This window comes from Streptomyces sp. NPDC044704 (genome assembly GCF_056433525.1).
The window spans coordinates 56769-283821 of sequence record NZ_JBWKGY010000007.1 but is presented as its reverse complement, the minus strand read 5'-3'; the positions used below and the strand labels follow the sequence as shown (position 1 = coordinate 283821).

Below are 227053 nucleotides of genomic sequence, written 5' to 3'. Positions count from 1 at the left end.
TCCTCCATGCCCATCACCGTGGCCCGGTTCAATCTCGTCGACCCGAACGGCGCCCCCGAGACCCTCTCCGCCCGTTACCGGGCGGCGCTGGAGATGGCCGCCTACGCGGACGACCGCGGGATCGACACCCTCCAGACCGAGGAGCACCACGGCACCGCGAACAACTGGATGCCCTCCCCCTTCACCTTCGCGGGCGCGGTCTTCGGCGCCACCCGCAGGATCGCGGTCACCGTCTCGGCGATCATCGGCCCGCTGCACGACCCGCTGAAGGTCGCCGAGGACATCGCCGTCCTGGACCTGCTCAGCGGGGGACGCCTCGTCACCGTGGCGGGCATCGGCTACCGGCCCGAGGAGTACGAGCAGCACGGCGTGGAGTGGGGCCGGCGCGGCAGGCTCCAGGACGAGCTGCTGGAGACCCTGCTGAAGGCCTGGACCGGCGAACCGTTCGCCTTCCGCGGCCGGACCGTACGGGTCACCCCGCGCCCCTTCACCCGGCCGCACCCGCTCCTGCTGGTCGGCGGCAGTTCCGAGGCGGCGGCCCGCCGCGCGGCCCGGCTGGGGCTGCCCTTCTTCCCCAGCGCGCACCTGCCGGAGCTGGAGGCGTACTACAACGCGAGGCTCGCGGAGTACGGCACGGAGGGCTTCTGCATGATGCCGGCGGCCGAGACCCCACTGCTGCACCTCGCGGAGGACCCGGACCGGGCGTGGGCCGAGTACGGCGGCCACTTCCTGCACGAGGCGGGCACGTACGCCTCCTGGCAGTCCAAGGACATCCGCAGCGCGGTGCGCTCCGGGGCGCGCACGGTCGAGGAGCTGCGCGCGGAGGGGGTGTACCGCATCCTGACCCCGGATCAGGCGGTGGAGTACGCGCGGGGCGCGGGCGAGGCGGGGAACCTGGTGCTGCACCCGCTGTGCGGGGGGATGCCGGTGGACGAGGGCTGGCGCAGCCTCCAGTTGCTGTGCGAACAGGTACTGCCCCGGCTCAAGGACTGAGCCGGGGCAGCGCCCAGGGAGGAGAAGGGGTGGTGGCGGGGATGATTACCCCATCTCCTCCAACGCCTTGCCCTTGGTCTCCGGCACCCACTTGAGGACGAACGGGATCGAGAGCACGGCGAAGACCGCGTAGATGACGTAGGCGCCGGACAGGTTCCAGTCCGACAGGGACGGGAACGACACCGTGATGACCCAGTTGGCGATCCACTGGGCGGCGGCCGCCACGCCGAGGGCGGCGGCGCGGATCCGGCCCGGGAACATCTCGCCGAGCAGCACCCAGACCACGACGCCCCAGGACAGGGCGAAGAAGAGGACGAAGAAGTTGGCGGCGATGAGGGCGACGAGCCCCTGGGTGTGCGGCAGGGCGATGTCGCCGCCGGTGGTGTCCTTGTAGGAGAAGGCCCAGGCGGCGAGTCCGAGGGAGATCGCCATGCCGGTGGAGCCGATGAGGGCGAGCGGCTTGCGGCCGATCCGGTCGACGAACACCATCGCGATGACCGTACCGACGATGTTCACGACGGAGGTCTCGAAGGAGTACAGGAACGAGGAGCTCGGGTCGACGCCGACCGACTGCCACAGCGAGGAGCTGTAGTAGAAGATCACGTTGATGCCGACGAGCTGCTGGAAGAGCGAGAGGCCGATGCCGACCCAGACGATGGGCAGGAAGCCGAAGCGGCCGCCGAGCAGGTCCTTGAACGTCGACTTCTGCTCCGAATGGATGGCGTTGTCGATCTCGCGGACCCGGGCGTCGGCGTCGATGCCCTCGCCCTCGACCTCGCGCAGGACCGTCTTGGCCTTCTCCATCTTGCCGACGGAGACGAGGAAGCGCGGGGACTCGGGGATGACGAAGGACAGCAGGCCGTAGAGCACGGCCGGGACGACCATGACGCCCAGCATCCACTGCCAGGCTTCCAGGCCGCCGATCTCGCCGCGCTGGTCGCCGTCGGCGAGGTTGAGGATGCCCCAGTTGACCAGCTGCGAGACGGCGATGCCGATGACGATGGCGGCCTGCTGGAAGGAGGCGAGCCGGCCGCGGTAGGCGGCCGGGGAGACCTCGGCGATGTAGGCGGGTCCGATCACCGAGGCCATGCCGATGCCGAAGCCGCCGACGATGCGCCACATGGCGAGGTCCCAGAGGGCGAACGGCAGGGCCGAACCGATGGCGCTCGCGCTGAAGAGGACGGCCGCGATCTGCATGCAGCGGATTCGGCCGATCCGGTCGGCGATGCGGCCGGCCGTGGCCGCGCCGAAGGCGCAGCCGATGAGTGCGGCCGCGATCACCTGGGCGAGGGTGGCGGAGCCGACGTCGAAACGGTCGCGGATGGCCTCGACGGCGCCGTTGATGACGGAGCTGTCGTAGCCGAAGAGGAAACCGCCCATGGCCGCGGCCGCGGTGATGAAGATGACGTGCCCGAGGTGGTCGGGCTGCGGCGTGCCGCCGCCCGGTGCGGGTGCCTTCGCTGTGCTGCTGGTCAAGGTGCGCTCCGTGGGGGGTTTTGTCCGTTCTCCTAGTGGCGCACAGGTCAAGATCGGGCACCACCCGAAGTCGGGGGACAGCGGAGCGAGCCTATGTGTTCATTTCCTGAAGTCAAGAGGTCATGTGAAGGTCTCGTTAACTGAGGCGATCGCCACTTGAGTTCACTTCTTGAAGAATGGACGGCTTGTGGAGTCTTCAGCGCAGCCGCTGGCTGATGACCTTCGAGACGCCGTCGCCCTGCATCGAGACCCCGTAGAGGGCGTCCGCGACCTCCATCGTCCGCTTCTGGTGCGTGATGACGATCAGCTGGGAGCTCTCCTGGAGCTCCTCCATGATGCGGATCAGCCGCTGGAGGTTGGTGTCGTCCAGGGCGGCCTCCACCTCGTCCATCACGTAGAACGGGCTGGGGCGCGCCTTGAAGATGGAGACCAGCAACGCCACGGCCGTCAGCGACCGTTCGCCGCCGGACAGCAGCGACAGCCGCTTGACCTTCTTGCCCGGCGGCCTGGCCTCGACGTCCACTCCGGTGGCCAGCATGTCGTCCGGGTCGGTGAGGATCAGCCGGCCCTCGCCACCGGGGAACAGCCGCGAGAACACCCCCTCGAACTCCCGGGCGGTGTCCCGGTAGGCCTCGGTGAACACCTGCTCGACCCGCTGGTCTACCTCCTTCACCACTTGAAGGAGATCGGTCCGCGTCTTGCGCAGGTCCTCCAGCTGCTCGCTGAGGAACTGATGACGCTCCTCCAGCGCCGCGAACTCCTCCAGCGCCAGCGGGTTGATCTTGCCGAGCTGCTGGTACGCCTTCTCGGCCGCCCGGAGCCGCTTCTCCTGCTCGGCCCGTACGAACGGTCCCGGCCGGAGGAGCGCGTCCTGCGGATCGGCCCCGTCCTCCCCGGCGGCGGGCACGGGCGGCGGGACGGGCTGGTCCGGACCGTACTCCGCCACCAGGGCGACCGGCTCCACCCCCAGCTCCTCCAGCGCGCGCGTCTCCAGCTGCTCGATCCGCAGCCGCTTCTCGGCGCCGAGCACCTCGCCCCGGTGCACGGAGTCGGTCAGCTTGTCCAGTTCGCCCTTCAGGTCGCGGCCCCGGCCCCGGGCCTCCGCCAGCTCCCGCTCGCGCAGCCCCTTCGCGTGCTCGGCGGCCGTACGCTCCCCCTCCGCGCGGCCCACCGACACCTCCAGGTGCGCCAGCAACTGCCGTGCCCCGTCGGCGACGGCCCGGGCCACCTCGGCCTCGTGGCGCAGCCGGGCGCGACGCCGCTCCGCGCGCGCCCGGGCCTCGCGTTCCGCCCTGGCCCCCCGGTCCAGCGCGTCCGCGCGCCCGGCCAGCCCCTTGACCCGTTCCTCGTGGGTCCGCAGCTGGAGCCGGGCCTCCATCTCGGTCTGCCGGGCGTTCGCCCCGTCGGCCGCGAGCCGCTCCCGCGCCGAGGTGTCGGGCTCCTCCTCGACGGGCATCTCCTGCGCCACCGCGAGCCGCTCCGCGCACTCCTCCACGTCGGCCCGCGCCCGCTCCAGCGCCTCCTGGGCGGTGGCCGCCGCGAGGGCGCTGCGCTCGGACTCGCCCAGTGCCCCCTTCGCCTGCCCGGCGAGCCTCCCGAGCTGCTGCGCGACCCCGGCCCGGGCCTGCTCGCCGGCCCGCCGCAGCCCGTCCAGCTCCTCGGCTCGGGCGGCGGCCGCGGTCCGGCGTTCCCGGGCGGCGTCCTGCGCCCCGGCCAGCTCGCGGCACCGTTCCTCCAGCCGGTCCAGCTCCGCCGCCGCCTCGTCGACGGCGGCCTGCACCTCGATCAGGCTGGGCGCGCCCGCCGAGCCGCCGTGCGCGCAGTGGGCCCCCAGCACGTCGCCCTCGGCGGTGACCGCCACCAGGTCCGGATGCGCGGCCACGACCGCCTCGGCCTCTTCCAGGGTCCCGACCACGACGTGGTCCCGCAGCACCCAGGCCACGGCCCGCCGCACCTCCGCGTCCCCGCCGACCAGCCCGGCGGCCTCCCGCCCGGGCCGTACGAGCACACCGACCGCCTCCCCCGCGGGAGCCTGGTGCGGCACGCCCCCCGACACCCCGCCCGGCACGTCGCTCCGGGCGGCACCCGCATCGGCCGTCCCCGCGCCGGCCGGGGCGGGGACGCTTCCGGCCTGACCGACGCCGGCCGGGGCGAGAACGCCTCCGGCCTGCCCCGGCCCGGCCGCGGGGTACTGGCCCGGCACCCCGGGCCCCGGGGCCGGCGGGGCGATCAGGAAGCTGGCGCGGCCCGCGTCGGCGGCCCGCAGGTGGCGGATGGCCTCCGCCGCGGCCCCGGGGCCCGTCACCGCCACCGCGTCGGCGGCGGCCCCGAGCGCCGCCGCCACCGCGACCTCGTACCCCGGGGTCACCGTCAGCCGCTCCGCCGCCGGACCGAGCAGACCGGCCGGCCTGTCGCTCGCCGCGAGCAGCGCGCCCGTTCCGTCCTTGCGGCGCAGCCCCAGCGCGAGGGCGTCCCGCCGCGCCGAGACGGCCGCGCGGGATCGTTCCGCCGAGGTCAGCGCCTCCCGGGCGGCGCCCAGCGCGGTCTCCGCATCGGCCAGCTCGGCCCGGGCGGCCTCGTACTCCCCGTCCGCCGCGGGGTCCTCCAGTCCGCCGACCTCCTCGGCCAGCGCCTCGTACTCCTCCCGTGCCGCGTCCGCCCGCTCCCGCGCCGCGTCCCGGGCCGCCACGAGCCGGTCGATCTCCGCCTGGGCGGCGCCCGCCCGGGAGCGGGCCGCGCCGAGGCGGCCGGTCAGCCGGGCCAGTTCCTCGCGCCGGTCGGCGATGGCGCGCGCCGCGTCCCGCAGCCGGCGTTCCTCCGCGGCGAGCGCCCGCTCCAGCTCGGCGCGGTGCTCGGCGGTGTCCTCCAGCGCCCGTTCGGCGGCCTCCAGGGCGGCCGTCAGCTCCGCCTCCTGCTCGCGGATCCGCTCGGCCTCCCTCTCCATGTCCTCCGGGTCTCGCCCGCGCCGCTCCTCCTCCACCGGGTTGGTCGCGCTGCGGACCCGGGCGTCGGCGAGGGAGGCGGTGCCCCGTACCCGCTCGGCGAGCTGCGCCAGTTCGTGCCAGGTCTGCTGGGCCCGCTGGAGCCGGGGGGAGAGCTCCCGTACGGCACGTTCCAGGTCCGCCTCGCGGCGCGTCGCCCCCGCGAGCTCGCGCTCGGCCGACTCCTTGCGCTCCTTGAGCGCCTCCTCGTCCGCGAGCTCGGCGTCCAGCGCGCCGCGCAGCGTCACCAGGTCGTCGGCGAGCAGCCGCAGCCGCGCGTCGCGCAGGTCGGCCTGGATCACGGCCGCCCGCCGGGCCACCGCGGCCTGCCGTCCGAGCGGCTTGAGCTGGCGCCGCAGTTCGTCGGTGAGGTCCTGCACGCGCGCGAGGTTGGCCTGCATCGCGTCGAGCTTGCGGAGCGCCTTCTCCTTGCGCTTGCGGTGCTTCAGTACGCCCGCCGCCTCCTCGATGAAGGCGCGGCGGCCCATGGGATCGGCGTGCAGGACGGAGTCCAGCTGGCCCTGGCCGACGATGACGTGCATCTCGCGGCCGATGCCGGAGTCGGAGAGCAGTTCCTGGATGTCGAGGAGCCGGCAGGTGTCCCCGTTGATCTGGTACTCGCTGCTGCCGCCGCGGAACATGATCCGCGTGATGGTGACCTCGGCGTAGTCGATCGGCAGGGCGCCGTCGGAGTTGTCGATGGTCAGCGAGACCTCGGCGCGGCCGAGCGGGGGGCGTCCGGTCGTCCCGGCGAAGATGACGTCTTCCATCTTCCCACCGCGCAGGGATTTCGCTCCCTGTTCCCCCATGACCCAGGACAGCGCGTCCACCACGTTGGACTTGCCGGAGCCGTTCGGACCGACGACGCAGGTGATCCCCGGTTCGAAGCGCAGGGTGGTCGCGGAGGCAAAGGATTTGAAGCCGCGCAGGGTCAGGGACTTGAGGTGCACGCCGCCGGACTCTACCTTTCGCGTTCGGTTTCACCCATGAAGGTGCAGGGCAGATCAGACGCCAAAGGAATCAGCCCCCCGCCTGGCCCAATGAGGATCCGGCGGCGGTGACAGGAAGGGACGGGACCGCGGGAGGGGGGAAGAGGGGGCGGGTGAAAGAAAGAAGGGACGCCGGAGCGTCCCTTGCAGATCATGCGGGGCTGGAGTTGCGACGAGTGAAGCGCGGATCAGGTGAGCGCAGGCTCCGCCTGGGGTACGTCGAGGTCGATGCTGTCCAGCAGCGAGTCTCCGTGCTGAGCGGCGGCCGCGTTCAGTGCGTCGTTCTCGGACTGGATTCGTCCGAGCTCGGACTCGAGGTCCTGGACGCGCTGCTGAAGCCGTCGCATCTCGGCGAGGAGTCGCGGGTCGGAACCGCCGACGTAACCGAGAAGCGCCTTTGCCATGATGGATGGTCCTCCACACTGAGTGACCGACCGAAGCGGTGTGGGTCGTGAGGGAATCGCACCCGCGGATGTCCGGCAGCGACTGACAGTCACTGCGCTTACTACTGCCAACACTGCCAAACAGCTCAGGTGCGCGGGGCTTCCAGCGTCTCACCAAAAAGTTTGACGGTCAACACGATCACGCCCCGTATCGGCGGGCAGCCCGGCCCGCACAAGGGGCGGGGAGATCATCCTCGTCTCCGAGCCTTCCACGGATCGGCGGCCGCGGCAACGCGTCGGCGATGAATGCGCAGATCCGACCATGTGCGCGCCGCCCGGGGATCTGATCAGTTCATGATCAGTCGAAAGATCACCGGATCCCGAACCCGTCGTAGCCACCGCGCGGTGTGCCCCATATCTCTGTCACCCCGTCCACCCTCCCGGGCGTGTCGGCCGAGCGGAGCCAGTCCAGCAGCCGGTGGCAATTCTCACGTTGACCTTCGGCCACCACCTGGACTCGTCCGTCGTCGAGATTGAGGGCGAAGCCGACCACGCCTCCGATCTCCAAAGCGTTAGCCCTGGTGAACCAGCGGAAGCCCACTCCCTGTACACGGCCGCGCACCCAGGCGGTCAGGCGGACATCTTCATTCATGCGTGAACGCTAACCGGGCAAACACTTTCCGGGCACATCGCCCCCCTGGCGTCATGGACTACAGTCCCCCACCAATGCCTCACCCGTTCGGGTGAGTAACGGTTGATCTTGCAAGGAAGGGCGAGCCGCCGATGGGACGCCACCGACTCCACGCCGCGCCGCCCCGCCGCGGCGTCACGCGCCGCACCGCCGTGCGCACCGGCCTGCTCGGCGTCTCCGTGGCGGTGGCCCTCGGCACGGCGGCCGTCACGACGGGCTTCGTGCCGGTCGGCGGCTCCTTCCCCTACGTGGGCCCCGGCGCGGCCGGGGACGAGGCGAAGGCGAAGCCCTCCAAGAGCGCCGACCGGGCGCTGGAGCAGCAGGGCGGTCTCGCCAACCTCTCCGGCCGGGCCTCGTCGGCCCCCGGGGGCGGGGGCGCCGTGAACAGCCCGCCGGCCTCCCCCAGCGCTTCGGCCTCTCCTTCCCCCTCCGCCTCGGCGTCGGCTCCGGCCTCGCCCTCGGCCTCCCCGTCGACGGCGGCCCCTTCCCCGTCTCCCTCCACGAAGGAGCCGGAGCCGGAGAAGAGCGCCGCTCCGCCCGCCCCGCCCGCCCCGAAGCCGCCGGCGCCCAAGCCCCCGGCGCCGAAGCCCACCGCCCCGGCCCCCGACGACGGTCACAACGCCGAGGAGGCGGCCGTCCTCACCCTGGTCAACCAGGAGCGGGCGATGGCGGGCTGCGGTCCGGTCCGGGCGAACCCGCCGCTGGCCGCACTGGCCGGTGCCTTCAGCAAGGACATGGCGGTCCGGGGCTTCTTCGACCACACCGACCCGGACGGCAACACCCCGTGGATGCGGGCCGACAAGGCCGGTATCTCGGGCATGGGCGGCGAGAACATCGCGCGCGGCCAGGGCGACGCCGACGCCGTGATGAAGGCCTGGATGAACAGCCCGGGCCACAAGGCGAACATACTCAACTGCGAATTCCGCACCCTGGGCGTCGGCGTGTACGTCGCGTCCGGCGGCCCCTGGTGGACCCAGGACTTCGGCTTCTAGGGACACGGCCCAGCAGGCCCCGGGGCCGGCTTCCGGGACGGTCAGACGGCGGAGGCCGCCAGGGCCGCCCGGCCCGCCACGAGCACGCGGGCGTGGTCGGCGACCCGGCCGCCGAGGTGCTCGGCGGTCGCGATGTCGGCCTTGTGCACGCCCTCCGGGCCCTCGTCGGAGTTGGTCTGGGCGGCGGCGCCGGAGAAGAAGCCGAGGCGGTTCAGGTCGAACTCGGAGCCCGCGGTGGAGTTCCAGCCGGGCTTCAGGCCCAGGTTGACCCAGCTCATGCCGTGCTGCGCGGCCAGCGTCTGGAAGAACTGCAGGGTGTGCAGCTTGTCGCCGCTCTTGGAGCCGGAGTTGGTGAAGCCGGCGGCGACCTTGTCCTGCCACACGTCGCCGAACCAGCGCTTCGAGGTGGCCTCGGCGAAGACGTGGAACGCGCCGGAGGCGGTGCCCATGTAGGTCGGGGAGCCGAAGACGATGGCGTCGGAGCCGTCGAGCAGCTCCCATTCGGCGTCGGTGATCTCGTCGACCTTGATCAGGTGGACGGTCGCGCCGGCCGCGACGGCGCCCGCCCGCACGGCTTCGGCGACGACCGCGGTGTGCCCGTACCCGGAGTGGTAGGCGATCGAGACGACGGGGGCGGTGGTGACTGCGGACATGACGAATCTCCTCGGGAGCGGTGCGGGGTGTGCCGCGGTGCGACGAGAGCAAGAGAACCACTAACTTTTAGAAAGCGCAAGCAGACAGTTAGCGCTACCTGGGGGTAGGCTTGCCCCTATGGAGACCCCTGTCTGTACCGAAGCCGACGGCGCGGCGAACCTGCCGTTCGACGTCTTCGCGCGCGCCTGCCCGTCCCGGGAGACCCTGGAACACGTCACCGGCCGCTGGGGCAGCCTGACCGTCGGCGCCCTGCGCGAAGGCCCCTGCCGCTTCAACGAGCTGCGCCGCCGGGTCGAGGGCGTGAGCGAGAAGATGCTCTCCCAGACGCTGCACGCGCTGGAGCGCGACGGCATCGTCAACCGCGAGGCCCAGCCGACCAACCCGCCCCGCGTCGACTACGAGCTCACGCCGCTCGGCCGCGAGGTCGCCGACCGACTGCTGTCCCTGATCCACTTCCTGGAGCACAGCATGGACGAGGTGCTGGTCTCCCGGCAGGCCTACGACGCCACGCGCGGCGGCCGCTGACAGCGCGGGCAGAAGTAGCTGGACCGGTTCATCCAGGCCCGGCGCCGCATCGGCGTCCCGCAGCGCCGGCAGGGTTCACCCTCCCGGCCGTACGCGTCGAGCGAGCGGTCGAAGTAGCCGGACTCGCCGTTCACGTTGACGTACAGGCTGTCGAAGCTGGTCCCGCCCACCGCGAGCGCGGAGTTCATGACCTCCCGTACGTGGGTGAGGAGTTCCGTGCTCCGGGGGCGCGTCAGGGTGCCGGTGGGGCGCTCGTAGTGCAGCTTCGCGCGCCAGAGGGCCTCGTCGGCGTAGATGTTGCCGACCCCGCTGATCAGCGACTGGTCCAGCAGGGCCCGCTTCACCGTGGTGCGCTTGGCGCGCAGCGCGAGGTGGTAGGCGCCCTCTTCGAAGAGCGGGTCCAGCGGGTCCCGGGCGATGTGCGCGATGACGTCGGGCAGCCCGTCGGCGCTGCCCGGGACGCTCTCGTGCAGCGAGAGCCCGCCGAAGGTCCGCTGGTCGACGAAGCGCAGCTCGGTCCCCGCGTCGTCGGCGAAGCGCACCCGGATCCGCAGGTGCTTCTCGTCGGGGGCGTCCGCCGGCTGCACCAGCAGCTGCCCGCTCATCCCGAGGTGGCCGAGCACCGAGAGCTCCCCGCCCTCCAGCGGCAGCCACAGGTACTTGCCGCGCCGGCGCGGCACCCCGATCGTCCGCCCGGCCAGGCGCGCCGCGAAATCGGGGCCGCCCGCCAGGTGGCGGCGTACCGCGCGCGGGTGGAGCACCTCCACGGACGCGACGGTCCGGCCGGCCACCCATCGCTCCAGACCCCGCCGCACGACTTCGACTTCGGGCAGCTCGGGCACGGCGTCTCCTCCGGAGGGTCCACGGACTGTGGGGGCTCCGGCGAGCCTACCGGCCCGTCCGTCCCGCGCGGAAAGGGCCCGGAAACGGGTCCGCCCGCCCCCTGCCGGGGCAGGGGGCGGGCGGGGAAAAACCCGAAGGGATCGGTCGGTCAGGCGCCCGGCGTCGGTTCGGCGGGCGTCGGCGCCCCGTCGTCCTCGGCCGGAGCGGCCACGGAAGCCGCGGCGGCCGCCGCGATCCGCTCGTCCGCCGCGGCACGGATCCCGCGCCAGGCGGACTCCGCTGCCTGCTGTTCCGCTTCCTTCTTGCTGCGGCCGGTGCCGGTGCCGTACGAGACACCACCGACGCGAGCGGCAGCGGTAAAGGTCTTCTCGTGGTCCGGTCCGGTCTCGGTCACCAGATATTCCGGTACGCCGAGGCCTTCAGCCGCCGTGAGCTCCTGGAGACTGGTCTTCCAGTCCAGGCCGGCCCCGAGGTTGGAGGACTTCTCGATGAGCGGGTCGAAGAGCCGGTGGACCAGCTCCGAGGCCGCGTCGAGGCCCTGATCGAGGTAGACCGCGCCGATCACCGCTTCAAGGGTGTCGGCGAGGATGGAGGCCTTGTCCCGGCCGCCCGTGCCCTCTTCGCCCCGGCCGAGCCGGATGAAGGAGCCGAGTTCGAGGCCGCGCCCCACCTCCGCCAGCGCACGCGAGTTGACCACCGCGGCCCGCAATTTGGCCAGCTGGCCTTCAGGCAGGTCGGGGTGGGTGGTGTACAGCGTGTCCGTGACCACCAGGCCCAGCACGGAGTCCCCGAGGAACTCCAGGCGTTCGTTGGTGGGCAGACCGCCGTTCTCGTACGCGTACGAACGGTGGGTGAGCGCACGCACCAGAAGGGCGGACTCGAGTTGATACCCGAGCCGCCCTTCCAGAAGCGTGTGGGACGAGGCCGCGTTGTTACTGTCTGCCTGCTTCTCAGCGTTGGACAGCTCAGACATTGCGCCTCTCACCAGCCGCTCAGACCTCGAGGACCTGGCGCTTGTTGTAGGTGCCGCAGCTCGGGCACGCGATGTGCTGGAGCTTCGGCTCCTGGCAACGCTCACACGAAACCAGGGTGGGGACCGCAGCCTTCCACTGCGACCGGCGGTGGCGCGTGTTGCTGCGCGACATCTTCCGCTTCGGAACAGCCACGGCTACTTCTCCTGCTTCTCGGCGGCGCCCTGAACTCCGTCAGAGGCAGTGCCGCTCATGTTGTCCTTCTCGTCGTCCTGATCGGTCACGACGAGTCCCTGCAATGCCGCCCAACGGATGTCGACGGCGTCATGGTGGTGGTCCGGGTCGTCGTTCAGGCTGAGCCCGCAATCGGGGCACAGTCCGAGACAGTCCTCCCGGCACACCGGCTGCATGGGCAGTGCGAGCACCACCACATCGCGCAGCACGGGTTCGAGGTCGAACAAGCCGTCCTCGAGGAAGAGCGTGTCCTCGTCGTCCTCGGCGTCGTCGGCCGGCTCCGCCTTGGAGCGGTTCCGGTCGTCGGCGTCAGGGTACGAGAACATCTCCTGGAAGTCCGCCTTGAGCTCGCGCTCGACGGTCTCCAGACACCTTACGCACTCCCCCACGGCCGATGCACGGGCGGTGCCTGTGACAAGCACCCCTTCCATGACCGACTCCAGGCGGAGGCTGAGCTTCAGCGGGGCGCCCTCCGGCACTCCGATGACACCGGCGAGACCGAAGTCCGCCGGGGTCGCGATCTCGCGGGACAGCCGCTGCATGGCACCAGGACGCCGACCCAGCTCGTGCGTGTCGAACACGAGGGGGTTGCGGTGGTCGAGGCGGGTATTCAGGGCCGTTCCTGCTTTCACAGATCGCTGAAGATCAAAGAATGCTGCATGAAATGCCGCACGTAAGGGCAGCACGGATCGCGGTGCATACGCGCGACCGAAGAGCCAGGATACCCGGCGTCGCGCCCTGCGCCCAATCCGGTCCTACCGCCCCTGTTCGTACTGGCGCAGCTGGTCCAGGTTGATCATGCTCGTGTCGAAGAAGCTGGTCTCGTCGAGCGCCGGCTGCTGGAACTGCTGGTGCGGCTGCTGCTGGTAGGCCGCGTACGGATCGGGCTGCCCGCCGCCGCCGTACGGATCGGCGTACGGGGCCTGCTGCTGCATCCCGTACGCCTGCCCCGCGTAGGGGTCCTGGTATCCGTACGCGTCCTGCTGCGCGGCCGCGGGCTGCGCGTACCAGGCCTCGTACACCGGCTCCGGCTGGGCCTGGACCTGCGCGGGGATCGGGACGTGCACCGGACCCGGCTCGGCCAGGCCCGCCAGGAAGTCCGCGTCGCTGGACGCCCGTCCCGCCTGGGCGCCCGCCGCGTCCTGGGCGGCCATGTGGGCGCCGAGGTCGTCCGTCGGAACCCGGCCCAGCAGCTTCTGCCGGCCCCGGCCGACGGCCTCCAGGGTCTTGGCGAGCACCGCCTCGAAGGTCGCCAGCTTCGTGTCGACGTACGCGTCCGCCTGCTGCCGCTGCGTCTGCGGGTCGTGGCTGCGTTCCGGGGCGTCCGTGTCGTCCGGGAGGCCGTGGCCCTGCCCGTCCGGGCCCGGGCCGCGGCCCAGGAGCTTCTCGCGGCCCCGGTCGACCGCGCCGATGGTCTTGCTGAGCACGACCTCGAAGTTGGCGAGCTTGCTGTCGACGTAGTCGTCCGCCTCGGCCCGGATCTCCTCGGCCTCGCGGCGGGCGTCCGCCAGGATCCGGTCCGCCTCGGCCTGCGAGCGGCGGGCGATCTCGGTGTCGGAGATCAGCGAACCGCGCTGCGCGTGCGCGGACTCGATGATCCGGTCCGCTTCCCGGCGGGCCTCCTCGACCATCTGCTCCCGCCCCCCGATGAGTTCGCGGGCCTGCGCGAGCGAGCCGGGCAGGGCCTTGCGCACCTCGTCGAGCTGGGCGAGGAGCTCCGCGCGGTTGAGCACGCAGGAGGCCGACATGGGCATGGACCGGGCGCCGCCGACGGCCGCGACGATCTCGTCCAGCTTCTTCTGTACGTCCATGGGGCTCGCACTCTCTGCCCCGGGCCGGTGCCGGGACGGACGGGACGGCTGAGGAGACGACTGTAGGGCCACCGGGCGGACCGGCGGGGCGGTCCGGGCGAAGCTCAGCCCGGGCCCCGCCGGGTCACCTGGCGCCCAGCCGCTCGATCAGCGCCGTGTGCACGTGCGCGGGCAGCAGGTGGGCGACGTCGCCGCCCCAGGCCGCGACCTCCTTGACCAGGGAGGACGACAGGAAGCTGTAGGTCGGGTTGGTCGGCACGAACAGTGTTTCGACCCCCGACAGGCCCATGTTCATCTGGGCCATCTGCAGCTCGTAGTCGAAGTCGCTGACGGCACGCAGGCCCTTGACGATGGCCGGGATGTCCCGCTGCTTGCAGAAGTCGACGAGCAGTCCGTGGAAGGACTCGACCTCGACGTTCCCGTAGTCGGCGGTCGCCTCGCGGATCAGCTCGATCCGCTCCTCGACCGTGAAGAGTCCCTGCTTGGACTGGTTGATCATCACGGCGACGTGGACGACGTCGTAGAGCCTGGAGGCCCGGCCGATGATGTCGAGGTGCCCGTTGGTGATGGGGTCGAACGACCCCGGACAGACGGCGCGGCGCAACTGAACTCCCTCGCTCTCCCGTGCGGGCATCATGAACCTTCGCTGGTGAAGGCGGCGCGACCGTACCAAAGGGTGCCCTCGCCGTACTTGCGCGACCGGAGCGCCTCGAATCCTTCGGGCCACGGGAACGCACCGCTCCTCGTGCTGCGCTCCACGGTGACGAGCGCGTCGTCCGTGAGCCAGCCATTGGACCGGAGTGTGAGGAGGATCTCGCCAAGATCGCCGTGCTCGACGGCGTACGGGGGGTCCAGGAAGACGATGTCGTACGGGTCCGCCTGCGCGGCGGCCGCGACGATCTGCTCCGCCTTGCCCGGCCGGAACTCGGCGCCGGGCAGGCCCAGCGTCTGGATGTTGTCCCGGATCGCCTTGGAGGCCTTGGCGTCGGCCTCGACCAGCAGGGCGTGGGCCGCGCCCCGGGAGAGGGCCTCCAGGCCGACGGCGCCGGAGCCGCCGTAGAGGTCGAGCACCCGGGCGCCCTCCAGGCCGTGCAGCGACTCCCAGGTGGAGAAGAGCCCCTCGCGCATCCGGTCGGAGGTCGGGCGGGTGCCGGTGCCGGGCGGCACGGCCAGCCGCCGCCCGCCGGCGGTGCCGGCGATCACGCGGGTCATCTGGGGGTCCTTCGCTGGGGTGGGCGGGTACGGGCGGTTTCGGTCTCGACCCCACGATAGGTCGTACCGCCCGGACGCCACCGCTCAGCCCTTCTCCAGGTACTGCTCCCGCTCGGTGTCGAGCAGCGCGTCGAGCGCGGTCCGCAGCCCCGGCAGCGCTTCAAGGTCCGGGTCGGCGGCGACGATCCGGGTGGCCTCCTCCCGGGCCTGGGCGATGACCTCCTCGTCCTCGATGACCGCGAGCATGCGCAGCGAGGACCGCACCCCGGACTGGGCCTGGCCGAGCACGTCTCCCTCGCGGCGCTGTTCCAGGTCGATGCGGGAGAGCTCGAACCCGTCGAGGGTGGCGGCGACCGCGGCGAGCCGGGCCCTGGCCGGGCTGGCCTCGTGCATCTCGCTGACCAGCAGGCACAGGCCCGGGGCGGAGCCGCGGCCGACGCGGCCGCGCAGCTGGTGGAGCTGGGAGACGCCGAACCGGTCCGCGTCCATGATCACCATGGCGGTGGAGTTGGGGACGTTCACGCCGACCTCGATGACGGTGGTGGCCACCAGCACCTTGACCTCGCCGGCGGCGAAGCGGCGCATCACGTCGTCCTTGTCGGCGGGGTCCATCCGCCCGTGCAGCACCTCGACGGACAGCCCGGCCAGGGGCCCCTTCACGAGCTGCTCGGCGATCTCCAGGACCGCGAGCGGGGGCCTGCGGTCGCCGTCCTCCTCCGCGGCCTTCTTCTTCTTGGGCTCGTCCTCGCCGTCGCCGATCCGGGGGCAGACGACATACGCCTGGTGGCCGTTCTCCACCTCCTCGCGCACGCGCTCCCAGGCGCGGGCGAGGAAGTGCGGCTTGTCCTTGGCGGGCACGACGTGCGTGGCGATCGGGGAGCGGCCGGCGGGCAGCTGGTCCAGGACGGAGGTCTCCAGGTCGCCGAAGACGGTCATCGCCACCGTGCGCGGGATGGGGGTGGCGGTCATGACGAGCAGGTGCGGGGGCTGCTTGCCCTTCGACCGGAGGGCGTCGCGCTGTTCCACGCCGAAGCGGTGCTGTTCGTCGACCACGACCAGTCCGAGGTCCTGGAACTGGACCTTGTCCTCGATCAGGGCGTGCGTGCCGATCACGATCCCGGCCTCGCCGGTGACCAGGTCGAGCAGGGCCTGGCGGCGGGCGGGCATCCCCATGGACCCGGTGAGCAGCACCACCTTGGTGCCCTGGTCGGAGCCGCCGAGCATGCCCCCTTCGGCGAGTTCGCCCATCATCTCGGTGATCGACCGGTGGTGCTGCTGGGCGAGGACCTCGGTGGGCGCGAGCATCGCGGCCTGGCCCCCGGAGTCGACGACGGCGAGCATGGCCCGCAGGGCCACCATCGTCTTCCCGCTGCCGACTTCGCCCTGGAGGAGGCGGTGCATGGGGTGGCTGGTGGCGAGGTCGTCGAAGATCTCCTTCGAGACGTTGCGCTGGCCTTCGGTGAGGGTGAAGGGCAGTGTGGCGTCGAAGGAGTCGAGGAGGCCGCCGGGGCTGGGGCGGCGGGGGACGGCCGGGAGCTGGGAGTCGGCGTGCCGGCGGCGGGCCAGGGCGACCTGGAGGACGAAGGCCTCGTCCCACTTGAGGCGTTGGCGGGCGTCCTCGATGTCGGTCTTGGTGGTGGGCCGGTGGATCTTCAGGAGGGCTTCGGTGAGCGGGATCAGTCCGCGGCCCTCGCGCAGGGCTGGCGGGAGCGGGTCCACGACCTCGCTGACGCCGGCCAGGACCGCGTCCACGCATTTGGTGATCTTCCAGGACTCCATCTTGGCGCAGGCCGGGTAGATCGGGATGAGCTGGTTGGCGAACGCGGTGGCGGCGTCCCGGTCGGAGGCGTCCGCGCCGAGGGGTTCGTACGCGGGGTGGGCCAGCTGGAGCTTGTGGTTGAACTTCGAGACCTTGCCCGCGAACATGGCGCGGCTTCCCGGCAGCAGGTCCTTGTGCGGCTTGTGGACGCCCGCGCCGAAGAAGACCAGCTGGAGCCGGCCGCTGCCGTCGGTGATGGTGACCTCCAGGCGCTTCCCGCCGCCGCGGCTGCCCTGGTAGGTCAGCAGCCGGGCGTCGGCGACCTGGGCGACGACGGTGACGTGTTCGTCGATCTGGTCGGCGAGTTCGGCCAGCGAGGTCAGCTCGCCGCGCTCCGCGTACCGCCGGGGGTAGTGGTGGAGCAGGTCCAGGGCCGTGTGCAGGCCGAGCTGCTCGGCCAGCACCTTGGCGGTGGCGGGGCCGAGGGTCTTCTTGAGGTCTTCGTCGAGCGCGGGCACGTGTTCCATTGCACACCATGGCGCCGACAAGCCCGCTATTCCACCCCGATGAGCAGGGGCGCCGAGTAGCGGCCGCCCCGGTAGGTGACGGTGTCGACGGCCAGGTGCCCGTGCTGGACGTACGCCTCCAGGTGCGCGGCCAGGGTGTCGGGCACCTCGGGTCCCAGGACGAGGGTGACGAGTTCGCCGCCGGAGCCGAGCATCCGCTCCAGTACGGCCTCCGCGGTCTCGGGCAGTCCCGCGCCGATGACGGCGACGTCCCCGTCGATCAGTCCGAGCACGTCGCCGGCCTGGCAGATGCCGGCGGAGGTGAAGGACCGCGCCTCGGCGACGGCCAGTTCCGCGTACCGGGTGGCCCCGGCGGCCGCCGTCATGGCGACGACGTCCTCGTCGAAGCTGGCGTCCGGGTCGTGCACGGCGAGGGCGGCCAGGCCCTGGACGGCGGACCGGGTGGGGATCACGGCCACCCGGACCCCGTCGGCGCGGGCCTGCTCGGCCGCCGTGCCGGCGGCGGCGCGCAGTTCGGCGGAGCCGGGCAGCAGGACCACCTCGCGGGCGTGCGCCCGGGTGACGGCGTCGAGGAGTTCGGCGACGGCGGGCGCCTCCCCGGGGCGGGCCAGCACGGTCGTCGCGCCGGCCTCTCCGCACAGGGCGGCCAGCCCCTCGCCCGGGACGACGGCGACCACGGCCCGCTGGGCGCGCGGGGCCCGTGCGCGGCGGCGTTCGTCGCCGAAGTGCGTGATGCGGATCCGGTACGGGCGGCCGGCGACCACTCCCGCCTCCACGGCGGCGCCGGGGTCGTCGACGTGCACGTGGACGTTCCACAGTCCGTCGCCGCCGACGACCACGAGGGAGTCGCCGAGTCCGTCGAGGCGTTCGCGCAGCTCGCCGACGGCCTCCTCGGAGGCCTCCAGCAGGTAGATCACCTCGTACCCGGGTCCGCCCTGCTCCTCGGCGCAGGGCTGCGGCGCCTGCGGTACGGGCACGGCCCGGCCGCGCACCGGCTCGGGGGCGGGTGCCTCGCCGGACAGCGCCTGCCACAGGGCTCCGAGTACGGCGACCAGGCCGCAGCCCCCGGCGTCGACCACCCCGGCCCGGCCCAGCGCGGCGAGCTGCCCCGGGGTCTCGGCGAGGGCCGCGCGGGCCCCGTCGTAGGCGGCCCGGGCGACGTCGGCGGCGGTGCCGGCGGCGGCCTCCGCGGCCCGGCCGGCCCGTGCGGCGGCGCCCGCGACGGTGAGCATGGTGCCCTCCACCGGGTGCGCGACGGCCTGGTACGCCTCTTCCGCCGCCCGGGTCAGGGCCTGGGCCAGCAGCGGTCCGTGGTCCCGGCCGGCGGGCTCGGCGCCCAGGACGTCCGCGACTCCGCGCAGCAGCTGGGCAAGGATCGTGCCGGAGTTGCCCCGGGCGCCTATGAGGGCGCCGTGCGCGTAGGCCCGTACGGCTTCGGGCAGGGAGGCGGCCGCGGCTGTGCCGTCGGTCACGCCGGAGGAGGCGTTCTCGAAGGCCTCGGTGAGCGCGCGGTCGGCCGATTCGGCGGTCAGGTAGAGGTTGGTTCCGGTGTCGGCGTCCGCGACGGGGTAGACGTTGATCGCGTCGATGTCCTCGCGGGCCCGGCCCAGTGCGGCCAGGGCCAGCGAGCTCCAGGTGCGCACCGCTTCGGCGTCGAGGGTGTGCGGGCTGGGCTCGTGCGCCACCGGGCGTTCCTCCTTGTGCGGGCCAGGGTTCACCGCAGGGTAACGAAGGACTGCCCCGGGCCCGGGACCCCGGGGCGGGGCCGGTGGCGGACATGGTAGTTTTCTTGGACCGAAGCAGTCGTTGTATGCTGCTCAGGTTGCCCGTCGAGAGTCGGGTCATTCGTCCGGCAAGCCACTTCAGATCTCTGATTCCGGTGCGCCGGATTTCACTGTAATTGCATCTGAAGTCTTTGGAGTGACCTGTGGCTGCCAACTGCGACGTTTGCGCCAAGGGGCCGAGCTTCGGCAACAACATCTCCCACTCGCACCGCCGCACCTCGCGTCGCTGGAACCCGAACATCCAGCGCGTCCGTGCCGTGGTCAATGGGACGCCGAAGCGCCTCAACGCCTGCACCTCGTGCATCAAGGCCGGCAAGGTCTCGCGCTGACGCCTCCCGTCGTCGTAGCGCAGCCCCTTCCGGTTGCCAAAAAGGCCGGTTCACCTCTGGTGAACCGGCCTTTTGTCATGCCCGGAGGCCTTACCGGGCGGTAGTCCGCCACTGCCAGGCGTGGTCGACCGGTCCGATGCCCGCGCCCAGGGCGAAGCCCGCCGCGATGGCGCCGGTGACGTACGTCTTGGCCGCCGTGACGGCCTCCGGGACCGGCAGTCCCTTGGCCAGTCCGGCCGCGACGGCACTGGCGAGGGTGCAGCCCGTGCCGTGCGTGTGCCGGTTGTCGTGGCGGGGCGCCCGCAGCCACCGTTCCTCGGTGCCGTCGGTCAGCAGGTCGACGGCCTCGCCGCCGTGCGCCGCGAGGTGGCCGCCCTTGATCAGCGCCCAGCGGGGGCCGAAGCCGAGGATCGCGTCGGCGGCCCGCCGCATGCCGTCCTCGTCCTCGACGGCGATGCCGGTGAGCTGGGCGACCTCGTCCAGGTTCGGCGTCGCGACCGTGGCCCGGGGCAGCAGCTCTTTGCGTACGGCGTCCAGCGCCGAGGCCGCGAGCAGCGCGTCCCCGTGCTTGGAGACGCCCACCGGGTCCACGACCGCCGGGGCGTCCGTGCCGGCGAGCAGCTCCGCCACCGTTTCGACGAGGACGGCCGAGGCCAGCATCCCGGTCTTGACCGCCCGGACCCCGATGTCGTCCACGACGGCCCGGTACTGGGCCGTGACGGCCTCGGCGGGCAGTTCCCAGGCCCCGTGCACACCGAGGGAGTTCTGCGCGGTCACGGCGGTGAGCACGCTCATGCCGTGCACGCCGAGGGCGAGCATGGCCTTGAGGTCGGCCTGGATGCCGGCGCCGCCGCCGGAGTCGGATCCGGCGACGGTCAGGCAGAGCGGCGGGTGGGCGCCGCTCACCGTGCGGGCTCCTCGGCGGCCGGGTCGGCTCCGAAGTGGTCCCAGCCGCCCGTGCTGGTCCAGGGGGCGCCGTCCACGGTCACCTGCGGCAGCGCGGAGCGGTTCTGGACCTCCCCGATGACCTTCCAGCGGGCGGGCAGCTTCACGTCGGGCGGGAAGGTCGCCACGATGGCGTGGTCCTCTCCCCCGGTGAGCACCCACTGGAGCGGGTCCACGCCGACGGCCTGGCCGATGTCGTGCATCTGGGTCGGGATGTCCACGGCCCCCGAGCGCACGTCGATGCGGACCTTGCTGGCCTCGGCGATGTGCCCGAGGTCGGCGATCAGGCCGTCGCTGACGTCGGTCATGGAGGTGGCGCCGAGTCCGGCGGCCGCCGGGCCCGCGTGGTACGGCGGTTCGGGCCGCCGGTGCGCCTCCACGAAGGCCCGCGGGGAGCGGAAGCCGCGCGAGAGCACGGCGAACCCGGCCGCGGACCAGCCGAGCCAGCCCGTGACGGCCACGACGTCGCCGGGGCGGGCGCCGGAGCGCAGCACGGGCTCGTGGTTGCGCAGGTCGCCGAGGGCGGTGATGGCGACGGTGATGGTGTCGCCGCGCACGACGTCGCCGCCGACCACGGCCGCGCCCGCGACCTGGCATTCGTCGCGGATGCCGTCCATCAGCTCGGTGGGCCAGGTGACGGGCAGTTCCGCCGGGACGACGAGGCCGAGCAGCAGTGCGGTCGGCACGGCGCCCATGGCGGCGATGTCGGCCAGGTTCTGGGCGGCGGCCTTGCGGCCGACGTCGTAGGCGGTGGACCAGTCGCGCCTGAAGTGCCTGCCTTCCAGCAGGATGTCCGTGCTCGCCACGACCCGCCGGTCGGGTGCCGACACGACCGCGGCGTCGTCGCCCGGTCCGAGCCGGACCGCCGGGGTGGTGGTGAGCCGTGAGGTGAGCTCCCGAATGAGCCCGAACTCCCCCAGCTCGCCCACAGTGCCCTTCATCGCTGTGCCCCTTCTTGGCAAGTCCGCTTGCGGTCGCGAGCCGTCACAGCTCTGGGTACCGTCAACAGATACGTCAACTTCTGCTCTCCGTGCGCCCCGCCGTGCGCGGCACCGCCCCCGTGGGTCTCCCCGCGGCACGCGGCGACGCGGTACCGTGGCGTCCCTTCGTCCCCGGGCCCGCCCGCTGTCCCCGGGCCCATCCGAAGGTTAGGGGAAATGATCCTCGTGGCCGCCCTGGAGGTTCCGTGGTACAGGCGTACATCCTTATCCAGACCGAGGTGGGCAAGGCGTCGTTCGTCGCCGAGTCCATCAGCGAGATCGCGGGGGTGATCCAGGCCGAGGACGTGACGGGTCCCTACGACGTGATCGTGCGCGCCCAGGCCGACACCGTGGACGATCTCGGCCGCATGGTGGTCGCCAAGGTCCAGCAGGTGGAGGGCATCACCCGCACCTTGACCTGCCCGGTGGTCCATCTGTAGCCCCCGTCTACTCTGGGCCGGTGATGTCACTGCACCGCCGGCCGCTCCGTCTGCTGGCCCTGCCCGCCGCTTCGGCCGTCCTGGCCCTCGCGGGCTGCGCCCCGGGGGATTCCGGGGTCAGGGTGGATCCGCCGCCCGCTCCGCCCGCCGACGTCGCGGGGCTCTGTGCGACGCTGCACGAGAAGCTCCCCGGGACGGTGGCCGGGCTGGCGCGGACCACCACCGAACCGCCCTCGGATCTGACCGCCTCGTGGGGCGGCTCGGCGATCGTACTGCGGTGCGGTATCCCCAAGCCCCCCAAGATGGCTGATCCGAAACAGGAGGGCGTCGAGGTCAACGGCGTCGGCTGGCTGCTGGAGAAGACGGCCGACGGCGGGTTCCGGTTCACCACCGGGGCGCGGCTGGCGTACACGGAGGTACTGGTCGACAAGGAGCATGCCACGGATGCCGGGATGCTGGTCGGGCTGTCCGCTGCCGTGGCCGAGTCGGTACCGGCCGGCATCTCGTCCTACTGAGACCCCGCCGCCGGCCGCCCGCCGCCCCTCGCGCACACCGCCGCCCGCCGGCCGTGCTGGTGAGCGCGGGCCGGCGGGCGGTCGGCTGTCCGGGTTCCTCGGCTAGCGCAGTCCGGTGGAGCGGCGCAGCGCCGCCTGGATGAGCAGGTCCACCAGCTCCTGGTACTCGATGCCGGCCTCCTGCCACATGCGCGGGTACATGGAGATCGGGGTGAAGCCCGGCATCGTGTTGATCTCGTTGATGACGAACTCGCCGTCCTCCGTGAGGAAGAAGTCGGCGCGCACCAGACCCTCGCAGGACGCGGCCTCGAAGGCCTCGATCGCGAGCTTCTGCACCTCGGCGGTCTGCTCCGGGGTGAGCGGGGCGGGCACGATCCCGGAGGCGGAGTCGATGTACTTCGCCTCGAAGTCGTAGAAGTCGTGGCTGGAGACCGGCGGGATCTCGGCGGGCGCGCTGGCGCGCGGGCCATCCTCGAACTCCAGGACCCCGCACTCGATCTCGCGGCCGCGCAGCAGCGCCTCCACGATGATCTTCGGGTCGTGGCGGCGGGCCTCGTGGATCGCGGCGTCCAGTCCGGCGGCGTCGTCGACCTTGGTGATGCCGATGGAGGAGCCGGCGCGGGCGGGCTTCACGAACAGCGGCCAGCCGTGCTCGGCGGCGAAGTCCAGGACCTTCGCCCGGGCTGCGTCCCGGTCGGCTTCCCACTCGCGGGGGCGGACGGTCACGTACGGGCCGACGTTCAGCCCGAAGGACGTGAACACCCGCTTCATGTAGTCCTTGTCCTGGCCGACGGCCGAGGCGAGGACGCCCGAGCCGACGTACGGGATCCCGGACAGCTCCAGGAGGCCCTGCAGGGTGCCGTCCTCGCCGTACGGGCCGTGCAGGACGGGGAAGACGACGTCGACCTCGCCCAGCGCCTTGGGGACGGCGCCCGGCTCGGTGTAGACGACCTCGCGGCTGGCGGGGTCGACGGAGAGCACGACGCTGCCGTCGGCGGAGCCGGCGAGCGACTCCACGCTCGGCAGCTCGCGGTCCGCGATGGCCATGCGCTCGGGCTCGTCGGCGGTCAGCGCCCACCGGCCGTCCGTGGTGATGCCGATGGGCAGCACCTCGTACTTGGCGCGGTCGATGGAGCGCAGTACGGCGCCCGCCGTGACGACCGAGATGGCGTGTTCCGAGCTGCGGCCGCCGAACACGACGGCCACGCGGGGCTTGCGGCCCTGCTGCTCAGGGGTCTGGGGGAGGTTCTCGCTGCTCATATCGCCACGAGAGTACCCGCTCAGACGTCCGGAAAGGAGTCAGCGGCGTTCCGGTTTGGCGCTGCGTCCCATGAGTTCCTTCAGGGCGACCAGCGTGGGCTTGCCGTGGTGGACGATGTCGACCACGGTGTCCGTGATCGGCATGTCCACTCCGTACCGCTGCGCCAGATCCGCCACGGACTGGCAGGACTTGACCCCCTCGGCGGTCTGCTTGGTGACCGCGATGGTCTCCTCCAGGGTCATCCCGCGGCCCAGGTTGGTGCCGAAGGTGTGGTTCCGGGAGAGCGGCGAGGAGCAGGTGGCGACGAGGTCGCCGAGCCCGGCGAGACCGGAGAAGGTCAGCGGGTCGGCGCCCATGGCCAGGCCCAGGCGGGTGGCCTCGGCGAGTCCGCGGGTGATGAGCGAGCCCTTGGTGTTGTCGCCCAGTCCCATGCCGTCCGCGATGCCCACGGCGAGGCCGATGACGTTCTTGACGGCGCCGCCGAGCTCGCAGCCGATGACGTCGGTGCTCGTGTACGGGCGGAAGTACGGGGTGTGGCAGGCGGCCTGGAGGCGCTGCGCCACGGCCTCGTCGACGCAGGCGACGACCGAGGCGGCGGGCTGCCGGGCGACGATCTCGCGGGCCAGGTTGGGTCCGGTGACGACGGCGACCCGCTCGGAGGGGACCTTGGCCACCTCCTCGATGACCTCGCTCATCCGCTTGGCGGTGCCGAGTTCGATGCCCTTCATCAGGGAGACGAGGACGGCGTCGGCGGGCAGCAGCGGGGCCCAGGCGGCGAGGTTGCCGCGCAGGGTCTGCGAGGGGATCGCGAGGACCGCGAAGTCGGCGCCGCGGGCGGCCTCGGCGGCGTCGGTGGTGGCCCGCAGGTTCGCGGGCAGTTCCACGCCGGGGAAGTAGTCGGGGTTGGTCCGGCCGTTGTTGACGGCGTCGGCCAGCTCCTGGCGGCGGCCCCACAGGGTCACCTCGCAGCCGGCGTCGGCGAGCACCATGCCGAAGGCCGTGCCCCACGAGCCGGTTCCGAAGACGGCCGCCTTCACAGGACGTGTCACTTGTTGCCCTCCCCCGCGGCGTTGCGCCGCTGCTGCGCCCTGGCCTTGCGGTGGTCGTACGGCTGCGCGGGGGCGGTCTCGCCGCGCAGTTCCTCCAGGAGCTTGGTGATGTCGGCCATGATGGCCTCGGTGGCGCCCTTGAGGACCTCCGGAGTGGGTTCCCGGTCGTAGAAGGCCGAGAGGTCCACGGGCGGTCCGGCGAGGACCTGGAGGGTCTTGCGCGGGAACAGCCGGACCTTGTTCTCCTTGGCATAGGGCGGCATCGCGAGATTCGCGCCCCATTGGGCCACCGGAATGACGGGGGCCTTGGTGATCAGCGCGACCCTGGCCGCACCGCTCTTGCCGGCCATCGGCCACATCTCGGGGTCTCGGGTGAGGGTGCCTTCCGGGTAAAAGGCCACGCATTCACCGCGCTCGATGGCGTCCACGGCGGCCCGGAATGCGTCCAGGGCGTTCGTGGTCTCCCGGTAGACGGGGATCTGGCCGGAGCCGCGGAGGATCATGCCGACGAAAGGCACCTTGAAGAGTCCGGCCTTGGCGAGCAATCGGGGCACCCGGCCGGTGTTGTACTGGAAGTGCGCGTAGGAGAGCGGGTCCAGATACGAGTTGTGATTGACGGCGGTGATAAACCCGCCGTCGGCCGGAATGTGATCCATTCCCCGCCAGTCCCGCTTGAACAGCACTACCAGCGGCGGTTTCGCGATGACCGCCGCCAGGCGGTACCAGAAGCCGATTCTGCGGCGGGACACTCGGACACCTTCCTCTAGGACCGGTGCGCGGCGTGGGCACCTCGTCGGCCGGACAAGTGTCGCCCCAGGTCCGGTCTCTGTCGAGGACACCGTACGCCCCGCTCGCACCACCCGGCCCCCCTGCGGTCGGTCGGGGGCGACAATGGGCCGACTGATGACCAGGCCATGACCTGCCGATGGCCCTGGCGGGTGCGGAAATGCGCCGGAGGGAAGGAGTCCGCCACGAACGCCGTGTGGAGTCTGGTGGTCCCGCTGAAACCCTTGGCGCTGGCCAAGAGCCGCCTCGCCGCGGCCGTCGGCGCATCCCGTCCGGGGCTCGCGCTGGCCTTCGCCCAGGACACCGTCGCAGGGGCTCTGGCCTGCACGGCGGTCGCGGATGTGGTGGTCGTCACGGACGACTCCCTGGCGAGTGCGGAACTGGCCAGGCTGGGCGCGCGGGTCCTGCCGGACGCCCCCGGCGCCGGGCTCAACGCGGCCCTGGCGCACGGCGCCGGGGCGGTGCGCAGGGGGCGCCCCGGTGCCCGGGTGGCGGCGATGAACGCGGATCTGCCCGCACTGCGGCCACCGGAATTGCTACGCGTGCTCGATAACGCTTCGGTATTTCCCAGGGCATTCCTGGCGGATGCGGCGGGAATCGGGACGACCTTGCTTTCCGCTGCTCCGGACGTCGAATTGGCACCCTCGTTCGGCGGTTCCTCCCGGGCCCGGCATTCGGCGTCGGGGGCGGTGGAAATCGCCCTGGCGGACGTGGAGAGCGTGCGCCGCGACGTGGACACCGCCGCCGATCTGCGCAGGGCCCTCACCCTCGGCGTGGGGCGTCACACCGCCCGATACAGTGCCCGTATGCAGGCGACCGCGTACACGTACGACTCCCAGACCCGCAGCGGCAGCGTGCTGCTCGACGACGGCACCCCGGTGCCCTTCGCGGCTCCGGCCTTCGACGCGGGCGGCCTGCGGCTGCTGCGGCCCGGACAGCGGGTGCGGATCGAGACGGACGGCGAGGGCGCGGCCCTGCGCATCACGCTGATCACCCTGCAGACCTTCTGACCCTCCGGTCCCGCAACGGCTTCGGCACCCTTGTGACCTGCGGGAAAGCACCGCGGGCCGACTTCCCCCAGCAGGGGAAACCGGCCCGGCGTGTGTGACTCGTGCCCTACTTCTTGCGAGCGGTGGTCTTCTTCGCGGTGGTCTTGCGGGCGGTCGCCTTCTTGGTGGCGGGCGCCGTGGTCTTCGCGGTGGCCTTCTTGGCCGCGGGAGCGGTCTTCTTGGCGGTGGTCTTCTTCGCCGCCGCCGTCGTCGACTTCACGGCCGCCTTCTTCGCGGTCGCCGTGGTCTTCTTGGCCGTGGCGGTGGCCTTCTTCGCCGTGGCGGTGGCCTTCTTCGCCGTGGCGGTCGTCTTCTTCGCCGCCGCCGTGGTCTTCTTCGCGACCGTGGTCTTCGCCGCCGCCTTCTTCGCGGTGGTGGCCTTCTTGGCCGCGGCCTTCTTGACCGTCGCCGAGGCTCCGCCGCTCAGGCTGCCCTTGGGCGCCTTCTTCACGGACACCTCGCCGCCCTTGGGCAGCTTCTTGGTGCCGCTGACCAGGTCCTTGAAGCCCTGGCCCGCGCGGAAGCGGGGAACCGAGGTCTTCTTGACCCGGACGCGCTCACCCGTCTGCGGGTTGCGGGCGTAGCGGGCCGGCCGGTCGACCTTCTCGAACGAGCCGAAGCCCGTGACCGAGACCCGGTCGCCCGCGACGACCGCGCGGACGATCGCGTCGAGTACCGCGTCGACAGCGTCCGCGGCCTGCTGGCGGCCGCCAACCTTGTCGGCAATCGCTTCTACGAGCTGCGCCTTGTTCACGTCTTCCCCTTCGGAGACTTCGCCAGAACGAATGTGTTCAAGCTTATTTCGCACGTTAGGCGGATATATACCGCAAATCAAACACGAAACGGGCTAATCACCCTAGTGCCGCAACGATGTAGGCCGTTACGGAGTTCCTTCGCATCAGTCGCCTTCAGGGAATCGACCCTCGTCGAGGTCCTTCATCAACCTGTCCAGGCGCCTTGCCGCGTCGGCGAGATCGTGCTTCGCCGAGGCGGTGACGACCAACAGCTTCCGGGACAGCGCCATCCTTACGCCCTCCGGGACTTGCAGTGTGCGCACCCTTGTGTGTGCTTCTTTCAGCCGGTCCGCGACGAGTTCGTAGAGCTCCAGTTGACTGTCGCGTTCCATGCACAGATTGTGCCATCTGGGGCGAGTTGTCGCCTCACGGGGCCTCAACATACAGCTGTGCCCCCCGCCGGAAGGCGGGGGGCACAGTGTTGTCGAGGTGATCACCCGTGGGTGAATAAGCGCTGATCAGGCTGGAATCAGGCCTGAATCGTGCGCGGCTTGAAGGCCGGGCGGGTGCTTTCGTACGTGTCGATGTCCGCTTCGTTCTGAAGGGTGAGCGAGATGTCGTCCAGCCCCTCCAGGAGACGCCAGCGGGCGTTGTCGTCGAGTTCGAACTCCGCCTCGACGCCAGCGGCTCGGACCTTGCGGTCGACCAGGTCGACGGTCACCTCGGCGGTGGGGTCGGCCTCGGTCAGCTCCCACAGCCGGTCGACGGTCTCCTGCGGCAGGACGACGGTCAGCAGACCGTTCTTCAGCGAGTTGCCGCGGAAGATGTCGGCGAAGCGGGAGGAGATGACCGTCTTGAAGCCGAAGTTCTGCAGGGCCCAGACGGCGTGCTCGCGCGAGGAGCCTGTGCCGAAGTCGGGGCCCGCGATCAGCACGGTCGCGCCGGCGCGCTCCGGGCGGTTCGTGACGAACTCCGGGTCCTTGCGCCAGGCCTCGAAGAGCCCGTCCTCGAAGCCGTCGCGGGTGATCTTCTTCAGCCAGTGGGCCGGGATGATCTGGTCGGTGTCGACGTTGCTGCGCCGCAGCGGAACGGCCCGGCCGGTGTGGGTGGTGAAGGCTTCCATGGTTCAGACTCCGGCGGTCGCGTCGGCGGCGGACAGGTCGGCGGGCGAGGCCAGGTGGCCCAGTACCGCGGTGGCGGCGGCCACCTGCGGGGAGACCAGGTGGGTGCGTCCGCCCTTGCCCTGCCGGCCCTCGAAGTTGCGGTTGGAGGTGGACGCGGAGCGCTCACCGGGGGCCAACTGGTCGGGGTTCATGCCCAGACACATCGAGCAGCCCGCGTGCCGCCATTCGGCGCCGGCCTCCTTGAAGACCTTGTCCAGACCCTCCTCCACGGCCTGGAGCGCGACCCGGACGGAGCCGGGGACGACCAGCATCCGTACGCCGTCCGCGACTTTGCGGCCCTCGACGATCCCGGCGACGGCACGCAGGTCCTCGATGCGGCCGTTGGTGCAGGAACCTACGAAGACGGTGTCGACCTTGATGTCCCGCAGCGGCTGGCCGGCGGTCAACCCCATGTACTCCAGGGCCTTTTCGGCGGCGTGGCGCTCCGAAGCGTCCTCGTACGAAGCCGGGTCGGGGACGTTGGCCGACAGCGGCGCGCCCTGGCCCGGGTTGGTGCCCCAGGTGACGAACGGGGACAGCGTGGTGCCGTCGATGACGACCTCGGCGTCGAAGACGGCGTCGTCGTCGGTGCGCAGGGTCTTCCAGTACGCGACGGCCGCGTCCCAGTCCTCGCCGACGGGGGCGTGGTCGCGTCCCTGGAGGTAGTCGAAGGTGGTCCGGTCGGGGGCGATCATGCCCGCGCGGGCACCGGCCTCGATCGACATGTTGCAGATGGTCATGCGGGCTTCCATCGACAGCTTCTCGATGGCCTCGCCGCGGTACTCCAGGATGTAGCCCTGGCCGCCGCCGGTGCCGATCTTGGCGATGATCGCCAGGATGAGGTCCTTGGCGGTGACGCCCTCGGCCAGCGCGCCGGTGACGGTGATGGCCATGGTCTTCGGGCGGGCCAGCGGCAGCGTCTGGGTGGCCAGCACGTGCTCGACCTGGCTGGTGCCGATGCCGAAGGCCAGCGCGCCGAAGGCGCCGTGCGTGGAGGTGTGCGAGTCGCCGCAGACCACGGTGGTGCCCGGCTGGGTCAGACCCAGCTGAGGGCCCACGACGTGGACGACGCCCTGCTCGACGTCGCCCAGCGAGTGCAGGCGTACGCCGAACTCGGCGCAGTTCTTGCGCAGCGTCTCCAGCTGGGCCCGGGAGACCGGGTCCGCGATCGGCTTGTCGATGTCGATGGTGGGGGTGTTGTGGTCCTCGGTCGCGATGGTGAGGTCGAGGCGTCGGACTTTGCGGCCGGCCTGGCGCAGACCGTCGAAGGCCTGCGGGCTGGTCACCTCGTGCAGCAGGTGCAGATCGATGAAGAGGAGGTCGGGCTCGCCTTCGGCGCGCCGGACGACGTGGTCGTCCCAGACCTTCTCCGCGAGTGTCCTACCCATCGCTTTCCCTCCGGCCGGCCGGTTGTGCCGGCGCTTCATAGAGATCTGGTGCGCCTGATCGCCCGCACCCCCCGTGCGGATCGACGGCTCGGACCCAGTGGTTCGTGGACCCGCACATACAGACTCGCTTGTTCTTGGAAAAATTGAACTTGCGTTTCACAGTGTGAGACGTGAATATCGTTTCATGGACAACTCTAGCGGCGTCGGCGTTCTCGACAAGGCAGCTCTGGTACTGAGCGCACTGGAGTCCGGTCCGGCCACCCTCGCCGGGCTGGTCGCGGCGACAGGGCTCGCACGACCCACGGCACATCGCCTTGCCGTGGCACTGGAACACCACCGGATGGTGGCGAGGGACATGCAGGGCCGGTTCATCCTCGGTCCGCGGCTGGCAGAGCTTGCCGCCGCGGCCGGCGAGGACCGACTGCTGGCAACGGCCGGACCGGTGCTCACGCACCTCCGTGACGTGACGGGCGAGAGCGCGCAGCTCTACCGGCGTCAGGGCGACATGCGCATCTGCGTGGCAGCGGCCGAGCGGCTGTCGGGCCTGCGGGACACCGTCCCGGTGGGCTCGACCCTGCCCATGAAGGCGGGCTCGGCCGCGCAGATCCTGATGGCCTGGGAGGAGCCCGAGCGGCTCCACCGCGGCCTTCAGGGCGCGCGCTTCACGGCCACGGCCCTGTCCGGCGTACGGCGCCGGGGCTGGGCCCAGTCGATCGGCGAGCGGGAGCCCGGCGTGGCCTCCGTCTCCGCGCCGGTGCGCGGGCCGTCGAACCGCGTGGTGGCCTCCGTGTCGGTCTCCGGCCCGATCGAGCGCCTGACCCGCCACCCGGGCCGGATGCACGCCCAGGCCGTCATCGACGCGGCCGCCCGTCTGACGGAGGCCCTGCGCCGCTCCAGCTGACCCGCCCCGCTTCACCACACCCCCGGGTCCGGGGGCGCGTACGACGCCGCACACGTCCGAACTCGCGCCTCCGGGCCCTTACTTACACCCCGCTCCGGTAGCCGGGGGAACGCTCCGGGAACGGCGAAGAGGCCCTCCGCGATGATCGCGGAGGGCCTCTTCGATGCGTACCCCCGACCGGATTCGAACCGGCGCTACCGCCTTGAGAGGGCGGCGTGCTAGGCCGCTACACAACGGGGGCTAGCTGGTGTTGCGCTGGGCTACCAGGACTCGAACCTAGAATAAGGGAACCAGAAACCCTCGTGTTGCCAATTACACTATAGCCCATAGTGGTCTAGACCTCGCTAGACGTAGTACCCCCGACCGGATTCGAACCGGCGCTACCGCCTTGAGAGGGCGGCGTGCTAGGCCGCTACACAACGGGGGCCCTAGCGATCCTGCATCAAGACGTCCGGGAGCTACCCAATGGAGATCTTGCGGGAAGGATCTGTACCCCCGACCGGATTCGAACCGGCGCTACCGCCTTGAGAGGGCGGCGTGCTAGGCCGCTACACAACGGGGGCAAAGCACTGCGTTACTACTGCACTGCGCTGGGCTACCAGGACTCGAACCTAGAATAAGGGAACCAGAAACCCTCGTGTTGCCAATTACACTATAGCCCACCAAAACTCAAGCCCCTGGGGGACTTTCGTTCGGTTAGCGCCTCCGTCCGGCCTTCCGGCCCGCTCGGGCGGCGCAGAAAGAACATTACCGGATGCCTGACCGTGCTCCAAAACGGGTATCCCCGGCCAGCACTCCGGGGAGGAGGGCGAGCCCGGTGATGTGGTGGACGCCGTCGGGTGCCGGGCCGCGCGTGCCGTCGCGGTCGAGCCAGACGGCCGTGAGGCCCGCGTCGCGGGCGCCCCGGGCGTCGATCTCGGGCTGGTCGCCCACGTACGCCACGTCGGCGGGCCGCAGGCCCAGGGCCTCGCAGGCGCCGAGGAAGGCGGCCGCCTCCGGTTTGCTGACACCGAGTTCGGCGGCGCAGACCAGCACCTCGAAGCGCTCGCGCAGCCCGAGGTGGCGCAGCTTGGGGTCCTGGTTGGCCACGGAGGAGTTGGAGAGCACGCCGTGCCGGTAGGTGCCGGCCAGGGTGTCCAGTACGGGCACGACGTCCGGGAAGAGCGCCCAGGCGGCCTTGTAGTGGGCCACGTAGCGGTCGAACCAGACGTCGGCCTCCCCGGCCGTCATCGCGGGCTCCCCGAGGAAGTCCCGGACGCGGTCCTGCCGCTGGCCCTGGAAGGTGACCTCGCCGGCGGAGAAGCGCTCCCAGTGCCGTTCGGTGAGGCGCCGCCACAGGGCGAGGGCCTCGGTGGGGGTTCCGTAGCGCTCCCCCAGCCCTTCCTGGGCGAGGTGGCGTCCGAATCCGGCGGTGTCGGCACCCGTGTAGTCGAAGAGGGTGTCGTCGATGTCCCACAGCACGGCGCGGATCGGCATGCGGCCGAGCCTACGCCGGGGCGCTGCGCGGCGGGGGCACGACGGGGAAGTCGGTCACGGAACAGGTGGCCCCGCCCGCCGCGTCACGGGCGGCAGGGTGCGGGGCCAACGCCGCGGGGGCGGCAGCCGGATCGGCTGCCGCCCCCGCGGGGTGGTGCGGGTCAGGCCGCGAGCTTGGCGAGGGTCGCGTCGATGCGGGCCAGCGAGCGCTCCTTGCCCAGGATCTCCAGGGACTCGAAGAGCGGCAGGCCGACGGTGCGGCCGGTCACGGCGACGCGGACCGGGGCCTGGGCCTTGCCGAGCTTGAGGCCGTGGGCCTCGCCGGCGGTCAGGACGGCCTGCTTGAGGGACTCCGGGTCCGACCAGTCGGCGGCGGCCAGGTTCTCGCGGGCCGTCGTCAGCAGGGCCGCGGGCTCGCCCTTCATGGCCTTGTCCCAGGACGCCTGGTCCTCGACGGGCTCCTGGCGGAAGAGGAAGTCCACGTTCGCGGTGATGTCCGACAGGACGGTGACGCGGGTCTGGGCGTGCGGGGCGATGCGGGCCCAGGCCTCGGTGTCGAAGTCCTCGGGCGCCCAGTTGGCGTGCGGGGCCGTGAGCCAGGGGGCGCAGGCGTCCGCGAAGGCCTTCGGGTCGAGGCGGCGGATGTGGTCGGCGTTGATCGCCTCGGCCTTCTTGAGGTCGAAGCGGGCCGGGTTGGCGTTGACGTCCGGAATGTCGAACTTCGCCACCATCTCCTCGATCGAGAAGATGTCCTGGTCCTTGGAGAAGGACCAGCCGAGGAGCGAGAGGTAGTTCAGCAGGCCCTCGGGGAGGAAGCCGCGCTCGCGGTACAGGTTGAGCGAGGACTCGGGGTCGCGCTTGGAGAGCTTCTTGTTGCCCTCGCCCATGACGTACGGCAGGTGGCCGAACTCCGGGACGCCCTTGGCGACGCCCAGCTCGATCAGCGCCCGGTACAGGGCGATCTGGCGGGGGGTGGAGGACAGCAGGTCCTCGCCGCGCAGGACGTGCGTGATCTCCATCAGCGCGTCGTCGACCGGGTTGACCAGGGTGTACAGCGGGGCGCCGTTGGCCCGGACGATGCCGAAGTCCGGCACGTTCTCCGGGGTGACCGAGATCTCGCCGCGGACCAGGTCCGTGAAGGTGATGGTCTCGTCGGGCATCCGGAAGCGGACGATCGAGGCGCGGCCCTCGGCCTCGTACGCCGCCTTCTGCCCGTCGGTGAGGTCGCGGCAGTGGCCGTCGTAGCCCGAGGGCTTGCCGGCCGCGCGGGCGGCGTCGCGGCGCTGGTCGAGCTCCTCGGTGGTGCAGTAGCAGGCGTAGGCGTAGCCGCCGTCCTGGAGCTTCTTCGCGACGTCCGCGTAGATGTCCATGCGCTGGGACTGGCGGTACGGGGCGTGCGGGCCGCCGACCTCGGGGCCCTCGTCCCAGGTGAAGCCGAGCCAGCGCAGCGAGTCGAGCAGCTGGACGTACGACTCCTCGGAGTCGCGGGCCGCGTCGGTGTCCTCGATGCGGAAGACGAACGTACCGCCGTGGTGGCGCGCGAACGCCCAGTTGAAGAGGGCGGTGCGGACCAGGCCCACGTGGGGGTTGCCGGTCGGGGAGGGACAGAAACGTACGCGGACAGGTCCGTTAACCACGCTTGATCACCTTGTTGGTGAGAGTGCCGATGCCTTCGATGGTGACGGCGACCTCGTCGCCGACGTTGAGGGGGCCGACTCCGGCCGGGGTCCCCGTGAGGATGACGTCGCCCGGGAGCAGCGTCATGGCCTCGCTGATGTGCACGATGAGGTCCTCGATGGAGCGGACCATGTCGCTGGTGCGGCCGAGCTGGCGCTGTTCGCCGTTGACGGTGCACTGGACGGTCAGGTCGCTCGGGTCGAGGTCGGTCTCGATCCAGGGGCCGAGGGGGCAGGAGCTGTCGAAGCCCTTGGCCCGGGCCCACTGCTTCTCCCGCTGCTGGACGTCGCGGGCGGTGACGTCGTTGGCGCAGGTGTAACCGAGGATCACGTCCTTGACGCGCTCCTTCGGGACCTCGCGGCACATGCGGCCGATGACCACGGCGAGTTCCGCCTCGTGGTGGAGGTCCTGGGAGAAGGAGGGGTACGCGATCGGGTCGCCCGGGCCGACCACCGAGGTGGAGGGCTTGAAGAAGACGATCGGGGCTTCCGGACGACCTTGGTCGTCGACGATGGAGTGGCCCAGCTCCGCCGCGTGCTCCGCGTAGTTGCGGCCCACGGCCACGACCTTGTTCGGGAGCACGGGCGGGAGCAGCCGGACCTTGCTCAGCGGGACCTTCGTGCCGGAGAGCTCGAAGTCCGCGAAGGGGATGCCCTTGATGATGTCGAGGACGAGCTCGCTTCCGGCGCCGGGGGCGGCATCGCCCTCGACCGCGCCGAAGGCGACATTGCCGTCGATCGAGAACCTGGCGATGCGCACGTGTTGCGTCTGCCCCTCTGTATTTCCGCTGGCTGGAGTCTGCGGACTCCAGGCTAACGCGGTGGGCGGGGGCGTTCGGCGCTCCGTGCCCGGGCGGCTACTGCGCGGCGGCGACCGGGGCGTCCATCAGGACGGTGCGGCGGGGGTTCGCGGTCTGGGCCGGCAGCTCGACGGAGTGCTCCGGGGTGGCCGGGGCCGCCTGCAGGTCCTCGGCGTCCTTCAGGTGCGCCAGGGTGGTGCGGCGGGGGTTGGCTATGTTGCGGAACATCATCGTCGTCTTCATCGGAGTCTGGGGCCCTCGGCTCGGTCGTGGGTGATGGTTGTCGGATGCGCCGACCTCGGCGCCAACCCTTCAATGGGCAAGGCTAAACATCTGAATCCCCGGCCGAACCGGGAAGTAATGGCCACGACCGTGTGAGTTTGCTCACCAATCACCGGACATTCACGGCAATTCGGGCTACCCATTCCGGTTATCGAAACGGACATTGCGTCACTGAATGAGCTATTCCGCTCCTGATCATCAGGACTGGGACACCTTGCCAGGCGCAAGCTTTGATTGGCGTAAGTCCGATTCATCCCGGTAGCGGATCCACATCGCGTAGTGCACCTGTCACAAGCCGTGACCGGCTCGCCGGGGCGACACACGCACCTTGTTGGAGGTCCCCCTCTGTGCTGGAATTCGCGGGACCGCCGCGGGAATCAGCCGGCGCGCAGGTGGCGCGAGACAGCGCCGAGCGCGGCGGCACGGAGAGGGAGACGCGCCGGTCACCGACGACCACCATGGGGCCGTCAGTGCCCCAAGACTCGACACCGCCCCACCGGTCACCCGGCGGGGCGCCTGGTCCAGAGGTTGCGACGCTAGTGCAGGGACGATTCAAGAGGGATGGCAGCGCTGCGGCGGAGCAGGAGCCGCGCGGCGGGACCGACCGTGGCTCCTCGCCCCAGCACGCCCAGAACCGCGGGCCGGCTGTCGAAGGAGGGGCCCCCAACGCCTCCGCCTCGGTGAAGGCGAAGGGCCGTGGCAAGTCGGGTAACCCCGCCAAGTCCGGCAAGGCCGCCAAGCCCGGCAAGGCCAAGGGCAAGAACGAGGCGCCCGAGCCGGCGGCCGAGGCGATACCGAAGGCCCCCAGTGGGCCCGGTTCCCGTCTCGGCATGCAGAACTGGCGCATCAGCACGCGACTGGTGTCGCTGCTGACCCTGCCGGTCGTCGCCGCCACCACGCTCGGTGGCTTCCGCATCAACGACTCGATGAACGACATCTCGCAGCTGGAGCACATGCAGCTGCTGACGACGATGACCCGGCAGGCCACCAACCTGGCCGCCATGCTCCAGGAGGAGCGGGACAAGTCGGCCGGTCCCATGTCGATCGTCAAGGACGGCAAGACCAACAGCCTCGTCCAGGGTGTCCGCGAGCAGACCAACGCCGCCGCCGAAGCCTTCACCGCCGCGACCGACAAGATCGACAGCGCGGAGGACAAGGACGAGACCCTCAAGTCGATCCGCAACAACATCCTGCAGATCGGCCGCCAGCTCACCGGCATCGAGGACATCCGCAAAAAGGCGTACATGAACGGCGCCCAGCAGACGGTCACCGAGTACAACGCGCTGATCGTCTCGCTGCTCTCCCTCTCGCAGGACATGGCCCAGGCCACCTCCAGCCCCGAGATGATCAAGCGCACCCGTGCCCTGGCGGCCTTCTCCTCCGCCAAGGAGTACGCCTCCATCCAGCGCGCGATCATCGCCGCCTCGCTCCCCGAGAGCGGCGACAAGCCGGGCAAGCTGGAGGAGAACGACCGTCTCTACGCGCTCTCCGCTCTCCGCGGCGAGAGCCAGTCGAAGAAGACCTTCGAACTCGTCTACCAGGGCAAGCCCGAGGAGCTCCTCGCGGCGCTCGGCGACGGCAACACGGAGATCGGCAGCGCCGACCACTACGCCCGCCGCGTGCTCAGCACCCAGGGGCAGTTCGGCAAGGAGAAGAACCGGTCCTGGATGGACTGGTACGACGCCGACGACACCAAGCTCCAGGCGATGAAGGTCATCGAGCTGACCCTGCTCGAGGACATGGAGCAGAAGGCCCGCGAGCTCAAGAACGAGTCGCAGCAGGACGCCATCATCAACGGTGCCCTGATCCTCATCGTCCTCGGTGTCTCCCTCGTCGGCGCCTTCGTCATGGCCCGGTCGATGATCCGCTCGCTGCGCCGCCTTCAGGACACCGCGACGCGCGTCGCCCAGGACCGTCTGCCCGAGCTCGTCAAGCAGCTCTCCGAGTCGGACCCGCAGGACGTGGACACCTCCGTGGAGTCCGTCGGTCTGCACACCCGCGACGAGATCGGCCAGGTGGCCGCGGCCTTCGACGACGTGCACCGCGAGGCCGTCCGCCTCGCCGCCGAGCAGGCCCTCCTCCGGGGCAACGTCAACGCGATGTTCACCAACCTCTCGCGCCGTTCGCAGGGCCTCATCCAGCGTCAGCTCTCGCTCATCTCCGAGCTGGAGTCGCGCGAGGCCGACCCGGACCAGCTGTCCTCGCTCTTCAAGCTCGACCACCTCGCGACCCGCATGCGCCGTAACGGCGAAAACCTCCTCGTCCTCGCGGGCGAGGAGCCGGGCCGCCGGTGGACCCGCCCCGTCCCGCTCGTCGACGTGCTCCGCGCCGCGGCGTCCGAGGTGGAGCAGTACGAGCGCATCGAACTCTCGTCGGTGCCCGGCACCGACGTCGCCGGCCGCGTCGTCAACGACCTCGTGCACCTCCTCGCCGAGCTGCTGGAGAACGCCACCTCGTTCTCCTCGCCGCAGACCAAGGTCAAGGTCACCGGGCACGCGCTGCCCGACGGCCGCGTCCTCGTCGAGATCCACGACACCGGCATCGGCCTCTCCCCCGAGGACCTCGCCGCGATCAACGAGCGGCTCGCGTCGCCGCCGACCGTGGACGTCTCCGTCTCCCGCCGCATGGGCCTGTTCGTGGTCGGCCGCCTGTCCCTGCGACACGGCATCCGCATCCAGCTGCGCCCCTCCGACTCGGGCGGTACGACGGCCCTCGTCATGCTGCCGGTGGACGTCGCCCAGGGCGGCAAGAAGCCGGCTCCGATGCCGGGTCAGGGCGGTCCGGGGGCCCAGGGCGGTCCCGCCGGCCCCGGTGGCCAGGCTTCCGTTCCCGGTGCGGCCGCGCGTCCCCCCGTGGGCGGCGGTCCGCAGCGCGGGCAGGTCGCCGGTGGCGCGCAGCGCCCCGCACTGCCCGGTCAGGGCGGTGGGCCGGGTGGCCCCGGTCAGCAGCAGCGTCCCCAGGGCCCGGGTCAGGGTCAGGGCCCGCAGGGCGGCCGCCCGCAGCAGGGCGGTCCATCGGCTCCGACCGGTCAGGGCCAGGGCGCCTTCGGCAGCGGTGCTCCGCTGCCGGCGCGCGGCCAGTCCGGCGGCCCGCAGGCCCGTCCGGCGGCCACGCCGCAGGGGTCCGGTCCCGCCGGCTTCCCGCAGGGCAACGGCTTCGAGCGGCCGCAGCCGCCGCTGCCCCAGCAGGGGCAGCAGGGGCAGCAGGGGCAGTACCAGCAGGGACAGCAGGGCCAGCAGCAGTCGCCGCAGCAGGGCCAGCAGCAGCAGTCGGGCGGCCAGCAGCAGCCCGCCGCCCCGGTCCAGCGCAAGCGGCCGCAGCTGCCGCCGCGCGGCGGCGCGCCCCGTCCGGAGCTTCCGGGCGCGGGCGGTTCGCCGACCGGGATCCCGCAGGGCGCCAGCTGGGGCGCCGGCCAGGGCGGCCACGAGGTCCCGCGCGGCCACGACGAGCTCTCGGGCCCCGGCTCGACGGCCGAGTTCGCCCGTCCGGACTACAACGCCCCGTACCCGCAGGCCACCGGCGGCAACCCGGCGAACAGCACGACCGGCCAGTTCGAGCGCCCCGACGTACGGGGTCCGCTGGACCCGTCCGCCACGGGCCAGTTCGAGCGCCCGCAGCTGGGCGGCCCGCTGGATCCGGCCCAGACCGGCCAGTTCGCCCGGCCGGCCGCGCCCCAGCCGCACGCACAGGCACCGCGGAGCGGCGGCCCGGGGGTCGGCGGCTACGGCCAGCAGCCCCAGCAGGAGCAGCAGCCCGGCGGTTACGCTCCGGCGCCCGTTCCGGCTCCGCGTCCCGACGCGCCGCGGCTGCCCCAGGCCCACCAGCCCGAGGCCCTGCCGCCGGCGCCCGCGCAGCCCTCGGGCGAGGCCCGCAGCCCGATCTTCGACACGCTGGAGTCGAACTGGTTCCGCGAGGAGGGCGAGCAGCCCCCCGCGCAGGCACCTGCCGTACCCCAGCAGCCTCAGCAGCACCAGCAGCGTCCGCAGCAGCAGCAGGCGCAGCGCGGCCAGGAGCTCGCCGCCGCCGAGCCCGCCGCCGCGGTGACCGGCAGCACGCCGACGGTCAGCTGGCGCTCCTCCCCCAACGACGAGCTGATGCGACAGGCCGAACGCGTCCGTCAGCCCGCCGCCGGAGGGATCACGACGTCGGGGCTGCCCCGCCGGGTACCGCGGGCGAACCTCGTGGCCGGCACCGCGCAGCAGCAGGCCGAAGCCCAGGCGGGCCCGCAGGTATCGCGTGCTCCGGACGACGTCCGCGGCCGTCTCACCAACCTCCGACGCGGTATCCAGCAGGGGCGCCAGGCCGGCACCACCGGCCCCGCGACCGGCAGTTACCACATCGACCCCACTTACCAGCAGGAGCGATAGTTGAGTTCGATGAGCCAGGCGGCACAGAACCTGAACTGGTTGATCACCAACTTCGTGGACAACACCCCTGGGGTGTCCCACACGGTGGTGGTTTCCGCCGACGGACTCCTTCTGGCCATGTCCGAAGGATTCCCCCGTGACCGCGCCGACCAGCTGGCGGCCGTGGCCTCCGGTCTGACGTCGCTGACCGCCGGCGCCTCCCGCATCTTCGAGGGCGGCGCCGTCAACCAGACCGTCGTCGAGATGGACCGGGGATTCCTCTTCCTCATGTCCGTCTCTGACGGATCCTCGCTGGCCGTGCTCGCGCACCCCGAGTGCGACATCGGCCTCGTGGGCTACGAAATGGCCCTCCTCGTGGACCGCGCGGGCAGCGTCCTCACCCCGGACCTGCGCGCCGAGCTTCAGGGAAGCCTGCTCATCTGACCTCACCCCTCCCGGCCGGACGGTACTTCCGGCCGGGAGACCGGGACCCCACCCCCGGTACCCAGTACCCCCGCCAGGCCGTCATCACGTCTCCCCCCACCGGCCGCCCCGTCAGACGGCACGCTGACCACTGCTGTCCAGCCCGGAGGATCAATGACCCCGCCCCCCGCCTATCCCGATGCGTACGGAGACTCGTACTCGGAAGGCGACCAGCCGCTGGTACGTCCGTACGCGATGACCGGTGGCCGGACCCGTCCGCGCTACCAGCTCGCCATCGAGGCGCTGGTCAGCACCACGGCCGATCCGATGCACCTCTCCAGCCTGCTGCCGGAGCACCAGCGCATCTGCACGCTCTGCCGTGAGGTGAAGTCGGTCGCGGAGGTCTCCGCACTGCTGTCGATGCCGCTCGGTGTCGCCCGGATCCTCGTCGCCGACCTGGCGGAGGCCGGAATGGTGGCCATCCACCAGCCGGGCAATGGAGAGGCCGGCGGAACGCCGGATGTAACGCTGCTCGAGAGGGTTCTCAGTGGACTTCGCAAGCTCTGACGGCGGAGCGGCTCCTCGCTCCACCACCTCCGCGAAGATCGTGGTCGCGGGCGGCTTCGGCGTGGGCAAGACCACGTTCGTCGGCGCGGTCTCCGAGATCAACCCGCTGCGCACCGAGGCCGTGATGACGTCCGCCAGCGCGGGCATCGACGACCTCACCCACACCGGTGACAAGACGACCACCACGGTCGCCATGGACTTCGGCCGCATCACCCTGGACCAGGACCTGATCCTGTACCTCTTCGGTACCCCCGGCCAGGACCGCTTCTGGTTCATGTGGGACGACCTCGTCCGCGGCGCCATCGGTGCCATCGTGCTGGTCGACACGCGGCGGCTGGCGGACTGCTTCCCGGCCGTGGACTACTTCGAGAACAGCGGGCTGCCGTTCGTCGTGGCCCTCAACGGCTTCGAGGGACACCAGCCCTACACGCCGGAGGAAGTCCGCGAGGCCCTGCAGATCGGCCCGGACGCCCCCATCATCACCACCGACGCCCGCCACCGCGCGGACGCCAAGAGCGCGCTCATCACGCTCGTCGAGCACGCGCTGATGGCGCGGCTCAAGTAGCACGGTTCCCAAGGCCGTACGCGGGGGCGGGCTGTGTCATACGACACGGCCCGCCCCCTTCGTTCATAACGTTTCGACAGAGAATTACCGCCGCCCGGACACGGGGTGCGTTCGCCCGGTGCCGCTGCGCGCACAACTGGCCCCGCTTTTGCCGCAGGTCGCTCTTTATGTCCGGTTTATGTGGGCCGTAAGGCTCTGGGAATGGTCGTTTTCAACTGTTTGGAACACTGCCGTCAACCGTGCTGGAATTCAACGAACTAGCTAGTAGCACCGCCGAGAGGTTGTTGGTCGAGTGAGGCGAAGCAACTCGAGCCCCGCGGATGAACCCGCGCGCGGCAACTTCACCCCGCCGCCACGCGCGGCCACGTCATCCGTCGACGTACCCGTGGACCCACCCACGGCCGGCGGCAGCACCAGCAAGTTCTCGCCGCGCAACTGGCGCGTGCCGACCCGTCTGAACGCCATCCTCCTCGTGCCCGTCCTCGTCGGACTGGTCATGGGCGGATTCCAGGTCAAGGGTTCCGTAGACACCTGGAACGAGGCGAAGGACGCCGAGAAGACCGCGCGCATCGTCCAGGCGGCGGCCGAGTACGGCCAGGCCCTCCTCAACGAGCGCGACCTGACCGCCGAACCCCTCCTCAAGGGCGAGCGCAGCAGCGACGCCGTGGCGAAGTCGTACGCCGCCACCGACGCGGCGAAGGCCAAGTTCGCCCAGGCCGCGAAGGACCTGCCCGCGAAGCAGGGCCTGGAGCGCCGCCTGGAGCTCTTCCGTCAGGAGGAGCCGAAGCTGGAGCAGGTCCGCAAGACGGCCTACGCCGTTCCCGAGTCGGCCAAGAAGAACCTCCCGGCCTCGGCGGGCCCCATCCCGACCGAAGAGGGGTACGTGCTGGTCCAGCACTACCTCATGCAGTTCTCGAACGAACTCGGCCTGGGCACCGGCAACGTCACCAGCTACGGCCGCATGGTCTACGCGATCGAGCTGGCGAAGGCCGCGAACTCCCTCCAGCGTTCCGTCGGCACGCACCTGCTGGTGCGTCCGAACGAGAACGAGGAGATCCGCAAGGCCCAGCTCGTCGCCTTCTCCTCCTACGCCTACCTCGAAGAGATCGCCATCGGCGAGTACGTCGCCGCCGGCACCGACGAGGACACGAACCGGCTCAAGGAGGTCATGGGCAAGAAGTCCCAGGAGGGGGCGGCCAAGCTCGCGCAGGCCAAGCAGGCCGCCGAGCAGTCCGGCGCCGTCTTCAAGGCTCCGCCCGTGGTCAACGGCTCCCCGCTCACCGGTATGACCGAGGCGATAGCCAGCGGCGCGAAGAACACGAAGCTGGCGCAGGACGGCACGACGCCGGCCGCCTGGCAGGCCGCCGCCACCGCCAAGTTCGACGGCTACGCGGAGATCGAGAAGGAACTCCTCGACAAGGCCGTCAACGACGCCGTCGCGGTTTCCGACGAGTCCCGCGGCGACGCCATCCTGACCGGCGCGATCGTGGTCGTGGCCCTGCTCGCCGCCTTCATCCTGGCCGGCATGATGGCCCGCCAGATGGGCCGCGCGATGCGCCGCCTGCGCAGCTCGGCCTTCGACATCGCCGAGCAGCGCCTGCCGATGCTCGTCGACCAGCTCTCGCGGACCGACCCCGGCAAGGTGGACACCCGGGTCGAGCCGATTCCGATCACTTCCCAGGACGAGATCGGCGAGGTCGCCCGCGCCTTCGACCAGGTCCACCGGGAAGCGGTCCGGCTCGCCGCCGAGCAGGCGCTCCTGCGAGGGAACGTCAACGCGATCTTCACGAACCTCTCCATGCGCAACCAGTCGCTGATCGAGGGCCAGCTGACCCTCATCACCGACCTGGAGAACAACGAGGCCGACCCGGACCAGCTGGAGAACCTCTTCCGCCTGGACCACCTGGCCACCCGTATGCGCCGCAACGGCGAGAACCTGCTCATCCTCGCGGGTGAGAACCCGGGCCGCCGCTGGGACCAGCCGGTCCCCCTCGTCGACGTCCTGCGCGCCGCCTCCTCCGAGGTGGAGCAGTACGAGCGCATCGAGCTCTCCGGCGTCTCCGAGGCCGAGATCCACGGCCAGGCCGTGACCGACCTCGTGCACCTGCTCGCCGAGCTGCTGGAGAACGCCACCACGTTCTCCTCCCCGCAGACCAAGGTCCGCGTCAACGCCACGCGTCTGCCCGACGGCCGCGTGATGGTCGAGATCCACGACAAGGGCATCGGCCTCACCGCCGAGGACTTCGCGGACATCAACCACAAGCTGGCCAACCCGCCGACCGTGGACGCCGCGATCTCGCAGCGCATGGGTCTGTTCGTGGTCGGCCGGCTGGCGGACCGCCACAGCATCCGCGTCCAGCTGCGCCCCTCGGGCGAGGCCGCGGGCACCACCTCGCTGGTGATGCTCCCCGACGCCATCACCCACGGTGGCGGCGGCGAGGGCATACCGGACGACGACTTCACGGTCTCCTCGATCATCCCGGAGCAGAAGACCCAGCAGGCCGCCCCGCTGCGGACGGCCGCCGAACTCGGGTTCGACGACTCCGCCTACGACCGCCAGGGCGACCGGAACGCCGAAGTCCAGCCCGCCGACCCGGTCGTGCGGTCCCTGGGCCGCGAGGAGCGCAGGGCCGCCCTGGAGGCTCAGGTCGGCTACCCGCAGGCGCAGCCCGAGTACCCCGCGCAGGACTATCCGGAACCTCAACCGGAACACGGCTACCAGCCGTACCAGGGCTATGAGGAGCCGTCCGCGCAGGGCTACGAGAACTCCTACGAAGCCGCGCCGCAGCAGTCGGGCTACGAGTCGTACCCGGACCAGGGCTACGCCTATCCGGAAGTCGGCTACCAGAACCCGCAGCAGCCCGCTCCCTCGTACGAGGGTGGCTACGAGGAGCAGGCCCAGCCTTCCGAGTGGCCCGAGCAGAACACCTATTCGGGCGCCTACCAGCAGAATTACGGGACCGAATCGGAATCCCAGGCCGCTCCCGAACCGGCTCGGGACCGCGTAGGCTTCGACCGTCCGGGCGCCGCTGCCGACACCGGTCACGAGATGACCGGAGCGGGCCTGCCGCGACGCGGCAGCCAGCAGCAGTGGCAGCCGGCACAGCAGGAAGCGGAGTCCACCGGATCTCTCTTCGAGCAGCGGCCGCAGCGTCAGCAGCAGCCCGCCGAACCGAAGCGGGCGACGGCGGATGCGGAAGGCCCCGAGGCCTGGCGCTCGACGAACGACGAGCGCTGGCAGCAGGCCGGCAAACTCCGTGAGCCGAAGGCGGGCGGGGTCACCCCGTCCGGTCTCCCTCGGCGGGTGCCCAAGGCCAACCTGGTCGAGGGCGCTGCGGAGACGACCCCGCAGGGCGGCCCCCAGGTCTCCCGCGCACCGGAGGACGTCCGCGGCAGGTTGAGCAACCTGCGGCGCGGTGTCCAGCAGGGACGCAGCGCGGGATCCGAGCAGTCAAGTAACAGCTATGACCAGGAGCGTTAGTGTGAGCCCGATGAGCCAGGCGGCACAGAACCTGAACTGGTTGATCACCAACTTCGTGGACAACACCCCTGGGGTGTCCCACACGGTGGTGGTCTCCGCCGACGGCCTTCTTCTGGCGATGTCCGACGGATTCCCGCGCGACCGCGCCGATCAGCTGGCGGCCGTGGCCTCCGGTCTGACGTCGCTGACCGCCGGAGCCTCCCGGATCTTCGAGGGTGGCGCCGTCAACCAGACCGTCGTGGAGATGGACCGGGGGTTCCTCTTCCTCATGTCGGTCTCCGACGGATCCTCGCTCGCGGTGCTCGCGCACCCCGAGTGCGACATCGGCCTCGTGGGCTACGAGATGGCCCTCCTCGTGGACCGCGCCGGCAGCGTCCTCACCCCGGACCTGCGCGCGGAGCTCCAGGGAAGTCTTCTCAACTAGCAAACAGGCAGTGCGTTTCGCGTCACCGCACCATAGGGTGCGGTGGCGCGGTTCCACAGGGAGTACTGCGTTCTTGGAGTCGGAGGAGGAAACGTGACAACACCCGGAGGACATCCTTATGGCGGCGCGCAGCAGCCGCAGGGTGGGCAGCACGACCAGAACCGATTCAACTTCCCCTCCGCTCCCAGCCGGCCGGTGCCGGAGCACAACCCCTACCAGCAACAGCAGTACGGCCAGCCCCAGCAGCCTCCGCAGTCCCAGCGGCCTTCGCAGCAGCCCATGAGGTCTGCTCATCCGCAGGCTCCGAAGGCGCACAACCCGCTGGTGCGTCCGTACGCCATGACCGGCGGCCGTACCCGGCCGCGCTACCAGCTCGCCATCGAGGCGCTGGTCAGCACCACGGCCGATCCCGCGCGGCTGCAAGGGCAGTTGCCCGAGCACCAGCGCATCTGCCGTCTGTGCCAGGAGATCAAATCCGTAGCGGAGATCTCGGCACTTCTCTCCATTCCTCTTGGTGTCGCCCGCATCCTCGTCGCCGACCTGGCGGAGGCGGGCCTTGTCGCCATTCACCAGCCCGGCGGCGACGAGTCTGCCGGCGGCCAGCCAGATGTGACACTGCTCGAAAGGGTGCTCAGTGGACTTCGCAAGCTCTAACGGCGGAGCGGCTCCCCGCTCCACCACCTCCGCGAAGATCGTGGTCGCGGGCGGCTTCGGCGTGGGCAAGACCACGTTCGTCGGCGCGGTCTCCGAGATCAACCCGCTGCGCACCGAGGCCGTGATGACGTCCGCCAGCGCGGGCATCGACGACCTCACCCACACCGGTGACAAGACGACCACCACGGTCGCCATGGACTTCGGCCGCATCACCCTGGACCAGGACCTGATCCTGTACCTCTTCGGTACCCCCGGCCAGGACCGCTTCTGGTTCATGTGGGACGACCTCGTCCGCGGCGCCATCGGCGCCGTCGTGCTCGTGGACACCCGTCGCCTGGCGGACTGCTTCCCCGCGGTGGACTACTTCGAGAACAGCGGCCTGCCGTTCGTGATCGCGCTCAACGGCTTCGACGGGCACCAGCCCTACACGCCGGAGGAAGTCCGCGAGGCCCTGCAGATCGGCCCGGACGCCCCCATCATCACCACCGACGCCCGCCACCGCGCGGACGCCAAGAGCGCGCTCATCACCCTGGTCGAGCACGCGCTGATGGCCCGCCTGCGGTAGTCGCGGCACCTCTTCGCTCGGAACGCCGGGAACCCGATACGGGTTCCCGGCGTTCTGTGCTTCTCTTCTGTGCTTCTGTGCTTCTGTGCTTCTGGGCTTTTGGGCTTCTGGCGGAGGGGGCGGTCCGAGGACGTGGCCGCCGCCGTGACGGCCCGGGACGGCCGGTGGGCGGGTCGGGGCCGGAGCGGCGCTGGGCGACGCCCAGCGGCCCTGCTGCGCCGCGAGGCGGCTCCCGTGCGGCCCGGGACCGGAGCAACTCCCCGGCTACGGGCGCCCCTTGACGGCTCTCCTCCGGGCCCGGACCCGCTCTGCTGTCGGTCGCTCTGCCGTGCGCACACCGCCTGAACGGGTGCACCACGGCCGACGGCCGCCCGCCGGACCTGGACCCGCTGCCCGAGGGGCGTGGGGGTCCGGTGCGGCTGAGCGGCCGTGGGAAGAGCTGCGGTGGAGGGGTCAGCGCCAGCTGTGCGGTGCCTGGAAGCCGCGGCTGCGCTCCAGGCGGCGCCAGCCGGCCGGGGCGGCGGGGACGCTGGCGGCCTCGGGGGTGGCGGCGGCGCGGGCGAGCAGGATCGCGGTGATCGCGGCCAGCTCCTCGGGCTCGGCGTTGCCCTTCTCGACCTTCAGCAGGGTGTCGGTGGCGATGCTCATCGGTGGCATGTCTCCTTCGGTTACTGCGGCGGGTTGCCGTGCTTGCGCGACGGCAGGTCGGCGTGCTTGGTGCGGAGCATCGCGAGGGCGCTCGCGAGTACCTCACGGGTTTCCGCGGGATCGATGACGTCGTCGACGAGACCACGCTCGGCCGCGTAGTACGGGTGCATCAGCTCGGCCTTGTACTCCTTGACCATCCGCGCCCGCATCGCCTCGGGATCCTCGGCGTCCGCGATCTGCTTGCGGAAGATCACGTTCGCGGCACCCTCGGCACCCATCACCGCGATCTCGTTCGTCGGCCACGCGTACGTCAGGTCCGCGCCGATCGACTGCGAATCCATCACGATGTACGCACCGCCGTACGCCTTCCGCAGGATCAGCGAGATCCGCGGCACCGTCGCGTTGCAGTACGCGTACAGCAGCTTCGCCCCGTGCCGGATGATCCCCCCGTGCTCCTGGTCCACACCCGGCAGGAACCCGGGAACGTCCAGCAGGGTGACGATCGGAATGTTGAACGCGTCGCACAGCTGGACGAACCGCGCCGCCTTCTCCGACGCGTGGATGTCCAGCACACCCGCCAGATGCCCCGGCTGGTTCGCGACGATGCCCACGACCTGCCCGTCCAGCCGCGCCAGCGCACAGATGATGTTGCGGGCCCACCGCTCGTGGACCTCCAGGACATCGCCCTCGTCGACGAGCTCCTCGATGACCTTGAGCATGTCGTACGGACGGTTCCCGTCCGCCGGCACCAGGTCCAGCAGCACCTCAGAACGCCGGTCCCGCGGATCGTCACTCTCGTGGACCGGCGGGTTCTCCCGGTTGTTCGACGGCAGCATCGTGATCAGGTACCGGACCTCGGAGATGCACGTCTCCTCGTCGTCGTACGCGAAATGCGCCACGCCCGAGGTCTCCGCGTGCACGTCCGCACCGCCGAGCCCGTTCTGCGTGATCTCCTCACCCGTCACCGCACGGACCACGTCCGGACCCGTGATGAACATCTGCGAGGTGTCCCGCACCATGAACACGAAGTCCGTCAGCGCCGGACTGTACGCCGCGCCGCCCGCACACGGACCCAGCATCACCGAGATCTGCGGGATCACACCCGAGGCCTTCGTGTTCCGCTGGAAGATCCCCCCGTACCCGGCCAGCGCCGAGACGCCCTCCTGGATACGGGCACCCGCACCGTCGTTCAGCGACACCAGCGGCGCACCCGCCGCGATCGCCATGTCCATGATCTTGTGGATCTTCGTCGCGTGGGCCTCGCCCAGCGCACCGCCGAAGATCCGGAAATCGTGCGCGTACACGAAGACCGTCCGGCCCTCGACCGTCCCCCACCCCGTGATCACACCATCGGTGTAGGGCTTCTTCGCCTCCAGACCGAAACCGGTCGCCCGGTGCCGGCGCAGCTGCTCGACCTCCCGGAACGAACCCTCGTCGAGCAGGAGCGCGATCCGCTCCCGGGCGGTCAGCTTGCCCTTGGCGTGCTGCGCCTCCGTCGCCCGGTCACTCGGCCCACGCCGCGCCTCCTCACGGAGGGAGTGCAGCTCGGCCACGCGTCCACGGGCATCCGTCGGCTCGCTCGAAGTCTGGTCCACAACGGTCATGTACCGACCTTACGAAGTGCGAGCACGAAAACCCTCCGTTGATTCCGCACAGTCTCGGACCCGATCCGCTGTCCGGCCCGGACAGAACCTCCGAAGAATGCAGGGACTCCCCCAGTCGGGACCTTGGGCCTTTGTGCGAGTCCTACAAAACCACGGGACACCCGCAAGAGAAGTTGAAAATTGAACGGAATGGGTCTAGCGTCATTCTCGTTGAAAGTTCAACGAACACGTTGGACCCCGCACCGCCCGCAGCAGGATCTTCCGAGGAGGAAGCCATGGGTCTCTTCACCCGCCGTACCGCCCCCACCGCCGTCGCCACGCTCGAAGTGGACCCCGCGCTCGCCGCCCTCACCGGCGACTACGTCATCGACGCCGCGCACAGCAGCATCGGCTTCACCGTCCGGCACGCGATGGTCACCAACGTGCGCGGCAGCTTCGCCGAGCACGAGGGCACCCTCCACCTCGACGGCAGCGACCCCTCCCGCTCCTCGGCGGTCATCGACGTCAAGATCGCCTCGGTCGGCACCGGCATCGCCGACCGCGACGCCCACCTGCGGGGCGGCGACTTCTTCGACGCGGAGCTCTTCCCGCTGATGACCTTCCACTCCACCGGCGCGGCCGCGCTCGGCGGGGACGCGTACCGCATCACCGGCGAGCTGACGATCAAGGACGTCACCCGCCCGCTCTCCATCGACCTGGAGTTCACCGGCTCGGCCACCGACGTCTACGGCAACGAGCGCGTCGGCTTCGAGGGCGGCGCCGAGATCCTGCGCTCCGACTGGGGCCTGACCTGGAACGCCGCGCTGGAGGCGGGCGGTGTCATGGTCAGCGACAAGGTGAAGCTGACCTTCGACATCTCCGCGATCAAGCAGGCCTGATCCCGGACGGACGCGGCCCCGGGGGGCGGCTACCAGCCGCCCCCGCCGTCGAACCCGCCGCCCCCGTCGAACCCGCCACCGCCGCCGAAGTCCCCGCCGCCGAAGTCGGACGGGTTGAAGTCGGCTCCGGAGACGTCCCCGCCCTCGAAGCCGCTCCCCGCGCCGCCGAAGTCCGAGGCGTAGGCGGGGCTGGACATCATCGAACCGAGCATCGTGCCCATCAGCAGGCCCGGCAGGATGCCCCCGCCGAAGTAGCCGCCGGCCCAGGGACCGTACGCCGGGCCGGCGTCGTAGTACGGGCGCGGCCCGCGCTCGGTGTCGACGGTGCGGACCGCCGGGTCGAGGCCGTCGCGCAGGCGTACGGCGTCCGCCGCGCAGACCGGCACGGTGCGGTGGGCCCCGCCCGCCGGGGCCCAGGCGGCGTCCTCGGTGCTCGGCCCGTGCCGCGGGTCGAAGAAGCAGGGCAGGCGGCGCTCGGGCAGCGGCCGGCCCTGGCGGCGCGCGTCGAGGCTGGCCAGGGCGTACCGGCCGTCCTCCAGCGCCTGGGTCACGCCCTGCACCTCTTCGGGGCGCTGGACCGAGCCCATGATCTGCTTGGCCTTCTCGTACGAGTCGAGGCCCTGTTCGTAGTCCTTGCGCATGGCGTCGTCGGCGCCGGGCTCGCCGGGGTGGAAGTCCAGGCGCTCCAGCTCCTCGCCGAAGGCCGTGATGTCCTCGTCCACGACCACGGAGAGCCGGGCGATCGCCTCGCGCCGCGCCTCCTCCTTCTTCTGGCGGTTCCGCTTCACCAGGAGGTAGACGCCGCCGCCGCCGAGTGCGGCCACCGCGCCGAGGGCGATGAGCCCGCCGACCGGGGCGCCGTCGGAGGCCCCGGTGGTGCCCCAGGAGGCGGGGGCGGTGCCCTTGGCCTGGCTCAGGGCCTGGTCGACGAAGCGGTCGAGCTGGGTGGCCGCGTCCGCCGGGGTGCCGGTCTTCACGGCCTCGGTGAGGTTCCGTACGGCGTTGGCGGGCATCACGGCCCGGTCGGCGCCGGCGTTGAAGCCGTCGCCGAGGCGGATCGCGTACAGCCCGGTGATGCCGGTCTCGGCGCGGATCGCGCCGAGCACCTTGTCCTGCGGGAACTCCGCGGTGGCCGGCAGCACGGCGACGAAGACGGGCTTGCCGGCATCCTTGATCTTGTCGGCCAGGGCGTCGGCCTGCGCCGCGGACAGTTGGTCCCGGGCGCCGGGGTCGACGTAGACCGGGCCCGTCTTGAGGGCCTCCCCCACGGCGGTGACCCCGGTGGCGGCCGATGCCTGCGGGGCGGCCACGAGGGCGGTCGTCGACAGGGCCAGCAGCAGACCGGCCAGCAGCGGTCCGAAACGTACGGATATCAGCCTGGTCCTCATGCGTACGACGCTACCCGAACCGGGTGTTTCCCGTGTTAACGGGACATAAGCCCGGCCGACCCGGCCCTGGCCCGGACGAGCGCCTCGCCGGGCCGGGTGCCGGCGAGGTACGGGCGGTCGGCGTCGACCCGCCGCCGGACTACTCCGCCGGTTCGACGCCCGCGTGGAGCAGACCGAAGGTGTAGGCGTCCTCCAGGGCCTGCCAGGAGGCGGCGATCACGTTGGGGGCGACACCCACCGTGGACCACTCGCGGACGCCGTCCGTCGTGGCGATCAGGACGCGGGTCGTGGACTCCGTGCCGTGCGTGCCCTCCAGGATGCGGACCTTGTAGTCGACCAGCTCGAACTTGGCCAGCTGGGGGTAGAACCGCTCCAGCGCCACCCGCAGGGCCCGGTCCAGGGCGTTGACCGGGCCGTTGCCCTCGGCCGTCGCGACGATCCGCTCGCCCTTGGCCCACAGCTTGACCGTGGCCTCGTTGGCGTGGGTGCCGTCCGGGCGGTCCTCGACGATCGCCCGCCAGGACTCGGTACGGAAGTACTTGCGGGCCCGGCCCTCGACCTCGGCCCGCAGCAGCAGCTCGAAGGAGGCGTCGGCGGCCTCGTACGTGTAGCCCTGGAGCTCCCGCTCCTTGACCCGCTCGACGACCCGGGCGATCAGCGCGCGGTCCCCGCCGAGGTCGACGCCGAGCTCCTTGCCCTTGAGCTCGATGGAGGCGCGGCCGGCCATGTCGGAGACGAGCATGCGCATGGTGTTGCCGACCCGCTCGGGGTCGATGTGCTGGTACAGGTCGGGGTCGACCTTGATGGCCGAGGCGTGCAGGCCGGCCTTGTGCGCGAAGGCGGAGACGCCGACGTAGGGCTGGTGGGTGGAGGGCGTGAGGTTGACGACCTCGGCGATGGCGTGCGAGATCCGGGTCATCTCGGCGAGCGCGCCCGCGGGGAGGACCGTACGGCCGTACTTGATCTCCAGCGCGGCCACGACGGGGAAGAGGTTGGCGTTGCCGACGCGCTCGCCGTAGCCGTTCGCGGTGCACTGGACGTGGGTGGCGCCCGCGTCGACGGCGGCCAGGGTGTTGGCGACGGCGCAGCCGGTGTCGTCCTGGGCGTGGATGCCGAGGCGGGCACCGGTGTCGGCGAGGACGGTCGCGACGGTGGCGGAGATCTGCGCGGGCAGCATGCCGCCGTTGGTGTCGCAGAGGATGACGACGTCGGCGCCGGCCTCGTGGGCGGCGCGCACGACGGACTTGGCGTACTCGGGGTTGGCGCGGTAGCCGTCGAAGAAGTGCTCGCAGTCGACGAAGACGCGGCGGCCCTGTGCGACGAGATGGGCGACGGTGTCGCGGACCATCTCCAGGTTCTCGTCGAGGGTGGTGCGCAGCGCGAGCTCGACGTGCCGGTCGTGGGACTTGGCGACCAGGGTGATGACGGGGGCGCCGGATTCCAGGAGGGCGCGGACCTGGGGGTCCTGGGCGGCGGAGCCGCCGGCCCGGCGGGTGGCTCCGAAGGCGACGAGCCGGGCGTGCTTGAAGTCGATCTCGGCGCGGGCGCGGGCGAAGAACTCCGTGTCGCGGGGGTTGGCGCCGGGCCAGCCGCCCTCGATGAAGCCGACGCCGAAGTCGTCGAGGTGGCGGGCGATCGTCAGCTTGTCCGCGACGGTGAGGTTGATGCCCTCGCGCTGGGCGCCGTCGCGGAGGGTGGTGTCGAAGACGTGGAAGCTGTCGGCGAGACCCGAAGACGGCTCGGTCGGCTCGGTGGGCTCGGTCGGCTCCGTCGCCTCTGTCGTCGTCATGCTGATCTGACTCCTGTCGGATGAGTGGTTCCGGAAGCCCGGGATCCACTGCCCCCATCATCGCGCGCCGCCCGGTCCCGGCATGATTTCGGGCCGGGAAACGAAAAGACCCCTCGCGGGTGCGAGAGGTCTGCGCGCGGGTCTGAGGCACGGTGGCCGCTGCCGCGAAGGTCTTCCACGGTTCAGCGGTCACTGAGGACCGGCGCGCTGCTGTCCATAATCATGAGCTGAGCAGGCACGTTCGCAGTGTGCCATACCGTTCGCCGTGCGTGGACGGCGATCTCACGATGCGGGCAGCCCCGCACGGGTGGGGGCCCGGGGGTCAGGCCGGGGCGGTGAGGGTGTCGGTGAGGAACTCCCGTACGTGTTCGAGGATGTCGTCGCGCCCTATCCCGGGCAGGCCGACGGCGACCTGGATGCTGAAGCCGTCGAGGAGGGCCCTGATCCTGGCGGCGAACCGGTCGGGGTCCACCGGCCGGAACTCCCCGCGCGAGACGCCCTCGGCGAGCAGGGCGACCAGGTCGCGGTGCCAGGCGCCCTCGATGGCGGCCTGCCGGTCGCGTTCCTGCGGGCCGGCGTTCTGGGAGCGGTTCCAGACTTCCAGCCACAGGGTCCAGTGCGGGTCGCGGGGGCCGTCGGGGACGTACAGGTCGACGTACGCCTGGAGGCGCTCGCGCACCGGGCCGCGGCGGGACAGCAGGGCCCGTCGCTGGGTGCCCAGGGCGGTCTCGCTCCACTCCAGGGTCCGCAGCAGGAGCTCGTCCTTGCTGCCGAAGTAGTAGAGGAGGTGGCCGCTGCTCATGCCGACCTGGCGGCCCAGGCCGGCCATGGTCAGGCCCTCCAGACCGCGCTCGGCGATCGTGGCCATGGCGGCGACGAGTACGTCCTCGCGCGGGGGCGCGTTCTTGCGCGCCGCCCGTACCGGTACTCCACCCGCCACCATGGGCCACTCCTTCATCAGGTCCGCCGCAGGTCAGACCTTCGGCTGCTGCTGGGTGATGCAGTGGATACCGCCACCCCCGGCGAAAATCGTACGTGCGTCAACGAGGGTCACGGTCCGCTCGGGGAACAGGCCGCGGAAGATCTCGGCGGCCTCCTCGTCGCGCGGGTCGTCGAAGGCGCACAGCACGACGCCTCCGTTGCAGAGGTAGTGGTTGATGTACGAGTAGTCGACCCACTCGCCGTCCTCCTCCAGCACCGTCGGGGCCGGGACCTCCACGACCTCCAGCAGCCGGCCGCGCGCGTCGGTGGAGGAGCGCAGGATGGCGGCGATGGTCTTGCAGCGCTCGTGGTCGGGGTGGGCGGGGTCGGGCTGGGTGTGGACCATGACCACGCCGGGGCGGGCGAACGCGGCGACGATGTCGACGTGGCCCTGGGTGCCGTAGGTGCCGTAGTCGCCGGCCAGGCCGTACGGGAGCCAGATCGCCTTGGTGGTGCCGAGGTGGGCGTGGATCTCGGCCTCGACCTGCTGGCGGGTCCAGCCGGGGTTGCGGCCCTCGCCGAGCTGCACGGTGTCGGTGAGGAGCACGGTGCCCTCGCCGTCGACGTGGATGGCGCCGCCCTCGTTGACGAGCCGGGTGCTGTACGTGCGGGTGCCGGCCAGGTCGGAGACGTGGCGGGCGACCTTGGAGTCGTGCTCCCAGCGGGCCCACTCCTGGGCGCCCCAGCCGTTGAAGGTCCAGTCGACCGCGGCCAGTTCGCCCGCGTCGTTGGTGACGAAGGTGGGGCCGATGTCGCGCATCCAGGCGTCGTCGAGTTCGCGCTCGACGAGCTGTACGTCCTCGCCGACGACCGCGCGGGCGCTCTCGGCGTCGCCCGGGGAGACGACGAGGGTCACGGGCTCGTACGAGCGGACCGCGCGGGCGACGGCGCCCCATGCCTCGCGGGCCTCGGCGAGCTCCTGCTCGTTGGTGAAGGTGGGGTTGGGGCTGGGCCAGGCCATCCAGGTGCGCTCGTGCGGGGTCCACTCGGCGGGCATCCGGAATCCGGCGTCGGCGGGCTTGTTCGTGGTCATGGCAGGGGTCCTTAAGGGCTCTGCAAGCGGGGCGGCTTACAAGAAGTACAGGCGGTTCAGGGAGACCGATTCGGCCGCTTCGGAGCGCAGCGGTTCGCCGTCGAGGGAGACGAGTCCGCTGCGCGCGTCCACGTCGACCGCGCCCACCCGGGAGTTCAGGAGCATGTCCTTCGGGCCGATGCCGCGGGTGCCGCGGACGGCGACGCGGCGACGGCGCGTGGGCATCTCGTCGGAGCCGAGCGCGGCGGCCGCGGCGGAGACGAAGGCGACGGAGATGTCGGCGGGGGTGGCGCCGTGGGCGCCGAACAGGGGGCCGAGCACGAGCGGTTCGCAGGTGTCGGTGGCGGCGTTGGGGTCGCCGGTGACGCCGTAGGCGGGGAAGCCGGATTTGAGGACGAGCTGTGGTTTGGCGCCGAAGAACGGGGGGCGCCACAGCACGATGTCGGCGAGTTTGCCGACCTCGATGGAGCCGATCTCGTGGGACAGACCGTGGGCGATGGCCGGGTTGATGGTCAGCTTGGCCATGTAGCGCAGGACGCGGGCGTTGTCGTCGCCCTCGCCGTCACCGGCCAGCGGTCCCAGCTCGCCCTTCATCTTGGCGGCCATGGCGAACGTGCGGCGGATGGTCTCGCCGGCCCGGCCCATGCCCTGGGCGTCGGAGGAGGTGATGCCGATCGCGCCCAGGTCGTGCAGGACGTCCTCGGCCCCCATCGTCCCGGCGCGGATCCGGTCGCGAGCCATCGCCGCGTCGCCGGGCAGGTCCGGCTTCAGGTCGTGGACCGAGACGATCATGCCGTAGTGCTCGGCGACCGCGTCCCGCCCGAAGGGCAGGGTGGGATTGGTGGAGGAACCGATCACGTTCGGCACGCCCGCCATCTTCAGCACGTTGGGCACGTGCCCGCCGCCGCAGCCCTCGATGTGGAAGGCGTGGATGGTCCGGCCGTCCAGGACGCGCAGGGTGTCCTCGACGGACAGGCATTCGTTGAGGCCGTCGCTGTGCAGGGCCACCTGCACGTCGTGCTCCTCGGCCACCCGCAGCGCGGTGTCCAGGGCCCGGGTGTGGGCGCCCATGTCCTCGTGGACCTTGAAACCGCTGGCTCCGCCCTCGGCCAGCGCCTCGACCAGCGGGGCCGCGTCCGAGGACGAACCGCGGGCCAGGAAACCGATGTTCACCGGCCAGGCGTCGAAGGCGTTGAAGGCGTGTTTGAGCGCCCACGGCGAGTTGACGCCGACGCCCCAGACCGGGCCGAACTCCTGGCCGATGATCGTGGTGACGCCCGCGGCGAGCGAGGCCTCCATGATGCGCGGGGACAGCAGGTGGACGTGCGTGTCCACGGCTCCGGCGGTGGCGATCAGGCCTTCTCCGGAGACGATCGAGGTGCCGGTGCCGACGACGACGTCGACGCCGTCGAGGGTGTCGGGGTTGCCGGCCCGGCCGATCGCGTGGATGCGGCCCTCGCGGATGCCGATGGACACCTTGCGGATCCCGAGGACCGCGTCGATGACCAGGACGTTGCTGATCACGACGTCGCAGGTCTCGCGGACGGCGGCGGCCTTCAGGTGCAGGCCGTCGCGGGCCGTCTTGCCGAAACCGGCCAGGAACTCGTCGCCGGGCTTCTGCGCGTCGTGCTCCACCCGGACGGTGAGCCCGGAGTCGCCGAGCCGTACCCGGTCGCCGGCGCGGGGACCGAAGACGGAGGCGTACTCGCGCGGGTCGATGTGCCGGCTGCCGGGGGCGCAGTGGTCGCTGTGCGGGGTCTTCTTGCTCACGCCGGGTCTCCGTCCGCGGTGTCGGTGGCGGTGTCGGTGGCGACGACGCCGAGGTAGCCGCAGGCCGCGGCACGGCGCAGGGCCTCTTCCTTCGCTCCGGGGGCGTCCAGCGGGCCGTCGACCAGGCCCGCGAAGCCGATGGCGATGCGCTCGCCGCCGATCGGGACGAGCCCGACCTCGGCCTCGCCGTGCGGGTCGAACCGTACGGAGGAGCCGGCGGGCACGCACAGGCGCATGCCGTAGGCGGCGGCCCGGTCGAAGTCGAGCCGGGGGTTGGCCTCGAAGAAGTGGAAGTGGGAGGTGACGCTCACCGGCACGGAGGCGGTGTTGCGCACGTGCAGGTGCAGCTGCGGCTCGGGCTGCGGCGCGCCCGGGCCCGGTACGACCGCGCCGGGGGCCTCGTCGCCGAGCGAGGCGGCGCCCCGGATGGGCGCGGAGACCACCGCCAGGCGGGAGCCGTCGTCGAAGACGGCCTCCACGTGCACCTCGGTGACCACGTCGGACACGCCGGGCAGTACGTCGTCCGGGCCGAGCACGCCGCGGGCCTCCTCGATGGCCTCCGCCAGGCGCTTGCCGTCGCGCGCGGCCTCGCAGACGGTGTCGGCGATCAGCGCCGTGGCCTCCGGGACATTGAGCTTCAGGCCCCGGGCCCGCCGGGCCCGGGCCAGTTCCGCGGCGCTGCGCAACAGCAGCCGGTCGCGCTCCGTAGGGGTCAGCCGCACGCCGATCCACCACCTCTTGAGTCGATGGGTTAGAGCATCACTCTAACTCTTCATTTCCTTGCAGGGAATCATTGACCTGGGGGCAAAGCCTGAGTCACATTGAGTGTCGCTCAAACACCTGCGCAACCACCCCCCGCCCTGCCAAGGGAGTCCCCCATGCCCATCGAACAGCGCGGAGTCGACACCGTCCCGGAGGAGGAGCGGACGAGCGGTCCCCGCGACCTCGTCGCGATCCTCCTCGGCTCGAACCTCTGCCTCGGTGTGATCGTCTTCGGCTGGCTGCCGCCGTCCTTCGGACTGGGGCTGTGGCCTTCGGTCACGGCCGTCGTGACCGGCACCCTCGTCGGCATCGCCTTCACCGCTCCGCTCGCGCTGGTCTCCCTGCGCACCGCGACCAACCTGTCCACCTCCAGCGGCGCCCAGTTCGGCGTCCGCGGCCGGCTGGTCGGCTCGGTGGTGGGCCTCCTGCTCTCGCTCGGCTACACCGCGCTGACCCTGTGGATCGGCGGCGACGTGATGGTCGGGGCCCTGTCCCGGCTCACCGGGCTGCCCGACACCGGCCTCACCCGGGCCGCGATGTACGGCGTACTGGCCGCCTGTACCGTCGTCGGGGCCGTCTTCGGCTACCGGCTGCTGCTGCGCATGAGCAAGGTCCTGTCGGTCGCCATGGTGGTCCTGCTGGCCGTCGGCGTCCTCGCCTACGCCCCCGACTTCACCGCCGCCGCGCCGCCGGACACCTCGTACCTGCTGGGTTCCTTCTGGCCCACGTGGCTGCTCGCCACCGTCGCCGCCGGGCTCAGCGGCCCGGTGGCCTTCATCACCCTGCTCGGCGACTACACCCGCTACATCTCCCCGCGCCGGCACAGCTCCCGCAAGGTGCTCTGGGCCACCGCCGTCGGCCTGCTGTTCGGCCTGCTGATCCCGCAGCTCTTCGGCACGTACACCGCGCTCGCCGCCCGCGCCGGAGCCGACTACGCCGGGCCGCTCGTGGCCGCCGCCCCGTTCTGGTACCTGGTCCCGCTGCTGGTGGCGGCCGCGGCCGGGTCCGTCGGCAACGCCGGCCTGATGCTCTACTCCATGGGCCTGGACCTCGACGCGATCGTCCCGAAGGCCACCCGGACCACGGCCACCCTGGTCGCCGCGGCCGTCGCCACCGCGTTCGTCTTCATCGGCTCCTTCGGCTGGAACGCCCAGGCGGCGATGACCTCCTTCGTCCTCCTCCTCACCGCAATCGGCACCCCTTGGGCCGTCATCACCCTGATCGGGTACGTGCGCTGCCGCGGCCGGTACGACGAGAAGTCACTCCAGGTGTTCAACCAGCGGGCCCGCGGCGGCGTCTACTGGTACAGCGGGGGGTGGAACCCGCGTGCGACGGTGTCCTGGGCACTCGGAGCCCTGACCGGCCTCGCGGCCGTCACCACACCGTTCTACGAGGGCCCCCTGCTGGCGCTCACGGGCGGCGTGGACTGCAGCTTCGTCCTCTCGGGACTCGTCGGCGGGCTGGTGTACGCCGCGCTGACCTCCCGGTCCGCGGCCGCCGTGCCCGCCGGTCCCGCACAGGAACAAGGGGAGAACACGGAACACGTATGGACGAGCTCGCAGGCCCTGTGATCATCCGCATCCTCAAGGGGATCGGCTGGTTCTTCTACTTCTTCGGCGACGCCCTGGTCAGCATGCTGCCGGACGGCTCCGCGCGGGTCGACGCGCGGCGCGCCAGGCGGGCCGCGCGCAAGCGGGGCCGCTGATCCGGGCCCGCGGACAGGGCGCCCGCGCGGGCGTGCGTACGACAGGAGGGCCCCCGGCCGATGCGGTCGGGGGCCCTCCTGTCGTGAGCGGGGCGCGGGGCGCGCCCGTACGGCTAGCCGAGCGGGTGCATCCAGCCGTGGGCGTCGGCGGCGCGTCCGGTCTGGAGGTCGAGGAGCGCCTTGCGGAGCTCCATCGTGACCTCGCCGGGCTCGCCGTCGCCCTGGATCCAGTCGGCGCGGGCGGACTTGACCGAGCCGACCGGGGTGATGACGGCCGCGGTGCCGCAGGCGAACACCTCGGTGAGGGTGCCGTTCTCGTTGTCGCGCTTCCAGTCCTCGGTGGTGATCCGGCCCTCCTCGGCGGTGTAGCCGAGGTCGCGGGCGATGGTGAGGAGGGAGTCGCGGGTGATGCCCGGCAGCAGCGAGCCGGTGAGCTCCGGGGTGACGATGCGCCGGGTGCCGTCCGCCTCGGTGTACACGAAGTACAGGTTCATGCCGCCCATCTCCTCGATCCAGCGGTGCTCGACGGCGTCGAGCCACACGACCTGGTCGCAGCCGTGGGAGGCGGCCTGGGCCTGGGCGACGAGGGAGGCCGCGTAGTTGCCGCCGGTCTTCGCGGCGCCGGTGCCGCCCTTGACCGCGCGGACGTACTCCTCGGAGAGCCAGACGGAGACGGGCTTCACGCCGCCGGGGAAGTAGGCGCCCGCCGGGGAGGCGATGACCATGAAGAGGAACTCGTTGGCCGGGCGGACGCCCAGGCCGACCTCGGAGGCGAACATGAAGGGCCGCAGGTAGAGGGAGGCCTCACCGGAGTCCGGCACCCAGGCGCAGTCCTGCGCGATGAGGGCGTCGCACGCGGCGATGAACAGGTCCGACGGCAGTTCCGGCATGGCCATGCGGCGGGCGGAGGCCTGGAAGCGCGCGGCGTTGGCCTCGGGGCGGAAGGTGGCCACGCTGCCGTCGGGCTGCTTGTACGCCTTGAGACCCTCGAAGATCGTCTGCGCGTAGTGCAGGGTCATGTTGGCCGGGTCCATCGACAGCGGCGCGTACGGGACGAGCTCGGCGTCGTGCCAGCCGCGGCCCTCGGTCCACTTGATGGTCACCATGTGATCGGTGAAGTGGCGGCCGAAACCGGGGCTGGTCAGGATCGCCTCTCGCTCCGCGTCGGACAGAGGGTTCGAGGAGGGCTTCAGCTCGATCGTGGGCGTCGTCATGAGTGCTTGTCCTTCACCGGTTGGGTAGGGCGGACCGCGCTCACGGCGTACTAGGACGTCCGAGCTTCCCCGTATTCCGCGGCCTCGCGTTCGATTATCGCCCGCGGGCAGGCTTCGGTGAAACGGGGCGTTTGCGGCCCAGGGGAGATGGTGGCACCCGGGGCCGCACAGGAGAAGCCGCCGGGTCCGATGGTCGCGACCCGGCGGCTTCCTGAGGTGGAGCGGCGGGTCAGCCGGCTACTCGCGCGGCGAGGGCGTCGCCGATCGCGTCGGTGGAACGGAAGGTGCCGTCGCGCTCGGCCAGGTCGGCGGAGACCGCGTCCTCGATGCGGACGGCCTGGGCCTCGTAGCCGAGGTGGCGCAGCAGGAGGGCGACGGACAGGATCGTCGCGGTCGGGTCGGCCTTGCCGGTGCCCGCGATGTCCGGGGCCGAACCGTGGACGGGCTCGAACATGGACGGGAAGGCGCCGGTCGGGTTGATGTTCCCGGAGGCGGCGAGGCCGATACCGCCGGTCACGGCCGCGGCCAGGTCGGTGAGGATGTCACCGAAGAGGTTGTCCGTGACGATGACGTCGAAGCGCTCGGGCTGGGTGACGAAGAAGATCGTCGCCGCGTCGACGTGCAGGTAGTCGGTGGTGACCTCGGGGTACTCCTGGCCGACCTTGTCGAAGGTGTTCTTCCACAGGTGGCCCGCGTACACGAGGACGTTGTTCTTGTGGACCAGCGTCAGCTTCTTGCGGGGGCGGGCGTTGGCCCGCTCGTACGCGTCGCGGACGACGCGCTCCACGCCGTAGGCGGTGTTGACGCTGACCTCGGTGGCCACCTCGGCCGGGGTGCCGGTGCGCAGCGAGCCGCCGTTGCCGGTGTACGGGCCTTCGGTGCCCTCGCGGACCACGACGAAGTCGATCTCCGGACGGCCGGCGAGCGGGGTGGCCGTGTTGGGGAAGAGCTTCGAGGGGCGCAGGTTGATGAAGTGGTCGAAGGCGAAGCGGAGCTTCAGCAGCAGACCGCGCTCCAGGACGCCCGACGGGACCGACGGGTCGCCGATGGCGCCCAGCAGGATCGCGTCGTGGTGCTTGAGGGCTTCGAGCTCCGCGTCCGGGAGGGTCTCACCGGTGCGGTGCCAGCGCTGGGCGCCGAGGTCGTATTCCTTGGTCTCCAGCTTCACATCCTGGGGCAGGACCGCGGTAAGGACCTTGAGTCCCTGAGCCACGACTTCCTGGCCGATGCCATCACCGGGGATCACTGCGAGATTGATGCTGGTCGACATGGCGAAACCGTACTCCGTGTCCCAGCCCTCAGACATATCGCGTCCACCATGTGGACCCGTGTGGACGCGACATGTCAGCCGACCAGGGGTGTGAGGGGGAGGTGCCCCGGTGAATCCGGGACACCGGTGGACCCCGGGACCCAGTGGCCTCAGGGGTTCAGTGGTGCAGTGGCCTCAGTGGCCGGTCGAGCCGCCGTTGTCGCGGCGGTCCAGGGCGCGCTGGAGGGCGGCTGCGGCGTTCTTGCGGTCGGCGTCGGCCGGGGAGGAGTGGCGGACGCGGCGGGCTGCGGCGGTGGTGGGGGTCATGGTGATCGACTCCTTGAGATCACGGCGTGGCGGGGCCACGGATGAGGGGTTCCTTCAAGGCGCCGGAAGAGGCGGGGAGCTGGGCGCCGCAGGGGTTGCCTGCCAGGGGCGCGCGCTCTCGACCGCCATTCGCCGGATCGGCGAGACGTTCGGCTCCTACAAAGCTAGGGCAGGTCCGGCTGTATGTCTCCGCAATTACTCGGACTTCCTACTATCTGAGACGCGGAACCCCCGAAATGGACCTCCTCACGACTCCGTTTTCAGACCGTCTCAGCCTTGAGTTCCCTGATCAGAGCGCGAATGGCGAGGGTTGCCGCGGATTCCGGTGTGGTGACGTATCCCACCTGCCTCACCGGCCCCGATGGGCCCAGGCCGACGGTCTCCACGGCGTCCGTGGCCTCGCGCAGCGAGAGCTCGGGCAGGATCGCCATGCCCAGGCCCCGGCCGACCATGGTCAGCACCATCGCGTCGTCCTCCGCCTTCACCGTCGCCGATGGGATCCAGTCCTGGGACCGCCACCACTCGCGGGTGTAGGAGCCGCAGTTCTCGTCCCAGTCCAGCAGGGGCAGCGCCTTCGGGTCCGGGTGTCCGGCGGGGTGCACCAGCGCGTACGTCTCCCGGGCGAGCACCCCGCTCAGCAGGCCGGGCGGTACGGAACTCCCCGGGCCCAGCGTCGCGATGCCCAGGTCGGCGCGCCCCGCGGCGACCTCCCCCGCGGTTCCGGCGCCGAGTTCGCGCACCACCCGCACCTCGGGCCGGATCCCGGGGTGCCGGGCGGTCAGGCGCGCCAGCGCGGGCGGCAGCAGGTGCAGGGCCGCGCTGCGGAAGGCGGCGATGCGCAGGACCCCGGCCGCCGCGTCCCGCCCGGCCCCGCTCCGGCCGGCGGCGCGCGCCTCCGCGCCCAGTACCTCGTACAGCCGCAGGATGCGCCGGCCGAGGGCGACAGCCCGCTCCCCCGCCGGGGTGGGCGCGGCCCCGGTCCGGCCGCGCTCGAAGAGCACCGCGCCGACCTTGGCCTCGCTGCCGCGCACCGCGTGCGAGACGGCCGACTGGCCGATCCCGAGCCGGGCGGCCGCGGCGGTGAAGCCGCCCGTCTCGGCGACGGCGACCAGGATCCGCAGTTCCTGCGGGAGGAGTTCGGCCACGGGGCCCTCACCTCGTTCTATGAGCGGGATTCATGGAAGGACGGCTGTCATGAACGCAACCCCCTGCCCGGCCGGGAGATTCCTTCCTAGCGTCTGGGCCATGACCACGCAGACCGCTCTCGCCGTCCACCAGACCGCCCGCCCCTCCGGCTTCCCCTCGGCCGGCGACTTCGCCTTCGTCGAGTTCCCCGTCCCGGAGCCGGCCCCCGGGACCGCGCTGGTGGAGAACCTGCTGCTCTCGGTGGACCCGTACCACCGGGGCCTGATGGACGGCGGCGAGGACGGCTTCGCCCTGGGCGCCCCGCTGGAGGGCCGCTCCGTGGGCCGCGTCGTGGCCTCCCGCGATCCGGGCCTCGCCGAGGGCGACCTCGTCTTCCACCGCGCGGGCTGGCGCACCCACGCGCTGGTCACCCTCGGGAGCGACGGCACCCGCAGGCTGCCGGGCCACGAGGGCGTCCCGCTGGAGGCGTACCTGTCGGTCCTCGGCGGCACCGGCCTGACCGCGTACGCCGCCCTCACCCGCACCGCCGCCCTGCGGCCGGGCGAGGACCTCTTCGTCTCCGCCGCCGCGGGCGGGGTCGGCACCGCCACCGGGCACATCGCCCGGCTGCTCGGCGCCCGCCGGATCATCGGCAGCGCGGGCTCGGCGGCCAAGGTCCGCCACCTCACGGAGCACCTCGGCTTCGACGCGGCCTTCGACTACCACGACGGGCCGGTGGGCGAGCAGCTGGCGAAGGCCGCGCCGGACGGGATCGACGTCTACGTGGACAACGTCGGCGGGGAGCACCTGGAGGGCGCGATCGACGCCCTGCGCGAGTTCGGGCGGATCGCCTGGGTCGGTGCGATCTCGATGTACAACGGCGACCGGTCACCGGCCGCGCCCCGCAACCTCTTCGAGGTCGTACACAAGTCGCTGCGCCTGGAAGGGGTATTGGTTCGCCATCACACCAATCTCCAGGAGGAGCTGGAGGCCCTCCTCGTGCCTCATCTGCGCAGTGGCCGGATCGGTACCGATACCACCGTTGTGCAGGGGTTCGAGCACACGGTGGACGCCTTCCTGGGCATGCTCCGGGGGGAGAACCTGGGCAAGATGCTCGTCCGCACCGGCGGCTGATTCCGGCCACCCGGAAGTTCACCGACTTCTTACCGCACGGATGTAGACCTTTGGACCCGGCGCCGTCACTCTTGCCGTCAATGTGCCAGCGGGGCACTTGAGTTGGAGGCGGGCAGCCAGTGACACCGATCAGCCGCAGAGGATTCGTGGGAATCGGCGCCGGGCTCGTGGCGGGGGCGACCCTGCCCTCGGTCGGGCCGGCGTCGGCGGCCGCGGCCGCCGCGACCGGCACGATCACCGACGTGAAGCACGTGGTGGTCCTGATGCAGGAGAACCGCAGCTTCGACCACTACTTCGGCAGGCTGAAGGGCGTACGAGGCTTCGCCGACCGCGCCGCGGGCAACATCCCGGGCGGCTGGGGCACCTTCAACCAGCCCAACTGGGGCGGCCGCCAGTACCCGTGGAAGCTGTCCGCCACCCCGCCCGCGGGCGGCGCCGACAGCGAGACCCTGGCCCAGTGCACCGGCGACCTCCCGCACAGCTGGACCTCGCAGCACGCCGCCTGGAACACGGGCCGGATGGACAACTGGGTCACCGGTGTCGGCAACGCGCGCACCCTCGGCTACCTGGACCGCAAGGACATTCCGTTCCACTACGGTCTCGCCGACCACTACACGGTCTGCGACGCCTACTTCTGCTCCGCCCTCAGCGCCACCGGCCCCAACCGCACCTTCCTGTGGAGCGGCCGGATCGACGCCTCCAGCAAGGACGGCGGCGACGAGTCCGGCCTGACCTGGGAGACGTACGCGGAGGCCCTCCAGCGGGCCGGCATGAGCTGGAAGGTCTACCAGAACGCCCAGGACAACTACGGGGACAACGGTCTGGCCTACTTCAAGAACTTCACGGACGCGGCCCCCGGCAACCCGCTGTACGACCGGGGCATGAGCTCGGTGCCGCGCGTCACCGGCTCCACCCCGGACGACATCGCGGCCGCCATCCGCGCCGACGTCGTGGCCGGCACCCTGCCGCAGGTGTCCTGGGTCGTGGCGAACGAGGCCTTCTCGGAGCACCCCTACGCCCCGCCCGGCGACGGCGCCCACTTCGTGGACCTGGTCTACCGGGCGCTCGCCGCGAACCCGGAGGTCTTCGACTCCACCGTCCTGTTCCTCAACTACGACGAGAACGACGGGTTCTTCGACCACGTCCCGCCGCCGGTCGCCCCGCCCGGCACCCCCGACGAGTACCTCGACGGCGCCCCCATAGGCCTCGGCTTCCGCGTCCCGATGCTCGTGATGTCCCCCTGGACGCGGGGCGGCTGGGTCAGCTCGGAGGTCTTCGACCACACCTCGGTGCTGCGGTTCATGGAGACCTGGACCGCGGCCCTCGGCACCCCGGCCGCCTGCCCGAACATCAGCGCCTGGCGCCGCAAGGTCGTCGGCGACCTGACCGGGGTCTTCGACTTCGCCCGCCCCGTCTACGGGGTCCCCGCCGGGCTCCCCTCGACCGCCAAGGTCATCGGGCAGGCGACCTGCGGCCCGCTCCCCAACCCGGTGCCGCAGGACAACGCCCTGCCCGCGCAGGAGACGGGCACGCGCCCGGCCCGCACCCTGCCCTACCAGGTGAACGGCAACCTGGACCGGCTGGAGTTCGGGGCCGCCGGCCAGATCGTGGCCTGGTTCTCGATGACCAACCAGGGCGCCCAGGCGAAGCGGGCGGCGCACTTCTCGATCCACCCCCACCAGCACCGGGACACGGCCGCCTGGCAGTACACGGTGGACCCGGGAGCCGCCACGTCCGACTACTTCCACATCGGGCTCGGGCACGGCTCCGGCAAGTACGACATCTCGATGTACGGCCCGAACCGCTTCCTGCGCCGCTTCATCGGCGACGCGGCGAAGCCGGGCAAGTCGCTGGAGGTCGCGGCCCGCTTCGCGGTCGAGCCGGGCACCGGCAAGACGGCGATCTGGTTCAAGATGACGAACGCCTCCGCCGCGCCGGTCACCTTCACCGTCCGCTCCAACGCATACCGCACGGACGGCCCGTGGACGTACACCGTCCCGGCGGGTTCCTCGCGCGAGGACTGGTTCAACGCGGTGGCCTACAACAAGGGCTGGTACGACTTCACGGTCCTGGCCGACTCCGACGGCACCTGGTCCCGCCGCTACACGGGCCACATCGAGACGGGCGCGCCCAGCGTCTCGGGGTCGTAGCGGCGGCGTCCGGCGGTCCCCCGGCCTACAGGACGTCCCCGTCCCGCCAGTCGAAGTCGAGCCGCCCGGCCGGGTCCGGCGGGACGCCGCCGGGCGGCGTCCACACGTAGGTGGAGCCCTCCTCGTCGGGCAGCCGCTCGGGGCCGGCCGGTCCGAGTACCCCGATCGGGCCGGGGTGCGGGCGCCAGCCGCGGCCCTCGTACAGGGCGGCCCCGGCCTCCGACGCGGACAGCGCGCCCAGGACGTAGGCATCGCCGATCACGCGTTCCAGGGCCGCCATGACCTGCCCGGCGAGCCCGCGCCGGCGCCGGTCGGCCCGGACGGCCACGGCCTCGACGTAGCCGGTGCGCAGGGCCCGGCCCCGGTGCAGCACCCGGCGCTGCACGACGCTGCCGTGCGCGACGAGCGGCCCGCCCGGGCCGCCCTCGCGGAGCAGGACGTGCAGGCCGCCGAGGGCGTGCTCGAAGTCCTCGTCGGCGAAGTCCCCGTCGAAGGCGGCGTCGAGCAGGGCCCGGATCTCGCGCGGCTCACCGGGTCCGAGCTGGGCGGTGTGGGCCAGGGTCAGGGTGACGGTCATGCCGGGACCGTACCAACGCCCCCGAGCCGCCCGCGCAGCCTTTCCCGTTCGGCACCGGTCAGCCCGGCCGCGCGCAGGTAGGCCTCCGCGTCCAGCCGTCCGGCGGCGTCCTCCGCGAGGGCGTGCACGGTGGTGCCGAGTCCCGAGACGTGCTCCTCGATCTCCGAGGAGTCGTACGGGCGGCCCTGCGCCGCGTACCGGGCGCGCACCCGCGGCTCGCTCAGCCCGTGGTCGTCGGCGACCTCCCGCGGGGTCGCGCCCGCCAGCCGCAGCAGGACGAGGGCGACGATCCCGGTGCGGTCGCGGCCCAGGCCGCAGTGGAAGGCGACGCCTCCGGGCGCGGCCCCGGCGACGGCGCGGGCGACGGCCGCCACGCGGTCGGGGAAGCGCTCCAGGAAAGGCCGGAAATACGCGGGGGTGCCGAAGCCCGGAGTGCCCCACCACACGTCCCAGAAGTCCCGGTGCTCGATGCCGTCGAGGGGGATCCGCAGGGTCGTCAGGCCGGCCGGGCGCGGGGCGTGGTCCACCCCCCTCTCGTCGTCGTTGCGCAGGTCGACGACGGTCCGCACGCCGTGCGCGGCCAGTGCGGTCCAGCCGCGTGCGGTGAGCCCGTCGAGGCTGTCGGCCCGTACGAGGGCCCCCGGCGGGAGGGTTCCCAGCCCGCCGAGGTCGCGGGCGTTGAAGCAGCCCTCCCAGTCCACGAATCGACCGACGTTCGCCACGGTCATAGCCCCCCTGTCAGTACACAACGGACAATGGTTCATGACGTGACCCTGGCATCAGGCGGTTGCGCGGCCCGAAGATCTGCCCATGTCGCCAACTACGCAGCAGTGGACGCCCACCCACGGCCAGCCCTACCGGCCCGTCGCCTACAGGCCCGCGCGCATGCCGAGCCGGGAATCCCTCGCCCGCGCGGCGGAACTGAGGCAACGGATGGACGAGCGGCGCACGGTCCGCCACTTCTCCCCCGATCCGGTCCCCGACCAGGTCGTCCGCGACGCCATCGCCTGCGCCGCCACCGCCCCCTCCGGAGCCCATCAGCAGCCGTGGACGTTCGTCCTGGTCAAGGACCCGGCCATCCGCCGGCAGATCCGGGCCGCCGCCGAACAGGAGGAGCAGATCTCCTACGACGGCCGCCTGGGCGACGAGTGGCTCGCCGCCCTGCGCCCCATCGGCACGGACGCCGTGAAGACCCACCTCACCGACGCGCCCGCGCTGATCGTGGTGTTCCAGCAGCGCTACTGGCTCGGCCCGGACGGTACGAAGCGCAAGCACTACTACGTGGACGAGTCGGTCGGCATCGCGGTCGGCATGCTGCTGTCCGCCCTGCACCTCAGCGGCCTCGCCGCACTGATCCACACGCCGAGCCCGATGCGCTTCCTCGGGCACGTCCTGAACCGCCCCGAGAACGAGAAGGCCTTCGCGGTGCTGCCGGTCGGCTACCCCGCCGACGACTGCGAGGTTCCCGACCTCGTCCGCAAGTCCCTGGAGCAGGTCATGGTCGAGGTCTGAACGCCCGGCGCCGCCCCGTGGGACCGTCCGGGCGGAGCCGCCTGGAAATTGGAACCGCCCCCGCTCCGGACTTGGGGGTACCGGAGCGGGGGCGGGGTTCAGCCGTGGGCCGTGATCAGCCCATGTGGGGGTAGCCGTACTCGGTCGGCGGGACCAGGGTCTCCTTGATGGAGCGGGTCGAGGTCCAGCGCAGCAGGTTCGAGGCCGCGCCGGCCTTGTCGTTCGTGCCCGAGGCACGGCCGCCGCCGAAGGGCTGCTGGCCGACGACGGCGCCGGTCGACTTGTCGTTGATGTAGAAGTTGCCCGCCGCGAAGCGGAGCTTCTCCATCGTGTCGGCGGCCGCGTAGCGGTCCTGCGCGATGACGGCGCCGGTCAGGGCGTACGCCGAGACGCTCTCCATCTGCGCGAGCATCTCGTCGTACTTGTCGTCCTCGTAGACGTGGACCGCGAGGATCGGGCCGAAGTACTCGGTCGTGAAGACCTCGTTCTCCGGGTCGGTGCAGGCGATGACGGTCGGGCGGACGAAGTAGCCCTCCGTGTCGTCGTAGGTGCCGCCCGCGACGATCGTGCAGGTCGGGTCGGCCTTCGCACGGTCGATCGCGGCCTTGTTCTTCGCGAAGGAACGCTCGTCGATGACCGCGCCGATGAAGTTGGTCAGGTCGCGGACGTCACCCATGGCGATGCCGTCGACCTCGGCCGCGAACTGCTCCTTGAAGCCGTCGTTCCAGATCGAGGCCGGAACGTAGGCGCGCGAGGAGGCCGAGCACTTCTGGCCCTGGAACTCGAAGGAGCCGCGGGTCAGGGCGGTCTTCAGGATGCCGCGGTCCGCGGACGGGTGCGCGACGACGAAGTCCTTGCCGCCGGTCTCGCCGACCAGACGCGGGTAGGAGCGGTACTTCTCGATGTTGTTGCCGACCGTCTTCCACAGGTACTGGAAGGTCTTGGTCGAGCCGGTGAAGTGGATGCCGGCCAGCTCGGGGTGGTTCAGGGCCACCTCGGAGACGGCGATGCCGTCACCGGTCACCAGGTTGATGACGCCCTTGGGCAGGCCGGCCGCCTCCAGGAGCTCCATCAGCAGGACGGCGGAGTGCGTCTGCGTCGGGGACGGCTTCCACACGACCACGTTGCCCATGAGGGCCGGGGCGGTCGGCAGGTTGCCGGCGATAGCCGTGAAGTTGAACGGCGTGATCGCGTAGACGAAGCCCTCCAGCGGGCGGTGGTCGCTGCGGTTCCACACGCCCGCGGAGTTCGCGGCCGGCTGCTCGGCGAGGATCTGCCGGGCGAAGTGGACGTTGAAGCGCCAGAAGTCGACGAGCTCGCAGGGAGTGTCGATCTCCGCCTGCTGGGCGGTCTTGGACTGGCCCAGCATGGTGGACGCGGCCAGCTTCTCGCGCCACGGGCCGGCCAGCAGCTCGGCGGCGCGCAGGATGATCGCGGCACGGTCGTCGAAGTCCATCGCGCGCCAGGCCGGGGCGGCGGCCAGGGCGGCGTCGACGGCCTCCTGGGCGTCGGCCTCGGTGGCGTTGGCGTAGGTGCCGATGACGGACTTGTGGTCGTGCGGCTGGACCACGTCGAAGCGCTCGCCGCCGCCCATCCGCTTGACGCCGCCGATCGTCATCGGCAGGTCGATGGGGTTCTCGGACAGCTGCTTGAGCTGGATCTCGAGGCGCGCGCGCTCCGCGCTGCCGGGGGCGTACGAGTGAACCGGCTCGTTGACCGGCGCGGGGACCTGGGTCACAGCATCCATGGGGCTGGTAACTCCTTGAGCTAGTGGGGTGCCTAGTTCGGGGGTGCCTAGTTCGGGGGTGCCTAGTTCGGGGTGCTAGTTCTTGGTGATCATCGAGCGGAGGAAGAACAGCAGGTTGGCCGGCTTCTCCGCGAGGCGGCGCATGAAGTATCCGTACCAGTCCGTGCCGTACGCCGTGTAGACGCGCATCCGGTGGCCCTCGGCGGCGAGCCGCAGGTGCTCCTCGCTGCGGATGCCGTAGAGCATCTGGAACTCGTACTCGTCCAGTTTGCGCCCGGCCTGCCGGGCGAGCTCCTGCGCGATCGCGATGAGGCGCGGGTCGTGGGACCCGATCATCGGGTAGCCCTCGCCCTCCATCAGGATCTTCATGATCCGGACGTACGCCCTGTCGATCTCGGCCTTGTCCTGGTAGGCGACCTCGGCGGGCTCCTTGTAGGCGCCCTTCACGATCCGGACGCGGCTGCCGGCGGCGGCCAGGCGGCGGGCGTCGGCCTCCGTGCGGAAGAGGTAGGCCTGGATCACGCAGCCGGTCTGCGGGAAGTCGCGGCGCAGCTCCTCGTGGATGGCGAACATCGAGTCGAGGGTGGTGTGGTCCTCGGCGTCGAGGGTCACGGTGGTGCCGATCGCGGCGGCGGCCTCGACCACGGGGCGGACGTTGGCGAGGGCCAGCTCGTGACCGCCCTCCAGGGCCTGGCCGAACATCGACAGCTTGACCGACATCTCGACGGTCTCGCCCAGGCCGAGCTCGGCGAGGCGCTCGATCAGCTGGAGGTAGGCGTCACGGGCGGCGTGGGACTGCTCCACGGCGGTGATGTCCTCACCAACGACGTCGAGGGTGACCTCCAGGCCCTTCCGCGTGAGTTCCTCGACGATCGGGATGACCTGGTCGACCGTCTCACCGGGGATGAACCGGTTCACCACGGGCTTGGTCACCGGGGCGGCAGAGACGATTCGGCGCATCTTGTCGCTGCGCGAGGCGGCGAGGATCGCGGGACCCAGCACGGGGCACCTCCAACGGGTGGCAGAAGCGGACGTACGGTCCGTCGCCGGAGGGGCGGGGGCCGTAAGGAAAACGCAAGTAAAACCACCGTGAAACCTAAGGATCCTCACGATCCTCTGCCATCGACAGCTGTCACGCATCCGTGGCCCGGATCTCATACATCTGTCTGAAGGGGCGGTCCGGGGGTGGGAGAATGTCCGGGTGAAGGACGATTACCAGGACCTGGTGGACGAGATCTCGGCGCTCCTCGGCGCCCCGGCGACGCTGGAGAACCGGGACTTCCGCCTGATCGCCTTCGGCGCGCACGACAGCGACGGTGACGGCGGCGAGCTCGTCCTGGACCCGGTCCGGACCCGGTCGATCCTGACCCGGCAGTCGACCTCCGCCGTCCGCGCCTGGTTCGAGGGCTTCGGCATCGCCCGCGCGACGGGTCCCGTGCGCATCCCGGCGGCGCCGGACGCGGGGGTGTTCCGGGGGCGGCTCTGCCTGCCGGTGCGGTACCGGGGGATCGTGCACGGGTACGTGTGGCTCCTCGACCGGGAGGGTCCCGACGGCGGGGACTCCGGCCCGGGGCCGCAGGCGCTGGCGGCGGCCATGGAGGTGGCCGAGCGGATCGGTGTGCTGCTCGCGCAGGAGGCGAAGGCGGGCGCCGACCTGTCGCGGGAGTTCCTCGCGGTCCTCGGCGCCGGGCGGGGCTGGCAGCAGGACATGGCGGTGGCCGCGCTCCGGGTCGCCCTCGGGCCGGCCGGGGAGGGCCCGCACACGGTGCTCTGCGTGACGCCGTGGGCCGGGGAGGCCCCCCAGTCGGTGCCGGGGGCGGCGGCGGTGTGCGTGGTCCCCGCGGAGCCCGGCGGCGCCGGCGGGCGGCTCGCGGCGCTGGTCCGGATGCGCGGGACGGACGCCCTGGCCCCGGCCCTGACGGCCCTGGGCCGGCTGATGCCGCGCACGGCGGCCCCGGCGGCCCCTCCCGCTGCGGCGGCCCCGCCGTCACCGGGGCGGGGGCCCGCCGGGGTCCGGCCCGGTGCGGCGCCCGGCAGACCCCCCGCGGCTTCCGCGCCCGGCGTCCCGTCCACCGCTACGGCCGGGGCCATGACGGCGGCGGCGTCCGGGCAGGGCGCCGCTCCCGACCTGACCGCCGGCGTCTCCGACCCCGTCCGGGCACTCGCGGAGCTGCCGGCCGCGTGGGAGCAGGCCACCGCCGCGGCCCGGGCGGCCGCCGCCCAGCCGCGGCTGGGCCCCGTGGCCCAGTGGTCGGCGATCGGCCCGTACCGGATGCTCGCCGCCCTGGCCGCCGACCCGGTGGACGACCCCGCGGCCCGGACCCTGCTCGGGCCGGCCCACCGTGAACTCGCCCGCACCGCCGAGGTGTTCCTCGACTGCGCCGGCCAGGCGGGCCGCGCGGCGGCGGCCCTCGGGGTCCACCGGCAGACCTTGTACTACCGCCTCGGCAAGGTCGAGCAGCTGACCGGCCTCGACCTCGACGAGGGCGAGGACCGCCTCCTCCTCCACATGGCCATCAAGGCCTCCCGCCTCCACCACTGACCGCCTCCCCCCGGCCCGCTCCCCGCGCATCGCCGTGACACCCTGACCGGGTGACGGACCCTCACCCCCGCTCTCGCGTCGAGTTCCTGGACCCCCACCGCCTCCGGCTGGCCGAAAGCCGGACCCCGTGGGTGTCGCCCGCGGAAGTCCGCGCCGTGGACCGGCTCTGGGAGGAGACGGTCGCCCGCCGGCCGCACCACTTCGACGGCCCGCTGGTCGCCTGCCTGCGGCTGGAGCGGCAGGAGCGGGGGCTGCTCCTCTCCTGGGCGAGGTCGACGTACCGGTACCGGGCCCTGCGGCGGATCCGGGCGGCCGGCGAACGGGTTCCGTCGTCGGTGTTCGTGACCGTCCTCCAGCCGACGCGCACCGGGGAGCTGGTGGTGGGACGGGGCTCGGCGTCCACCGCCGCCCCCGGCCGCTGGCAACTGCCGGGCGGCTCGGCCGAACCTCCCCCGGAGGGCGAGCCACTGGGCCTGGACCTCCTGCGCCGGCACGCCGCCCGCGAACTGGCCGAGGAGACGGGGGTGGAGGCTCCGCCCGGGGAGCTCTCCCTGTGGGGCGTCACCCGGGGCGCGCGGGGAAACATCGGCTTCCACTTCCTTGCCGCGCAGCGCCCGGCCCCCCTGCTGCGCGCCCGCTTCGCCGCCGCGGCCGCGTCCGAGAGGGCCGCGGGCCGGGAACCCGAACTGGACCGGATCGCCCTGGTCCGGGCCGGCGCCGGGCCGGCGGAACTCGGCGGCCCGTGCGTGGACTACCTGGACGCGGTCCTGCGCCGGCACGCCCGCCGGGAGGCCACCTAGTGCCGTGACCGGAAAGGTCCACCGGGTCGCGACGCCCGGCACGGCACTAGGCGTTGAAGCCTCGGGCCACCTGTCGCATGCCCTCGGTGAACTCCTCCGGGGTGGCGGCGGTCCCGGGGTCGAAGAGCCACTGGATCATCAGGCCGTTGAGCAGCGCCTGGTAGACGGCGCCGGCGGTACGGACCTCGCGTTCGGTGATGTCCTCCTCCGGGACGCCCGTCATCATCGAGATCAGGCCCTTGCGCCCCTCGCCCTGCGAGGTGGCGAGCATGGCCCGCAGTTCCGGCAGCCGGTCGCGGCTGAGGGCGACTTCCAGGCTGGCCGCCCAGATGGGCGCCGACTCCTCGTGCCGGTCCAGGACGCCCTCGAAGAGCGCCCGGAAGCGCTCCGGGGTGCCGGCCTCCCCGCCGAGTCCGGCCTGGAAGCCCGCGCCCCACTCCTCCATGAGGGCGATGAACGCCTGGGTGAGCAGGGCGTCCTTGGAGCCGTAGTGGTAGCCGATGGACGCCAGGTTGGTTCCCGAGGCACTGACGATGTCGCGTGCGGTGGTCCGCACGAACCCCTTCTCGGCCAGGCACTTCTTCGCGCCTTCGAGCAGGTCTTCACGATGTCCCATGCCGCCACCGTAGCAAGACGGCCGTCCCAGACAGAAGTTCCAGACAACCGTTTCATACATCCGTCATAGACAGACGTTTATGACGGATGTACATTCCTTCCCATGACGAACCCCACCGCCCCGCCGCGCCTCGCCGGCCGTCGCGAATGGACCGCCTTCGCCGTCCTCGTGCTGCCCCTGCTCCTCGTCTCGATGGACGTGTCCGTCCTGTACTTCGCCATCCCGGCCATCACCCGCGAACTCGCCCCGAGCGCCTCCCAGCAGCTCTGGATCTTCGACAGCTACGCCTTCGCCCTCTCCGGACTGCTGATCACGATGGGTTCGCTGGGTGACCGCATCGGCCGCCGCAAGCTGCTGCTCATCGGCGCCGCCGCCTTCGGGCTCGCCTCCGTCGCCGCCGCGTACGCCACCAGCGCCGAGATGCTCATCGCGGCCCGCGTGCTGCTCGGCGTCGGCGGCGCGACCCTGATGCCGTCCACGCTGGCCCTCGTACGCAACCTCTTCCGGGACGACGCCCAGCGCGGCAAGGCCATCGCGATCTGGTCCGGCGCCATGACCGGCGGCATCGCCCTCGGCTCGGTGCTGAGCGGCGTGATGCTGAACCACTTCCACTGGGGCTCGGTCTTCCTGATCAACGTGCCCGCGATGCTGCTCCTGCTGGTCCTGGTCCCGGTGCTGGTCCCGGAGTTCAAGGACCCGGCCCCCGGCCGCTTCGACCTGGTGAGCGTCCCGCTGTCGACGGCCGCCGTCCTGCCGGTGGTGTACGGCCTCAAGGAGATCGCCGCCGAGGGCTTCGAGCCCCTCTACCTGGGCTGCCTCGCCGTCGGACTGGCCTTCGCGTACGTCTTCGTCCGCCGCCAGCGCGCCCGGACCGACGCGATGATCGGCCGGGCCCTGTTCCGGGGCCGCGGTTTCGGGGCGGGCATCGGCCTCAACACCATCGCCGCCTTCGCCATGATGGGCTCGGCCTACTTCACCACCCAGTACCTTCAGTCCGTCCTCGGCATGGGCACCCTGGAGGCGGCCCTGTGGAGCCTCGCCCCCTCGCTGTTCATCGGCGCCGCCGCCCCGGTCGGCGCCGCCCTGGCCCGCAAGACCGACCGCGCCCACGTCATCACCGGCGGCTTCGTCCTCGCCGCCGCCGGGTTCGCCCTGATCGCGCTGGTCGGCACCGACTCCCTCTGGCTGCTGCTGGCCGGCGCCGGAGTACTGGCCTCCGGGATCGTCACCGTGATGTCCCTGGTCTCCGACATGGCCCTGGCCGCCGCCCCCGCCGAGAAGGCCGGTTCGGCCGCCTCCCTGCTGGAGACGGGCCAGGAGTTCGGCGGCGCGCTCAGCATGGCCCTGCTGGGCAGCCTCGGCACCGCGGTCTACCGCAGCGACCTGCCCGGTACGGAGCCTGCGGTACGGGAGACCCTGGGCGGCGCGGTGGCCGCCGCCGGGCAGCTCGGCGGCGACGCCGGCGGGCAGCTGCTCACCCTGGCCCGCGAGGCGTTCGTCCACGGCATGCAGTACGCGGCCTGGGGAGGGGCGGTCCTGCTGCTCGGGGCGGCCGTACTCACCACGGTCCTGCTGCGGGGATCCGGCGCCGCCGCTCCCGCCCCGGCCGGACCTCCCCCGGTCCCGGCCCGCTGAGCCGCGCGGCGGCGGGGTACGCGAAAGGGCCCGGGGTGCGTACCCCGGGCCCTTCGCTTGGTTCGGTTCGGCTCAGCCGAGGTTGACCGTACGGGCCGAAGCGGCGCCGATCTCGGCCGAGATGGACGCGAGGACGTCCACCGGGACCTCCGCGTCGACGGTGAGGACGACGAGCGCCTCCCCACCCTCCTCGGCACGGGCGACCTGCATGCCCGCGATGTTCAGACCGGCCTCGCCGAGCAGCTGCCCGACCTTGCCGACGACGCCGGGGCGGTCGGTGTAGCGCAGCACGATCATGTGGTCGGCCAGGGCCAGGTCCACGTCGTACTCGCCGACGCCCACGATCTTCTGGAGGTGCTTCGGGCCCGCCAGGGTGCCGGAGACCGACACTTCCTGACCGTCCGACAGGGTGCCGCGGACGGTCACCACGTTGCGGTGGTCCGGGGACTCCGAGCTGGTGGTGAGGCGGACCTCGACACCGCGCTCCTGCGCGAACAGCGGGGCGTTGACGTAGGAGACCGTCTCGTCGACGACGTCCTCGAAGACGCCCTTGAGCGCGGAGAGTTCCAGCACCTTGACGTCGTGCTGGGTGATCTCGCCGCAGACCTCGACGTCGAGGCGGACCGCGACCTCGCCCGCGAGCGCGGTGAAGATGCGGCCGAGCTTCTCGGCGAGCGGCAGGCCCGGACGGACGTCCTCGGCGATGACGCCGCCCTGGACGTTGACCGCGTCCGGGACGAGCTCACCGGCGAGCGCGAGGCGCACCGACTTGGCGACCGAGATGCCGGCCTTCTCCTGCGCCTCGTCCGTGGACGCGCCGAGGTGCGGGGTGCAGACGACCTGGTCGAGCTCGAAGAGCGGGGAGTCCGTGCAGGGCTCCTTCGCGTAGACGTCGAGACCGGCGCCGGCGACGCGGCCCTCCTTGATGGCCGCGTACAGGGCGGCCTCGTCCACGATCCCGCCGCGCGCGGCGTTGACGATGCGGACGGACGGCTTCACCTTGTGCAGGGCCTCGTCCCCGATGAGACCGAGGGTCTCGGGGGTCTTGGGCAGGTGCACGGTGATGAAGTCGGCGACTTCCAGGAGCTCGTCCAGCGTGAGCATCTTGACGCCCATCTGGGCGGCGCGAGCGGGCTGCACGTAGGGGTCGTACGCGACGATCTTCATGCCGAACGCCGACATGCGCTGGGCGACCAGGACGCCGATGCGGCCGAGGCCGACGACACCGAGGGTCTTCTCGCTGAGCTCGACGCCCGTGTACTTGTTCCGCTTCCACTCGCCGTTCTTCAGGGCGGTGTTGGCCTGCGGGATGTTGCGGGCCGTGGCGACGAGCAGGCCGCAGGCCAGCTCGGCGGCGGTGACGATGTTGGAGGTCGGCGCGTTGACGACCATCACGCCCGCCTTGGTGGCGGAGGAGACGTCGACGTTGTCCAGGCCGACACCGGCGCGGGCGACGACCTTCAGCTTCTTGGCGGCGGCGATGGCCTCGGCGTCCACCTTCGTGGCGGAGCGGACCAGGATCGCGTCGACGTCGACGATCGCGGGCAGCAGCTCGGCGCGGTCCGCGCCGTTGACGTGCCGGATCTCGAAGTCCGGACCGAGGGCGTCCACCGTTGCGGGCGACAGCTCTTCGGCGATGAGTACGACAGGTTTCGAGCTCACGTGGGTCATCCTCACAAGTCCAGTGCGGACGGCCGTCCCGACGGCCGCAGGCGTGGAGGGGGTAGCCGCGTGGAAGACGCACGACACTGTGGGCCTGACGCGTTGTGTTGAGCAGTGTAGTAGCGGATCCGGTGCGGAATTCCGCCTGTACGGAAGGATCACCCGTCCGAGATTGGCCGGGGTGGACAATCCGTGCCGTGCAAGGCCTGTTTTCCGGCCGGGCCGGTGGTGTGCGGCGGGGCCGGGACGCGTGTCCCGGCCCCGCCGCGCACGGGATCAGCTCTCGTCGCTGTCGACCCAGCTCATCAGCTTGCGCAGCTTCTTGCCGGTGGTCTCCAGCAGGTGGGCCTCGTCGGCCTTCTTGTACTCGTTGTACTTCGGCAGACCCGCCTTGTACTCGGCCATCCAGGTGTTCGCGAACTCGCCGCTCTGGATCTCCGCGAGGACCTTCTTCATCTCGGCCTTGGTGGCGTCGGTGATGACGCGCGGGCCGGTGATGTAGTCGCCCCACTCGGCGGTCTCGGAGACCGACCAGCGCATCTTCTCCAGGCCGCCCTCGTACATGAGGTCGACGATGAGCTTCAGCTCGTGGAGGCACTCGAAGTAGGCGATCTCCGGCTGGTAGCCGGCCTCGGTCAGGGTCTCGAAACCGGCCTTGACCAGGGCGGAGGCGCCACCGCAGAGGACGGCCTGCTCACCGAACAGGTCGGTCTCGGTCTCCTCGGTGAAGGTGGTCTTGATGACGCCGGCGCGGGTGCCGCCGATGCCGGCCGCGTACGACAGCGCGAGCGCGAAGGCGGAACCGGTGAAGTCCTGCTCGACGGCGGCGATGCAGGGCACGCCGCGGCCTTCCTCGTACTGGCGGCGGACGAGGTGGCCCGGGCCCTTCGGGGCGACCAGGGCGACGTCCACGTTGGTCGGGGGCTTGATGAAGCCGTAGCGGACGTTGAAGCCGTGGCCGAAGAAGAGCGCGTCGCCCTCCTCCAGGTGGTCCTTGATGGACTCCTCGTAGATCTCGGCCTGGAGCGGGTCCGGGGTCAGGATCATGATGACGTTCGCCCATGCGGCGGCCTCGGCCACGGGGACGACCTTCAGGCCCTGCTCCTCGGCCTTGGCCTTGGACTTCGAGCCCTCCTTGAGGCCGACGACGACGTCGACGCCGGAGTCACGGAGCGACAGCGCGTGGGCGTGGCCCTGGCTGCCGTATCCGATGACCGCGACCTTGCGGCCCTGGATGATGGACAGGTCGGCGTCGTTCTCGTAGAACAGCTCGGCCACTGGGATATCTCCTTGGTGCGCTGATGTTGCACCCACCGTACGGCGGGGAACGGAATCTGAGTTTGCCGGTCTCGCGATGCGAGCGGGGCGTGTCGGGCGGGAGGGTGTCCGGCCGGTCAGGCGCTGCGGTCGAGCGAGCGCAGGCTGCGGTCCGTGATGGACCGGCCGCCACGCCCTATGGCGATCGTGCCGGACTGGACGAGTTCCTTGATGCCGAACGGCTCCAGCATCTTGAGCATCGCGCCGAGCTTGTCGGTGCCGCCGGTGGCCTCGATGGTGACGGCGTCCGGGGACACGTCGACGGTCTTGGCGCGGAACAGCTGGACGATCTCGACGATCTGCGAGCGCGTCTCGTTGTCGGCGCGGACCTTCACCAGGACGAGTTCGCGCTCGATGGCGTTGTGCGGCTCCAGCTCGACGATCTTGAGCACGTTGACCAGCTTGTTCAGCTGCTTGGTCACCTGCTCCAGCGGGAGGTCCTCGACGTTCACGACGATGGTGATGCGCGAGATGTCGGGGTGCTCGGTGACGCCGACGGCGAGGGAGTCGATGTTGAACCCGCGGCGGGAGAACAGGGCGGCGATCCGGGCGAGGATGCCGGGCGTGTTCTCGACCAGGACGGAGAGCGTGTGCTTGGACATGTGGGGCGTTCTCTCTCTCGGCTCTCTCGGCTCAGTCGTCTTCGTTGTCGCCGAAATCGGGGCGGACGCCCCGGGCTGCCAGGACCTCGTCGTTGGAGGTGCCGGCGGCGACCATCGGCCACACCATGGCGTCCTCGTGGACGATGAAGTCGATCACGACGGGCCGGTCGTTGATCGCGTTGGCCTCGGCGATGACCTTGTCCAGGTCCGCCGGGTCCTCGCAGCGCAGCGCGACGCAGCCCATGGCCTCGGACAGCTTGACGAAGTCCGGGACGCGGGTGCCCTGGCGGGGGGCGCTGGACTCTCCGAGCTGGGAGCCCACCGTGTCGTGGCCGGTGTCGTCGGCGTGCAGCACGGTGTTGGAGTAGCGCTGGTTGTAGAAGAGCGTCTGCCACTGGCGGACCATGCCCAGGGCGCCGTTGTTGATGATGGCGACCTTGATCGGGATGTTGTTCAGCGCGCAGGTGGCCAGTTCCTGATTGGTCATCTGGAAGCAGCCGTCGCCGTCGATCGCCCAGACGGGGCGGTCCGGCATGCCGACCTTGGCGCCCATCGCGGCGGGGACCGCGTAGCCCATGGTTCCGGCGCCGCCGGAGTTCAGCCAGGTGCGGGGCTCCTCGTACTTGACGAAGTGGGAGGCCCACATCTGGTGCTGGCCGACGCCGGCCGTGAAGATCGTGCCCTGCGGCGCCAGCGCGCCGATCCGCTCGATGACCTGCTGCGGGGAGAGCGAACCGTCCTCGGGCAGGTCGTAGCCCAGGGGGTAGGTCTCGCGCCAGCGGTTGAGGTCGTTCCACCAGGCGCTGTAGTCGCCGGTGTTGCCCTCGGTGTGCTCGGCCTGGACCGCCTGGATCAGGTCGGCGATGACCTCGCGGGCGTCACCGACGATCGGGACGTCGACCTCGCGGTTCTTGCCGATCTCCGCCGGGTCGATGTCCGCGTGGATGACCTTGGCGAAGGGGGCGAAGCTGTCGAGCTTGCCGGTGACGCGGTCGTCGAAGCGGGTGCCGAGCGCGATGAGCAGGTCGGACTTCTGCAGCGCGGTGACGCCGGTGACGCTGCCGTGCATGCCCGGCATGCCGACGTGCAGCGGGTGGCTGTCGGGGAAGGAGCCCAGGGCCATCAGGGTGGTACAGACCGGGACCCCGGTCAGCTCGGCGAGGACCTTCAGCTCGGCCGTGGCACCGGACTTCATGACGCCGCCGCCGACGTACAGGACCGGGCGCTTGGCCGCGGCGATGAGCTTGGCGGCCTCGCGGATCTGCTTGGCGTGCGGCTTGGTGACCGGCCGGTAGCCCGGCAGGTCCATGGCCGGCGGCCAGGAGAAGGTGGTCTTCGCCTGGAGGGCGTCCTTGGCGATGTCGACGAGGACCGGGCCGGGGCGGCCGCTGGCGGCGATGTGGAAGGCCTCGGCGATGGTCTTCGCGATGTCACCGGCCTTGGTGACCAGGAAGTTGTGCTTGGTGATGGGCATCGTGATGCCGACGATGTCCGCCTCCTGGAAGGCGTCCGTGCCGATCGCCTTGGAGGAGACCTGGCCGGTGATGGCGACGAGCGGGACGGAGTCCATGTGCGCGTCGGCGATCGGGGTGACCAGGTTGGTGGCGCCCGGGCCGGAGGTGGCCATGCAGACGCCGACCTTGCCGGTCGCCTGGGCGTAGCCGGTGGCGGCGTGGCCGGCCCCCTGCTCGTGGCGGACCAGGATGTGACGGACCTTCTTGCTGTCCATCATCGGGTCGTAGGCGGGGAGGATGCAGCCGCCCGGGATGCCGAAGACGGTGTCGCACCCCACCTCTTCGAGAGAGCGGATGAGGGACTGCGCACCCGTGACGTGCTCAACTGCGGTGGACTGCTGTCCACCCGTACGGGGCCGCGGCTGCGGATGGTGGGCCCCGGTGGCCTGCTCGGTCATCGGCATTCTCTTCTCGAAGCTGAGGGTTTTACGAGGAGCGGGGGTCCCCCGGATCGGGTCCGGGGGCGTGTGCCAGTGCAACAAAAAACCCCTCGTGCCAGGTGGCAAGCGAGGGGAGCGCGTCGGGGGTGTTGAGCGGGGACATGCAGGTCCCAGCTTCAGCCGACGCGCTTTCCAAGTACGAGAATTCGGGTGCGCATGGCACTGACCCTCCCTCCGGCGGGAGGTGGATGTCAAGTGGGTGGGACGGGCGTCTCATTATGTGAGCCTCTACGGATGACCATCGAACCGGCGGACGAGCCTCCGGCCAAGGCCGGCTGGGCCGTACCGCCCGGTACTGGGAACGTACCGCGCACGAGCGCGCGCCGCAGCCTGTATTCGTCGAGCGGGCCGGAGAACGCCGCTCCCTGGCCGTGGGTGCACCCCATGGCCCGCAGGGCCGTCACCTGTTCGGGGAGGTCGACGCCGTCGGCCACGGACTGCATGCCCAGGTCGTTTGCGATCCGCAACAGGCCGGCGGTGATCTTGTGGAGCCGGGCGGACTCGACCACGCCCTCGACCAGGCCCCGGTCCAGCTTGAGCAGGTCCACCGGCAGGCGCCGGAGGGCGCTGATGGCCGCGTAACCGCTGCCGAACCCGTCCAGGGCGATGCGTACGCCGAGCCGGTGCAGGGCCGTCAGGCGGCGCTCCAGCTCGTCGAACGGCACTCTCGGGTCGGAGGCGGCCAGTTCCAGTACGAGCGCGCCGGAGGGCAGTCCGTGGCGGGACAGCAGCGCCTCCACGGAGCCGCGCGGCATGGACCGGTCCAGCAGCCGCTGGGCGGTCATCCGGACGGCCACTGGTACGTCGTGACCGGCCCGGTGGCGCTCGGCGGCCTGCTCCACGGCCTCTTCCAGGAGCCAGCGGCCCAGTTCGGCGGTGCGGGCCGCGTCCTGCCCGGGCCCGCCGGCCTCACTGTGTTCGGCCACCCGGAGGAATTCGGCCGGGGTGAAGAGGATCCCCTGGGCGGAGCGCCAGCGGGCCTGGGCGGCCACGGCCGTGACCTCCCCTGAGACGAGCGAGACCACGGGCTGGTGCAAGAGGGTGAACTCCCCCTCGTGGAGCGCGGTGCGCAGCCGGCCGGCGAGCTCCGCCTTGCGGACGACCTCGGCCTGCATCTGCGGGGCGTACAGCTCGACGCGGTCCTTGCCGCCGGCCTTGGCCCGGTACATGGCGAGGTCGGCGTTGCGCATGAGGTCCGAAGGGGTGATGCCGGGGTCGGCGAAGGCGACGCCGATGCTGGCGGCGACCCGGACCTCGCTGCCAGCGATCCGGTAGGGCTGGGAGAGCGTGGTGCGCAGCCGGTCGGCGATCTCGTGGACCTGGTACTCGCGGGCGCTGCGGTCGCGGCTGCCGTCGCCCAGGATCAGCGCGGCGAACTCGTCCCCGCCGAGGCGGGCGGCGGTGTCCCCGGCGCGGACGGCGGCCTGGAGCCGGTGCGCGGCCTCGATGAGCAGCTCGTCGCCGGCCTGGTGGCCGATGGTGTCGTTGACCGCCTTGAAGCCGTCGAGGTCGATGAAGAGCACGGCGGTGCTGTGGTCCCCGGAGCGGCGGCCGGTGAGGGCCTGGCGGACCCGGCGGGTGAACAGCGCCCGGTTGGGCAGGTCGGTCAGCGGGTCGTGTTCGGCGCTGTGCTGGAGCTGGGCCTGGAGGCGGACCCGCTCGGTGACGTCCCGGCTGTTGAGGATGAGCCCGCCCTGGTGCCGGTTGACGGTGGACTCCACGTTGAGCCACTCGCCGCTGCCCGATCTGAACCGGCACTCGATGCGGGTGGTGGGTTCCTCGGCCGGCTGGGCGGCGAGGAAGCGGCGCACCTCGTGGACCACCTGGCCGAGGTCGTCGGGGTGGATGAGGGTGGCGAGCTCGCTGCCGACCAGTTCCTCCGCCTCGCGGCCGTAGACGCCGGCGGCGGCGGGGCTGACGTACCGCAGGGTTCCGGTGGGCGCGGCGATCATGATGACGTCGCTGGAGCCCTGGACCAGGGAGCGGAAGTGGTTCTCCTTCTGGGCCAGTTCCTGCGTCAGCGCGATGTTGTCGAGGAGCATGATGCCCTGGCGGATGACGAGGGCCAGGACGACGGTGCAGCCGGTGAAGACGACCACGCGGTCGACCTTCCGGCCGTCCACGACGTTGTAGAGGATCCCGAGGGTGCAGACGGCCGCGGCGAGGTACGGGGTGAGGGCGGGCAGCGAGCCGGTGATCGGGCGGCTGTGGGGCCGCTCGGCGCGCGGGGGCCCGGGCCGGCCGGCCGGTTCGGCCCGGCGGGCGCCCCAGGGCGCGTAGGCGAGCAGGAGGGAGCCGGCGAACCAGCCGGCGTCGAGGATCTCGCCGGAGCGGTAGGTCGTGTTCAGCAGCGGGGAGGTGAACAGCGCGTCGCTGAGGACGGTCAGGGCGAGGGCCGCGATGGCCGTGTTGACCGCGGAGCGGTTGTTCGCCGAGCGGCGGAAGTGCAGCACCAGGACCATCGAGACCAGGGCGATGTCGAGGAGCGGGTACGCGAGCGAGAGCGCGGCGCGCGGGACGCTGCCGGGTGCGCCCGACTGGGCGGTGCGGGCGGCGTTGGCGAGGGCCAGGCTCCAGGACAGGGTCAGGAGCGAGCCGCCGATGAGCCAGGAGTCGAGCCCGAGGCAGACCCAGCCGGCGCGGGTGACCGGGCGTTTGGCCAGGACGAGGAGGCCCACGATGGCGGGCGGTGCGAAGCAGAGGAAGGCGAAGTCGGCGAGGGAGGGTTCGGGCACCTCCTGGCCGAGGATGACCTCGTACCAGCCCCAGATCGCGTTGCCGATGGCGCCCATCAGCGAGGAGAAGGCGAACATCAGCCAGGCGGGGCGTTCGCGGCGGTCGATCGTCCGCGCGTAGTGGTAGCAGGAGACCGCGGCGAGTAAGCCCGCCGTGCTGAGCCCGAAGTCGCCCATGACCTTGGCGACGTCCTTCGACCCCCAGCCGAGGGCGGCGCCGACGGCGTACCCGCCGCTGACCACCGCGAGGAGGAGCTGCGCCGCCAGTCCCCTGCCGCCGCCGTCGGCGACGGGGGGCCGGGTGAGGAGCGCCGCCCCCGGGGTGCTCACCGGTCCCCCTCGCTGGCTTGTTTCGGCGCACCCCATCGTCGCCTCCGGCGGCTCTGCCGCGTCGGATCCTTCGTCCATTGGCCGTGCATCGCCCGTCGCCCCCCAAATGGTCCGATCACTCCCCAGCGCAGACGAACGCGCCGCAGCCCCTTGTTCCGGACGATACACCACTTTCGTCACTCAGCGACATAGCTTCTCTACTCTCCGTCACCACCAAGGGAGTTGGGGCGACGGGGCGCATGCGTCCGGTCGCGCAGCGTGCGCGCCCGCGCCTCTTCGGCGGCTCAGTCGGTGACCAGCACCGTGTTCTCGACCGGCTCCCCGGCGGCGAACCGGCCGAGCTGGCGGGCCACCAGCCGCTTCGCCCGGGGCTCGAACGCGGAGCTGCTGCCTCCGACATGAGGGGTGATCAGGACGTTCGGGGCGTGCCAGAGCGGGTGGCCGGCGGGCAGCGGTTCGGGGTCCGTGACGTCGAGCGCGGCGCACAGCCGGCCTGACCCCACCTCCGCCAGCAGGGACTTGGTGTCGACGACGGGGCCGCGCGACACGTTCACGAGCAGGGCGCCGTCCTTCATGCGGCCGAGGAAGCCCGCGCCCGCCAGTCCCCGGGTGTCCTCGGTGAGCGGCGTGCAGAGGATCACCACGTCCGCGTCCGGGAGGAGGCGGTCCAGGTCGGCGAGGGCGTGCACCGGGCCGTGCGGGGCGGTGCGCGCGGAGCGGGCGACGCGGGTGACCGGACCGCACTCGAAGGGGACGAGCCGGTCCTCGACGGCCGCGCCGATCGATCCGTAGCCGACGATCAGGACCGACTTGTCGGCGAGGGCCTCGTAGAAGCCGTCGCGCCACTCCTCGCGGTCCTGGCCGCGCACCATGCCGGGAATGCCGCGCAGGGAGGCGAGGGTCAGGGTGAGGGCGAGTTCGGCGGTGCTGGCCTCGTGGACGCCGCGGGCGTTGCACAGCCGGACCCCGGAGGGCAGGTCGGCGAGGCCGCCGAGCACGTGGTCGATGCCCGCGGTGAGGGTCTGGACGACCCGCAGGGCGGGCATGGCCGCCAGCGGGCGCAGGGTCACGGCCTGCGACTTCATGTAAGGGGTGACGTAGAAGACGCAGTCGGCCGGGTCGGCGGGGAACTCGTCCTCGCCGTCCCACTGGCGGTAGCGGAAGGAATCGGGCAGGCCGTCGATCTCCCCGGCGGGGAAGGGGAGCCAGACGTCGCCGGTCGTTGCAGTCATGATCACGAGGCTATGCGAAGGGATCCGGATCAAGCCGTTAGTTTGAGGGCCGGACCGGGAGGGGGACGCAGGGGTGGAGCGCAGGTCGATCGGGTCGGGACCGCTGACGGTGGGAGCCATAGGGCTCGGCTGCATGCCGATGAGCTGGGCGTACGCGCCTTCGCTCCGCCGGGGCGAGGAGTCGCTGCGCACCGTCCACACGGCGCTGGACCTGGGGGCGAACCTGCTGGACACGGCCGATCTGTACGGGCCGTTCACGAACGAGCTGGTGGTGGGGCGGGTGCTGCGGGAGCGGCGTGCCGAGGCCTTCGTGTCCGCCAAGGTGGGGCTGCGGGCCGGCGAGCAGCACGTGGTGGCCGACGGGCGGCCGGGGTACGTACGACGGGCCTGCGACGCCTCGCTGCGGCGGCTGCGCACCGACGTCATCGACCTGTACCAGCTGCACCGGGTCGATCCGGACGTCCCGGTGGAGGAGACCTGGGGGGCGATGGCGGAGCTGGTGGGCGCGGGGAAGGTGCGGGCGCTCGGGTTCTGCGCGCTGGGCGCGGGGGCCGGTCCGGGGGCGGGGCGGCGCGGTGACCGGGCGTACGGGTCGACGCTGCGGCAGCTGGAGCGCGTCCAGCAGGTGTTCCCGGTGACGGCGGTGCAGGCGGAGCTGTCGGTGTGGTCGCCGGAGGCGGCGTGGCAGCTGCTGCCGTGGTGTGCGGCCCGGGGGGTGGGGGTGCTGGCGGCGATGCCGCTGGGGAGCGGGTTCCTGACCGGGACGCTGACGCCGGGGCAGGGTTTCGAGGACGCGGACGTGCGGGCGCGGCACCCGCGGTTCACGGCGCACGCCATGGCCTCGAACCAGGTGCTGGTGGCGGGGCTGCGGCGGGTGGCGCTGCGGCACGGGCCCGAGGTCACGGCGGCGCAGGTGGCGCTGGCCTGGGTACTGGCGCAGGGGCCGCACGTGGTGCCGGTGCCGGGGGCCGAGCGGGCCCGCTGGGCGGCCGAGAACGCCGGTGCGGCGGAGGTGCGGCTGACGGCCGCCGAGCTGGCCGAGATAGCGGCACTGCCGTCGGCGGTGGGAGCCTGGGACTGAGTCCCGGGCGGGCCGGGACGGGCCGCGGCCGGTCCCAGGTCCACTCGATCGGGTGTACGAGCGGTGGAACTTCGGGAGCTGCCCCGGCTGTTGGAGTCAGTGAAGGCAGGACGGCGGACCGGAGGGGAGCAGGGCGATGCGGTACGGACGGATCGGCGGGGACGGCGGCGGGAAGGGCCGGGCGGAGCGGGCGGCCGGGCAGGCGGCGGACCGGGCGGCGGGGCGGTACCCGGCCGGCGGCTCGGGGCGGCGGAGCGTGTCGGCGGCGCTCGCGCTGGCCGGGTGCGGGGTCTTGCTGGTGGCCGGCTGTTCCCCGTCGGGCGGGGCGCAGGGGGGTGCGGGCGGGTCTCCCCCGGGCTCGCCGCCGGCCGGGTCGGCGTCACCGGGGGCAGCGTCCCCGGCCCGGGCCGCGGCGGCGCCCGCGAAGGGCTCGGTGACGGTCACGGGCGAGGTCGCCAAGGGGCTGGAGTCACCGTGGGGCGTGGCCCCGCTTCCCGGCGGTGACCTGCTGGTCGCCTCGCGGGACAAGGGCACCGTCAGCCGGGTCCAGGCGGGCACGGGGACGGTCACGCCGATCGGCGAGGTCCCCGGGGTCGCGCCGGGCGGCGAGGGTGGTCTCCTGGGACTGGCCGTGTCCCCGTCGTTCGCCTCGGACCGGCTGGTGTACGCGTACTTCACGACGGAGTCCGACAACCGGATCGCCCGGATGCGCTACGACGAGCAGAGAGCGCCGGGGCAGCAGCTGGGCGCGCCCGACACGGTGCTCCGGGGCATTCCCAAGGGGTTCATCCACAACGGCGGGCGGATCGCCTTCGGTCCGGACAAGATGCTCTACGCGGGGACGGGCGAGACCGGGGAGACGGGGCTCGCGCAGGACCGGAAGTCGCTCGGCGGGAAGATCCTGCGGATGACGCCCGACGGCGATCCGGTGCACGGCAATCCCGAGGCGGACTCCGTCGTCTATTCGTACGGGCACCGCAACGTGCAGGGCCTGGCCTGGGACGCGGACAAGCGGCTGTGGGCCGCCGAGTTCGGGCAGAACACCTGGGACGAGCTGAACCTGATCGAGCCGGGCGTCAACTACGGCTGGCCGCAGGCCGAGGGGAAGGCCTCGAAGCCCGGGCTCCGGGATCCGGTGGCGGTGTGGAGGACGGACGAGGCCTCCCCGAGCGGTATCGCCTGGGCGCAGGGCTCGATCTGGATGGCCGGGCTGAAGGGGCAGCGGCTGTGGCGGATCCCGTTGGACGGGGCCGTGCCGGTGGCGGCGCCCGAGGCCTTCCTGGAGGGCGAGTACGGGCGGCTGCGCACGGTGGTTCCGCTCGGCGGGGACCGGTTGCTGCTGGTGACGAGCGAGACGGACGGACGCGGATCACCGGAGGCGGGTGACGACAGGATCCTGACCCTGACGGTGCGGTGACCGGACGAGGCCCCGGCAGGGGTGGAAGGCACGGTGGGCACGGTGTTCAACATGATCGAGGAGCTGTTCAACCCGGGGCGCAAGCACACGGACGAGGAGAAGAAGCGGCTGGAGCTGTCCCGGACCGACGTCGGCGACGGTGATCCGGGACGCGGTCCGATAGACCTCGACTCCGGCAAGGTGCTCATACGCCCCGTCGAGAAGCCCGGTGACGAGGCTCCCTAAGGGCGGACGCTGGGGGCGGGGGGTTGTGGTTGGGGGTTGGGGGCTGTGGCTATGGGCGGCCGGCGGGCACGGCCGTCGGGGCGGGCGGGGTGAGCGGGGTGAAGAGGCGTAGGCGGTGGGCGAGGGCGGCTGCCTCGCCGCGGCCGGCGACGCCCAGCTTGGCCAGGATGTTCGACACGTGGACGCTGGCCGTCTTCGGGGAGATAAAGAGTTCCTCCGCGATCTGACGGTTGGTGCTGCCCGCGGCGACCAGTCGCAGGACCTCGCGCTCGCGGCCGGTCAGGCCGAGGGCCTCGGCCGGGTCGGTGTCGGCGGCGGGCAGGGCCGGGCAGGTGTCGGCGTCGGCGTCGAGGGGGATCCGGGCGCGCTGGGCGAGCAGCGCCAGGTCCTCGCGCAGCCGGCGCGAGCCCAGCCGGTCGGCGGTGGCGTGGGCGTCGCGCAGCAGGGCGGAGGCCTCGGTGCGGTCGCCGCCCGAGGCCAGCAGGGCCTCGGCGAGCCGGTGGCGGGCCCTGGCCAGCAGGTACGGGCGGTCCAGGGGGCGGATCGCGGCCTCCACGGCCGTCCAGTCGGCGACGGTGTCGGCGGCTTCGGCCCGCAGCAGTTCGGCCCGGAAGTACTCGGCGTGGGCGGTCCACACCGGGGCCGGGGTGGCGAGGGTGCGGGCGGCGCCGCGCAGCAGGCCGAGGGCGGCGCTCCGGCCGGGGGTGGCGGCCGGCAGGCCTCGGGCGTCCGCCTCGGCGGAGGCGGCGGCGAGGAGCAGGGGCCAGGCGTAGCGGTGCTGGCCGAGCCGGAAGCCGTAGGTGACGGCCTCCTCGGTCTCGGCGCGGACGTCGGCGAGGCGGCCCTCTCCGGCGGCGATGCCGACGGCGAGGCGGTAGAGCGGGACGCGGTGCTGGGGCTGGGTGTCGTGGGTGCCGAAGTGGGCGTGCGCGGCGGCCAGTTGCTGGGCTGCCTCGGCGAGTTCGCCGCGGGCCAGGGCCAGGTAGGCCAGGCGCGCCGAGGCGGATCCGCGGGGGGCGGCGCTCTGGCCGACGCTCAGGGTGCGCCGGGCCGCTTCGGCCGCTTCGTCCCAGCGGCCGAGGCTGTACAGGCTCTCGGCCATGTTGCCGCAGACCCAGGCCTCGGTGTCCATGAGCCGGGATTGCCTGACCAGTTGGGCTCCTTGTTCGGCCAGTTCCACGGCTTCGCGGGACCGGCCCAGGCTTTCGAGTTGAGAGGTGAGGTTGATATGGGCCCTTCCCACGATCAGGGTGAGCCCGAGTTCGGTGGCCCGGTCCTTGACCGCGTGCATCTCGGCGAGTCCCGCCGTGCCGTCACCGGAGTCGGTGAGGAGGCAGCCGAGGGTGATGCGGGCGTTGAGTTCGGTGTCTTCCGCGCCGACCATGCGCGCGTACTCGACGGCGCGTTCGGCGGCGGCCAGGTTGCCGGGTCCGGGGTTGTGGAGCATGCCCCATCCGGCGGCGAGGACGAGGACGTCGGCGTGCACCTGGGACGGGGGCAGCCCCTTGACCAGTTCCTGGGCCTTGGCTATCTCCTCCCAGCCGTCGCTGCGGCCGAGGCCGGCGACGAGCCGGGAGCGTTCGGTCCAGAACCAGGCGGCGCGCAGCGGGTCGTCGCCGTCCTCGGCGAGGGTCCGCAGGGCCAGCTTGGTGATCTTCAGGGCGCGTTCGCGTTCGCCGCCGAACCGGGCCGCGACGGTGGCTTCGGCCAGCAGGTCGAGGCGCTGGAGCGGGGTGGTCGCCGGGTCGCAGCCGCAGGGCGGGTACACGTCGGTGTAGTCCGCCGGGCGCAGGCCGTCGCGCACCTCGGCCGGGGTGCTGTCCCAGAGGTCCATGGCCCGCTCCAGCAGGCTCAGCTGCTCGGAGTAGGCGTGCCTGCGCCGGGCGGTCACGGAGGCGGCGAGGACGGCGGGCAGGGATTTGCCGGGGTCGTTAGCGGCGTACCAGTAGTTGGCCAGCCGGATGACGCGTTCCTCGGCGCGGACCAGGGTCTCGTCGTCTTCCATGGCTTCGGCGTAGCGCCGGTTGACGCGGGCGCGTTCGCCGGGGAGCAGGTCGTCGCTGACGGCCTCGCGGACCAGGGAGTGGCGGAAGCGGTAGCCGTCGCCGTCGGCGGTGGCGAGGAGGATGTTGGCGCCGACGGCGGCGCGCAGGGCCTCGATCAGTTCGTCCTCGCCGAGCCGGGCCACGGCGCGCAGCAGCGGGTACTCGACGGTGGAGCCGCCTTCGGCGACCATGCGCACGACGCGCTGGGCGGCGTCCGGGAGGACTTCGACGCGGACGAGGAGCAGGTCGCGGAGGGATTCGGTGAGCCCGGTGCGGCATCCGCTCTGCCGGGAGGCGACGAGTTCCTCGACGAAGAAGGCGTTGCCGTCGGAGCGGTCGAAGACCGACTCGACGAAGGTCTCCTCGGGCTGCGAGGCGAGGATGCCGGCGAGCTGGCGGCGTACCTCGGCGCGGTTGAAGCGGGGCAGTTCGATGCGCTGGACGGTGCGGAGCCGGTCCAGTTCGGCGAGGAGCGGGCGCAGGGGGTGGCGGCGGTGGATGTCGTCGGCCCGGTAGGTGGCGACGACGACGAGCCGGCCGCTGCCGAGGGTGCGGAAGAGGTAGGCGAGCAGGTGTCGGGTGGAGGTGTCCGCCCAGTGCAGGTCCTCCAGGACGAGCACGAGGGTGCGGTCGGCGGCGAGTCGCTCCAGCATCCGGGCCGTCAGTTCGAAGAGCCGGGCGGTGCTTTCCTCGTCGTGCGGGCCGCGGGGGGTCTCGCCGAGTTCGGGCAGGATCCGGGCGAGTTCGTCCTCCTGCCCGGCGGCCGCGGCGGCGAGCTCTTCGGGGAGGTGGCGGCGCAGGGCGCGCAGGGCGGTCGAAAACGGGGCGAAGGGAAGTCCCTCCGCCCCGATCTCCACACAGCTTCCGACGGCCACCACCGCGCCGCGGCGGGTGGCCTCGCCGAGGAACTCCTCGGTCAGCCTGGTCTTGCCGACCCCGGCCTCTCCCCCGATGAGCAGGGCCTGCGGCTCCTGGTCGGCGGCGCGCGTCAGGGCGTCCACGAGTACGGCCAGTTCGTCGGCTCGGCCGACGAACACCGGGCTGACAGATCTGGTCTCCACGCCGCCGAGCATCGCACAGAGCTGCGGGTCGGTGGCACTGGATATCGCTGCGCTTCTCATCACGTATCAGTTCACGTGGTGGGCCGCGCGGACTACGCGGCGCGGGTGAAGAGGCTGCGGATCGCTCTCACCGACCCTTCGGGTTCCTGGCTTCGGGACGAGGCGCGGCGCGCCTTCTTGGCCTCCTGGACCATGCGGTACGCGTCGGCTTCGCGGATGAGGTCGGCGCGGCGGGCGTTGGCCATCTCGTACTCGAACATCTCGTACTCCCTGGTGGTGTTTCTCGGGCACCTCGTTCGGTGTGATCCAAGATTCGCTTCCCAGAGGGGGCCGCCGCATCGGGCGCATGCCGCATCTGTGCGGGGCGGGGGTCCTTAGGCCGGGGGCTCAGGCGCTGGAGAAGGGCTGGGGCGGCCTAAGGAGGTGCCTACGCGGATGTCCGCCGACGTGCGTACGGAGGTGTCTACGGGGCCTGCTCGGCGGCCGTCGGCAGGGCCACGAGGACGTCGAAGTACATGAGGCCGAACAGCAGGACGCCGAACAGGCCGAGGGCGACGGCGGCCCAGGACACGGAGCGGATCCACACCGGCAGGACACGGCCCGGGGCGCCGAAGGCGGGGCGGGCCAGGACGAACACGGCGATGAGGAGGGCGAGGGTGGACAGGACGCCGTTGACGAGGGCGGTCATGTGCCAGGCGTCGCCGTACAGCGCGGCGATCTTCTCCTTGGCGGTGGTCGCGTTGACCGATTCCAGCTGGCCGACCAGCGTCTGGCGTTCGGCGATCACGCGGGAGACCCAGCTGCCGCTGAGCGCGACCAGGGCGAGGCCGGCGGCGACGATCGAGGAGGCGGCGGCGCCGACACCGGCGTGCTCCTGGGCGGGCTCCTCTTCCTCCGTGTACTCGTCGTGCTCGTCGTGCTCGTCGCCGGGGGTGTCCGCGGTGGTGTCGGCGGGGGTGCCGGCTGCCGTGTCCTCGGTGGTGTCGGCAGGGGCGTCCGCCTCGGGAGCGGTCGGGGCGGGGGTCTTCGTGAGGTCCATGTCGCGCACGGTAGGCGGCCTTTATGAGAGGTTCCTGAGAGGCGGCCGCGGCCCTGGAGCGGTGGCGCCGCAGGTCCCGGGCGGGGGCCTGCGGCGGCGGTGGTGCCCGTGGTGGCGCCGGTGGCCGTCAGGCCTTGCGGGCGGCGGCCCATTCGTCGGCGAGGAGCGCCCACATCTCGGTGTCCTGACGGACTCCGTGGTGGAGGTAGTTCTGCCGCATGACGCCCTCGCGGGTGAACCCGAGGCGCTCGGCGACGGCGATGCTCTTCGTGTTGCCGGTGGCGACGTGCCATTCCACGCGGTGGATCCCGCGCTCCCCGATCGCCCAGTCGACGAGGATCCGGCAGGCCTTGGTGACCAGGCCCCGGCCGGCCGCTGCGGGCTCCAGCCAGCAGCCGACCTCGGCGTTGCCCCCGGCGGCGTCGAAGCTGGGGAAGAGGACTCCGCCGACCAGCGTGCCGTCGACCCGGATCCCGTAGAGCCGGGCGCCGTCCGCGGCGGCCTTCTCGGCGTTCGAGCCGAGCAGTTCGCGCGCCGAGTCGAGGTCGGTGGCGCGGTCGGGGAAACCGATGTACCGGCCGATGAACTCGCGTCCCCGGTCCATGTGCGCCAGGAACTCCTCGGCGTGCCAGACCTCCAGCGGGAACAGCTGGGCGTCGTCGGCCAGGTCTATCGCGAACATACGGGCTTCCTTACGGCTCGTGACCGGTCACCGGGACAGGGCGGCCGGTTCCGCGTGGTCCGCGTCCGGCCGCTGCGCGGGAAGTCTCGCACGGGTGCGGCGCTCCGGGGGTTCGATGCTGATGCGGGGCAGCCTGCGGTCGAGCCAGGCGGGGAGCCACCAGTTCGCCCCGCCGAGCATGTGCATGAGGGCCGGTACGAGCAGGGTGCGCAGGACGAAGGCGTCGAGGGCGACGGCGGCCGCGAGCGCGATGCCGAACATCGCGATGATCCGGTCGCCGCTCAGGACGAAGGCCAGGAAGACGGCGATCATGATGACGGCCGCCGAGTTGATGACCCGGCTGGTCTCGGCGAGGCCGACCCGGACGGCCCGCTTGTTGTCTCCGGTTTCGAGCCACTCCTCGTACATCCGGCTGACGAGGAACACCTGGTAGTCCATGGAGAGTCCGAACAGCACCGACACCATGATCACCGGGAGGAAGGGTTCGATGGGTCCGGCGCTGCCCAGGCCGAGCAGTTCGCTCCCCCAGCCCCACTGGAAGATCACCACGACGACGCCGAACGAGGAGGCGACGGCGGCGACGTTCATGGCGGCGGCCTTGAGCGGGATCCCGATGGAGCGGAAGGCCAGCAGCAGGAGGACGCAGCCGAGGGCGATGACCACGCCCACGAACAGGGGCAGCTTCCCGACGATCACCTCGGCGAAGTCGTCGTAGCCGGCCGTCACCCCGCCGACGTGGGTCTGGGCCGTGCTGCCGTGGGAGGCGCGCGGGATGACGTCGTGGCGGAGGGTGTCGACGAGCTCGCTCGTGGCCCGGGACTGCGGGGCGAAGTCGGGTACGACGGTCAGGACTGCGGTGTCCCCGCTCCGGTTGAGGACGGCCGGGCCGGCGGAGGCCACTCCGTGCGTGCCGCGCACCGCCTCGGCGATCCGGTCCACGGCGGTCCGGTCGCCGGGGCCGTCGAGGCGGGTGACGACGGTGAGGGGGCCGTTGGTGCCCGGGCCGAAGCCCTCGGCCAGCAGGTCGTAGGCCTTGCGGGTGGTGGAGCCGGCCGGGTTGTTTCCCTGGTCGGAGGTACCGAGGTGGAGCCACAGGGTGGGCAGGGCCAGCGCGACCATGACGGCGGTGGCCAGGGCCCCGAGGAGTTTGGGGTGCCGCTCGACGAAGGCGGACCAGCGGGCGGCGAAGCCGCTGGGCGACTCGGCGCGGGGGCCTTCGGCGGCGAGTCTGCGGCGCTCGCGGCGCGAGAGGGCGCGCATGCCGATGCAGGAGAGGAGGGCGGGGAGCAGGGTCACCGACGCGGCGACGGTGAGGACGACGGTGAGGGAGGCGGCTATCGCGACGCCGTCGAGGAAGTTCAGCCGCAGCACCAGCATGCCGAGCAGGGCGATGCACACGGTGGCTCCGGCGAAGACGACGGCCCGGCCGGTGGTGGCGACGGCGCTCTCGGCGGCCTCGTCGACCGCCAGCCCGCGGGCCAGGCCCTTGCGGTGCCGGGTGACGATGAACAGGGCGTAGTCGATGCCGACGCCGAGGCCGACGAGGGTGCCCAGCATGGGGGCGAAGTCGGCGACGGGCATGGCGTGCCCGAGGAGGGTGATGCCGAAGTAGGCGCTGCCGACGCTGACCAGGGCGGTGGCGATGGGCAGGAGGCTCGCGGCGAGGGAGCCGAAGGCGAGGAAGAGGACCAGGGCGGCGATGGCGACCCCGATGACCTCGGCGAGGTGGGGGCTGGGTGCTTCGGTCAGGCCGATGGCGCGGCCGCCGAGTTCCACCTGGAGGCCGTCGGCGCGGGTGGAGTCGTTCCGGGCGGCGTCGACGACGGCCCTGGCCTGGTCCTTGGGTACGGAGTCGGCGGCCCGGTCGAAGGTGACGACGGCGTAGGCGGTGCGCCCGTCGGGGCTGATCCGGGCGGCGTTCTCGGGGTCCGGGCCGTAGGGTCCGCTGACGGAGCCGATGCCGGGGAGGGCGGCGACGGTGTCGAGGGCGTGGGTCATGCGCCGTTCGACGTCCGGGGTGCGTGCGCTCTGGTGGTCCGGGGTCCGCCACACGATGGTGTCGGTGTCGCCGCCCTGGCCCTGGAAGCCTTCGCGGAGCAGGGCGTGGGCCTTCGCGGACTCGGTGCCCGGGACCTCGTAGTCGTTGGAGAACGCGGTCCCGGCGACGCCGGCGGCCACGGCGGTCCCGCCGAGGGCCAGCAGCCAGATCAGGACGGTGACCAGGCGGTGCCGCATGCACCACCGAGCGATTGCTGCCAACGGACGTGCTCCCTGGTGGTTCGGATCTTCACCGGGAGTCGGCCCGACGCAAAGAACGCTTGAACTCGTGCGGTCGGCCGCCGTCGAGGGGTCGCCCCGTCGCGGCCGGGAAGGTCTACACCTCGGCGACACGATCTCAGCGATTCGTGATCGTTGGCCCGTTTCGTGTGCATCGTCACAGGCCGCCGGGGAAATGCGGGACCTCGGTCAACCGTCGGCGGGGTCGGACGGAAGGTCGGCGCGGTAGCCGGGCAGGGAGGGCCACCGGACGGTGAGGACGACGGTGTCCTCCTCCGCGTACCAGGAGTGGTCGACGCCGCGCCCCCAGACGACGTAGTCCCCCTGTTCGGCGAGGACCACGGTGCGGCCGGGGAACTCCAGCCGGAAGCGGCCGCTGATGAGCACCTGCAGCGCGGTGCGTCGCTCCCCGGTGACCCAGCGCTCGCGCGTCTCGCCCTTGGGGTGGACGCCCCACTTGATCTCCACGTCCTCGCTGTGCCGGGGGTCGCCGGGCGGCTTGAAGTGGCCGAGGAGCCAGCCCCGGTCGGTGGCGGCGTCGGGGGTGGCCTTGCCGGTGTAGACGGCCGGGTCCTGGCCGGCGGCGTTCTCGTCCACGGGGTCCCCGTTCACGGGAAGAGCGTTCACGGGGTGAGGCTAATGCAGTTGTCGGGGCGGTCCGGCAGCTGGTCAGCTGGCCCGATGACCAAGGCGATGAATAGTGAAGAGCTGCTGGACGTGCGCGACCGCTACGACGCGCAGATGCGCCGGGACGCGGTGCCCGACGTGGCGGCGGCGCGGGTGGAACGGGCGGGCGCGGTCGTGCGGCAGACCTCGCCGGGGCTCGGCTGGAACGGCGTGCTCTGGTCGGACCTCGACGAGGGGAACGCGGACGCGGAGATCGCGGCGCAGGTGGCGTTCTTCTCGGCGCGGGACGGGGAGGAGGGCGGGGCGGAGTTCGAGTGGAAGCTGTACTCCCACGACCGTCCCGCGGACCTCGGGGAGCGGCTGCGGGCGGCGGGCTTCGTGCCGGAGCCGCCTGAGACGCTGCTGGTGGCACGGACCGCCGACCTGGCCGCGCTGCCGGTGGAGCCGCCGGAGGGGATCACCTTGCGGGTGGTGACGGACGAGACCGGAGTGGATCTCATGATGGAGGTCCACCGCCGCGCCTTCGGCACCGAGCGGCCGCGGATCCGGGAGACGATGCTGCGCCTGCTGCGCGACGAGCCGGAGACGATCGAGGCCGTGGTGGCGATGGCCGGGGACGTGCCGGTGAGCGCGGCCCGGATGGAGATGCGGCCGGGGTGCTCGTTCGCGGGCCTGTGGGGCGGCGGCACCGACCCGGGCTGGCGCGGCCGGGGCATCTACCGGCTGCTGGTGGCCCACCGCGCCCGCGTGGCGGCGGAGCGGGGCGTCCCGTACCTCCAGGTGGACGCGTCGGACGACAGCCGGCCGATCCTGGAACGCCTCGGCTTCGGGGTGCTGGGGGTCACGGTCCCCTACGTGTGGCAGGGCTGAGGCCCTTTCGGGGAGGCGGGGGGACGGGCAAGATCGATCGCATGGACAGCTCCGAGCACACCGAAGCGGCCGCCGCCGCGCCCGTCGTCCAGGGCGTCGAGCGGGTCGGCCCGCCCCTCACCGCAGGCGAACGCGAAACGCTGCGGGCCTACCTCGACTTCCACCGCGCCACGCTCGCCCTGAAGTGCGAGGGCCTCGGCGACGCGGACCTGCGCCGCCGCGCCTCCCCGCCCTCCTCCCTCTCGCTGCTGGCGCTGGTGCGGCACATGGCCGAGGTCGAGCGGCAATGGTTCCGCCGCACCCTGGGCGACGGCGGGCCGGACGTGCCGCACGTGTGGTCCGACCGGCACGACTTCCAGGCCGCCTACGACACGACGGGCGCCACGATGGAGGAGGCGTACGCCGCCTGGCAGGCCGAGGTGGAGCACTCCCGGGGCGTCGAGGCGGGGCTGGAGTCGCTCGACGTGACACGGCACGTCGCCAAGTGGAAGGAAGACGTCTCGGCCCGCGTCGTGATGCTGCACATGATCCACGAGTACGCCCGCCACAACGGTCACGCCGACTTCCTCCGCGAGGCCGTCGACGGCACGGTCGGCGCGTGACCGGTCCGGGGCCGGAGCGTGCGGCGCGCCACCGGTCCGGGCGTGAGCGGCCGGCGCGTCCGCGGGCGCGTCAGGCGGCGCGCCAGTAGCCCAGGCTGTTGACCCGCTGCTTCGGCAGGGCCAGGTCCTTGCGCAGGTACGCCGTCAGGGCGCGGGTGGTGGCGGTGTCGCAGGCCAGCCACACGTACGCCGAGGCGGGGTCCGCCACCAGCTCCGGCAGCTCGGCCCGGACCCGGTCGGCCAGCGCCGCCCCGGCCCGCTCCACGCGCCGGACGTCGTGCCGGTCGGCGTCGGCCCGCAGCGGCAGGTCGGCGTCCGAGGCGTGCTGCGTCTCGAACCAGACGGTGGCCGGGGTCCGCGGGTACGCGTCCAGCAGGGAGTTGATCGCGGGCAGGGAGGCCGCGTCGCCGATCACCAGCAGCCGCTCGGGCGCCGGGTCGGGCGCGGTGAAGCCGGTGCCCTGGACGGTGGCGTCGACGGTGTCGCCGGGCTTGGCGGTCCGCGCCCACCGGCTGGCGAGCCCGTCGTGCAGGGCGAACTCGAAGGCGAAGGTCCCGGTGGCCGGGTCGGGGTCCACCAGGGTGTAGGCCCGCTGGTGCGGCCGGCTGCCGCCCTCGAACCAGACCCGGACCCACATGGTCGGGTGGAGGGACTCCCCGGCCGCCGCCAGCAGCCCGCCGTCGGTGAAGCGGATCCGCCGGAAGTGGTCGGTGACCTCCTCGACGCCCGTCACCGTGAACGTGAAGTCCTTGCCCCTCAGCAGCTTGAGGACCACGCCCTCCCAGCCCTTGCCTGCGGCCATGCCCACCCCTTCACCGGCCCGATAGTTAGGTCACCCTAACCCAAGCCTTCGAAGGTGGGTACGAGCAGCACCCGGACCGCGCCCCACGGCCCGGACGGCCCGCTTCAGTGAGCCGCCAGGAACTCCCCGACCAGAGCCGCCCACTCGGCGGGCCGCTCGGCGAACGGCAGGTGCCCCGTGGCGAGTTCCACGGTGCGGGCGCCGGGCAGGGCGTCCGCGAGTTCCCGCTGGAGGGCGGGCGGCACGAGCCGGTCCCCGGTGGTGACGATGACGAGGGCCGGTACGTCGAGCCGCGCGAGCTCGGCACGCAGGTCGGCGTTCTTCACCAGGGCGGCATGGTCGCCACCCCCGGGCGGCATGGAGGCCGCGGACACCTTCACCATGACGTCCAGCTCCTCGGGGGTCAGCGCCTCCAGCTGCCCGGCGCTGAACCCGAGCGGTATGAGGAGCCGCGCGAGCAGCTCGTTCTCCCCGCGCCGGCCCAGCTCGGACCACAGGTCCGCGAGGAGCCCGAGCCCGTAACCGGCCCGCGCGAAGGTCGCGGTCAGCACGAGCGCGGTGACCCGCTCGGGATACCGCGCGGCGATCCGTACGGCGACGTTCCCGCCGAGGGAGTAGCCGAGCACCGCGAACCGCTCCAGCCCCTCGGCGTCGGCGGCGGCCACCAACTGGTCCGCCAGCTGGTCCAGTTCCAGCGGTTCGGTGGCGCGCGGGGTGCCCCCGGTGCCGGGGTAGTCGACGCCGACGACGCTGTGGGTCGCGGCGAAGGCGTCCAGGACCGGGCCGAAGTTGGCCTGCACCGATCCGCCCCCGCCATGGGCCAGCAGCAGGCCGGGGCCGCCGCTCTCCTTGCGGACGGTGCGGGCGTAGGGGGTGTTCGTGGTGACGGGCACGGCGGACCTCGGCATTTCCGTAGCGGCAGTTACAGATCAGACCGTACCCGATTTCAGTAACGTCCGCTACAGAAATGGCCCGTACGCCGATCCTGTACGGGTGGCGTACGGGCACAAAGCGGGTCGGCGGCCCGCCGGATGGGGAAGGGTGCAGCATGCCCCACAGCAGCAAGAGCCACCGCAACAGGCCGCAGCGCAACGCCTCTTGGAAGGTCGTCGGCGTCATGCTGGCCCACCACCGCAAACGTGCCCTGCTCACCCAGGAACAGCTGGCCGAACGGGTCTACTGCGACGGCGAGTCGATCGCCTCGGTGGAACAGGGCCGCCGTGCGCTCTCCGTCAAACTGGCCGTCCTCATCGACGAGGTGCTCGGCACCCACGGCGCGATGCGCACGGCGGCGGAGGCCATTCCGCGGCGCGAGCGGTACCCGGCGTTCGCCCGGGAGTACATGGAGCACGAGGAGGAGGCGCTCAGCCTGTTCACCTACGAGAACGCCTCGATCCCCGGGCTCCTCCAAACCCCGGAGTACGCGGCGGCCGTCTTCTCGAACTTCTACCCGCCACTGCCCGCCGACCAGATCAGCCAGCAGACCGAGGACCGGATCGCACGCCAGTCCCTCTTCCAGCGCACACCCCAGCCGCCGGTGATGCACTTCATCATCGAGGAGCACGTGCTGAAGCGGCCGATCGGCGGCCCGGAGGTGCTACGCGGGCAGCTACGGCACCTGCGCGAGATGACCGAACTGCCCTTCGTGGACATCCAGATCATCCTCACCGATCGCGAGACGCATGCCGGCCTGGCGGGCCCTTTGGTGTTGCTGGAAACCCCCGACCACGAACAGCTCGGCTACCTGGAGGGGCAGCACGTCAGCTTCCTCCAGGACGACCCCGACGAGGTCCATCTCCTCCATCTCAAATATGGGATGCTGCGTTCGCAGGCCCTGTCGCTCGAAGACAGCAAGCGCCTGCTGGACGAGCTGCTAGGAGAGTCATGACGCACCAACTGGCCTGGTTCAAGTCGAGCTACAGCGGTGATGCGGGTGGCGACTGCCTCGAAGTCGCCTACCACTGGCGCAAGTCGAGCCACAGTAGTGACGCGGGCGGCAACTGCGTCGAGGTCGCCGCCCATCCCGCCGCCGTCCACGTCCGCGATTCCAAGGTCACCGACGGCCCGGTCCTCACCGTCGCCCCGGCCACCTGGACGGCGTTCCTCGCCGGGGCGGGGTCCTAACCCTCCCCCGCGAGGCGCCTCTTGTGCGCCTTCCTCGCCACCTTCCGGAAGCGCTCGCGCAGCACCTCCGCGCGGGCTCCCCGGGTCTTCATCGCATGGCAGTTGGGGCACAGGGCGATCATGCGCTTCGGGTGGTCCCGCCCGCCCGAGGCGTGGTCGTCGATGTGATCGACCTCCAGGAGCGGCTCCCCGCGCACGGTCGTGTCCTGCGGCATTCCGCCGCAGTCCGGGTTCTCGCAGCGGCCCCCGCAGCGCTCCAGCACGGCTTCGACCGCCCTCGGGTCCCGGTACCGCTCGACCGTCGCCGGGCGTTCGACGGTCCGCAGCCGCGTCGCCGCCTCGTCGGCCTTGATGGCCCGGCACAGCCGCCGGTACGGGTCCTGCGCCGGAGCCGGGGTCGGGGCCGCCGGTTCCGCGTCCGCGTACCGCCCGAAGTAGGCGGCTGCCCCGGCCGGCAGGAGCGTCAGTGTCGGGCGGGCCTTGAGGTGCGCCCGTACCTCCTCGGGCAGCCCCGGGTAGGGCTCGTCCCCCTCGACGGTCAGCCAGTTCACCGCCCGACGCCGGGCGAAGGCCCGGTCCCGCGTCTCGACGTAGTAGGCCGGTCCCGCCACCACCCCCACGTGCACGTCGTACGGAGCCTTCGCGGCCACGACGACGTCCCCCTCGGACATCCGGTCGACGAACGACTGCACCGCCCTGGTGACCCGGTAGACCTTGGACTCCGACCAGCCGGGCTGCTCGGCCCTCACCAGGTCACGGGCCGCCTCCGGACTCAGTCCCACCGGTATCTCGGGCGCCTCGCGCCAGTCCATGGCGCAGTATCCGTCGGCCACCCACTCCAGTACCCGGTAGATCCCGGTCTGGTGCTCGAACCCGCGGGCGAGCCAGTACCTGCGTTCCACCTCGTTCCCCATGCGCGGAAGGCTACGTGTGCGATCACCTGCTCCCCGAAGGAGCCCCCCGTCCGCCGATCCGCCCACCCTGGAGGGAAGTTGACCACCGAACCGCCCTCGAACGCCCCGCCCGTGGTCCTGGTCGCCGCGGCCGGAACGGCGGCCGGCACCTGGGCCCCGCTCCTGCCCGCGCTCCGGGCGCACATCCGGGTGATCGCCCAGGACTGGTCCGGGCCGCCGACGCGCTGTCCGGGGCCCTGCTCCTGCTGCGGCGCACGCCGGGGGCCCGGACCGTACGGGCCGAGTACGGGCTGGCGGCCCGGCACGCGGCGGAGCTGCGCCGGCTGCGAGCCGCCCGCGCGCTGCCCGACGTACCGGTGTCGGTGCTCAGCGCCACGCGCGGACTCCCCCGGCGGCTGCGGGCGCGCTGGACGGGGCTCCAGGCCGGGGTGGCGGCGGGCGTGGCCCGGGGGCGGCACGCCGAGGTGGCGAACGCCGGGCACTACCTCCACGAGGACCGGCCCGAGGAGGTCGCGCGGGCCGTCCTGGACGTGGTCGGGCGGGTCCGGGGACGGTGAGTGCGGGTCGCGCCCCCGCCGCACGCGGTGGCGCGGAAGGGCCCCGCACCCCCGTCGGGGGTGCGGGGCCCTTCCGGCCGTGCGGTGAGGGGTCAGCCCTCGGTGACGCCCAGGCGCTCCAGGATGAGTTCCTTGACGCGCGCGGCGTCGGCCTGGCCGCGGGTGGTCTTCATGACCGCACCGACCAGCGCGCCGACGGCCGCGATCTTGCCGCCGCGGATCTTGTCCGCGATGGCCGCGTTGCCCGCGATGGCCTCGTCCACGGCCGCGCCGAGCGCGCCCTCGTCCGAGACGACCTTCAGGCCGCGCTTGTCGACGACCTCGTCCGGGGTGCCCTCGCCGGCGAGGACGCCCTCGATGACCTGGCGGGCCAGCTTGTCGTTGAGCGAGCCGTCCGCGACCAGCGCCGCGACCCGGGCCACCTGGGCCGGGGTGATCGGCAGCTCGTCGACGACGACGCCCTGCTCGTTGGCGTTGCGGGCCAGCTCGCCCATCCACCACTTGCGCGCCGCGGCCGAGTCCGCACCCGCCTCGATCGTGGCGACGATGGAGTCCACCGCGCCCGCGTTGAGGATCGACTGCATGTCGTGCTCGGTGACGCCCCACTCCTCGCGGAGCCGGTTGCGGCGCACGCGCGGCATCTCGGGCAGACCGCCGCGCAGCTCCTCGACCCAGTCGCGGGCCGGGGCCACGGGCACCAGGTCGGGCTCCGGGAAGTACCGGTAGTCCTCGGCGTTGTCCTTGATGCGGCCGGCCGTGGTGGAGCCGTCCTCCTCGTGGAAGTGCCGGGTCTCCTGCACGATCGTGCCGCCCGACGAGAGCACCGCCGCGTGGCGCTGGATCTCGAAGCGGGCCGCGCGCTCGACGGAACGCAGGGAGTTGACGTTCTTGGTCTCCGAGCGGGTGCCGAACTCGGACTCGGGGGTCGGGCGCAGCGACAGGTTCACGTCGCAGCGCATCTGGCCCTTGTCCATGCGGGCCTCGGAGACGCCGAGCGCCTTGATGACCTCGCGCAGCTCGGCGACGTACGCCTTGGCGACCTCGGGGGCCCGCTCGCCCGCGCCCTCGATGGGCTTGGTGACGATCTCGATGAGCGGGATGCCGGCGCGGTTGTAGTCCAGCAGGGAGTGGGAGGCGCCGTGGATGCGGCCGGTGGCGCCGCCGACGTGCAGCGACTTGCCGGTGTCCTCCTCCATGTGGGCGCGCTCGATCTCCACGCGGAAGATCTCGCCGTCCTCCAGCTGTACGTCGAGGAAGCCGTTGAAGGCGATCGGCTCGTCGTACTGGGAGGTCTGGAAGTTCTTCGGCATGTCCGGGTAGAAGTAGTTCTTCCGGGCGAAGCGGCACCACTCGGCGATCTCGCAGTTCAGCGCGAGACCGATCTTGATGGCGGACTCGACGCCGATCGCGTTGACGACCGGGAGGGAGCCGGGCAGACCGAGGCAGGTGGGGCAGGTCTGCGAGTTGGGCTCGGCGCCCAGCTCGGTCGAACAGCCGCAGAACATCTTGGTCTTGGTGCCGAGCTCGACATGGACCTCAAGGCCCATGACGGGGTCGAACGAGGCGAGAGCGTCCTCGTACGACAGGAGTTCGGTGAAGGTGGTCACGGTGAAACTTTCCCTCTCAGCCCAGCAGGACGTCGTCGTCGCCCAGGCGCTTCAGCTCGCGGTACAGGATCGCGAGGCCGGTGACGATGGCGGCGGCGGACACGGCGGCGTCGATCAGCTTCAGCGTGTCGTGCTCGACGCGGGCCTTCTTGACCTGCTTGATCACGCTCAGGGCGCCGAAGGCGGTGGTGCCGATCGACAGGTAGGTCCCGGTCTTGGACTTCTTGAAGCCCTTGGCCTTGGACAGTGCACTGGTGCTCACAGCGACGGTGCCTCCTCAAGCAGCGGGTGACCCCAGCGTGCGACGAAGGCGGCCTCGACGGCGGCACCGACCTTGTACAGGCGGTCGTCCTTCATCGCCGGGGCGATGATCTGGAGCCCGACGGGGAGACCGTCCTCCGGGGCCAGGCCGCAGGGCAGCGACATGGCGGAGTTGCCGGCCAGGTTGGTCGGGATGGTGCACAGGTCCGCGAGGTACATGGCCAGCGGGTCGTCGGTGCGCTCACCGATGGCGAAGGCGGTGGTCGGGGTCGTCGGGGAGACGATGACGTCGACCTGCTCGAAGGACTTCTCGAAGTCCTGCGTGATGAGCGTGCGGACCTTCTGGGCCGAGCCGTAGTACGCGTCGTAGTAGCCGGAGCTGAGCGCGTACGTGCCGAGGATGATGCGGCGCTTGACCTCGTCGCCGAAGCCGGCTTCGCGGGTCAGGGCCGTGACGTCCTCGGCGGACTTGGTGCCGTCGTCGCCGACGCGCAGGCCGTAGCGCATGGCGTCGAAGCGGGCCAGGTTCGAGGAGCACTCGGACGGCGCGATCAGGTAGTACGCGGCCATCGCGAGGTCGAAGGACGGGCAGTCCAGCTCGACGATCTCGGCGCCGAGCTCCTTGAGGAGCTCCACCGACTCGTTGAAGCGCTGGACGACGCCGGCCTGGTAGCCCTCGCCGGCGAACTGCTTGACGACGCCGACGCGCATGCCGGCGACGGAGCCGTTGCGGGCCGCCTCGACGACCGGCGGGACCGGGGCGTCGATGGAGGTCGAGTCGAGCGGGTCGTGGCCGGCGATGACCTCGTGCAGGAGGGCCGCGTCCAGGACCGTACGGGCGCAGGGACCGCCCTGGTCGAGGGAGGAGGAGAAGGCGACCATGCCGTAGCGGGAGACGCCGCCGTACGTGGGCTTCACGCCGACGGTGCCGGTGACGGCGGCGGGCTGGCGGATGGAACCGCCGGTGTCCGTGCCGATGGCGAGCGGGGCCTGGAAGGCGGCCAGCGCGGCCGCGGAGCCGCCGCCGGAGCCGCCGGGGATGCGGGTGAGGTCCCACGGGTTGCCGGTGGGGCCGTAGGCGCTGTTCTCGGTGGAGGACCCCATGGCGAACTCGTCCATGTTGGTCTTGCCGAGGATGACGACGTCGGCTTCCTTCAGCTTGCGCGTCAGGGTGGCGTCGTAGGGCGGGATCCAGCCTTCGAGGATCTTCGAACCGACGGTGGTCGGGACCCCGACGGTGGTGAAGATGTCCTTGAGGGCGAGCGGTACGCCGGCCAGCGGGCCGAGCTTCTCGCCGGCCGCGCGCTTCGCGTCGACGGCGCGGGCCTGGGCGAGGGCGCCCTCGCGGTCGACGTGCAGGAAGGCGTGGACCTTCTCGTCGGTCGCGTCGATGCGGGCCAGGTGGGCTTCGGTGACCTCGACGGCCGTGAGTTCGCCGGAGGCGATCTTCTCGGCGGTCTCGGCGGCCGTGAGCTTGATGATGTGCGTGTCGGTCATGGCTGTTAGTCCTCCCCCAGGATCTGCGGCACCTTGAAACGCTGCTGCTCCTGGGCGGGAGCGCCGGAAAGCGCCTGCTCGGGGGTGAGCGACGGACGGACCTCGTCCGCGCGCATGACGTTGGTCAGCGGCAGCGGGTGGGAGGTCGGCGGGACGTCTTGGTCGGCGACCTCGGAGACGCGGGCGACCGCGCCGATGATGTCGTCGAGCTGTCCGGCGAAGTGATCCAGCTCGTTGCTGGACAGCTCAAGGCGCGCCAGCCGAGCGAGGTGGACGACCTCCTCGCGCGTAATGCCAGGCATGCAGCGATCCTCTGGGGGTGGGTGGACGTGTGGTTTGGTCCCAATCCTATGGGGCCCGCCCCCCGACGCACTAAACGGTTACCGCCGGGCCCGGACACGGGAACCGCGGCCGGGCCGTCCGGGCGGCCTACCGGCCCGGTCCGCCGGCCCGGTCCGCCGACCCGGGCGGCAGGGTCGGTCCGCCGGGCCGGTCCACGGGGCCGGATCCACCGGACCGGATCCACGGGGCCGGATCTACTGGGCCGGGGTCTCCGCCGTGGCGGCCGCCGCGGCGGCGAGCTCGGCGGTGATGTCCGCCGGGCGGCGCCAGCCGCGCTCGCCGCGGGCGAGGAGCCAGGCGGTGGCCTCCTGCGGCGGCATCGCGGCGGCCACCAGCCAGCCCTGCACCGCGTCGCAGCCCAGGTCGCGCAGCCGCTCCCAGGTCTCGTCGTCCTCGACGCCCTCGGCGACGACGAGCAGTCCCAGGGAGTGCGCCAGGTCCACCGTGCACCGCACGATCTCCGCGTCCTGGGCGTCCACGGCGAGCCGGGCCACGAAGGAGCGGTCGATCTTCAGCTCGCTGACCGGCAGGCGGCGCAGGTGCACCAGGGAGGAGTAGCCGGTGCCGAAGTCGTCGAGGGACATCTTGACGCCGTGCCCGGTCAGCCCGGCCATGGTGTCGGCGGCCCGCTGGGGGTCCTCCAGCAGGACGTGTTCCGTTATCTCCAGCTGGAGGCCGCTCGCCGGGACCCCGTGCCGGGCGAGGCGGGCCGCGACGGCTCCCGCGAAGCCGGGCGTGTGGACGTCGCGGGGCGAGACGTTGACGGCGACGGGCACCTTGAGGCCCTGGGCGCGCCAGCGGGCGACCTGGGCGAGGGCCGTCTCCAGGACGTACTCGGTGAGGTGCGGCATCAGACCGGAGGTCTCGGCGATCGCGATGAACTCGTCCGGGGGGACCCGCCCGCGTTCCGGGTGCACCCAGCGGACCAGCGCCTCCAGCCCGGCGACCTGCCCGTCGAAGCGGACCTTCGGCTGGTAGTGCAGTTCCACTTCGCCGGCGTCGAGGGCGCGCCGCAGGTCGCCGAGGAGTCCGAGGCGGTCCGGGGTGTTGCTGTCGCGCTTGGACTCGTAGACCTCGACGCCCGTGCGGTCGCGCTTCGCCTGGTACATGGCGACGTCCGCGCGGCGCAGCAGCCCCTCGGCGTCGAGGGCGTGGTCGGGGAAGACCGCGAGTCCGGCGCTGGCCTCCAGGACGAGGGTCAGGCCGTCGAGGTCGAGCGGGGAGCTGAGCTCGGCGACGAGGTGGCGGGCGACCCGCTGGGCGCTGGTGGTGGAGTCGGCGACGGGCAGCAGTACGGCGAACTCGTCACCGCCGAGGCGGGCCACTTCGGCGTCCTGGGGCAGGGCCTGGCGCAGCCGGTCGGCGATCTGGAGGAGCAGCCGGTCCCCCGCCAGGTGGCCGAGGGTGTCGTTGACCGCCCGGAAGCGGTCCAGGTCGATCAGCACAAGAGCTGACCGGGTGCCCAAACGTTCAGCCTCGTCCAGGGCCGACCAGGCGCGTTCCAGCAGCCACTGCCGGTTCGGGAGCCCGGTCAGCGGGTCGCGCAGCTGTTCCTCGGCCCGTGCGCGGGCGATCCACAGGGTGGAGTCGAGTGCGATGAGCGGTACGGCGAACAGCGGCAGCAGGACGGGCAGGCTGACGGCGACCACGCAGATGAGGGGGGCGATGCCGAGCAGGGCGGCGGCCACCAGCGCCTGCCGGAGCAGGGCGGTGCGGGCGACGGTGGGCAGGCCGCCGCCGCGCGGGTTCAGCGCGCACCACAGCAGGAGCCGGGTGACCGCGAGGTAGGTGACGGCGACCAGGACGACTTCGGGGATGTCGGCGAGGCCCCAGGTGGCGGGCTGCCAGGGCGTCTCGACGCTCGGCGCGTCGCCGAAGGCGGCCAGGACGAGGGCTCCCGCGCCGATGCCGAGGATGTCGACGCAGCCGTGCAGCAGTCCCTGCCGCCAGCGGTGCCGGCGTGCGGCGCCGACCAGGGTGACGACGGCGAGCGAGACGAGTCCGGCGGGGACCCAGCCGTAGAGGAGGAGTACGCCGAGGGTGAGGGCGGCGCCCGAGCCGGTGCCGCCCCACCAGCGGTCGCGGCCGAGGGCGACCAGGTGGCCGACGATGACGCCGGTGAGGAGGGCCAGCGCCCAGCCCACCGTGCCGCCGGGGAACAGGGCTTGACGGTCGGTCAGCGCGGAGACGATGCCGCCCGCGAGGACCACCGCGGCCATGCCGATGACGACGAGGGGCAGCACGGTGCGCCGCTGTCCCTGTGTTCCGCCGCCCGTACCGGTGTCGAGGGGACGGGTCTCCGGTGTCCTGGCACCCAGGACACCGAGCCGGCCCGTCCGCTTGGGCGGGGGTTCCCCGCCGAATTCAGGTGACGGGTCGGCGCTTTCGGTGGGTTTCATGCCCGTCCCTCTCACAGCCGGCGATGCCGATGTCACGCGATGGCCCCGATGTCATGCCATCACGGCCGGAAGCGCATCAGGCAGCCGTGCACGACAGGCGCACCCCACAACAGTAGGACGCGAGAGGCACCCAGGGGCAGCGGTCGGCAGTGGTTGCCCGAATGCGACCCAGCCATCCTCATCAGTACGGTATCCGCCGAACGGGTGAGTTTGGACCAGGACCCCCCGTCACCCTTCCGATGATCCGACAGCCCACCGCCCCATGACCAGGCCTGTACCGGCCGTTTACCACCGGGCGCCGCGCCGGGCGTGCGCCCGCCCGTACGGCCGCACGCCACGCATCCGTTCGCCTCGGCCGCTCCCCCGGAGCGGCTCCCGTGTGGGTTACTACTCCGCCACGGGCCCGCCGTCCAGGGGGAGGGCCGCCTCGCGGGCGGCGTCGGGGCCCTGTTCGAGCAGCACCTCGAAACCGGCGTCGTCGAGGATGGCCAGTTTCAGCTGCACGGCCTTGTCGTACTTCGAACCGGGGTTGTCGCCGACCACGACGAAGGAGGTCTTCTTCGACACCGAGCCGGTCACCTTGGCTCCCCGGCTCTGGAGGGCCTCCTTGGCGCCGTCGCGGGTGTGGCCCTGGAGGGTGCCGGTGACGACGACGGTCAGCCCTTCCAGCGGGCGCGGACCCTGCTCCTCGCCGGAACCTTCCTCCTCCATCCGCACGCCGGCCTCCCGCCACTTGCGGAGGATCTCCTGGTGCCAGTCGACGGCGAACCACTCCTTGAGGGAGGCCGCGATGATCGCGCCGACGCCCTCGGTGGCCGTCAGCTCCTCCTCGGTGGCCTGCTCGATGCGCTCGATCGAGCGGAACTCGCGGGCGAGGGCCTCCGCGGCGACGGGGCCGACGTGACGGATCGACAGGCCGTTGATGACGCGGGCCAGCGGGCGTTCCTTGGCGGCCGCGATGTTCTCCAGCATGGCCAGGGCGTTCTTCTTCGGCTCGCCCTTCTGGTTGGCGAAGACCGTGACGATCTTCTCCTCGCCGGTCTTCGGGTCCCGCTTGGGGAGCCCGCTGTCCGGGTCGAGGACGTACGCCTTGATGGGCAGCAGCTGCTCGATGGTGAGGCCGAAGAGGTCGCCCTCGTCCAGCAGCGGCGGCTCGGCCGGCTCCAGCGGGCCGGTCAGCGCGGCCGCCGCGACCATGCCGAAGTTCTCGATGTCCAGGCTCTGTCTGCCGCCGAGGTAGAAGAGCCGCTCCCGGAGCTGGGCGGGGCAGGTCTGCCCGTTGGGGCACCGGACGTCGATGTCCCCCTCCTTCATCGGCCGCAGCGTCGTCCCGCATTCGGGGCATTCGGCCGGCATCACGAACGCCCGCTCGCTCCCGTCCCGCAGGTCGACCACCGGCCCGAGGATCTCGGGGATGACGTCGCCCGCCTTGCGCAGCACCACGGTGTCCCCGATGAGGACGCCCTTGGCCTTGACGACCTCCTGGTTGTGCAGGGTCGCGAACTCCACCTCGGACCCGGCCACCGTCACCGGCTCCACCTGCGCGTACGGGGTCACGCGGCCGGTGCGGCCGACACCGACCTTGATGTCGATCAGCTTGGTGTTGACCTCTTCGGGCGCGTACTTCCAGGCGATCGCCCAGCGCGGCGCGCGGGCCGTGGAACCGAGCCGGCCCTGGAGCGCGATCTCGTCGAGCTTGACGACCACGCCGTCGATCTCGTGTTCCACCGAATGCCGGTTCTCGCCGAATGCGGAGATGAACCCGCGCACTTCGGCGAGCGTGGAGACCACCTTGTTGTGCCGGGCGGTCGGCAGGCCCCACTCGCGCAGCAGCTCGTACGCCTGCGACTGGCGCTCGATCTCGAAGCCCTCGCGGGCGCCGATGCCGTGGACCACCATGTGCAGCGGGCGGCTCGCGGTGACCTTGGGGTCCTTCTGGCGCAGCGACCCGGCCGCCGCGTTGCGCGGGTTGGCGAAGGGCTTGCCCTCCGCCTCGACGAGCCGCGCGTTGAGCTCCTCGAACTTCTCCATCGGGAAGTAGACCTCGCCGCGGATCTCGACCAGCGCCGGGATCCGGTCGCCCTTGAGGCGGTCCGGGATCTCGGCGATGGTGCGGACGTTGGGCGTGATGTCCTCGCCGGTGCGGCCGTCGCCGCGGGTGGCGGCGCGGGTGAGGCGGCCGTTCTCGTAGGTCAGGTTGACGGCGAGGCCGTCCACCTTCAGCTCGCACAGGTAGTGGTAGTCGGAGGTGTTCGCGTCCCGGGCCACGCGCTCGGCCCAGGCCGCCAGTTCCTCGTCGTCGAAGGCGTTGTCGAGGGAGAGCATCCGCTCCCGGTGCTCGACCGACGCGAAGTCCGTCTCGTACGCCCCGGCCACCTTCTGGGTGGGCGAATCGGGCGTACGCAGCTCCGCGTACTGCTCCTCCAGCGCCTCCAGCGAGCGCAGCAGCTTGTCGAACTCGGCGTCGCTGACGACCGGCTGGTCGTTCACGTAGTACCGGAAGCGGTGCTCCTCGACCTGTTCGGCCAGCAGCGCGTGCTGCTCACGCACCGCCGCCGGTACTGCCGTGTCCTGCTGTTCGGCTGCCATGCCGTGTCCTCCCGTGGCCCGTCTCGACCGTCACTCAGGGTTGTCGGCGAGCGACCTCGCCGCCCTGACGCAATGGGCCTGCACCGCGCGGGCGTAGGCGGGCGAGGCGCCCGCCAGACCGCACGACGGAGTGACCACGACGGACTCGGCGAGAGTCCCCGGAGCCAGTCCCAGCCTGCGCCAAAGCTTCCTGACACCCATGACGCTACCGCCCGGGTCCGACAACACGGTGTCGGTGCCGGGCACCACTCCGGCGAAGAGTTTCAGCCCGCCTTCGACGGCTTCCCCGAGGGCGTCGTCCTCGCGCTCGGTGAGCAGGGAGAAATCGAACGAGACGCCCGCGGCGCCGGCCCGCTTCAGCAGTCCGAAGGGGACCTCGGGGGCGCAGGAGTGCACGACGACCTCCCCGTCGTGGACGGCGAAGAGGTCCCGCAGGGTGCCTTCCACGACCTGCCGGTCGACGGCCCGGTAGGTGCGGTAGCCGCTGGCCGAGCGGACCCGGCCGAGGAGGACGGCGGTGAGGGACGGTTCGTCGTACTGGAGGACGATCTCGGCTCCGGGGATCCGCTTGCGCACGTCCGCCAGGTGCTCGCGCAGGCCTTCCGCGAGGGATCCGGCCAGGTCCCGGCAGGCTCCGGCGTCCTGGAGCATCGCCTCGCCGCCGTGGAGTTCCAGGGCGGCGGCCAGCGTCCACGGCCCGACGGCCTGGACCTTGAGCTTGCCGGTGTAGCCCTGGGTGAACTCCTCCAGGGCGTCCAGGTCCTCGCCGAGCCAGGAGCGGGCGCGGCGGGTGTCGCGGCCCGGGCGGTCGCTGATGCGCCAGCCGCTGGGCTCGACGTGGGCGTACAGGTCGACGAGCAGCCCGAGCGAGCGGCCGATCATGTCCGCGCCGGGGCCGCGGGCGGGCAGCTCGGCGAGGTACGGGAACTCCTCGAAGGAGCCGGTGACGGTCTTGGCGGCCTCGCGGGCGTCGCCGCCGGGCAGCGAGCCGACTCCGGTGGCGCTCGCGGTCATCGGCCGGGCCTCACGGACAGGTCGTTCACCTCGGCGTCGCGGGGCAGGTCGACGGCCATGACGATGGTGGTGGCGACGGACTCGGGGTCGATCCAGGCGGCGGGGTCGTACTCCTTGCCCTCCTGCGAGTGCACCTTGGCCTGCATCGGGCTGGCGGTGCGGCCGGGGTAGACGGAGGTGACGCGGATGCCGTTCGGCTTCTCCTCGGCGCGCAGGGAGTCGGCGAGGGCCTTGAGGCCGTGCTTGGAGGCGGCGTAGGCGCTCCAGTCGGCGTGGGCGGTGAGGCCGGCGCCGGAGTTCACGAAGACGACGGTGGCCTTCGAGGCGCGCAGGGTGGGCAGCAGCAGCCGGGTGACCTCGGCGGGGGCGATGAGGTTGACGTTGAGCTGCTGGTGCCAGGTCTTGGGGCGGAGCTCGCCGACGGGGCCGAGGTCGACGATCCCCGCGACGTGCAGGAGGGAGTCGATGCGCTCGGGGATCGGCTGCTTGGAGAAGGCCCACGACAGCCGGTCGGGGTCGGCGAGGTCTCCCACGAGGGTCCGCGCGCCGGGGTAGAGCTCGACGAGCTGCCGGGCGCGGGCGGCGTCACGGGCGAGGAGGACCAGGTCGTCGCCGCGGGCGTGCAGGCGGGCCGCGACGGCGGCGCCGATGCCGGAACCGGCACCGGTGATGAGGTGAGTAGCCATACGGTCATGCTCGCACCCCGCGGGGGCGCTCCGCGGCCCCGGCCGGGAGCCGGGGGCCGCCCGTGGCGCAGGCGGCCCGGCCGTCCGTGTCAGAGGCCGGCTTCGGCGCGCAGCGCGGCGGCGGTCTTGCGGGCGTCGTAGTCGGCGGGGACGCCCTCGACCAGGACGACCTGGCCCTGGATGTGGTCGGTGCGCAGGGGCAGGATCGCCTGGTAGGCGGGCGAGGCGTACCAGGCGCGGGCCCGCTCGATGTCCGGGAAGCCGACCATCACGATGGTGCCGGGGAAGGGGCCTTCGAGGACCTCGACTTCGGCTCCGTGGACGAGGAAGCGGCCGCCGAAGGGCTCCATGCTCGGCTGGATCTCCTCGATGTAGCGGAGGATGTCCTCGTTCACGGCCTCGGGGCGTATGTGGGCGATGGCGTACGCGGTCATGACGGTTTCCCCTGTCTGCGGGCGGGCCCGGCGCTCCGGGCCGCTGGTCCCATCGTGCCCGAGGGGGTACCCCCCGGGTCGATGACCTCGGAGGTCATGTCAGGTCAGGACGGGACGGGGGCAGGGGCGGGGGCGGCCGGGCCGTGCGGCTGGAAGGTGCGGCGGTAGGCGATCGGGGAGACGCCGAGGGCGGCACGCATGTGCTGGCGCAGGGAGTTGGCGGAGCCGAAGCCGGCGCGGTGGGCCACGAGGTCGACCGGCAGGTCGCTGGACTCCAGCAAGTGGCGGGCGATTTCGAGGCGTTGGGCGGTGAGCCACTGCACGGGGGTCATGCCGACCTCGTCGCGGAAGCGCCGGGTGAAGGTGCGCAGGCTCATCCGGGCGTGGGCGGCGAGTTCGGCGAGGGCGATGGGCTCGGCGAGGCGTTCCAGGGCCCAGGCGCGGGTGGCCGTGGTGGTGGCGACGGTGGGTTCGGGGACGGGGCGGTCGATGTACTGGGCCTGCCCGCCGTCCCGCCACGGGGGTACGACGCACATGCGGGCGGCGCGGTTGGTGATGGCGACGCCGTGGTCGCGGCGGACCAGGTGCAGGCACAGGTCGACGCCGGCGGACACTCCGGCGGAGGTCAGGACGTCCCCGTCGTCGACGAACAGGACCTCCTCGTCGACGAGGACACGGGGGTAGGCCCGGCGGAACTCGGGGGCGAGGTTCCAGTGGGTCGTCGCGGGGCGGCCGTCGAGGAGCCCGGCGGCGGCGAGCACGTAGGAGCCGCTGCAGATGGAGACCAGGCGGGTGCCGGGGCGGATGCCGGCGATCGCCGCGGCCACCTCGGGCGGCAGCGGTCCCCCGAGGCTCAGTTCGGGCATGGCATGGGTGGGCGGGATGATCACGGTGTCGGCGGCGGCGAGGGCCTCGGGCCCGGCCGCGGGCTGGATGGCGAATCCGGAGTCGCTCGTCACCGGGCCGCCGTCGGCGGTGCAGACGACGACCTCGTACAGGGCCGCTCCGTCCTCGTCCACGGCGCTGCCGAAGACCCGGGAGGGGATGCCCAGCTCGAACGGGGGGAAGCCCGGGAGGGCGAGGACCGCGACCAGGTGGCGGCCGCCGGTGCCGCTCCGCCCGGTCGGTCCCGCGGTTGCCGTCGGTTCCGTACGCGCCTCGCTCATGGCCAGATCCTGTCACATAGTGGCCGGACGGCCAATACCACGGGTCGGCGCCGTGTCCGAATCTGGGACACGTCGCCGGGGAACTGCCCGGTACGGACGCAATCGGACGGAATGAGGCGGACTGACATGCGCGCGATGGTCGTGAACGAGTGGGGCGGCCCCGAGACCCTGGTCGAGCGGGAGATCGAGCGCCCGGAACCCGGGCTGGGTGAGGTCCTGGTCCGGGTGCACGCGGCCGGCGTGAACCCGGTCGACTGGAAGACCCGGGCCAGCGGGGCCCTGATCAGCTGGGGCGAGACCCCGATCGTCGGCTGGGACGTCTCCGGCACGGTCGAGGCGGCCGGCCCCGGCGTGACCCTGCACAGCGCGGGCGACGAGGTGTACGGGATGCCGCTCTTCCCGCGGCAGGCGGGCGCCTACGCCGAGTACGTGGTGGCCCCGGCCCGGCACTTCGCCCGCAAGCCCGCCTCCCTGGACCACGTGCAGGCGGCCGCGCTGCCGCTGGCGGCCCTCACCGCGTGGCAGGCGCTGGTGGACACCGCCGGCGTCACGGCCGGGCAGCGGGTACTGGTCCACGCGGCGGCGGGCGGCGTGGGGCACCTGGCGGTGCAGATCGCCAAGGCGCGCGGCGCGTACGTCATCGGCACCGCGAGCGCGGCCAAGCACGAGCTGCTGCGCGGGCTGGGCGCCGACGAGCTGATCGACTACCGGGAGCAGGACTTCACGGAGGCGGTCTCCGAGGTGGACGTGGTGATCGACGCCCTCGGCGACGGGACCGCCGAGCGCTCCCTGAAGGTGCTGAAGCCCGGCGGCCACCTGATCTCCCTGCCGGGACCGGACTCCGTACCGGCGGACGCCGGCACGGCGCGCGCCGTCTGGCTGCTGGTCGACCCGGACCTCAAGGGCCTGGAGGGCATCGCCGCGCTGGCCGACGCGGGGCTGCTGAGGCCCCTGGTGGACACGGTGCTGCCGCTGGAGCAGGCCGCGAAGGCCCACGAGATCGGCGAGCTCGGCCGGACCACCGGCAAGATCGTCCTGACGGTGGTCTGAGCCGTACGGAGCCCGCCGCGCCGCCTCAGACGGCGGCCGCGGCCCGCGTGGTGGTGGCGATGGTGGCGGAGCCGACCACGCGGGTGCCGTCGTAGAGCACGATCGCCTGGCCGGGGGCCACGCCGCGGACCGGCTCGGTGAAGGAGACGCGCAGCTCGCCGTCCACGACCTCGGCGAAGACCTCGGTCTCGCCGCCGTGGGCGCGCAGCTGCGCGGTGTAGGTGCCGGGGGCGGCGGCCACGGCGCCGCACCAGCGGGGGCGGATCGCGGTGAGGGCGCTGACGTCGAGGGCCTCGACGGGGCCCACGGTGACGGTGTTGTTCACCGGCGAGATGTCGAGGACGTAGCGCGGCTTGCCGTCGGCGGCGGGGTGGCCGATGCGCAGGCCCTTGCGCTGGCCGATGGTGAAGCCGAAGGCGCCCTCGTGGGTGCCGACCTTCTCACCGGTCTCGTCGACGATGTCGCCCTCGGCCTTGCCGAGGCGGTTCGCGAGGAAGCCCTGGGTGTCGCCGTCGGCGATGAAGCAGATGTCGTGGCTGTCGGGCTTCTTCGCGACGGCCAGGCCCCGCTCCTCGGCCTCGGCGCGGATCTCTTCCTTGGTGGTGAGGGTGTCGCCGAGCGGGAAGAGGGCGTGGGCCAGCTGCTTCTCGTCGAGGACGCCGAGGACGTACGACTGGTCCTTGGCCATGTCGGAGGCGCGGTGCAGCTCGCGGGAGCCGTCCTCGTTCAGGACGACGGTGGCGTAGTGGCCGGTGCAGACGGCGTCGAAGCCGAGGGCGAGGGCCTTGTCGAGGAGCGCCGCGAACTTGATCTTCTCGTTGCAGCGCAGGCAGGGGTTCGGGGTGCGCCCGGCCTCGTACTCGGAGATGAAGTCCTCGACGACGTCCTCGCGGAAGCGCTCGGCGAGGTCCCAGACGTAGAAGGGGATGCCGATGACGTCGGCGGCGCGGCGGGCGTCGCGGGAGTCCTCGATGGTGCAGCAGCCGCGGGCGCCGGTCCGGAAGGACTGCGGGTTCGCGGAGAGCGCCAGGTGGACGCCGGTGACGTCGTGCCCGGCTTCGACCGCGCGGGCGGCGGCGACGGCGGAGTCCACGCCGCCGGACATGGCGGCCAGGACGCGAAGGGGGCGGGCGGTGCGCGGCAGGTTCTCAGTCATAGCACCGTCCAGGGTACGGGGAACCGGGCGGGGTCACAGCGCGTTATCGGCTGTGGGGGGTGGATCACATGACCGAGCAGACGGACAAGGGCGGGAAACGGCCGGGCCGGACCCGCAGGGCGGTGCTCTTCGGCGGGCTGGGAGTCGTCGCGGCGGCGGCGGTCGCGGGGCGCGAGGAGATCGGGCGGGCCTGGTGGCTGTTGCCGGGGGTGTCCAAGCCCCGCAAGGAGGGTGAGCTCGATCACGCGGGGGCGAACTGGACGGCGGCGTCGCCGGCGAACTGGCGGCTGGCCGACCGGCCGGACGACTACCGGGTGGACCGGATCGTGGTGCACGTCACGCAGGGCGGCTTCGCCTCCTCGGTGGACGCGTTCAAGAACCCCTGGCACAAGGCGTCGGCGCACTACATAGTGCGCCAGGACGGCCACATCGAGCAGATGGTGCGCGAGCTGGACGTGGCCTTCCACGCGGGCAACCGCTCGATGAACGAGCGCAGCGTCGGCATCGAGCACGTGGGCTTCGTGGACCGCCCGCAGGACTTCACGGACGCCATGTACACGGCCTCGGCGAAGCTCGCGGCGGACGTCTGCCGCCGTTACGGGATACCCGTCGACCGCAAGCACATCGTGGGGCACTCCGAGGTGCCGGGCGCCGACCACACGGACCCGGGCCGCCACTGGGACTGGGACCGTTACGTCCGCATGGTCCGCGAGGCGCTGGGCCCCGAGAAGACCGGCTGAGTACGCGCACTCATGCGGCTGTCAGTCCCGGGGTGGAGGCTGGACCTCTCGGACGGCATCTACACGAGGGGCGCGGGGCAGTGGACTTCGAAGTCGCAGGCATGACGATCGGCACGGTCGGGACGGACGGCGACGACCGGGCGATCGAGTTCGCCGTGAGAGCGCCGGGCGCGCAGGAGGGGGCCCGCTTCGCGATCCACCGCGACCACGACCAGGGCTGGGAGGCCGCGCGCCTGACCATCGACCCGCGGTCGGACGGCGTCCCGGTGGCGGCGGTCGAGTGGGCGGTGGAGTTCGCCCGCGAGTACCTCTGACCGGAGACCGGGCTCCCTGCGAGGGGGCCCGGAGCCGGCCGGGCGCCCTCGTGGGGGGTGTGGCTAGCTGAGGCCGGCCGTGCGGGCTCGGGCGACCGCCGGGCCGATGGCGGCGGCCACGGCGGCGACGTCCTCCTTCGTGGAGGTGTGGCCCAGGGAGAACCGCAGCGTGCCGCGGGCCAGCTGTGGGTCGGTGCCGGTGGCCAGCAGGACGTGGCTCGGCTGGGCGACGCCCGCGGTGCAGGCGGAGCCGGTGGAGCACTCGATGCCCTGCGCGTCCAGGAGCAGCAGCAGGGAGTCCCCCTCGCAGCCGGGGAAGCTGAAGTGGGCGTTGGCCGGGAGCCGGTCGGCGGGGTCGCCGCCGAGCACGGCGTCGGGTACGGCGTCCAGTACGGCGGCGATCAGGTCGTCGCGCAGGGCGCCGACCTCCGCCGCGAACCGCTCCCGCCGTTCGGCGGCGAGCACGGCGGCCACCGCGAAGGCGGCGACGGCGGGGACGTCGAGGGTGCCGGAGCGGACGTGCCGCTCCTGCCCGCCGCCGTGGAGCACGGGGACGGGGCTCTGGTCGCGGCCGAGGAGCAGCGCCCCGATGCCGTACGGGCCGCCGATCTTGTGGCCGCTGACGGTCATGGCGGCGAGGCCGCTGTCACCGAACCGGACGTCGAGCTGCCCGAAGGCCTGGACGGCGTCCGAGTGCAGGGGGATGCCGTACTCGCGCGCGACGGCGGCCAGTTCACGGACCGGCATGACGGTGCCGATCTCGTTGTTGGCCCACATGACGGTGGCCAGAGCCACGTCGTCCGGGTCGCGTTCGACGGCTTCGCGGAACACCTCGGGGTGCACGCGCCCGTGCCGGTCGACGGGCAGGTACTCGACCCGGGCGCCCTCGTGCTCGGCGAGCCAGTGCACGGCGTCGAGGACGGCGTGGTGCTCGACGGGGCTGGCGAGGATCCGGGTCCGGGAGGGTTCGGCGTCGCGGCGGGACCAGTACAGGCCCTTGACGGCGAGGTTGTCGGCCTCCGTGCCGCCCGACGTGAAGACCACCTCGCTCGGCCGGGCGCCCAGCGCTTCGGCGAGGGCCTCGCGGGCCTCCTCGACGGTGCGGCGGGCGCGGCGGCCGGCGGCGTGGAGGGAGGACGCGTTACCCGTGGCGGCGAACTGCGCGGTCATCGCCGCAGCGGCCTCCGGCAGCATCGGGGTGGTGGCGGCGTGGTCGAGGTAGGCCATGATCCCCCGATTCTACGAGTCCCCCGGACCCCGGCTCCCCAGCGGGCGGCGGAAACCGTCCGGCCCCGCCGTCCCGTGCCCCGGGCCGCCTCCGCGCAACGCACCGGGCACCGAACGCCGGACGCCGGGCACCGGCGGGCGGGCATGCCGCGCCGGACGTCGCGCGCCCGGCGCGGCGGCGCCGTCCGGCGGGATTTCGGCCGGGTGCCTACCGCGGTGCCCGCGCGAGCTGGCGGGACTGGGCCACGAGGCGGTCCGCGGAGTCCCAGACCTCGGCGTCCTCCTCCAGGAAGCCCCCGGCCATGTTGCGGGTGGTGATGGCGACGCGCAGCGGCCCGGGGGCGGGGCGGCAGCGGATGTGGGTGGTCAGTTCGACGGTCGGGGCCCAGCCCACCAGCCCGAGGTCGAAGGCGGTCGGCGGCAGGGCGTCCACCGCGAGCAGCAGCGAGAACGGGTCGGCGTCGCGGCCGTCGGCCAGCTCGAACCAGGCCCGCATCTCGCCCTTCCCGGAGGGCGCGCCGACGGCCCAGCCCGCGGTGGCCGGGTCCAGCCGCAGCCGGAGGCGGTCGACGATGGCGGAGCTGCCGGGGATGGGGGCGGGGCCGGCCTCGGCGCCGAAGCAGTCCTCGTAGGCGGGGAAGGCGGGCGGCAGCGCTGCGGTCTGCACGGTGTCGGGCAGCGCGGCGAGGTCGCCGTAGGAGGCGAGGACGCGGATGCGCTCGATCTCGGCGCCGTTCTCGTCGAACTGGAACAGCGAGGCCTGGCCGGTGGAGAGGGTGCGGCCGACCCGGACGACCTGGGTGCGGATGACGGCGGGGCCGGGCACCGAGGAGGTCAGGTAGTGGGCGGAGACGGTGAAGGGGTCCGGGTGCGGCAGGGCCGCCGACAGGGCCCGGCCGACCAGGGCCAGCAGGTAGCCGCCGTTGACGGCGGTGATGATCGTCCACCCGGCGGAGAGTTCCGCGTCGTACACCCCGGGCTCTCCCGCGCGGGGGGAGACGGTGGTGTCGCGGTCGAACTCGCTGTCGCCGATGGATGCCTGGGCCGCTGCGTATGACATGGAAACGACGGTACACCGGGAGGCTACTAAGCGGTAGCTTTTGTTTTCTCCCCCGCTCCCGGCCCCGCTCCCGGCCGCCCGGCCCGGTGCCCCGACGCCCGCGTCCTACGGTTCCTCGGCCACCGACGAGCGGCGGTTCCAGGCCAGCGGCGCCCGCCAGTGGTAGCGCATGGCGAGCAGGCGCAGCACGAAGGTGGTGACGATCGCGAGACCGGTCGTCACGGCGTTCAGCATGTCGAAGGCGATGAAGAGGGCCACCATGGCGGCTCCGACGACGGCGGGGACGGCGTACATCTCCCGGTCGCGCAGCAGCGAGGGCACCTCGTTGGCGAGGACGTCGCGCAGGACGCCGCCGCCGACGGCCGTGGCCAGGCCCAGGGCGGCGGAGGCGGTCAGCCCGAGGCCGTACTCGTAGGCCTTGGTCGTGCCGGTCACGCAGAACAGGCCGAGGCCCGCCGCGTCGAAGACGTTGATGGCCCGGTTGATCCGCTGGACCTCGGGGTGCAGGAAGAAGACGAGCGCGGCGGCGATCAGGGGCGTGACGAAGAAGCTCAGCTCCCCGAAGGCCGCCGGCGGGACGGCGCCGATGCACAGGTCGCGCAGCAGACCGCCGCCGAGGGCGGTGACGAGGGCGAGCACGGCGATGCCGAAGACGTCGAAGTTCTTGCGTACGGCGAGCAGCGCGCCCGCGGTGGCGAAGACGAAGATGCCCGCGAGGTCCAGCGCGTGCTGGACACCGGGCGGGAAGAGATCGTGGAGCACCCGGCCATTGTCGCCCGGCGACGGGTGGGCGAACGGACGCGCGAACGGAGCGGGGCTCCCGGAACGTGTCCCGGGAGCCCCGCTCCGGCGTTGGCGCAGGTCTCGTCCGCTACTCCGAGACCGTCACCACCGCGTCCGCCGCGCCGGGCAGAGCCTTGTCGCCCGGAGCCTGGTCCGGGGCGTTCTCGGGGTGGTGGCAGGCCACCTGGTGGCCGGTGGCGAGGGCCAGCATCGGCGGCTCCTGCGTCGTGCAGATCTGCGTGGCCTTCCAGCACCGGGTGTGGAACCGGCAGCCGCTCGGCGGGGAGATCGGCGAGGGCACGTCGCCCTTGAGCAGGATGCGGCCGCTCTTGGCGCCGCGCCGCCGCGGGTCCGGCACCGGCACGGCCGACAGCAGCGCCTTGGTGTACGGGTGCATCGGGGTCTCGTAGAGCGACTTGCGGTCGGTCAGCTCCACGATCTTGCCGAGGTACATCACCGCGATGCGGTCCGACACGTGCCGGATGACCGAGAGGTCGTGCGCGATGATCACGTAGGTGAGGCCGAGCTCCTCCTGGAGGTCGTCCAGCAGGTTGACCACCTGGGCCTGGATCGACACGTCCAGCGCCGAGACCGGCTCGTCGGCGACGACCAGCTTCGGGTTGAGGGCGAGGGCCCGGGCGATGCCGATGCGCTGGCGCTGACCGCCGGAGAACTCGTGCGGGTAGCGGTTGACGTGCTCGGGGTTGAGGCCCACGAGCGACAGCAGCCGCTGCACCTCGCTCTTGAGCCCGCCCTCGGGGGTGACCTTCTGGAGCTTGAAGGGGGCCCCGACGATCGTGCCGACGGTGTGGCGCGGGTTCAGCGAGCCGTACGGGTCCTGGAAGATCATCTGGACGTCGCGGCGCAGCGGCCGCATTCCGGCGACCCCGAGGTGCGTGATGTCGCGCCCCTCGAACTCGACGGTGCCGCCCGTGGGCTCCAGCAGGCGGGTAATCAGCCGGCCCATCGTGGACTTGCCGCAGCCGGACTCGCCGACGACGCCGAGGGTCTCACCGCGGCGGACGTCGAAGTCGATGCCGTCAACGGCCTTGACGGCCCCGGTCTGGCGGCGCAGCAGCCCCTTGTTGATGGGGAAGTGCTTGACCAGCCCGGTCACCTTCAGCAGCGGCTCCGCCTCGGGGTCCTTCGTGGCGGTCTGCGCGGAGTCCTTCTTGATGTCGGTCACAGCTTCGGCGCAATCTCTTCGGTCCAGATCCGGGTCCGCTCGTCCTGCGACATGTGGCAGGCGGACCAGTGCCGGCTGTCGTCCTGGACGAGCTCGGGCCGCTGGGTGCGGGTGATGCCGCCCTTGGGGACGTCGGCGTAGGGGCAGCGCGGGTTGAAGGCGCAGCCGCTCGGGATGTTGATGAGGCTGGGCGGCGAGCCCTTGACCGGGATGAGGCGCTCGGTCTGGTCGCGGTCGATGCGGGGCATCGAGCCGAGCAGGCCCCAGGTGTAGGGGTGCCGGGGCTCGTAGAAGACCTTCTCGGCGGTGCCGCGCTCGACGCACCGGCCGCCGTACATCACGAGGATCTCGTCGGCCATCTCGGCGACCACGCCCAGGTCGTGCGTGATCATGATGACCGCGGAGCCGAACTCCTTCTGCAGGTCGCGGATCAGGTCCAGGATCTGCGCCTGGACGGTGACGTCCAGGGCGGTGGTCGGCTCGTCCGCGATGAGCAGCTCGGGGTTGTTGACGAGCGCCATGGCGATCATCGCGCGCTGGCGCATGCCGCCGGAGAACTCGTGGGGGTACGCGTCCACGCGCCGGTGCGGCTCCGGGATGCCGACCCGGTCGAGCATCTCGACGGCCCGTTTGCGGGCGGTCTTCTTGTCGACCTGGTGGTGGGTGCGGTAGGCCTCCACGATCTGCGAGCCGACCGTGTAGTACGGGTGCATCGCGGAGAGCGGGTCCTGGAAGACCATCGCCATCTTGCGGCCGCGGAGCTTGCGCACGTGGTCGGCGTCGGCGGCGACGAGGTCCTCTCCGTCGAGGCGGACCTCGCCGGAGATGTGCGGGCGGCTGCGGGCGTTGCCGGTGCGGTGCAGGCCCATGATGGCCAGCGAGGTGACCGACTTGCCGGAGCCGGACTCGCCGACGATGCCGAGGGTCTTGCCGCGCTCCAGGTCGAAGGAGAGCCCGTCGACGGACTTGACGAGGCCGTCGTCGGTCGGGAAGTGCACCCGCAGGTCGCGTACGGAGAGGTAGGCGCCGTCCCGTGGTCCGGCCTGCTCGGGCACGAAGGCGGGCCCGCCGGAGCTGGTGGGGGTGGAGGCAGGGGTCTCGGTCACGTCAGCCTCACGCGCGGGTCGATGACGGCGTACAGCAGGTCCACGATCAGGTTGGCCATCACCACGAAGAGCGCGGCGAGCAGGGTGACTCCCATGATCACGGGGAGGTCGCCGGCGCCGATGGCGGCCACGGCGGCGGTCCCGAGGCCCTGGAAGTTGAAGGTCGTCTCGGTGAGCACCGCGCCGCCGAGGAGTCCGCCGAGGTCGAGGCCGAACATCGTGACGATCGGGGTGAGCGTGGAGCGCAGGGCGTGCTTGCGGATGACCACGCCCTCCTTGAGCCCCTTGGCCCGGGCGGTGCGGATGTAGTCCTCGCCGAGGACCTCCAGCATCGTGGCGCGGGTGATGCGGGCGTAGGTGGCGGCGAAGAGGAAGGCCAGGGTGATCCAGGGCAGGATCAGGCTGTTGAGCCAGGCCAGTGGATCCTCGGTGAGTGGCTGGTAGTTGGACACGTCCAGCCAGCCGAGGCCGTAGACGAAGATCGCGGGGGCCACCATGCCGGTGAAGAAGATCGGCAGGGAGACGCCGGCGAGGGCGCCGACCATGACGGTCCGGTCGATGGCCGTGCGGCGCTTGAGCGCGGAGACGACGCCCGTGGCGACACCGGCGATGACCCAGATCACGGCCGCCCCGAGGGCGAGCGAGAGGGTGACCGGCATGCGGTCGAGCATGGTCTCCCAGACGGGGGCCTCGGTCTTGAAGGAGTAGCCGAAGCAGGGCGCCGCGCAGTGCGTGACATCGGTGCCGCCGTCGTAGTCGCGGCCGACGAAGATGCCCTTGAGGAAGAGCAGGTACTGCTCGGAGATGGGCTTGTCGAAGCCCATCTTCACGCGGATGCCCGCCAGGGCGGTCTCGTTGGTCTCGCGGCCGGCGTACATGAGCGCGGGATCGCTGCCGGTCAGCTTCGGGACCGCGAAGAAGATGCCGAAGGTGACCACGGAGACCACCAGCAGCGTGGCGGCGACGTTGAACAGCCGCCGTATGAGGTAGACGAGCACTGCAGTCGGCCGCCCGGGGCGGGTGGCCGCCGTCCCTCGTGGGGACGGCGGCCACCGCCTGCGGCCTTCACCTGCCCTTCGGACTAGCGCATGTGCGGTGAAGGCACTTACTTGCGTGCTGAGTTGCTTTGACCAGGCCGTGCGACTACTTGGCGGCGATACCCACCGTGGCAAGGTCGATCTTGCCCATGGAGTCGTTGAAGTAGACGTTGGTCAGGCGCGGGTTGTGGTAGACGAAGGCCTTGTCGAAGTTGATCGGCAGGTAGAGCGCCTTCTCCATGACCTTCTTGTTGATGTCCGTGTAGAACGGCGCGGCCTCTTCGGGCGTGGCGGCGGAGGCGGCCTTGTCGAACAGCCCGTTGACCTCGGGGTCGTTCAGCTCGGTGTAGTTGTTGTTGCCGTTCGGCAGGATGAACGAGCCGTCGACCAGCGGCTGGAGGAAGCCCGCGCCGGAGTTGTAGTCGGCGCCCCAGCCCATGACGATGATGCCGTAGTTCTTCTTCTTCACGTTCTCGGGCGAACCGATCGTGGAGGAGGAGAGCTTGCCGTCGTACTGGTCGATCGTCGCCTTGATGCCGACCTTGGCGAGGGCCGCCTGGAGGGACTCGGCGCTCTTCACCTCGGGGGCGCGGTTGTTGCGCACGGCGATGGTGGTCTCGAAGCCGTCGGGCTTGCCACAGGCCTTGAGGGCCTCCTTGGCCTTGGCCTCCTGCGGCTCGCCCTTCGTCAGGCCGAACGGGTCGAAGGACTTGTCCGAGCCGGGGATGCCGGGCGGCAGCATGTTGGCGCCGAGGTCACCGCTGGTCGGGCCGCCGCGGGCGGTCTGCAGGGACTTCGGGTCGGCCGCGTAGATGACGGCCTTGCGGCACTCGACGTTGTCGAACGGCGCGACGGTCTGCGGGAAGGCGAAGTAGCGGATGTAGCCGGTGAAGGGGTTGTCCGCGTTCTTCTTGAGCTTCTCGTCCTTGAGGACCTTGTTCTTGCCGGCCTGCTGCATGCCCGTGCCGTCGACCGCGAGGTCGATGTCACCGGACAGCAGGCGCTGGTCCATGTCGTCCGGGTTGGTCGTCACCGTGAAGGAGACCTTGTCCGGCAGACCCTTGCGGATCGTGTCGGTCTTCGGGTCCCAGTTCTCGTTGCGGACGAAGGTCGCGCCCTTGCCCGCGGTGAAGCTCTCCACCTTGTAGGGGCCGGTGGACAGCGGCTTGTTGGTGTAGGTGGCGCCCGTGTCCTTGGCCGCCGGGACCGGCGAGGAGGACGGCATGGCCAGCAGGTAGCTGAAGTCGGAGTTGGCGCTCGCCAGGTTGAAGACGACCGTCTTGTCGTCCGGCGTCTCGACGGACTTCAGACCCATCTTGTTCGGGTCGGTGTCCTTGTACGGGCCGGGGTACTTCTGGCCCTGGTCGAGGAGGTCGATCAGGTACGTCGGACCGCCGGACAGGACGTCCTGCGCGAAGACGCGCTCGATGCCGTACTTGATGTCCTTCGAGGTGATCGGCGAACCGTCCTCGAACTTCACGCCGTCCTTGATCTTGACGGTGTACGTCTTGCCGTCGTTGCTCAGGACCGGCAGGGCCTCGGCGAGGTCCGGGACCAGCTTGGTGCCGTCCTTGCCGGGCTTGCTGTCGTAAGCGAGCAGCTGGCGCACGTAGAGGCGCTGGATGTTCCACACGAAGCCGTAGTAGGCACGCGCCGGGTCGAGGTAGTCGACGTCCTGCGGGGACCAGAGCTTCAGCTCGCCGCCCTTGGCGTCCGAGGGGTTCACGACGCCGGTGGTGGCGGCGTTGAACGCGGCGCCGCCGTCACCGGCCTTGCCCTCGGTCTTGCCGTCGTCGCCACCGCACGCGGCGGTCAGCGACAGGGCGGCGATCACGGCGGTGATCGCGAGTGCCTGCTTTCTGCGGATCACGGTTGTCCAACCTCCATAGGTGGGTGAATCGAGAAGCGGTTCAGCTGCCCTTGGGGTCGAGTGCGTCACGCAGCCCGTCCCCGAAGAGGTTGAACGCCAGGACGGTGATGAAGATCGTGATACCCGGGACCACCATGTACATGGGGTCGTCCTGGTAGATGGGGATGGCGTCGGACAGCATCTTTCCCCAGGAGGCGGTGGGCGGCTTGACGCCGGCACCGAGGAAGCTGAGGGCGGCCTCCGTCAGGATGTTGGTCGGGATGATCAGCGTCGAGTAGACGAGGATCGGCGCCACCAGGTTGGGCAGCAGCTCCTTGACCAGGATGTAGCCGCGGCCGGCTCCCAGGCTGCGGGCGGCCTCGACGTACTCGCGCTCCCGGAGGGAGATCGTCTGGCCCCGGACGATGCGGCCGATGTACGGCCAGCCGAAGAAGCCGATGACGACGATCAGCACGCCCATCCGGACGCCCGAACCCTCGAATCCCAGCAGGGAGTTGGGGACGACCGAGACCAGGGCGATGGTGAACAGCAGCTGGGGGAAGGCCAGCAGCAGGTCCATGAGGCGGCTGATGAGGCCGTCGACCCAGCCGCCGAGGAAGCCCGCCAGCGCGCCGAGGAAGCTGCCGAGGAGGACCGACACGAAGGCCGCCAGGAAGGCGACGACCAGCGAGATGCGGGCGCCGTAGACGATCCGGCTGAACACGTCGCGGCCGTTGGTGGGTTCGACGCCCAGCAGGAACTCGGAGCTCATGCCGCCGAAGGAACCGATCGGCGTGCCCAGGTCCGGGTCGATCATGTCCTCGTGGAACTCGTTGGGCGGGTGGCCCAGCAGGCTCACGATCTGCGGCGCGAAGACCGCCACCAGGATCAGGAGGATCACGACCACGCCGCCGGTCAGCGCGACCTTGTCACGCTTGAGCCGCATCCAGGCGATGCGACCGGGCGAGCGGCCTTCGATGGCCTTGGCAGGGACGTCGGCTACGGACACGGGTGCGGGTGTTTCCGCGCTCGTGTCGTGCAGTGGTGCCGTCATCGTGGTGGGGACCCCTCTCGGCCGACGGGTAGCCGGCCCATGCCCGCCGCTGTGGCGGCGTTGGTGCGGAGTGGCGCTCGGAGTGCGTGGTACACGCAGAACGCGTGCGGAGTGCGGGTGCGGAGCAGCTGAAGTGCGGAAAGTGCGGGAAGTGCCGTGCGAAACAACAAGCGAAGTCCACGTACCGAACCGGGTCCTGGAGGACTGACCGGCTCTTGGGTGGGGAGTCTTCATCGGGCGCTCGACCAGCCGCCAGACCCGCAGATGAATGGATGCGCAACCGTGATCTGACGCGTGGGTTCCCGTTATCCGGACTCCGCTGGCGGCTCAGCGGAGCAAGACCGGCCGTTCGGTACGCAAACGGACATCACGCCCAACTCACAGGACTACCACGCCAATTGGATGCCCATCAGTGATGAAATCCGGACAAGGCGAAGGCCGCCGGGAACCGTGGTTCCCGGCGGCCCGATGTCGCCGGACATGTCCGTCCCAGAGTCCGGGCAGGTGCCCGGTTTCCCTGTAGGTGACCCGGTGAACGCCCCTCGGAGCGTCCCGCCCGGTTCGTCGGCGGTCCTAGTAGACCGCCGCCTGGCCCTCCCGGTCGTAGAACGGGCGGGTCTGCGCGCGCAGCCACATCGCCACCGGGTCGTGCTCGTCGGCCAGCGCGACCGTGCACACGGGCACCCCCTCGGGCACCGCCCCGACCGACTGCCGCATCATCTCCCGTACGGATTCCAGCGCGGGCGCGGAGGCGTCGTAGAGGTCGAGCCCCACCGCCAGGTACGCCGACCCCAGCGAGGGCTGCACCCAGGCGCGGCGCAGCGAGCGCACGGCGGGCGTGCGGTGCGCGTGGCGGGTCAGCAGCCCGTAGAACTGCGGCAGCTCCAGGGAGGGCTCGGAGAGCCGCAGCGGGCCCGCCGGCATCCGGTCCAGGCCGGTGGCGACGCGCCGCAGGTCGGCCCAGGGCACGCCGAGCCCGCCGCCCTGGGCGTGCGGGTTGACCCACAGGCCCCAGCGGTCCGGGTAGAGGGCGCGGGCGATGTCCCGGCCGGTGACCACCTCGTAGCCGCGGTTCCAGCCGCTCGCGGCCAGTTCCTGCGGGGAGGTCACGCAGGGCGCGTAGCCGAGGCCCTCGACCTCCATGCCGCCGTACTGGGCGTCCGGCGAGCCCGGCTGCCCCTGCCACAGCAGCATCCACAGCCGGCCCTCCGCGAGGGCGTGCAGGAATGACTCGTAGCTCTCATAGCGCCCGGGAGTCACCTGGCGCAGCATGTGCTCGACCTGCCCGGCCGCGGCCGTGCCTGACGCACTCACCCGGTACCCCTCTTCGTCCGCCCGTCGTCCACACGTACCAACCAGCTTAAGCGGCGCTACGGGAGGTAGAAGGGGCGTACGCGCTCACGAATCCACTCCGTGACCGGGTCCTCGGCGGCGTCGAGGAGGATCAACTGCACGGGCCAGGGCGCCGGTACGCGGGCCAGGGCCCGTCCGAGGGCCTCCAGCGGGGCGGCCCGGACCTCGGGATCCCATCCCACCAGGCGGACACCGACGTACAGCTCGGGGGCCCCGCCCTCCACGCTGGCCAGGCAGCGGTACGCGGCGGCGACCACCCCGGTGGCGCGGAACTCCTCCGCGGCGGCGGCCAGGAAGTCGACCGGGTCCTCCTGCCAGTCGGGCTCGAAGAGCCGGACGCGCCCGCCGGTGGCCGGGCCGTCGAGCGGGGTCCGTCCCGTGCGGCACAGCTCGGCGACGGCGGCCGGGGGCAGCGGCACCCCGACGGCCCCCTCCGGGTTCACGGCGATGCCGAGCTGCGGGGGCAGGCCGCGGGCGAACTCCACGGCGGGGGCGACGGCGAAGGCCATGCCGGGCCCGGCGCAGAAGCGGAACTGTGCCTCGGAGCTGTAGACGGGGACGTACGCCTCCCCGCCGATCAGCATCGTGGGCAGGTCGAGGCTCCCCTGCTCGGGGCTGCCGCCCTGGGGCAGCGGTACCCAGACCGGGCTGCGCCCGAGGACCTCCAGGATCCGCTCCCCGGCGTCCGTCTGCCCGAGCGCCGCCCCGAGCACCTGCTCCAACTCGTTCGCCGGCCAGCCGCTGCCCTGCATGTGCCCCTGCCCTCCGTATGTCCCGCCGATGTGCTGCCGAGGCTATCGGCAAGGGGCGCGCCGGCCGGAGCCGGCCGGGGAAGCGGAGTCAGCCGTGGAAGGCGATGGAGGTCACGGCGGCGGCCGAGCGGCGGTCCAGCAGGATCGCGGAGGCGCACCCGGCCGGCGGGCGACCGGCCTCCGCCTCCCGCAGCAGCCGGCGGACGGCGCCGCGGTGCCGGGCGAAGGCGTACGCGGACACGCGGCGCCCCCGCGCCGCCTGCCCGGCGAGGGCCTCCTCGGCGGTGGTGTCCAGCAGCAGCAGGTGCAGGGAGCCGCCCCGGCGGCGGGCGACGGCGGCGAGCAGGCCCCGGACCCAGCTCTGGGTCCCGCAGTCGTGGACCACTACGGATTCGCCGGAGCCGAGCTTGCGCCACAGGCCCCAGTAGTGGGCGGCGCGGACGAGCGGCCGGTACGCGGCGTAGGGGAGGGCGGCGGGCATCCGGTGCTCCCAGCGCTCGCGGGCGTCCTGGGAGTCGATGCCACCCCCCGGGGCGGCCCGCTTGATCAGGGTGCTCTTGCCACCGCCGGGCAGCCCGGAGACCACGACGATGTCCCCGGCCGGGAAACCGAGGCGCTGCGGTACGCACACGGCGGGTCCGCGCAGGTCACGGACCGGTCCGGCGCCTTCGACGAGGACGCGCGGGTCCGCCCCGCGGCCCCGCTGGGCCGGTACCCCGTCGACTGTTCCCGTGGTGGTCATGAGTCCGAATCTCCGCACAGTGTCTCCCCCCGAAATCGGGCCGCGAAAGCCCCGTGCCCACTGAGTGTAAAGAGACGGTAATCCGGCGGTCCCGGTTCCGCTCGTACGTTCTTGCGGGCCCCGCCGCCCGCTCCCGGACGTCCCGTGCAATGATGTGCGCCATCTGGACACCAACTGCATACCGGCCGCTTGAATCCGCGCGGGAGAGTCCCGGCAGGGCCGCAAGGCCGTGCGCGGGCGCCGAAGGAGCAAGTACCTCCCTTGAATCTCTCAGGCCCCGTACCGCGTGGATGAGGCAGATCTGAAAAGCGAGCCGCGACGCGACCGTCCCCCGACGGCCGTCGGCGCGTGCTCCACCCAAGGTGCAAGCCGTGGAATTTCCCCCGTACGCGCGGGAACTCCCGGCGAACCTCTCAGGTTCCGATGACAGATGGGGAGGATCGTCCTCGTCATGTCATGCCCTGGGACCCGGGAGCCACACCCATGAGCACTGCCCCCCGCCTGACCGCGCTCGACGCGCTGCACCGTTCGCTCGGTGCGACCATGACCGATTTCGCGGGCTGGGACATGCCGCTGCGGTACGCCAGCGAGCGCGACGAGCACAACGCCGTGCGCACCCGCGCCGGCCTGTTCGACCTGTCCCACATGGGCGAGATCACCCTGACCGGCCCCGAGGCCGTCAAGGTGCTGGACTACGCGCTGGTCGGCAACATCTCCACCGTCGGCGTCGGCCGCGCCCGCTACACGCACATCTGTCAGGAGGACGGCGGGATCCTGGACGACCTGATCGTCTACCGCCTCGGCGAGACCGAGTTCATGGTCGTCGCCAACGCCTCCAACGCCCAGGTCGTGCTGGACGCGATCACCGAGCGCGCCGCCGGCTTCGACGCCGAGGTCCGTGACGACCGCGACGCGTACGCGCTGATCGCCGTCCAGGGCCCGGAGTCCCCCGGCATCCTGAAGTCCCTCACCGACGCCGACCTGGACGGCCTGAAGTACTACGCCGGCCTGCCCGGCACTGTCGCGGGCGTCCCCGCGCTGATCGCGCGTACGGGTTACACCGGCGAGGACGGCTTCGAGCTGTTCGTCTCCCCCGAGCACGCCGTCGCGCTGTGGCAGGCGCTGACCGAGGCGGGCGCGGGCGTCGGCCTGGTCCCGGCCGGACTGTCGTGCCGCGACACGCTGCGCCTGGAGGCGGGCATGCCGCTGTACGGGCACGAGCTGACCACCTCCCTCACCCCGTTCGACGCGGGCCTGGGCCGGGTCGTGAAGTTCGAGAAGGAGGGCGACTTCGTCGGCCGCGCCGCGCTGGAGGCCGCCGCCGAGAAGGCCGCCACGAACCCGCCGCGCAAGCTGGTCGGCCTGATCGCCGAGGGCCGCCGCGTCCCGCGCGCCGGTTTCCCGGTCGTGGCCGACGGCCAGGTCATCGGCGAGGTCACCTCGGGCGCCCCCTCCCCGACGCTGGGCAAGCCGATCGCGATGGCGTACGTAGACGCGGCGCACGCCGCGCCCGGCACCTCCGGCGTGGGCGTCGACATTCGCGGTACGCATGAGCCGTACGAGGTCGTGGCCCTGCCGTTCTACAAGCGGCAGAAGTAGTTCCGCACACGGCCGAGCCGTGCACCAGCCGTACGGGAAGCCGTCCGGCCGCGTCTCAGTACCCGAGACCGCTGTTCGTATCCACTCCCCCGCATCCAGGAGAATCAGGTCATGAGCAACCCCCAGCAGCTGCGTTACACCAAGGAGCACGAGTGGCTGTCGGACGCCGTGGACGGCGTCGCGACGGTCGGCATCACGGAGTTCGCGGCCAACGCGCTCGGTGACGTCGTCTACGCCCAGCTCCCCGCGGTCGGCGATACCGTCACCGAGGGCGAGACCTGTGGCGAGCTGGAGTCGACCAAGTCGGTCAGCGACCTGTACTCCCCCGTCTCCGGCGAGGTCGTCGAGGCCAACCAGGACGTCGTGGACGACCCGGCCCTCGTGAACTCGGCGCCGTTCGAGGGTGGCTGGCTGTTCAAGGTGCGCCTCTCGGCCGAGCCCAGCGAGGTGCTCTCGGCCGAGGAGTACGCCGCGCTCACCCACTCCGACAACTGACACCCCAGGGGATCTCGATGTCTGTACTGAACACCCCCCTCCACGAGCTCGACCCGGACGTCGCCGCCGCCGTCGACGCCGAGCTCGTGCGCCAGCAGTCGACCCTGGAAATGATCGCGTCGGAGAACTTCGCTCCCGTCGCCGTCATGGAGGCCCAGGGCTCGGTCCTGACCAACAAGTACGCCGAGGGCTACCCGGGCCGCCGCTACTACGGCGGCTGCGAGCACGTCGACGTCGTCGAGCAGATCGCGATCGACCGGATCAAGGCGCTGTTCGGCGCCGAGGCCGCGAACGTCCAGCCGCACTCCGGCGCGCAGGCGAACGCCGCCGCGATGTTCGCGCTGCTGAAGCCGGGCGACACGATCATGGGCCTGAACCTGGCCCACGGCGGTCACCTGACCCACGGCATGAAGATCAACTTCTCCGGCAAGCTCTACAACGTGGTCCCGTACCACGTCGACGAGACCGGCGAGGTGGACATGGCAGAGGTCGAGCGCCTCGCCAAGGAGTCCAAGCCGCAGCTGATCGTCGCCGGCTGGTCCGCGTACCCGCGCCAGCTGGACTTCGCCGCCTTCCGCCGCATCGCGGACGAGGTCGGCGCGTACCTGATGGTCGACATGGCGCACTTCGCCGGTCTGGTCGCCGCCGGTCTGCACCCGAACCCGGTGCCGCACGCCCACGTCGTCACCACCACCACGCACAAGACCCTCGGCGGTCCGCGCGGCGGTGTCATCCTGTCGACGCAGGAGCTGGCCAAGAAGATCAACTCCGCGGTCTTCCCGGGCCAGCAGGGCGGTCCGCTGGAGCACGTGATCGCGGCCAAGGCCGTCTCCTTCAAGGTCGCGGCCTCGCCCGAGTTCAAGGAGCGCCAGGAGCGCACCCTGGAGGGTGCGAAGATCCTCGCCGCCCGCCTGGTCCAGGACGACGTCAAGGCCGTGGGCGTGGACGTCCTCACCGGCGGCACCGACGTGCACCTGGTCCTGGTGGACCTGCGCAACTCGGAGCTCGACGGCCAGCAGGCCGAGGACCGCCTCCACGAGGTCGGCATCACGGTCAACCGGAACGCCATCCCGAACGACCCGCGGCCGCCGATGGTGACCTCGGGCCTGCGGATCGGCACGCCGGCGCTGGCCACCCGCGGTTTCGACGCCGAGGCCTTCACCGAGGTCGCCGAGATCATCGCGCAGGCCCTGAAGCCGGCCTACGACGCCGAGGACCTGAAGGCGCGCGTCTCGGCGCTCGCCGCGAAGTTCCCGCTGTACCCGACGCTGTAGCGAGCGGGCAGGGCCCGGCCGTGTTCTCCACAGGGCCGGGCCCTTTTCATGACCACTGTCCCCGGCGGATGCCGGACTCGGTCCCTTCGCGTGTTCCGCCGCGCCAAGCCCGGCCCGCCCCGCCCCTTCCGGCCGCCCGCCGCGAGGGTCCTCTGCCCCCTGACCTGTCCTGGCTCGGCTCCGCCGGCTTCGGCGGCCGCGGCACCGTCCCGGGCGGGCGGACATCGCCCTGGTGGCCGCCATGGCCCTCGTCACGTACTCCTGGGCCGTGCGGGCCGGCGCCAGGGCCCACCGGGCGGGCCTGCCGGGGCCCGGACCCCGTGCTGGACCCGGTACCGGCCGACGCCGCCGGCCGGTGCCGGAAACCGGAGCGCGAGCTGACTCACGCCTGACCGCCACGTCCGGCAGCAGAACCGTTCATCTCCACGCGTTACGCTCGTCTGCCGGACGAAAACAGCAGATCCGCCCCTTTGATCACCACCCCTCTTGATCACCACCCCTTCCGATCAAAGACCGCTCCACCTCCTGCCCCCTCCCACCCCACGAGCAGACAAGGGAGTCCGCCAGTGGCCATCTCCGTCTTCGACCTCTTCTCCATCGGCATCGGCCCGTCCTCCTCCCACACGGTCGGCCCGATGCGCGCGGCGCGCATGTTCGTCACGCGGCTGAAGAAGGACGGCGTCCTCGCCCAGACCGCCTCCGTCCGCGCGGAGCTCTTCGGCTCCCTCGGCGCGACCGGCCACGGCCACGGCACGCCCAAGGCGGTCCTGCTGGGGCTGGAGGGGCACTCCCCCCGCACGGTGAACGTCGAGACCGCCGACGCCGAGGTCGAGCGCATCCGCCAGAGCGGCCGCCTGCGGCTGCTGGGAGCGGAGATAGGCGATGGCCACGAGATCGCCTTCGACGAACCGAACCAGCTGATCCTCCACCGCCGCCGCTCGCTGCCGTACCACGCCAACGGCATGACGCTCTTCGCGTACGACGAGTCCGGCACCCCGCTCCTGGAGAAGACCTACTACTCGGTCGGCGGCGGGTTCGTCGTCGACGAGGACGCGGTCGGAGAGGACCGGATCAAGCTCGACGACACCGTGCTGAAGTACCCCTTCCGCTCGGGCGACGAGATGCTGCGCCTGGCCAACGAGACCGGCCTGTCGATCTCCTCCCTGATGCTGGAGAACGAGAAGGCCTGGCGCACCGAGGAGGAGATCCGCGAGGGCCTCCTGGAGATCTGGCGGGTCATGCAGGCCTGCGTCTCGCGCGGCATGTCCCGCGAGGGCATCCTCCCGGGCGGCCTGCGGGTCAAGCGCCGTGCCGCCTCCACCGCGCGCCAGCTGCGCACCGAGGGCGACCCGATGATGCACCGCAGCGAGTGGACCACCATCTACGCGATGGCGGTCAACGAGGAGAACGCGGCCGGCGGGCGCGTGGTGACCGCCCCGACCAACGGCGCGGCCGGGGTGCTGCCCGCGGTCCTGCACTACTACATGAACTTCGTGCCGGGCGCGGACGAGGACGGCGTGGTGCGCTTCCTCCTCTCGGCGGGCGCGATCGGCATGCTCTTCAAGGAGAACGCCTCGATCTCGGGCGCCGAGGTCGGCTGCCAGGGCGAGGTCGGCTCGGCCTGCTCGATGGCGGCCGGCGCCCTCGCCGAGGTCCTGGGCGGCACCCCGGAGCAGGTCGAGAACGCCGCCGAGATCGGCATGGAGCACAACCTCGGGCTGACCTGCGACCCGGTCGGCGGTCTGGTGCAGATCCCGTGCATCGAGCGCAACGGCATGGCCGCCGTGAAGGCCGTCACCGCCGCGAAGATGGCGATGCGCGGCGACGGCAGCCACAAGGTGTCCCTCGACAAGGTCATCAAGACCATGAAGGAGACCGGCGCCGACATGAAGGTCAAGTACAAGGAGACCGCCCGCGGCGGCCTCGCGGTCAACGTCATCGAGTGCTGACCGGCGGCGCCCGGAGGTGACCCGGGAACGGTGACGGAGCGGCCCGCTGCCGTGGCGGCCGCGCGGCCCGTCGCCGCGGCGCCGTCGAGCCCGTCCTCCTCGCGGAGGGCGGGCTCTTGCGCGTGCGGGCCCCGGGGGCGGGGCAGGGGCGTCACCGTAGGCCGCTACGATCTCGCGTACCGGCGAGGGGGGAAGCGTGGAGACGGTGCACTGGGCGTCAAGTCCGCAGGCCTCGGGGTCATTTGAGGGCCACAACCCGATCGCGCTGCTGGTGATCGTCCTGGTCGGACTGGTCACCGCCGCCGCCCTGCTGGGCTACGCGGCCGGTGCGCGATCGCCCCGGCGCAGGATCGCCGCCGCGTGCGGGGCGGGCGCCGTCGGCCTCTACGTGTGGGGGACGCTGCCGCTGCTGTTCCTCGACGAGAGCGCCACCTTCGACGCCTGCCTGAAGACGGTGGGCCGGGAGCGGATGGCCCGCGTGGACGAGTACCGGGCGACGTACGTGCCGCTGGGGCTGGAATGCCACGTGCGCGACGACCACCGCAGCCACGCCACCGCCGTCCCCCCGTACGTCAACCCCGGCGTGGCCGTCCTGCTGCTCGGAGCCCTCGGCGCCGGGGTCTCCGCGCTGATCGGCGTACGGGTGCCCCCGGGCCCCGAAGACGGGCCGAGCGGCCCGTCCGGGTCGGGACCTTCGGCGCCCGGCCGCGCCGGGGACGTGGGCTAGCGTGCCGGAAGGGACCGGGAACACCCCGCACGAGAGGAAGGCGCACCCGATGGACACCGCCGTCACCGAACACCGCGTCCTGCCGCTCCGGCTGGAGGCGTCCCCCGCGCCGGTCGCCCTCCAGGGGGTGTTCGTGTACCGCACGGGCCGGCCCTACGAGCTGGCCGTCGACTTCCGCGGCGCGGGGGTCCACCTGGCCCGCTGGGTGTTCTCCCGGGAGCTGCTGCTCGACGGGGAGGTCACGGCCACCGGCGAGGGCGACATACAGGTGTGGCCCCGCTGGGAGGGTTCGGAGCCGCGGGTCTTCCTCGCCTTCAGCAACGGCCTCCAGAGCTGCGTGGTCTCCGCCCGGGCCAAGGACGTGCGCGAGCTGTGCCGCCGGATGACCGCCCTGGTGCCGCGCGGGCAGGAGCGGCGCCACTACGACCTCGACGCCGAACTGAGCGCCCTGCTGGCCCACTGACGGGCCCCGGAGCCCCCCTGCCGCACCCGCCTGCCGGTCTTCCCGGAAAACGGCCCGCGGGCCGTGCAACCATGCGCCCCCGGGCGGTGTCCTACCCGGTGACACCCTTGTCCCCGTCTCTGAAGAATCGGGGGGACGTCATGCGTCACCTGCATCGTCCGAGCCGTCGGCGGATCGTGGCCCTGGCCACGGGTGCGCTGCTCACCGCCGGGCTCGCGCTCGCCGGTCCGGCCACCGCCGCCGCCTCCTCCACGTCGGCCACCACCACCCAGACTCCGCTCGTCGTGAACGCCCGCTGGGGCGGGCACTGCACCTTCGACCGGATCGTGATCGACCTCCAGGGGTACGTACCCGAGGTCAACGTCAGCCCCGTCTCCAAGCTGGTCTACGACGGGTCCGGCAAGCCGGTCCCGCTGGCCGGCAAGTACTTCCTGGAGATCCGTCTGCACCCCGCCGCCGGACACGACGACGCGGGTCAGAACGTCTACAAGGGCCCCAAGCTCCAGAAGATCTACCTCAGCAAGCTCAAGGGCCTCGCCATGACCGGCGACTACGAGGGCTACGTGACCTTCGGCGCCGCCTTCGACACCCGGCCGGCCTACGGCGTCACCGTCCTGCACAACCCGGAGCGGGTCGTGGTGGACGTCTCGCACCCCAACACGTGCTGACCTGACCGGCACGCCGTCCGGGGGCCCGGGGTGTCGCACACCCCGGGCCCCCGGCGTCGTGCCGCCGGATCCCGGACGGACGGGGTACGGGGCTCAGCGGTGTTCGGGGTTGGGGAAGTCGAAGCGGCAGCCCGCGTCCCACAGGGAGCGCTGGTTGCCGTGTGCGGGGACGCCGCCCGCGCGCTTGAGGAGCGCGGCCAGGTGCATGAGGTTCCAGGACATGAAGGCCGTGTTGCGGTTGGTGAAGTCGTTCTCCGGGCCGCCCGAGCCGGGGTCCAGGTAGGAGGGTCCCGGGCCGGCCTCGCCGATCCAGCCGGCGTCGGCCTGCGGGGGGACCGTGTAGCCGAGGTGCTGGAGGCTGTAGAGGACGTTCATGGCGCAGTGCTTGACGCCGTCCTCGTTGCCGGTGATCAGCGCTCCGCCGACGCGCCCGTAGTAGGCGTACTGGCCTTTTTCGTTGAGGATCGAGGAGCAGGCGTAGAGCCTCTCGATGACCTGCTTCATGACGGAGCTGTTGTCGCCGAGCCAGATCGGGCCGCAGAGCACGAGGATGTCGGCGTCCATGATCTGGCTGTAGAGGACCGGCCACTGGTCGGTCTCCCAGCCGTGCTCGGTCATGTCCGGCCAGACACCGGTGGCGATGTCGTGGTCGACGGCCCGGATCAGTGAGGTCCGGGCGCCGGCGGCCTCCATGACGGCGCGGCTCCTGGCGATCAGTCCCTCGGTGTTGCTGGGTTCGGGCGAGCGCTTGAGCGTGCAGTTCACGTAGACGGCGGAGAGGTCGGAGTAGGCGGGAGCGCCGGAGGAGGTGTCAGCCACGCCCCCCACGCTGACCGGCCGGGGCCCGGACCGCCATCGGACCGCACCCTTCCGGGGCACCGCCGGACGGCCTCCGGTCACCCCCGCGCACGGGGGCGGGTTGTTACCGGTCGGCGCGGACGACTACTGTCAGCGGGCCTTGGTGTTCGGGAAACCGGTGGGAAACCGGTGCGGCCCTCGCCACTGTGATCGGGAAGTCCGGCTCCACTCCTGCGGGAAGCCACTGGGTTCCGCGCGGGAGACCGCACGGCCCCGGGAAGGCGGAGCCAGGGCATCAGTACCCGTGAGCCAGGAGACCGGCCGGGGCGCGTCGTCCATCCACGAGGTGCTGGAGAGGTCTCTCTACTCATGCATATAGCCGAGGGGTTCCTTCCCCCTTTGCACGCGGTCGCCTGGGGCGCCGCGTCCGCTCCCTTCGTCGTCCACGGTGTCCGCGCCCTCACCCGCGAGGTGAAGGCCAACCCGGAGAGCACCCTGCTGCTCGGAGCGTCCGGAGCGTTCACTTTCGTCCTGTCCGCCCTGAAGATCCCTTCGGTGACGGGCAGTTGTTCACACCCCACCGGCACCGGACTGGGGGCCATCCTCTTCCGGCCGCCGATCATGGCGGTGCTCGGCACGATCACCCTGCTGTTCCAGGCCCTGCTGCTGGCGCACGGCGGACTCACCACCCTCGGTGCCAACGTCTTCTCGATGGCCGTCGCCGGCCCGTGGGCGGGCTACGGGGTCTACCGGCTGCTGAAGAAGTTCGACGTGCCGCTGATGGTGACGGTCTTCTTCGGCGCCTTCTTCGCCGACCTGATCACCTACTGCGTGACCTCCGTCCAGCTGGCGCTGGCCTTCCCGGACCCGGGCAGCGGTTTCGTCGGCGCGCTGGAGAAGTTCGCGGGCATCTTCGCCCTCACCCAGATCCCGCTCGCGGTCAGCGAGGGCCTGCTCACCGTGCTCGTGGTGCGGCTGCTCATGCAGTCCAGCAAGTCCGACCTGGTGCGCCTCGGCGTCGCCAAGCTCACCGGGACGAAGACGAAGCAGGAGGCGGCGCTCTGATGACCAGGAACGCGAAGATCAACACCCTGCTGCTGCTCCTGGTGGCGGCGCTGGCCGTGCTCCCGCTCGCGCTGGGACTCGGCGAGGGCAAGGAGGAGCCGTTCGCGGGCGCCGACGCGCAGGCGGAGGCGGCCATCACCGAGCTGAAGCCGGACTACGAGCCCTGGTTCTCCCCGCTGTACGAACCCCCGTCGGGCGAGATCGAGTCGGCCCTGTTCGCCCTCCAGGCGGCACTCGGCGCGGGCGTCCTCGCCTATTACTTCGGCGTGCGCAAGGGCCGCCGCCAGGGCGCCGCGCTCGCCGCCGCGGCCGGTACCGCCGACCCCGCCGGCACGGACCCGGGGGCCGGCCCGGCTCCGGCGTCCGCGACCGGCGCGGAGCGCTAGCGCGGTGCTGCCGATCGACGTCGCGGCGCACAGCAGCCGCTGGCGCCGCCGCCATCCACTGGAGAAGGCCCTGCTGGGACTGGGCCTGACGGTCACCGCCGTGTGCCTGCCGCCCTGGCCCGGCGGGCCGCTGGTCGCCGCGGCGACCCTGGCGGTGCTGCTCGGCCCCGCCGGGGTGGCAGGGCGGCAGCTGTGGCGGGCCTTCCGGGTCCCGCTCGGCTTCTGCTGCACCGGGGCGCTGCCGCTGCTGGTGTCCCTGGGCGGCCCGGGCGGATTCGTCTCGCTGGCCCCCGACGGGCCCCGGCACGCCGGGGAACTGCTGCTGCGCACCTCGGCGGCCTCGCTGGGCGTGCTCCTGTTCGCCTTCACCACCCCGGTGTCGGACGTACTGCCCCGGCTGGTGCGGGCCGGGGTGCCGGCGCCCGTCGTCGACGTGGCCCTGGTCATGTACCGGATCGGGTTCCTGCTGCTGGACGCCACGGCCCAGGTCCGCCGGGCCCAGGCGGCCCGCCTCGGGCACACGAACCGGGCCGCGGTGTGGCGTTCGCTGGCCGGGCTCGCGGCGACCTCGTTCGTCCGGGCCTTCGACCGCGCCGGGCGGCTCCAGGAGGGGCTCGCCGGGCGCGGCTACGACGGCACCCTGCGCGTGCTCGTCCCCGAAGCCACCCTGTCCTGGCGGTTCCTCACGGCGTCCGCCGCCCTGCTGATCTCCCTGGTCGGCGTGACCCTCGTACTGAAGGAGCTGTATCCGTGACCCGGTTGGTGGAGCTGGTCGGCGCGGGCTACGCCTACGAGGACGGCCCGGCCGTGCTCTCGGGCGTGGACTTCGCCATCGAGCGGGGCCGCGCGCTGGTCCTGCTGGGCCGCAACGGCAGCGGCAAGACCACGCTGATGCGGCTGCTCAGCGGCGGCTTGCGGCCCGGGCCGGGCGAACTGCGCCTCGACGGCGCGGCCGTGACGTACGACCGCGCGGGACTGACCCGGCTGCGGACCTCGGTACAGCTGGTGGTCCAGGACCCGGACGACCAGCTCTTCGCGGCGTCCGTCGAGCAGGACGTGTCGTTCGGGCCGATGAACATGGGCCTGACCGCGCCGGAGGTCCGCGAGCGGGTCGACTCCGCCCTGGCCGCCCTGGACATCACCGCGCTGCGGGACCGGCCCACGCACCTCCTCTCCTACGGGCAGCGCAAGCGCGCGGCGATCGCGGGCGCGGTGGCGATGGCCCCGCGCGTGCTGATCCTGGACGAGCCGACGGCCGGACTGGACCCGGACGGCCAGGAGCGGCTGCTGGACGTCCTGGCGGGCCTGCGCGAGGCGGGGACGACGGTGGTGATGGCCACCCACGACGTGGACCTCGCGGTCCGCTGGGCCGACGACGCGGCGGTCCTCACCCCGGCGGGCATCCGGACCGGCCCGGCGACGGCCCTGCTCTCGGACCCGGAGCTGCTGGCCTCCGCGGGCCTGCGCCAGGCCTGGTCCCCGGCGGTGACGGCCCTCCTGCGCGCCCGGGGCCTGCTCGACGAGGACTCCCCCGGCCCGCGCGTCCCGGAGGCACTGGCCGCCTGGCGCTAGGGCCTGTCGTCAAACTCCCGTCGTCGCCCGGAGGGCGGCCCTGCGGCGTCTGGTGCGTGCTCTCGGTGCGCCGGGCGGAAGCCCGCGTACTGGACGTACTTGGCTTTCGCCCGGTGCGGCGAGAGCGCGTGCCAGGCGTCGCGGGGCAGACGGGAGTTTGACGACAGGCCCTAGTCCCGTGGGCCTTGCCGGTCACGGCACCGGGGAGCGTCCTCGAAGTCCTGCCCGCCCCCCTGCCCGCCCTCCGGGGTTCGGCAGGCCTTCGGCGGCACTCCCTAGGATGGCCGCATGTCGCTCCCGCACGCCATCCTCACCGCCCTGCTCGAAAAGCCCTCGTCGGGGCTGGAGCTGACCCGGCGGTTCGACAAGTCGATCGGGTACTTCTGGTCCGCGACGCACCAGCAGATCTACCGCGAGCTGGGCCGGCTGGAGGAGGCCGGGCTGATCCGGGCCCTGCCCAGCGAGGTGCCGGTCCGGGGTCAGAAGAAGGAGTACGAGGTGCTGCCCGACGGCAGCGCCGAGCTCGCCCGCTGGGTCGGCGAGAGCCAGGACCCCAAGCCGATGCGGGACCCGCTGCTGCTGCGCATCCGGGCGGCGGGCGTCGTGGGGCCGCAGGGGCTGCTGCCCGAGCTGCGGCGCCATCTGGAGCTGCACCGGGGGCAGCTGGAGACGTACGGGGCCATCGAGGCGAAGGACTTCCCGCCGGACCGGGACGCCGTCGAGGACCGGCTGCGCCGGCTCGTGCTGCGCGGCGGCATCGCCCTGGAGACGTTCTGGCTGAGCTGGCTGGAGGAGGCGCTCGCCGAGGTGGGCGACATGACCCCGTCGCAGGCCCCGCCGGAGGGCGGGACCGGGGGCGGCGCCTGACGCGCCCCCGCCGGGGCGGGCGGGGGCGGACGGCGCGCGGGCCGGCCGGCCGCGCGGGGCCTACTTGTTCAGGGAGGCCCAGAACTCGTCGAAGCTGAGCAGCTTGTCGCCGTTCGCGTCCTTGGAGGCGATGACGGCGTCCGCGACGGCGCCGGTGACGTACGCGTCACCCATGGCCTTCATGGCCGCGCTGTACTCGTCGGCCGTGACGAAGCCGTCCCCGTCCGCGTCGAACTTGCCGAACGTCGCCCGTGCGCTCTCGATGTCCGCCACTGGGTCCACCCCTTCTTGGTGCTTGTTGACCGGCCCAGGGTAGCCGCCCCCGGGGCGGTCGCCGCCCGCGGGTCCCGTTCGACCGGCAGAAAGAATTTCAATTACCCTTCCGTAACGCGGAAGTGATAATTCCAGCCAACAAATCCGGCCCCCACTTGTCACGCTCCGGGATCACGGCATAACGTACCGGCATTGCCGCCACACCGGGAGCGCAGGGCTCCCAGGGACAAGCGGCAACAAGGGCGATCACACAGGTGACGATCACAGCTGACGCATCATTCGAAGTTCTGCCCTTCACCCGCACCTGCCGCCATATCTGGGAAGACGGCGACCATGTGCTCATCGGAGTGAGTCCTGGCAACAGCTACTTCAGTGCCGAGCGCATATCCAGTCTTGCCCGATGGGCCACGACCCGCTTCGCGCAGGTCGACTTCGTGTACGCAGACCTCCACGTCGACCGGATGTTCGCCGCCTTCGGCTACACCCGGGAACATGCGGAGAAGCGTGCGGCGAAAGAGATCAAGGCGGTCCGGAGGAGGATTCTCAAAGGCGTGGAGGAATCAGGACCTCCACAGGCCGAGATCCGAGTGAGGGCGCTTTCGGAGTTCCAGTCGAACCCCGTCTACCAACTCCTGCACCGACGCGTGCTCCATTTCCTGGAGACCGATGACGTATTCCGCAAGGGATGCGAGGAAATGGCCCTTCACTTTGTCGGCTCCAAGTTGCCGCAAGGTGAATCGATCACAGACGCGCAGTTGCAGGTCTGTTTCGATTACATGACAGCGGAGCTGCCCTTCTTCGTGGACACTCCGAGCATTCTCGACGTGCCGTCCTCGGTGGCGGCCTACCACGTCAAGATGCCCATGACGGACGTCCTCTTCGCCCGGGGCGGGGGCCTGCGCGCCACCCGCAACCAGGCCTACGCCGTCGTACGCCCCGAGGCCGCCCTGGCCGGCGGGACCCCCGGGACCGTCGGCGCCACCGACACCGCGGACCACGCACCGACCGAGAGGACCGTCGATGAGCGTCGAGCAGCTTGAGGACCGGGGCAGCCGGGAGCAGGAGCAGCTCCTCGACTTCCCGCTCTCGCGGCGCGGTGACGTGCTGCCCGAGGAGTGCTCCTGGCTGCGCGAGAAGGCACCGGTGGCCAAGGTCCGTACCCTCACCGGGGATCCGGCCTGGCTGGTGAGCAGCTACGCCCTGGCCAAGCAGGTGCTGGAGGACGAGCGCTTCAGCCTGAAGGACACCGCGAACGCCGGGGTGCCCCGGCAGTACGCGCTGACGATCCCGCCCGAGGTCGTCAACAACATGGGCAACATCAACAGCGCCGGCCTGCGGAACGCGGTCATGAAGGCGCTCAACCCGCGCCAGAAGGGGCTCCAGGACCTGCTGCGCGCCACGGCCGGCGAGCTCCTCGACCGGCTCGTCGCCGAGGGCGGCCCGGCGGACCTCCGGGCGGGGTTCGCCGACCCCTTCTCGGCGGCGCTGCACTGCCAGGTGCTGGGGGTGCCCTTCGAGGACTGGCGCCGCCTGATGTCGGGGCTGGACGTCGCGTTCATGACCGCCCGCGAGCCCTTCGCCGACTCCGGGCTCAACTGGTACAAGGACGTCGGCTACTTCGCCGAACAGCTGCGGGCCCAGCTCGCACTGCCCGCCGAGGAGCGTACGGGGCTCCTCGGACGGTTCGCCGACCTGAAGGAGGCCGACCCCGAGTCGGCCCACCTGACGGACGACATGTTCGCGACGGTCGCCGTGTCCCTGTTCGGCGCGGGCGCGGTGTCCACGTCCGCGTTCCTGGTCCTCGCGGTGCTCGCGCTGCTCCAGCGGCCCGAGCTCATCGGGTACCTGCGCGCGCACCCGGAGCGCATGGGCAAGGCGGTGGACGAGCTGCTGCGCTGGAACCTGTCGGTCGGTGACGGCCTGCCGCGCATCGCGCTGGCCGACATCCAGGTCGGCGAGGTCCTGGTGAAGGAGGGCGAGCTGGTCCTGGTCCTGCTGGAGGGGGCCAACTTCGACCCGGAGGCCTTCGCGGACCCGGACGAGCTGGACCTGGAGCGGGAGGGCCCGAACGCGCACCTCGCCTTCGGCGCGGGCCGGCACTTCTGCCCGGCCTCGGCGCTGGGCCGGGCGCACGCCGAGATCGCGCTGGAGGTGCTGGTCGACCGGCTGCCGGAGCTGCGGCTCGCGGTGCCGGCGGAGAACCTCGTCTGGCGGACGGGCTTCATCAAGCGGCTGCCCGAGCGGCTGCCGGTGGCCTGGTGACCGCCGGCCGGCGGTGAGCTGAGGGGCGTTCGGCGGAACGCCCCCGCGTGACCCGGTGTCCCGGGGGCTGTGCGAGCTCCCGGGGCACCGTCATGCCCGGCGGGCCTTGCCGGTCACGGCACTAGCGGAAGATCCCGGTGTGGCCGAGCGAGTAGCGGCCGGGCTGCGGGTACACGGCGAGTCCGTGCGGGCCGTCACCGACCGGGATCCGGGCCAGCTGCTTGCCGGTCACGGTGTCGATCGCGTAGACCTCGGAGTTGTAGCGGCCGGACAGCCACAGCACCCGGCCGTCGGCGGAGACCCCGCCCATGTCGGGGCTGCCGCCGTCCGGCAGCTCCCACTTCTTGGTGAGCCGGTTCTGCTTGAAGTCGAAGACCGAGATGGTGCCCTCGCCCCGGTTGGGGACGTACATCTCCTTGGAGTCACGGCTGATGTACAGGCCGTGGCAGCCCTTTCCGGTGGGCAGCAGCTTGGGGGTGTCGAACTTGTCTCCGCTGAGCACCCACATGCCGTGCGCCATCATGTCCGCGACGTAGAAGGTCTTTCCGTCGGGGGACACCTTCACGTCCTGCGGCATCGCCCCCTCGAAAGGCAGCTTCTGCTGGCCGATGACTTCCATCTTCTCGGTGTCGACCTTGAGCAGTTCGCCGGAGAACTCGCAGCTCACGATGAAGTACCGGCCGTCGGCGGAGAAGTCCGCGTGATTGACGCCGAAACAGGTCACCGGGACCGTTTTCACGCGGTTCATGGTGTGCGGATCGCGGAAGACCAGCTCGCGGTCCAGGGAGGCCATCACGATCGCGTACTTCCCGTTGGGCGTGAAGTAGAGGTTGTACGGGTCGTGCACCTCGACGGCATCGCCCGCCTCGCCCGTGGCCGGGTTGATCGGGGTGAGCGTGTGGCCGCGGTTGTTGTTGACCCACAGGGTCTTCATGTCCCAGGAGGGCACCACGTGCTGGGGCTGGACGCCGACCGGGATCGTGTCGATGACCTTGTAGGTGGCCGGGTCGATGACGGACACCGTGTTGGAGTTGGTGTTCGGCACGTAGATGCGCGGCGGGAAGTCCTTGACCACCGGGGAGAGCTTGCCGGGCCGGTTGGCCGCGTACACGTCGTTCGGGTCGAGCACGGGCGGCATCCCCGGCAGCCCGGGGGGCGCTGCGGGCACGACCGCGGCGGGGCGGGCCGGCCCCTTGGAGCCGAGCGCCTCGGGCGTGCCCTTCCCGCCGGATCCGCAGCCGGCCAGGGCGGCGAGGACCAGTCCGGCGAGGAGCGCGGTGGCCTTCCGTGGAAGGCGGTTCGTGGTCATGAGGTCAGCAGCTCCGTGGTGGTCACCGCGCGCAGCTTGCGGCGCGCGAGTTCTTCGAGGAGGGGCGGCATCGCGTCGACCGTGTCCGCGTAGCCGAAGTGCAGGCTCACCACCGATCCGCCGAGGATCGTCCCGGTGACGGTGCGGATGACGGCCGCGGCGCCGGGCGAGGTGAAGTCGAGGGAGTCCACGTCGTACGAGAGGACGTGCGGGTAGCCCGCCCGCTGGGCCAGCGTGCGCACGAGCGGGGTGGCGTACTGGGTCTGCGAGGGCCGGAACCAGGTGCCGATCGAGCCGGTGAGGCGCTTGAGCCGCTGGGCGCAGCCGGTGATCTCGGCGTAGGCCTCCGCCTCGGACATCTCGTTGATCGCCAGGTGGCGCTGGGTGTGGTTGCCGAGTTCGTGGCCGCCGTCCAGGACGCGGCGGGCCATGTCGGGGTACGTGTCGAGCCAGGCGCCGATCGCCAGTACGGTGACCCGGGCCCCGGCCCGTTCCGCCTCCGCGAGCACGGCGCGGGCGGTGGCGGGGTCGCCGTTGCCGTGGAAGGTGAGGGCGACCCGGGGCCGGTCGCGCGGGCCGTGCGCGATCTCGGCGGGCTGTCCGGCGAACCGGCGGGGGGCGGGAGCGGGGGCGGCCGGGGCGGGTTTGGCGGTGGCCTTCGCCGGTGCGGCGGGGGCGGTGGCCCGGTCGGCGGTCCGGTCCGCCGCGCAGCCGGCGGTGAGGCCGGCCAGTGTGGCGACGCCCGCGCGCAGGGCCGCTCGGCGGCCTGGTGGTGAGAACACCTGCCCATTTAAGGGGTGGAAGGACCGGAAGGTAATGATTGACCCAATTCGGGACCTTCGCCGTCCGGACTCCGCAGCCCCCCTGTCCACTATGTGATCAACGATTCACTCAGAGCAGTCGATAGTTATTCATGGATTGCGAGGCGAGTGGCCCACCTCACCTAGGATTTAGGTGGAAACTCTTAGGGTATACACACTTATGTCCGAGTTGGGACTTTTGGCGTTCGGGGCCTCGTCTGCCATAGTCGGAAGCACGACTTCCCCCCTTGACCCGAGCGAAGTCATCCGCCGAGGATCACACCCCCTTCGATCCTCGGCGCACCCATGAAACCCCCGCAGCGCCCCACCTCGGCGACAGGGGGTTTCTGGCTTTCCGGGGGTACCGCTACCGCACTACTGCCCCACCCGCCCGTCGACGCACTCGCGCAGCAGGTCGGCGTGCCCGGCGTGGCGGGCGTACTCGTCGATCCTGTGCACCATCAGCTCCCGGATCGAGACACCGTCCCTGCCGACGCGCTCACCCAGGTCCGCGTACCCGGCCAGGGCGGCGTCGGTCTCGGCCTGCTCGCGCTCCAGATCGGCGTACGCCGCGTCGACCACGGCCTGCTCGGCGACGGCCCCGTGGAAGTCCGCGTCCTTCGCGCCGTACAGCTTCGCCAGCGGTTCGTCGTCGGTGAGCCAGTTGCGCCAGTCCCGTTCCACTTCGGCGAGGTGCCGCAGCAGGCCGAGCAGCGACATCGTCGAGGGCGGGACCGACCGGCGGGCCAGCTGCCCCGCGTCCAGCCCCTCGCACTTCATCCGCAGGGTGATGCGGTAGTTCTTCAGGAAGTCCAGCAGCGTCGCGAGCTCGCCCTCCGGGCTGTCCCCGCTGTCGCGGAGGTCGTCGGCCGGGTCGGTCCACATGTCGGGGTAGACGGTCGCCCGGGTCCATCGTGCGGGTTGATCACTCATGCTCCGCATGATCGCCAGTGCCGGTCCGGATCCGCCACCCGGTTTCCCTCGGGACGGCCGCTACCGGTCCGCGACCCGCATCTCGAACCAGGTGATCTTGCCGCGCGGCAGCAGGTCGGCGCCCCAGCGGTCGGACAGCTTGTCCACGAGGAAGAGCCCGCGGCCCGTGGTGTCCAGCTCGTGCACCGGCATCAGACAGGGCAGCCCGCGCGAGGGGTCGCGCACCTCGACGCGGATCCAGCCGCGACGGCGCAGCATCCGTAAACCGAAGGAACGGGCCCCGGTGTGGCGCACCGCGTTCCCGACGAGTTCCGAGACCAGCAGGACGGTGTGTTCGGCGATCTGGGGCGAGAGGCCCCAGAACCGGATCACCACGCTCTGGGTGAGCCGGCGGGCGGTGCTCGCCGACTCGGGCATGGAGGGCAGGGTCACCTCCCCCTCGGCCGGATTCCCGTACGCCTCCAGCGCCTTGAGACCCTGTTCGTCCTCAAGCGCCGCCGTGAGCCGTACGGCAGAAGCGCTGTTACTGCGCTGCCGCGGCTGCTCCACACCCTCCAGGCCCGCCATGCACCCATCATGGACGGCCGGTGTGCCGCTCCGGGCCGTTCCGCGGGAAAACACCCCCCGGAACCATTGATTCCGGGAGGGTGCACCGGCATATGCGCAGGGCAACCAGGGGCCTGCGACAGCACTTTGACCTGCGGTGACAGCCCGTTTCGCGGCGATCACCCTGAGTGGATCACCGTTTCTCCTTAAGGCTCCCTTAAGGCCTGGCTAATCCACCCCCAGGGAGGAGGCCCGTCACACGGCCGCGCTCACACGACCGTGCTCATACGGCCGCTCTCACACGAACTTGGCCTTGCCCGGGCCCTCTTCGACGAAGCTGCGCATGCCGCGCTCGCGGTCCTCGGTGGCGAACAGGCCCGAGAACCAGTTGCGTTCGATGGTCAGACCGGTGTCGATGTCGGCCTCCAGTCCCGCGTCCACGCACTCCTTCGCGGCGCGCAGCGCGAGCGCCGGGCCCTGGGCCAGCTTGGCGGCCCAGGCGTGCGCCTGCTCGTACACCTCGGCGGCCGGCACGATGCGGTCCACCAGCCCGAGCGCGAGGGCCTCTTCGGCCTTCACCATCCGCCCGGTGAAGATCAGGTCCTTGGCCTTGGAGGGGCCGATCAGCCGGGACAGCCGCTGCGTGCCGCCCGCGCCGGGGATGAGGCCGAGCAGGATCTCGGGCTGGCCGAGCTTGGCGTTGTCGGCGGCGATCCGGTAGTCGGCGCACAGCGCGAGCTCGCAGCCGCCGCCGAGCGCGTAGCCGGTGACGGCCGCGACGACGGGCTTCGGGATCCGGGCGACGGCGGTGAAGGCGTCCTGCAGCCCGCGGGACCGGGCGACCATGGCCGCGTGGTCCATGGTCTGCATCTCCTTGATGTCCGCGCCGGCCGCGAACACCTTCTCCCCGCCGTAGAGGACGACCGTGCGCACGTCGGCGCGGTCGGTGGCCTCCACCGCGAGCTCGCGGAGCCGGTCCTGGGTGGCGATGTCCAGGGCGTTCATGGGCGGCCGGTCCAGCAGGATGGTGCCGACGCCTTCGGAGACTTCGAGAGAGATGGTCATACGGGGAAGGTTAGGGGCTGGGGGTCCGGGGGTCGCCCCCGGAAGGGCCCGGCACGCGAAGTGGCCCGGTGCCGTGGGTCACAGCACCGGGCCACTCCTACCGCGTACGGGATCCGCCTACTTGATCCACTCCGCCCAGTCCATGTTCCAGCCGTTGAGGCCGTTGTCCGGGGCGATCTGCTTGTCCTTGGAGTTCTTCACGACGACCACGTCGCCGATCAGCGACTCGTTGAAGAACCAGGCCGCCGGGGTGCTGTCGTCACCGGCGCCGCGGACGTCGCGCAGGCCGACGCAGCCGTGGCTGACGTTCTCCGAGCCGAAGGTGCCGGAGGAGGCCCAGTAGTTGCCGTGCACGAAGGTGCCCGACTGCGACAGCCGCATCGCGTGGGGGACGTCGGAGATGTCGTACTCACCGCCGAAGCCGACGGTGGCGCCGTTCATCCGGGTCACCTTGTACTTCTCGCTGATGACCATCTGCCCGTTGTAGGTGGTCGTCGCCGGGGCGCCCGCGGTGATCGGGATGTTCTTGAGGACCTGGCCGTCGCGGACGACCTCCATCTGCTTGGAGGAGGCGTCTACCGTGGTCACCTGGGAGCGGCCGACGGTGAAGGTGACCGTACGGGTCTGCTTGCCGTAGACCCCCGGGCGGCCCTCCACGCCGTCGAGGGCCAGCTTCACGGTGACCTTGGTGCCCGCGGCCCAGTACTTCTCGGGGCGGAAGTCGAGGCGGTCGTTGCCGAACCAGTGGCCCTCGACCGGGACGGACGGCTCCGCGGTGACCGTGATGGCCTTCTCGACGGCCTCCGGGTTGGTGATCCCCCGGGTGAAGTTGATCGACACCGGCATGCCCACGCCCACGGTCGAACCGTCCTCGGGCGTGTAGTGGCCCACGAAGGTGTTCTGCGGGGTCAGGGTGGAGAACGTGGTGTCCTTGGCGGACTCGCGGCCGGCCTCGTCCTTCGCGACCGCGTGCACCTTGTACTCGGTGGCGGAGGCCAGGTGCCGGGCCGGTTCCCAGCTCGCGCCGTCCGGGGCGAGCTTGCCCTCGACCGCGTTGCCCTTGGTGTCGGCGACGGTCACCGTGGTGAGCTTGCCGCCCGTGCTGGTTATCTTCAGGACGCCGCTGGTGGCGACCTCCTTGGCCCCGTCGTCCGGCTTGACGCTGACCACGGCCTTGGACGCCTCGGTGCCGGTCTTGCCGCCGCCCCCGGTCCCGCCGTTGTCCCCGCCGCTGCCCCCGCTGTTGCCGCCGCCGCTGCACGCGCTGGTCAGCAGCAGGGCCGCTCCCAGCAGAAGGGCCGGCAGGCCGGTGCGGACGCGGCCGCGTATCGGCTGCAGGTTCACTCGTGTTCTCCCCATGTCCCCCGCGCGCGGGCAGTCGCGCGCATGTCGACAGGTAATCACAGGGGAACAACACGAAAAGGCACGGTCTTGTCACCGTTCCGTCCCAAGTGCGGGGGGCCCGGGACGCGGGGACCTCAGTCGTCGGTACCGGGTTTGACGCCCCATACGTAGACGGCGTCGCCCTCCGTCAGCAGGTCCCACAGCCGCCGTGCGTCCGCCACCGTGAGGTTGACGCAGCCGGCGGAGCCGCCGTGTTCGAAGAGCGGGCCGGGTCGGCCGTGCAGGGCCTGGCCCGCGTCGAAGAACTGGGCGTAGGGCATGGGGGCGTCGTCGTACAGCGTGGAGACGTGGTCCTTGCTGCGCCAGTACACCTCGTGCCAGCCGGGGCGGGTCTCGTCCTCGTCGCGGCCGGTGCGGACGGGGACGGGCGCGAAGACGACGCGGCGGCCGCTCTGCACCCACAGGAGCTGCCGCTCCAGGTCCACGCAGGTCACGCGGTGGGCGCGGACCGGGCAGTCGCCGGCCGCGTTGGGGTTCGCGCGGGCGGCGACGGCGACCATCGTGCGGTAGGTGGCGAGGCCCGCGTAGCCGTCGGCGGGGGTGACCCCGTTCTGCCGCTGGAAGGCGCGGACGGCGAGGCAGTCGGCCGGGGACTGCCTCCCGTCGGAGGCGCGGCCCAGGTGGGCCTCCAGCTCCCGCTGGTAGGGGCCGGTGCCGGCCGTGCAGGCGGGCTCCGGCCCGGGGGCCGCCGTCGCGGCCGGGGCGCCGAGCGCGAGGACCGCGCACAGGACCGCGGTTCCGGCTGCCGTGACCGCCGCCTGACGTGTGGCCATACGGGCCTCCTCCGGCCCGCCGGCCGGGCCGCCACGCCCCAGCCAACCGGTCGGGGCGGCGGTGCGCCCGCGCGGGTGCGCCGCCGGAGTGAGCGGATCACTCCGGCGGCGCACCGGCCGGGTCGAGGCGGGGGCCGGCGCGGGGTCCGCGACCGCCCGCCGGTCACGGCACTAGCGGGGGCCTCCCGCCGGTCACGGCACTAGCGGGGGCCGCCCTTGCCGGGCTTGTGCTTGCCGGGCTTGCCCTTGCCGTGGTCGTCGCGCTTGTTGTGGAGCGTGACTTCGAGCGGCCTGCCCGAGGTGTTCGCGTCCAGCTCCAGCGGGCCGGTGACCCGGTCGCGGGGCAGGACGTAGCCCTCGGGGACGTCCGTCTCGACCAGGTAGTACCAGCCGGCGGAGAGCCCGTCGAAGTCACAGACGCCGTTGCGGTCGGTGGCGCAGCCCTGCGCCTCCTTCCGGTCGGGGTTGATGCCCCGGGTCTGGAGGCCTTCGGTGTGGTTGGTCTCCTTCCAGACCTCGAACACCGCTCCGCGCAGCGGACGGTTCGTCTTGGCGTCCTTCTTCAGGACCCGGATCGAGCCGTTCGCCTCCTCCTTCTTCTTGCGGTTGGAGACGTTGACGACGACGACCTCCTCGGCGTCGCCGTCCTCCAGTTCGAAGGCCGTGACCGGGTCGCGGGGCAGCTGGTAGCCGTCCGGGACGGCGGTCTCCCGCCAGTAGTACGTCTCGCCGACGGGCAGCTCGACCGTGCAGGTGCCCCGGGAGTCGGTGACGCAGACTCCGTCGAGCCGTGCGTCGGCGTCCTGGCCGGCCGTCTGAAGGCCTGGCCGGTCGTTGGTCTCGCGCCACAGCTCGAAGGTGGCCCCGGGCACGGGGTCGCCGGTCTTCTTGTCCGTCTTGCGCAGGACGACCTTCGCGCTGCCGTCCGGCTCCGGGACCCGATCGTTGTCGACCTGGTACCGGACACCGGCCGAGGCGTTCTCGGGGGTCAGGGTCAGCGGGAAGACCGGGTTCGCGGGCAGGACGTAGCCGGCCGGTGCGGCGGTCTCGCGCCAGTAGTAGGTGCCGGGCGGAAGGCCCTCGCGGGCGCACACCCCGTCGGCGCCCGTGACGCAGTCGGCGGTCTTGGTGTCGGCGCCGGGGCCCGCGACCTGGAGGCCCGGGCGGTCGTTGGTCTCGTGCCACAGCTCGAAGACGGCGCCGGCCAGGGGCTCGCCCTCGTCGTCCCGCTTGAGGACGGAGACGGTGCCGGTCACGGGGACGGGCGTGCGGGCGTTGACCGCCCGGGTGCGGGCCGTGCGGCCGTTGGCGGCGTCCTCGGCCGTCAGGGTCACCGGGAAGACCGGGTTCGGGGGCAGGTCGTAGCCGTCCGGTGCGGCGGTCTCCCGCCAGTAGTACGTACCCGGCTCGACGTTCTCCCGGGAGCACGCGCCGTCGGCCGGGGTCGTGCAGTCGGACACCTTCCTGTCCGGGGTGGTGCCGTCCGTCTGGAGGCCGGGGCGGTCGTTGGTCTCGCGCCACAGCTCGAAGACCGCGCCCGGCAGCCCGTTGCCGGCCTCGTCGACCTTGGTGACCGCGACCTCGCCCGTCACGGGGGGCGTGGTGCCGCAGGTGGGGAGGTCCCCGGTGAAGGGGTAGGCGTGGAACTCCTGGCCGCCGCCCCCGACGGTCTCGCTGCCGTGGGTGACGGAGCCCGTGGTGAAGAAGCGGCCGTTGATGCCGGGCAGGGTGACGGTGGTTTCGGAGGCCTGGTTGCCCATCAGGAAGCTGCCCTGGAACTGGCCGCCGCCGTTCAGGTTCACCGTGGCGGCGTCCGGGAAGTTCCACAGCAGCCGCTCGCGGTAGGCGTTGAGCGGGTCCTGGGCGTCGACGAGGGTGCCGCTGTAGGTGTTGATGGTGCGGGTGCCCGTTCCGAGGACGTTGACCAGGATGGTCGCGTTCGGCGGGATCTGCGCGAAGCGGACGCCCTGTACGGCGCCCGCCCTGCCGGCCAGGTCGGCGTCCACGTTGAAGACCTGGAGCGGTGAGCGGCCGTCACCGGTGAAGAGGGTCTCGAAGCCCAGGTTGGCGACGGTGCCGGTCGGCGGGCGCGGGCTGCCGTCGACCTTGGCGTAGCACTGGCTGGCGGCGCTGAGGCGGTCGCGCAGGCCCGCGTACCGGATGACGGCCTCGGTGTCGCGGGTGCGGGTGCCGGTCACGTCGCCGGTGAGGGTGCCCGCGTACCGGACGACGCCCCTGTCGGCGATCAGCGTCTCGCCCGCGGCGACGGTGACGTCGGCGCCGGTGGTGAGGAAGTCGGCGCCGTCGGGCGGCGGGACGAGCGAGCCGGCGCCGACGATGCCGACGTTGTAGCGGCTGTCCGCGCCGGTCTGCTTGTCCTGGTCGAAGCTGCCGAGGACGACGAGGCGGCCCTCGGCCTCGGAGGCCCGCCCGCGGACGCGGAACTCGCCGCCGGCGAAGATGTTCACCGCGTTGTCCCGGCCCTTGATCGTGCCGTCGCTGCCGATCTGCGGGAACGGGCTGGGGCAGTCGCCCGGGACGCAGGGACCGAGCCCGCCGGGCAGCGGGGCCCGCAGTGTGCCGGCCGCCGGGGGCCGGGTGCCGGGACCCTCGGCGAGGGCCGTGGGGGCCGCGGTGGCCAGTACGGCCCCGACGGCTAGCCCGAGGGTCCAGTTCCTTGCTGACATGACGCTCCGTCCGTATCCGCGCTGTGGGCCCTGTCAGGCTGCGGGCGGGCTTCGGCGCGGCGGAGGGACGACACCGTCGACTACGGCATTCCGGTCCGACAATCACTCGGTTGCTGCGTCCGGACGGCGGCCGGACGGGCGTCAGCTGCGGGCGGATCCGGCGACCCAGTCGGCCCAGGACATGTTCCAGCCGCCCAGTCCGTTGTTCGGGGACACCGTCTTGTCCTGGGAGTTCACCACCTCCACCACGTCCCCGACCAGCGTGCGGTCGAAGAACCAGCCGGCCGGGGTGTCCGAGCCGCCGCCCTTGTCGTCGCGCAGGCCCACGCAGCCGTGGCTGACGTTGGTGGAGCCGAAGGTGTCGGGGCTGGCCCAGTAGTTCCCGTGCAGGAAGGTGCCGGAGTTGGTGAGCCGGATGGCGTGCGGGACGTCCGGGATGTCGTACTCGCCCTTGCCCTCGTCGTCGGTGAAGCCGACGGTGGCGCCGTTCATGCGGGTCACGTCGAACATCTCCATCACCACCATCTTGCCGTTGTAGGTGGTGTTCTCCGGGGCGCCGGCGGTGATCGGGATCGTGGACACCAGCTGCCCGTCCCGGCGGACCTGCATGGTGTGCGCCTCGGCGTCCACGAGGGAGGTCTGGTCGCGGCCGACCGTGAAGCGGACGGTCTTTTCCTGGATGCCGTACGAGCCGGGCGCCCCCTCGACGTCGCGCAGGTCCATCTTCACGGTGACCTGGGTGCCGGGCTTCCAGTACTCCTTGGGCCGGAAGTCGAGGCGTTCCTCGCCGAACCAGTGGCCGACGACCTCCACGGCGGGGTCGGAGGTGACGGTGATGGCCCGCTCCACGTCCGCGCGTTCCTTGATGGCCCGGTTGAACTTGAAGGAGACGATCATGCCGGTGCCGACGGTGGAGCGGTGCTCGGGCTTGAAGTAGCCGATGAAGCGTTCCTCGGGGACGTAGGTGGTGAAGGTCGTGTGCCGGGCCTGGCGGCGGTTGTGCCCGTCGAGGGCGACCGCGTCCACGGTGTACTTGGCCGCGAGCGAGAGGCGTCCGGCCGCCGGGTCGGGGCTCCAGCTGAGGCCGTCGGCGGCGATGGTGCCGGGGACCCGCTCCTGCTGGGCGTCCTCGACCTTGGTGACCGTGACCCGCTCCAGGCGCCCCTCGGGGACGGTCACCCGCAGCGGGCCCTCGGCCGGGACCCCCTTCGTGTTGTCCTCGGGGGTGATCCTGATGGCCTCGGCGGGCGGCTTGGGTCTGCCGGGCACCTGGACCTCCACCGGGGGTCGGCCGTCCTTGGTGCAGCCGGCCAGCCCGCCCAGCAGGCCCGCCCATGCCGCCACGGCGGCCAAGCCCGCCCCTGCCCGCCTCGTCAGAAGAGTCACGAAGGATCCAACGACCGGCCCCCTCCGGGGGAAACGTGAGGGCGGGGCACGTTCCGGGCAGAACAGTCCGGGCAGAACAGTGTGAAGGACCAGACGGGGGCGGGCCCGGGCCGGGACGCCGGGGCCACAATCCCCTACCCCCGCCGGTACCCAGGAGCCGTGGAGGCGGGCAGTGTCGAGCGCAGCCGAGCAAGAGGCGGTGGATGCCGCCGAGGGCACCGCGAACGCGGTGAATTCCGTGAACGCCGTGCGGGAGCGGGTCCACACGCAGGTGTTACGGGTGTCCGCGCGCCCGGGGCCGCCCGTGTGGCCCGGGTCCTCGCACCCCCTGGGGGCCCGCTACCACGCGGGCCCCGACGGGGTCGCGGGCACGAACTTCGCGCTGTGGGCGCAGGGCGCGGAGGCGGTGGAGGTCTGCCTGTTCGACGGGGCCGGGACCGAGACCCGCTGCGCCCTGACCGAACTCACGCACGAGATCTGGCACGGGTTCCTGCCCGGCGTGCGCCCCGGGCAGCGCTACGGGTTCCGGGTGCACGGGCGCTGGGATCCCTGGACGGGGGTCCGGCACAATCCGGCGAAGCTGCTCCTGGACCCGTACGCCCGGGCCGTCGACGGGGACTTCACCCTGCCGCCGGAGGTGTACGGGCACGTCCGGGACTGGCCGCAGCAGTACATCGCCGACACGGTGCGCGACGACCGGGACTCGGCGCCGTTCGTCCCGAAGGGGGTGGTCGTCCACGATGACGACGACTGGGCGGACGACGTCCGGCCGAAGACCCCCTGGGCCGATTCGGTGATCTACGAGCTGCACGTGCGCGGCTTCACGATGCGCCATCCGGGTGTTCCCGAGGAACTGCGCGGCACCTACGCGGGGCTCGCCCATCCAGCGGCGGTCGAACACCTCTCGAAGCTGGGCGTGACGGCGGTGGAACTGCTGCCCGTGCACCAGTTCGCCCACGAGGACCACCTGCTGCGCCGGGGCCTGCGGAACTACTGGGGCTACAACTCGGTCGGCTACTTCGCCCCGCACGCCGGCTACTCCTCCAGCGGGACCGCCGGGCAGCAGGTCGGCGAGTTCAAGCGGATGGTGCGGGCCCTGCACGCGGCCGGGATCGAGGTCATCCTCGACGTGGTCTACAACCACACGGCGGAGGCCGGTGAGCTGGGCCCGACGCTGTCCCTGCGCGGGATCGACAACCGGGGCTACTACCGGCTCCAGTCCGACCAGCGCCGCTACGCGGACTACACGGGCTGCGGGAACACCCTGCACGCCGGGCGCCCGCACGTACTGCGGCTGATCACGGACTCGCTGCGCTACTGGGTCACGGAGATGGGGGTGGACGGCTTCCGCTTCGATCTGGCGGCGGCGCTGGCCCGGTCCATGCACGACGTGGACATGCTGTCGCCGTTCCTCGCGGTGATCGCCCAGGACCCGGTGCTGCGCCGGGTCAAGCTGATCGCGGAGCCGTGGGACGTGGGCTCGGGCGGCTACCAGGTGGGGGCGTTCCCGCCGCTGTGGACGGAGTGGAACGACCGCTACCGGGATGCCGTACGGGACTTCTGGCGCGGTGCGCTGCCCGACGTGCGGGACCTCGGGTACCGGCTGTCGGGGTCGAGCGACCTGTACGCATGGGGCGGGCGGCGGCCGTACGCCTCGGTGAACTTCGTGACGGCCCACGACGGCTTCACGCTGCGGGACCTGGTGACCTACGAGCGCAAGCACAACGAGGCGAACGGGGAGGACGGCCGGGACGGGACCAATGACAACCGGTCCTGGAACTGCGGGGTGGAGGGCGAGAGCGACGACGTGCGGATCGGGGCGCTGCGCCGGCGCCAGCTGCGCAACCTCCTCACCACGCTGCTGCTGTCGACCGGGGTGCCGATGCTGGTGGCGGGCGACGAGTTCGGCCGGACCCAGGGAGGCAACAACAACGCGTACTGCCAGGACAACGAGACGGGCTGGGTGGACTGGTCGCTGCTGGAGGATCCCGCCTGGAGCGAGCTGTTCGCGCTGACCCGCCGGCTGATCTCGCTGCGGCAGGCGCATCCGGTGCTGCGGCGCCGGGCCTTCTTCTCCGGCCGGGCGCAGGGCGCGGACGGTCTGCGGGACCTGGCCTGGTTCACCCCGGCGGGGGCGGAGATGACGGAGCGGGACTGGTACGCGCCGGCCGCCGCGGTGGGGCTGTACCTGTCGGGGCGGGACATCCCGGGCCGGGACGAGCGGGGCCGGCAGGTGACGGACGACAGCTTCCTGGCGCTGCTGCACGCCGGGGACCGGCCGGTGGAGTGGGTGCTGCCGGGGGCGCCGTGGGCGGGGGTGTACGAGCTGGTGCTGGACACCTCGCGGGAGTCGCAGGCCGCGGCGCCCGCGACCCGGCACCGCGGCGGGGAGGCCTTCACGGTGCCGGCCCGGTCGGTGGTGCTGCTGCGCGTGCTGACGTGACCGGGCCGGGGCCGGGGGCCGGCCCCGGGGGCCGGTCCGGGTCCCGGTCCCCCGTCAGCGGGTTTCGACCTGGAGCAGCATCCGCTTGAGGAGGGCGGCGAGGGCGGCGCGGTCGGCGTCGTCGAGGGGCTCGATCATCCGCGCCTCGGCGATGCCGCGCCAGCGCATGGCGTCGGTCCAGCGCCGGTGTCCCTCCCCGGTGAGCTCGACGTCGACGCGGCGGCGGTCGCCGGCCGCGCGGATGCGGCGTACCAGGCCGGACCGCTCCAGGGTGTCGAGGCGTCCGGTCATGCCGGCCGGGGAGAGCAGCAGTTCGGAGGCGAGTTCGGAGGAGGGGGCCCGCCAGGGCGCGCCGCGGGAGGCGAGGCGGTGCATCGTCTCGAACTCGAAGGCCTGGAGCCCGGTCTCGGCGAGGGCCCGCTCCTTGCCGTGCGCGACGTGTTTGGCCAGGAGCTGGATGCGGGTGATGACGGCCTCGGTGGGCACGTCGAAGGGGACCTTGCCGGTCCAGCGCGCGATGTGCCGGTCGACGGAGTCGTCGGCGCGGACCGCCGTGTCCGGGTGGCCGGCGGGGGGACGCGGGGCGGGGTGCGTCGTCCCGTGCGGTGCCGGGGTCGACCCCGTCTCAGTGCCCATGTCCGCATTATGGCCCGGCCGGTGGCGGCCCCGTGCCCACCCCCGCCCGAAAACATTTCGCTGGCGAACTCTTCGCTGGCGAAATAATCTTCCCGCATGACCCCGACCCTCTGGCGGCTGCTCGCGGGCCGCACCTGTGCCGCGTTCGCCACGGCCCTGATCCCGACCACCCTCACCCTCGCGGTGATGCGCACCGGCTCGGCGGGCGACCTCGGGCTGGTGCTCGCCGCCGAGATGCTGCCGATGCTGCTCCTGCTGCCCGTCGCGGGGGTGGCCGCCGACCGGTTCCCCGCCCGGCGGGTGGTGCTCGCCGCCGATCTGGTGCGGGCCGCCGCCCAGCTGGCGATCGGCGTCCTGCTGCTGTCCGGCCCGGTACGGGTCCCCGAGCTGGCCGCGCTGTCGGCGGTGACCGGGGCCGGCGTGGCCTTCGGCACCCCCGCCGCGCGGACCCTGGTGGCGGCCGTGGTCGCGGGACCGGGGCGGCTGCGCGCCAACTCCCGGCTGATGGTGGCCCAGGGCCTGGCGGCCATCGCCGGGCCGGCCGCGGCGGGGGCGCTGATGCTGGCCGCCGGGGCGGGCTGGTCCTCCGTGATGACCGGCGCGCTGTTCGCGGCGTCCGCCCTCACCCTGGGCGGCCTGCGGACCCCGGCCCGGGAGCGCTGCGGGGTCCGGGGCGGCTTCACGGCCGAGCTGCGCGCCGGCTGGAAGGAGACCCGCGGGCACCCGTGGTTTCTGGCCAACGTCATGGCGCACGGCGTCTGGCACCTGACCGCGGGCCTGCTCCTGACCCTCGGGCCGCTGATCGCCGTCGAGTCCCTGGGCGGCGAGGGCGCCTGGGTGGCCGTCGCCCAGGCCGGTACCGCCGGACTGCTCGCCGGGGCGTGGGCGGCCGGGCGGCTCCCCGTGCGCCGGCCACTGGTGTGGGTCGCGGCGGCCTCCGCGGCCTTCGCCCCGGCCCTGGCCGCCTTCGCCTTCCGGCTGCCGGTGGCAGTGTGCGCGGCCGCGTACTTCGTGGGCATGGGCGCGGTCGGACTGCTGAGCCCGCTGTGGGAGACCGAGATCCAGCGGCGGGTGCCGGCCGAGGCCCTGGGGCGGGTCGGCTCCTTCGACTCCCTGATCTCCTTCGCGGCCCGCCCGCTCGGGCTCGCGGTGGCCGCCCCGCTCGCCGCGGTCACCGGCACGGCCTTGCCGCTGCTGGCCGGGGCGGTGCTCGTGGCCGCCGCGAACCTGTCCGTACTACTGCTTCAGGACGTACGCGCGCATCCGGAGCGGAAGCCTTCGCCCGCCCTGCGATGATGTGGCCTTCATACGAACACGCGTGCACCAGCGCACGTGTGCCAACGAAGGGTTCAGGGGTACGCATGGCCAGAGTCGGGACCGCGCTGCGGGAGCTGCGCGGGGCGCAGAAGTCGGCGAAGGGGGTGTCGCTCTACTCGCGGTTCGTCAACCGGCCCGCCGGGCGCTACCTGGCCGCCGGATCGTACGCGCTGGGCCTCACCCCGAACCAGGTGACGCTGGTCAGCGCCGCCTTCAGCTTCGCCGCCGTGGCGGCGGTCGCGGTGGCCGCGCCCTCGTGGGGGCTGGGGGCCGCCGTGTGGGCCGCCCTCGCGGTCGGGTTCGCCTTCGACTCCGCCGACGGACAGCTGGCCCGGCTGCGCGGGGGCGGCAGTGCGGCCGGCGAGTGGCTCGACCACGTCGTGGACTGCGCCAAGCTGACCGCGCTGCACACCTGTGTGCTGATCGCCTTCTACCGCTTCCCCGACGACTACGGCACGGGATCGGACGGCTGGCTGCTGGTGCCGCTGGGCTTCCAGTTCGCCTCGGTCGTCACCTTCTTCGGCGGCCTGCTGACCGAGAAGCTCAAGCCGAAGCCGGCCCCCGGCAGCCCCGCCGCCGCGCCGTCGACCCTGCGCGCGGTGGCGTTGCTGCCCGTGGACTACGGGGTGTTCTGCCTGGTGTTCCTGCTGCTCGGCGGCGGTGCGCTGTTCCGCTGGGCGTACGCGGGACTCGGCGTCGTCGCCGTGCTGTTCCTGCTGGCGTTCCTGACGAAGTGGTTCCGGGAGCTCAGCGCCGTTCGGCGGTGAGCGCCTCGGGCCCGGCGAGGGGTTCGGCCAGGGCGTCCAGGGCCCGGCGCAGCTGGGTGCTGGACGTGTGGACGGTGTAGGGGAAGTAGACGACGTCGACCCCGTGGGCGGCGAAGTCCTTCTCCAGCCGGTCGCCCTTGGGCGTGCCCCGCCAGTCGTCCCCCTTGAAGATCACGTCGAAGCGGACCTGCTTCCAGGTCTCCACCTTGTCCGGGACCGTCTCGACGAAGGCGGCGTCGACGTACTTGACGCTGCGGACGATCTCCAGCCGTTCGACCAGCGGAATCATCGGGCGGCGGCCCTTGGCGAGTTCGGCCATCTCGTCGGAGACCACTCCGGCCACCAGGTAGTCGCACTGACTCCGGGCGTGCCGAAGGATGTTCAGATGTCCGATATGGAACAGGTCGTAGGCGCCGGGCGCGTAGCCGACCCGGTACGGTCTGCGCGCAGTCGGCCCAGGCTCGGACATATCGTGCTCCATCATCAGTTACCCCCCAGCGGCCACACCCCCCGGTGTGGCGGATTAGCAGACAATAGCGTGCACGTTCCTCACCCTGTCGGTGAACGAATAGGGTGACGTGCGCATCATCCAGGGGAGAAGGGGACGTTCAGTGTCCAGATCCGGTCACCGGCGCCTGCTGCTGGTTTCCACCAACTACGCCCCCGAGCACGCGGGCATAGGCCCGTACGCCACTCAGATCGCGGAGCACTGGGCGAGTATCGGCCACGAGACCCACGTACTGGCGGGCATGCCGCACTATCCGGCGTGGTCGGTCGAGCCGGAGTACAAGGGGGCGCTCCGGCGCACGGAGGGGCGCGCGGGAGTCACCGTGCACCGGCGTGCGCACACCGTGCCGCAGCGGCAGACCGCCGTAAAGCGGGCCCTGTTCGAAGGATCGATTCTGCTGCACGGGGCCGTGGCCCCGCCCCGGATGCCGAAGCCGGACGCCGTCCTCGCGCAGATGCCGAGCCTCGCCGGCGGGGTGCTCGCCGCACGGCTGGCGGCGCGGTGGAAGGTCCCGTTCGTCCCGGTCGTCCAGGACCTGATGGGGGCCGCTGCCGCGCAGAGCGGGATCAGCGGCGGCGACAAGGCCGCGGCGGTCGCGGGTCGCGCCGAGGCGTACGCCCTGAAGCGGGCCACCCTGGTCGGCGTGATCCACGAGACGTTCGTGGACCGGGTCGTCGGCATGGGCGTGGACCCGGAGAAGATCCGCCTGGTGCCCAACTGGTCCCACGTGCCGCAGCCCACGAAGCCGCGCGGGGAGACCCGCGCCCACCTGGGCTGGGCACCCGGCCAGACGGTGGTGCTGCACTCCGGGAACATGGGCCTCAAGCAGGGCCTCGAAGTCCTCGTCGGCGCCGCCCGGCTGGACCCGAAGGTCCGCTTCGTCCTGATGGGCGACGGCAGCCAGCGGGGGGCCCTCGCCGACCTCGCCGCGGACGTTCCGAATCTGGACATCATCCCCCCTGCCGCTGACGGCGAGTTCCCCGATATCCTCGCGGCGGCGGACGTGCTCGCCGTCACTCAGCACGCGGCCGTGCTGGACATGAGCGTTCCGTCCAAACTCACCTCCTACTTCCAGGCCGGCCGGCCCGTCGTCGCCTCCGTCGCGGCGGAGGGCGGAACCGCCCAGGAGGTGGCACGTTCGGGCGCTGGGGTGCTCGTACCGCCGGAGGACCCCGACGCCCTGCTCAAGGCCGTACGGGCCCTGGCGGAGGACCCCGAGGGTGCGGACGCGCTGGGCGCTGCCGGGCCCGTCCACGTGGCGGCCCACCTGAGCCGGGAAGCGGGCCTGGCCCGCATCGACGCACTGATAGACGAAGCACTTGGGGGCACCCAGCCGTGATCGAGACGAACCGCCCAGCAGCGGCCCCGGCCGAGGACGAACCCGATCTCCTCAGGGACCAGTTCAAGCAGCTCCTGCGCTACCGCCGGCTCATCGGCGCGGGCGTGGGCATCGGCCTGCTGGGCGGCGTCTACCTCGGCATATCCACCGCCGACACCTACGTGGCGACCGCCGACGTGGTGCTGCGCGCCCCCACCGACGACCCCTTCAACCCGAGCCTCGCGCCCGACAAGGCGATCAACATCGGCTCGGAACGGCAGGTGGCGCTCTCCAGCTCGATCGCCGAAGCCGCCAAGAAGAAGCTCGGCGTGGCCGACCAGAACTTCGCCGCCCTGCGCAGCGGACTCCAGGTCACCAACCCGCCGCAGACCATGGTGCTCCGCTTCACGTACACGGCGTCCTCCCCGAAGGAGGCCGCCAGGCGGGCCAACGCGATGACCGAGGCCTACCTGCTCAAGCGGCAGGAGTCCCTCGACGCCACCCGCGACAAGATGGTCAAGGGCTACAAGGAACAGCGCGACCCGGTCGCCAAGCAGCTCGACGAACTGTCCAAGGAGATCGCCCGGATGCCCGCGGGCGCGGCGCGCGACGCGGCCGGTTCCTCGAAGACCGACCTTCAGAGCGAGGTCGGCGGCTACAACGGCAAGATCACCAAGCTGGAGGCCCTGGACATGACCCCGGGCCGGGTCACCAGCGCCGCGACCGCCCCGACCTCCCCCGACGGTCCCGGTCTTCCCATGTCGCTCGCGCTGGGCGCGGCCGTGGGTCTGGCGCTCGGCCTGCTCGCCGCCTGGGTCCGGCTCGTCTTCGACCCGGCGCCGCGCTCCGAGGGCGACGTCTCCCGGGCCCTGCGGGCGCCCGTACTGGGCTCCCTGCCCCGGGACAAGACCGGCGGCGGCCCGCTCCTCGCGGCCGGGGAGGCCGACCCCAGGCTCGCCGAGGAGTACCGCTCGGTGGCCTTCCGGCTCGCCTACGACTCCCGTTTCGCCGACCGGCGCCGCCTCCTCGTGGTCGCCCCGCGCGGCAGCAGCGAGACCGCCGCCGCGGTGGCCGTGAACCTGGCCGCCTCCTTCGCCGAGACCGGCAAGGACGTCCTGCTCATCGAGGCCGACCTGCGCACCCCGGTCCTGGCCAGCCAGCTGCCCACCGACGCCGGCGGGCGGCCCCGCTGGAGCCAGATGCCGGGCGGTCCCGCCGCCGGCGGGCAGGGGGATTCCGACTGGCCCGACGGGCGCCAGCTCGTCGTGGACGCCGGGGAATCGGGCGCCTTCGACCTGATCCCGGGCGAGCGGGTCCGCAACGTCGCCCGCGCGCTGACCTCCCCGCGCGCCACCCGGCTGATCTCCGAGGCCGACTCCCCCAACTCCACCGTCGTGGTGCTCGCCCCGCCCGTGCTCTCGTACGCCGACGCCCTGGCCCTGGTCGACCGCGTCGACGGGGTGCTGGTGGTCTGCGACCCGCGCGCCGTGCACCGCACCGACCTGTCCCGGATCCGCGAGCTCATCAGCGGCGCCGGCGGAACCGTCCTGGGCGCCGTACTGCACACCCCGCTGCCGACCGAGAAGCGCGGGCGCGGCAAGGGCAAGGGCGGGGCCGCCCCGGCCGCGGCCCCCGCTCCGGCGGCTCCCGAGCCGCAGCCGCTCACCCGCGAGCCGGCCGAGCCCGAGCAGCACATCCCGGGTGACGGCACCGACACCGTCGCCCTGCGCACGGTCCGCATGGGCCGGCGGTGAGCCGGCGGGGCCTCGCCGCCGTCTCCTCGGTCCTCGACCAGGCCGCCTCCAGCGCCACGAACATCCTGGTGCTGGTGCTGGCCGCCCGGTTGTCCTCGGCCTCCGGCTTCGCGGACTTCTCGATGGTGTACGTGGCCTTCAGCGTGCTCCTCGGGCTGAACATGGCCTACGTGGGCCAGACCGTCGTCCTGGAGAAGGGCGAACGCCTCGGCGCCGTCTGCCGTTCGTCCGTCCAGTTCACGGCCGTCGCCTCGGCGGCCGTCGGGCTGGTCCTCGTCGCCGTGGGCCTGGCCCTGCCCGGTGCCTCCGGTACGGCCTTCCTCGCGCTGGGCGGCGTACTGCCCCTGGTCCTCGTCCAGGACGGGCTGCGCTACTGCTTCTCCGCCCTGCGCGTGCCCGAGCGGGCGCTGGCCGCCGACTCGCTGCGGCTGGCCTGCGTGGTCGCCGCGCTGGCCGTACAGCCGTCGGGCGCCTCGGCGGGGCGGCTCGTGCTGGTGTGGGGGCTGTCCGCGCTGCCCGCGCTCGCCCTCGGACTGTGGCTGCTGCGGCCCTTCGTCCGCGGGGTGCGCGGCGAACTGCGGCCGTACCTGCGCCGCGGGCACCTGGGGCGGCGGTTCGTGGTGGAGTTCGCCGTGGGCAACGGCTCCAGCCAGCTCGCGGTCCTCGGACTCGGTGTCTTCGCGACCCCGCTGGCCGTCGGCGCGCTGCGCGGCGCCACCACCCTCTTCGGCCCGCTGAACGTGCTGTTCAACTCCGCGAACGCCTTCGGCCCGCCCGTCGTCGGCCGCGCCCGCGGCAAGCGGGGCGTCGTCCGGCTGACGGCCCTGATGGGCGCCGCCCTCGCGGTGCTCGGCGCCGGATGGGCGGCGGTCCTGTACGCGCTGCCCGACCGGCTGGGCCGGCACCTGCTCGGCGACACCTGGGCCGCCGCCTCCGCGCTCCTCCCGGCGACGGGCGCGCAGTACGCGGTCATGGGGCTCGGTACCTGCGCGCTGCTGACCCTGCGGGTGCTCAATCCGAAGGCCACCCTGTCCCTCCAGGTGGTCTTCTCCCTGCTGTCGGTGGCCCTGCTGCTCGGCGGGTACGCCGTGTGGGGCGTCGCGGGGGCCGCCTGGGGGCTGGCGCTGGGCTCCGCCGCGAAGGCGGGCGCCGGCTGGCTGCGCGTCGCCCGGCTGGAGGTGCCGTCCGGTGCCCCGGAGCCCGCCGCCACGGACACCGCGGGGCGGGCCACCGCCTAGTGCCGTGACCGGAAGTACGGCCGCGGGCCCGGGACGGTGAGCGTCCCGGGCCCGCGGCCTTGTGCGGCTTCGGCTCAGTTGTAGGTGCCGGTGATCGAGACGCCGGTGCGGGTTCCCGTGACGCCGGTCAGGTCGACGGTGCCGACGCCGGTCCAGTTGCCGCTGACCTGGCGGACCGTGTGCAGGACCCGGCCGTCGGCGGCCACGAGGGCGACCTGGAGCTCGTCGTTCACGGCGGCCGCGGACACGTCCGTCACGGTCACCCCGGAGACCACCGAGGACAGGGAGTTGAACACCCACTCACCGCTGAAGAAGCGGGCTCCGTGGTACTGCTTCGCACCGTTCTCGGCCGTCAGCACCAGCTGGAGGTCATTGCCCGTACCGGCGATCGCGACGTCCGAGACACCGGCCGGAGCACCCTCCGCCGACACATCACCCCAGCCCAGCCACGTACCGTTCGCGAGCCGCGCCGTGTGGTGCAACGCCCCGTCCGCCACCGCCACGAGCTGCACATCGGACCCGGTACGGGCCAGCGCCACCTTCGTCACCGGCTTGCCACCCGCCGGGTTACCCACCGGAGCCAGCGGCGTCCAGTTCCCGTCCGCCCGGCGCACCGTGTGGTACACCTTCCCGTCCGCCACCACGGCCACCTGAAGCTCCGCACCCACCGAAGCCGCCGCCACCTGCGTCACGTTCGCCAGGGCACCGGCGACCGCGTTGACGTCGCCGAAGCCGGCCCACTGACCGTTCGCGAAGCGGACCGTGTGGTAGAGCTTGCCCTCGTTGCTGACGGCCAGGACGTGCGTGTCGCCGTCGATGCCGGCCTCGGCCGTGGTCCGCACGCCGGAGGGGATCTCGCCGGCCTCGTTGTCGACGTTGCCGAAGCCGGACCAGGTGCCGTTCGGGTTGCGGAGGCCGTGGAACAGCGAGCCGCCCGACTCCACCGCGACCTGCGCCCGCCACTGGCCGGACGGCGCGGGCGGCGTCACCACCGGCGGCGGGGTTCCGGGAACGCCCACCGGGGAGACGAAGGCGAGGGCCTTGCCGGCGCCCGGGTTGTTGTAGGTCCGCCAGTTGAACCAGTTCTTGTACGAGACCTTGCCGCTCTCGTTGCCACCGACGGTCTGGATCTGCGAGCCGTCGGAGGAGACTCCGACGACCAGGCTGACGTGGTTCGCCTCGCCGGAGACCGAACCGTCGTCGTCCCACAGGACCGCGTCGCCCACCTGGGGTCCGCTGGTGTGCAGCGTGCCGTTCTTCTGGCCGTAGCTGTGGAAGGACGCGGCGGCCGCGTTGAGGCCGCTGGTGTTCGCGCCGGCCTGCTTCCAGACCCAGCGGGAGAACTCCGCGCACCAGGCGGACGGGTACACGCATCCGTAGTACGGCGTGCAGTTGTTGCCGACCTGGTTGCGTGCGATGTCCGCGACGCTGGGGGCGTGGGCCGTCGCCGACTGGGCCGAGGCCATGCCCAGCATCGGGGCGAGCACGACGGCGGCGAGGAGGAGGGAGCGGCTACGGGCGGACTGCTTGGCCTTGAACATGATGGAGGAGGTCCTTTGCGGAAGAAGTCTGGGTGGGGAGGGGAACGGCCCGTGCCGGGTCAGTTGTAGGTGCCGGTGATCGAGACGCCGGTGCGGGTTCCCGTGACGCCGGTCAGGTCGACGGTGCCGACGCCGGTCCAGTTGCCGCTGACCTGGCGGACCGTGTGCAGGACCCGGCCGTCGGCGGCCACGAACGCCACCTGGAGCTCGTCGTTGACAGCGGCCGCGGCGACATCGGTGACCGTCACGCCGGACACCACCGAGGACAGGGAGTTGAACACCCACTCACCGCTGAAGAAGCGGGCACCGTGGTACTGCTTCGCACCGTTCTCGGCCGTCAGCACCAGCTGGAGGTCATTGCCCGTACCGGCGATCGCGACGTCCGAGATACCGGCCGGAGCACCCTCCGCCGACACGTCACCCCAGCCCAGCCACGTACCGTTCGCGAGCCGCGCCGTGTGGTGCAGCGCCCCGTCCGCCACCGCCACGAGCTGGACATCGGACCCGGTACGGGCCAGCGCCACCTTCGTCACCGGCTTGCCACCCGCCGGGTTACCCACCGGAGCCAGCGGCGTCCAGTTCCCGTCCGCCCGGCGCACCGTGTGGTACACCTTCCCGTCCGCCACCACGGCCACCTGAAGCTCCGCACCCACCGAAGCCGCCGCCACCTGCGTCACGTTGGCGAGAGCACCGGCCGCGGCGTGCACGTCGCCGAAGCCTCCCCATGAACCGTCGGCGAAGCGGATGGTGTGGTGGAGCTTGCCCTCGTTGCTGACGGCGAGGAGGTGGGTGTCGCCGTCGATGCCGGCCTCGGCGGTGGTCCGCACGCCGGAGGGGATCTCGCCGCCCTCGTTCTCGACGTTCCCGAAGCCCGACCAGGTGCCGTTCGGGTTGCGGACGCCGTGGAAGAGCGAGCCGCCCGACTCCACCGCGAACTGGGCCCGCCACTGGCGGGACGGCGCGGGCGGCGTCTCCACCTCTCCGCAGTTCTTGCTGGCGAGCGTCGAACCCATGCTGAACGGGACGCCGTTGAAGACGGACTGCTTGACCGTGCCCTGGTACTGCTGCTCGTAGTGCAGGTGGGCCCCGGTGGAGTTGCCGGTGTTGCCGACGATGCCGATCTTCTGGCCGCGGGTGACGCGCTGGCCGACGGTGACGTCGTGGTCGTTCAGGTGGGCGTACAGCGTCCTGGAGCCGCCGCCGTGGTCGATGACCACGTACTTGCCGTAGCTGGTGGTGAGGGACTTCACGACGCTGACGGTGCCGTCGGCGCTGGCGAGGACCGGCTGGTTCTCCGTGGAGGAGCCCCGCGTCCAGTCGATGGAGAGGGTGGACGGGCTGTGGCCGCTGTACGTCCTGCCCGTCCAGGACTGCTGGCAGCTGAAGGGCATCTGGTAGGCGGGGCCCGCCGCGTGGGAGGGCGTGGCGGCGAAGGCGACCAGACCGGAGGCGGCCAGGGCCATGCCGGTGGCGGAGGTCAGGACGCGGCGGGAGAAGGTGAGAGACATGGGGATTCCTCGGAAGTTCGGATGGGGGGCGCGGCGCGGGCCGGCGCGGGTCAGTTGAAGGTGCCGGTGACGGCGACGCCGTCGTGGGTGGCGGGAACGCCGGTCAGGTCGACGGTGCCGACGGCGGTCCAGTTGCCGCTGACCTGGCGCACCGTGTGCAGGACCCGGCCGTCGGCCGCCACGAACGCCACCTGGAGCTCGTCGTTGACAGCGGCCGCGGACACGTCCGTCACAGTCACCCCGGACACCACCGAGGACAGGGAGTTGAACACCCACTCACCGCTGAAGAAGCGGGCGCCGTGGTACTGCTTCGCACCGTTCTCGGCCGTCAGCACCAGCTGGAGGTCGTTGCCCGTACCGGCGATCGCGACGTCCGAGATACCGGCCGGCGCACCCTCCGCCGACACGTCACCCCAGCCCAGCCAGGTACCGTTCGCGAGCCGCGCCGTGTGGTGCAGCGCCCCGTCCGCCACCGCCACGAGCTGGACATCGGACCCGGTACGGGCCATCGCCACCTTCGTCACCGGCTTGCCACCCGCCGGGTTACCCACCGGAGCCAGCGGCGTCCAGTTCCCGTCCGCCCGGCGCACCGTGTGGTACACCTTCCCGTCCGCCACCACGGCCACCTGAAGCTCCGCACCCACCGAAGCCGCCGCCACCTGCGTCACGTTGGCGAGCGCACCGGCCGCGGCGTGCACGTCACCGAAGGTGCCCCACGTGCCGTTCGCGTTGCGGACGGTGTGGTGGAGCTTGCCCTCGTTGCTGACGGCCAGGACGTGCGTGTCGCCGTTGATGCCGGCCTCCGCGACCGCCCGGACGCCGCCGGGTACCGCGGCCGCCTCACCCTCGACGTTGCCGAAGCGGGTCCAGGTGCCGTCGGCGAAGCGCGTCGCGTGGTGGAGGCCGTTGCCGGAGTCGACCAGCACCTGCGTCTTCCAGGACTGCGCGGGCGCCGGCGGGGTGGGGGCGTCCGGGTAGGGGTTCGCGTGGTCGTTGCCGAGTCCGGCGCTGCGGCCGCAGTGCGGCCAGGCGCCCGGGCCCTGGCCGGCCAGGACCTTCTCGGCTATCAGGATCTGCTGCTTCTTCGTGGCCTGGTGGGCGTAGGCCGCGTACGCCGTGCCGCCGAAGGCCCGCCAGGTCGACGCCGAGAACTGGAGGCCGCCGTAGTACCCGTTGCCGGTGTTGATGCTCCAGTTGCCGGAGCTCTCGCACTGGGCGACCTTGTCCCAGGTCGCCACGCTGGCCGCCGAGGCCGAGGTCGTGCCGAGGGACAGGGCGACGGACGTGGCGATGGCGACGGTGGCGGTGACCGAGGCGATCGCGGTGGTACGGCGGCGTGCGGACATGACAAATCCCCCAGGATGAAGAGCGTGGATGTACTGCGGGCTCGCAGTGGTGCGGTGCATCGGGGGTGCGCGTCCAGCCGCACCGCCCGGTTTCCCCGGCCCCTGCGGGCCGTTGAGAAGAGCATGTCTGCTGGTCAGCGCCCGTTCCAGAGGTTCCGGGTGGCCCGAAGCGGCCCTGGCCGGAAGCGTCCGGGGCGGCCCGGGGGGCCGTTGGCGAGCCCCCCTCGCGGCCCGGCGTCCGGGCATGCCGAAGGCCCGCGCACCGAAGGGGCGCGGGTGGGCGGGGGGAGGGGCGGGGGTGAACGGGGTGCGGCGGGACCGGCGTCGGGGCCGGTACGGCGACCGCGCGCGTCAGCGCAGGGTGGTGCCCTTGTCCTGGCGGTACGTGGCCACGAGCGCGAGGCACAGCGCGGCGATCGCGACCCGGCCCGAGGCCTGGAGCAGCGGACCGCGCAGCAGGATGAAGGAGTACCCGGCGACCAGCGGGACGACGACCGAGATCAGGCTGCCCGGGGGCGACCGGCGGGTGGCGCGCTTGGCGTAGCGGCGGTCCACGCGGGCGGAGGCGTACCCCATGGCCAGCAGTCCGGCGCCCATGCCCAGCGGGCCGAAGTCGATCCACAGCTCCGCCCAGATCGGGGAGGAGAGGTTGGTGTTGACCGTGCCCATCCACTGGCCGACCATCACGCCGGTGTCGCGCGGCTTGCCCGGCCAGACCGAGCGCGGGACCGCGAAGAAGACGGATCCGGCCAGCTGGCGGCCGTAGAAGTGGCCGGGGCCGGAGTTGGAGAAGGTGATGGTGTTGGCGAACATGCCGATCTGGTCGTAGTCCTTGAGCGCCATCGGCTCCAGGAACGAGGTCGTCTCGACCGGCTTGTAGTTCTTCTCGTCGTACCGGAAGCGGTCCGCGAACGGGAAGACGAGGAGGGCGATCACCACGGCCATCGACAGGGCCACCCGGTACATCGCGGCGCTCACCGGGAAAACGGTGAAGAGCAGCGCGAACATGACGGTGAGGAACCAGTAGCGCGGGTTGGAGATCGGGTTGTTGACGATCAGGTTGAGCCCGGCGAGCGCGGCCCACGTCACGATGACCGACACCTTGCGGCGGGCGAACTTCGAGGTGATCAGCCAGCGCGTGTACAGGAGCAGCGCGAGCAGCGCCGGTACGGTGCCGAAGCCGCGCAGCAGGGCCTGGCCCGCCTGGCCGTCGCCGTTGGAGACGCCGGCCTCCTCGATGCCCGCGATGATCTCCTGGCGGCTGGAGAAGAAGACCGCCGGGCCGCCCAGCTTCATGATGAAGGCCGCGCTGCACAGGAAGGCGAGGAGGGTCAGGAGCTGGAGCCTGCGCCGGTGGGCCATGACCGGCCGCGGTTCCTTCTGGGAGCCGCCCGCGCGGCCCGTGGGCCGGTGGCGGGCGAGCAGCACCCCGACGTCGAAGGCGGTGCAGCCGAGCAGCACCAGTCCGACGGCGACGGTGAGGTCCGAACGCGGGCCGACGACCGGGGTCGGCACCTGGCCGAGCACGGCCTGGGCGAGGGGGGCCACGCCCATGGCCATGTAGACGAAGAGCCAGAAGGAGCCCTGGAGCAGCTTGCGGCGGCTGGTGAGGACCATCGCGGAGAGCCGGGCGCCGGCGTACATGGTGAGCAGGAGCTGGAGCCAGAAGGCGGCGTCGCGGGCTCCCGCACCGGACTGGACGGCGACGAAGAACGGCAGGAAGACGGTGAAGCCGAGGGCGAGGGGGACGGACAGCGCCCGGGAGAGCAGGGTGCGCGGGGTGGTGACCCGGCCCCACTGCGACTCGTCCTCGACGGGGGGCGGTACGGGCGTGACGGCGGGCTTGCGTATGTCCGTAGCCACTGTTGCCCCCACCCCATGTGCGTGATCCGCGCGCAGTCTAGTCTGAGCGGGCTGCGCCCGGGGAGGCGCGTCGGGGTGGACGATGAGGGGCGACTGTTGCGTGATCTTCCTGCCTTCACGCTGGCCGGGTACGACAAGGGGCGGGGGCTGCTGACGCAGGCGCTCTGGTTCGCCGTGATGAACACCGTCTTCATGGCGTGGTTCTGTCCGGCGCGGCTGCGCGTCGCCCTGCTGCGGGCCTTCGGGGCGGAGATCGGCGAGGGCGTCCTGATCCGGCACAAGGTGCGCGTGCTGTGGCCGTGGAAGCTGACCGTCGGGGACCACACGTGGATCGGCGAGGGCGCCTGGCTGCTGAACCTGGAGCCGGTGACCATAGGGGCGAACGTGTGCCTGTCGCAGGAGTCGATGCTGTGCACCGGCTCGCACGACCACCGGGCCGCCGACTTCCGCTACCGCAACGCCCCGATCACCGTCGAGGACGGCGCGTGGGTGGCCGTACGGGCGACCGTGCTGGCCGGGGTGACCGTGGGCCGCTGCGCGGTCGCGGGCGCGGGCGCCGTCGTACACAAGGACCTGCCGGAACTGACCCTGCAGACCCAGGACGGCCGGCGCCGCCCGGTCGAGGAGCCGAAGTGAAAGTTCTGCACGCCGTCACCCTGCACTCCCCCTCGCACGCCTTCGGCGGGCCGGTACGGGTCGCGCTGAACCTCGCCAAGGGGCTGCGGGCGCGGGGCCACGAGGCCCGGCTGCTCGCGCTCGGCGAGGGTTTCCCCGACCCGTGGCCGACCGACGTGGAGGGGGTTCCGGCCAAACTGTTCCCGGCCCGGCGGATCCTCCCGCTCGGGTTCAGCGGCATGACCTCGCCGGCCCTGCTGGCGTCGGCGGGCCGCCTGGTGCGGGAGGCCGACGTGGTCCACGTCCACCTGGCGCGGGACCTCGTGACCCTGCCGGTGGCGCTGGCCGCGCTGCGGGCCGGCAAGCCGCTGGTGCTCCAGACCCACGGGATGGTCGACCCGAGCGGGAAGGCGCTGGCCAAGGTCCTGGACGCGGTGGCGGTGCGCCGGCTGCTGCGCGGGGCCGACGCGGTGCTGTACCTGACCCCGCACGAGCGGGAGGGGCTGGACGCGGTGGTCGGTTCGCCGCTGGAGCGTTCCGTACGGCTGGTCAACGGCACCCCGGCGCAGGAGGAGCGGCCGCCGCTGGAAGGGCCGCCGCGGATCCTGTACTCGGCGCGGCTCCAGGCCCGCAAGCGGCCGGTGGACTTCGTGGACGCCGCCCCGGCGGTCCTCGCGGAACACCCCGACGCGCGGTTCGTGGTGGCGGGACCGGACGAGGGCGAACTCGCGGCCGTCCGCGCCCGGATCGCCTCGCTCGGCCTGGGCGACCGGTTCACGGTGCCCGGGGCGCTGTCGAGTGCGGAGGTCCTCGCGGAGCTGCGGCGGGCCCACGTGTACGTCCTGCCGTCGGTGGAGGAACCGTTCCCGATGTCGGTGCTGGAGGCCCTCGCGGTGGGCGTGCCCCCGGTGGTGACCCACTCCAACGGCCTGGCCCGGGACATCGCGGCCGCCGGTGCGGGCCGGGCCGTCGACCCGGGTCCGGAGGGCGTCGCGCGGGCGGTGCTGGAGCTGCTGGAGCCGGGCGCCAACCGGAAGGCCTCCGCGGCGGCCCGCGAACTGGCCACCGCCTCCTTCTCCATGGACGCGGTACTGGACACCCTGCTCCCCGTCTACGAGGCCGCCCGGAGCCGGGCGTAACCGCCCGGCTCCGGTACGCACGCCGGGGCGCGCCCCTGGTCGTCCCTTCCGGCCTAGATGCCGTCCCGGCGTTCCTCCACCACCGGGAAGGCGGCCGTGGCACGGCGGCGCCTGGCGACGCTCGCGTAGACGGCGAGGCCGACGCAGCCGGCCGCGATCATGATCAGACCGACCAGGTCGAGGTTGACGCTCTCCATTTCCCAGTCGCTCGCGAAGGTGAGGATGGCCCCCACCACGATCAGGGCGATGCAACCGCCGATGCCCCGCATAGGATTCGCCTCCGCTGTGTCGTGTGTCGGCGCGGGTACCCGGTGGGCGGACATGAAAACGCCGCCGGTGCCCGGGTGTTGCGGGCTCGGCGGCGTTCTCGTGGTGCCGGGGGCTCCCCGGGTGTCTCCTACGCGGGGATCCAGGCGTAGCAGCCGGTCGAGGTGAAGGAGGCGGCGCCGGCCGGAACGGTGGCCGTGATCTTGTCGCCCGCCTTGACGGGGGCTTCGGGGCCCGAGGCCAGGATGGCGCCGTCCTTGCCCTTCGCGTCCCAGGTGCAGGTGGTGCTCTGGGTCAGCGCCCGGTAGGTGCCCGGCGCGGGCGAGGTGCGGGTTCCGTCACCGAAGCCCTTCTCCGCCGCTGCCAGGACCGGCTTCTGCTCGGGGCACAGGTGCGTGATCGCGTCCTTCGCCCCGGTGATCTCACCGGAGATGACGGCCGCGGTCGCCGCGTCCTTGTCCCGCTTCGCGGTGCGCTCCACCCGCTGGCAGGTCTCCTGGCCGGTCTGCAGGACGGCCGCCGGGTCCATCTTCTCGGGGACCCGGCCGCTGAGGTACTTCTTCTCGTTGTCCTTGAAGCTGCCCGTCTTCGGGGTGAGCTTCGGGTCCGGCAGGACGGGGCCCGTCGGCTTCGCGTCGGGGGCCACGGACGCGGCGGGCGCGGAGGGCGCCGGCGAGGCGTCGGCCGGGTCGGGGACCGAGGACGAGGCCGGCGGCTTCGGCTTGGCCGCCGCCTCGGCGTCGGCCTTGCCGTCGCCCGAGGAACTGCAGGCGGTCAGCGTCAGGGCGGCGGCCAGCAGAACAGCAGCCGCTGCGGAGCGTCGGTACATCAGGGGGCTCCCGTACTTACTGGTACTCGGGTGGGAGAGGCGTACGGGGCCCGGCGTCACCTGTGGTGGCCGGGCCCCGTACGCCCTCGGGCGGTTACTTCGGGCCGAAGGTGAGGATCAGCTGCGGGGCGGCGTCCGCGGCCGTCGACTCCGAGGACCAGATCCACAGCGGGTCGGTGCCCGTGCTCGTCAGGCCCAGGCTGTAGCTGCTGCCCAGCACCGCGGAGACCGCGGCGGTGTCCAGCTCGACGTTCTGGATCGCCGAGCCGTCCGGCACGCCCGCGATGCTGCCGAGCGGGGTGGTGCCGAGGGTGGGCTTGGTGTTGAACGTCGTGCCCGCACCGCTCCAGGTGCCGGTGACCGGGACCGCGGAGACGGTGTCGGCGGTGCCGGCTCCGGCCTGCGAGCTGGTCTTGAACTGGAGCGAGGCGGCCTTCAGGACCTGCCCGGACGGGGCGGCCGGGAGGGTGAAGCGCAGGTACGTCTCGTACGCCGAGGTGCCGCGCACCGCGAGCGAGGTGGACGTGCCGTAGGCGGCGTTCGGGGCGCCCTGGTTGATGTAGGTGTCCTCGGCCGCGGTGACCTTGGAGACCGTGTCGGTGGGCGCCTTGGCCAGGTCGAAGTGGCTCTTGACCTGGGCCTGGGTGAGGACGGACGGGTAGACGGCCGTCTCGTCGATCTGCCCGGAGAAGAAGTTGCTCGTCGGGCGGGTCGGCCAGCTGGCGAGGTTGTCCCCGCCGACGTGCCAGTAACCGGCGTACGGCGTGGAGTTCGTGGCGCTGTTGGTGCCCTTGTTCTGGCCGTCCACGTACAGGGTCATGCCGCCGGGGCCCTGCGTACCGACGACGTGGTGCCACTTGTTGTCGTTGTACGTCTCGAAGAGACCGGTGGAGATGGTGCGGGTCGAGCCGTTGTAGACGCCGAAGATCAGACGACCGGTGTTGGTCATGTAGATCTGCTTGTCGTACGAGCCGCTGCTGTTGACCGTGTTGTTGCCGAAGCCGATCAGCTTGCCGCCGCGCGTGGTGTTCGTCTTGAACCACGTCTCGATGGTGTAGCTGGCGCCGACGTTCTGGCGGTGGTCGCTGTGGACCTGCTGGCTGGTGCCGTTGAAGCCCATGGCCGTGCTGGAGCCGGTGACGGCGCCGGGGGTCTGGCGCAGCGCCGGGGCGTTGACCTGGATGCCGCTGGTGTTGCCGGTCTTGGAGGAGTCGGCGACGTACGGGCTGATCGTGTCGTCGTAGCGCCAGTACAGCTCGGCGCCGTCGGTGCGGACCTTGTCCGGGTAGGCCTGGACCGAGGTCGGGATCGTCACGGAGACGTTCGCCGACAGGGCGCTGGTGTTGCCGGCGCCGTCGGTGGCCGTCACGCGGTAGGTGTACGACTGGCCGGCCTTGACGGTGGTGTCGTTCCAGGAGGCCTGCGGGCGCTCGAACTCCAGGGAGTCCGCGTTGACCGTGGCGATGGGGGTGGCCGAGCCGTTCCGGTAGATCCGGTAGGTCAGCTTGCTGTCGTCCTGGTCGTAGCTGGTGCGCCAGCGGACCTGGGCCTCGCCGGGCTTGACGCTGGCGGCGCTGGCGACCGGGGTGGTCGGGGCGCCGACGTCGCCGGTGGAGGCGAAGCGGGTCAGGCCCTGCTGCGGCTCGCCGTTGATGAGGGTGAACTCACCGCCGACCCACATGTACTTGACGTCGTTCTTCTCCGCGACGGACATGACGCGCGGGCCGATGCCCTCGCCGATGCCGTCGTTGGCGTTGGGGTGCCAGCCGAGCTTGCGCGGGCCGCGCACGAAGCCGTCCACGGGCGCGGGGGCGGCGCCTTCGTGGTCGGTCCGCTGCGCCAGCAGGAAGTTCCGCTTGCCGTCGGGGAACTCCAGCTCGGTGGAGCAGTCGTGCGCGTGCGAGGAGCTGTACAGGACTCCGTCGTACGGCAGGACGTACTGGGTCGCGCCGAGGCAGCGGTCCCGCCACTTCTCGCTGAAGTCGGGGTTCAGGCCGATGCGGCCGTCGAAGACGCCGCCTCCGGAGCCCTCGTTGCCGGTGTAGTAGCCCGTCGCGTCGGCGGATATGTCCTTGACGACCGAGTTGGACGGGATGTTGCTGTAGGTCTTGGTGACCGCGCCCGTGGTGGCGTTGACGACGGCCAGCGCGTGCGTGTTCGCGTTGTTGACCGAGAAGAAGTCGCCGCCCAGCAGGACGTTCTTGCCGTCGTTGCTGATCTCGATGGCGCGGCCGGGCTCGTCGGCGTTGGCGACGAAGGGCTTGAGCGCACCCGTGGAGGCGTCGACCGCGGCGAACCGCGAGCGGGTCTGGCCCTCGACGGTGCCGAAGTCGCCGCCCGCGTACAGGGTGTCGTCCGTGACGGCGAGCGCGCGCACGGTGGCGGGGAAGCTGGGGTGGAACGATGCCTTGGGGGTGCAGCTCTCGATGTCGATCGCCGCGACGCTGGAGACCGGGGTGCCGTTGACGGCTCCGAAGTAGCCGCCCGCGTACAGGGTCTTCTTGTCCTTCGAGACCACCAGGGCACGCACGGTGGCGGTGCCGTCGCCGACCGTGAAGGCCAGCTTGCAGGAGGTCGGGTTGCCGGTGGCGGCGTCCAGCGCCACGAAGTTCACGGCTTCCTGCTCGGTGCCGCTGCCGGCGCCCTCGGGCGGGCGGACCGCCGAGAAGGTGCCGCCGGCGAAGACGGTGCCGTTCGCCTGGTCCATCGCAAAGACGATGCCGTTCGGCTGCCACGTGGGCAGCTCGTCGGCCGTGAACGCCACCGGCGGCGTGATGGCCGACGCCTCGGGCATCAGCACCAGGCCGAGTCCGGTGCCGGCACCGGCCAGTGACAGGACGAGGGCAGCAGTCAGCCCTCTGGATCTACGCATGAGCCCCCCAGGGCAATCGCCCGGTTTGATGGCTGAAATTATCCGAACAGCCATATGTACTGGCGCAGACTAGGGCTCACGCGAGGGCCCGGTCACCTCACTTGACCCATTGCATACCAACTTGGAATCAACAAGGTTCACTACGGAGGTCGCACTTCGGACATACGGCAGGTTTGCCCCGGTCAGGACCGCGAAAAGCCTCGGTACCGACCGGGACACGGCAAAGCGTAGGGGAAATATAAGCCCTCAGCGGTCGATGCGGACCGTCACGCCCGCCAGCTGGTCCTCCACCTGCCGGATGTCCGCTTCCACCATGATCCGCGCCAATTCGGGCACCAGGACCGACGGCTTCCAGCCGAGGATCTCCTGTGCCTTGGAGGCGTCGCCGATGAGGGCGTCGACCTCGCTGGGGCGCTCGTACTTGGGGTCGTAGCGCACGTGGTCGTTCCAGTCGAGGCCCGCGTGCGTGAAGGAGGACTCGACGAACTCGCGGACGGTGGCCGCGACGCCGGTGGCCACCACGTAGTCGGTCGGCTCGTCCTGCTGGAGCATCCGCCACATCGCGTCGACGTACTCGGGTGCGTAGCCCCAGTCACGGACGGCGTCGAGGTTGCCGAGGTAGAGGTGGTCCTGGAGACCGGCCTTGATGCGGGCGACCGCGCGGGTGATCTTGCGGGTCACGAAGGTCTCGCCGCGGCGCGGGGACTCGTGGTTGAAGAGGATCCCGTTGACCGCGAACATGTCGTAGGCCTCGCGGTAGTTCACCGTGGTCCAGTACGCGAAGACCTTCGCGGCGCCGTACGGGCTGCGCGGGTGGAACGGGGTCCCCTCGTTCTGCGGCGGCGGGGTCGCGCCGTACATCTCCGAGGACGAGGCCTGGTAGATCCGGGTGTCCACGCCGCTGGCCCGGATGGCCTCCAGCAGCCGCAGCGCGCCGAGGCCGGTCACGTCCCCGGTGTACAGGGGGGCGTCGAAGGAGACGCGGACGTGGGACTGCGCGCCCAGGTTGTAGACCTCGTCGGGGCGTATGTCGCGCAGCAGGTTCACCAGGGCGACGCCGTCGGAGAGGTCCGCGTGGTGCAGGACGAAGGACCGGTTGGCGGTCTGCGGGTCCTGGTAGATGTGGTCGATCCGCTCCGTGTTGAAGCTGGAGGACCTCCGCACGAGCCCGTGCACCGTGTAGCCCTTGGAGAGCAGGAGCTCTGCGAGGTACGAGCCGTCCTGCCCGGTGACGCCGGTGATCAGTGCGGTCTTGCCCATGGGGTCCCCCTGGTTGTGGTTGCTGTTCTTCGTGACGAGGCTGCGCCTCGGGGTGTGCGCGGGTCGGGCCCCGGCAGGGGGCGCACCGAGCGTTCGGGCCGCGGCCCGGGGCTGGATGGGTACCGTACACGTCCGTTGTCGCGGGCTTTGCGGCGGATTCCGCCGGGTGCCGGGGTGGTGGCCGGGAGCGCCGGGGCCGCTCGTGCGAGGGGGCGGCGCGGGATCCGGCCGACGCGCCGTCCGGGGTGCCGTCCGGGGTGCCGGGGCCGGGCCGCCCGGATCCCGGGCTGCGGGGAAACCCGCGGCGCCGGGCTGGCATCATCGGCGGTATGACAAGTTCGCTGCCGCTCCTGCCCCCGCACGCCCGCGTCTTCGTCGCGGGCCACCGCGGCCTCGTCGGTTCCGCGGTCGCCCGGCGGCTGACCGCCGACGGCCACGAGGTGCTCACCCGGGGCCGGGCCGACCTCGACCTGCGCGACGCCGCCGCGACGGAGGCCTACCTGAGGGACGTGCGCCCGGACGCGGTCGTGCTGGCCGCCGCCAAGGTCGGCGGCATCATGGCCAACAGCACGTACCCGGTGCAGTTCCTGGAGGACAACCTCAAGATCCAGCTCAGCGTCATCGCCGGGTCGCACGCGGCCGGCGTCGGGCGCCTGCTGTTCCTCGGTTCCTCCTGCATCTACCCGAAGCTGGCCCCGCAGCCCATCAGCGAGGACGCCCTGCTGACCGGCCCGCTGGAGCCCACGAACGAGGCGTACGCCCTCGCCAAGATCGCCGGCATCGTGCAGGTCCAGTCGTACCGCAAGCAGTACGGGGCCTCGTACATCTCGGCCATGCCGACGAACCTCTACGGTCCGGGCGACAACTTCGACCTGGAGTCCTCGCACGTCCTGCCCGCCCTGATCCGCCGCTTCCACGAGGCCGCGGCCGAGGGGCGCGAGCAGGTCACGCTGTGGGGATCGGGCACGCCGCGTCGCGAGTTCCTCCACGTCGACGACCTCGCGGCCGCCTGCGCGGTGCTGCTGGAGCGCTACGACGGCGACGAGCCCGTCAACATCGGCTGCGGAGAGGACCTGACCATCAAGGCCCTCGCCGAGACGGTGGCCGAGGTGACCGGCTTCGACGGCGAGCTCGCCTGGGACACCTCCAAGCCGGACGGCACCCCGCGCAAGCTGCTGGACGTCGGCCGCCTGACCTCGCTCGGCTGGAAGCCGGGCATCCCGCTGCGGGACGGCATCGCCTCCACCTACCGGTGGTGGCTCGACCAGAGCTGACTCCACCACGGCCCTCAGTACGCTCCGCGCCCGTCGACGACGGCGCGGAGCGTGCGGCCCATCACGTCGACGTCGCTGGTGAAGGACCAGTTGTCGACGTACTGGAGATCAAGCTGAATCGTTTCATCCCAGGACAGGTCGGACCGTCCGCTGATCTGCCACAGGCCGGTCATCCCGGGCCGTACGGAGAGCCGGCGCAGCTCGACCTCGTCGTACTCCGCCACCTCCTCGGGCAGCGGCGGGCGCGGGCCCACCAGCGACATGCTGCCGGTCAGCACGTTGAACAGCTGGGGCAGTTCGTCCATGGAGGTCCGGCGCAGCAGCCGGCCCACGCGGGTCACCCGGGGGTCCCGGCGCATCTTGAACATCAGGCCGTCGTTCTCGTTGGCCCCGGAGAGCTCGGCCTTCAGCTTGTCGGCGTCCACCACCATCGTGCGGAACTTCCACATGACGAAGGGCTCTCCGTCGCGGCCGATCCGGTGCTGGCTGTAGAAGGCCGGGCCGCGCGAGCCCAGCCGGATCGCCAGGACGACCCCGAGGAAGAGCGGCGACAGCAGGAGCAGGCCGACGGCGGCCCCGACCCGGTCCAGCACCGACTTGAGCAGGGTCTGCACGCCGCGGCGCACGGGCGGCGCGATCCGCAGGACGGCGAGCCCGCCGGCGGACAGGGTCTCCAGCCGCTTGACGGAGATCTCGACCAGCCCGGGGAACACCGCCAGTTCGAGCCCCTCGTCGTGCAGGGCCCACGCCACGCGGCGCAGCCGTTCCCCGGCGATGCGCGCGCCCGGCGCGACGAGCACGAGGTCGGCCTGGTGGCTGCGGACGGCTCCGAGGACGGCGGCGGAGTCGCCGTTCGGCGTTTCGGGCATCCCGCCTTCGAGCCGGCCCGCGACGGGCGTGCCGCTGGTCAGGGCGCCGGCGCCGACGGGCACCACGCCGACGACGACGTACGGGTGGTCGGTGCGCGCGGCGAGGTGGGCGATGACGGCCTCGGCCGCCTCGGGTTCCCCGACGACCAGGACGCGGCTGACGGCGTGGGCCTCGCGGCGGGCCGCCGTGAGGTGGCGGTAGGTGAGCTTGTGGCAGGCGACGGTGATGAGCAGGGCCGGCAGCAGCGCCCCGAGGGCGGCCAGCCGGGGGGTGCTCTCCCCCGTCACCACGCGGGCGACGGCGAGGACCCCGATCAGAATCAGCCAGTCGTGCAGGACGGGCAGGACTCCGCGGGATTCTCCGAGCACGCGGGAGGCGTAGCGGCGCCTCAGCGCCTGTACCCCGGTCCAGGCGAGGGCCGCGCCGACGGCACAGTAGAGCGGCCGGACCTGCTGCGCGGCCTCGAAGACGAGGCCGACGGGCACGGCGGCGCCGAGGAAGTCGGCGGTGACGGCTGCGGGCAGGTACCAGCGGGCCTTGTCACCGAGCCGCCTCGCCGGAGCCGTTGCCGGCCCCTCCGACTCGGCGACTGCTCTGGCCACCCTTTGCGCAGGAAAATGGACATGCCTCATGGGCCCCCCTGGCACGTGGTCTATGACGATGGCGCGTGCCCGCGGCTTCCCCTGGCAACGAGCAACTGTCGCACCGGGAAACAGTACGACAAACACCCGTACGGTAAATGCCGTTTGCGTTAACGAGGCCTCTCGTTGCCCAAGCGTTAGAAACCGGTATCAACTACTCCGCATTTGGTGTGCCCACTTCGCACGCGAAGGTGAATGGTTCGGATACCGGATACGTATCTTCGGACAACGAACCGTTTCCAGCCAACCTTTTGACGCGGCCCTGACATCACGGCCCACAGGTGGCACTCTTCGACCGTTCATCGCACCAGCCCTGATCTGCCCGGAGGCCCTACCCAGCCATCCGGAACCCCCCTTGCAGAAGGAGTCTGCGTTGAGTCCCACCCCCCAGAGGCGTGCCACCGCGGCCGGCGCGCTCGTCGCCGCGGCGGCACTGCTCGCCGTAGGCATACAGGCCGGCTCCGCCACCGCCGACGCCACCGCGTCGCAGGCCAGCACGGTCGCCCAGCCCAACCCGGGCGCGGCCAACCTCAAACTCAGCGCTTCGGAGCGTGCGACGCTCCTTGCCGAGGCCAACTCGACCACCGCGCAGGCGGCCAAGGCCCTGGGCCTCGGCGGCGGCGAGAAGCTGGTCGTCCGCGACGTCGTCAAGGACGCGGACGGCACCACGCACACCTCGTACGAGCGGACCTACGACGGTCTGCCCGTGCTCGGTGGTGACCTCACCGTCCACGCCAAGGGCGGCGTCACCAAGAGCGTGACCAAGGCGACCAACCACGAGATCAAGGTCGCGGACACCACCGCCTCGGTCACCCCGGCAGCCGCCGAGAGCCAGGCCGTGTCCGCCGCCAACGCCGAGGGCTCGAAGGAGGCCAAGGCCTCCAAGAACGCCCGCAAGGTGATCTGGGCGGCCGAGGGCGCCCCGGTCCTCGCGTTCGAGACCGTCGTCGGCGGCCTCCAGCACGACGGCACCCCGAACGAACTGCACGTGGTGACCAACGCCAAGACCGGCGCGAAGATCACCGAGTGGCAGGCCATCGAGACCGGCACCGGCAACACCATGTACAGCGGCCAGGTGACGCTCGGGAGCTCGCAGTCGGGCAGCACCTGGAACCTGACCGACGCCGCCCGCGGCAACCACAAGACGTACAACCTGAACCGCGGTTCGTCGGGCACCGGCACCCTCTTCTCGGGCCCGGACGACGTCTGGGGCAACGGCCAGCCGTCCAACCTGGAGACCGCCGCCGCGGACGCGCACTACGGCGCGGCCGTCACGTGGGACTACTACAAGAACGTGCACGGCCGCAACGGCCTGCGCAACGACGGCGTGGCCCCCTACAGCCGGGTCCACTACGGCAACAGCTACGTCAACGCGTTCTGGGACGACTCCTGCTTCTGCATGACGTACGGCGACGGCAGCGGCAACAACAAGCCGCTGACCTCCACCGACGTGGCGGCGCACGAGATGACCCACGGCCTCACCTCGGTCACCGGCAACATGACCTACAGCGGTGAGCCCGGCGGTCTGAACGAGGCGACCTCCGACATCTTCGCGGCCGCGGTCGAGTTCTACGCCGCCAACCCGCAGGACGTCGGCGACTACCTGGTCGGCGAGAAGATCGACATCAACGGCAACGGCACGCCGCTGCGCTACATGGACAAGCCGAGCAAGGACGGCTCGTCCAAGGACTCCTGGTACTCGGGTCTGGGCGGCATCGACGTCCACTACTCCTCGGGCCCGGCCAACCACTGGTACTACCTGGCCTCCGAGGGCTCCGGCGCCAAGGTGATCAACGGGGTCAGCTACGACTCCCCGACCGCGGACGGCCAGCCCGTCACCGCGATCGGCCGTGACGCCGCCTCGAAGATCTGGTTCCGCGCGCTGACGGTCGGCTACTTCAAGTCGAACACGAACTACGCCGCCGCCCGCACCGCCACCCTCCAGGCCGCCGCCGACCTGTACGGCCAGGGCTCGACCACGTACAACAACGCGGCCAACGCCTGGGCCGGCATCGCCGTCGGCGCCCGCATCCCGGTCGGCGTGAACGTCACCAACCCCGGCAACCAGAACACCGTCACGGGCAGCGCGGTGAGCCTGCAGATCCAGGCGAACAGCACGAACCCGGGCGCGCTGAGCTACGCGGCGACCGGCCTGCCGGCCGGCCTGTCGATCAACTCCTCCACCGGCCTGATCTCGGGCACGGCCTCCACCGCGGGCACGTCCAACGTGACCGTCACGGTGACCGACTCGCAGAGCAAGACCGGCACCGCGGCCTTCACCTGGACCGTCGGCACCTCGCAGCCGAGCGTGTTCGAGAACACGACCGACTACGCGATCGCGGACAACTCCACGGTCGAGTCGCCGATCACGGTGAACCGCACGGGCAACGCCTCCAGCGCCCTCAAGGTGGACGTCAACATCCTCCACACCTACGTCGGTGACCTGAAGGTCGACCTGGTCGCCCCCGACGGCTCCGTCTACAACCTGCGCAACCGCACCGGCGGCAGCGCGGACAACATCGTCCAGCAGTTCACCGTGAACGCCTCCTCCGAGGTCGCCCAGGGTGTCTGGAAGCTGCGCGTCGCCGACCTCGCCAGCGCCGACGTCGGCAAGATCGACAGCTGGAAGCTCACCTTCTGACCCCACCGGGGCCGATCGTGAACCAGAGCTGAACCGTCAGACACGGGGCCGCCCGGGAGAAGACCTCCCCGGGCGGCCCTGTCCCATGCGGCCCCCGCCGCGGGGGACCTGCGGCCCGCGGCGGCGGGACCTTCGGCGCTCCCCCGGGCACGGCGGCGGAGGGATAGTGGAATCCGGCGAACCTACGGAACCGTAGGTTCGAGTGATTCCGAGGACGTGTCCCATGCCCCAGCGCCCCGAGCCCCACAGCCGCGAGCCCCACAGCCCCGTGAACGCTCCCGCCGCACGGCGCCCCTGGCTGATCCAGGGCGGCATGGGCGTCGGCGTCTCCGGCTGGCGGCTCGCCCGGGCCGTGTCCGTGACCGGCCAGCTGGGCGTGGTCTCCGGGACCGCCCTGGACGTCGTACTGGCCCGCGTGCTCCAGACCGGAGACCCGGGCGGCCACGCCCGCCGCGCCCTGGCCGCGTTCCCGCTCCCCGAGCTCGCCCGGACCGCCCTCGACTGCTACTTCCGCGAAGGGGGCCTGCCCGACGACCGCACCCCGATGCGGACCAGCCCGCGCCTGCGCGCGAACGGCGGGTCCCCGGCGGAGGTCCTCACCGTCCTCGGCAACTTCGTCGAGGTCTGGCTCGCCAAGGAGGGACACGACGGTGTCATCGGCATCAACTACCTGGAGAAGATCCAGCTGGCCACCGCCCCCGCGATGTTCGGCGCGATCCTGGCAGGCGTCGACCACGTGCTCGTGGGCGCGGGAGTCCCCGGTCAGATCCCGGCCCTCGCCACGCGGCTGGCACGCTGCGAACCCTGCGTGACCCGGATCTCCGTCGAGGGCCAGGACGAACCCCTGGACCAGCTCTTCGACCCGGGCGCCCTGCTCGCCGGGCACCTGCCCGGCCCGCTGCGCCGCCCGGAGGTCCTCGCCATCGTGTCCCTGCCGGTACTGGCGGCCTACCTCGCCCGGGACGCCGCCACCCGCCCCGACGGCTTCGTCATCGAGACCAGCCAGGCCGGCGGCCACAGCGCCCCGCCGCGCGGACCGATGACCCTGGACGCGGCGGGCGAGCCGCTCTACGGTCCCCGCGACCACCCCGATCTCGCCAGAATGGCCGCGCTCGGGCTGCCGTTCTGGCTCGCGGGCGGACAGGCCTCCCCCGAGGCGCTGGCCGCCGCCCGGGCCGCCGGCGCCGCCGGGGTCCAGATCGGCAGCGCCTTCGCCCTGTGCGAGGAGTCCGGGATGGCCCGGCACCTGCGCGAGGAACTCCTCGGCCGGGCCCGCGCCGGCACCCTGACGGTCCGCAACGACCCGGGTGCCTCCCCCACCTCGTTCCCCTTCAAGGTGGCGCGGCTGCCGGGCACGGTCTCCGAGCCGGAGGTGTCCACCGCCCGGCGCCGGGTCTGCGACCTGGGTTTCCTGCGCACCCCCGTACGGGGTCCGCGCGGGCTCCTGTACCGGTGCGCGGCCGAGCCGGTGGCCGCGTACGTCCGCAAGGGCGGGGATCCGGCCACCGCCGAGGGCAAGCGGTGCCTGTGCAACGGCCTGCTGGCCACCATCGGCCTCGCGCAGCGACGGCCGGGCGGACGGACCGAACCCCCGATGGTGACGATCGGCAAGGACCTGTCCTTCCTGCCGCGCCTGTCCCCCGACGCCTCCCCCTACACGGCGGCGGACGTGGTGCGGTGGCTGGAGCCCGGAGCGCACGCGCGGTAGTACTGGCGGACGCACGGGGGCCCGGCACCCACGGGGGTACCGGGCCCTCGCGCCTACGTGTCCTGCGGGTCAGCCGATGGAGCGGAGGACCGAGCGGATGATCTCGTCCTCGTCGTAGTCGTGGTCGTCGCTGTTGTTGTCGTTGTCGTTGTCGTGGCGGCCGTGGTGGTGATCGTCCACCGGCTTGAAGAAGACGGAACGGACGTTCAGGTTCCGTGCCGAGTCACCGGGCTCCAGGATCTCCTGGGGCTGGCCGTTGCAGCTGCGGCCCTCGAAGAGCAGGGCCAGGGAGTCGGTGTCGTTCTCCACCTTGTAGGCCGGGTTGTTGCGCGTGCCCGGCAGCTGGTAGCAGGTGTCGTTGTCGGCGGGCTCGATGGTCCTGCTGCGCGAGTCGCCGTTGTCGTTGGTGTAGCGGTAGTGCAGCTCTCCGAGGGTGTCGTTGTCGTCGTGGTCGTTGGCCAGCGACGGGCCCGCCGTGGGAAGCACGAGGGCGAACGAGGCGAGGAGTACGGCTGCGGTGGTGCGAAGTCGCATGGGGGATCCGTTTCTCGGGTTCCTCGGATGCCACCGGTGGGCATCCGCGAGGCAGCGTAGGAGCGGACCCCTTTGCAGAAACGTTTCGCCATGCGTCGCGCGTTCGAAGGTTCACCCTCCCGGAGCGTGCCCGGGGCCATCCGCCCGCCCGTACGGCCCACCGCCCCGCCCCGCCGTGCGGGACGGGGCGGGACGGGGCGGTTTCCGGGCTCAGCGCAGGACCACGCCGCCCGGCGCCTCGGTGCTCACCGGGGACGCGACCAGCCCCAGTTCCGCCGGGGTGGCCAGCAACGGGTGCGCCGGCAGGACCCGCACGGTGTAGCCGAAGGGCCCCGTACGGTCGAGGGCGAGCGGGCCCTCGTACACCCAGCGCCCCTCCAGATCCGGACCGGCGGCGGGTTTCAGCGGGAAGCTCCGCCCGTCCCGGATCACGTCCTGCGCGTCCACCCGGCCGGCGACGGCCTGCACCTCCACGTCCTCGGGGGCGAGCGACTCCAGCGCCACCCGGACCCGCAGCGTGAGGGTCGCCCCCAGCTCCGCCGTGCCCCCGACGGGCGCCGCGGCGACCGCCTCCACGTGCTCGACGGCGACCCGCGGCCAGGCCGCCCGGACCCGGCCCTTCCACCAGGCGAGGTCCCGCGCCGCGTCGGCGGTGAGGGCCCGGTGGGACAGGGCGGCGGGCAGGTAGAGCCGTTCCACGTACTCGCGGACCATCCGCCCCGCGAGCACCTTCGGCCCCAGGGACACCAGGGTGCGGCGGACCATCTCGATCCACCGCACGGGCAGCCCCGTACGCCCGGTCCGGTCGTAGAACCGGGGGGCGACCCGGCCCTCGATCAGCTCGTAGAGGGCGCCGGCCTCCAGGTCGTCGCGCCGGTCCTCGTCGGTGCCGAGGCCGTCGGCCGTGGGGATGGCCCAGCCGAAGTCCGGCTCGAACCACTCGTCCCACCAGCCGTCCAGGACGGAGAGGTTGAGGCAGCCGTTGAGCGCGGCCTTCATGCCGCTGGTGCCGCAGGCCTCCAGCGGGCGCAGGGGGTTGTTCAGCCAGACGTCGCACCCCGGGTAGAGCTTCTGTGCCATGGCCATGCCGTAGTCCGGCAGGAAGACGATGCGGTGGCGCACCCGCGGGTCGTCCGCGAAGCGCACCAGCTCCTGGACGAGCCGCTTCCCGCCGTCGTCGGCCGGGTGCGCCTTGCCCGCGACGACGATCTGCACCGGCCGGTCCGGGTCCAGCAGCAGCCGGCGCAGCCGCTCGGGGTCGCGCAGCATCAGCGTGAGCCGCTTGTACGAGGGCACGCGCCGGGCGAAGCCGATGGTCAGCACGTCCGGGTCGAGCACGGAGTCGACCCAGCCCAGTTCCGCGTCCGCGGCGCCGCGCTGCTTCCAGGAGGCGCGCAGCCGGTCCCGTACCTCCTGGACCAGCTGCTCGCGCAGGGCCCGGCGGACGTCCCACACGTCCTGGTCGGCGATCTGCGCGACGGCGTCCCAGCGGGCGGAGCCGCCGACGGCGAGGGCGTCCTCGGTGCGCCCGGCGCCGATCTGGCGGGCGCCGAGCCGCATGACCTCGGGGGCCACCCAGGTCGGGGCGTGCACCCCGTTGGTCACGGACACGATGGGCACGTCGGTGGGGTCGAAGCCCGGCCAGAGCCCGGCGAACATGCCGCGGCTGACGGCGCCGTGGAGGGTGGAGACGCCGTTGGCCCGCTGGGCGAGGCGCAGTCCCATGACGGCCATGTTGAACACCCCGGGATCGCCCCCGGGGTACGACTCCGCGCCCAGTTCCAGGATCCGGTCGACGGGTACTCCGGCCAGTTCGGCGCCCTCGCCGAAGTGGCGGGCCACCAGGGACCGGTCGAAGCGGTCGATGCCGGCCGGGACGGGGGTGTGCGTGGTGAACACGGTCCCGGCGCGGACGGCTTCGACGGCGGCGTCGAAACCGAGGCCGCGCTCCCCTTCCAGTTCCCTTATGCGTTCGAGGCCGAGGAACCCGGCGTGACCCTCGTTGGTGTGGAAGACCTCGGGTCCGGGGTGTCCGGTGATCCGGCAGTACGTGCGCACCGCGCGCACGCCGCCGATGCCGAGCAGCATCTCCTGGAGGAGGCGGTGGTCGCTGCCGCCGCCGTAGAGGCGGTCGGTCACCTCGCGGGCGACGGCGTCGTTGTCCTCGACGTCGGAGTCGAGCAGGAGCAGCGGGACCCGGCCGACGCGGGCCTGCCAGACGTGGGCGTGCAGGGAGCGGCCGCCGGGGAGGGTGAGCGAGACCCGGGCGGGGGCGCCGTCCTCCTCGCGGAGCAGGGAGACGGGCAGTTCGTTGGGGTCGAGGACCGGATAGTGCTCCTGCTGCCAGCCGTCGCGGGAGAGGGACTGCCGGAAGTAGCCGTGGCGGTAGAGCAGTCCGACGCCGATGAGCGGGACGCCGAGGTCGCTGGCGGCCTTGAGGTGGTCGCCGGCGAGGATCCCGAGCCCGCCGGAGTACTGGGGGAGGGCGGCGGTGATCCCGAACTCGGGGGAGAAGTAGGCGATCCCGGCGGGCAGGTCCGCCGCGTTCTCCTGGCTCTGGTACCACCTCCCGCCGTGGAGGTAGTCATCGAGGTCGGCGACGGCGACGGCGAGGCGGCGCAGGAACCGCCGGTCGGCGGCGAGTTCCGCGAGCCGGGCGGCGGGCACGGTGCCGAGGAGGCGGACGGGGTCGCCGCCCGCCTCCTGCCAGCCCTCGGGGTCGACGGATTGGAAGAGTTCGCGGGTTTCCGTATGCCATGACCAGCGCAGGTTGCGGGCCAGTTCGGCGAGCGGCATCAGGGGTTCGGGGAGGACGGGGCGCACGGTGAATCGACGGATAGCCTTCACGTGTTCCACCTTCGCAGGGGATTGCGGATCGGAGCGGCCGCACCACGCTGTGCACCCGCGCATCGCCCCCGGAAGGCTAGCGGCGAAGCCCGCCCCCGGCCATGGCGCCCCGCACGGCGTCAGTGCGCGGGGCCGGTCGCCAGCAGGGCGTCCAGGCAGGGGTGGAGGGCCGGGGGCAGGGTGGTGCGGTCCAGGGCGCGCAGGGCCGCGCGGGCCGGGGGCGACAGGAAGCGGGCCAGCTGGAGCAGGGCGCCGAGTTCGGTCTCCAGGGCGGTCGGGTCCGGTTCGCGGGCGGCGGCGCGGGCCAGGGCGGCGCACAGCAGGGTGCCCGTCTCGGGGTCCCAGGAGTCGGGCCAGTCCGCGGTCCCGGCGGCGGCCAGTTCCCGGACCCGGGGGTCGGGTGCCCGCAGCAGGCGTACGTATTCCCGCGCGCGGGGGTCGGCTTCGAGGCGGTCCCACTCCCCCAGGGCCCGGGCCCCGGGCCCCGAGAGCAGCACCCGGGCCGAGGCGCCGGGGTCCAGCCGGTCGGCGGCGCGGCCGTAGAGCTCGATGCGCTCCAGCACCACCCAGGCGCCGAGCGGGGTGCGCAGGCTCAGGCCGGTGCGCGGTACCCCGCGCAGGCAGCGCACCACGGCCCGGGTCGCGGCGCCGACGGGCTCGACGGGCCCGGACACCTGGAGCCGGCCCGCCCGGGCGAGCACCCGGGCCAGCACGGGCGGCGGTTCCGTGAGCTGGGCGAGCCGGGTCAGGTCGGCGTCGTCGAGGCCGGTCTCCACGGACGGCAGGGCCTCCAGCTGCGCCGCCAGCGCGGCCGGGTCCCGCTCCTCGCGGACGGCCGTCACGAGCGCCGCGGCCAGCACCCGTTCGGCTTCCGGCCCCCACAGGGTGGCCGCGACCTCCCGCGCGGCGTCCTCGCGCAGCCGGGGGTCGGCCGCGTGGAGGCGCCGTACGAGGGGATATTCCTGCTGCTCCATCGGGCCCATGCCTGGCATTGTCCCGCCTGCGCACACCCGTGCGGAAAGGGTTGCGCACGCGCGGCGCGGGCCCTGGGGGGTGTCGTCCCGGTCCTGCCCGCCCGGCGGGGTCCGGCGGGCGGGGTCAGGCGTCGGTGGCCAGGCGGGCGTGGAGGTGCTCGTCGTGCCAGCCGTCGGCGTGCAGGAGGGCGCCGCGCATGGTGCCCTCCAGGGGGAAGCCGGCCTTGACGGCGACGGCGCAGGAAGCCGGGTTGGCCACGGAGTGGCAGATCCGCAGCCGGTGCAGGCCGACCTCGTCGAAGGCCCAGCGGCTCACCGCCGTGACGGCCTGCGGCATCACGCCCCGGCCGCGGCCGCCGGGCAGCAGCCAGTAGAGGAACTCCGCGTTCGCACCGCGCAGATCGATGTCGCCGAGGCCGATCAGCCCGACCGCCTCGCCCGGCTCGTGTCCCGGCCCGTGTCCCGGCCCGTGTCCCGGTCCGTCGACGGGCCCGTCGCCCGGTCCGTCGGGCCCGTCCGGGTGGGCCACCGCCCAGATCGCGCCTTCCTCCTCGGCCCAGCGCCGCTCCCACCCCGCGATCCGGGTGGCCGCCCCCTCGGGGGTCATCGGCTCCGGCCGGTTCCAGTGCCGGATGCCCGGGTCCCCGTACGAGCCGGCCAGCACCTGCGCGTCCGTCCGCCGCCAGGGCCGCAGCACCAGGCCGCAGGGCAGGGCGAACACCGGCTGCGGTGCCCGTGTCATCCGGCCCGCCGGCACGGGACCCGGTATCACTCCAGAGGCTGCCGGGACGGACGGGACGGAAGCGGTGTCGCTGTACATCGTTGGTTCCTCACTGACTTGACGGAGCATCGGCAGATGCCGATCCGGCCCTTTGTGCGCCACGTGCCACTACGTACGAGTAGTTAACCGGCAACGCGGATTGGGCGGGGTGCGAGTGGGGCAGGGCTCAGCGGGTACGCGCGGTACACGCACGGCGCACCCGCCCACCACCTTTCCCCGCCACCCGAGTGAACGCGGACAGGAGCGGCCATGCCCGCAGCCCAGCCGTCTTCCGAGCGGCTAGAAACAGAGCGAACAGAGCGTGCACTACCAGCCGTGATACCGGCTGGCCTGTTGTCACCGAGCCCTGCGAACTGCCCCCAGGTGATCCCATCATGATCGGTCGCATTCCCGTGCTGGACGTCCGCCCTGCCGTCGACTGCGGCGCCAGACCCGCCAAGGCGGTCGCGGACGAAGTCTTCGAGATCTCCGCCACCGTGTTCCGTGAGGGTCACGACGCCGTGGCCGCCCACGTCGTGCTGCGGGATCCCAGCGGGCGGCTGCGCCCGCCCGTCCCCCTCCGCGAGCTCGCCCCCGGCACCGACCGGTGGGGGGCCCGGATCTCCGCCGATACCGAGGGGAGGTGGACGTACACCGTCGAGGCGTGGAGCGATCCCGTCGCCACCTGGCGGGCCCACGCCGCGATCAAGATCCCGGCGGGCCTCGACACCGGCCTCATGCTGCTGGAGGGCGCCGAGCTCTACGAGCGGGCCGGCGCCAAGATTCCCAAGCGGGACGGCCGCGAGGCGGTGCTGTCCGCCGCCCGGGTCATGCGTGACGAGGACCGGCCCGCCGCCGAGCGGTACGCCGCCGCCCTCGCGCCCGCGGTGGACGCGGCGCTCGCGAAGCGCCCGTACCGGGAGCTGGTCAGCGCCGCCAAACCGCTGCCGCTGATCGTCGAACGCAAGCGCGCCCTCTTCGGTTCCTGGTACGAGATGTTCCCCCGCTCCGAGGGAGCGGTGCTGGAGCCGGGGTCGGCCCCCGTCAGCGGCACCTTCCGGACCGCCGCCGGCCGGCTGCCGGCGATCGCCGCCATGGGCTTCGACGTGGTGTACCTGCCACCCATCCACCCCATCGGCTCCACCTACCGCAAGGGCCCCAACAACACCTTGTCGGCTGGGAGTTGGGACCCGGGCGTGCCGTGGGCCATCGGCTCCACCGAGGGCGGCCACGACGCCGTCCACCCCGAGCTCGGCACCATCGAGGACTTCGACGCCTTCGTGGCCCGGGCCCGCGAGCTGGACATCGAGGTCGCGCTGGACTTCGCGCTCCAGTGCTCCCCCGACCACCCGTGGGTGGAGAAGCACCCGGAGTGGTTCCGGCACCGGGCCGACGGCACGATCGCGTACGCCGAGAACCCGCCGAAGAAGTACCAGGACATCTACCCGATCCACTTCGACGCCGACCTGGCCGGCATCGTCGAGGAGACCTGCCGGATCCTGCGGCACTGGATGGACCACGGCGTCCGCATCTTCCGGGTCGACAACCCGCACACCAAGCCGGTCGTCTTCTGGCAGAAGGTGATCGCGGACATCAACAAGTCCGACCCGGACGTGATCTTCCTGGCCGAGGCCTTCACCCGGCCGGCCATGATGCGGGCGCTGGCCGCCGTCGGGTTCCAGCAGTCGTACACGTACTTCACCTGGCGCAACACGAAGGCCGAGCTGACCGAGTACGTGACGGAGCTGGCCGGCGACCGCTCGGCGTCGGTGATGCGGCCGAACTTCTTCGTGAACACGCCCGACATCCTGCACGAGTACCTCCAGCACGGCGGCCGTCCCGCCTTCGAGGTCCGCGCCGTCCTCGCCGCCACCCTCTCCCCCACGTGGGGGGTCTACGCCGGCTACGAGCTCTGCGAGAACAGCCCGGCCAAGGAGGGCAGCGAGGAGTACCTGGACTCCGAGAAGTACGAGTTCCGGCCGCGCGACTGGGAGGCCGCCGACCGCGAGGGCCGCACCATCGCCCCGCTCATCACCACCCTGAACCGGGTGCGCCGGCGCAACCCCGCCCTCCAGCAGCTGCGGGACATCCACTTCCACCCGACCGACAACGAACAGGTGATCGCCTATTCGAAGCACGCCGGAGCCAATTCCGTACTGGTGGTCGTCAACCTCGATCCGCACCACACCCAGGAGGCGACGGTCTCGTTGGACATGCCGGTACTCGGCCTCGACTGGCACGGGTCCCTCGCGGTGCGCGACGAGCTCACCGGCGAGACCTATCACTGGGGCAGGGCGAACTACGTGCGCCTAGAGCCGGGCCGTACGCCCGCGCACGTACTGGCCGCTCTGCGACCGTCCCCGCCCACCGGAGGGTCACCCACCACATGATGATCAACGATCCCGTCCACGACACCTTCGAGGACACCCCCGCCAAGGACCGCGATCCAGACTGGTTCAAGCGGGCGGTCTTCTACGAGGTCCTCGTCCGCTCCTTCCACGACAGCAACGGCGACGGCGTGGGTGACCTCAAGGGGCTCACCGCCAAGCTGGACTACCTCCAGTGGCTGGGCGTCGACTGCCTCTGGCTGCCGCCGTTCTTCGCCTCGCCCCTGCGCGACGGGGGCTACGACGTCTCCGACTACACGTCCGTGCTCCCCGAGTTCGGCGACCTCGCCGACTTCGTGGAGTTCGTGGACGCGGCGCACACCCGCGGCATGCGGGTGATCATCGACTTCGTCATGAACCACACGAGCGATCAGCACGAGTGGTTCCAGCAGTCGCGCAAGGACCCGGACGGGCCGTACGGCGACTACTACATGTGGGCCGACAACGACAAGCAGTACCAGGACGCCCGCATCATCTTCGTCGACACCGAGACCTCGAACTGGACGTACGACCCCGTACGCAAGCAGTACTACTGGCACCGCTTCTTCTCGCACCAGCCGGACCTCAACTACGAGAACCCGGCCGTCGTCGAGGAGATCGTGTCCGCCCTGCGGTTCTGGCTGGACCTCGGCATCGACGGCTTCCGCCTCGACGCCGTGCCCTACCTGTACGCCGAGGAGGGCACCAACTGCGAGAACCTCCCCCGCACGCACACCCTCCTCAAGCGGGTCCGGGCGGAGATCGACGCGCACTACCCGGACACCGTCCTGCTCGCCGAGGCCAACCAGTGGCCCGAGGACGTCGTCGACTACTTCGGGGACTACGCGAAGGGCGGGGACGAGTGCCACATGGCGTTCCACTTCCCCGTCATGCCGCGCATCTTCATGGCCGTGCGAAGAGAATCGCGCTACCCCGTCTCCGAAATCCTGGCCAAGACCCCGGCGATCCCGGAGCGCTGCCAGTGGGGCATCTTCCTGCGCAACCACGACGAACTCACCCTCGAAATGGTCACGGACGAAGAGCGCGACTACATGTACGCCGAGTACGCCAAGGACCCGCGGATGCGGGCCAACATCGGCATCCGGCGCCGCCTCGCCCCGCTCCTGGACAACGACCGCAACCAGATCGAGCTGTTCACCGCCCTGCTGCTGTCCCTGCCCGGCTCGCCGATCCTCTACTACGGCGACGAGATCGGCATGGGGGACAACATCTGGCTGGGTGACCGCGACGGCGTCCGCACCCCGATGCAGTGGACCCCGGACCGCAACGCCGGTTTCTCCTCGTGCGATCCGGGCAGGCTGAACCTGCCGGTCATCATGGACCCGGTCTACGGGTACCAGGTCACCAATGTCGAGGCCGCGATGGCATCGCCCTCGTCACTGCTGCACTGGACCCGGCGGCTGATCGAGATCCGCAAGGCGAACCCCGCCTTCGGCCTCGGCTCGTACACCGAACTGCCTTCGTCCAACCCGGCGGTCCTCGCGTTCCTGCGCGAGTTCGGGGACGACCTGGTGCTGTGCGTGCACAACTTCTCGCGCTTCGCGCAGCCCACCGAGCTGGACCTGAGGTCGTTCAACGGGCGGGTCCCGGTGGAACTCACGGGTGACGTGCGGTTCCCGCCGATCGGTGAGTGGCCGTACCTGCTGACCCTGGCGGGACACGGCTTCTACTGGTTCCGGCTCCGCAGCGAACAACGGGGCGAACAACGCCCCGCCTGACGGGCCGAGTACGGGGCGGGCAACACGAACGGGTCAACGGCCCGCCCCTGTACGGATCATCCTGACCCGACACTCGCACATACCGGAGAAGCAACTGCCGCACATCCGGGACACTCTGCGCATTCTGTGACGGCCCGGGGAAAGGACGCGACGCCATGTCGGAGGCTGCATCCGCCCGGAGCCGGCTGACGGCCGACCGGGCCGCCGGGATCGGCCCGCTGGAACCGATGCTGAGGGCCTGGCTGCCCTCCCAGCGCTGGTTCGCGGGCAAGGGCCGCACCATCAGCAGGATCAGGGCCGTCTCCGCGGCCGAACTCCTGCCGCCGGGATCCACCCCCGGCCTGCTGCACCTGCTCCTCGACGTCGACGGGGACTGCTACCAGCTCCTGCTCGGCATCCGCCCGGCCCCGCTCCCACCCGCCCTCGCGCCCGCCCTGATCGGGCTCGCCGAGGACGGCCCGTACCGGGGCAAGGCGGTGTACGAGGCACTGGGCGACCCCCGGCTCGCCGCGATCCTGCTGGAGCGGCTGCGCTCCCCCGGCACCCTCGGCCCGCTCCGCTTCGACCGGGACCCGCAGGCCCCGGTCCCGGCCGGGCTGCTGCCCCGGCCGCTGTCCGGGGAGCAGACCAACTCCTCTCTCATCTACGGAGATTCGTTCATCCTCAAGGTGTTCCGCCGGGTCGGGCCCGGGGTCAACCCGGACCTGGAACTGCCCAGAGCGCTGGCCGCGGCCGGCTGCGCGCGGGTGCCCGCGCCCGTCGCCTGGTACGAGGCCGAGCTGCCCGGCGCCGAGCCCCTGACCCTGGGCGTGCTCCAGCCCTACCTGCGCGGCTCCGACGACGGCTGGCAACTGGCCCTGCGCCGCCTCGGCGCCGGGTCCGACTTCACCGCGGAGGCGCACGCCCTGGGCCGGGCCACCGCCGAGGTGCACAGCGCCCTCGCCTCCGCCCTGCCGACCCTCGCGCTGGGTCCCGAGCAGACCGCCCGGCTCGCCGCCGGGATGACCGCGCGGCTGGCCGCCACCGCCCGCGAGGTGCCCGCGCTCCAGCCGTACGAGGCGGGGCTGCGGGGTGCCTTCGACGCCCTGGCCGCCTCCCGGGGCGCGGGGGTCCCCGCCCAGCGCATCCACGGCGACCTGCACCTGGGCCAGACCCTGCGCACCGCCGACGGCACCTGGGCACTGATCGACTTCGAGGGGGAACCGGCCCGCTCGCTGGCCGACCGGCGCCGTCCCGAACCGGCGGTGCGCGACATCGCCGGGATACTGCGTTCCTTCGACTACGCCGCCCGCTCGCACCGGCCGTTCGCCCCCGCCTGGGCGGACGCCTGCCGGGCCGCCTTCTGCGAGGGCTACGCCCGCACCACCGGCCGGGACCCGCGCGAGGACCCCGTCCTGCTGCGCGCGTACGAGACCGACAAGGCGGTGTACGAGGCCCGCTACGAGTCCCGGCACCGCCCCGACTGGCTGCACGTCCCGATGGCGGCGATCCGCCGCCTGTCGGAACCCCAGCGGCCCGCGCACCGCGTGCCCCCGACCCCGCCCGCCCCCGGTTCCGTCTCCCCCCACCCCCATCCGAAGCCCCCGAGGAGGCCGCTCGCGTGAGCGCCGCACGACAGCCGTCACCCACCGTCCGCGACGAAGCCGCACCCGAAGCCGGAAGGAAGCCGCGGACCCCGCGGGCCCGGCGGGCCGCCCCGCCGCACGGGGTCCGGCCCGCGCCCGCGCTCGACGCGCAGGAACGCGCCCGGCTGCTGGAGGGCCGCCACCACGACCCGCACGGGGTGCTGGGCGCGCGCGCCCAGCGCGGCGGGGTGGCCTTCCGGGTGCTGCGCCCGTACGCGAAGGCCGTCACGATCCTCGCGAAGGGGCTGCGGACCGAGCTCTTCGACGACGGGGACGGACTGTTCTCCGGACTGCTGCCGCTGACCGGGGTGCCGGACTACCGGCTGCTGGTGACGTACGACAGCGACGAGGTGGAGGTCCACGACCCGTACCGGTTCCTGCCGACCCTGGGCGAACTGGACCTGCACCTGATCGGCGAGGGCCGGCACGAGGAGCTGTGGACGGCCCTCGGCTCGGAGCCGATGGAGCACCAGGGCGTGACGGGCACCCGGTTCACGGTGTGGGCGCCGAACGCCCAGGGGGTGCGGGTCACCGGGGACTTCTCGTACTGGGACCCGACCGCCTTCCCGATGCGCTCGCTCGGCTCGACCGGGGTGTGGGAGCTGTTCCTGCCGGGCGTGGGCGAGGGGACGCTGTACAAGTACGACATCACGCGCCCGGACGGCAGCCACACCCTGCGGGCCGACCCGATGGCCCGGTACGCGGAGGTGCCCCCGGCGAACGCCTCGGTGGTGACCGCCTCCCGGTACGAGTGGCAGGACGCGGACTGGATGGCGGCGCGCGGCGCGCGGCCCCCGCACCAGGCGCCGTTCTCGGTGTACGAGCTGCACCTGGCGTCCTGGCGGCCGGGGCTCAGCTACCGCCAGCTGGCCGAGCAGCTGCCCGCGTACGTCAAGGAGCTGGGCTTCACGCACGTGGAGCTGATGCCGGTCGCCGAGCATCCCTTCGGGGGTTCCTGGGGGTACCAGGTCACCGGTTTCTACGCGCCGACCTCGCGGATGGGCACCCCGGACGACTTCCGCTTCCTGGTGGACTCGCTGCACCGGGCGGGGATCGGGGTGATCGTCGACTGGGTGCCCGCGCACTTCCCGCGCGACGACTGGGCGCTCGCCGAGTTCGACGGACGGCCGCTGTACGAGCACCAGGACCCGCGCCGGGCCGCGCACCCGGACTGGGGGACGCTGGAGTTCGACTACGGGCGCAAGGAGGTCCGCAACTTCCTCGTCGCCAACGCCGTGTACTGGTGCCAGGAGTTCCACGTGGACGGGCTGCGCGTGGACGCGGTGGCCTCGATGCTGTACCTGGACTACTCGCGCGGTGAGGGCGAGTGGGCGCCGAACGAGCACGGCGGCCGGGAGAACCTGGACGCGGTGGCGCTGCTCCAGGAGATGAACGCGACCGTGTACCGGCGCTGCCCGGGCGTGGTGACGATCGCGGAGGAGTCCACGGCCTGGGACGGGGTGACGCGGCCGACGGACTCGGGCGGGCTGGGCTTCGGCCTGAAGTGGAACATGGGCTGGATGCACGACACCCTGCGGTACGTGTCGAAGGAGCCGGTGCACCGCAAGTACCACCACAACGACATGACCTTCGGGATGGTGTACGCGTTCAGCGAGAACTACGTGCTGCCGATCTCGCACGACGAGGTGGTGCACGGCAAGCGGTCGCTGGTGTCGAAGATGCCGGGCGACTGGTGGCAGCAGCGGGCCACGCACCGGGCGTACCTGGGCTTCATGTGGGCCCATCCGGGCAAGCAACTGCTGTTCATGGGGCAGGAGTTCGCGCAGGGTTCGGAGTGGTCGGAGAGGTACGGGCCGGACTGGTGGGTGCTGGACTCCTCGTATTCGGCGGCCGGTGACCACCGGGGCGTACGGGACCTGGTGCGCGACCTGAACCGCACGTACGGGGCGGCTCCGGCGCTGTGGGAGCGGGACACGGTGCCGGAGGGCTTCGCGTGGGTGGCGGGGGACGCCGCCGAGGACAACGTGCTGGCGTTCCTGCGGTTCGCGCAGGACGGTTCGCAGCTGCTGTGCGTCTCCAACTTCTCGCCGGTGGTCCGGCACGCCTACCGGATCGGGGTGCCGGAGGAGGTGCCCGCGTGGCGGGAGGTCCTCAACACCGACATGGAGGTGTACGGCGGGAGCGGCGTCCACCACTCCAAGCCGCTGCGGCCGGAGCCGGTGCCGGCCCAGGGCCGGGCGGCGAGCCTGCGGATGACGCTCCCGCCGATGGCGACGGTCTGGCTCAGGCCGTAGCGAGCCGGTCCTCCAGACGGTGCCGGGGTTGCGGTCCGCGTCGATGCGGGAGCGGTGCCGGCCCGTGCTGGTGGGGTTCACCGCCGACCGGTGCGGACCGGCGGTTTCGGGGCCCTCGCCACCCCCGTATGCGAGGGCCCCCACATGGATCACGTACGGGGTGGGCGGCGGGTTCAGGGTGTGTGACGGGGATCACTAGGCGGGAATGACCGGGCACCTGAAATGGAGTGGCCGGATCCGTACGCTGTGGATGGATCTTCAACCGATCCGATTACCGGACAGTCGCAGGGAAACCCGGTCAAAGCCCTTAACTCCATAGGACTTTCCTACGAGTTATGAGCTTGTTTGAACGGTTGGTAGTCGCCAAGCCTTGGCCACTTCTACCGTGTGCCCTGTGCACTCCAGCCCACCATTCAATGCCCCCGCCGCGCGTCGTCTGCGCGCGGCCCTGGGCATGGCTCCCGGTCATGTCGCCTATGGCCTCAAGGCCCAGTACGGACTGCTCGTCGCGCCCGAGACCGTGATGGCCTGGGAGCGGGGCGAACAGTCGCCCAGCTCGACCGAGCTCACGGCCCTCGCCGGCGTGCTCTGGTGTTCTCCCGGGGAGCTGCTCGCCGAGCCGGTCACCCTGCGGGAACACCGCGTGGCCCGCGGTCTGGACCCCGAGGACCTGGCCCGCCGGATCGGGCTCGACGCGAACGCCTACCAGAAGATGGAGGACACCGGACGCTGGAAGGGCAACGAGCGGCAGTCGGCCGCCCTGGCCTCGGTGCTCGGGCTGACGCTGGCGCAGTACGTGACGGCGACCGGCCGGCACGAGGAGCTCGCCGGCCTGCTCCGCAGCGCGGTGACCACCCGCTGGCAGGCGTACGTGAAACCGCTCGCCAAGCTGCTGCCGGTGCCCAAGGCCCACCTGGAACGGGCCCTGGAGATCCTGCACGGCGACTACCAGTCCCGGATGGTGGCGACCCTCAGCTGGGGCGGCGGCGCGGGGACGGCCGGGCGCGGGGACTCCGGCCGGGAGTTCCTCGCGGAGATCACCGACCGGTTCTGGGCCCTGATCGGCGGTGCGGGTTAGGGCGCGCCCGGTCCGGGCCCCCGGGGACGCGCGACGGCCCCGGGCGCTCCGCGGGGGAAGCGCACCGGGGCCGTTCGGCGCGCGAAAAGGGGCCGGAAGTCCCGGCCGGGAGGGCCTGCCACCCCCGGTCAGAAGACCGACTCGGCCTCGTACATCCGCTCCTCGGGGACGGTCTTCAGCTCGGTGACGGCCGAGGCGAGCGGGGCCATCACGATGTCGGTGCCGCGCAGCGCGGTCATGTTGCCGAACTCGCCGCGGTGGACGGCCTCGACGGCGTGCCAGCCGAACCGGGTCGCGAGGACGCGGTCGTAGGCGGTCGGGGTGCCGCCGCGCTGGACGTGGCCGAGGATGACCGGGCGGGCCTCCTTGCCGAGGCGGTGCTCCAGCTCGACCGCGAGGCGGTTGCCGATGCCGGCGAAGCGCTCGTGACCGTACTGGTCGATCGCGCCCTTCTCGTACGGCATGGAGCCCTCGGCGGGGTGGGCGCCCTCCGCCACGCAGACGACCGCGAACTTCTTGCCCCGGGCGAAGCGTTCCTCCACCATCTTCACCAGGGCGTCCACCTCGAAGGGGCGCTCCGGCAGACAGATGCCGTGGGCGCCGCCGGCCATGCCCGACTCCAGGGCGATCCAGCCGGCGTGGCGGCCCATGACCTCGACGACCATCACGCGCTGGTGCGATTCGGCGGTGGTCTTGAGCCGGTCGATGGCCTCGGTGGCGACCATGACGGCGGTGTCGAACCCGAAGGTGCGGTCCGTGGAGGAGATGTCGTTGTCGATGGTCTTCGGCACGCCGACGACGGGCATCCCGGCGTCCGACAGCATCCGGGCGGCGGTCAGGGTGCCCTCGCCGCCGATCGGGATGAGCGCGTCGATCTCGTACCGCCGGGCCAATTCGGCCGCGTTCTCGGCGGCTTCGTGGAGGCGGGCCCGCTCCATGCGGGCGGAGCCGAGGATCGTGCCGCCGCGGGCGAGGATGCCACTGACGGCGTTGATGTCGAGGGGGCGGTAGTGGCCGTCGAGCAGGCCCTTGAAGCCGTCCTCGAAGCCGATGACCTCGTCCCCGTGACCGACCACGGCACGGTGTACGACCGACCGGATGACAGCGTTCAGGCCCGGGCAGTCGCCGCCTGCGGTGAGAACTCCGATACGCATCGTGCTGTGTCTCCTGCTCCTGGTCGTACCTGGCCGTACGCGTGCGGGCGGACAGCCGTACATATGAAGGGCGTATTGATGACGCCTGTCCGATTGTTCCACGGGCCCGGGGGGCCCCGCTCTTCGCGGGACTCCGCCCACAGGGCCTTTCGGCCCCCCTTCCGGGCCCTTGTTCCGGGGGGCGCCCTATCCATCGGCGGAGGTATTGTCAAGAGGTCAAGCCCACCCTAACCGGGATGAACGACTCGAAGATCCGCCCGCCACACGGTGGGGCGCCACGACCACAGACCAAGGACGGAGAGCACGCGTGACGCGCAGCGTGTACGTGACCGGTATCGAGCGGGGGGACGGCCGACAGGTCGTCGAGTTGGGAATCATGGAGCTCCTGACCCGCCAGACAGGCCGGGTCGGCGTCTACCGCCCCCTGCTCCACGACAGCCCGGACCGGCTCTTCGACCTGCTCAAGGCCCGCTACCGGATCGAGCAGGACGCGGCCACGGCCTACGGCATGGAGTACCAGGAAGCCTCCGCCATCCTGGCCGAGAAGGGTACCGACGAACTGGTCTCCCGGCTCGTCGACCGGTTCCACCGGGTGGCCCGCGACTACGAGGTCATGCTGGTCCTCGGCACCGACTACGCCGACACCAACCTCCCCGACGAGCTGGCGCTGAACGCCCGCCTCGCCAACGAGCTCGGCGCGGTCGTCGTCCCCGTCGTGGGCGGCACCAAGCACCCCGCCGAGGCCGTGCGCGCCGAGACCCGCAACGCCTACCGCGCGTACGAGAGCCTGGGCTGCCACGTGGTCGCGATGGTCGTCAACCGGGTGGCCGCCGAGGACCGGGACCTCATAGCCGAGCGGCTGGCCGCCCGGCTCCCCGTCCCCTGCTACGTGCTGCCGGACGACAAGTCCCTTTCCGCCCCGACCGTCGCCCAGATCACCCGGGCGCTCGGCGGCGAGGTGCTCCTCGGCGACGACGCCGGGCTGGCGCGCGACGCCGTCGACTTCGTGTTCGGCGGCGCCATGCTGCCGAACTTCCTGAACGCCCTGACCCCCGGCTGCCTGGTGGTCACCCCCGGGGACCGCTCCGACCTGGTCATCGGCGCGCTCGCCGCGCACACCTCCGGCACACCGCCCATCGCCGGCGTGCTGCTGACCCTGAACGAGCGCCCCGGCAAGGACATCCTGACGCTGGCCTCGAAGCTGGCGCCCGGCACGCCCGTCGTCTCGGTGGCCGGCAACAGCTTCCCGACCGCCGCCGAACTCTTCTCGTTGCAGAGCCGCCTGAACTCCGCGACCCCGCGCAAGCTGGAGACCGCGCTGGGCCTCTTCGAGCGGCACGTGGACACCACCGAGCTGCGCGGCCTGCTGTCGGTGGCCCGCTCGGAGCGGGTCACGCCGATGATGTTCGAGCACGAGCTGCTGGAGCGGGCCCGCTCCGAGCGGCGCCGCGTGGTCCTGCCCGAGGGCACCGAGGAGCGCGTGCTGCGCGCCGCGGACGTGGTGCTGCGCCGCGGGGTCTGCGACCTGACCCTGCTGGGCCAGGAACCGGCGATCCTGAAGAAGGCGGCCGACCTGGGCATCGACATCTCGGGCGCGCAGCTGATCGACCCGGCGACCTCCCCCCTGCGGGAACGGTTCGCCGAGTACTACGCGAAGGCCCGCGCCCACAAGGGCATGACCGTCGAGCTGGCCAACGACGTGGTCACCGACGTGAATTACTTCGGCACCCTGATGGTCCAGGAAGGACTCGCCGACGGCATGGTCTCCGGCTCGGTGCACTCCACCGCCGCGACCATCCGCCCCGCCTTCGAGATCATCAAGACCAAGCCCGAGGCGTCGATCGTCTCCTCGGTCTTCTTCATGTGCCTGGCCGACAAGGTCCTCGTCTACGGAGACTGCGCGGTCAACCCGGACCCCGACGCCGAGCAGCTCGCGGACATCGCCGTGCAGTCCGCCGCCACGGCCGCGGCCTTCGGCGTCGAGCCGCGGATCGCGATGCTCTCGTACTCCACCGGCACCTCCGGCTCCGGGGCGGACGTGGACAAGGTCCGCAAGGCCACCGAGATCGTCCGCGCGCAGCGTCCCGACCTGCTGATCGAGGGGCCGATCCAGTACGACGCCGCCGTGGAGCCCTCGGTCGCCGCGACGAAGCTGCCCGGGTCCGAGGTGGCCGGCCGGGCGACGGTGCTGATCTTCCCCGACCTCAACACGGGCAACAACACGTACAAGGCCGTGCAGCGTTCGGCGGGCGCCGTGGCGGTCGGCCCGGTGCTCCAGGGCCTGCGCAAGCCGGTCAACGACCTCTCGCGCGGCGCGCTGGTGCAGGACATCGTCACGACCGTCGCGATCACCGCGATCCAGTCCCAGACGCAGGGCACCGCCGCGCCCACCGCCTGATCCCGGCCCCTCCCGCCCGCATCCCCCCACCGACCGCGACAAGGAAAGACCCTCATCGTGACCGCATCGCGCGTACTCGTCCTCAACTCCGGCTCCTCGTCGGTGAAGTACCAGCTCCTCGACATGGCGGACCGGTCCCGGCTGGCCGCCGGCCTGGTGGAGCGCATCGGCGAGGAGACCTCCCGGCTCACCCACGAGCCGCTGACCGGCCCCGGCGCCGCGGGCGGGAAGCGCGAGCGGCTCGGCCCGATCGCCGACCACGGGGACGCGCTGAAGGCGGTGGCGGCGGAACTGGCCGCCGACGGGATGGGCCTGGACTCCCCCGAACTGGCCGCCGTCGGCCACCGGGTGGTGCACGGCGGCACCCGCTTCACCGCGCCGACGGTCATCGACGACGAGGTGCTGGCGGAGATCCGCAGCCTGATCCCGCTGGCCCCGCTGCACAACCCGGCGAACGTCACCGGCATCGAGGTGGCGCGCGCGCTGCGCCCGGACATCCCGCAGGTCGCGGTCTTCGACACGGCCTTCCACGCGACGATGCCGGAGCACGTGGCGCGGTACGCGATCGACGCGGCCACGGCCGACAAGTACGCCATCCGGCGGTACGGCTTCCACGGCACCTCCCACGCCTACGTCTCCCGGGCCGCGGCCGCGCTGCTCGGCAAGCCGGTGGAGGACGTGAACGTGATCGTGCTCCACCTGGGCAACGGCGCCTCCGCCTCGGCCGTGCGGGGCGGGGTGTGCGTGGAGACCTCCATGGGCCTGACCCCGCTGGAGGGCCTGGTCATGGGGACCCGTTCGGGCGACCTGGACCCGGCGGTGATCTTCCACCTGGCCCGCGTGGGCGGCCTGTCGATCGACGAGATCGACTCGCTGCTCAACAAGAAGAGCGGTCTGCTGGGTCTGTGCGGCGACAACGACATGCGCGAGGTGCAGCGGCGGGCGGACGGGGGCGACGCCGCGGCCCGGCTGGCCCTGGCCGCGTACGTGCACCGGCTGAAGAAGTACATCGGCGCCTACACGGCGGTGCTGGGCCGGGTGGACGCGGTGGTGTTCACCGCCGGCGTCGGCGAGAACGCGTCCGCGGTCCGGGAGGCCGCGGTGGCGGGACTGGAGGAGCTGGGGCTCGCGCTGGACCTGGAGGCCAACGCGGCGCGGTCCTCCGAGCCCCGGCTGGTGTCGGCGGAGTACGCCCGGGTGGCCGTGGCCGTGGTCCCGACGGATGAGGAACTGGAGATCGCCACCCAGGCGTACGCGCTGGTTACCCACTAGTCACTTGGACTTTCCACCAGACGGAATATTCCGCTACGAAACAAACGGATAGGATCCGCTCCATGCGCCGTTCCAAAATCGTCTGCACGCTGGGCCCCGCCGTCGACTCGTATGAGCAGCTGAAAGCGCTCATCGAGGCAGGCATGAACGTGGCCCGATTCAACTTCAGCCACGGATCCCAGGCAGAACACCAGGAGCGGTACGACCGCGTCCGGAAGGTCTCCGAGGACACCGGGCGTGCCGTCGGCGTCCTCGCCGACCTCCAGGGTCCGAAGATCCGTCTGGAAACCTTCGCCGAGGGTCCCGTCGAGCTGGTGCGCGGTGACGAGTTCACCATCACCACCGAGGACGTCCCGGGCGACAAGTCCATCTGCGGCACCACCTACAAGGGTCTCCCGGGTGACGTCACCAAGGGCGACCAGGTCCTGATCAACGACGGCAACGTCGAGCTCCGCGTGACCGAGGTCGAGGGCCCCCGGGTCAAGACCATCGTCATCGAGGGCGGTGTCATCTCGGACCACAAGGGCATCAACCTCCCGGGTGCCGCCGTGAACGTCCCCGCCCTGTCGGAGAAGGACGTCGACGACCTGCGGTTCGCCCTGCGGATGGGCTGCGACATGGTCGCCCTGTCCTTCGTCCGCGACGCCAACGACGTCAAGGACGTCCACAAGGTCATGGACGAGGAGGGCCGCCGGGTCCCCGTCATCGCCAAGGTCGAGAAGCCGCAGGCCGTCGAGAACATGGCCGCCGTGGTGGACGCCTTCGACGCCGTCATGGTGGCCCGTGGCGACCTGGCCGTCGAGTACCCGCTCGAAAAGGTCCCGATGGTCCAGAAGCGGCTCATCGAGATGTGCCGCCGCAACGCCAAGCCGGTGATCGTCGCGACCCAGATGATGGAGTCGATGATCACCAACTCGCGTCCGACGCGCGCGGAGGCCTCCGACGTCGCCAACGCGATCCTCGACGGCGCCGACGCGGTCATGCTGTCCGCCGAGTCCTCGGTCGGCGCCTACCCGATCGAGACCGTCAAGACGATGTCGAAGATCGTCACGGCGGCCGAGGAGGAGCTCCTGTCCAAGGGCCTCCAGCCCCTGGTCCCGGGCAAGAAGCCCCGTACCCAGGGCGGCTCCGTCGCCCGCGCGGCCTGCGAGATCGCGGACTTCCTCGACGGCAAGGCGCTCATCGCCTTCACCCAGTCCGGGGACACGGCCCGCCGGCTGTCGCGCTACCGCGCCACCCAGCCGATCCTGGCCTTCACCACGGACGTCAACACCCGCAACCAGCTCACGCTGAGCTGGGGCGTCGAGTCCTACGTCGTCCCGCACGTGGACAACACGGACGCGATGGTCGACCTGGTCGACGGCGAGGTGCACAAGCTGAGCCGCTACAACGAGGGCGACACCATGGTCATCACCGCCGGTTCGCCCCCCGGCGTCCCGGGCACCACCAACATGGTCCGGGTCCACCACCTGGGCGGGACCGCCGGCGCCTGACGCCACCGCGCGCGGCGTCAGCGTCATCACCGCGCGCACCGAACACTCTGCCGCACAGAGACCGAGGGCGGCACCCCGGACCATCGGGGTGCCGCCCTCGGTGTGTGCGCACCGGACTCCCGCTCAGGGCAGGTCCTCCAGCTCGTTGCCGTCCGAATCCCAGATCCGCAGGCGGTCGGGTTCGTCGCCCGTCGGACCCTCGAAGTACAGGATGATCTCCGTCTCCGTCTGCATGATCGTGTGGGCGTTCCGCGCCGCGTAGAGGTCCACCTCGATCCAGTCGCCCGGGGCGATCACGCAGTGACTGCCCCAGATCTCGAAGACGACCGTCTGGTGCCTGTCCTCGGGCGCGGCGAAGCGCAGTCGCACCCTCCGCTACTCCGCCGGGCCGATGTAGTTCTTGAGGCCCGGGACGGTGAGGTTGCCGCCGAACTGGCCGGCCTGGACGACCTTGACGTCCGTGAAGAACGCGAACGGGACGTTCAGCGGGGGCGGGCTGTTCGGGGTGAACTCGATCGGGATGAGCCCGAAGAGGTTGCCCTTGAGGCTTTCGGTGTACATGGTCACCGTGCCGCCGCGGATCTTGGACGTGGAACCCGGACGGGACTTGAGGTGGGCGGTGTTGGCCCCCGTGCCGACCGTCTGGTACAGGTCCTTGATGTCCAGGGAGTCCGCCGTGAACTTCAGGACCTTCTTGGTCTTGCCTCCCGCCGTCTTCACCTCGACGATGCCCGCGTAGTCCAGGCCGTAGAGGGTCAGCAGCGAGCTGTCGAGGTACCAGGGCTCGTCGGGCAGGAGCGGTACGCCCTGCTCCAGCTGGGCGTCGGCCAGTGCCTTGGCGTCGTAGGTCGGGCAGGGGAAGGGTTCCTTCCCGTCCGGGTCCTTCGTGGCTCCGGCCTTGTCCTCTTCCTTGGCGTCCTCGGCGTCCTTGGCGTCCTCGTCGGCTTCGTCCTTGGCGGTCCCGTCCTTCTCCTCGTCGGCCTTGTCGGTGTCCTTCGGGTCCTTGGTGGGCGTCTTGCCCGTCTCGTCCTTGGGGGACTTGGCGGTGTCCTTGACGTCCTGGGGCAGTTCCCGCACCGGGACGCCGGCCTTCTTCGCCGCGTCGCGGATCGCGTCCGCGGCCGGGTCGGGGGTCTGCGCGCCGCTCGGGGTGGGCGCGGGCGTCGGGGTGGCCGGCTTCTGCGCGCCCTGGAGGGGCTTGCCGAGCTCGTCGAAGAGGCCCTTGACGGCGTCCCCGACACCCAGCGGGTCGAGGGGGTTCGGCGTCTTGGACGCCGAGGGGGACGGTGAGGCGCTCGCGGACGGCTTGGCCGCCGGCGTGCTCTTCCCGTCGGGCTTCGGGGCCTCGGAGGACTTGCCCGCCGAGGGCGTCTTGGTGGCCGAGGGGGTCGCCCCCGGCTTCGGTGCGCCGGTTGCGCCCGGTGAGGCGGTCGCGCCGGGCGACGTACTCGGTGACGGCGTCTTCGTCGGGGAACCGCTCGGCGACGGCGAGGCCGACTCCGTGGGCTCGTCGGAGCGCGTCACGCACGGGCCGGGCGCGAAGGGTATGTCCTTGTCGTCGGCCAGTGCCATCTTCGGGGCCATGCCCATCCCGACGAACACCGCCGTCGGCATCGCTGCCAGCGCCATCGTCTTGCCGACGGGTATCTGGAGCTTGTTCAGCAGCGACTTCCTGGGCGCCGCGTGCCGCGGGCCCTTTCTCTCACGGGACTCTGCACCTGGGGCCACGCCCCGCTGCGTCTCGTCACCCCGCACTGTTCCTCCCGCCATCGGCGTGGGCAGTCGTCTCGGTCACGTGCACCGTTTCCGTGTCACGGGGAGCCGGGATGCCCTGCGGGCCGCCCGTCAGCGCTTCCGCCTTGGCCGCCGCCGCGGCCTCGGCCCGGGCTTCCTCGTCCACCGGTTCGCCCGGCGCCCAGGACAGCGCGAGGGCACCGCCGATCATGGAGGAGATGAAGCCCATGAAGAAGCCGCCGAGGTTGGACACCGGCAGGGACACCAGGGCCAGCAGGATCGCGGCGACACCCGCGAAGACGCGGATGGTCTGCTGGAACCAGAGGCCCAGCCCCAGCGTGATCAGCAGGATCCCGATGATCAGCGCGCCTGCCCCGCCCGTCGTGGCCATCGCGAGGGTGATGTTGCCCAACCGCAGGTCCGCGTACGGGAAGTAGGCGATCGGCAGACCGCCGAGGAGCGTGAACAGGCCCGCCCAGAAGGGGCGGCGACCTCTCCAGGCGCGGAACTGGTAGTACACCACGGTGAGCCAAGCGTCGTCTGCGGCGCGAACCGGGGCCTGGGGGTTCATGGACAACAGCTCCCTGGAAACGGTGGTACGGAGAACTATGTGGAGCCCGCGGGGGCGGACGGCGACGGCTGCCGCCGACCGCCCCCGCGGTCACACACCGGGACCGATTACTTCTCGTCCTGGTAGCACGGCTGGTCGCCGCCGAGCAGACGCAGCTTCAGGTCGGGCAGCTTGAAGGTGCCCGCCGTGGTCGCCCACGCCTTCTGCCGGACGTTCGACAGGATGGCCTTGTCCGCACGCTGCGAGAACGCGTACGGGCTGGTGACCGTACCGGCCTGCGGCTTCGTCTTGTGGCTCGGGTCGCCGACCGCGACACCGATGTCGAGGTTCTTGAACTCGGCGTCGGTGTCGAGCTCCGCCACATCCAGGTAGATGTTGTCGGCGACGGCCGGCTTGCCCTTGTGACCCGTACGCAGCTGGAGCGTGATGTTGCCCAGCGGCGTCGGGGTGACCAGGGACTGGCACATGTTGGTGATCTCGGCGTGGCTGAAGCCCGAGATGGTGACCGGGTGCTTCTGCGGATTGCCCTTGAGGTCGTGCCCCTCGGCGATGCCGCCGTACTGGATGAGGTTGTCACCGTCGAGCTTGTCGGCCGAGACCTTGAAGTCCTGGCCGGAGACGCTGAAGGACGCCGCGAGGGCACCCTGCGCCAGACCCACACCGACCGCGGCCGTGGCCGCGATGCTCGGCACCATGACGAGCGCGAAGCGCTTCCATCTGGTCCCGCCACGAACCTGAGAACTCATATCGTTCCTCCTTCTCGGACGTACATCTCCGGTCCGGGCCGTACCCGTCCTGGGATGGGAGAAGTGCTACGTCCTCGGGAAGGAGCGCAGGCGGCCGAGCCGCGGCGCAGCCGCGTCCGATACACCGGCGTTCACCCCCGAGCGACAACCACTGGGCCACGCGTTCGCGCAACCTGGAGGACAGGCCCTGCCGGTGCGGCAGGGACCCCCCTGTCCACGGCCGGTGCCACTGCCACCGGCCGGCCCGGTGGGGACCCTCCACCGCGGCTCCGGATGAGCGGCTCTGCGGGAAGGACCGAGCGTCGCCGATCGTGGTGCATTCCCGGCCGGGGCACAAGGGGGTTCGTTACTGGCGGGTAACGGCTGGATAACCGGAGTGAAGCCCGGAGCTGTCGACCGGGCACGCAGGGTGTCACCCAGGGCCACGACAGAAGGGGAGAAGAGCGAACCAACCGGACAGATCACGGGGTTCGACTTACTGCGAGTAACAGCGGCCGCGATTACCAAGTTTTGGCAAAGCGCGGCCGCTGTTTATCTATGTGTCAACAAATCGCCGGGAGGCTCCGGGAGCCCTGGGGCGTCCTCCGGCCTGGCCCGGACCGGGTCTAGAAGAGCACCCGCGCGAGCGCCGTACGGGCCGCCGACACCCGCGGGTCGTCCGCGCCGATCACCTCGAACAGCTCCAGGAGCCGGACGCGGACGGCATCGCGGTCGTCACCGAACGTGACCCTGACGGTGTCGACGAGACGGGCGAAGGCGTCGGCCACGTGTCCGCCCGCCAGGTCCAGGTCGGCGGCGTCCATCTGCGCGGCCGGGTCCTTCGGGTTCTCGGCGGCGGCGGCGCGCACGGTCTGCGGGTTCATGTGCTGCACCCGGGACAGCAGCTCGGCCTGGGCCAGGCCCAGCTTCGCCTCCGTGTTGGCCGGGTCGTCCGCGAGGACGTTCTTGTACGCCTGCACGGCGCCGCCCAGGTCACCGGCGTCCAGCGCGACGACGGCCGCCTCCAGCAGCGCGTCGTACGGGCCGGCCGGCACGGGGGCCTCGGCCGCGCTCGGGGCGCCCTCGGCGCCCGGGTCGACCTGGAGGCCGATGAGACCGAAGCGCTCCTCGGCGACCTGGACCAGCTGGGCCAGGGTCTCCCGGATCTGCTGCTCGGGGGCCACGCCCTGGAACAGCGGCAGCACCTGCCCCGCGACCACGGCGAAGACGGCCGGGATGCCCTGGATGCCGAACTGCTGCATCAGCATCTGGTTGGCGTCGACGTCGACCTTGGCGAGGACGAGACGGCCGTTCGCCTCGACGGTCAGCCGCTCCAGGAGCGGGCCGAGCTGCTTGCACGGCTCGCACCACTCGGCCCAGAAGTCGAGGACGACCGGGACCTCGTTGGAGAGCTGGATGACGTCGCTTTCGAAGCCGGCCTCGGCTACGTCGATGACGAGCGCGGACGGCGGTACGGCGCCGCCGGGCGCACTGCCCGCGCCGCCGCCCTGCCGGGCCGATTCGGCGCGGGCCTGCTCGGCCTTCGCCTTGGCTTCGCCGGCCGCCTTCACCGCGGCGAGGTCGACGACGCCGCTCATGGACATGTTTCTGGGCTGCATGCGTACATCCTCCCCCGAGTGCGCGCGCCGACGAAAAAGATCCCGAAAGATCGTCCGTGAAATGCCGTTGTACTGCCGTACGGAAGTCCGTACGTGGGGCGGCGCCGGGTCCCCACCCGGCACCAGTAGCTCTTCGCGTGGTTGTCGCTCTTACGCTACGAGCCGTAGCGTAACTCGCCGGAGCCTTCGGCGCCCCGTGATCTGAAGCACAGCGAACGGCCCCCCGGCGGTTCCCCTACTGGCGGGTATGGTCTCGGCCATGCGCAACCCCAGCCCCGCCCCCGGCCCCCCGCACGGCCGCACCGGCCGCCCCCGCAGCGCGGCGGCGGACGCGGCGATCCTCGCGGCGACCCGGGACGCGCTGGTGGACCTGGGGTGGTCGAAGCTGACGATGGGCGACGTCTCGGCCCGGGCGGGGGTCGCCAAGACCACCCTGTACCGGCGCTGGGCGGGGAAGAACGAACTGGTCGTGGACGCGGTCGCGGAGCTCTTCGACGCGCTCGAACTCCCCGACCGCGGCTCGCTGGAAGCCGACATCGAGCACGTGGTGCTGCAGTTCGCGCAGCTGCTGCGGCGCCCGGAGGCCCGTACCGCCCTGATGGCGGTGGTCGCCGAGTCCACCCGCGACGAGGCCCTGCGCGACCGGATCCGGTCGGCGATCGTGGACCGGCAGAAACGTCTCGTCGTACTGGGCCGCGAACGGGCCCAGGCCCGCGGCGAACTCCCCTACGAGGAGGACGAGTCCCTCGCCGCCCGCACCACGGACCTGATCTTCGACGTGATCGCGGGCACGGTGGTCCACCGCGCCCTGGTGAGCGCCGAGCCGGTGGACGAGCTGTGGGTGGCCACCTTCACGGCCCTGCTGATGCACGGCCTCCGGGGCACGGCCCCCGCCTAGGCCGTCTTTGCCCGCCCGGGCCCGCCTGACCCGCCCGGGCCCGCCCCTGGAACGGGAAGGGCCGGCCGCGCCCGCCCCCGTGGGGGCGGGCGCTGGCCGGCCCGTTCGCGTCCGGTCTAGAAGCCGGGCGGTTCGGTGTAGGTGCCCCACTCGTCACGGAGCACGTTGCAGATCTCGCCCATCGTGGCCTCGACGCGCACCGCGTCCAGCATGGCCGGAATCATGTTCGACCCGTCCCGCGCCGCGTCCAGCATCCGCGCCAGCGCCGCCTTGACCTTGACGTCGTCGCGGCGGCCCTTGCGCTCGGCGAGCTCCCGGACCTGGACCTGCTCCACCTCGTGGCTGACGCGGAGGATCTCCAGGTCGCCGGTGACCGAGCCGTGGTGGACGTTGACGCCGACGACCCGCTTGTCGCCCTTCTCCAGGGACCGCTGGTACTGGAAGGCCGATTCGGCGATCTCGCCGGTGAACCAGCCGTCCTCGATGCCCCGCAGGATGCCCGAGGTGATCGGCCCGATCGGGTGCCGGCCGTCCGGGTGGGCGCGCAGCCCGCGCTCCCTGATCTGCTCGAAGATCTTCTCCGCGTCGGCCTCGATGCGGTCGGTGAGCTGCTCGACGTACCAGGAACCGCCCAGCGGGTCGGCCACGTTGGCCACGCCGGTCTCTTCCATCAGCACCTGCTGGGTGCGCAGGGCGATCTCGGCCGCCTGCTCGCTCGGCAGGGCGAGGGTCTCGTCGAGGGCGTTGGTGTGCAGGGAGTTGGTGCCGCCGAGGACGGCCGCGAGGGCTTCGACGGCGGTGCGCACGACGTTGTTGTACGGCTGCTGCGCGGTGAGGGAGACCCCGGCGGTCTGGGTGTGGAAGCGCAGCCACATGGTCTTGTCGGACTTGGCCCCGTAGACCTCCTTCATCCAGCGGGCCCAGATGCGGCGGGCGGCGCGGAACTTGGCGATCTCCTCGAAGAAGTCGAGGTGCGCGTCGAAGAAGAAGGACAAGCCGGAGGCGAAGTGGTCCACGTCGAGGCCGCGGGACAGGCCGAGCTCCACGTACCCGAAGCCGTCGGCCAGGGTGTAGGCGAGCTCCTGCGCGGCCGTCGCCCCGGCCTCGCGGATGTGGTAGCCGGAGACGGACAGCGGCTTGTAGGCCGGGATGCCGTTCGCGCAGTACTCCATGAGGTCGCCGATGAGGCGCAGGTGCGGCTCGGGTTCGAAGAGCCACTCCTTCTGGGCGATGTACTCCTTGAAGATGTCGGTCTGGAGCGTGCCGTTGAGCACGGCCGGGTCGACGCCCTGGCGCTCGGCGGCGACCAGGTACATGCAGAAGGCCGGTACGGCGGGCCCGCTGATGGTCATCGAGGTGGTGACGTCGCCGAGCGGGATGTCCTTGAACAGGACCTCCATGTCGGCGGCGGAGTCGATGGCCACCCCGCAGTGCCCGACCTCGCCCAGCGCCCGGGGGTCGTCGGAGTCCCGGCCCATGAGGGTGGGCATGTCGAAGGCGACGGAGAGCCCGCCGCCGCCGGCGGCCAGGATCATCTTGTAGCGCTCGTTGGTCTGCTCGGCGTTGCCGAAGCCGGCGAACTGCCGGATGGTCCAGGTCCGGCCGCGGTAGCCGGTGGCGTGCAGCCCGCGGGTGTAGGGGTACTCCCCCGGCCAGCCGATGCGCTCGAACCCCTCGTACGAGTCGCCGGGCCGGGGCCCGTAGACGGGGTCGACGTCATCTCCGGAGAGCGTCGTGAAATCGGCCTCGCGCTTGCGGGCCTTGTCGTACCGGGCCTGCCAGCGACGGCGGCCCTCCTCGATGGCGTCAGCGTCCATACCCATGAATTTACTAGGACGTCCTAGTAAATGTCGATGGGCAACCCCCGGGGAGTCGCCCCGGGGGTGGGGTTCGCCGAGCGGGCCGTCAGGCCTTCGCGGTGGCGGGACCGCCGATGACCAGCGGTTCGACCTCGGCGCGGATCTTGCGCTCGACGAAGAAGGCGGCCAGCGGAATCGTGCCGCTCACGAGCACCCAGAGGAGCTTGCCGAACGGCCAGCGGGCCTTGGAGCCCAGGTCGAAGGCGAAGACGAGGTAGATCATGAAGAGCACGCCGTGCGCCTGGGAGACCGCGAAGGTCAGGTCGGCGCCGGTGTCGAAGCCGTACTTCGCCACCATGCAGGCGCAGAGGATCAGGAGCATGACCGCGGTCACGTAGGCCATGACGCGGTAGCGGGTCAGCACGCTTCGTTTCATGCCGACGAGCCTAACCGTCCGTTTTGCTCGATCTTGACGCGGGCCCCCGGCTCGGGGCGGGGCCGATCACGCGCCCTGGTGCCGTGGCGGCACTAGGGCCTGTCGTCAAACTCCCGTCGTCGCCCGGAGGGCGGCCCTGCGGCGTCTGGTGCGTGCTCTCGGTGCGCCGGGCGGAAGCCCGCGTACTGGACGTACTTGGCTTTCGCCCGGTGCGGCGAGAGCGCGTGCCAGGCGTCGCGGGGCAGACGGGAGTTTGACGACAGGCACTAGTTCTCGTCGAAGTCGGCGGCGGCCACCCGCAGCGGGCGCAGCAGCGCGAAGATCTCCGCGCACTCCTCCGCGTCGTAGGCGCCGAGCCCGAACTCGATCTCCATCAGGTCCTTGGTGGCCGCCTCGACGACCTCGCGGCCCTTCTCCGTGATGGACGCGAGCGTGCCGCGGCCGTCCTGCGGGTTGGGGCGCTTGGCCACCAGCCCGGACCGCACCAGCCGGTCGACGGTGTTCGTCACCGAGGTCGGGTGGACCATCAGGCGCTCGCCGATCTTCGACATCGGCAGCTCGCCGGCCTGGGAGAACGTGAGGAGCACGAGGGCTTCGTACCGGGCGAAGGTCAGTCCGTACGGCTTCACGACCGCGTCGACCTCGCCGAGCAGGATCTGGTGCGCACGCATGATGGAGGTGATCGCGGCCATGGACGGCACCGGCCCCCAGCGCTGCTGCCAGAGCTCGTCGGCGCGGGCGATGGGGTCGAAGGGGAGACTGAGCGGCTTCGGCATCCACCAGACCCTACCGGGCGGTCATTTGACGTCCCTCCCCGTCTCACTCCTCGGCCGCGGACGCGGCCCGCAGACCGGCGAGGAGGAGCAGGACCACGGCAGCCGCGAGGACGGCGGCGCCGGTGACGACGGCGTGCACCGGGAAGAACTCGGCGGCGAGGCCCGCCAGGGCCATGCCGACGCCCTGGAAGGTCATCAGGCCCGTGCCGAGCAGGGTCATCGCACGGCCGCGCAGCTCCTCGGGGACGGCGTCGACGAACATCCGGTCGAGGCCGAGGGTGTAGGCGTGGGCGAGTCCGGTGAGGAGCAGCGCCCCGAGGACGACGGGGGCGGCGGGCCGGACGGCGTACGCGAGCAGCGGCAGCGGGGCGAGGACGGCGAGGGGCGCCACGATCCGCGAACGCGTTCGGGCGGTGAGCGCGGAGCCGGCCCAGAGCTCGCCCGCGACGGTGCCGACGGGCAGCGCGCACATGAGGAGCCCGAGGGTGACGGTCCCGGCACCGATGCCGTCGGCGTACGGGGTGAGCAGCGCCTCGGGCACGACGACGAAGGCGGGCGGCAGCCAGCACAGCAGGGTGAGCGCCCGCAGCCGCCGGTCCCCGAACAGTGCCCGCAGCCCGCTGCCCGGGGACGCGGCCCGTCCCGCGGCGCGGGCGGGCCGGCTGCGGGTGCCGAGGCGCAGCAGCAGCGCGGAGGCCAGGAACCCGGCGGCGGTCAGGGCGATGGCCCCGCGCGGCGCGAGGACGGTGAGCAGCAGCCCGCCGAGGCCGAATCCGGCCAGCTGCGCGCTCTGGGAGACCATGCGCAGCAGGGAGCGGCCGAGGACGAAGGCCTCGCCGGGGCCGAGTACGTCGGCGAGGGAGGCGCTGCGGACGCCCTGGAAGAGCGGGGCGACGAACGCCGTCGCGCAGCGCAGGGCGAGGAGGCCCGCCACGGGCGTGCCCGGCCAGACCATGGCCGCCGCGCAGGCAGCGCACAGCAGGTCGCAGCCGACGAGCAGCCGCCGGGCGGGGTACCGGTCGGCGAGCGGGGCGAGCAGGCTGCCGCCGAGGGCGTAGGGCAGGAAGCCGAGGGCGAAGGTGAGGGCGCTCATCAGGGGTGAGCCGGTGGCGCGGTAGACGAGGACGGTGAGGGCGATCTCGGTGACGACGACGCCGAGCAGGGACAGCAGGTGCGCGGCGAAGACCGTACGGAACTCCCGGACCCGGAAGACGGTGCGGTAGCCGACGGGTGGGGCGCTGCCCTTCGTGAGGGACGTGGATGTCATGGCGGCCACCTTGAGCCGGAACCTACGCTGGCCCGAAGCGATTCGTCCGGGAGCGAATCCGGGGGGCGGGGCGGGAGCCGGGCCCGGGAGCCGGGTCCCGGGTGCGGGAGAGGACGGCAAGGGGCGGTCATGGGGTACCACTTCCGGTTCGGGGCGGCGGACCTGCTCCGCTGCCGGTTCGCGATCTCCCCGCGCTGGGAGACGCAGGAGGCGGTGCGGGTCCTGATGCGGCCGGCCCGGCAGGCGTACCACCTGCCCTGGCTGAGCCGGATCCGGAACGCCGCGGCCGGGCTGGACCTGCGGCCGCTGTGGCTGCTGATGCCGCGTGCGGGGCACCATCCGGACCTGCTGAGCCCGCCGCCGCTCGGCCCGTCGGTGACGTTCGAGGAGGAGCTCACCCGGGTCCGGGCGGCCGATCCGGAGGCGGCCCGGGAGGACCTGCGCCGCTCGCTGGTCTGCACCCCGGGCGCGCTGGAGAGCGACATCGGGCAGCGGATGATGGCCGATCCGGCGCGGGCGGTTCGGGAGCTCGCCGATCTGACGGAGCGGGCGTGGGAGGCGCTGGTCGCCCCGCACTGGCCGCGGCTGCGGGCCCTGCTGGAGGCGGACGTCCTGTTCCACTCGCGGCGGCTGGCGGCGGGCGGGCTGGAGGCCCTGTTCGACGGCCTGCACCCGGACCTGCGCTGGCACGGCGGGAGTTCGACCCTGACCATCGAGCGCCCCGGCCACCACGACCGCGAGGCGGGCGGCCAGGGGCTGCTGCTGATGCCGAGCGCGTTCGTGTGGCCCGAGGTGGTGGGCGGCTACGACCCGCCCTGGCAGCCGACCCTCGTGTACCCGGCGCGCGGGATCGGCGCCCTGTGGACGGCTCCGGCCGGGCCGGCCCCGCGCGCGCTGGCCGGGCTGCTGGGGCGCGGCCGCGCCGAAGTGCTGTGCGCCCTGCACGAGCCCGCTTCGACGACGGCCCTCGCCCGGCGGCTGGGCCTGGCCCCCTCGACGGTCTCGGCCCACCTGAAGGCCCTGAGCGCGGCGGGCCTCCTGATCCCCTCCCGCCACGGCCACCACGTCCTCTACGAACGCACCCCCCTGGCCATAGCCCTAGCGGCGGGCGGCACTCCCTGACCCCGGCCCCACCAGGCCACGGGCCGACCACGAAGCCCGACGCAGGACGGGCACCTGGCCGGCCGCGGCTTCCGGCGCGGGCCGAACGCGGGTACCCGGCAGGGTCCGAAGGCGGGGCCCGGTGCACGGCGCACGGGCCGGACGCGGGACCGGAAGCGAACGCGGGTCGCCCGCGAGGGCCGGTGCGCGGCGGGGGTTGGGCCGGCGGGGGACGTGGGGCGGGGTCCGGACGGCCGGTCGGGTGTTGGACGGTGGGCCGTCACCGGGGCGGGTGCGTGGTGGCGTGCGGGGGATGACTGTCCGTTATGTCACGATGGCCCGGCCTGCCGGGCTCGCCGCGCGCACTCCCCCACGCGCCCCGCGCCCCCGTCCCCGAGGAGCCGGATGTCCGCCGCCGCCAGACGCCGTTCCGTCGCCGCCCTCGGGCTCGCCCTGTTCCTCGCGGCCGCCTCCGCCTGTACCTCCGGCTCCGCCCCGGGCGCGTCCCGCGGATCCGGCGCGCCCGCCGCGCCCGGGTCGGCGTCCGAGTCCGCGTTCTGGGTCGATCCGCAGAGCGCCGCCGCCCGGCAGGTCGCCGCCTGGGAGGCGCAGGGACGCAACGGCGACGCCGAGGTGCTGCGCCGGATCGCCGACCGCCCGGCGGCCCTGTGGGTGCCGGGCGGTGACCCGGGCCCGGAGATCCGCCGGGCCCGGGCGGGTGCGAAGGCGGCCGGCGGGCGGACCCTGGTGCTCGTCGCGCACAACCTCCCGCACCGCGGCTGCGGTCCGCACGCGACCGGCGGCGCCCCCGACGCCCGCGCGTACCGCGCCTGGATCGGCGCCTTCGCCGACGCCGTCGCCGGGGACAGGGCCGTCGTCGTCCTGGAGCCGGAGGCCGTCCCGCACCTCATCGCCGGCTGCACCCCCGCCGCGCACCACGCCGAGCGCTACCGCCTGCTCTCCGAGGCCGTCGACCGGCTCAAGCGGAACAAGAACACCAAGGTCTACCTGGACGCCGGCAACCCGGCGTGGATCCCGCACCCGGCGGACCTCGTCGGGCCCCTCCTCAAGGCCGGTCTCGCCCGCGCCGACGGCTTCGCCCTGAACGTCTCCGGCTTCCAGCCCGACGCCCCGAGCCGCGCGTACGGCGCCCGGCTCTCCAAGGCCACCCGCGGCAAGCACTTCGTCATCGACACCGGCCGCAACGGCGAGGGCCCGCTCCCGGGCGACCGGCACCAGGCCTGGTGCAACCCGCCCGGCCGGGCCCTGGGCAGGCCGCCGGGCGACCGGACGGGCGACCCGCTCGTGGACGCGTACCTGTGGATCAAGCGGCCCGGCGAGTCCGACGGCACCTGCCGCGGCGGCCCGCACGCCGGCGAGTGGTGGCCGGACTACGCCCTCGGCCTGGCCCGCCGCGCCCGGCAGTGAACCGCGCGCAGACGCGCGAACGCCCCCGGCCGCTCGGCCGGGGGCGCTCCTCGACGTCAGGGGTGGTGCGGTCAGCCCTCGGCGAGGTGCCGTTCCACCGTCTCCACCTTGGAGGTCATGCCGTCGCTGACGCCGGGCCGGATGTCGGCCTTGAGGATGAAGGAGACCCGGGGCGCCCGTGCCTCCACCGCGGCCACCGCGCGCCGGACCACGTCCATCACCTCGTCCCACTCGCCCTCGACGGTGGTGAACATCGCGTCGGTGCGGTTGGGCAACCCGGACTCGCGTACGACGCGGACCGCGTCGGCGACGTACTCCCCGACCTCTTCGCCGACCCCCAGCGGGGTCACCGAGAACGCGACGATCATGCCTGGGCCGCCTGGCGGGCGCGGGCGGCCACGACGCTGTCGGCCTCGTCGCGCTTGAGCAGCTTGTCGCCGTACAGCCCGCCGAAGGGCAGCAGCGCGAGGACGAAGAACAGGGCGACCTTCTTCACGGGCCACTTCGCCTTGTTCCACACGTCGAGCAGGAACACCGCGTAGATCACGAACAGGATGCCGTGCAGGATGCCGAGCGGCATCATCAGGAAGTCGATGTCCGAGATCCGGCTCAGCAGCGAGCCGAAGATCAGCAGGGCCGGGAACGACAGGGCCTCCGGGACGGAGATGAGGCGCAGTCGGTGCAGGGCGGAAGCGGTCTTGATGTCCACGTGGAACCTTCGGGGCTGGCGGCCGGGGGTCCGTTCCAGTGTCTCAGCCGCTGCGGAGGATCTTCCCGCGGGTCCCCGGGCCGTGCCGGAGTGTGGCGTATATCGGCCACAGGGCCCTGTTCGCCCCCGCCCGCTGCGGATACCTTCTTTTCCGTGGCTCAGTTCCGACTCCAAGGCAGCAAGGTGCTCGCCGTCGACCTGACCGGTGACGCCGTGAAAGCGAAGAACGGCGCCATGGTCGCGTACGACGGCCAGATGGCCTTCAAGAAGATGACCGGCGGCGGCGAAGGCCTCCGCGGGATGGTGACGCGCCGGCTGACCGGCGAACAGATGACGGTGATGGAGGTGCAGGGGCACGGCACCTGCTACTTCGCGGACCGCGCGAGCGAGATCAACCTCGTCGACCTGCGCGGCGACAAGCTCTACGTCGAGTCCAGCAACCTGCTGTGCACCGACGCGGGCCTGCGCACCGGTACGACGTTCACGGGCCTGCGCGGCGCCTCGACGGGCAACGGGCTCTTCACCACGACCGTCGAGGGCTCCGGCCAGGCGGCGATCGTGTCCGACGGCCCGGCGGTGGTGCTGCGCGTCAGCGCCCAGTACCCGCTCTCGGTGGACCCGGGCGCGTACATCGCGCACACCGGGAACCTGCGGCAGTCCTTCCAGTCCGGGGTGAACTTCCGCACCCTGATCGGCGAGGGCTCCGGCGAGGCCTTCCAGATCCGCTTCGAGGGCGAGGGCCTGGTCTACGTGCAGCCCAGCGAGCGCAACACCATCGGGGGCGACGTCTGATGCCGTTCCGCGAGATCAACTCGAAGATGGTCGAGGCCCAGGTGGTCCCGGGCCAGAAGATGTACAGCCAGCGCGGCGCCATGCTGGCCTACCGCGGCGAGGTGTCCTTCACGCCCAGCCTGACCGGGGGTCAGGGCGGCGTGATGGGCATGATCGGACGCCGGGTGGCGAACGAGCAGACCCCGCTGATGACGGTCGAGGGCAGCGGCACGGTGATGTTCGGCCACGGCGGCCACCACATCCAGGTGATCAACCTGTCCGGCGAGACCCTGCACGTGGAGGCCGACCGGCTGCTCGCGTTCGACGGCACCCTCCAGCAGGGCACGATGTTCATGGGCTCGCAGGGCGGGGTCATGGGCATGGTGCGCGGCCAGGTGACCGGCCAGGGCCTGTTCACGACCACTCTGAAGGGCCACGGCGCGGTCGCCGTGATGGCCCACGGCGGGGTCATCGAGCTCCCCATCACCCCGAACCGGCCGGTCCACGTCGACCCGCAGGCGTACGTGGCCCACCACGGGGACGTCAGGAACAAGCTCTCCACCGCGCTGGGCTGGCGGGACATGGTGGGGCGCGGCTCGGGCGAGGCGTTCCAGCTGGAGCTGTCCGGCCAGGGCGCGGTGTACGTACAGGCCTCGGAGGAGAAGCTGTGAACTTTGGTCCCGTGACCGGCGGACCGGGCGGCCCGACGGTCTTCGACCCGTACACCCTGCCCTCCGACGACAACGTGAACCCGTACACCTTCTGCGTGGAGCTCAAGGGCAGCCAGTGGTTCCTGCAGAAGGGCAAGATGATCTCGTACTACGGGAGCATCGAGTTCAACGGCATCGGCCACGGCCGTTTCGACCGGCTGCTGCGCACGAGCTTCCACTCGCCGCTGCACGCGAGCGACTGGGTGGTGGCCGAGGGGCAGGGCAAGATGCTGCTCGCCGACCGGGCCTTCGACGTGAACTCGTACGACCTGGAGAACGGCAACCTGACGATCCGCTCGGGGAACCTGCTGGCGTACCAGCCCACGCTCGCGCTGAAGCAGTCGATCGTGCCGGGGTTCCTGACCTTGATCGGAACCGGGAAGTTCGTGGCGGCGTCCAACGGACCGGTGGTGTTCATGGAACCGCCGCTGCGTGTGGATCCGCAGGCGCTGGTGGGGTGGGCCGACTGCCCCTCTCCGTGCCACCACTACGACCACGGCTACATGTCGGGCGTGATGGGCGGGATCCGCTCGCTGACGGGCCTCGGCGGCGCGTCGGGCGAGGAGCACCAGTTCGAGTTCGTGGGGGCGGGAACGGTGCTGTTGCAGTCCTCGGAGATGCTGATGGCGGAGCAGGCGGTCGGCACGGTCGGCGCCGGCGCGGCCACCGGCGGCGCTCAGGGCGTTCCGGGCGCCGGGCACGGTGCGCAGGGCCAGGTGGGCATGCCCCGTATGCCGGGACAGCTGGGTGATCTGCAGCGACGCTTCGGGCTGTGACCTTCCGCAGATCTTCCTATTTTTGTACGTAATTCAACTTCTTAGGTAGAGTTCATTCATGGAGACCATGGAGACCGAGACGGCCACCCGCTGGCTAACCGATGCCGAACAGTGCGCCTGGCGCACCCACCTGGACGTCAGCAGACTGCTGATGCACCAGCTGGAAAAGGATCTCCAGCCCTTCGGACTCACCAACAACGACTACGAGATCCTGGTGAACCTCTCGGAGTCGGACGCCCACCGGATGCGGATGAGCGACCTGGCCACCGCCACGCTCCAGTCGAAGAGCCGGCTGTCGCACCAGATCACCCGAATGGAGGCGGCCGGCCTGGTCCGCCGGGTGAACTGCGAGTCCGACCGCCGGGGCCTGTACGCGGTCCTGACGGACGAGGGCATGGAGACGATGCGCAAGGTCGCCCCGCACCACGTGGCGTCCGTGCGCGAGCACTTCATCGACCTGCTGTCCCCGGCCGCCCTCGCGGCCCTGCGCGAGTCGCTGGGCCCGGTCGCGGAACACCTGCGGGGCACCCGCGGCAAGATCTGAGCCGCGGGCGCGCCCCGGCGCGCCGTGCCCGGCGGACGGCCGGACAATGGGCGGTGTTCGCTCACCGCCGGCCGTCCGCCGCGCAGCCGTAAGCGCCTCGGCCGGCCCGAGGAGGTCCAGCCCATGAAACGCAACCTGTACGTTTCCGCGGCCGCGTCCGTCGTCCTGATGGCGGGAGGTCCGGTGGCGGCCGCCTCGGCGGCGTCCGCCGACACGTCGAGATCCGTTCCCGCGTCCACCGCCGCCGCCCGCGCGGACGTCGACGCGGAAGGGGCCGCCGCGGCCGCCCTCAAGCACTTCCCGGGCGTCGTCGAGTCCCTCGACAAGGACGGCGCGATCTGGCACGTCAACGTGATCGGGAAGGACGGCGTCACCAACGCCGAGCTGGAGGTCTCCGCCACCGGCGCGGTCAAGGAACGCAACAAGGACCGGGACGACAACAGCTCCGAGAACGCGCGCCTGAGCGGGGCGAAGGTCACCGCCGCCGCGGCGGTCAAGGCCGCCCTCGCCGCGCACCCGGGCACGGTCCTGTCCGTCGACTGGGACGACGACGACGACAACGGGGCCGCCCCGCACTGGAACGTCGAGGTCAAGACCAAGGACGGCAAGACCGCGAACTTCGACGTGAACGCCACGAACGGCAAGGTCACGGCCTCGTCGGACGACGGCGACAACGACAACGACAGCGACGACGGCCAGGGTGACAACGACGGCGACGGCTACGGGAACAACTGAGGCCCCGCAGCACGGCCGCGGGGCGGATGAGGGCGCCCGCACGGCACCCCCACCCGCCCCGCCGGCCGCTCAGCCCTCCGTGAGGCTGTCGAGGAGCGCGTCGGCGGCCGCGTACGGATCCAGCTCACCCTCCGCCACCTTGCGGGCCAGCGCGTCGAGCCGGGCGTCACCGTGCAGGTCGGCCAGCCGGGCCCGCAGCGCGGTGATCGCGATCGTCTCGACCTCCCGGGCCGCCCGCGCGGCCCGGCGCTCGGCCAGCACCCCGCGCTCGTCCATCCACGCCCGGTGCTTCTCCAGGGCCTCGACCAGTTCGTCGATGCCCTGGCCGCGGGCCGCGACCGTCTTGACGATCGGCGGCCGCCAGTCGTCCCGGCCGCGGGCCTCGCCCAGGCCCAGCATGTGGTTCAGCTCCCGGGCCGTCGCGTCCGCGCCGTCCCGGTCGGCCTTGTTCACCACGTACACGTCGCCGATCTCCAGGATCCCGGCCTTCGCGGCCTGGATCCCGTCGCCCATTCCGGGCGCGAGCAGCACCACCGAGGTGTCGGCCTGCGAGGCGATCTCCACCTCCGACTGCCCGACCCCGACCGTCTCGACCAGGATCACCTCGCAGCCGGCCGCGTCCAGCACCCGGATCGCCTGCGGGGCGGCCCAGGCCAGGCCCCCCAGGTGCCCCCGGGTGGCCATGGAGCGGATGTACACGCCCGGGTCGGAGGCGTGGTCCGACATCCTGACCCGGTCGCCGAGCAGCGCCCCGCCCGAGAAGGGCGAGGACGGGTCCACGGCGAGCACCCCGACCCGCTTGCCGGCCTTGCGGTAGGCCGACACGAGGGCCGAGGTCGACGTCGACTTGCCGACGCCGGGCGAACCGGTCAGGCCGACCACGTACGCTCCGCCGGTCAGCGGGGCCAGGGCGGCCATGACCTCGCGCAGGTGCGGGGACGCCCCCTCGACCAGTGAGATCAGCCGGGCCACCGCCCGCGGCCGGCCCTCGCGGGCCTGTGCCACCAGCGTGGGGACGTCCACCGTCGCCATCCGGGCACCTACGCCTTCGGGACGCGGATCACGAGGGCGTCGCCCTGCCCGCCGCCGCCGCACAGCGCTGCGGCGCCGACACCGCCGCCGCGCCGCTTGAGCTCCAGCGCCAGGTGCAGCACCACGCGGGCGCCGGACATGCCGATCGGGTGCCCCAGGGCAATGGCGCCACCGTTGACGTTCACCTTTTCCGGGGTCACGCCGAGGTCCTTCATTGACTGCACGGCGACCGCCGCGAAGGCCTCGTTGATCTCGATCAGGTCCAGGTCGGCGACCTCCAGGCCCTCCTTCTTCAGGGCGTGGGCGATCGCGTTCGACGGCTGCGACTGGAGCGAGTTGTCCGGACCGGCCACGTTGCCGTGGGCGCCGATCTCGGCGATCCACTCCAGGCCGAGCTCCTCCGCCTTCGCCTTGCTCATCACGACCACGGCGGCGGCGCCGTCGCTGATCTGCGAGGAGGTGCCGGCGGTGATGGTGCCGTCCTTCGCGAACGCCGGGCGCAGCTTGCCGAGGGACTCCGCCGTGGTCTCGGGGCGGATGCCCTCGTCGGCGGAGAACAGCACCGGGTCGCCCTTGCGCTGCGGGATCTCGACCGGGGTGATCTCGGCCTCGAAGATCCCGTTCTTCTGCGCGGCGGCGGCGCGCTGGTGGGAGGCGGCCGCGAACTCGTCCTGCGGGGCCCGCTCGATGCCCAGGCGGGTGTTGTGCTTCTCGGTGGACTCGCCCATCGCGATGTTCTCGAAGGCGTCGGTGAGGCCGTCGTAGGCCATCGCGTCGAGCATCTCGATGGCGCCGTACTTGAAGCCCTCGCGGGACTTCGGCAGCAGGTGCGGGGCGTTGGTCATCGACTCCTGGCCGCCCGCGACCACGACGTCGAACTCACCGGCGCGGATGAGCTGGTCGGCGAGCGCGATGGCGTCGAGACCCGACAGGCAGACCTTGTTGATCGTCAGCGCCGGGACGTTCATGGGGATGCCCGCCTTGACGGCGGCCTGGCGGGCGGGGATCTGGCCCGCGCCGGCCTGGAGCACCTGGCCCATGATCACGTACTGGACCTGGTCACCGGAGATCCCGGCCCGTTCCAGCGCGGACTTGATGGCGAATCCGCCGAGGTCGGCGCCCGAGAAGGACTTCAGCGAGCCGAGCAGACGCCCCATGGGCGTGCGGGCCCCGGCGACGATCACTGAAGTGGTGTTGTTCGTTCCGGACATGAGGCACAGCCCCTTGGATGAGGAGTGAACGAGGGTTTACCTGAATGTACTGAGCAGTACCCGCGCAGTCACCCGGCAGTCGGTGTGATCGCTGGCACGTTGCGTAACCACCCTCCGCGGCGGTGCACTGGTCCCATGCTGACAAGGATCGACCACATCGGGATCGCCTGCTTCGACCTCGACAAGACCGTCGAGTTCTACCGCGCCACGTACGGATTCGAGGTGTTCCACACCGAGGTCAACGAGGAACAGGGCGTCCGCGAGGCCATGCTCAAGATCAACGAGACCTCCGACGGCGGGGCCTCCTACCTCCAGCTCCTGGAGCCCACCCGCGAGGACTCCGCGGTCGGCAAGTGGCTGGCCAAGAACGGCGAGGGCGTCCACCACATCGCCTTCGGCACCGCCGACGTCGACGGCGACGCCGAAGCCATCCGCGGCAAGGGCGTCCGCGTCCTCTACGACCAGCCCCGCATCGGCTCCATGGGCTCCCGGATCACCTTCCTCCACCCCAAGGACTGCCACGGAGTCCTCACCGAACTGGTCACCTCCAACCCGGAGCACTGATGCCCCGATTCCCCGGCCGGTAGAGTGGCCATGGCTCGGCCGGGGTTCGGTGCGGAGACGGGGTCGGGGCCTGTGACCCCTGCCCCGGTATCTGACACCATTCCCCGGGGGCGTCGTTCAGCGGGCGAGCGATGCTCATTTGGACATGAGCTTGCGACCAGGGGACGGATGGGACCGCGCTGTGCGGGGCTACGAAAGCCAGGAGAGCCATCAGGCCGAGGCCGATCACCTCTCGCGCTTCGAGGCCGAGATGGAGCGGCTGAAGAAGGAACGCGGGAAGGCCGTCCAGCACGCGGAAGACCTGGGCTACCAGGTCGAGGTGCTGCGCGCCAAGCTCCATGAGGTACGCCGCAATCTCGCGTCCCGCCCTGCCTACGACGGCGCGGACATGGGCTACCAGGCGGAGCAGCTGCTCCGCAATGCCCAGATCCAGGCCGACCAGATGCGCTCCGACGCCGAGCGCGAGCTGCGCGACGCCCGGGCGCAGACCCAGCGGATCCTCCAGGAACACGCCGAGCACCAGGCGCGCCTCCAGGCCGAGCTGCACTCCGAGGCCGTCAACCGCCGCCAGCGCCTGGACCAGGAGCTCAACGAGCGCCGCCAGACCGTCGAGGCGCACGTCAACGAGAACGTCGCCTGGGCCGAGCAGCTGCGCGCCCGTACGGAGTCCCAGGCCCGCCGGCTCATGGACGAGTCCCGCGCCGAGGCCGAGCAGGCGCTGAACGCCGCCCGCGCCGAGGCCGCCCGCACCGTCGAGGAGGCCCGCCGCCGGCTCGCCTCCGACGCCGAGGCCGCCCGCGGCGAGGCCGAGTCGACCCTGCTGCGCGCCCGCAAGGAGGCCGAGCGGCTGCTGGCCGCCGCCTCCGCACAGGCCCAGGAGGCCACCGAGCACGCGGAACGGCTCCGGAGCAGCACCACCGCCGAGGCCGAGCAGACCCGGCAGCAGACCATGGACCTCGGCCGGGTGGCCGAGGCCCGGGTGCAGGAGGCCGACGGGGCGCTGCGCACGGCCCGCGCGGAGGCGGAGACCCTCCTCGCCGACGCCAAGGAGAGCGCCGCCCGGCAGCTCGCCTCGGCCGAGTCCGTCAACGAGCAGCGCACCCGGACCGCCAAGGAGCAGGTCGCCCGGCTGGTCGGCGAGGCCACCAAGGAGGCCGAGGTCCTCAAGGCCGAGGCCGAGCAGGCGCTGGCCGACGCCCGCGCCGAGGCGGAGCGGCTGCGCACCGAGGCCGGCGAGCAGGCCCGTACGGCCGCCGCCGAGGACACCGCGGCGCAGCTGGCGAAGGCCGCGCGCACCGCCGAGGACGTACTGAACAAGGCCTCGGAGGACGCCCGGGCCACCACCCGTGCCGCCTCCGAGGAGGCCGAACGGATCCGCCGCGAGGCGGAGTCCGAGGCCGACCGGCTGCGCCTCCAGGCGGCGGCCACGGCCGACGAGCTCAAGGGCGCCGCCAAGGACGACACCGAGGAGTACCGGGCCCGTACGGTCGAGCTCCAGGGAGAGGCCCGCCGGCTGCGCGGCGAGGCCGAGCAGCTGCGCGCGGAGGCCGTCGCCGAGGGCGAACGGATCCGCGGGGAGGCCCGCCGCGAGGCGGTCCAGCAGATCGAGGAGGCGGCCCGCACCGCCGAGGAACTCCTCGGCAAGGCCAAGTCGGACGCGGACGAACTGCGCGGCGGGGCCACCGCCGAGAGCGAGCGGGTCCGCGCCGAGGCCGTGGAGCGCGCCACCACCCTGCGCCGGCAGGCCGAGGAGACCCTGGAGCGCACCCGCGCCGAGGCCGAGCGGCTGCGCGCCGAGGCCGAGGAGCAGGCGCAGGCCCTGGCCGCCGAGGCGGACGCGGCGGCCCGTGCCCGGCGCGAGGAGACCGAGCAGGCCATCGCCGCGAAGCGCGCGGAGGCGGACGAGGAGCTCGTCCGGCTCCACACGGACGCCGAGGCCCGCCTCACCGCGTCCGAGCAGACGCTGCGCGACGCCCGCGCCGCGGCGGAGAACATCCGCAAGGAGACCACCGAGGAGAACGACCGGCTGCGCGCCGAGTCGGCGGAGCGGATCCGCACCCTCCAGGCCCAGTCCCAGGCGGAGGCCGACCAGCTGCGCACGGACGCGGCGGAGGACGCCGGACGGGTCCGCGCGGAGGCCGAGCAGGTCTCGGTACGGCTGCGCGGCGAGGCCGAGGCCGAGGCCGAGCGGGTGCGCGGCGAGGCGCAGGAGACCGCGGACCGGCTGCGCGCCGAGGCCAAGGCGGCCGCGGAGCGGGTCGCGGCGGAGGCCGCGGAGGCCCTGTCCGCCGCCCAGGAGGAGGCCGCCCGGCGGCGCCGGGAGGCCGAGGAGACCCTGTCGGCGGCCCGTACGGACGCCGGCAACGAGCGGGCCCAGGCCCGTGAGCAGAGCGAGGAACTCCTCGCGCAGGCCCGCAAGCGCTCCGAGGAGGCCACCGCCGAGGCGGTCTGGCTGACGGAGGAGGCCGAGCGGCGCGCGTCCGAGGTGGTCGCGGCGGCCGAGGCCACCGCCCAGCAGGTACGGGACTCCGTGGCCGGGCTGCACGAGCAGGCCGAGGAGGAGATCGCCGGGCTGCGCAGCGCCGCCGAGCACGCGGCGGAGCGTACGCGCACCGAGGCGGAGGAGGAGTCGGACCGGGTCCGCGCCGACGCCCGGGCGGAGCGCGAGCGCGCGGCCGAGGACGCGGCCCGCGTCCGCAGCGAGGCCCGCGTCGAGACGGACGCGGCGAAGGCCCTCGCGGAGCGCACGGTCGGCGACGCGATCGCCGAGGCGGAGCAGCTGCGCACGGACACCGCGGAGTACGCGCAGCGGGTGCGCACCGAGGCGACGGACGCCCTGGCGGCCTCGGAGCGCGACGCGGCCCGCACCCGGGCGGACGCCCGGGACGACGCGAACCGGATCCGCGGCGAGGCGGCGGAATCCCTGGAGGCGTCCCGCACCGAGGGCGCCCGGATCGTCGCCGAGGCGACCGCGGAGGCCGAGCGCCTCACCGAGGAGACCCTGGCGGCGAACGCCCTCACGGTCGGCGAGGCCACGGCGGAGGCGGAGCGGCTGACCGCGGAGGCGCTGGCCGCCGCGGAGGCGACCCGCGCCGAGGCGGCGAACACGCTGGACGAGGCCCGTACC

General features: G+C 72.0%; 199 protein-coding genes, 5 tRNA genes, 1 pseudogene and 2 riboswitches (1 of these 207 running past the window's edge). Of the genes and pseudogenes, 79 read left to right on the top strand and 126 right to left on the bottom strand.

The features are described 5' to 3' along the window. Positions 1-6 precede the first annotated feature (6 nt). Complete coding sequence (locus AC07B0_RS20075; RefSeq protein WP_356877889.1) at positions 7-993, top strand: LLM class flavin-dependent oxidoreductase; 987 nt, start codon at positions 7-9, stop codon at positions 991-993. Positions 994-1038: 45 nt separating this feature from the next. On the opposite strand, the gene AC07B0_RS20070 is transcribed toward AC07B0_RS20075, so the two are convergent. The 4 genes from AC07B0_RS20070 to AC07B0_RS20055 form a co-directional block, all read right to left on the bottom strand. After that, positions 1039-2469, bottom strand: coding sequence for a sugar porter family MFS transporter (locus AC07B0_RS20070; RefSeq protein WP_356877890.1), 1431 nt, complete (start codon positions 2467-2469; stop codon positions 1039-1041). 196 nt (positions 2470-2665) lie between these two features. Next, complete coding sequence (locus AC07B0_RS20065; protein WP_478898657.1) at positions 2666-6400, bottom strand: AAA family ATPase; 3735 nt, start codon at positions 6398-6400, stop codon at positions 2666-2668. 227 nt (positions 6401-6627) lie between these two features. Beyond that, positions 6628-6843: a hypothetical protein gene (locus AC07B0_RS20060; RefSeq protein WP_030227372.1), complete on the bottom strand. Its 216-nt coding sequence runs from the start codon at positions 6841-6843 to the stop codon at positions 6628-6630. Between the two features lie 349 nt (positions 6844-7192). After that, positions 7193-7474 carry an acylphosphatase gene (locus AC07B0_RS20055; protein WP_356877892.1) on the bottom strand — a complete coding sequence of 94 codons (282 nt, stop codon included), beginning with the start codon at positions 7472-7474 and terminating at the stop codon, positions 7193-7195. Positions 7475-7605: 131 nt separating this feature from the next. On the opposite strand from AC07B0_RS20055, the gene AC07B0_RS20050 reads away from it, so the two are divergent. Next, positions 7606-8505: a CAP domain-containing protein gene (locus AC07B0_RS20050; RefSeq protein ID WP_469381064.1), complete on the top strand. Its 900-nt coding sequence runs from the start codon at positions 7606-7608 to the stop codon at positions 8503-8505. Positions 8506-8546: 41 nt separating this feature from the next. Here the strand turns inward: AC07B0_RS20050 and AC07B0_RS20045 are convergent, their stop codons facing one another. After that, entirely contained in the window at positions 8547-9158 is a 612-nt protein-coding gene (locus tag AC07B0_RS20045) for a flavodoxin family protein (RefSeq protein ID WP_356877894.1), read from the bottom strand. A 118-nt stretch (positions 9159-9276) separates the two neighbouring features. Between AC07B0_RS20045 and AC07B0_RS20040 the strand changes: the two genes are divergently transcribed. Continuing rightward, positions 9277-9684: a winged helix-turn-helix transcriptional regulator gene (locus AC07B0_RS20040; protein WP_356877895.1), complete on the top strand. Its 408-nt coding sequence runs from the start codon at positions 9277-9279 to the stop codon at positions 9682-9684. Here AC07B0_RS20040 and mutM read toward each other — a convergent pair. From mutM to AC07B0_RS19995, 9 genes are all read right to left on the bottom strand, one after another. Then, complete coding sequence (mutM, locus tag AC07B0_RS20035; protein ID WP_356877896.1) at positions 9657-10526, bottom strand: bifunctional DNA-formamidopyrimidine glycosylase/DNA-(apurinic or apyrimidinic site) lyase; 870 nt, start codon at positions 10524-10526, stop codon at positions 9657-9659. The two genes, AC07B0_RS20040 and mutM, sit on opposite strands and share 28 nt — an antisense overlap. Positions 10527-10675: 149 nt before the next feature. Beyond that, positions 10676-11500 (bottom strand): ribonuclease III, encoded by an 825-nt coding sequence (rnc, locus tag AC07B0_RS20030; RefSeq protein WP_356877897.1) that lies wholly within the window; start codon positions 11498-11500, stop codon positions 10676-10678. Positions 11501-11519: 19 nt separating this feature from the next. After that, the gene (rpmF, locus tag AC07B0_RS20025; protein ID WP_003965982.1) at positions 11520-11693 is read right to left on the bottom strand and encodes a 50S ribosomal protein L32; all 174 of its coding nucleotides are present in this window, start codon (positions 11691-11693) and stop codon (positions 11520-11522) included. A 2-nt stretch (positions 11694-11695) separates the two neighbouring features. Continuing rightward, positions 11696-12364 (bottom strand): YceD family protein, encoded by a 669-nt coding sequence (locus AC07B0_RS20020; protein ID WP_469381062.1) that lies wholly within the window; start codon positions 12362-12364, stop codon positions 11696-11698. 123 nt (positions 12365-12487) lie between these two features. Continuing rightward, complete coding sequence (locus AC07B0_RS20015) at positions 12488-13543, bottom strand: ATP synthase F0 subunit B (RefSeq protein WP_478898656.1); 1056 nt, start codon at positions 13541-13543, stop codon at positions 12488-12490. A gap of 124 nt (positions 13544-13667) precedes the next feature. Next, positions 13668-14147, bottom strand: a complete 480-nt coding sequence (gene coaD, locus AC07B0_RS20010; RefSeq protein ID WP_356877899.1) for a pantetheine-phosphate adenylyltransferase — start codon at positions 14145-14147, stop codon at positions 13668-13670. A 29-nt stretch (positions 14148-14176) separates the two neighbouring features. Continuing rightward, positions 14177-14755, bottom strand: a complete 579-nt coding sequence (rsmD, locus tag AC07B0_RS20005; RefSeq protein ID WP_356877900.1) for a 16S rRNA (guanine(966)-N(2))-methyltransferase RsmD — start codon at positions 14753-14755, stop codon at positions 14177-14179. A gap of 84 nt (positions 14756-14839) precedes the next feature. Next, entirely contained in the window at positions 14840-17041 is a 2202-nt protein-coding gene (recG, locus tag AC07B0_RS20000) for an ATP-dependent DNA helicase RecG (RefSeq protein WP_478898655.1), read from the bottom strand. Between the two features lie 26 nt (positions 17042-17067). Further along, complete coding sequence (locus AC07B0_RS19995; protein ID WP_356877902.1) at positions 17068-18726, bottom strand: DAK2 domain-containing protein; 1659 nt, start codon at positions 18724-18726, stop codon at positions 17068-17070. Positions 18727-18968: 242 nt separating this feature from the next. On the opposite strand from AC07B0_RS19995, the gene rpmB reads away from it, so the two are divergent. Next, positions 18969-19154 carry a 50S ribosomal protein L28 gene (rpmB, locus tag AC07B0_RS19990; protein ID WP_007266795.1) on the top strand — a complete coding sequence of 62 codons (186 nt, stop codon included), beginning with the start codon at positions 18969-18971 and terminating at the stop codon, positions 19152-19154. Positions 19155-19244: 90 nt separating this feature from the next. On the opposite strand, the gene thiD is transcribed toward rpmB, so the two are convergent. Then, complete coding sequence (thiD, locus tag AC07B0_RS19985) at positions 19245-20060, bottom strand: bifunctional hydroxymethylpyrimidine kinase/phosphomethylpyrimidine kinase (protein ID WP_356877903.1); 816 nt, start codon at positions 20058-20060, stop codon at positions 19245-19247. Then, positions 20057-21040, bottom strand: coding sequence for a thiamine-phosphate kinase (locus AC07B0_RS19980; RefSeq protein ID WP_356877904.1), 984 nt, complete (start codon positions 21038-21040; stop codon positions 20057-20059). Before AC07B0_RS19980 ends, thiD begins: the two co-directional genes overlap by 4 nt. A gap of 245 nt (positions 21041-21285) precedes the next feature. Here AC07B0_RS19980 and AC07B0_RS19975 point away from each other — a divergent pair, with 245 nt between their 5' ends. Both AC07B0_RS19975 and AC07B0_RS19970 read left to right on the top strand, forming a co-directional pair. Beyond that, positions 21286-21519: an Lrp/AsnC ligand binding domain-containing protein gene (locus AC07B0_RS19975; RefSeq protein ID WP_356877905.1), complete on the top strand. Its 234-nt coding sequence runs from the start codon at positions 21286-21288 to the stop codon at positions 21517-21519. A gap of 23 nt (positions 21520-21542) precedes the next feature. Next, entirely contained in the window at positions 21543-22034 is a 492-nt protein-coding gene (locus tag AC07B0_RS19970) for a DUF3515 family protein (RefSeq protein WP_469381157.1), read from the top strand. Positions 22035-22136: 102 nt separating this feature from the next. Here the strand turns inward: AC07B0_RS19970 and AC07B0_RS19965 are convergent, their stop codons facing one another. From AC07B0_RS19965 to AC07B0_RS19955, 3 genes are read right to left on the bottom strand one after another with little or no spacing between them, the layout of a single operon-like run. Further along, positions 22137-23294 (bottom strand): D-alanine--D-alanine ligase family protein, encoded by a 1158-nt coding sequence (locus AC07B0_RS19965; RefSeq protein WP_356877906.1) that lies wholly within the window; start codon positions 23292-23294, stop codon positions 22137-22139. 39 nt (positions 23295-23333) lie between these two features. Next, positions 23334-24344 (bottom strand): NAD(P)H-dependent glycerol-3-phosphate dehydrogenase, encoded by a 1011-nt coding sequence (locus AC07B0_RS19960; RefSeq protein ID WP_467297744.1) that lies wholly within the window; start codon positions 24342-24344, stop codon positions 23334-23336. Beyond that, on the bottom strand, positions 24341-25093 hold the full coding sequence (locus AC07B0_RS19955; protein ID WP_469381058.1) for a lysophospholipid acyltransferase family protein: 753 nt from the start codon (positions 25091-25093) through the stop codon (positions 24341-24343). Before AC07B0_RS19955 ends, AC07B0_RS19960 begins: the two co-directional genes overlap by 4 nt. 165 nt (positions 25094-25258) lie before the next feature. On the opposite strand from AC07B0_RS19955, the pseudogene cofC reads away from it, so the two are divergent. Continuing rightward, positions 25259-25933 (top strand): annotated as a pseudogene (gene cofC / locus AC07B0_RS19950) (2-phospho-L-lactate guanylyltransferase); the annotation flags it as partial. Between the two features lie 313 nt (positions 25934-26246). On the opposite strand, the gene AC07B0_RS19945 reads toward cofC, so the two are convergent. From AC07B0_RS19945 to leuC, 4 genes are all read right to left on the bottom strand, one after another. Further along, on the bottom strand, positions 26247-26933 hold the full coding sequence (locus AC07B0_RS19945; RefSeq protein WP_478898654.1) for an HU family DNA-binding protein: 687 nt from the start codon (positions 26931-26933) through the stop codon (positions 26247-26249). Positions 26934-27077: 144 nt separating this feature from the next. Beyond that, positions 27078-27305, bottom strand: a complete 228-nt coding sequence (locus tag AC07B0_RS19940) for an SCO5555 family protein (RefSeq protein WP_356877910.1) — start codon at positions 27303-27305, stop codon at positions 27078-27080. A gap of 137 nt (positions 27306-27442) precedes the next feature. After that, a complete protein-coding gene (gene leuD / locus AC07B0_RS19935) occupies positions 27443-28036 on the bottom strand; it encodes a 3-isopropylmalate dehydratase small subunit (protein WP_356877911.1) in 594 nt (197 codons plus the stop codon). Between the two features lie 3 nt (positions 28037-28039). Beyond that, positions 28040-29464, bottom strand: coding sequence for a 3-isopropylmalate dehydratase large subunit (leuC, locus tag AC07B0_RS19930; RefSeq protein ID WP_467297739.1), 1425 nt, complete (start codon positions 29462-29464; stop codon positions 28040-28042). Positions 29465-29648: 184 nt separating this feature from the next. Between leuC and ndgR the strand changes: the two genes are divergently transcribed. Continuing rightward, positions 29649-30365, top strand: a complete 717-nt coding sequence (gene ndgR, locus AC07B0_RS19925; protein ID WP_112450208.1) for an IclR family transcriptional regulator NdgR — start codon at positions 29649-29651, stop codon at positions 30363-30365. 168 nt (positions 30366-30533) lie between these two features. Here the strand turns inward: ndgR and AC07B0_RS19920 are convergent. The 9 genes from AC07B0_RS19920 to AC07B0_RS19880 all read right to left on the bottom strand — a co-directional run bounded on the left by AC07B0_RS19920 (position 30534) and on the right by AC07B0_RS19880 (position 34560). After that, positions 30534-30606 (bottom strand) — tRNA-Glu (locus AC07B0_RS19920). Positions 30607-30620: 14 nt separating this feature from the next. After that, a tRNA-Gln gene (locus tag AC07B0_RS19915) sits at positions 30621-30692 on the bottom strand. 27 nt (positions 30693-30719) lie between these two features. Then, positions 30720-30792: transfer RNA gene (locus AC07B0_RS19910), tRNA-Glu, on the bottom strand. A 63-nt stretch (positions 30793-30855) separates the two neighbouring features. Beyond that, positions 30856-30928 (bottom strand) — tRNA-Glu (locus tag AC07B0_RS19905). Positions 30929-30955: 27 nt separating this feature from the next. Next, positions 30956-31027, bottom strand: a tRNA-Gln gene (locus tag AC07B0_RS19900). 85 nt (positions 31028-31112) lie between these two features. Further along, positions 31113-31841 carry an HAD family hydrolase gene (locus AC07B0_RS19895; RefSeq protein WP_469381057.1) on the bottom strand — a complete coding sequence of 243 codons (729 nt, stop codon included), beginning with the start codon at positions 31839-31841 and terminating at the stop codon, positions 31113-31115. A gap of 161 nt (positions 31842-32002) precedes the next feature. Further along, positions 32003-33478 carry a glutamate--tRNA ligase gene (gltX, locus tag AC07B0_RS19890; RefSeq protein ID WP_356877914.1) on the bottom strand — a complete coding sequence of 492 codons (1476 nt, stop codon included), beginning with the start codon at positions 33476-33478 and terminating at the stop codon, positions 32003-32005. After that, positions 33471-34277, bottom strand: coding sequence for a fumarylacetoacetate hydrolase family protein (locus AC07B0_RS19885; protein WP_356877915.1), 807 nt, complete (start codon positions 34275-34277; stop codon positions 33471-33473). The genes gltX and AC07B0_RS19885 overlap by 8 nt, the downstream gene beginning before the upstream one ends. A gap of 97 nt (positions 34278-34374) precedes the next feature. Further along, positions 34375-34560 carry a hypothetical protein gene (locus AC07B0_RS19880; protein ID WP_356877916.1) on the bottom strand — a complete coding sequence of 62 codons (186 nt, stop codon included), beginning with the start codon at positions 34558-34560 and terminating at the stop codon, positions 34375-34377. A 578-nt stretch (positions 34561-35138) separates the two neighbouring features. On the opposite strand from AC07B0_RS19880, the gene AC07B0_RS19875 reads away from it, so the two are divergent. The 8 genes from AC07B0_RS19875 (at position 35139) to AC07B0_RS19840 (ending at position 45624) form a co-directional block, all read left to right on the top strand. Then, on the top strand, positions 35139-38966 hold the full coding sequence (locus AC07B0_RS19875) for a sensor histidine kinase (RefSeq protein ID WP_478898653.1): 3828 nt from the start codon (positions 35139-35141) through the stop codon (positions 38964-38966). A gap of 9 nt (positions 38967-38975) precedes the next feature. Next, positions 38976-39389 carry a roadblock/LC7 domain-containing protein gene (locus AC07B0_RS19870; protein ID WP_008739864.1) on the top strand — a complete coding sequence of 138 codons (414 nt, stop codon included), beginning with the start codon at positions 38976-38978 and terminating at the stop codon, positions 39387-39389. A 153-nt stretch (positions 39390-39542) separates the two neighbouring features. Further along, positions 39543-39935, top strand: coding sequence for a DUF742 domain-containing protein (locus AC07B0_RS19865; RefSeq protein WP_329442171.1), 393 nt, complete (start codon positions 39543-39545; stop codon positions 39933-39935). Further along, positions 39916-40500 carry a GTP-binding protein gene (locus AC07B0_RS19860; RefSeq protein ID WP_266573764.1) on the top strand — a complete coding sequence of 195 codons (585 nt, stop codon included), beginning with the start codon at positions 39916-39918 and terminating at the stop codon, positions 40498-40500. The genes AC07B0_RS19865 and AC07B0_RS19860 overlap by 20 nt, the downstream gene beginning before the upstream one ends. 292 nt (positions 40501-40792) lie before the next feature. Continuing rightward, a complete protein-coding gene (locus AC07B0_RS19855) occupies positions 40793-43981 on the top strand; it encodes a sensor histidine kinase (RefSeq protein ID WP_356877918.1) in 3189 nt (1062 codons plus the stop codon). A gap of 10 nt (positions 43982-43991) precedes the next feature. After that, complete coding sequence (locus AC07B0_RS19850) at positions 43992-44405, top strand: roadblock/LC7 domain-containing protein (protein WP_030037347.1); 414 nt, start codon at positions 43992-43994, stop codon at positions 44403-44405. A 93-nt stretch (positions 44406-44498) separates the two neighbouring features. After that, positions 44499-45059 carry a DUF742 domain-containing protein gene (locus AC07B0_RS19845; RefSeq protein ID WP_356877919.1) on the top strand — a complete coding sequence of 187 codons (561 nt, stop codon included), beginning with the start codon at positions 44499-44501 and terminating at the stop codon, positions 45057-45059. Then, on the top strand, positions 45040-45624 hold the full coding sequence (locus AC07B0_RS19840) for a GTP-binding protein (RefSeq protein WP_007266770.1): 585 nt from the start codon (positions 45040-45042) through the stop codon (positions 45622-45624). Before AC07B0_RS19845 ends, AC07B0_RS19840 begins: the two co-directional genes overlap by 20 nt. A gap of 453 nt (positions 45625-46077) precedes the next feature. On the opposite strand, the gene AC07B0_RS19835 is transcribed toward AC07B0_RS19840, so the two are convergent. Together AC07B0_RS19835 and AC07B0_RS19830 are read right to left on the bottom strand one after the other, a co-directional pair. Further along, positions 46078-46272, bottom strand: a complete 195-nt coding sequence (locus tag AC07B0_RS19835) for an acyl-CoA carboxylase subunit epsilon (protein WP_478898652.1) — start codon at positions 46270-46272, stop codon at positions 46078-46080. Positions 46273-46292: 20 nt separating this feature from the next. Further along, on the bottom strand, positions 46293-47876 hold the full coding sequence (locus tag AC07B0_RS19830; protein WP_469384843.1) for an acyl-CoA carboxylase subunit beta: 1584 nt from the start codon (positions 47874-47876) through the stop codon (positions 46293-46295). 275 nt (positions 47877-48151) lie between these two features. Here AC07B0_RS19830 and AC07B0_RS19825 point away from each other — a divergent pair, with 275 nt between their 5' ends. Beyond that, positions 48152-48754: a YceI family protein gene (locus AC07B0_RS19825; RefSeq protein ID WP_356878246.1), complete on the top strand. Its 603-nt coding sequence runs from the start codon at positions 48152-48154 to the stop codon at positions 48752-48754. 29 nt (positions 48755-48783) lie between these two features. Here the strand turns inward: AC07B0_RS19825 and AC07B0_RS19820 are convergent, their stop codons facing one another. The 6 genes from AC07B0_RS19820 to ureA form a co-directional block, all read right to left on the bottom strand. After that, positions 48784-50142 (bottom strand): hypothetical protein, encoded by a 1359-nt coding sequence (locus AC07B0_RS19820; RefSeq protein ID WP_478898651.1) that lies wholly within the window; start codon positions 50140-50142, stop codon positions 48784-48786. A gap of 139 nt (positions 50143-50281) precedes the next feature. Beyond that, a complete protein-coding gene (gene cimA / locus AC07B0_RS19815; protein ID WP_356878248.1) occupies positions 50282-51931 on the bottom strand; it encodes a citramalate synthase in 1650 nt (549 codons plus the stop codon). A 322-nt stretch (positions 51932-52253) separates the two neighbouring features. Next, positions 52254-52874, bottom strand: a complete 621-nt coding sequence (locus AC07B0_RS19810) for a TetR/AcrR family transcriptional regulator (protein WP_356878249.1) — start codon at positions 52872-52874, stop codon at positions 52254-52256. Between the two features lie 30 nt (positions 52875-52904). Then, positions 52905-53945: an agmatine deiminase family protein gene (locus AC07B0_RS19805; RefSeq protein ID WP_356878250.1), complete on the bottom strand. Its 1041-nt coding sequence runs from the start codon at positions 53943-53945 to the stop codon at positions 52905-52907. Positions 53946-53981: 36 nt separating this feature from the next. Next, positions 53982-55715, bottom strand: coding sequence for an urease subunit alpha (locus AC07B0_RS19800; protein WP_356878251.1), 1734 nt, complete (start codon positions 55713-55715; stop codon positions 53982-53984). Then, positions 55712-56437: an urease subunit gamma gene (gene ureA, locus AC07B0_RS19795; RefSeq protein WP_478898650.1), complete on the bottom strand. Its 726-nt coding sequence runs from the start codon at positions 56435-56437 to the stop codon at positions 55712-55714. Before ureA ends, AC07B0_RS19800 begins: the two co-directional genes overlap by 4 nt. A 156-nt stretch (positions 56438-56593) precedes the next feature. Here ureA and AC07B0_RS19790 point away from each other — a divergent pair, with 156 nt between their 5' ends. Together AC07B0_RS19790 and AC07B0_RS19785 are read left to right on the top strand one after the other, a co-directional pair. Then, positions 56594-58048, top strand: a complete 1455-nt coding sequence (locus AC07B0_RS19790; RefSeq protein WP_469381495.1) for a cytosine permease — start codon at positions 56594-56596, stop codon at positions 58046-58048. Further along, a complete protein-coding gene (locus AC07B0_RS19785) occupies positions 58024-58182 on the top strand; it encodes a hypothetical protein (RefSeq protein ID WP_469381497.1) in 159 nt (52 codons plus the stop codon). The genes AC07B0_RS19790 and AC07B0_RS19785 overlap by 25 nt, the downstream gene beginning before the upstream one ends. A gap of 113 nt (positions 58183-58295) precedes the next feature. Here AC07B0_RS19785 and AC07B0_RS19780 read toward each other — a convergent pair whose 3' ends face one another. The 4 genes from AC07B0_RS19780 to AC07B0_RS19765 form a co-directional block, all read right to left on the bottom strand. Continuing rightward, entirely contained in the window at positions 58296-59396 is a 1101-nt protein-coding gene (locus AC07B0_RS19780; RefSeq protein WP_478898649.1) for a branched-chain amino acid aminotransferase, read from the bottom strand. A gap of 229 nt (positions 59397-59625) precedes the next feature. Continuing rightward, positions 59626-60666: a 3-isopropylmalate dehydrogenase gene (locus AC07B0_RS19775; RefSeq protein ID WP_356878256.1), complete on the bottom strand. Its 1041-nt coding sequence runs from the start codon at positions 60664-60666 to the stop codon at positions 59626-59628. A 174-nt stretch (positions 60667-60840) separates the two neighbouring features. Beyond that, entirely contained in the window at positions 60841-60972 is a 132-nt protein-coding gene (locus tag AC07B0_RS19770; RefSeq protein ID WP_281206921.1) for a hypothetical protein, read from the bottom strand. Positions 60973-61232: 260 nt separating this feature from the next. Continuing rightward, on the bottom strand, positions 61233-62117 hold the full coding sequence (locus tag AC07B0_RS19765) for a LysR family transcriptional regulator (protein WP_356878257.1): 885 nt from the start codon (positions 62115-62117) through the stop codon (positions 61233-61235). A gap of 100 nt (positions 62118-62217) precedes the next feature. Between AC07B0_RS19765 and AC07B0_RS19760 the strand changes: the two genes are divergently transcribed. Then, positions 62218-63231 (top strand): NADP-dependent oxidoreductase, encoded by a 1014-nt coding sequence (locus AC07B0_RS19760; RefSeq protein ID WP_478863253.1) that lies wholly within the window; start codon positions 62218-62220, stop codon positions 63229-63231. 119 nt (positions 63232-63350) lie between these two features. Further along, positions 63351-65381 (top strand): phosphocholine-specific phospholipase C, encoded by a 2031-nt coding sequence (locus AC07B0_RS19755; RefSeq protein ID WP_478898648.1) that lies wholly within the window; start codon positions 63351-63353, stop codon positions 65379-65381. A 25-nt stretch (positions 65382-65406) separates the two neighbouring features. On the opposite strand, the gene AC07B0_RS19750 is transcribed toward AC07B0_RS19755, so the two are convergent. Beyond that, positions 65407-65958 (bottom strand): GNAT family N-acetyltransferase, encoded by a 552-nt coding sequence (locus AC07B0_RS19750; protein WP_469381505.1) that lies wholly within the window; start codon positions 65956-65958, stop codon positions 65407-65409. Then, positions 65955-66686, bottom strand: coding sequence for a tyrosine-protein phosphatase (locus AC07B0_RS19745; RefSeq protein ID WP_478898647.1), 732 nt, complete (start codon positions 66684-66686; stop codon positions 65955-65957). Before AC07B0_RS19745 ends, AC07B0_RS19750 begins: the two co-directional genes overlap by 4 nt. Positions 66687-66768: 82 nt before the next feature. Between AC07B0_RS19745 and AC07B0_RS19740 the strand changes: the two genes are divergently transcribed. After that, positions 66769-67470 carry a nitroreductase family protein gene (locus AC07B0_RS19740; protein WP_356878262.1) on the top strand — a complete coding sequence of 234 codons (702 nt, stop codon included), beginning with the start codon at positions 66769-66771 and terminating at the stop codon, positions 67468-67470. Positions 67471-67585: 115 nt separating this feature from the next. Here AC07B0_RS19740 and pruA read toward each other — a convergent pair whose 3' ends face one another. Together pruA and AC07B0_RS19730 are read right to left on the bottom strand one after the other, a co-directional pair. Further along, positions 67586-69217 carry an L-glutamate gamma-semialdehyde dehydrogenase gene (pruA, locus tag AC07B0_RS19735; protein ID WP_356878263.1) on the bottom strand — a complete coding sequence of 544 codons (1632 nt, stop codon included), beginning with the start codon at positions 69215-69217 and terminating at the stop codon, positions 67586-67588. Between the two features lie 75 nt (positions 69218-69292). Further along, positions 69293-70219, bottom strand: a complete 927-nt coding sequence (locus AC07B0_RS19730; protein WP_356878264.1) for a proline dehydrogenase family protein — start codon at positions 70217-70219, stop codon at positions 69293-69295. A 199-nt stretch (positions 70220-70418) separates the two neighbouring features. Here AC07B0_RS19730 and AC07B0_RS19725 point away from each other — a divergent pair, with 199 nt between their 5' ends. Continuing rightward, positions 70419-71759 carry a PucR family transcriptional regulator gene (locus tag AC07B0_RS19725; protein WP_478898646.1) on the top strand — a complete coding sequence of 447 codons (1341 nt, stop codon included), beginning with the start codon at positions 70419-70421 and terminating at the stop codon, positions 71757-71759. A gap of 50 nt (positions 71760-71809) precedes the next feature. Beyond that, a complete protein-coding gene (locus tag AC07B0_RS19720; protein ID WP_478898645.1) occupies positions 71810-72559 on the top strand; it encodes an NUDIX hydrolase in 750 nt (249 codons plus the stop codon). Positions 72560-72605: 46 nt separating this feature from the next. Here AC07B0_RS19720 and AC07B0_RS19715 read toward each other — a convergent pair whose 3' ends face one another. After that, positions 72606-73175, bottom strand: coding sequence for a TetR/AcrR family transcriptional regulator (locus AC07B0_RS19715; protein ID WP_356878267.1), 570 nt, complete (start codon positions 73173-73175; stop codon positions 72606-72608). A gap of 102 nt (positions 73176-73277) precedes the next feature. Here AC07B0_RS19715 and AC07B0_RS19710 point away from each other — a divergent pair, with 102 nt between their 5' ends. Then, on the top strand, positions 73278-74810 hold the full coding sequence (locus AC07B0_RS19710) for an MFS transporter (RefSeq protein WP_478898644.1): 1533 nt from the start codon (positions 73278-73280) through the stop codon (positions 74808-74810). Between the two features lie 72 nt (positions 74811-74882). Here AC07B0_RS19710 and serA read toward each other — a convergent pair whose 3' ends face one another. From serA to AC07B0_RS19680, 6 genes are all read right to left on the bottom strand, one after another. Next, on the bottom strand, positions 74883-76472 hold the full coding sequence (serA, locus tag AC07B0_RS19705) for a phosphoglycerate dehydrogenase (RefSeq protein WP_356878269.1): 1590 nt from the start codon (positions 76470-76472) through the stop codon (positions 74883-74885). Between the two features lie 276 nt (positions 76473-76748). After that, positions 76749-77750, bottom strand: coding sequence for a ketol-acid reductoisomerase (gene ilvC, locus AC07B0_RS19700; RefSeq protein WP_356878270.1), 1002 nt, complete (start codon positions 77748-77750; stop codon positions 76749-76751). A 116-nt stretch (positions 77751-77866) separates the two neighbouring features. Further along, on the bottom strand, positions 77867-78391 hold the full coding sequence (ilvN, locus tag AC07B0_RS19695) for an acetolactate synthase small subunit (RefSeq protein ID WP_351824957.1): 525 nt from the start codon (positions 78389-78391) through the stop codon (positions 77867-77869). A 31-nt stretch (positions 78392-78422) separates the two neighbouring features. Further along, positions 78423-80309 carry an acetolactate synthase large subunit gene (locus AC07B0_RS19690; RefSeq protein WP_356878271.1) on the bottom strand — a complete coding sequence of 629 codons (1887 nt, stop codon included), beginning with the start codon at positions 80307-80309 and terminating at the stop codon, positions 78423-78425. Positions 80310-80536: 227 nt separating this feature from the next. Then, the gene (locus AC07B0_RS19685) at positions 80537-83410 is read right to left on the bottom strand and encodes a putative bifunctional diguanylate cyclase/phosphodiesterase (RefSeq protein ID WP_478863261.1); all 2874 of its coding nucleotides are present in this window, start codon (positions 83408-83410) and stop codon (positions 80537-80539) included. Between the two features lie 284 nt (positions 83411-83694). After that, on the bottom strand, positions 83695-84642 hold the full coding sequence (locus AC07B0_RS19680) for a 2-hydroxyacid dehydrogenase (protein WP_478898643.1): 948 nt from the start codon (positions 84640-84642) through the stop codon (positions 83695-83697). 73 nt (positions 84643-84715) lie between these two features. Between AC07B0_RS19680 and AC07B0_RS19675 the strand changes: the two genes are divergently transcribed. From AC07B0_RS19675 to AC07B0_RS19665, 3 genes are all read left to right on the top strand, one after another. After that, complete coding sequence (locus tag AC07B0_RS19675; protein WP_469381518.1) at positions 84716-85723, top strand: aldo/keto reductase; 1008 nt, start codon at positions 84716-84718, stop codon at positions 85721-85723. A gap of 136 nt (positions 85724-85859) precedes the next feature. After that, positions 85860-87140, top strand: a complete 1281-nt coding sequence (locus tag AC07B0_RS19670; RefSeq protein WP_469381519.1) for a PQQ-dependent sugar dehydrogenase — start codon at positions 85860-85862, stop codon at positions 87138-87140. Positions 87141-87182: 42 nt separating this feature from the next. After that, the gene (locus tag AC07B0_RS19665) at positions 87183-87365 is read left to right on the top strand and encodes a DUF6191 domain-containing protein (RefSeq protein ID WP_467290736.1); all 183 of its coding nucleotides are present in this window, start codon (positions 87183-87185) and stop codon (positions 87363-87365) included. A 49-nt stretch (positions 87366-87414) separates the two neighbouring features. On the opposite strand, the gene AC07B0_RS19660 is transcribed toward AC07B0_RS19665, so the two are convergent. From AC07B0_RS19660 to AC07B0_RS19635, 6 genes are all read right to left on the bottom strand, one after another. Further along, positions 87415-90483 carry a helix-turn-helix transcriptional regulator gene (locus tag AC07B0_RS19660; protein ID WP_478863604.1) on the bottom strand — a complete coding sequence of 1023 codons (3069 nt, stop codon included), beginning with the start codon at positions 90481-90483 and terminating at the stop codon, positions 87415-87417. An 80-nt stretch (positions 90484-90563) separates the two neighbouring features. Then, positions 90564-90731, bottom strand: coding sequence for a hypothetical protein (locus tag AC07B0_RS19655; RefSeq protein ID WP_356878276.1), 168 nt, complete (start codon positions 90729-90731; stop codon positions 90564-90566). Between the two features lie 203 nt (positions 90732-90934). Beyond that, positions 90935-91510, bottom strand: a complete 576-nt coding sequence (locus AC07B0_RS19650) for a hypothetical protein (protein ID WP_469381521.1) — start codon at positions 91508-91510, stop codon at positions 90935-90937. A 127-nt stretch (positions 91511-91637) separates the two neighbouring features. Continuing rightward, complete coding sequence (locus AC07B0_RS19645; protein ID WP_469381523.1) at positions 91638-92192, bottom strand: GNAT family N-acetyltransferase; 555 nt, start codon at positions 92190-92192, stop codon at positions 91638-91640. 27 nt (positions 92193-92219) lie between these two features. Continuing rightward, the gene (locus AC07B0_RS19640; protein ID WP_478863262.1) at positions 92220-94451 is read right to left on the bottom strand and encodes an MMPL family transporter; all 2232 of its coding nucleotides are present in this window, start codon (positions 94449-94451) and stop codon (positions 92220-92222) included. Between the two features lie 207 nt (positions 94452-94658). After that, positions 94659-95066: a cupin domain-containing protein gene (locus AC07B0_RS19635; RefSeq protein WP_356878323.1), complete on the bottom strand. Its 408-nt coding sequence runs from the start codon at positions 95064-95066 to the stop codon at positions 94659-94661. An 84-nt stretch (positions 95067-95150) separates the two neighbouring features. Between AC07B0_RS19635 and AC07B0_RS19630 the strand changes: the two genes are divergently transcribed. Beyond that, on the top strand, positions 95151-95966 hold the full coding sequence (locus tag AC07B0_RS19630; protein WP_478863263.1) for a GNAT family N-acetyltransferase: 816 nt from the start codon (positions 95151-95153) through the stop codon (positions 95964-95966). A 41-nt stretch (positions 95967-96007) separates the two neighbouring features. After that, complete coding sequence (locus AC07B0_RS19625) at positions 96008-96568, top strand: DinB family protein (RefSeq protein WP_356878280.1); 561 nt, start codon at positions 96008-96010, stop codon at positions 96566-96568. Positions 96569-96638: 70 nt separating this feature from the next. On the opposite strand, the gene AC07B0_RS19620 is transcribed toward AC07B0_RS19625, so the two are convergent. Then, positions 96639-97370 (bottom strand): siderophore-interacting protein, encoded by a 732-nt coding sequence (locus AC07B0_RS19620; protein ID WP_469381531.1) that lies wholly within the window; start codon positions 97368-97370, stop codon positions 96639-96641. 104 nt (positions 97371-97474) lie between these two features. Further along, entirely contained in the window at positions 97475-98263 is a 789-nt protein-coding gene (locus AC07B0_RS19615) for an alpha/beta fold hydrolase (RefSeq protein ID WP_478898642.1), read from the bottom strand. 155 nt (positions 98264-98418) lie between these two features. Here AC07B0_RS19615 and AC07B0_RS19610 point away from each other — a divergent pair, with 155 nt between their 5' ends. Then, positions 98419-99258, top strand: coding sequence for a helix-turn-helix domain-containing protein (locus AC07B0_RS19610; RefSeq protein ID WP_469381535.1), 840 nt, complete (start codon positions 98419-98421; stop codon positions 99256-99258). Next, entirely contained in the window at positions 99255-99494 is a 240-nt protein-coding gene (locus AC07B0_RS19605) for a DUF397 domain-containing protein (RefSeq protein WP_469381537.1), read from the top strand. The genes AC07B0_RS19610 and AC07B0_RS19605 overlap by 4 nt, the downstream gene beginning before the upstream one ends. On the opposite strand, the gene AC07B0_RS19600 is transcribed toward AC07B0_RS19605, so the two are convergent. Continuing rightward, positions 99491-100408, bottom strand: a complete 918-nt coding sequence (locus tag AC07B0_RS19600; RefSeq protein ID WP_478898641.1) for an HNH endonuclease — start codon at positions 100406-100408, stop codon at positions 99491-99493. The genes AC07B0_RS19605 and AC07B0_RS19600 overlap by 4 nt on opposite strands. Before the next feature lie 14 nt (positions 100409-100422). On the opposite strand from AC07B0_RS19600, the gene AC07B0_RS19595 reads away from it, so the two are divergent. Then, positions 100423-100965, top strand: a complete 543-nt coding sequence (locus tag AC07B0_RS19595) for an alpha/beta fold hydrolase (protein WP_478898640.1) — start codon at positions 100423-100425, stop codon at positions 100963-100965. Positions 100966-101057: 92 nt separating this feature from the next. Here the strand turns inward: AC07B0_RS19595 and gatB are convergent, their stop codons facing one another. The 10 genes from gatB to AC07B0_RS19545 form a co-directional block, all read right to left on the bottom strand. Continuing rightward, the gene (gene gatB / locus AC07B0_RS19590) at positions 101058-102572 is read right to left on the bottom strand and encodes an Asp-tRNA(Asn)/Glu-tRNA(Gln) amidotransferase subunit GatB (protein ID WP_356878287.1); all 1515 of its coding nucleotides are present in this window, start codon (positions 102570-102572) and stop codon (positions 101058-101060) included. A gap of 16 nt (positions 102573-102588) precedes the next feature. After that, positions 102589-102834 carry a hypothetical protein gene (locus AC07B0_RS19585; RefSeq protein WP_356878288.1) on the bottom strand — a complete coding sequence of 82 codons (246 nt, stop codon included), beginning with the start codon at positions 102832-102834 and terminating at the stop codon, positions 102589-102591. Then, the gene (gene gatA / locus AC07B0_RS19580; protein WP_356878289.1) at positions 102831-104330 is read right to left on the bottom strand and encodes an Asp-tRNA(Asn)/Glu-tRNA(Gln) amidotransferase subunit GatA; all 1500 of its coding nucleotides are present in this window, start codon (positions 104328-104330) and stop codon (positions 102831-102833) included. Before gatA ends, AC07B0_RS19585 begins: the two co-directional genes overlap by 4 nt. Positions 104331-104335: 5 nt before the next feature. Next, on the bottom strand, positions 104336-104632 hold the full coding sequence (gene gatC / locus AC07B0_RS19575; RefSeq protein ID WP_030030671.1) for an Asp-tRNA(Asn)/Glu-tRNA(Gln) amidotransferase subunit GatC: 297 nt from the start codon (positions 104630-104632) through the stop codon (positions 104336-104338). A 234-nt stretch (positions 104633-104866) separates the two neighbouring features. Continuing rightward, on the bottom strand, positions 104867-107071 hold the full coding sequence (locus AC07B0_RS19570; RefSeq protein ID WP_467290633.1) for a putative bifunctional diguanylate cyclase/phosphodiesterase: 2205 nt from the start codon (positions 107069-107071) through the stop codon (positions 104867-104869). A 387-nt stretch (positions 107072-107458) separates the two neighbouring features. Beyond that, positions 107459-109660 carry an NAD-dependent DNA ligase LigA gene (gene ligA, locus AC07B0_RS19565; protein WP_356878291.1) on the bottom strand — a complete coding sequence of 734 codons (2202 nt, stop codon included), beginning with the start codon at positions 109658-109660 and terminating at the stop codon, positions 107459-107461. Positions 109661-109690: 30 nt separating this feature from the next. Continuing rightward, positions 109691-110674 (bottom strand): methionine synthase, encoded by a 984-nt coding sequence (locus tag AC07B0_RS19560; RefSeq protein WP_356878292.1) that lies wholly within the window; start codon positions 110672-110674, stop codon positions 109691-109693. Beyond that, positions 110671-111360: an SDR family oxidoreductase gene (locus AC07B0_RS19555; RefSeq protein WP_356878293.1), complete on the bottom strand. Its 690-nt coding sequence runs from the start codon at positions 111358-111360 to the stop codon at positions 110671-110673. Before AC07B0_RS19555 ends, AC07B0_RS19560 begins: the two co-directional genes overlap by 4 nt. A gap of 89 nt (positions 111361-111449) precedes the next feature. Further along, positions 111450-111794 carry a DUF1330 domain-containing protein gene (locus AC07B0_RS19550; protein ID WP_356878294.1) on the bottom strand — a complete coding sequence of 115 codons (345 nt, stop codon included), beginning with the start codon at positions 111792-111794 and terminating at the stop codon, positions 111450-111452. Positions 111795-111898: 104 nt separating this feature from the next. After that, the gene (locus AC07B0_RS19545) at positions 111899-112960 is read right to left on the bottom strand and encodes a GlxA family transcriptional regulator (protein ID WP_478898639.1); all 1062 of its coding nucleotides are present in this window, start codon (positions 112958-112960) and stop codon (positions 111899-111901) included. A 126-nt stretch (positions 112961-113086) separates the two neighbouring features. Here AC07B0_RS19545 and AC07B0_RS19540 point away from each other — a divergent pair, with 126 nt between their 5' ends. Beyond that, positions 113087-114010: an NADP-dependent oxidoreductase gene (locus tag AC07B0_RS19540; RefSeq protein ID WP_356878296.1), complete on the top strand. Its 924-nt coding sequence runs from the start codon at positions 113087-113089 to the stop codon at positions 114008-114010. Positions 114011-114035: 25 nt separating this feature from the next. Here AC07B0_RS19540 and mnmA read toward each other — a convergent pair whose 3' ends face one another. Continuing rightward, positions 114036-115166 (bottom strand): tRNA 2-thiouridine(34) synthase MnmA, encoded by a 1131-nt coding sequence (mnmA, locus tag AC07B0_RS19535; protein ID WP_356878297.1) that lies wholly within the window; start codon positions 115164-115166, stop codon positions 114036-114038. Between the two features lie 68 nt (positions 115167-115234). Between mnmA and AC07B0_RS19530 the strand changes: the two genes are divergently transcribed. Together AC07B0_RS19530 and AC07B0_RS19525 are read left to right on the top strand one after the other, a co-directional pair. Next, positions 115235-115906, top strand: coding sequence for an N-acetylmuramoyl-L-alanine amidase (locus AC07B0_RS19530; RefSeq protein ID WP_356878298.1), 672 nt, complete (start codon positions 115235-115237; stop codon positions 115904-115906). A 101-nt stretch (positions 115907-116007) separates the two neighbouring features. Further along, complete coding sequence (locus AC07B0_RS19525; protein WP_478898638.1) at positions 116008-116220, top strand: hypothetical protein; 213 nt, start codon at positions 116008-116010, stop codon at positions 116218-116220. A gap of 63 nt (positions 116221-116283) precedes the next feature. On the opposite strand, the gene AC07B0_RS19520 is transcribed toward AC07B0_RS19525, so the two are convergent. The 11 genes from AC07B0_RS19520 to AC07B0_RS19470 all read right to left on the bottom strand — a co-directional run bounded on the left by AC07B0_RS19520 (position 116284) and on the right by AC07B0_RS19470 (position 128369). Continuing rightward, the gene (locus tag AC07B0_RS19520) at positions 116284-117447 is read right to left on the bottom strand and encodes a cysteine desulfurase family protein (RefSeq protein ID WP_356878300.1); all 1164 of its coding nucleotides are present in this window, start codon (positions 117445-117447) and stop codon (positions 116284-116286) included. 208 nt (positions 117448-117655) lie between these two features. Further along, positions 117656-118507 carry a thioesterase family protein gene (locus AC07B0_RS19515; RefSeq protein ID WP_356878301.1) on the bottom strand — a complete coding sequence of 284 codons (852 nt, stop codon included), beginning with the start codon at positions 118505-118507 and terminating at the stop codon, positions 117656-117658. Positions 118508-118612: 105 nt separating this feature from the next. After that, on the bottom strand, positions 118613-119269 hold the full coding sequence (locus AC07B0_RS19510) for a trimeric intracellular cation channel family protein (RefSeq protein ID WP_356878302.1): 657 nt from the start codon (positions 119267-119269) through the stop codon (positions 118613-118615). 109 nt (positions 119270-119378) lie between these two features. After that, entirely contained in the window at positions 119379-120476 is a 1098-nt protein-coding gene (locus tag AC07B0_RS19505) for an ABC transporter ATP-binding protein (RefSeq protein ID WP_356878303.1), read from the bottom strand. Further along, positions 120473-121531 carry an ABC transporter ATP-binding protein gene (locus tag AC07B0_RS19500; protein ID WP_356878326.1) on the bottom strand — a complete coding sequence of 353 codons (1059 nt, stop codon included), beginning with the start codon at positions 121529-121531 and terminating at the stop codon, positions 120473-120475. The genes AC07B0_RS19505 and AC07B0_RS19500 overlap by 4 nt, the downstream gene beginning before the upstream one ends. 47 nt (positions 121532-121578) lie before the next feature. Next, a complete protein-coding gene (locus tag AC07B0_RS19495) occupies positions 121579-122580 on the bottom strand; it encodes an ABC transporter permease (RefSeq protein ID WP_281208050.1) in 1002 nt (333 codons plus the stop codon). Between the two features lie 145 nt (positions 122581-122725). Continuing rightward, positions 122726-124489, bottom strand: coding sequence for an ABC transporter substrate-binding protein (locus AC07B0_RS19490; RefSeq protein WP_467290621.1), 1764 nt, complete (start codon positions 124487-124489; stop codon positions 122726-122728). Positions 124490-124529: 40 nt separating this feature from the next. Beyond that, positions 124530-125522, bottom strand: coding sequence for an ABC transporter permease (locus AC07B0_RS19485; RefSeq protein WP_356878305.1), 993 nt, complete (start codon positions 125520-125522; stop codon positions 124530-124532). A gap of 573 nt (positions 125523-126095) precedes the next feature. Further along, positions 126096-126836 carry an enhanced serine sensitivity protein SseB C-terminal domain-containing protein gene (locus AC07B0_RS19480; RefSeq protein ID WP_356878306.1) on the bottom strand — a complete coding sequence of 247 codons (741 nt, stop codon included), beginning with the start codon at positions 126834-126836 and terminating at the stop codon, positions 126096-126098. A 56-nt stretch (positions 126837-126892) separates the two neighbouring features. Further along, a complete protein-coding gene (locus tag AC07B0_RS19475; protein ID WP_356878307.1) occupies positions 126893-127627 on the bottom strand; it encodes an enhanced serine sensitivity protein SseB in 735 nt (244 codons plus the stop codon). Between the two features lie 88 nt (positions 127628-127715). Next, a complete protein-coding gene (locus AC07B0_RS19470) occupies positions 127716-128369 on the bottom strand; it encodes an AAA family ATPase (protein ID WP_356878308.1) in 654 nt (217 codons plus the stop codon). A 190-nt stretch (positions 128370-128559) separates the two neighbouring features. Next, positions 128560-128664, top strand: a riboswitch (glycine riboswitch). 188 nt (positions 128665-128852) lie between these two features. Here AC07B0_RS19470 and gcvT point away from each other — a divergent pair. The 7 genes from gcvT to AC07B0_RS19435 all read left to right on the top strand — a co-directional run bounded on the left by gcvT (position 128853) and on the right by AC07B0_RS19435 (position 135544). Beyond that, on the top strand, positions 128853-129968 hold the full coding sequence (gcvT, locus tag AC07B0_RS19465; protein WP_467290618.1) for a glycine cleavage system aminomethyltransferase GcvT: 1116 nt from the start codon (positions 128853-128855) through the stop codon (positions 129966-129968). 111 nt (positions 129969-130079) lie between these two features. Next, the gene (gene gcvH, locus AC07B0_RS19460) at positions 130080-130463 is read left to right on the top strand and encodes a glycine cleavage system protein GcvH (RefSeq protein WP_356878310.1); all 384 of its coding nucleotides are present in this window, start codon (positions 130080-130082) and stop codon (positions 130461-130463) included. A gap of 17 nt (positions 130464-130480) precedes the next feature. Beyond that, a complete protein-coding gene (glyA, locus tag AC07B0_RS19455; protein WP_356878311.1) occupies positions 130481-131737 on the top strand; it encodes a serine hydroxymethyltransferase in 1257 nt (418 codons plus the stop codon). A 566-nt stretch (positions 131738-132303) separates the two neighbouring features. After that, on the top strand, positions 132304-133686 hold the full coding sequence (locus AC07B0_RS19450) for an L-serine ammonia-lyase (protein ID WP_356878312.1): 1383 nt from the start codon (positions 132304-132306) through the stop codon (positions 133684-133686). A 196-nt stretch (positions 133687-133882) separates the two neighbouring features. Next, positions 133883-134413 carry a hypothetical protein gene (locus AC07B0_RS19445; RefSeq protein WP_356878313.1) on the top strand — a complete coding sequence of 177 codons (531 nt, stop codon included), beginning with the start codon at positions 133883-133885 and terminating at the stop codon, positions 134411-134413. 49 nt (positions 134414-134462) lie between these two features. Then, positions 134463-134876, top strand: a complete 414-nt coding sequence (locus AC07B0_RS19440; protein WP_356878314.1) for an SsgA family sporulation/cell division regulator — start codon at positions 134463-134465, stop codon at positions 134874-134876. A 140-nt stretch (positions 134877-135016) separates the two neighbouring features. Further along, positions 135017-135544: an AMIN-like domain-containing (lipo)protein gene (locus AC07B0_RS19435; RefSeq protein WP_356878315.1), complete on the top strand. Its 528-nt coding sequence runs from the start codon at positions 135017-135019 to the stop codon at positions 135542-135544. 93 nt (positions 135545-135637) lie between these two features. Here AC07B0_RS19435 and AC07B0_RS19430 read toward each other — a convergent pair whose 3' ends face one another. Then, positions 135638-136363 carry a flavodoxin family protein gene (locus AC07B0_RS19430; protein WP_356878316.1) on the bottom strand — a complete coding sequence of 242 codons (726 nt, stop codon included), beginning with the start codon at positions 136361-136363 and terminating at the stop codon, positions 135638-135640. Positions 136364-136486: 123 nt separating this feature from the next. Next, a riboswitch (cobalamin riboswitch) is annotated at positions 136487-136682 on the top strand. Between the two features lie 29 nt (positions 136683-136711). Between AC07B0_RS19430 and AC07B0_RS19425 the strand changes: the two genes are divergently transcribed. From AC07B0_RS19425 to AC07B0_RS19405, 5 genes are all read left to right on the top strand, one after another. Next, positions 136712-137407, top strand: a complete 696-nt coding sequence (locus tag AC07B0_RS19425; RefSeq protein WP_467290610.1) for an energy-coupling factor ABC transporter permease — start codon at positions 136712-136714, stop codon at positions 137405-137407. After that, positions 137407-137793 carry an energy-coupling factor ABC transporter substrate-binding protein gene (locus tag AC07B0_RS19420; protein WP_356878318.1) on the top strand — a complete coding sequence of 129 codons (387 nt, stop codon included), beginning with the start codon at positions 137407-137409 and terminating at the stop codon, positions 137791-137793. The genes AC07B0_RS19425 and AC07B0_RS19420 overlap by 1 nt, the downstream gene beginning before the upstream one ends. Before the next feature lie 4 nt (positions 137794-137797). After that, on the top strand, positions 137798-138547 hold the full coding sequence (gene cbiQ / locus AC07B0_RS19415) for a cobalt ECF transporter T component CbiQ (RefSeq protein ID WP_356878319.1): 750 nt from the start codon (positions 137798-137800) through the stop codon (positions 138545-138547). Continuing rightward, entirely contained in the window at positions 138544-139365 is an 822-nt protein-coding gene (locus AC07B0_RS19410; protein ID WP_356878320.1) for an energy-coupling factor ABC transporter ATP-binding protein, read from the top strand. Before cbiQ ends, AC07B0_RS19410 begins: the two co-directional genes overlap by 4 nt. Before the next feature lie 288 nt (positions 139366-139653). Then, entirely contained in the window at positions 139654-140232 is a 579-nt protein-coding gene (locus AC07B0_RS19405) for a PadR family transcriptional regulator (RefSeq protein WP_356883386.1), read from the top strand. 60 nt (positions 140233-140292) lie between these two features. On the opposite strand, the gene AC07B0_RS19400 is transcribed toward AC07B0_RS19405, so the two are convergent. Beyond that, positions 140293-140505 (bottom strand): EF-hand domain-containing protein, encoded by a 213-nt coding sequence (locus AC07B0_RS19400; RefSeq protein WP_356883384.1) that lies wholly within the window; start codon positions 140503-140505, stop codon positions 140293-140295. 254 nt (positions 140506-140759) lie between these two features. Between AC07B0_RS19400 and AC07B0_RS19395 the strand changes: the two genes are divergently transcribed. After that, positions 140760-141545: a tRNA-dependent cyclodipeptide synthase gene (locus tag AC07B0_RS19395; protein WP_467290603.1), complete on the top strand. Its 786-nt coding sequence runs from the start codon at positions 140760-140762 to the stop codon at positions 141543-141545. Further along, positions 141526-142767: a cytochrome P450 gene (locus AC07B0_RS19390; protein WP_478898637.1), complete on the top strand. Its 1242-nt coding sequence runs from the start codon at positions 141526-141528 to the stop codon at positions 142765-142767. Before AC07B0_RS19395 ends, AC07B0_RS19390 begins: the two co-directional genes overlap by 20 nt. A 121-nt stretch (positions 142768-142888) precedes the next feature. Here the strand turns inward: AC07B0_RS19390 and AC07B0_RS19385 are convergent, their stop codons facing one another. The 9 genes from AC07B0_RS19385 to AC07B0_RS19345 all read right to left on the bottom strand — a co-directional run bounded on the left by AC07B0_RS19385 (position 142889) and on the right by AC07B0_RS19345 (position 153661). Next, positions 142889-144076, bottom strand: a complete 1188-nt coding sequence (locus AC07B0_RS19385; RefSeq protein ID WP_356883378.1) for a YncE family protein — start codon at positions 144074-144076, stop codon at positions 142889-142891. Then, positions 144073-144858, bottom strand: coding sequence for a polysaccharide deacetylase family protein (locus AC07B0_RS19380; protein ID WP_478863272.1), 786 nt, complete (start codon positions 144856-144858; stop codon positions 144073-144075). The genes AC07B0_RS19385 and AC07B0_RS19380 overlap by 4 nt, the downstream gene beginning before the upstream one ends. Before the next feature lie 393 nt (positions 144859-145251). Next, a complete protein-coding gene (locus tag AC07B0_RS19375) occupies positions 145252-145818 on the bottom strand; it encodes a DinB family protein (RefSeq protein ID WP_478863273.1) in 567 nt (188 codons plus the stop codon). A 51-nt stretch (positions 145819-145869) separates the two neighbouring features. Then, positions 145870-146481 carry an ATP-binding protein gene (locus AC07B0_RS19370; protein WP_356883372.1) on the bottom strand — a complete coding sequence of 204 codons (612 nt, stop codon included), beginning with the start codon at positions 146479-146481 and terminating at the stop codon, positions 145870-145872. 171 nt (positions 146482-146652) lie between these two features. Then, positions 146653-147420, bottom strand: a complete 768-nt coding sequence (locus tag AC07B0_RS19365) for an enoyl-CoA hydratase/isomerase family protein (RefSeq protein WP_356883370.1) — start codon at positions 147418-147420, stop codon at positions 146653-146655. A gap of 117 nt (positions 147421-147537) precedes the next feature. Next, a complete protein-coding gene (locus AC07B0_RS19360) occupies positions 147538-148779 on the bottom strand; it encodes a L,D-transpeptidase (protein WP_469381556.1) in 1242 nt (413 codons plus the stop codon). 119 nt (positions 148780-148898) lie between these two features. Further along, positions 148899-149597, bottom strand: coding sequence for a L,D-transpeptidase family protein (locus tag AC07B0_RS19355; protein ID WP_356883368.1), 699 nt, complete (start codon positions 149595-149597; stop codon positions 148899-148901). 200 nt (positions 149598-149797) lie between these two features. Further along, entirely contained in the window at positions 149798-152284 is a 2487-nt protein-coding gene (locus AC07B0_RS19350; protein WP_478898636.1) for a SpaA isopeptide-forming pilin-related protein, read from the bottom strand. Between the two features lie 141 nt (positions 152285-152425). Beyond that, complete coding sequence (locus AC07B0_RS19345) at positions 152426-153661, bottom strand: L,D-transpeptidase (protein ID WP_356883390.1); 1236 nt, start codon at positions 153659-153661, stop codon at positions 152426-152428. Positions 153662-153842: 181 nt separating this feature from the next. Between AC07B0_RS19345 and glgX the strand changes: the two genes are divergently transcribed. Next, entirely contained in the window at positions 153843-156113 is a 2271-nt protein-coding gene (gene glgX / locus AC07B0_RS19340) for a glycogen debranching protein GlgX (RefSeq protein ID WP_356883364.1), read from the top strand. Positions 156114-156167: 54 nt separating this feature from the next. Here the strand turns inward: glgX and AC07B0_RS19335 are convergent, their stop codons facing one another. Beyond that, positions 156168-156749, bottom strand: coding sequence for a MarR family winged helix-turn-helix transcriptional regulator (locus tag AC07B0_RS19335; RefSeq protein WP_478898635.1), 582 nt, complete (start codon positions 156747-156749; stop codon positions 156168-156170). A 96-nt stretch (positions 156750-156845) separates the two neighbouring features. Between AC07B0_RS19335 and AC07B0_RS19330 the strand changes: the two genes are divergently transcribed. After that, positions 156846-158045, top strand: coding sequence for an MFS transporter (locus AC07B0_RS19330; RefSeq protein ID WP_469381560.1), 1200 nt, complete (start codon positions 156846-156848; stop codon positions 158043-158045). A gap of 65 nt (positions 158046-158110) precedes the next feature. Next, positions 158111-158833, top strand: coding sequence for a CDP-alcohol phosphatidyltransferase family protein (locus AC07B0_RS19325; RefSeq protein ID WP_356883358.1), 723 nt, complete (start codon positions 158111-158113; stop codon positions 158831-158833). Here AC07B0_RS19325 and AC07B0_RS19320 read toward each other — a convergent pair. Then, complete coding sequence (locus AC07B0_RS19320; RefSeq protein ID WP_356883356.1) at positions 158814-159302, bottom strand: FAD synthase family protein; 489 nt, start codon at positions 159300-159302, stop codon at positions 158814-158816. The genes AC07B0_RS19325 and AC07B0_RS19320 overlap by 20 nt on opposite strands. Positions 159303-159474: 172 nt before the next feature. Between AC07B0_RS19320 and AC07B0_RS19315 the strand changes: the two genes are divergently transcribed. The 3 genes from AC07B0_RS19315 to AC07B0_RS19305 are packed head-to-tail and all read left to right on the top strand — an operon-like array spanning position 159475 to position 163651. Further along, positions 159475-160680 (top strand): glycosyltransferase, encoded by a 1206-nt coding sequence (locus AC07B0_RS19315; protein ID WP_356883388.1) that lies wholly within the window; start codon positions 159475-159477, stop codon positions 160678-160680. Next, complete coding sequence (locus tag AC07B0_RS19310; protein ID WP_356883354.1) at positions 160677-162413, top strand: lipopolysaccharide biosynthesis protein; 1737 nt, start codon at positions 160677-160679, stop codon at positions 162411-162413. Before AC07B0_RS19315 ends, AC07B0_RS19310 begins: the two co-directional genes overlap by 4 nt. Beyond that, positions 162410-163651: an MATE family efflux transporter gene (locus AC07B0_RS19305; RefSeq protein WP_469381561.1), complete on the top strand. Its 1242-nt coding sequence runs from the start codon at positions 162410-162412 to the stop codon at positions 163649-163651. Before AC07B0_RS19310 ends, AC07B0_RS19305 begins: the two co-directional genes overlap by 4 nt. Positions 163652-163725: 74 nt before the next feature. Here the strand turns inward: AC07B0_RS19305 and AC07B0_RS19300 are convergent, their stop codons facing one another. The 4 genes from AC07B0_RS19300 to AC07B0_RS19285 all read right to left on the bottom strand — a co-directional run bounded on the left by AC07B0_RS19300 (position 163726) and on the right by AC07B0_RS19285 (position 169909). Beyond that, positions 163726-165192 (bottom strand): CHAP domain-containing protein, encoded by a 1467-nt coding sequence (locus tag AC07B0_RS19300; protein WP_478898634.1) that lies wholly within the window; start codon positions 165190-165192, stop codon positions 163726-163728. Positions 165193-165251: 59 nt separating this feature from the next. Then, positions 165252-166700: a peptidoglycan DD-metalloendopeptidase family protein gene (locus tag AC07B0_RS19295; RefSeq protein ID WP_478898633.1), complete on the bottom strand. Its 1449-nt coding sequence runs from the start codon at positions 166698-166700 to the stop codon at positions 165252-165254. A gap of 50 nt (positions 166701-166750) precedes the next feature. Further along, the gene (locus AC07B0_RS19290; protein ID WP_469381565.1) at positions 166751-168046 is read right to left on the bottom strand and encodes a transglycosylase family protein; all 1296 of its coding nucleotides are present in this window, start codon (positions 168044-168046) and stop codon (positions 166751-166753) included. A 351-nt stretch (positions 168047-168397) separates the two neighbouring features. Further along, positions 168398-169909 carry a hypothetical protein gene (locus AC07B0_RS19285; RefSeq protein ID WP_467290581.1) on the bottom strand — a complete coding sequence of 504 codons (1512 nt, stop codon included), beginning with the start codon at positions 169907-169909 and terminating at the stop codon, positions 168398-168400. A 96-nt stretch (positions 169910-170005) separates the two neighbouring features. Here AC07B0_RS19285 and AC07B0_RS19280 point away from each other — a divergent pair, with 96 nt between their 5' ends. Together AC07B0_RS19280 and AC07B0_RS19275 are read left to right on the top strand one after the other, a co-directional pair. Beyond that, positions 170006-170545: a WcaF family extracellular polysaccharide biosynthesis acetyltransferase gene (locus AC07B0_RS19280; RefSeq protein WP_356882146.1), complete on the top strand. Its 540-nt coding sequence runs from the start codon at positions 170006-170008 to the stop codon at positions 170543-170545. Continuing rightward, a complete protein-coding gene (locus AC07B0_RS19275) occupies positions 170542-171663 on the top strand; it encodes a glycosyltransferase (RefSeq protein WP_469381566.1) in 1122 nt (373 codons plus the stop codon). The genes AC07B0_RS19280 and AC07B0_RS19275 overlap by 4 nt, the downstream gene beginning before the upstream one ends. A 53-nt stretch (positions 171664-171716) precedes the next feature. On the opposite strand, the gene AC07B0_RS19270 is transcribed toward AC07B0_RS19275, so the two are convergent. The 4 genes from AC07B0_RS19270 to gmd all read right to left on the bottom strand — a co-directional run bounded on the left by AC07B0_RS19270 (position 171717) and on the right by gmd (position 176891). Next, positions 171717-171932, bottom strand: a complete 216-nt coding sequence (locus AC07B0_RS19270) for a DUF6458 family protein (protein ID WP_356882150.1) — start codon at positions 171930-171932, stop codon at positions 171717-171719. Between the two features lie 128 nt (positions 171933-172060). After that, the gene (locus AC07B0_RS19265) at positions 172061-172759 is read right to left on the bottom strand and encodes a hypothetical protein (protein ID WP_469381567.1); all 699 of its coding nucleotides are present in this window, start codon (positions 172757-172759) and stop codon (positions 172061-172063) included. 94 nt (positions 172760-172853) lie between these two features. Continuing rightward, positions 172854-175631 carry a CBM96 family carbohydrate-binding protein gene (locus AC07B0_RS19260; RefSeq protein WP_356882154.1) on the bottom strand — a complete coding sequence of 926 codons (2778 nt, stop codon included), beginning with the start codon at positions 175629-175631 and terminating at the stop codon, positions 172854-172856. Between the two features lie 246 nt (positions 175632-175877). Further along, positions 175878-176891, bottom strand: a complete 1014-nt coding sequence (gene gmd / locus AC07B0_RS19255) for a GDP-mannose 4,6-dehydratase (RefSeq protein WP_356882156.1) — start codon at positions 176889-176891, stop codon at positions 175878-175880. 329 nt (positions 176892-177220) lie between these two features. Between gmd and AC07B0_RS19250 the strand changes: the two genes are divergently transcribed. Beyond that, a complete protein-coding gene (locus AC07B0_RS19250; RefSeq protein ID WP_478898632.1) occupies positions 177221-178165 on the top strand; it encodes a GDP-L-fucose synthase family protein in 945 nt (314 codons plus the stop codon). A gap of 14 nt (positions 178166-178179) precedes the next feature. Here AC07B0_RS19250 and AC07B0_RS19245 read toward each other — a convergent pair whose 3' ends face one another. After that, positions 178180-179667: a sugar transferase gene (locus tag AC07B0_RS19245; RefSeq protein WP_356882160.1), complete on the bottom strand. Its 1488-nt coding sequence runs from the start codon at positions 179665-179667 to the stop codon at positions 178180-178182. A 382-nt stretch (positions 179668-180049) separates the two neighbouring features. Between AC07B0_RS19245 and AC07B0_RS19240 the strand changes: the two genes are divergently transcribed. Both AC07B0_RS19240 and AC07B0_RS19235 read left to right on the top strand, forming a co-directional pair. Then, positions 180050-182317 carry a M4 family metallopeptidase gene (locus AC07B0_RS19240; protein ID WP_356882162.1) on the top strand — a complete coding sequence of 756 codons (2268 nt, stop codon included), beginning with the start codon at positions 180050-180052 and terminating at the stop codon, positions 182315-182317. 223 nt (positions 182318-182540) lie between these two features. Continuing rightward, entirely contained in the window at positions 182541-184025 is a 1485-nt protein-coding gene (locus AC07B0_RS19235; protein WP_478898631.1) for a nitronate monooxygenase, read from the top strand. Positions 184026-184094: 69 nt separating this feature from the next. On the opposite strand, the gene AC07B0_RS19230 is transcribed toward AC07B0_RS19235, so the two are convergent. From AC07B0_RS19230 to AC07B0_RS19215, 4 genes are all read right to left on the bottom strand, one after another. Continuing rightward, the gene (locus tag AC07B0_RS19230) at positions 184095-184559 is read right to left on the bottom strand and encodes a hypothetical protein (protein WP_478898630.1); all 465 of its coding nucleotides are present in this window, start codon (positions 184557-184559) and stop codon (positions 184095-184097) included. A 210-nt stretch (positions 184560-184769) separates the two neighbouring features. Beyond that, complete coding sequence (gene glgP / locus AC07B0_RS19225; protein WP_356882167.1) at positions 184770-187406, bottom strand: alpha-glucan family phosphorylase; 2637 nt, start codon at positions 187404-187406, stop codon at positions 184770-184772. A 119-nt stretch (positions 187407-187525) separates the two neighbouring features. After that, positions 187526-188389, bottom strand: coding sequence for a hypothetical protein (locus AC07B0_RS19220; protein ID WP_478898629.1), 864 nt, complete (start codon positions 188387-188389; stop codon positions 187526-187528). 115 nt (positions 188390-188504) lie between these two features. Further along, the gene (locus AC07B0_RS19215) at positions 188505-189122 is read right to left on the bottom strand and encodes a GNAT family N-acetyltransferase (RefSeq protein ID WP_478898628.1); all 618 of its coding nucleotides are present in this window, start codon (positions 189120-189122) and stop codon (positions 188505-188507) included. A 413-nt stretch (positions 189123-189535) separates the two neighbouring features. Here AC07B0_RS19215 and AC07B0_RS19210 point away from each other — a divergent pair, with 413 nt between their 5' ends. From AC07B0_RS19210 to AC07B0_RS19190, 5 genes are all read left to right on the top strand, one after another. Continuing rightward, positions 189536-191530: an alpha-1,4-glucan--maltose-1-phosphate maltosyltransferase gene (locus tag AC07B0_RS19210; protein ID WP_478898627.1), complete on the top strand. Its 1995-nt coding sequence runs from the start codon at positions 189536-189538 to the stop codon at positions 191528-191530. Further along, the gene (gene treS / locus AC07B0_RS19205; protein ID WP_356882175.1) at positions 191527-193245 is read left to right on the top strand and encodes a maltose alpha-D-glucosyltransferase; all 1719 of its coding nucleotides are present in this window, start codon (positions 191527-191529) and stop codon (positions 193243-193245) included. Before AC07B0_RS19210 ends, treS begins: the two co-directional genes overlap by 4 nt. 155 nt (positions 193246-193400) lie before the next feature. Beyond that, positions 193401-194849: a maltokinase N-terminal cap-like domain-containing protein gene (locus AC07B0_RS19200; protein ID WP_356882177.1), complete on the top strand. Its 1449-nt coding sequence runs from the start codon at positions 193401-193403 to the stop codon at positions 194847-194849. Further along, positions 194846-197125 carry a 1,4-alpha-glucan branching enzyme gene (gene glgB / locus AC07B0_RS19195; protein WP_356882179.1) on the top strand — a complete coding sequence of 760 codons (2280 nt, stop codon included), beginning with the start codon at positions 194846-194848 and terminating at the stop codon, positions 197123-197125. Before AC07B0_RS19200 ends, glgB begins: the two co-directional genes overlap by 4 nt. A gap of 454 nt (positions 197126-197579) precedes the next feature. Beyond that, on the top strand, positions 197580-198203 hold the full coding sequence (locus AC07B0_RS19190; RefSeq protein ID WP_356882181.1) for a helix-turn-helix domain-containing protein: 624 nt from the start codon (positions 197580-197582) through the stop codon (positions 198201-198203). A gap of 128 nt (positions 198204-198331) precedes the next feature. On the opposite strand, the gene AC07B0_RS19185 is transcribed toward AC07B0_RS19190, so the two are convergent. Beyond that, positions 198332-199357 (bottom strand): ATP-dependent 6-phosphofructokinase, encoded by a 1026-nt coding sequence (locus tag AC07B0_RS19185; RefSeq protein ID WP_356882183.1) that lies wholly within the window; start codon positions 199355-199357, stop codon positions 198332-198334. 307 nt (positions 199358-199664) lie between these two features. On the opposite strand from AC07B0_RS19185, the gene pta reads away from it, so the two are divergent. The 3 genes from pta to pyk all read left to right on the top strand — a co-directional run bounded on the left by pta (position 199665) and on the right by pyk (position 204520). Continuing rightward, positions 199665-201755, top strand: a complete 2091-nt coding sequence (pta, locus tag AC07B0_RS19180; protein WP_469381573.1) for a phosphate acetyltransferase — start codon at positions 199665-199667, stop codon at positions 201753-201755. Positions 201756-201812: 57 nt separating this feature from the next. Further along, entirely contained in the window at positions 201813-203027 is a 1215-nt protein-coding gene (locus tag AC07B0_RS19175) for an acetate kinase (protein ID WP_356882187.1), read from the top strand. 62 nt (positions 203028-203089) lie between these two features. After that, on the top strand, positions 203090-204520 hold the full coding sequence (gene pyk, locus AC07B0_RS19170) for a pyruvate kinase (protein WP_356882189.1): 1431 nt from the start codon (positions 203090-203092) through the stop codon (positions 204518-204520). 123 nt (positions 204521-204643) lie between these two features. On the opposite strand, the gene AC07B0_RS19165 is transcribed toward pyk, so the two are convergent. From AC07B0_RS19165 to AC07B0_RS19145, 5 genes are all read right to left on the bottom strand, one after another. Then, positions 204644-204889, bottom strand: a complete 246-nt coding sequence (locus AC07B0_RS19165) for a hypothetical protein (protein ID WP_356882191.1) — start codon at positions 204887-204889, stop codon at positions 204644-204646. Between the two features lie 6 nt (positions 204890-204895). Further along, complete coding sequence (locus AC07B0_RS19160) at positions 204896-206275, bottom strand: RNA polymerase sigma factor (RefSeq protein WP_478863283.1); 1380 nt, start codon at positions 206273-206275, stop codon at positions 204896-204898. Further along, positions 206265-206825, bottom strand: coding sequence for a DUF6114 domain-containing protein (locus AC07B0_RS19155; protein WP_478898626.1), 561 nt, complete (start codon positions 206823-206825; stop codon positions 206265-206267). The genes AC07B0_RS19160 and AC07B0_RS19155 overlap by 11 nt, the downstream gene beginning before the upstream one ends. Before the next feature lie 107 nt (positions 206826-206932). Further along, positions 206933-207571, bottom strand: a complete 639-nt coding sequence (locus tag AC07B0_RS19150; protein ID WP_356882198.1) for a DUF6230 family protein — start codon at positions 207569-207571, stop codon at positions 206933-206935. 605 nt (positions 207572-208176) lie between these two features. After that, positions 208177-209169, bottom strand: coding sequence for a tetratricopeptide repeat protein (locus tag AC07B0_RS19145; RefSeq protein ID WP_478898625.1), 993 nt, complete (start codon positions 209167-209169; stop codon positions 208177-208179). Between the two features lie 259 nt (positions 209170-209428). On the opposite strand from AC07B0_RS19145, the gene AC07B0_RS19140 reads away from it, so the two are divergent. Continuing rightward, positions 209429-210067, top strand: coding sequence for a TetR/AcrR family transcriptional regulator (locus AC07B0_RS19140; protein ID WP_356882202.1), 639 nt, complete (start codon positions 209429-209431; stop codon positions 210065-210067). 116 nt (positions 210068-210183) lie between these two features. Here AC07B0_RS19140 and AC07B0_RS19135 read toward each other — a convergent pair whose 3' ends face one another. From AC07B0_RS19135 to AC07B0_RS19120, 4 genes are all read right to left on the bottom strand, one after another. Further along, a complete protein-coding gene (locus AC07B0_RS19135) occupies positions 210184-211884 on the bottom strand; it encodes a coenzyme B12-dependent isobutyryl-CoA mutase large subunit (protein ID WP_356882204.1) in 1701 nt (566 codons plus the stop codon). 88 nt (positions 211885-211972) lie between these two features. Next, positions 211973-212302 (bottom strand): DUF3817 domain-containing protein, encoded by a 330-nt coding sequence (locus AC07B0_RS19130; protein WP_356882206.1) that lies wholly within the window; start codon positions 212300-212302, stop codon positions 211973-211975. A gap of 266 nt (positions 212303-212568) precedes the next feature. Beyond that, entirely contained in the window at positions 212569-213078 is a 510-nt protein-coding gene (locus AC07B0_RS19125) for a MarR family winged helix-turn-helix transcriptional regulator (protein ID WP_356875509.1), read from the bottom strand. Positions 213079-213121: 43 nt separating this feature from the next. Then, positions 213122-214345: an MFS transporter gene (locus AC07B0_RS19120; RefSeq protein ID WP_478898624.1), complete on the bottom strand. Its 1224-nt coding sequence runs from the start codon at positions 214343-214345 to the stop codon at positions 213122-213124. Positions 214346-214474: 129 nt separating this feature from the next. Between AC07B0_RS19120 and AC07B0_RS19115 the strand changes: the two genes are divergently transcribed. Next, complete coding sequence (locus tag AC07B0_RS19115; RefSeq protein WP_469376914.1) at positions 214475-215467, top strand: ArsR/SmtB family transcription factor; 993 nt, start codon at positions 214475-214477, stop codon at positions 215465-215467. 384 nt (positions 215468-215851) lie between these two features. Further along, positions 215852-216874, top strand: a complete 1023-nt coding sequence (locus tag AC07B0_RS19110) for a glycoside hydrolase family 6 protein (protein WP_469376912.1) — start codon at positions 215852-215854, stop codon at positions 216872-216874. A 71-nt stretch (positions 216875-216945) separates the two neighbouring features. Here AC07B0_RS19110 and AC07B0_RS19105 read toward each other — a convergent pair whose 3' ends face one another. Both AC07B0_RS19105 and AC07B0_RS19100 read right to left on the bottom strand, forming a co-directional pair. Beyond that, positions 216946-217242 (bottom strand): MTH1187 family thiamine-binding protein, encoded by a 297-nt coding sequence (locus AC07B0_RS19105; protein ID WP_266573898.1) that lies wholly within the window; start codon positions 217240-217242, stop codon positions 216946-216948. Beyond that, entirely contained in the window at positions 217239-217583 is a 345-nt protein-coding gene (locus AC07B0_RS19100) for a DUF3817 domain-containing protein (RefSeq protein WP_356875518.1), read from the bottom strand. The genes AC07B0_RS19105 and AC07B0_RS19100 overlap by 4 nt, the downstream gene beginning before the upstream one ends. Positions 217584-217736: 153 nt before the next feature. Between AC07B0_RS19100 and AC07B0_RS19095 the strand changes: the two genes are divergently transcribed. The 5 genes from AC07B0_RS19095 (at position 217737) to AC07B0_RS19075 (ending at position 221119) form a co-directional block, all read left to right on the top strand. Continuing rightward, complete coding sequence (locus AC07B0_RS19095) at positions 217737-218375, top strand: AIM24 family protein (protein ID WP_356875520.1); 639 nt, start codon at positions 217737-217739, stop codon at positions 218373-218375. Beyond that, positions 218375-219025, top strand: coding sequence for an AIM24 family protein (locus AC07B0_RS19090; protein ID WP_467290543.1), 651 nt, complete (start codon positions 218375-218377; stop codon positions 219023-219025). Before AC07B0_RS19095 ends, AC07B0_RS19090 begins: the two co-directional genes overlap by 1 nt. Next, the gene (locus tag AC07B0_RS19085; protein ID WP_469376908.1) at positions 219022-219840 is read left to right on the top strand and encodes an AIM24 family protein; all 819 of its coding nucleotides are present in this window, start codon (positions 219022-219024) and stop codon (positions 219838-219840) included. The genes AC07B0_RS19090 and AC07B0_RS19085 overlap by 4 nt, the downstream gene beginning before the upstream one ends. Before the next feature lie 67 nt (positions 219841-219907). After that, positions 219908-220384, top strand: a complete 477-nt coding sequence (locus AC07B0_RS19080; RefSeq protein ID WP_356875732.1) for a MarR family winged helix-turn-helix transcriptional regulator — start codon at positions 219908-219910, stop codon at positions 220382-220384. 123 nt (positions 220385-220507) lie between these two features. Then, on the top strand, positions 220508-221119 hold the full coding sequence (locus tag AC07B0_RS19075; protein ID WP_469376906.1) for a PepSY domain-containing protein: 612 nt from the start codon (positions 220508-220510) through the stop codon (positions 221117-221119). Between the two features lie 69 nt (positions 221120-221188). On the opposite strand, the gene meaB is transcribed toward AC07B0_RS19075, so the two are convergent. Then, on the bottom strand, positions 221189-222151 hold the full coding sequence (gene meaB / locus AC07B0_RS19070; RefSeq protein ID WP_478898623.1) for a methylmalonyl Co-A mutase-associated GTPase MeaB: 963 nt from the start codon (positions 222149-222151) through the stop codon (positions 221189-221191). 8 nt (positions 222152-222159) lie between these two features. After that, a complete protein-coding gene (locus tag AC07B0_RS19065; protein WP_356875528.1) occupies positions 222160-223362 on the bottom strand; it encodes an acetyl-CoA C-acetyltransferase in 1203 nt (400 codons plus the stop codon). A 135-nt stretch (positions 223363-223497) separates the two neighbouring features. Here AC07B0_RS19065 and mce point away from each other — a divergent pair, with 135 nt between their 5' ends. Together mce and scy are read left to right on the top strand one after the other, a co-directional pair. Beyond that, the gene (gene mce, locus AC07B0_RS19060) at positions 223498-223926 is read left to right on the top strand and encodes a methylmalonyl-CoA epimerase (protein ID WP_100862853.1); all 429 of its coding nucleotides are present in this window, start codon (positions 223498-223500) and stop codon (positions 223924-223926) included. Positions 223927-224107: 181 nt separating this feature from the next. Then, positions 224108-227053, top strand: the 5' portion of a protein-coding gene (gene scy / locus AC07B0_RS19055; RefSeq protein ID WP_478898622.1) for a polarized growth protein Scy. It continues 1590 nt past the right edge of the window; 2946 of the gene's 4536 nt are visible here — the first part of the coding sequence; its start codon is at positions 224108-224110; its stop codon lies off the right edge, out of view.

Coding starts and splice junctions, on each gene's coding strand:
- AC07B0_RS20075 (WP_356877889.1), top strand. CDS start 7: ATGCCCATCACCGTGGCCCGGTTCAATCTCGTCGACCCGAACGGCGCC.
- AC07B0_RS20060 (WP_030227372.1), bottom strand. CDS start 6,843: ATGGCAAAGGCGCTTCTCGGTTACGTCGGCGGTTCCGACCCGCGACTC.
- AC07B0_RS20055 (WP_356877892.1), bottom strand. CDS start 7,474: ATGAATGAAGATGTCCGCCTGACCGCCTGGGTGCGCGGCCGTGTACAG.
- AC07B0_RS20050 (WP_469381064.1), top strand. CDS start 7,606: ATGGGACGCCACCGACTCCACGCCGCGCCGCCCCGCCGCGGCGTCACG.
- AC07B0_RS20045 (WP_356877894.1), bottom strand. CDS start 9,158: ATGTCCGCAGTCACCACCGCCCCCGTCGTCTCGATCGCCTACCACTCC.
- AC07B0_RS20040 (WP_356877895.1), top strand. CDS start 9,277: ATGGAGACCCCTGTCTGTACCGAAGCCGACGGCGCGGCGAACCTGCCG.
- rnc (WP_356877897.1), bottom strand. CDS start 11,500: ATGTCTGAGCTGTCCAACGCTGAGAAGCAGGCAGACAGTAACAACGCG.
- AC07B0_RS20015 (WP_478898656.1), bottom strand. CDS start 13,543: ATGGACGTACAGAAGAAGCTGGACGAGATCGTCGCGGCCGTCGGCGGC.
- rsmD (WP_356877900.1), bottom strand. CDS start 14,755: ATGACCCGCGTGATCGCCGGCACCGCCGGCGGGCGGCGGCTGGCCGTG.
- recG (WP_478898655.1), bottom strand. CDS start 17,041: ATGGAACACGTGCCCGCGCTCGACGAAGACCTCAAGAAGACCCTCGGC.
- AC07B0_RS19980 (WP_356877904.1), bottom strand. CDS start 21,040: ATGAAGGGCACTGTGGGCGAGCTGGGGGAGTTCGGGCTCATTCGGGAG.
- AC07B0_RS19970 (WP_469381157.1), top strand. CDS start 21,543: ATGTCACTGCACCGCCGGCCGCTCCGTCTGCTGGCCCTGCCCGCCGCT.
- AC07B0_RS19965 (WP_356877906.1), bottom strand. CDS start 23,294: ATGAGCAGCGAGAACCTCCCCCAGACCCCTGAGCAGCAGGGCCGCAAG.
- AC07B0_RS19940 (WP_356877910.1), bottom strand. CDS start 27,305: ATGGAACGCGACAGTCAACTGGAGCTCTACGAACTCGTCGCGGACCGG.
- leuD (WP_356877911.1), bottom strand. CDS start 28,036: ATGGAAGCCTTCACCACCCACACCGGCCGGGCCGTTCCGCTGCGGCGC.
- leuC (WP_467297739.1), bottom strand. CDS start 29,464: ATGGGTAGGACACTCGCGGAGAAGGTCTGGGACGACCACGTCGTCCGG.
- ndgR (WP_112450208.1), top strand. CDS start 29,649: ATGGACAACTCTAGCGGCGTCGGCGTTCTCGACAAGGCAGCTCTGGTA.
- AC07B0_RS19895 (WP_469381057.1), bottom strand. CDS start 31,841: ATGCCGATCCGCGCCGTGCTGTGGGACATCGACGACACCCTCTTCGAC.
- AC07B0_RS19880 (WP_356877916.1), bottom strand. CDS start 34,560: ATGAAGACGACGATGATGTTCCGCAACATAGCCAACCCCCGCCGCACC.
- AC07B0_RS19870 (WP_008739864.1), top strand. CDS start 38,976: ATGAGCCAGGCGGCACAGAACCTGAACTGGTTGATCACCAACTTCGTG.
- AC07B0_RS19865 (WP_329442171.1), top strand. CDS start 39,543: ATGACCCCGCCCCCCGCCTATCCCGATGCGTACGGAGACTCGTACTCG.
- AC07B0_RS19850 (WP_030037347.1), top strand. CDS start 43,992: ATGAGCCAGGCGGCACAGAACCTGAACTGGTTGATCACCAACTTCGTG.
- AC07B0_RS19835 (WP_478898652.1), bottom strand. CDS start 46,272: ATGAGCATCGCCACCGACACCCTGCTGAAGGTCGAGAAGGGCAACGCC.
- AC07B0_RS19830 (WP_469384843.1), bottom strand. CDS start 47,876: ATGACCGTTGTGGACCAGACTTCGAGCGAGCCGACGGATGCCCGTGGA.
- AC07B0_RS19825 (WP_356878246.1), top strand. CDS start 48,152: ATGGGTCTCTTCACCCGCCGTACCGCCCCCACCGCCGTCGCCACGCTC.
- AC07B0_RS19820 (WP_478898651.1), bottom strand. CDS start 50,142: ATGAGGACCAGGCTGATATCCGTACGTTTCGGACCGCTGCTGGCCGGT.
- cimA (WP_356878248.1), bottom strand. CDS start 51,931: ATGACGACGACAGAGGCGACGGAGCCGACCGAGCCCACCGAGCCGACC.
- AC07B0_RS19810 (WP_356878249.1), bottom strand. CDS start 52,874: ATGGTGGCGGGTGGAGTACCGGTACGGGCGGCGCGCAAGAACGCGCCC.
- AC07B0_RS19805 (WP_356878250.1), bottom strand. CDS start 53,945: ATGACCACGAACAAGCCCGCCGACGCCGGATTCCGGATGCCCGCCGAG.
- AC07B0_RS19790 (WP_469381495.1), top strand. CDS start 56,594: ATGCCCATCGAACAGCGCGGAGTCGACACCGTCCCGGAGGAGGAGCGG.
- AC07B0_RS19785 (WP_469381497.1), top strand. CDS start 58,024: ATGGACGAGCTCGCAGGCCCTGTGATCATCCGCATCCTCAAGGGGATC.
- AC07B0_RS19780 (WP_478898649.1), bottom strand. CDS start 59,396: ATGACGACGCCCACGATCGAGCTGAAGCCCTCCTCGAACCCTCTGTCC.
- AC07B0_RS19775 (WP_356878256.1), bottom strand. CDS start 60,666: ATGTCGACCAGCATCAATCTCGCAGTGATCCCCGGTGATGGCATCGGC.
- AC07B0_RS19770 (WP_281206921.1), bottom strand. CDS start 60,972: ATGACCCCCACCACCGCCGCAGCCCGCCGCGTCCGCCACTCCTCCCCG.
- AC07B0_RS19760 (WP_478863253.1), top strand. CDS start 62,218: ATGACCACGCAGACCGCTCTCGCCGTCCACCAGACCGCCCGCCCCTCC.
- AC07B0_RS19750 (WP_469381505.1), bottom strand. CDS start 65,958: ATGACCGTCACCCTGACCCTGGCCCACACCGCCCAGCTCGGACCCGGT.
- AC07B0_RS19745 (WP_478898647.1), bottom strand. CDS start 66,686: ATGACCGTGGCGAACGTCGGTCGATTCGTGGACTGGGAGGGCTGCTTC.
- AC07B0_RS19740 (WP_356878262.1), top strand. CDS start 66,769: ATGTCGCCAACTACGCAGCAGTGGACGCCCACCCACGGCCAGCCCTAC.
- pruA (WP_356878263.1), bottom strand. CDS start 69,217: ATGGATGCTGTGACCCAGGTCCCCGCGCCGGTCAACGAGCCGGTTCAC.
- AC07B0_RS19715 (WP_356878267.1), bottom strand. CDS start 73,175: ATGGGACATCGTGAAGACCTGCTCGAAGGCGCGAAGAAGTGCCTGGCC.
- AC07B0_RS19710 (WP_478898644.1), top strand. CDS start 73,278: ATGACGAACCCCACCGCCCCGCCGCGCCTCGCCGGCCGTCGCGAATGG.
- ilvN (WP_351824957.1), bottom strand. CDS start 78,391: ATGTCCAAGCACACGCTCTCCGTCCTGGTCGAGAACACGCCCGGCATC.
- AC07B0_RS19690 (WP_356878271.1), bottom strand. CDS start 80,309: ATGCCGATGACCGAGCAGGCCACCGGGGCCCACCATCCGCAGCCGCGG.
- AC07B0_RS19680 (WP_478898643.1), bottom strand. CDS start 84,642: ATGACTGCAACGACCGGCGACGTCTGGCTCCCCTTCCCCGCCGGGGAG.
- AC07B0_RS19670 (WP_469381519.1), top strand. CDS start 85,860: ATGCGGTACGGACGGATCGGCGGGGACGGCGGCGGGAAGGGCCGGGCG.
- AC07B0_RS19660 (WP_478863604.1), bottom strand. CDS start 90,483: ATGCTCGGCGGCGTGGAGACCAGATCTGTCAGCCCGGTGTTCGTCGGC.
- AC07B0_RS19655 (WP_356878276.1), bottom strand. CDS start 90,731: ATGTTCGAGTACGAGATGGCCAACGCCCGCCGCGCCGACCTCATCCGC.
- AC07B0_RS19650 (WP_469381521.1), bottom strand. CDS start 91,510: ATGGACCTCACGAAGACCCCCGCCCCGACCGCTCCCGAGGCGGACGCC.
- AC07B0_RS19645 (WP_469381523.1), bottom strand. CDS start 92,192: ATGTTCGCGATAGACCTGGCCGACGACGCCCAGCTGTTCCCGCTGGAG.
- AC07B0_RS19630 (WP_478863263.1), top strand. CDS start 95,151: ATGACCAAGGCGATGAATAGTGAAGAGCTGCTGGACGTGCGCGACCGC.
- AC07B0_RS19625 (WP_356878280.1), top strand. CDS start 96,008: ATGGACAGCTCCGAGCACACCGAAGCGGCCGCCGCCGCGCCCGTCGTC.
- AC07B0_RS19620 (WP_469381531.1), bottom strand. CDS start 97,370: ATGGCCGCAGGCAAGGGCTGGGAGGGCGTGGTCCTCAAGCTGCTGAGG.
- AC07B0_RS19610 (WP_469381535.1), top strand. CDS start 98,419: ATGCCCCACAGCAGCAAGAGCCACCGCAACAGGCCGCAGCGCAACGCC.
- AC07B0_RS19605 (WP_469381537.1), top strand. CDS start 99,255: ATGACGCACCAACTGGCCTGGTTCAAGTCGAGCTACAGCGGTGATGCG.
- AC07B0_RS19600 (WP_478898641.1), bottom strand. CDS start 100,408: ATGGGGAACGAGGTGGAACGCAGGTACTGGCTCGCCCGCGGGTTCGAG.
- gatA (WP_356878289.1), bottom strand. CDS start 104,330: ATGACCGACACGCACATCATCAAGCTCACGGCCGCCGAGACCGCCGAG.
- gatC (WP_030030671.1), bottom strand. CDS start 104,632: ATGCCTGGCATTACGCGCGAGGAGGTCGTCCACCTCGCTCGGCTGGCG.
- AC07B0_RS19570 (WP_467290633.1), bottom strand. CDS start 107,071: ATGAAACCCACCGAAAGCGCCGACCCGTCACCTGAATTCGGCGGGGAA.
- ligA (WP_356878291.1), bottom strand. CDS start 109,660: ATGGCAGCCGAACAGCAGGACACGGCAGTACCGGCGGCGGTGCGTGAG.
- AC07B0_RS19560 (WP_356878292.1), bottom strand. CDS start 110,674: ATGACCGCGAGCGCCACCGGAGTCGGCTCGCTGCCCGGCGGCGACGCC.
- AC07B0_RS19555 (WP_356878293.1), bottom strand. CDS start 111,360: ATGGCTACTCACCTCATCACCGGTGCCGGTTCCGGCATCGGCGCCGCC.
- AC07B0_RS19550 (WP_356878294.1), bottom strand. CDS start 111,794: ATGACCGCGTACGCCATCGCCCACATACGCCCCGAGGCCGTGAACGAG.
- AC07B0_RS19545 (WP_478898639.1), bottom strand. CDS start 112,960: ATGAGCGAGGCGCGTACGGAACCGACGGCAACCGCGGGACCGACCGGG.
- AC07B0_RS19540 (WP_356878296.1), top strand. CDS start 113,087: ATGCGCGCGATGGTCGTGAACGAGTGGGGCGGCCCCGAGACCCTGGTC.
- mnmA (WP_356878297.1), bottom strand. CDS start 115,166: ATGACTGAGAACCTGCCGCGCACCGCCCGCCCCCTTCGCGTCCTGGCC.
- AC07B0_RS19530 (WP_356878298.1), top strand. CDS start 115,235: ATGACCGAGCAGACGGACAAGGGCGGGAAACGGCCGGGCCGGACCCGC.
- AC07B0_RS19525 (WP_478898638.1), top strand. CDS start 116,008: ATGACGATCGGCACGGTCGGGACGGACGGCGACGACCGGGCGATCGAG.
- AC07B0_RS19520 (WP_356878300.1), bottom strand. CDS start 117,447: ATGGCCTACCTCGACCACGCCGCCACCACCCCGATGCTGCCGGAGGCC.
- AC07B0_RS19515 (WP_356878301.1), bottom strand. CDS start 118,507: ATGTCATACGCAGCGGCCCAGGCATCCATCGGCGACAGCGAGTTCGAC.
- AC07B0_RS19485 (WP_356878305.1), bottom strand. CDS start 125,522: ATGACGGCACCACTGCACGACACGAGCGCGGAAACACCCGCACCCGTG.
- AC07B0_RS19475 (WP_356878307.1), bottom strand. CDS start 127,627: ATGCAGGGCAGCGGCTGGCCGGCGAACGAGTTGGAGCAGGTGCTCGGG.
- AC07B0_RS19470 (WP_356878308.1), bottom strand. CDS start 128,369: ATGACCACCACGGGAACAGTCGACGGGGTACCGGCCCAGCGGGGCCGC.
- gcvT (WP_467290618.1), top strand. CDS start 128,853: ATGAGCACTGCCCCCCGCCTGACCGCGCTCGACGCGCTGCACCGTTCG.
- gcvH (WP_356878310.1), top strand. CDS start 130,080: ATGAGCAACCCCCAGCAGCTGCGTTACACCAAGGAGCACGAGTGGCTG.
- glyA (WP_356878311.1), top strand. CDS start 130,481: ATGTCTGTACTGAACACCCCCCTCCACGAGCTCGACCCGGACGTCGCC.
- AC07B0_RS19440 (WP_356878314.1), top strand. CDS start 134,463: ATGGACACCGCCGTCACCGAACACCGCGTCCTGCCGCTCCGGCTGGAG.
- AC07B0_RS19435 (WP_356878315.1), top strand. CDS start 135,017: ATGCGTCACCTGCATCGTCCGAGCCGTCGGCGGATCGTGGCCCTGGCC.
- AC07B0_RS19425 (WP_467290610.1), top strand. CDS start 136,712: ATGCATATAGCCGAGGGGTTCCTTCCCCCTTTGCACGCGGTCGCCTGG.
- AC07B0_RS19420 (WP_356878318.1), top strand. CDS start 137,407: ATGACCAGGAACGCGAAGATCAACACCCTGCTGCTGCTCCTGGTGGCG.
- AC07B0_RS19405 (WP_356883386.1), top strand. CDS start 139,654: ATGTCGCTCCCGCACGCCATCCTCACCGCCCTGCTCGAAAAGCCCTCG.
- AC07B0_RS19390 (WP_478898637.1), top strand. CDS start 141,526: ATGAGCGTCGAGCAGCTTGAGGACCGGGGCAGCCGGGAGCAGGAGCAG.
- AC07B0_RS19385 (WP_356883378.1), bottom strand. CDS start 144,076: ATGACCACGAACCGCCTTCCACGGAAGGCCACCGCGCTCCTCGCCGGA.
- AC07B0_RS19375 (WP_478863273.1), bottom strand. CDS start 145,818: ATGCGGAGCATGAGTGATCAACCCGCACGATGGACCCGGGCGACCGTC.
- AC07B0_RS19365 (WP_356883370.1), bottom strand. CDS start 147,420: ATGACCATCTCTCTCGAAGTCTCCGAAGGCGTCGGCACCATCCTGCTG.
- AC07B0_RS19360 (WP_469381556.1), bottom strand. CDS start 148,779: ATGGGGAGAACACGAGTGAACCTGCAGCCGATACGCGGCCGCGTCCGC.
- AC07B0_RS19355 (WP_356883368.1), bottom strand. CDS start 149,597: ATGGCCACACGTCAGGCGGCGGTCACGGCAGCCGGAACCGCGGTCCTG.
- AC07B0_RS19350 (WP_478898636.1), bottom strand. CDS start 152,284: ATGTCAGCAAGGAACTGGACCCTCGGGCTAGCCGTCGGGGCCGTACTG.
- AC07B0_RS19335 (WP_478898635.1), bottom strand. CDS start 156,749: ATGGGCACTGAGACGGGGTCGACCCCGGCACCGCACGGGACGACGCAC.
- AC07B0_RS19330 (WP_469381560.1), top strand. CDS start 156,846: ATGACCCCGACCCTCTGGCGGCTGCTCGCGGGCCGCACCTGTGCCGCG.
- AC07B0_RS19325 (WP_356883358.1), top strand. CDS start 158,111: ATGGCCAGAGTCGGGACCGCGCTGCGGGAGCTGCGCGGGGCGCAGAAG.
- AC07B0_RS19320 (WP_356883356.1), bottom strand. CDS start 159,302: ATGTCCGAGCCTGGGCCGACTGCGCGCAGACCGTACCGGGTCGGCTAC.
- AC07B0_RS19300 (WP_478898634.1), bottom strand. CDS start 165,192: ATGTTCAAGGCCAAGCAGTCCGCCCGTAGCCGCTCCCTCCTCCTCGCC.
- AC07B0_RS19295 (WP_478898633.1), bottom strand. CDS start 166,700: ATGTCTCTCACCTTCTCCCGCCGCGTCCTGACCTCCGCCACCGGCATG.
- AC07B0_RS19290 (WP_469381565.1), bottom strand. CDS start 168,046: ATGTCCGCACGCCGCCGTACCACCGCGATCGCCTCGGTCACCGCCACC.
- AC07B0_RS19270 (WP_356882150.1), bottom strand. CDS start 171,932: ATGCGGGGCATCGGCGGTTGCATCGCCCTGATCGTGGTGGGGGCCATC.
- AC07B0_RS19265 (WP_469381567.1), bottom strand. CDS start 172,759: ATGTACCGACGCTCCGCAGCGGCTGCTGTTCTGCTGGCCGCCGCCCTG.
- AC07B0_RS19260 (WP_356882154.1), bottom strand. CDS start 175,631: ATGCGTAGATCCAGAGGGCTGACTGCTGCCCTCGTCCTGTCACTGGCC.
- gmd (WP_356882156.1), bottom strand. CDS start 176,891: ATGGGCAAGACCGCACTGATCACCGGCGTCACCGGGCAGGACGGCTCG.
- AC07B0_RS19250 (WP_478898632.1), top strand. CDS start 177,221: ATGACAAGTTCGCTGCCGCTCCTGCCCCCGCACGCCCGCGTCTTCGTC.
- AC07B0_RS19245 (WP_356882160.1), bottom strand. CDS start 179,667: ATGAGGCATGTCCATTTTCCTGCGCAAAGGGTGGCCAGAGCAGTCGCC.
- AC07B0_RS19235 (WP_478898631.1), top strand. CDS start 182,541: ATGCCCCAGCGCCCCGAGCCCCACAGCCGCGAGCCCCACAGCCCCGTG.
- AC07B0_RS19230 (WP_478898630.1), bottom strand. CDS start 184,559: ATGCGACTTCGCACCACCGCAGCCGTACTCCTCGCCTCGTTCGCCCTC.
- AC07B0_RS19220 (WP_478898629.1), bottom strand. CDS start 188,389: ATGGGCCCGATGGAGCAGCAGGAATATCCCCTCGTACGGCGCCTCCAC.
- AC07B0_RS19215 (WP_478898628.1), bottom strand. CDS start 189,122: ATGACACGGGCACCGCAGCCGGTGTTCGCCCTGCCCTGCGGCCTGGTG.
- AC07B0_RS19210 (WP_478898627.1), top strand. CDS start 189,536: ATGATCGGTCGCATTCCCGTGCTGGACGTCCGCCCTGCCGTCGACTGC.
- treS (WP_356882175.1), top strand. CDS start 191,527: ATGATGATCAACGATCCCGTCCACGACACCTTCGAGGACACCCCCGCC.
- AC07B0_RS19200 (WP_356882177.1), top strand. CDS start 193,401: ATGTCGGAGGCTGCATCCGCCCGGAGCCGGCTGACGGCCGACCGGGCC.
- AC07B0_RS19190 (WP_356882181.1), top strand. CDS start 197,580: ATGGCTCCCGGTCATGTCGCCTATGGCCTCAAGGCCCAGTACGGACTG.
- AC07B0_RS19185 (WP_356882183.1), bottom strand. CDS start 199,357: ATGCGTATCGGAGTTCTCACCGCAGGCGGCGACTGCCCGGGCCTGAAC.
- pyk (WP_356882189.1), top strand. CDS start 203,090: ATGCGCCGTTCCAAAATCGTCTGCACGCTGGGCCCCGCCGTCGACTCG.
- AC07B0_RS19155 (WP_478898626.1), bottom strand. CDS start 206,825: ATGAACCCCCAGGCCCCGGTTCGCGCCGCAGACGACGCTTGGCTCACC.
- AC07B0_RS19150 (WP_356882198.1), bottom strand. CDS start 207,571: ATGAGTTCTCAGGTTCGTGGCGGGACCAGATGGAAGCGCTTCGCGCTC.
- AC07B0_RS19145 (WP_478898625.1), bottom strand. CDS start 209,169: ATGCAGCCCAGAAACATGTCCATGAGCGGCGTCGTCGACCTCGCCGCG.
- AC07B0_RS19140 (WP_356882202.1), top strand. CDS start 209,429: ATGCGCAACCCCAGCCCCGCCCCCGGCCCCCCGCACGGCCGCACCGGC.
- AC07B0_RS19135 (WP_356882204.1), bottom strand. CDS start 211,884: ATGGACGCTGACGCCATCGAGGAGGGCCGCCGTCGCTGGCAGGCCCGG.
- AC07B0_RS19130 (WP_356882206.1), bottom strand. CDS start 212,302: ATGAAACGAAGCGTGCTGACCCGCTACCGCGTCATGGCCTACGTGACC.
- AC07B0_RS19125 (WP_356875509.1), bottom strand. CDS start 213,078: ATGCCGAAGCCGCTCAGTCTCCCCTTCGACCCCATCGCCCGCGCCGAC.
- AC07B0_RS19120 (WP_478898624.1), bottom strand. CDS start 214,345: ATGACATCCACGTCCCTCACGAAGGGCAGCGCCCCACCCGTCGGCTAC.
- AC07B0_RS19115 (WP_469376914.1), top strand. CDS start 214,475: ATGGGGTACCACTTCCGGTTCGGGGCGGCGGACCTGCTCCGCTGCCGG.
- AC07B0_RS19110 (WP_469376912.1), top strand. CDS start 215,852: ATGTCCGCCGCCGCCAGACGCCGTTCCGTCGCCGCCCTCGGGCTCGCC.
- AC07B0_RS19105 (WP_266573898.1), bottom strand. CDS start 217,242: ATGATCGTCGCGTTCTCGGTGACCCCGCTGGGGGTCGGCGAAGAGGTC.
- AC07B0_RS19090 (WP_467290543.1), top strand. CDS start 218,375: ATGCCGTTCCGCGAGATCAACTCGAAGATGGTCGAGGCCCAGGTGGTC.
- AC07B0_RS19080 (WP_356875732.1), top strand. CDS start 219,908: ATGGAGACCGAGACGGCCACCCGCTGGCTAACCGATGCCGAACAGTGC.
- AC07B0_RS19075 (WP_469376906.1), top strand. CDS start 220,508: ATGAAACGCAACCTGTACGTTTCCGCGGCCGCGTCCGTCGTCCTGATG.
- meaB (WP_478898623.1), bottom strand. CDS start 222,151: ATGGCGACGGTGGACGTCCCCACGCTGGTGGCACAGGCCCGCGAGGGC.
- AC07B0_RS19065 (WP_356875528.1), bottom strand. CDS start 223,362: ATGTCCGGAACGAACAACACCACTTCAGTGATCGTCGCCGGGGCCCGC.
- mce (WP_100862853.1), top strand. CDS start 223,498: ATGCTGACAAGGATCGACCACATCGGGATCGCCTGCTTCGACCTCGAC.